Genomic DNA, 230,686 nt, shown 5'->3' on the forward strand with positions numbered 1-230,686 from the left:
TCCCGAACTCAGCAGTGAAACGATGCATCGCCGATGGTAGTGTGGGGTTTCCCCATGTGAGAGTAGGTCATCGTCAAGATTAAATTCCGAAACCCCTATCTGCGTATGCAGGTAGGGGTTTTGTTTTTGGCCGCCGTGTAGTCGCGAGCTCGCTCGCGAAAAACCCGCGAGCGCTGCGGGGTGTCAGGTTTCCCGCGTCATCGTTAGCGTCCATCGCGAGCAGGCTCGCTCCTACAATGAAGCCAATCGCCTTCAATGCTAAAGTCGTCCCTCGAATTTGTATTATCCAAGGAAGCCTTTATGCCGGACGCGACGTCCCTCAGTGCTGGTTTTATGGTCGTTCACGGCAACCGCCTGGACGAGTTGCGCAGCCTGGTGGTCAGCTGGATGCGACGTTACCCGCTGGCTCCCCTGGAGAACGAAATCGCGTTGGTGCAAAGCAATGGCATTGCCCAATGGCTGAAGCTGGCACTGGCGGAAGACTCTGAAGAAGACGACATGGGAGGCTGCGGCATCGCTGCCGCCATCGACGTGCAGTTGCCCGGCAGCTTCATGTGGCAGCTCTATCGCATGGTCCTTGGCCGTGACGAAATTCCGGTCAAGTCCCTGCTCGATAAAGCCCCACTGACCTGGCGTCTGATGCGCCTGCTGCCGCAGTTGATCAATCAGCCGCACTTCGAACCGCTGCAGCGTTTCCTGACCCATGACACCGATCTGCGCAAGCGCTATCAATTGGCTGAGCGTCTGGCGGATCTGTTCGACCAATACCAGGTGTACCGAGCCGACTGGCTCGAAGACTGGGCGGAAGGTCGCCATCAAACAAGAAACGCCAGGGGTGAAGCCAAACCCCTGACACCGGCCAATTGTTGGCAGGCAGAGCTATGGCGCGCACTCTTGCTGGATGTGGGAGAAGAAGGCATGGCGCAAAGCCGTGCCGGTGTCCATCAGCGATTTGTCGAGCGTATCAACCATCTCGAAGCGGCCCCCAAGGGGTTACCCTCGCGAGTGATCGTTTTCGGGATTTCTTCGCTGCCTGCACAAGCCCTGGAAGCACTGGCGGGACTGGCACGATTCAGTCAGGTTTTGCTGTGCGTGCATAACCCGTGTCGTCACCATTGGGCGGACATCGTCGCCGATAAAGACCTGTTGCGGCATCAATACAAGCGTCAGGCCCGCAAAAGCGGCATGCCGGTAGTGATCGATCCGCAAACCCTGCATCAGCATGCTCACCCGTTGCTGGCCGCATGGGGCAAGCAGGGGCGGGACTATATCAACCTGCTCGACAGTTATGACGATCCCAACAGCTATCGTTCGGCATTCCGCGACGGGCGCATCGACCTGTTCAGTGACGGTCAGCCGCTGAATGTGCTCAACCAGTTGCAGGATGACATCCTCGAGTTGCGCCCCCTCAACGAGACTCGGGAGCGTTGGCCGGCTATCGATCTGCAGCAGGACGAATCGATCCGTTTTCACATCGCCCATAGCGCCCAGCGAGAAGTCGAGATCCTCCACGATCAACTGCTCGCGCGCTTCAGCGCCGACCCGACATTGCGGCCCCGAGACATCATCGTGATGGTCCCGGACATCGACAGCTACGCACCGCATATTCGTGCCGTGTTTGGTCAGCTTGACCGCCAGGATCCTCGCTTCATTCCGTTTACCCTGGCTGACCAGGGCCAGCGTGGTCGCGATCCATTGCTGATTGCTGTCGAGCACCTGCTCAAGCTGCCTGACAGCCGATTCCCCGTCAGTGAGATTCTCGATCTGCTGGACGTCCCGGCACTGCGTGCTCGCTTTGGTGTCGAGGAGCGTGACCTGCCGACGCTGCACCGTTGGATCGAAGGTGCCGGCATTCGCTGGGGCATGAATGCCGAGCAACGTGCCGGGCTCGGGCTACCCAACGAACTGGAGCAAAACAGCTGGCGCTTCGGATTGCGACGAATGTTGCTCGGTTATGCCGTGGGCAGCGCAGATGCTTATGAGGGGATCGAGCCCTACGACGAGATCGGTGGTCTGGACGCTGCGCTCATCGGTCCGCTGGTTGCGTTGCTGGACGCGCTGGAAGTGGCTCACCACGAGCTCTCTCAGCCGGCATCGCCAGGGCAATGGGGCTTGCGCTTGCAGGCGTTGGTGCAGTTGTTCTTCCTTGCTGGTAACGAACACGATGACTACTTGCTGGCCCAGCTCGAAGAGCTGCGTGAGACCTGGCTCGAGACCTGCGAATCCGTCGGGTTACAGGATGAATTGCCGCTGACCGTCGTCCGTGAAGCCTGGCTTGCAGGTCTGGATCAGGGGCGTTTGTCCCAACGTTTTCTGGCTGGTGCGGTCAACTTCTGCACCTTGATGCCCATGCGCGCTATCCCGTTCAAACTGGTGTGCCTGCTGGGCATGAATGACGGCGATTATCCGCGCGCGCAACCGCCGCTGGATTTCGATCTGATGGGCAGTGATTACCGTCCGGGTGACCGCTCCCGGCGCGAAGATGACCGTTACCTGTTACTGGAAGCCTTGTTGTCGGCACGGGACCAGCTCTACATCAGTTGGGTGGGTCGCAGCATCCGCGATAACAGCGAGCGGCCTGCCTCGGTGCTGATCGGCCAGTTGCGTGACCACTTGGCCAGCGGTTGGCGAATGCTGCAACGCGACGAGGATCTGCTGGAAGCCATGACCCGGGAACACCCATTGCAACCCTTCAGTGCTCGCTACTTTCACGATGGGGATGAGTCGTTCAGCTACGCCACCGAATGGCAGGTCCTTCATCAAGCGGCAGAGCAACAGGCAAGTGCCGAAGTGCTCGGGCCCCACGTTCAGGACGAACCACTGAGTCTCGGTCAACTGCAGGATTTCCTGCGCAATCCGGTACGGCACTTTTTCAGCCAGCGACTGAAGGTCTTCTTCGAGGCGGCAGAAGTGCCGTTTGCCGATGAAGAACCCTTTGTCCTGGATGCGTTGCAGCGTTACAGCCTCAGCGACCGTTTGCTCGAAGCGGCGCTGGCAGATCCTGGAAATACCGGGCAGGCACTGGAGGATCAGGCGAAGCGTTTGCAGAACAGCGGGCTGCTGCCGATGGCCGGATTCGGTGAGTGCCTGCAACGTGAGTTGATCGAGCCATTGCCTGACTTGCTGCAACGCCACCAACAGCTCCTGGCGTTGTGGCCAACACCCCTCAGCAGCGCGTTGCCTGTCAGTCTTGAGCTGCAAGGCCTGCACATCGAGGGCTGGCTCGGCGGCCTGCATCAGCGTGCTGATGGTGGTTTGTTGTCTGTCACAACGATCCCCAACAGCATCGGCTCGATCAAGGCGCGCAAATGGCATCGACTGACACGCCCTTGGGTCAATCATCTGATGGCTTGTGCCAGTGGCATGGCGTTGACCACCGCATTGGTGGCCAGCGACGACAGCCTGTTGCTCGGTCCGCTGGACCAGTCCACGGCGCGGAAAATTCTCGGTGATCTGTTGATGGCCTGGCAGTCGGGGATGCGCCAGCCTCTGCCGATCGCGGTCAAGACCGCCTTCGCGTGGCTGGGGCAAACCGACCCGGTCAAGGCCGAGGCCGCTGCGCGCAAGGCCTATGAAGGCGACGGGCAGACGACGGACGGGGAGCGGCGTGAAAGCCCGGCACTGGCGCGCCAATTCGCCGATTACGCTGCCTTGGTCGCCGACGAGACGTTCCCCCAGTGGTGTGACGCGCTCTATCGTCCGCTTCTAGAAGCGCCCTGGCGTTCCCTGTCCAGCGAGGAGTCGCGCTGATGAGCTCGAAGACACCTCTGGCCCTGGCGTTCCCGCTGCGCGGCAGTCAACTGATCGAAGCCAGCGCCGGGACCGGCAAGACGTTCACCATTTCCGCGTTGTACCTGCGTCTGGTGCTTGGCAACGGCGGGGAGGACAGTGGTTTCGGGCGTGAGCTGTTGCCGCCGCAGATCCTCGTCGTGACGTTCACCGACGCCGCTACCAAAGAGCTGCGCGAACGCATTCGCACGCGGCTCGCCGAGGCTGCACGCTTTTTTCGCGATGAAACACCAGCCCCCGACAGCCTGATTGCCGAGTTGCGTGATCAGTACTTGCCCGAGCAATGGCCCGGATGCGCAAACCGCCTGGATATCGCCGCCCAGTGGATGGACGAGGCGGCGGTGTCGACCATCCACAGTTGGTGCCAGCGCATGTTGCGCGAGCATGCATTCGACAGCGGCAGCCTGTTTACCCAGACCCTGGAAACCGACCACAGCGACTTGCTGGGGGAAGTCCTGCGCGATTACTGGCGGCTGTTCTGCTACCCGATGCAAGGTGACGCCTTGAATTGGGTGCGCAGCAATTGGGGCGGACCGGCGGCGCTGCTGCCGCGGATTCGTGCACTGTTCGCCAGCGAGCGGGATACCCTTGAAGGGAAAGAACCCGCCGAAGTGATTTCGCAATGCTTGCAAGAGCGAAGGGCGGCCCTGATCGAACTCAAGAAGCCCTGGCTGCAGTGGGCGGACGAGTTGCTTGCGATCTGTCACCAGGGCGTTGCCGGCAAGGCTGTCGACGGTCGCAAGATGCAGGCACGCTATTTCGAGCCCTGGTTTGAAAAGATCAAAGCCTGGGCCGAGGACGAATCCCTCGAGCAACTGGATATCGGCACTGGTTTTACTCGGTTGACCCCGGATGGCATGGCCGAAGCCTGGAAGGGAGAAGCGCCTCGACATCCGGGGCTGGATGCGATGGCCGGGCTCAAGACCTGTCTCGATGGGTTGCCGACACCTGATGCCGCCGTACTGCAACATGCGGCTCGCTGGGTCGGGGCGCGATTCGAGGAAGAGAAGCGCCGCCGTGCGGAAATGGGTTTCGACGACATGTTGCTGCGTCTTGATGCGGCCTTGCAGTCCGATGGCGGCGAGCGACTGGTAACCCTGATTCGCGAGCAGTTTCCGGTGGCACTGATCGATGAATTCCAGGACACCGACCCGGTGCAATACCGGATCTTCGAGAGCATCTACCGCATTGAAGAGAACAGCCCCGAGTGCGGTCTGTTCCTGATCGGCGACCCGAAACAGGCGATCTACGCTTTTCGCGGCGCCGACATCCATACCTACTTGCGCGCCCGCCAGGCCACCACTGGCCGCCTGCACACCCTGGGCACCAACTTCCGCTCAAGCCATGGCATGGTCAACGCGGTGAACCATGTGTTCGCGCGCGCCGAAGCCCGTGAGTCAGGACGCGGCGCGTTCCTCTTTCGGGAGAAGAATGGCGACAACCCGGTTCCGTTCACGCCGGTTGCCTCCCAGGGCCGCAAAGAAGTCTTGCGCATCAATGACCAGGCAATCCCTGCCTTGAACATCTGGCACTTGTCGGCCGAACAACCGTTGTCCGGTGCGGTGTACCGGCAACATCTGGCGGCTGCCTGCGCCAGTGAAATCACGGCATTGCTCAATGGCGGGCAGCAGGGGCAAGCGGGATTCACCCAGGACGGCAAAGCCTTCAGGGGCCTGCTACCGGCGGACATCGCCATCCTGGTGCGCGATGGCAAGGAGGCGCAGGCGGTTCGTGCGCAATTGGCCGCCCGTGGTGTGCGCAGTGTTTACCTGTCGGACAAGGACTCGGTGTTCGCCGCCCAGGAGGCGCATGACGTGCTGACCTGGCTCAAGGCCTGCGCCGAGCCGGATGTCGAGCGACCGCTGCGGGCTGCCTTGGCCAGCATCACGTTGAACCTGTCGTTGACGGAACTGGAGCGTCTGAATCAGGACGAGTTGGCCTGGGAGTCCCGGGTCATGCAGTTCCGTGGCTATCGCGAAGTCTGGCGCAAGCAGGGCGTACTGCCGATGCTGCGACGCTTGCTGCACGACTTCCGTTTGCCCCAGGCTTTGATCGCCCGCAGTGACGGCGAACGCGTTTTGACCAACCTTCTGCACCTTTTCGAACTGCTGCAACAAGCCGCCGCTGAACTCGATGGCGAGCAAGCCTTGATCCGGCATTTGTCCGAGCATCTGGCGCTGTCCGGGCAGGCTGGCGAAGAGCAGATCCTGCGTCTGGAAAGTGATGAGCAATTGGTCAAGGTCGTGACCATCCACAAGTCCAAAGGCCTTGAATACCCCTTGGTGTTCCTGCCGTTCATTTGCTCGGCTAAGCCGGTGGATGGCAGTCGCCTGCCGCTGCACTACCACGATGAATCCGGCAATGCCCAGGTCACATTGAAGCCGACGGCAGAATTGATTGCCCTGGCTGACGATGAGCGTCTGGCCGAGGATCTGCGCTTGCTCTATGTCGCCCTGACCCGGGCGCAACACGCCTGCTGGCTGGGGGTGGCCGACCTCAAGCGCGGTAACAACAATGGCTCGGTGCTGCATCTGTCGGCATTGGGTTATCTATTGGGCGGCGGTGCGCCATTGGCCGAGGCCCCGGCGTTGCAGCGTTGGCTGCAGGATCTGCAACAGGACTGCCCGGCGCTGGCGTATGCCGAGATGCCTGAAGCAACAGCAGAGCATTATCAGCCACCACAAAACGATGCGGCGCTGCTGGTTCCGCGGGTTCCGAAACGCAAGGCCAGTGAAAACTGGTGGATCGCTTCCTACAGCGCGCTGCGCATTGGCGACACCCTGAGTGTCGGCACGGACGAGGCGCCGGAGAGCCCGCAGGCGCAAAAACTGTTCGATGACGAACGCCTCGATCCGCAGGCCCCCAGGGAGGTGGTTGCCGGTGGTGGCGATATCCATCGCTTCCCGCGCGGCCCGAATCCCGGCACCTTCCTCCATGGCCTGCTCGAATGGGCAGGGGGCGAGGGTTTTGATGCGGCACCACACGAGGTGATCGACGCCATTGCCCGTCGCTGCAACCGTCGAGGCTGGGAGGGCTGGATCAGCACCTTGAGTGACTGGCTGCAGCATCTGCTCAAGTCGCCGTTGCAACTGGGCGCCGGTCAGGCACCGGTGGTATTCGGCCAGTTGACGCAGTATCAGGTCGAGATGGAGTTCTGGTTCGCCAGCCATAAGGTCGATGTGCTCAAGCTCGATGCGCTGGTGTGCCAATACACCCATAACGGCGTGGCCCGGGTGGCCGCGGAACCGGTGTTGCTCAACGGTATGTTCAAGGGCTTCATCGACCTGACGTTCGAACATGACGGCCGCTATTACGTTGCCGACTACAAATCCAACTGGCTCGGCGTCGATGATGCGGCCTATACCGCGCAGGCCATGGAACAATCGATTCTCGACAACCGTTATGACCTGCAATACGTGTTGTACCTGTTGGCCCTGCACCGCCAGCTCAAGGCGCGGCTCGCCGATTACGACTACGACCGGCATGTCGGCGGTGCGTTGTACCTGTTTTTGCGCGGTACGCGCGCGGCCAGCCAGGGTGTGTTTTTCGCCCGCCCGCCAAGAGAACTGATCGAGCGTCTGGACAGGTTGTTCCAGGGCAAGCCAGAGCCCAAGGCCGAACCCGCTTGGGAACAGGGAGTACTGTTATGAGTCGCACATTCGCCGATTTGTTGCCCACATCGCTGGCAGCCGAAAGCCTGGTCGATCTGGCGCCGCTGAGTCGTGCCGACGACTTGCTGTTGTTGCTCACGCGTTGGGTCGAGCGTGGCTGGTTGCGTGCGCTGGACAAAGCCTTTGTGGCGTTTCTACATGAACTGGCACCGGAGGATGATCCGTTGGTGTTGCTGGCAGCCGCGCTGACCAGCCACCAGTTGGGTCACGGGCATGTCTGCCTCGACCTGTTCGAGACACTGAAAGAACCCGACTTCGCCCTGTCGCTGCCACCCGAAGGTGACGTGCAAGGCGGCGCGATGCTGTTGCCCTCGCAATTGCTGGGATCGCTGGACGGTGCTCATTGGTGCAAGGTGCTGGCCGCCAGCAACCTGGTCGCACTGGCCGCTGACAGTCGTGACAATGTGCGTGACCGGCCTTTGGTGTTATCGGGCAAACGCTTGTACCTGCGCCGCTATTGGGCCTACGAGCGGCGGATCGACCTTTCGTTGCGCGAGCGTTTGACGGAACACGAATCCACACCGATCGACTTGCTCCAGCGACTCACCGGGTTGTTTGGTCCTGCCCGACCTGGTGACGTGATCGACTGGCAGAAGCTGGCCTGCGCCCTGGCGACGCGCAGCGCCTTCAGCATCGTGACGGGGGGGCCGGGAACCGGCAAGACCACCACCGTCGTGCGCTTGCTGGCGTTGCTCCAGGCGCCGGCGGTCGAGGCCGGCATGCCCCTGCGCATTCGTCTCGCCGCACCGACCGGCAAGGCCGCGGCGCGTCTGACAGAATCCATCAGCCAGCAAGTCCGGACCTTGAAGGTCACGGAGGACGTTCGGGAAAAGATTCCGTCCGACGTCACCACCGTTCACCGCCTGCTCGGCAGCCGGCCCGGGACTCGTCATTTCCGGCACCACGCGGGCAATCGCCTGCCGCTGGATGTGTTGGTGGTGGACGAGGCCTCGATGATCGACCTGGAAATGATGGCCAACCTGCTCGACGCCTTGCCCGCCCATGCGCGCCTGGTGCTGTTGGGGGACAAGGATCAACTGGCTTCGGTAGAAGCCGGTGCGGTACTGGGGGATCTGTGTCGCGACGCCGAGGCTGGCTGGTACAGCCCGCAGACGCGTCAGTGGCTGGAAGCCGTCAGCGGCGAGAGTTTGCAGGCCAGTGGATTGCAGGAGGACACGCAGGGCGCTCATCCATTGGCCCAACAGGTCGTGATGTTGCGCCATTCCCGGCGATTCGGTGAGGGCAGTGGTATTGGCCAACTGGCTCGTTGGGTCAACCAGCAGCAACCCGAAGAAGCACGCAGGTTGTTGTCTGCGCGAAGCCATGACGATGTGTATGCCTTGTCCCTCAAGGGGGAGCAGGACCGTGCTCTGGAGCGCCTGCTGCTCGAAGGCCACGGTGAAGGGCCGCAGGGTTATCGGCACTACCTGAGCCTGCTGCGCAATCAGCGCCCGGCGCTCGATTGTCCGTTGGAAGATTCACGCTGGACCGACTGGGCCCGGGAGGTGTTGCAAGCCTTCGACGCGTTCCAGTTGTTATGTGCCGTGCGCAAGGGGCCGTGGGGTGTGGAGGGCTTGAACCAGCGAGTCACGGACGCCTTGCTAAGGGCACGCCTGATCGACAGTGACCAGCAGTGGTACGAAGGCCGTCCGGTTCTGATGACCCGCAATGACTACGGCCTGGGTTTGATGAACGGCGATATCGGCATCGCCCTCAAGCTTCCGGAGCGTGAGGGCCCCGAGGCCGGCAAGCAGGTTCTGCGTGTCGCCTTTCCGCGCAATGACGGCCAGGGTGGCGTGCGCTTTGTCCTGCCGAGCCGGCTCAATGACGTCGAAACCGTGTACGCCATGACCGTGCATAAATCCCAGGGCTCGGAATTTGCCCACACCGCGTTGATCCTCCCCGACGCCTTGAACCCCGTGCTGACCAAGGAACTGATCTACACCGGGATCACCCGGGCCAAGAACTGGTTCACCTTGATCGAGCCCCGCACAGGGGTGTTCGAAGAGGCGGTGAGGCGCAAGGTCAAGCGCTTGAGCGGGTTGATGCTGGGGCTCGGCGCCGACTAGTCGGCAAACAGCATCTCCCGGCTGTCACCCATCAGCAGTCCCTGATTGCGCTCGGTCACCTCGCGGATGTAATCCCACAACAGGGTGATCCGCTTGAGCTTCCTCAAATCCTCGCGGCAGTACATCCAGAACTGTCGGGTGATGTTGATTTCCTGCGGCAACACCGGCAGCAGGCGAGGGTCCTGAGTGGCGAGGAAGCACGGCAGGATCGCCAGTGAGCGTCCTTGCTGCGCGGCCACAAATTGCGCGATCACGCTGGTGCTGCGCAGGTTGGCGCTGGCGCCGGGCAATACGTTGGCCAGGTACAGCAGCTCCGAGCTGAACGCCAGGTCGTCGACGTAACTGATAAACGAATGTTTGGCCAAGTCTGCCGGTCGGCGGATCGGTGGGTGGTTGTCCAGATAGTCCTGGGTCGCGTACAGCTGCAATCGGTAGTCGCACAGTTTGCAGCAGACGTACGGTCCATGCTCCGGACGCTCCAGGGCGATGACGATGTCGGCCTCGCGCTTGGACAGGCTGATGAAGTGCGGCAGCGGCAGGATATCCACCGAGATCGCCGGGTAGGTGTCGACGAAGTGGCTCAGCTGCGGCGTGATGAAAAAGCTGCCGAAGCCTTCGGTGCAGCCCATGCGCACATGACCGGACAGCGCCACGCCGGACCCGGAAACCTGCTCGCACGCCATGTGCAAGGTACTTTCGATCGACTCGGCATACCCCATCAACCGCTGGCCTTCGGCGGTCAGGACAAAGCCGCTGGTCCGGGATTTTTCGAACAGCAATGTGCCCAGCGCCGTTTCCAGGGAACTGATGCGCCGCGACACCGTGGTGTAGTCCACCGCCAGGCGCTTGGCCGCGGTGCTGGCCTTGCGGGTGCGGGAGACTTCCAGGAAAAACTTGAGGTCGTCCCAGTTCAACGAGCCGAGGGAGGTGATGTTTTTTTGCATGTTGGACCGGTTTTTATGTGCGTTCTTATCAGAAGTTTGCACATCTATACTCCAAAAACAGCCCGTTAACCAATTCGCGGCGCATGCCTCTTCTCAAGGCGACTGTTTCGCCTTGGCTCCCAAGATAACAACAAAGATCTGGAGACCCACATGAACGTATCGCTCACGCCCAATGACACCACCGTGCAGAAGGTCAAACTGTTGATCGACGGCCAGTGGGTCGAATCCAAGACCACCGAATGGCACGACATCATCAACCCGGCGACCCAGCAGGTGCTGGCCAAGGTGCCGTTTGCCACCGCTGAAGAAGTCGATGCTGCCATCAGCGCCGCTCATCGTGCATTCCAGACCTGGAAGCTGACGCCTATCGGCGCGCGCATGCGCATCATGCTCAAGCTCCAGGCGCTGATTCGCGAACACTCCAAGCGCATCGCCGCCGTCCTCAGCGCCGAGCAGGGCAAGACCATTGCCGACGCCGAAGGCGATATTTTCCGTGGCCTGGAAGTGGTCGAGCACGCCTGTTCCATCGGCAGCCTGCAAATGGGCGAGTTCGCTGAAAACGTCGCCGGTGGCGTCGACACCTACACCCTGCGCCAGCCAATCGGCGTGTGCGCCGGCATTACCCCGTTCAACTTCCCGGCGATGATTCCACTGTGGATGTTCCCGATGGCCATCGCCTGCGGCAACACCTTCGTGCTCAAGCCGTCCGAACAGGACCCGATGTCGACCATGCTCCTGGTGGAGCTGGCGATCGAGGCGGGTATTCCGGCCGGTGTACTCAACGTCGTGCATGGCGGCAAGGATGTGGTCGACGGGCTCTGCACCCATAAAGATATCAAGGCGGTTTCCTTCGTCGGTTCAACCGCCGTCGGTACGCATGTCTACGACCTGGCCGGTAAACACGGCAAGCGCGTGCAATCGATGATGGGCGCCAAGAACCACGCCGTGGTGCTGCCGGATGCCAATCGCGAACAAGCGCTGAATGCGCTGGTGGGTGCCGGTTTCGGTGCCGCCGGTCAACGCTGCATGGCCACCTCGGTGGTGGTGCTGGTGGGCGCGGCCAAGCAATGGCTGCCGGATCTCAAGGCGCTGGCGCAAAAACTCAAGGTCAATGCCGGCAGCGAGCCGGGCACTGATGTTGGCCCTGTCATTTCGAAAAAGGCCAAGGCGCGGATACTCGACCTGATCGAGAGCGGCATCAAGGAAGGCGCGAAACTGGAGCTGGACGGTCGCGAGATCTCGGTTCCAGGTTACGAGAAAGGCAACTTTGTCGGCCCGACCCTGTTCTCCGGCGTGACCACCGACATGCAGATCTACACCCAGGAAATCTTCGGCCCGGTGCTGGTGGTGCTGGAGGTTAATACGCTCGACGAGGCCATCGCCCTGGTCAACGCCAACCCGTTCGGTAACGGCACGGGCCTGTTCACCCAGAGCGGCGCGGCGGCGCGTAAATTCCAGAACGAAATCGACGTCGGCCAGGTCGGCATCAACATCCCGATTCCGGTGCCGGTCCCGTTCTTCAGCTTCACCGGTTCGCGCGGTTCCAAGCTCGGCGACCTCGGCCCGTACGGCAAGCAAGTGGTGCAGTTCTACACTCAGACCAAGACCGTCACCAGTCGCTGGTTCGATGACGACAGCGTCAACGACGGTGTGAACACCACCATCAACCTGCGTTAAGGAGCCGGACATGAAAATCGCTTTTATCGGTCTGGGCAACATGGGCGCGCCGATGGCGCGCAACCTGATCAAGGCCGGCCATGCACTGCGCCTGGTGGACCTGAACAAGGCCGTGCTGGCGGAACTGGAACAACTGGGCGGCAGTATCAGTGCATCGGCCCGTGAAGCGGCAGAGGGCGCCGAACTGGTCATCACCATGCTGCCTGCCGCGGTGCATGTGCGCAGTGTGTGGCTGGGTGAAGACGGCGTGCTCGCCGGTATCGGCAAAGGTGTGCCGGCCGTGGATTGCAGCACCATCGATCCGCAGACCGCGCGGGACGTGGCCGCCGCCGCTGCCAAACAGGGCGTGGCCATGGCCGATGCACCGGTCTCTGGCGGCACCGGTGGCGCAGCCGCCGGGACACTGACTTTTATGGTCGGCGCCACCCCCGAACTGTTCGCCACCCTGCAACCGGTACTGGCGCAAATGGGCCGCAACATCGTCCATTGTGGTGAGGTCGGTACTGGGCAAATCGCTAAAATCTGCAACAACCTGCTGCTGGGGATTTCCATGGTCGGCGTCAGCGAAGCCATGGCGTTGGGCGATGCCCTGGGCATAGACACCAAGGTGCTGGCGGGCATCATCAACAGTTCCACCGGGCGTTGCTGGAGTTCGGAGATGTACAACCCGTGGCCGGGCATCGTTGAAACAGCGCCGGCGTCGCGCGGTTACACCGGTGGTTTCGGTGCCGAACTGATGCTCAAGGATCTGGGGCTGGCCACTGAGGCGGCGCGTCAGGCGCACCAGCCGGTGGTACTCGGCGCGGTGGCCCAGCAGTTGTATCAGGCGATGAGTTTGCGTGGGGAGGGTGGTCAGGACTTCTCGGCGATCATCAACGGTTATCGCAAGCCGCAATAGAAGGGCGGTGAAAAAACTGTGGGAGCGAGCTTGCTCGCGATGAGGTCGTTACAGTCGACATTGATGGTGATTGACCCACCGCAATCGCGAGCAAGCTCGCTCCCACAGGGACTGCATGTACCCAAAGATATTTACCGGGAGATCACGTCGGGTGATCCCCCGGTTTTTTTGTATCAGGCAAACACGAAATATTTGCGCACGGTTTCCACCACTTCCCAGGTGCCTTTCATTCCCGGTTCGATGACGAAAATGTCGCCGGCGCGCAGGTGGATCGGCGCCATGCCTTCCGGGGTGATGACGCAGTAGCCTTCCTGGAAATGGCAGTACTCCCACTTCACATATTCGACGTACCACTTGCCCGGCGTGCAGATCCAGGTGCCCATGATCTTGCTGCCGTCTTCACTCGTGTAGGCGTTGAGGTTGACGGTGTGCGGGTCGCCTTCGAGTTTTTCCCATTTGCAGGCGTCGAGCACGGGCAGCGGGTGGGTATCGCGAAGAACGGTAATCGGTGCGGTCATGATGACTCCGGGCAGTGGGCTCAAGAACTGAAGTCGCACCCTATAGCGCCTGCCCATCGTTCAGTTGTCTGTGCTCGACACTGAGCTGTCCAGAAACGCACAACTCTCAAGGACGGGTCAGCGGGCAGTCGAGCCTGGATTGTTCGAGGCTGTTCTCGAACTCGACCAATTGCGAGTGCTGTTGCGACAGCGCCGCTATCCGCTCGGCGATTTCCTGTTTTTTGCTGGCGATGATCTGGTGTGCCCGTCCCCATGGTAACTGCGGACCCTGATGTCCGGCGAAGACCGACTGCAGTTCCTTGAGCCTGAAACCCAACTGCTGGGCACATTTGATGAACATCAGCAGGTCGACGCTGTGCTGGTCATAGATGCGGTACTTGCCCTGGCGGCGAGCGGCAGGCAGCAGGCCAATCGACTCGTAATGACGGATGCTTTTGACCGTGGTTCCGGAACGTTGCGCGGCTTGGCCGATGTACATGGGAAGGTCCTTTTCTCCGAGGGTAAAGCTCGGCGCATTATCGACCGACTCAAGCGCTGGCGATAGCTTCGGCTTGCCGCAACCAGGCTGCATGCCGGTCTGCGCTGGCGCCGAGAATTGGCCCGAAGGTGAGGGTTCGGGTTGGCTTGATGCCACAGAATTCCAGCGTGGTTTTACGGACCTGATGCAAACCGGGCATGCGGTAGATCCATCGGTAGTACCAGGGCGGTGTGTCCATGGTCACCAGCAGGTGGGCGGTTCGGCCGCGCAGGAGTTTGTCGGGGAAGGCTTTGCCCTGGCGATACTTGAAGGCAAAACCCGGCAAGAACACCCGGTCGAAAAAGCCCTTGAGCAAGGCCGGTACGCCACCCCACCAGATCGGATAAACCAGCGTCAGCTGTTCGGCCCACAGGATATCGGCCTGGGCATTACTCAAGTCGGCCTCCAGCGGCTGGACCTGTTGATAGCCTTCGCGCAGCACCGGGTCAAAATCCATGCTGCCCAGAAACAATTGACGCACTTCATGCCCGGCGCGCACTGCCGAAAGTGTGTAGCGCTCCGCAAGGGCGGCGCAGAAGCTGTTGCCGGACGGATGCCCGAGTATCACCAGTATTCGTTTACCCATCATCGCTGTCCTTGAAGATCAAACCTCAAGGATAAAGTCTGCCCCTCAGGGGAGAGTCAAGGCGTGCAGCAGGGCCTTGGCATAACCGGGTAATGCGGCGAAGTCCCGGGCACAGAGCAGCAGTTTGCGTTGGCCCCAGGGTTCTTGCAGGGCGAGGCTTTTGAAGGGTAGTCCGGCGGACCCGCGTTCGACCGCGGCCAGCGGCACGATTGCCAGTCCCGCCCCTCGGGCGACCATGCGCATCACGCCATCGAAACCGTCGGCGCGGATACGAATCTGCATGCGCAGGCCGGCGTGCAGTGCCTGCTCTTCCAGGTACACCGCCAGCGCGCTGTTGGCATTCAGGCCAACGTAGTCGTGATGCAACGTGTCGGTGAAGCTTACTGAGGTCGCATGAGACAAGGGATGTTCCCGGGGCATGATCAGCACCAGCGGATCATCGCGAAACGCTCGGGTCTGCAGGTCATCGGTGTCCACCGCGTCGGAAACGATGCCCAGGTCCGCCGCACCCTGGCGCAAGGCGTGGGTGATGCGGGTGCTGGGCAGTTCCTGCAAGTCGATGTCGAGGTTGGGATGGCTATGCAGGAAATCCGCGAGCAGCTCTGGCAGGTACTCGGTGATCGCCGTGGTGTTGCACAGCAGCCGCACCTGGCCTTTGACGCCCTGGGCGTATTCGGCCAGTTCCTGTTGCAGGCGTTCGGCCTGTTGCAGCAGAACCCGGGCGTGTCGGGCCAGGGCATTGCCGGCCGGCGTCGGGCTGACCCCACGACGATTGCGCTGAAGAAACTCGACGCCCAGCGACGCCTCCATGGCGCGAATTCGCGCGCTGGCCGCTGCCAGGGACAAATGACTGCGCGCGGCACCGGCGGTGATGTTGCCGGTGTCGAGGATGTTCAGGTACAGGCGCAGGTCGGTCAGGTCGAAGTGCATTGCGGCAACCTCTGGATGTGTGTTGTCTGGGAGGGCGCCATCGCGAGCAAGCTCGCTCCCACAGTGGATCGCATTTCTTCTGCGAGAACTCGGTCTCCTGTGGGAGCGGGCTTGCCCGCGAAGAGGCCAGTCGCTTCAGCAAAATACTCAGCCTCTGTCTAAGCAAGAGGCAGCCTCAGTATATGGCAGATTTTCAATCAACTCCCGCGGGCTCACCATGGCCCCATGAATACACTCTCGGCGTTCTATCAGCATCTCGGCTTGGCCCTTTCGCTGCTGGTCATCGGCACCTTTGTGCTGGCCGGCATGATCAAGGGCGTGATCGGCCTCGGCCTGCCGACCGTTGCCATGGGCCTGCTCGGTCTGGCTATGGCGCCGACGCAGGCTGCGGCGCTGCTGATCATTCCGGCGACCCTGACCAACATTTGGCAACTGGCATTCGGCGGGCATCTGTCGGCGCTGGCCAAGCGGTTGTGGCCGATGTTGCTGGCGATTTTCATCGGCACCGGGGCAGGCACGCTGTGGGTCGGCATGAGCGGTGGCCATTGGGTGGTGCGGGGGTTGGGCGCGGCATTGTTGCTGTATGCGCTCAGCGGTTTGTTCCTGCCGACTGTGCGCGTAGGGCGGCGCAGCGAACGCTGGCTCGGTCCACTGTGCGGAGTGCTGACCGGCGTCATCACGTCGGCCACCGGCGTGTTCGTGATTCCGGCGGTGCCCTATCTGCAAGCGCTGGGCTTGAGCAAGGATCAGCTGGTGCAAGCGCTGGGCCTGTCGTTCACCGTCTCGACCCTGGCCCTGGCCGGTGGTTTGCTATGGCGCGGCGCGCTCGGCGGGGGCGAATTGAGCGCATCGCTGTTGGCGCTGATCCCGGCCATGCTCGGCATGTGGCTGGGGCAATCGCTGCGCCAGCGGATCAGTGCCCTGTGGTTCAAGCGCGTGTTCTTCGTTGGCCTGGGGGTGCTCGGCGGCCATTTGCTGATCAGCGGCTAGCGGACGACGGACTGATCATGTCGATGGCGCGGATCTCGAAATCCCGTTCCAGGTATTCATCGCGCTGCTCGAGGAACTGCTTCATGTGCGGCAGGTTCGAGTGCACATCGAGGTGGGCCTGGGATTGCCAGATCTCGTAGAAGATGAACAGGGTCGGGTCCTGTTTGTCGCGCAGCATGTGGTACTCGATGCAACCGGGTTCGGCTCGGCTCGCTTGCACGTAGCCGCTGAAAAACACTTCAAAGGCGTCGGATTTTTCCGGACGGGTCTTGGCGTGCAGGATGAATCCCTGGATTTCACTCATCTACATCTCTCCTCAAGTCAGAACTGGTGCCAGTTTAAGGCAACAATCGCCTGCTGATTCGTGCTTGTAGGTCAAATGAATTTTGCCAAATCGACGCTTACTCCGCGTGAGGTCGATCGGTACTCTGCCGCCATCCGATTCCCGACCTTCCCGAGACCTCCCATGAAAAAAGTCCTTTTACTCAATGGCGGCAAAAAATTTGCACACTCCGACGGCCGCTACAACGCCACCCTGCATGAAGCCGCGTTGAGCGTGTTGGATCGCGGCGGTATGGATGTCAAAACCACTTTCATCGACGAGGGCTACGACGTCGCCGAAGAAGTGGCCAAGTTCCTCTGGGCCGACGTGATCATTTACCAGATGCCCGGCTGGTGGATGGGCGCGCCGTGGACCGTGAAAAAGTACATTGATGAAGTCTTCACCGAAGGCCATGGCAGCCTCTATGCCAGCGACGGTCGCACCCGTTCGGACGCGTCGCAGAAGTACGGCAGCGGCGGCCTGATTCACGGCAAGCAATACATGTTGTCGCTGACCTGGAACGCCCCGCAGCAGGCCTTCGACGACCCGACCGATTTCTTCGAAGCCAAAGGCGTGGACGCGGTGTACTTCCCGTTCCACAAGGCCAACGAGTTCCTGGGCATGACCGGTTTGCCGACGTTCCTGTGCGTGGACGTGATGAAACGCCCGAACATCGAAGGCGACGTGGCACGCTATGAGCAGCATTTGGCAGAGGTGTTTGGCCTCAAGGCGTAGTGCTCGGCTACTATCCGATGCAACGGCCAGGAAGATCGCCGCGCCGACTCGCAAAAGAGGACACACGTGAAAGCCAGATCCGATGAGTTGCAGGTTTTCGTCTGCGTGATTGAATGCGGGTCGATTTCTGCGGCGGCCGAGCAGGTCGGGCAAACGCCTTCGGCGGTCAGTCGTACGCTGTCGCGGCTGGAGGCCAAGCTCGACACCACGTTGATCAACCGCACCACGCGGCGCATGGACCTGACCGAAGAGGGCAAATACTTCTTCGAACACGCCAAGCGGATTCTCGATCAGATGGATGAGCTCGAAGAGCGCCTGTCCTCACGCCAGCAAACACCGTCCGGGCGGCTGCGGATCAACGCGGCATCACCTTTCATGCTGCACGCCATCGTGCCCTACATCGATGAATTCCGCAGGCTTTACCCCGACATCCAACTCGAACTCAACAGCAACGATTTGATCATCGACCTGCTGGAGCAGAGTACCGACATCGCCATTCGCATTGGCACCCTGACCGACTCGACGCTGCATGCCCGCTCCCTGGGTTGCAGCCCGCTGCACATCGTCGCCAGCCCGGCGTACCTGGAAAAATACGGCACACCGCAAGCCGTGGCTGACCTGGCGCACCATACGCTGCTGGGGTTCACCCAGAACGAAGGCCTCAACCAATGGCCGCTGCGTTATGTGCATGGCGATCGCTGGCCGATCCAGGCGTCGATCAGTGCTTCCAGCGGCGAAACCATCCGCCATCTCGCACTGGACGGGCAAGGCATCGCCAGCCTGTCGCATTTCATGACCATCGAAGACATTCGTGCCGGACGCTTGAAGGTGTTGCTGGCCGAGTTCAATAGCGGTTATCGCCAGCCGATCAACGCGGTGTACTACCGCAACTCGCAACTGGCCCTGCGCATTCAGTGCTTCCTTGACTTCATCCAGGGCAAGTTGGCCGATTATGCGAGCGCAAACTTCAAGGGTTGATTCGTGATTGCTGCGCAATGACGAGAGGGGCTGAGCTCGCTTTAGACCGCGTCATCGTTCTTCGCGGGCAAGCCGCGCTCCCACAGGTACTGTGTTGTTCGCCCTTTTCGTGAATGACGCAAAACCTGTGGGAGCGAGCTTGCTCGCGATGGCGTTTGCGCAGGCACAACAACTGGTCGGTCTGACTGCATTTCCGTAACATCCGCACACTCTTTTTCGTCTCTCCCTGTGTGCGGTTCCCAATGAAAGCAAAACGTCTACGTGCCGATGTCCTGGCCGGACTTACCACTTCCTTCGCCCTGTTGCCCGAGTGCATCGCTTTCGCGCTGGTGGCCCATCTCAATCCGTTGATGGGGCTCTATGGCGCGTTCATCATCTGCACCCTGACCGCGCTGTTCGGTGGGCGACCGGGCATGGTGTCCGGCGCGGCAGGCTCGATGGCCGTGGTGATCGTCGCGCTGGTGGTGCAACACGGTGTGCAGTATCTGCTGGCCACGGTGTTGCTGGGCGGGTTGATCATGATCGCGTTCGGGCTGCTCAAGCTCGGCAAGCTGGTGCGCATGGTGCCGTACCCGGTGATGCTCGGTTTCGTCAACGGCCTGGCGATCGTCATTGCCCTGGCGCAACTGGAGCACTTCAAGAACGGTGAGGCCTGGTTGAGCGGTACGCCGCTGTACATGATGCTCGGGCTGGTCGCGGTGACCATGGCCGTTGTCTATGTGATGCCGCGCCTGACCCGTACGGTGCCGCCGGCGCTGGTGGCGATTCTCGGCGTGGGCCTGGCGGTGTATCTGCTTGGCCTGCCGACCCGAACCCTGGGCGACATGGCGCACATTGCCGGTGGCTTGCCGACGCTGGCGCTGCCGGACATTGCGTGGAACCTGGACACCCTGCGCATCATCGCGCCCTACGCGATCGTGATGGCGCTGGTCGGGTTGCTGGAAACCCTGTTGACCCTGAACCTCACCGACGAATTCACCGAGAGCCGTGGTTACCCGGATCGCGAGTGCGTGGCGCTGGGGGCGGCGAATCTGGTGTCCGGTGCGTTCGGCGGCATGGGCGGGTGCGCCATGATCGGCCAGACCGTGATCAACCTCAGCTCCGGCGGTCGCGGGCGTTTGTCCGGGGTGGTGGCGGGGGTGTCGATCCTGTTGTTCATCCTGTTTCTGTCGCCGCTTATCGAGCGCATTCCGCTGGCCGCGCTGGTGGGGGTGATGTTCGTGGTGTCGCAACAGACCTTCGCCTGGGCTTCGTTGCGGGTGCTGAACAAGGTGCCGTTGAACGACGTGCTGGTGATCATCGCGGTGACGGTGATTACTGTTTTCACCGATCTGGCAATGGCAGTGCTCTGCGGGATCATCATCGCGGCGCTCAATTTCGCCTGGCAGCAGGCCCGGCAGCTGTACGCCGACAGTCATCTGGAAACCGACGGCAGCAAGCTGTACCGGGTGCATGGCACGCTGTTCTTCGCCTCGACGACACCCTTCCTCAATCAGTTCGACCCGGCCAATGACCCGGCGCAAGTGACCCTGGATTGCCAGCACCTGAGCTTTGTCGACTACTCGGCCATCGCTGCACTGGGCACCTTGCGCGAGCGCTATGCCAAGGCCGGCAAGCATCTGCGGGTGCTGCATTTGTCCGAGCGTTGCAAGAAATTGCTCAAGCGTGCCCGGATGCAGCACGACTGAAATCAAACAGGCAGGCGCGATGAAAATCCGCCTGCCTGATTTTCATTATTTGCGACAACTCATACCTCTGCGCGACACGCCTTACCTCTGCACGAAAATTACTTTCACCTCGTTTGAAAATAACCTTCCGAAATGTTTTAAGAGTTTCACAAATATTTCGACGTGACCCTCTCGAGGAGTACCGCATGACCCTGTCCTTCGGCTATTGGCTGCTGGTGTATGCCGCCATCGCCATCATTGCACTGATCGTTCTGATCGCCCGTTACCGGCTCAACCCGTTCATTGTCATCACCCTGATTTCCATTGGCCTGGCGCTGGTGGCGGGCATGCCGCCGTCGGGTGTGGTGGGGGCGTACGAGGCCGGGGTCGGCAAGACCCTGGGACACATCGCGCTGGTAGTGGCGCTGGGCACCATGCTCGGCAAGATGATGGCCGAGTCCGGTGGCGCCGAGCAGGTGGCGCGGACCTTGATCGACCGCTTTGGCGAGAAGAACGCGCATTGGGCGATGGTGACCATCGCGTTTCTGGTGGGGTTGCCGCTGTTCTTCGAAGTCGGTTTCGTCTTGCTGGTACCGATTGCCTTTACCGTGGCGCGGCGGGTTGGCGTCTCGATCCTGATGGTCGGCTTGCCGATGGTCGCCGGGCTTTCGGTGGTGCATGCGCTGGTACCGCCGCACCCGGCGGCGATGCTGGCGGTGCAGGTGTATCAGGCGTCGGTGGGGCAGACCTTGATGTACGCAATCCTGATCGGCATTCCGACGGCGATCATCGCAGGTCCCCTGTACGCCAAATTCATCGTGCCGCGCATTCAGTTGCCGGCGGAAAACCCGCTGGAACGCCAGTTCCTGGAGCGTGAACCGCGCGACAGCCTGCCGGGTTTCGGCATCACCATGGCGACCATCCTGTTGCCGGTGGTGCTGATGCTGATCGGTGGCTGGGCCAATCTGATTTCTACGCCGGGCAGTGGTTTCAATCAGTTCCTGCTGTTCATCGGCAACTCGGTGATCGCGCTGTTGCTGGCCACATTGTTGAGTTTCTGGACCCTCGGCCTGGCCCAGGGCTTCAACCGTGAATCGATCCTCAAGTTCACCAACGAATGCCTGGCGCCGACCGCGAGCATCACCTTGCTGGTAGGCGCCGGTGGTGGCTTGAACCGGATTCTGGTGGACGCCGGCGTCACCGACCAGATCGTCGGCCTGGCCCACGAATTTCATTTGTCGCCGCTGTTGATGGGCTGGCTGTTTGCCGCACTGATGCGCATCGCCACCGGTTCTGCCACTGTGGCCATGACCACCGCTTCAGGCGTGGTCGCACCAGTGGCCATTGGTCTGGGTTATCCCCATCCGGAGTTGCTGGTGCTGGCGACTGGCGCCGGGTCGGTTATCTTTTCCCACGTCAACGACGGTGGTTTCTGGTTGATCAAGGAATACTTCAACATGACCGTTACCCAGACCTTCAAGACCTGGACCGTGCTCGAGACATTGATCTCGGTCGTCGCCTTCGGCCTGACCGTTGGCCTTTCTTACCTGATTTAGCCGGAGCCACTTGCATGGACATCCTCTACCAGATCCGCGCCCGTCAGGACTCCTTCAGCGCTGGTGAAGGACGCATCGCCCGCCTGATGCTCGACGACGTAGGATTTGCCGCCTCCGCCAGCCTCGATGAACTGGCGCTGCGGGCAGAGGTCAGCAGCGCCACGCTGTCGCGGTTCGCCCGTACGGTCGGCTGCAAGGACCTGCGTGACTTGCGCTTGCAACTGGCCCAGGCCAGCGGCGTCGGCAGCCGGTTTCTCGACCCGGCGGGCACGCCCGAGCAGTCGGCGTTCTACGGGCAGATCGTGGGCGACATCGAGTCGACCTTGCGCCAGCACCTGGCCGCGTTCGATGAGTCGCGTTTCGCCGATGCGGTGAAACTGCTGGGCAAGGCGCGCATGATCCACGCTTTCGGCATGGGTGGCTGCTCGACCCTGTGCAGCGATGAACTGCAAGTGCGCCTGGTGCGCCTCGGCTATCCGATTGCGGTGTGCCACGATGCGGTGATGATGCGCGTCACCGCCGCCAGCCTCAGCGCTGAACACGTGGTGATTGTCTGCTCGCTGACCGGGATCACCCCGGAGCTGATTGAAACGCTGGAGCTGGCGCGCAACTATGGGGCAGGCATTCTGGCCATCACCCGGGCAGATTCGCCCCTGGCGCAACTGGCCGACATCGTCCTGCCCCTGCAAAGCGCCGAAACCTCGTTCATCTACAAACCCACGGCAGCGCGCTACGGCATGCTGCTGGCCATCGACGTGCTCGCCACCGAGCTGGCCCTGGCCAATCCTGAAGACAATCAAGAACGTCTGCGGCGGATCAAACTCGCCCTCGACGAATACCGCGGCGGCGACGATCACTTGCCGCTGGGAGACTGACATGCAGTACGACACGCTGATTCGCAACGCCCTGATCATCGACGGCAGCAACAGCCCTGGATACCCCGCCGACGTGGCCATTCTCAACGGGCGCATCGAGCGTATCGGCAACTTGCGCGATGCCCGTGCCAGCGAGGAAATCGACGCGCAGGGCCATGTGCTGGCGCCGGGTTTCATCGACGTGCACACCCATGACGACACCGTGGTGATTCGTCAGCCGCAGATGCTGCCCAAGCTCAGCCAGGGCGTGACCACGGTCATCGTCGGCAACTGCGGGATCAGTGCCTCGCCAGTGAGCTTGCGCGGCGATCCGCCGGACCCGATGAACCTGCTCGGCACGGCCGCTGCGTTCGTTTATCCGACCTTCCGCGACTACCGCGTGGCCGTCGAAGCGGCGAACACCACGCTGAACGTTGCCGCGCTGGTCGGTCATACGGCGTTGCGCAGCAATCATCTGGACGACCTGTTTCGCACCGCCACGGCAGACGAAATCAGCGCGATGCGCGAGCAACTGCGCGAAAGCCTCGAGGCCGGCGCCCTGGGCCTTTCCACCGGCCTTGCCTATGCCAGCGCCTTCTCGGCATCGACCGATGAAGTGATGCAACTGACCGAAGAATTGACCGCGTTCGGGGCGGTCTATACCACCCATTTGCGCAGCGAATTCGAGCCTGTGCTGGAGGCCATGGACGAGGCGTACCGGATCGGTCGCCATGCGCAAAGCCCGGTGATCATCTCTCACCTCAAATGTGCCGGCGCCGGTAACTGGGGGCGTAGTCCGCAGTTGCTGGCATCCCTCGAAGAGGCAGCGAAGACCCACCCGGTGGGTTGCGACTGTTATCCCTACGCCGCGAGCTCTTCGACCCTGGACCTCAAGCAGGTGACCGATGCCCACCGCATCACCATCACCTGGTCGACCCCGCATCCGCAGATGGGCGGCCGCGACCTGATGGACATCGCCGCCGAATGGAATCTGCCGTTGCTGGAGGCCGCTCGCCAACTGCAACCGGCCGGTGCGGTGTACTACGGAATGGATGAGGCGGATGTCCGTCGGATCCTCGCGCATCCGCTGTCGATGGTCGGCTCCGACGGCTTGCCGGAAGATCCGTTTCCGCACCCACGCTTGTGGGGCGCATTCCCTCGGGTGCTCGGACATTTCAGCCGCGACGTGGGACTGTTCCCGCTGCACACCGCCGTGCACAAAATGACCGGGCTGTCGGCGGCGCGCTTCGGCTTGAAGGCGCGCGGTGAAATACGCGAAGGCCATTGGGCGGACCTGGTGTTGTTCGACCCGGCGACCATTCGTGATGTCGCCGACTTCAACGACCCACAGCGGGCGGCGGAGGGCATTGAAGGGGTATGGATCAACGGTGTGTTGAGTTACCGTGATGGCCAGGCCAACGGGCGCAGGGAAGGACGGTTTCTGGCCCGGGAAGGGGATTTGCGCACGGGTTTTCAGTGAGTTTCGAGGACGGCGTCACAGTGATGGCACTTTGAGACTAATGAATGGCATTTCCGCGCCGAAGGACTGTTATCAAACCCGACAACCTAACGCTGTTCAATCATGTAGGAGCGAGCCTGCTCGCGATGGAGTCAAAGGCGCCGCGTTTAGCCAGTCAAAACGCGTTATCGTTAACGACCATCGCGAGCAGGCTCGCTCCTACAGGGAGCAACCCGATGAGCTTCGGCAAAACAACTCCGATCCTGCGTATTTTCGACGAAGCCAAGGCAGTGGAGTTCTACGTCGATTTCCTGGGGTTCAAGATCGACTGGCAACATCGATTCGAAGCGAATTACCCGCTGTACCTGCAAATCTCCCGTGGCGAATGTGTGCTGCACTTGTCCGAACACCATGGCGACAGCACACCGGGGTCTGCGCTGCGGATCGAGACGGATGAGCTGGAGAAGTTTCAGCAGCAACTGTTGGCCAAGCAATACAGGTTTTCCCATCCGCAGATTCAGGCCATGCCCTGGGGCAGCCAGGACATGACCATCGCCGACCCGTTCGGCAATCGGTTGGTGTTCACCAACGCGATAAGTCTCTGAGCCTTCAGCCCCTCAGGTTTACGCCTTCAGCCTTCGTTCGGCACCCGGTGGGTTTGGCGAAACTCGCCGGGCGGCATCCCGCGCCGGCTTTTGAACGTGCGGTGAAACGAGCGGGGTTCAGTGAAACCCAGGTACTGGGCGATGTCCTGGATCGGCAGGGTGCTGTTGAGCAGGTAATGCTCGGCCAGCTCCTGGCGCAGGTCATCGAGGATCTGCTGGTACGACGTACCGGCCTGATGCAGCTGGCGTTGCAGCGTGCGCACTGACACCGCGAGATGCTCGGCCACCTGCTCCTTGCGTGGCAGACCTTCCTTGAGCAGTTTTCGCAGGATGCTTTTGACCCGCTGTTCCAGCGAAGCGTCCTCCAGTGTGGCCATCAACCCCTGGGCATGTTCTTCCAGGGTGCGCAGCAATTGCGCATCGGCCTGGCGCAATGGCAACTGCAAATACGGCAATGGGACAATCAGCGCCGAATAAGGCTGGTCGAACAGTACCGGACAGTCGAAGAACTGCTCGTACTGTGCCAGCGTCGTGTCGGCCGGACAGGCATGTTCCAGCCAGACGGCAGCCGGTGACATTTGCGTGTCGGCGATCCAGCGCGCGTATTGCAGCCAGGAACCGAGCACGTTTTCCACCAGGTGTCGGCGAATTCGCGGGCGCTGATGGCGGCATGTCCAGATCAGGTGCACCTCGCTGCCCTGCACCTCGGCGCGGCTGACGCCCATGTCTCCCACCAGTTTCTCGAACGGCATGATGCGGCTCATGGCGTCGCCCAGTGTCGCGCAGTTCATGGTGATGTAACCCAGCACGCTCCAGGAGTTGGGCAACACAAAACGCGCGGCGTTGAGACCGAACAACGCATCGCCCGAGTGTTCGCAGAAATAGTCGAGCAGCCGTTCATGGGCTTCACCTGGCAACCGCAGGCTGTTGTCACTCAACTGCTGTGCCTGCAACCCGGCAGCCGCCAACGCAGGCTCGATGGCCATGCCCAGTTGTTCGGCATGACGCAGGTATTTGAGCAGCGGCGGAACTGAAGTGAAGCCCAGGGATTGCATGATCGTATTCCTTTGATCAAGGCCCGCGTGCGCGGATGAATGCCCTGAAAGGTAATTTGAAACCACGGCTAAAGTAAATGGCTGACGCCTGCGCGACGTTTGACTCAATTGGCTACTCGAACTGGCCGGATGCGACCGTGACACTTTTCGGCGGCTGACTAGTATGGGGGCCTGAAATATCACTGATCAGAACCGCAAAAGGACACACGCATGCGACGCTGGAACGGCTGGGGAGATGCAACCACGGTGGTCGAACTGCCGGCCCAGGGCGCGAGTTTTCTCGCCCAGCGGGTGGGAGACGGTCGAGCGCTGCCCGATGCGACGCTTGAGACAGCATTGGCCCGCGTGCCCCCGTCGCGGTTGCAGCAACACTTCTTGTACAGCGTGGATGCCCATGATCGGTTGCTGCATGCGCGAGGGCAGAGCCTGCCGGACTGGCTGGCGTTGCGTGAAGGCGCGTTGGGGAATTATCCCGACGCCGTGGCCTATCCCGTGAACGCTGAACAGATTCGCCGGTTACTGTTGCTCGCCCATGAACAGGACCTGTGCCTGATTCCTTATGGCGGCGGCACCTCGGTGGCCGGTCACATCAACCCGCCGAGTTCCGCACGGCCGGTGGTGACGGTTTCCCTGGCCCGCATGAATCGCCTGCTGGACCTCGACGAACAGAGCCTGATGGCCACGTTCGGCCCTGGCACCAGCGGACCGCAGGTGGAAAGTCAGTTGCGCGCCCGTGGTTACACCCTGGGGCATTTCCCGCAATCGTGGGAGCTGTCGACCCTGGGTGGTTGGGTCGCCAGCCGCTCCAGTGGCCAGCAGTCATTGCGTTATGGGCGGATCGAGCAATTGTTCGCCGGCGGGACACTGGAAACATTTGCCGGACCTTTGGAAATTCCCTCCTTTCCGGCCTCGGCGGCCGGGCCCGATCTGCGCGAGGTGGTGTTGGGCTGTGAGGGCCGCTTCGGGATCATTTCCGAGGTGAAGGTACGGGTCAGCGCTCTGCCCGCCGATGAGCGTTTCTATGGTGTGTTTCTGCCCGATTGGCCCAAGGCGCTGCAAGCCATCCGCCAGTTGGCCCAGGCGCGGGTACCGCTGTCGATGCTGCGTCTGTCCAACGCGGTGGAAACCGAAACCCAGCTGGCGCTGGCCGGTCACCCGCAGCAGATCGCCTGGCTGGAAAAGTACCTGGCCCTGCGCGGCGCCGGTGCGGGCAAATGCCTGCTGACGTTCGGTGTTACCGGCAATCGTCGACAAAATGCGCTGTCCCTGCGTCAGGCCCGGCAGCACCTCAAGGCGTTCGGCGGGGTGTTTACCGGCACCTTGCTCGGCAAGAAGTGGGCGCAGAACCGTTTTCGTTTTCCCTACCTGCGGGAAAACCTGTGGAACGCCGGTTACGTGGTGGACACCCTGGAAACCGCCACTGACTGGAGCAACGTCGATAACCTGCTCACGCTGATCGAAAACAGCCTGCGCGACGCCTTGGCTGCCGAAGGCGAGCGGGTGCATGTCTTCACCCACCTTTCCCATGTCTATGGCGAAGGATCGAGCATCTACACCACCTATGTGTTTCGCCCGGCGGCCGACTACCCCGCCACCCTGGCGCGCTGGCAGGCGCTCAAGCAGGCGGCCAGCCAGACCATCGTCGACAACCACGGCACCATCAGTCACCAGCATGGCGTGGGCAAGGACCACGCGCCGTACCTGCGGCGGGAGAAGGGCGCGCTGGCGATGGACACCCTGCAGGCACTGAGTCGGCATTTCGATCCGGCCGGGCGACTGAACCCTGGCACGCTGTTGCAGGAGTGACGGCCATGAGCCTGGACTGGAACGCGGCGTGGCGACAGCGAGTGCTGCCGACGCTGGCGGATGAAACCTGGGACCTGATCGTCATCGGTGGCGGCATCAGCGGCGCCGGCATCCTGCGCGAAGCCGCGCGCCGCGGGTGGCGTTGCCTGCTGTTGGAGCAGCGCGATTTCGCCTGGGGCACCTCCAGCCGCTCCTCGAAAATGGTCCATGGCGGCTTGCGCTACATCGCCAAGGGCCAGTGGCGCCTGACCCGCGACTCAGTCCGCGAACGCCAGCGCCTGCTCGATGAGGCGCCGGGGCTGGTGGAGCCGATGAGTTTCATGATGCCGCATTACCGTGGCGGTTTTCCCGGACCGCGGGTGCTGGGTGGTTTGCTGTCCATCTATGACGCATTGGCCGGGCGACGCAGCCATCACTTCCATGACGCGCAACAACTGCGTTATCTGGCACCCGGGGTGAAGGAAGATGACCTGCTGGGCGGCACCTGTTTTGTCGATGCGCTGACCGATGATGCCCGTCTGGTGATGCGCGTATTGGGCGAGGCCCGGGCCGACGGCGCCGTGGTGCTCAACGGCGTGCGCGTGCAGCAATTGTTGCGTGAAGAGGGGCGCGTTTGCGGGGTTCAGGTCGAAGACTGCGAAGGGGGCGGGTTACTGACATTGCGTTGTGGTGTGCTGGCCGTGGCCACCGGCGCGTGGGCCGAGCGCTTGCGCCTGCCCGATGCCCCTCGCCAGTTGCGGCCGTTGCGTGGCAGTCATTTGCTGTTGCCGGGCTGGCGCCTGCCCGTGGCGCAAGCCTTCACCTTTCTGCACGAGCACGACCGTCGACCGGTGTTCGTTTTCCCTTGGGAGGGTGCCACGGTGGTCGGCACCACGGACCTCGATCATCACGGCGATCTGGACCAGAGCGCGAGCATCAGCTTTGATGAGCTCGACTATCTGCTGGCGGCCTGCAGCCAACAGTTCCCCCAGGCCGAGGTGGTCGCCGCCGATGTGCTGTCGACCTGGTCGGGCGTGCGCCCGGTGGTGGGCAGTGCGGCGGGGGAGCATCAAGACAAGCCGTCGAATGAAACCCGTGAGCATGTGCTGTGGCAGGAGCCTGGTTGCGTGACCCTGGCCGGCGGCAAGCTGACCACCTTTCGCCCGCAGGCGATTGAAGTGCTCAAGGCCTGTGCAACCATGCTCGATCGTCCGTTCGTTGATGACGCCGCGCCAGTGTTCGCCGCCGTGCCGCCGCTGGCGATACCGGGGCTCAGCGCCAACCGGTGGCGGCGCCTGGCCGGGCGGCATGGCCGTGACCTGCCGAGGCTGGCGCAACTGATCGCGGAACTCGGCCATGACACCGTCGGCGGCACTGACACCTTGTGGGCGGAGCTGGCCGTTGCCTGCGATGGGGAAATGGTCCTGCACCTGGATGACCTGCTGCTGCGCCGAACCCGCCTGGGCCTGTTGCTGCCGCGCGGTGGCGAGGATTATTTCGCTGCCATTGGCCAACTCTGCCAACCGCGACTGGGTTGGGACGATGAGCATTGGCAGCAGGAATTACAGCGTTATCGGGCGTTGTGGCAACGCCATCATGGTTTGCCGGATGCCGCGCATTGATGCCCATTGAAGAGAGCTCCATGGATAACCACCCGAACAAGCGTTACCTGTTGGCCATCGACAATGGCACCCAGAGCGTGCGCGCGCTGCTCTTCGACCTGCAGGGCAATCTGCTGGGCAAAGGCAAGGTCGAGTTGCAGGCCTATTATTCGACTCAACCCGGCTGGGCCGAACAGGACCCGGAGTATTACTGGACAAAACTGGGTGAGGCCTGCCAGCAGTTGTGGCAGCAAACCGGCATCGATCGCTCACAGATCGCCGGTGTATCCCTGACCACCCAGCGCGGCACGGTGATCAACGTCGATGCCCAGGGCAAGGCGCTGCGCCCGGCGATCCTGTGGCTCGATCAACGCCAGGCCGAAGTCAAGGGTGGCATCAAGGGACCGTGGGGCTGGCTGTTCAAACTGGTCGGCGCGCAAGCCACAGTGGACTACTTTCGCGCCCAGGCCGAGGCCAACTGGATCGCCCGCCACCAGCCTGAGGTCTGGGCGGCGACCGACAAGTTTTTGCTGCTCTCGGGGTTTCTCACCCATCGCCTGTGTGGGCGCTTTGTCGATTCGGTGGGCTGTTGCGTCGGTTACCTGCCGTTCGACTTCAAGCGCTTGCGCTGGGCCGCCCCCGCCGACTGGAAATGGCAGGCGCTGGCGGTGCGTCCCGAACAACTTCCGAGCCTGCACAAGCCCGGTGAAACCCTCGGCTACATCAGCGCCGAGGCCAGCCGCCACACCGGCATTCCCGAGGGGCTGCCGCTGATCGCCGCAGGTGCCGACAAGGCCTGCGAAGTCGTGGGTTCCGGCGTCGTCGACCCAGGCACCGTGTGCCTTTCCTACGGCACCACGGCGACGATCACCAGCACCCGGTCGCGCTACCTGGAAATCGTTCCGTTGATTCCGCCTTACCCGTCTGCGGTACCGGATCAATACAACTGCGAGGTGATGATTTATCGCGGCTACTGGATGGTCAGCTGGTTCAAGAACGAGTTCGGTCTGCGGGAAATGCAGCAGGCCAAAGCCCAGGGTGTGGAGCCCGAGCAACTCTTCGATGCGCTGGTCGACGCCGTGCCGCCGGGCTCCATGGGGTTAATGCTGCAACCCTACTGGTCGCCCGGTATCCGCGAGCCGGGTGTCGAAGCCAAGGGCGCGATGATCGGCTTCGGCGACGTGCATACCCGCGCACACATTTACCGGGCGATCCTCGAAGGTCTGGCGTATGCCTTGCGTCAGGGCATGGAGAAAATCGAGAAGCGTTCGAGGGTCTCCATCACGCGCTTGCGCGTCGCCGGTGGTGGCTCCCAGAGTGATGCCGCGATGCAACTCACGGCGAACATTTTCGGCCTGCCGGCCGAGCGTCCGCATGTCTACGAAGCGTCCGGCCTGGGCGCGGCCATTTGCTGCGCGGTGGGGCTGGGACTGCACGCGGATTTCCCCACGGCGATGGCCGCCATGACCCGGGTCGGTGCGGTATTCATGCCGCAACCCGAGGCGCAGCAGATCTATGAGCGACTGTACAAAGAGGTCTACCTGCGCATGTATCGACAGCTCAAGCCGCTGTACCAGAGCATCCGCAAAATCACTGGTTACCCCGCCTGAAAGAACACCGTAGATCCCCCCTGTGGGAGCGGGCTTGCTCGCGAAGGCGATGTGTCTGTGACATCAATGGCGACTGACACTCCGCCTTCGCGAGCAAGCCCGCTCCCACAATGAACTGTGGTGTTTCTTCTACCTTGCATGTGGCGCTATCGGAGACCTTTTCTGGTGAGATTGGACAGTGTCAGGGGCAGGGTCGGTTGTTAGGCTCAACCCCCACAGCACATCCAATAAGAACCAAGCAATGAAGCTGACATTCCTCCTGTTGCTGCTTTGTGCAACGGCCCCCACAGCCTGGGGCTGGTCGAACCATACGGTGGGCAGCTACCTGGCGTTGCAGGATTTGCCGGCCTTGCGTGATGCACCGCAGGTCGAAGTCGAGCCGCTGGAACAGTTTCTTTCGCAGCAATACCAGGCCGTGAGTGCGCTGCTCGATGAGCAGGAGCGCTTCGCCCGCGAGCACTTCGCCCAATACCCGCCGCGCCCCGACAACCTGCGATTGCCCGTCGTGCCTGGGGACAATCTGCGCCACGACTTCCTCAGCGCACTGCGCATCAACCCCGGGATTCATCTGGCGATGGTCATCCAGCCGATGCCGGGCAAGGATCTGCCCGAGCGTGAACACCTCAAGGCCGAACAAGTCATGGTGCAACAGACGCTTTCACCGTGGAATCGCCAGCGCTTCATCGTTGTCGCTGACCACGAACAAGTCGCGCCCCTGGCCGTGTTGGCCAGCGCTGCCGATGAGCCGGATTACGGCCACGACATCAACCTGTTCAGTGACAACCCCGGCGAAGTCGGCGCGTTGTACGGCTTCGGCCCGCAGCCTTTCGGCGACGCCCGGTTTCAGTACAGCTCCCAGGCGCCGTTCCATATGGGCTTCTTCCATGAAAGCCCGGTGGTGTACGCCGCTGCCGGGTTTCTTCAGCGCAGCTGGCCGGACTGGCGCGCCTACCAGTACATGGGCTTGGCGCGACTGGCGTTTGCCACTGGCCATCCTTATTGGGGCTATCGATTTCTCGGTTGGGGCCTGCACCACGTTCAGGACCTGACCCAGCCTTATCACGCCAAGCCGTTGCCCGGTGTCGAACTGGCGAGCCTGCTGGTGCTGGAAGGCAAGGCCCTGGCCGGCTTCGATGCGGACAAACATGCCGCCATCGAACGGGTCGCCACCCGACACATGGAAGTGGAGAAGTATCAGTCGACCTGGCTTCGTCGCCTGCTGCGCGCCGGCCATGCACACCCGATGCTCGACGCTTATACCGACTCTGCACAGGACGGCCGCTATCCGCCGTATTCAGTGAACTACCTGTGTGAAGTGGTGAGTGCCGAGTCCGTCGACGAATCCGCGGCGTTTGATGAAGCCATCGGCCAGTGGTTGGACACGGCACCGATCACCAGCGATTTCAGCAGCGGTAATCAGCTGCAGCGCGAAGACTTCGACCATCCGGCACTCAACCGGCAGCTGTTCAAACTGCTGGGAAATTTCGGCGCCCACAGCCGGATTTACGCCCGTGCGGGATTGGCGCCATAGCCATCGCAGCCACAGTTTCAGAACACAAAAACAATAAAACCAGGGAAAGAGGAACGGATCATGAGCACTCGATTTCGCCTGTCTGGCACGGCGCTTCCCGGCGTGGGCCTGGCAGGGCTGCTGCAACTGTGCGCGGTCGACGGCGTGCAGGCCAAGGAGTTCAGCGTGCTGGACAACCAGATCACCGGTTCATTCGACAGTACCTTGTCTTATGGCCGCTTGTGGCGGGTCCAGGGCCGGGACAAAAACAACGACGACGTCAACACCAACGACGGCAATCGCAACTTCGACACCGGGCTGGTTTCCGAGGTGTACAAGATCACCTCGGAGCTCGAGGCCAACTATCAGAACTACGGGATGTTCGTGCGCGGCACCGCGTTCTATGACACCCAATTGATGGACAAGCGCAACGATTACTACCGTAACAACAACCCGTCGCAACCCAGTCAGAGTTTCCCGCAGGACGACCACTTTACTGACCAGACCCGCGATATCGCCGGCAGCCGGGTGGAGATGCTCGATGCCTACCTCTATGGCAACTGGGACGTTGCGCAGATGCCAGTCACGGCCCGTGTCGGGCGCCAGGTGTTCAACTGGGGTGAGGGGATTTTCTACCGTGGCGGGGTCAACACCACCAACCCGGTGGACGCGGCCAAATACCGTTTGCCCGGGGCCGAAGTCAAGGAAGTGCTGGTGCCGGTGGAAGCGCTGAGCTTCAACATCGGCCTGACCGACAGCCTGACCATGGAAAGCTTTTACCAGACGAACTGGAAGGAAACCCGCATCGACCCGGTCGGCACGTTCTACTCGCAGACGGACCTGTTCGCCGACGGCGGCAACACCGCCTACAACAACTTTACCGGTACTGCCCTGGACACCCCGGTGCCTGGCTTCGGCAACGTGATCGATCTGTACAGCGCGCTGGGCAACAACCCGCTGCTCAGCCAGGCCCTGAGCACCACCGGCCTGTACGCCAACGGGGTCACCCCGGCCTTTGGCAACACCGTCAAAGTGGCCTCGGTCGGCAAGGATTACAACGCGCGCAACGACGGCCAGTTCGGTTTCGCTTTTCGCTACATCGTAGAAGAGCTCAACAGCACCGAGTTCGGGTTGTACATGGTCAACTACCACGCCAAGGAACCGACGATTTCCGCCGATCTGGGTGGGTACAAGGGCATCGACATGAACGCCCTGACCAACCTGTTGGCCGGTGTTGCCGGCAGCCAGGCGGGGCAACTGGCCAACGGCTTGGCGACCATGGATGTGCTGGGCAATATTCAGGCGCATCGGCGCTACGCCGAAGACATCCGCATGTACGGCTTCAGTTTCAACACCACCCTGGGCCAGGCGTCGGTTTTCGGCGAAGTGGCCTATCGGCCGAACCTGCCCATCGGGGTCGCCGCCACCAACGACCTGATCGGCGACCTGGCCAACGGCGCCGCCGCAGCGGCAGGCGGCCAGACCATCAACATCGGCGGGCAGCAGGTCACGCTCGACAGCCAGATCAATAACGCCGAGCGGGTGGAAGCGTTCAACACATCCGTGGGCACCATCTACAACTTTGGCCCGAGCCTGTCATTCGACTCGATGTTCGGCGTATTCGAGCTGGCGTCCGAGCACCTGCGCGGCAGCAACCTGCAATACACCGCGTATGACGGCAGTACCCGTTACTACGCTGGCACCGGCAACTTTTCCTATGTGTCCGGCGGCGAACGCAGCGATCAGGTCAACCGCAACTCCTACAGCTACACCGCGATGCTCAACGGCACCTGGAACGACGTGTATGCCGGGGTCAACGTCTCGCCTTATGTCGTCTACAAGGATGACTTCAAGGGCAACAGCTACCAGGCGGGCAACATCATCGAGGGCCGCAAGGCCTACACCCTGGGGATCAAGGCCAACTACCAGAACAAGCTGGAGGCCGAGCTGCAATACACCGAGTTCTACGGCGGTGGGCAGGACAACGGCCTGCGTGACCGCGACAACGTCGGCTTCAACCTCAAGTACTTCCTTTGATTGCTACACGCAGACCCATTGTGGGAGCGGGCTTGCTCGCGAAAGCGGTGAATCAGGCGACATCTGTGCTGGATGTGCCGCCCTCTTCGCGAGCAAGCCCGCTCCCACAGGTTTTTGTACTTCGGAGAACGATCATGTTTCACACTTCACGACTGACCAAGACCACGCTGGCGCTGCTCCTGAGCCTGGCCGCCGGCAGCGCGCTGGCCGCGATCTCGCCCCAGCAGGCCGAGCAATTGAAGACCACGCTGACACCGCTGGGGGCCGAGCGTGCCGGCAATGCGGCCGGGACCATTCCGGCCTGGAACGGCGGCATCACCCAGGCACCGGCGGGCTACAAGCCGGGCCAGCATCACCTGGACCCGTATGCGGCGGACAAGCCCCTGTTCACCATCACCAAGGCCAACCTTGAACAGCACAAGGCCCACCTCAGCCCGGGTCAGATCGCACTGTTCAACAGCTACCCCGACACCTTCCAGATGCCGGTATATCCCTCTCGCCGCTCGGGCGCGGCACCGCAGTGGCTGTATGACAACACCTTGAAAAACGCGACCTCGGCCAAGCTGCTCGATGGCGGCACCGGTTTTGCCGATGCCTATGGCGGTGTGCCGTTTCCGGTGCCCAAGGATGGCATTGAGGTGCTGTGGAACCACATCACCCGTTATCGCGGTATCTATGTGGTCCGTCGTGCCTCCGAAGCGCCGGTACAACGCAACGGCAGCTTCGCGCTTGTGACCTCGCAGCAGGAGGGGCTCTTCAACTATTACCGCTCGGGCGGGCAGTTTGCCGACCTGAAAAACATGCTGTTTTACTACCTGGCGTTCGTGAAGAGCCCGGCCCGTCTGGCGGGCGGTGCGGCATTGGTTCACGAGACCCTGGACCAGCTCAAGGACCCGCGTCAGGCCTGGGTCTACGACGCGGGCCAGCGCCGTGTGCGCCGGGCGCCGAACCTCGCGTATGACACCCCGATCGCCTCATCCGACGGCCTGCGCACGGCGGACGATACGGACCTGTTCAACGGCTCGCCAGACCGCTACGACTGGAAGCTCAAGGGCAAGCAAGAGGTCTACATCCCCTATAACAATTACAAAGTCGGCAGCCCTGAGGTGAAGTACGAGCAGTTGCTCACACCGGGCCACCTCAACCCGCAATTCACCCGTTATGAGCTGCATCGGGTCTGGGTGGTCGAAGGCACGCTCAAGCCGGGCGCGCGGCATATCTATTCCAAGCGCGTGCTGTTTCTTGACGAGGACAGTTGGGGCGCCGCATTGGTGGATCAATATGACGGGCGAGGGGAGTTGTGGCGGGTGTCGATGGCCTACCTGAAAAACTTCTACGACCTGCCCACCACCTGGAGTGCGCTGGACGTATTCCATGACTTGCAGGCGCGTCGTTACTACGTGCAGAACCTGGATAACGAAGAGCCGGGCACAGTGGACTTTGCCCAGCCGGTACCCGAAGACGCGTACTTCATGCCGTCGGCATTGCGCCAGCGCGGTACGCGGTAAGCCGCGCAGCACACCCTTTCAGATGCGGTCTGTGAGAACGCAATCGCGAGCAAGCTCGCTCCCACAGGGTGTTGGGTCGTTCACAGAGTCTGTGTTCGACTCTCTACCTGTGGGAGCGGGCTTGCCCGCGAATGGGCCTTTCAATCACCGACGGTGTACGATCAGACGCGGAAGTGGCTCACCATTTGCTGCAATTGACCACCCAGCCGCGCCAGCTCAACGCTGGACTTGGCGGTCTCATTGCTGGCGGTGGCGGTCTGTTCAGACACATCGCGCACGTTGATGATGCTGCGGCTGATCTCTTCGGCCACGGCACTTTGCTGTTCGGCAGCGGCGGCGATCTGCTGGTTCATCGACTGGATGTTGGACACCGTGCGGGTGATGTTCTCCAGTGACTCGCCGGCCTTGCGGGTGAGGGCCACGCTGCTGTCGGTGAGGACACGGCTGTTGTTCATCACGGCGGACACTTGTTGCGTGCCGTTCTGCAGGCCGGCCACCAGGCCTTCGATTTCCTCGGTGGATTTCTGCGTGCGCTGGGCCAGGCCGCGAACCTCGTCGGCCACCACCGCAAAACCACGACCGGCTTCACCGGCCCGGGCCGCTTCGATGGCGGCATTGAGTGCCAGCAGGTTGGTCTGTTCGGCGACGGCCTTGATCACGTCCATGACGCTGCCAATCTTGTCGCTTTCCTGTTGCAGCACGCTCATGGCTTCGGTGGAACGCACCACTTCGCTGGCCAGGCGCTCGATCTGGGCGATGGCTTCGTTGACCACTTTGTCGCCTTCACGGGCTTCGCCGTCCGCCGCCGCAGCGGCTTGCGAGGCTTCTTCGGCGTTGCGCGCGACTTCCTGCACGGTGGCGGTCATCTCGTGCATGGCGGTAGCGACCTGATCGGTCTCGACTTTCTGGCTGTTGACCCCGGCACTGGTCTGCTCGGTCACGGCCGACAGCTCTTCGGCGGCGCTGGCGATCTGGGTCACGCCGTCGCGGATGCCGCTGATCAAGTCGCGCAGGGTCACGCCCATGCGCGCGATGCCTTGTTGCAACACGCCGAGTTCATCGCGACGGGTGACCAGCACATTGTGGGACAGGTCACCGCTGGCGATGCGATCGACCACCGCCAGGGTTTCGCGCAATGGGCGAGTGATCTGGCGAGTGATGACCACGGCGGCAATGACGCCCACCAGCAGTGCCAGCAACGTGCTGATCAGTTGCAGGGTACGGGCCTGGGCACTTTCGGCATCACGGCGGTCGAGCTGGATCTGGTACAGCTGATCGCTCTGGGACACGATGGCGGCGCCCTGTTCGGTCATTTCCTTGCGCGCCTGCACCGCGTCATTGCTGGCGGCCTTGTAGGTCTGCAAGGCGCTGCGGTAGTTGCCCAGCGCGGTTTCCAGCTGACGCAAGGCGTCTTGTTGGGAATCGGCGAAATGCACGTTCAGCGGTTTCAGGCTGGCGATGGCGGCGTCCAGTTGACCGACGGCTTTTTGCTCGGTCTCGGCATTGGTACTGGCGGTGTAGCCGCGCACTTCGTAGCGGGCCAGCAGGAACGATTCCTTGGCCGCGGTGATGGCCTGGAACTGTTCGAATCGCTGGTCGCTCAACGGCATTTGCTGCACGCGGGTATTGATGTCATTGATCAGCGTGTTGGCGGTTTCGGCGTTGGCACTCATGGCGTCGCGGGCGCTGTTGCCGGCGCGATAGGCGCTGCGCATCTTGCCCAGGGACGTTCTGTAGGCGTCGATGACGGCGCCTTGCTCGCGCAGCAGCTTGAGGTTTTCCGGGCTTTTGAACTTCGCCAGCAGGGCTTGCTGCTGGGCCGAGAAGGCGTCGAGGGTGGTCTGCACGTTCTGCGCGGCGGTTTCGTCGCCGTTGGTCAGCATGTATTGCAGGCGAACCACGCGCAGCTTGGTCAGGCCGGCGTTTAGCTGGGTGATGTCGCTCATCCAGTTGCTGCGGTCGATCAACCCGCCCAGGCTGGTCCAGCCGGTCAGGGCCAGGACGCAGGTCAGTGCCAGGACCAGGCCAAACCCCAGGCCCAGTTTCAGGTTCACGCTGATGTTGCCGAACCAGCTATTCATCTCATTCCTCCAGGAACTTGGTACTTCTTTATCGTCGGTTGGCTGGAAGATTGTTTTTTTTGGAAGCCGCCAAGCGGTGTAAGCAGGATGTATCGGCAGCAATCCCGGGAGCTGAAAGGTTTTTTCCGCACGGTTCTGTAACAAGACTTTTACAGCGCCTTTAAGCTTTTTTTCACATGGGTTTCACCAGCCACCGACGCGCGTTTCCTTAACCTGCCGGTATCTGATGAGGTAGTGCGTGCCGGCGAGGCGGCTTGATGTGGAATTAAGACTGAGTCTTTTTGGGGTAAAACGCTCGATCGATCTGAACCGCTTCGCCCGCTATCGCAATACTGTGGTGGTGTTGGTCTCGGCGTTGCTGGTGATCCCGTTGGTGCTGTTCTTGCTGCGACCTGCCGCCGTTGCGGACCTGGCTCACGGCAATGTGAGCGGTGCACAGGCGTTGATGACCGGGTGGGCCAAGGGCGACCTGATCGTTCTGGTGCGCCACGTCGAGCGCTGCGATCACTCCTCGGCGCCTTGCCTGGTTGGCAACGATGGCATTACCGAGCGCTCGCGCAGTGTCGCCATGGGTGTCGGTGCGCATTTCCAGAACCTGGGCCTGGACAAGGCCGATATCTACAACAGCCCGATCCTGCGTACGGCGCAGACCGCCAACTTCATGTTCAACAAGGTCGGCACGGGCGAAGACTGGCTGATCGGTTGCCGGGGCACCATGCTGCGCGACGCATTGGCGCACAAAGTGGCCGGACGTAACCTGATTCTGGTGACCCACAGCGAATGCATGGACCAAATGGAAAAAGACCTCCATTTGCCGACTTCGACCCTGGGTTACGGGGCTTCTTTGTTTATCTCCGCCGAAACGCCGCAGACTCCGCGCATGCTTGGCTTTATCGAAGCATCGGATTGGCCGACGGTGACGCCCCGTTGAATTTCATCATCCCTTCGAATCAGGACAGAGCATGCAGACCGCTTCCCGCTTTTACTGGGTGAATTTTGGTATCCCGCTGGCCTGCGCGGTCGCGGTGTTCCTGATGTTCGACATGACCAGTATCGACATCGCCTTCAACAATTACTTTTTTGATCCGGTGACGCAGACGTACCCGTTGGACCAGGTCCATCTGTTCGAAAAAATCACCCACAAATGGGCGCGGATCATTCCGAACTGGACCGGAGAAATGGCGATTATCGGTGCCTTGCTGTCGTTTCTCTGGCCGCGCCTGAAGACTGAAAAGCACTCGAAAATCATCGCCTTCCTGGAAAAAATCAAAGTCGCACCGGTGCTGCGCTTTGCCAATCGCCATCGACGCGACTTTCTCTACGTGGTGTTCGCGTTCTCCATCAGCACCGGGGTCATTCACTACCTCAAGGGCCACACCAGCGTGTATTGCCCGATCGAGACGACCCTGTACGGCGGCAAAATGGAGCACGTTGAGTGGTATGAAAATTTCGACCTGTTGAAAGTCGCCGGTGAGGGGCGCTGCTGGCCGGGCGGACATGCATCGGGCGGTTTCACCATGCTGGCGTTGTACTTCGTGGCTCGCCGTTATCGCTGGCGCTATTCGAAAGCGATCATGTACGGCTCGCTGACTCTCGGTTTCATCTATGGCACCACACGGGTATTGCAAGGGTGGCACTACATGTCCCACACCTTCTGGGCCGGGATCTTCGTATGGCTGGCGTGTTTACTGACGGCGCTGGCGTTCTACGGGCGAGCGAGGCTGGAACAGCCCGTGCTCTCCAAAGCGCAACAACCGGTGGCGGCGACTCAGATCCAGGCTGCGAATTGAATTGGTGTTGAACCGCAAAACCCGCATCTCGAAAGGGGGGCGGTTTTTATGTTGCTCGAGGAAACCTTCAGTGAGTCTCGAATTGCGAATTCGCAGACAAAAAAAAGCCCGCGGGAGGGCGGGCAAACCGTAGTTTCTTGAATGAGCGAGTGCAATGTACAGGCAGTAACGCAACCGTGGGGTGAAGAAAAATTCATCTGGATCAAAGCCTTGTACCAGAGCATGCGGCATAGCTACGGCAAATGATCCGCGGCAAAGTCTGCTACCGACCGGTTTGTCTGTCAGGCATCGACTCGACGCCACTACCTGGAAACAAGGAGGTTCGGGTCGGTGCCCATATTGCAACCATGCACATAGCGGCATTGCGCGACTGTCCATGTGACCCTATCGTCAGATTTTACCTGCCACAAAGTGCTTTTGTGAGTTGTGGGCGTACGATGTAACCACGTTTTCGCTGAATGCCTGGGGAGCGACCGAAGCGACCGAACGATGTTGAATTGGAGAAAAGTCATGATTCGCAAGCACTACTTGAAAGCCCTGGCGACGCTGCTCATCGCCGCTGGCGTGCAGTGGGTGACGCTACCCGTCTACGCGACCGAGCAGGGTGAACAGCGGCGTGAAGCTCGCGATACCAGGCAGGAAGGGCGATCCACTGCCCGGCAAACCAAGGATGAATGCAGAAAGGGCAATGACAAGAGCAACGTGGAATGTCGCCAGGACAAGCGCAGCACCAAGCAGGATACCCGTCGCACAGCTCGGGATATCAAGTACTGATCGTTGGCGTGGGTCCTGTTTCAGACGGTTGCAGGGCTAGCGATACAGCCAGAAACAAGAAAGCCCGCACGGGGCGGGCTTCGTTGGTGTCTCAATTGGTGGGCCGGGGTAATTTGAACCAATCTTGTAAGATATTGATTTTGCTTATATTTATTTCTTTGAAAAAAATTGTGGAATGCTTTTTGGAATACCTAAGGATTCGTATTGCTCTGATCGGAGTGACTGGCTGATCTGAGGTGATCGCAATCCCCAGTGTTTTTTCATTGCCAACCGCCCTCCGGAGCTGCCTTTGGCCCCCTAGAACCCACCCCGATTTTTCAGAGCAAAGAACATCACCAAGGTGTGACTGATCAGCCTGTGTCCTCTCCGCTGTAGAACAGTATGCCTGAGGCCTGCACCAACCGTTGCGACTTCAATTTCCTCACCTGCGGCACCAGCTAAGTAAATTAGAGCTCTGCTGGTGCTTCGCCATACTCTCCAAAGGGTATTAGTTGCAGTGGTCTAATGACGGGCGGACACCCGTTTAGGCGAGAATACTCGCCGTAGAAAAGTGTCTGATGACCAAGCAACCTCTTGCTTTTGGCCTACACCGTCAAACATTCAATCTAACGCGGCGACTTGCGCTCAAGACGGGTCAACTTCCACCACCACCCGACCGCCAACAGGGCAACCATCCATCAAGCGGTGCGCCTCTACCAATTGATCGAACGGGAACACCTTAGTGATCTGAGGCACCAGCACCCGGTCAGCAGTCATCTGATTGATGTCGCGTAGGGCACGCTTGACCACTTCCTCGTCCTGCGGAATACCCAGCTCCGGTTTGCCGGTAAAATTACCAACACAGTGAACAAAGAACTGGATGTTCTTCTGGAACGCGGCACAGGCTGGAAACGGCGTCTGATTGCCACCTTGAAGACCATAGAGAATCAGACTTCCGCGGGGCGCAAGCGCATCGCCCAACATTGACATCTGCGGACCACCCAGACCGTCCAGCACAACGTCAACGCCCCGGTTGTCGGTGTACTTGTTGATTGCCATTAGCAGATCCTGCTCTTCGGTGACGACCACCTTGTCCGCGCCCATTTTCAGAAGGAATTCACGGCACGAATCGGTCTTGGTGGCTGCAATGATCTTAACGCCCAGAGCCTTGCCCAACTGCAGGAATGCAGGACCGGCACAATGGCTGGCATCAGTCACCAGAGCCGTCTGCCCCGGTTTGATGCGGGCCAGTTCGACGTAGGCGAAGTAAGCCACCAGCATCGGGGTATAATGAACCGCGGCCTCATTGGCCGTCAAAACGTCCGGATAACGGGTCAGTGACGTACACGGCAGCACGATCAGCTCGCCGTACACTGGATGAACGTTCGGGTCGGCTGATGGAAAGCTCGCAACCCTATCCCCGACCTTCAGATCGGAAACACCATCACCAACGGCGGTCACTACGCCTGCCATTTCAGAGCCCAGCCCGGCTGGTAGCCGGGCCTTGGAAGAAGCCAGGTTTTGTCGCCACAGCACGTCATACCAGCTAACGCCGATCGCCTGGACGCGCACTTGCACCTCGCCGGGTGCCGGTAGCGCGGCGGGCAGCTCTTCGACCTTGAGCACCTCGGCCGGGCCAAACTGATAAAAACGGATCGTGCGGGACATTTAGAACCTCGCCATATGAAACCCTGATGCGATCAACTCTATCCGGGTGCTGCGGGGAACACTATCAGAGGCTATTAATAGTCGACATGCCTGCTATTGATTATCAGAAGACGGCCAGTGACATCATTGATTGAGAGACCGCTCAAGCGAACCATGGTTGAATTCTGGATAAGCGCGGACATCGTTGAGGTACAAACTCCAGGAAAGCAGACCTTCATCTCACCCATCCTGAAGCGCGAGGCTAAGCGCTGGTTTACGGGGAGGATGGCTGGCCTAATTGCCGGTGATCATTCGGGATGCTCCTGAAGGCCTCTACAAGCCCGCAGGGTCGGACGGATTCAAGTCCGTCCTTTTGTTCCTCGATATACATGCTCAAACAATCTGCTGGCTTAGGGGAACCCTGAAGAAGACTTCGTGATTTTGGCAAAATACCCAGATTCCACCCGCTGAGTTTTCCGATGAAGCAGATGACCTTCGCCGATGCCGAGTACGCCGGCAAACGCAAGCAGACCCGTAAAGAGTTGTTCCTGATCGAAATGGATCGGGTGGTTCCGTGGAAGGGTTTGATTGCTCTGATCGAGCAGCACTACCCGAAGGGTGATGGTGGTCGTCCGGCCTATCCGCTGATGGCGATGCTACGTGTCCACCTGATGCAAAACTGGTTCGGCTACAGCGATCCGGCCATGGAAGAGGCACTGTACGAGACTACTATTCTGCGCCAGTTTGCTGGGCTGAGCCTGGAGCGAATTCCCGACGAAACCACCATCCTCAACTTCCGTCGCCTGCTGGAAAAGCACGAGCTGGCGGCAGGGATTCTGGGCGTGATCAATGGCTATCTGGGTGATCGGGGCCTGTCGCTGCGCCAGGGCACCATCGTCGATGCCACGCTGATTCATGCGCCGAGTTCGACCAAGAACCAGGACGGCAAGCGCGACCCGGAAATGCACCAGGCCAAGAATGTATGGTCAGCCCGCCTCCTGCAACCCAGCTTTGATAAACGGTAAAGCATGCTTGCGCTAATGTATCCGGGCTCATGGTGAGCACAGTGATTAGCGCTCGGCCCTTGATGAGAAGTCGCTCCCCACTGTCCTTGATAAAGGCACCAGCTGCAAAAAAGCTATCTTGGTCTTCAGGATTTCAGTCGGGATGTCTGCCGTTTATCGTCATCATCACTGTCGTCGCAAAAGCCGGTAGTCACTCAGTTGGATCAAGCCATTTGTTGAACGTTGTAGCTCCCACCTCGGGCTAAGACAGCCCAGACGATTCTTGCCATTTTGTGGGCCAGCGCACAGGCGACCTTGTTTGGCGGCTTGCGCGCCAAAAGGTTTCTCACCCAGGCCCCGAGGGCATCGTTTCGCTTTTCAATTCGGATCATCAAGGCGTGAGCGCCTTGCACCAGAAGGCAGCGCAGATACTTGTCGCCGCGCTTGCTGATGCCAAGCAAGCTCGTCTTGCCGCCGGTTGAATATTGTCGAGGTACCAACCCGAGTGAGGCGGCAAAGTCGCGTGAGCTTTTGTACGTCGAAGCGTCGCCGACGTCGGCCACCAGCGCGCTCGCGGTGAGAGGGCCGATGCCGGGGATGCTCAACAGGCGCATGCCTGCGGCGTCCTCAGACAATTGTTGCTTGATCTCGACATCGATCGCCTTGATATCTCTCGTCAGGCGTTGAATATCGAGCAACATTCGCTCAACCGCATTACACAGTCGAATCGGCAGCTCATGGCGCTCCATTAACGCGGGCACCTGTTCCAGAGCAGCATTCCCAATGGGGAAAATGATGCCAAACTCCAGCAGAAAGCCGTGCACCTGGTTGATGATTCGCGTGCGATTATCCACCCAAGACTTGCGCAGCTTGTGCTCAGTCGACAGGATCTGCTGCTCAAGGGTCTTTACCGCAACCGAGCGGGTTCTGGGGCGCGACGCGGCTTCGCAGATGGCCTCTGCATCGATAAAATCATTCTTGTTGCCGGTGACGTAGGCCTTCACATGCTGCGCCGCAATTAACTGCACGCGATGGCCTAAGCCTTCGATCTGCCTAGCCAGCCACTGCGAACCGCCGCAGGACTCCATGGCAATTTTGCAGTTCGGCAACTGCGCCAGATACGGCAATAACTGGCTGCGATTTAGTTTCTTGCGCAAGAGCTGATTTCCTCTTCCGTCCTGGCCATGCAGGTGAAAGGTGTTCTTGCCGATGTCGATACCCAGAAGCGTCAACGTACTCATGAGAGATCCTCCTTCGGTAAAGAGAGAAACCCGGTAAGTCTAGACTCACCGGATTTCTCGAACCGGGCTGACCATCTCATTAAGGCAATCAATGGTACTTCGGCATGAAGGCCCATATCGGCGTAGATGAAGAGTCAGGCCTGGTGCATAGCGTGGTGGGTACGGCGGCGAATGTGGCAGATGTCACGCAGGTCGATAAGCTGCTGCACGGCGACGAAAATGTGGTCTGTGCCGATGCCGGTTATACCGGAGTGGAGAAAGGCCCCGAGCATGAGGGTCGCCAGGTCATTTGGCAGATTGCCGCCCGGCGCAGCACCTACCAGAAGCTGGGCAAGCGCAGTATCCTGTACAAAGCCAAGCGCAAGATCGAAAAAGCCAAGGCGCAGGTCAGAGCGAAGGTCGAGCACCCGTTCCGGGTGATCAAGCGCCAGTTCGGTCATGTGAAGACGCGTTTCCGTGGTCTGGCCAAGAACACGGCACAGCTGGTGACGCTGTTTGCGTTGTCGAATCTGTGGATGGCCCGCCGACATTTACTGAGCAATGCAGGAGAGGTGCGTCTGTAATGTGGGGAATAGCTGCCGCGAGGTGCTCGCAGCGGCTAAAAAGCCAGGAATGAGTGAGTGATCTAAGCGTTTGGATCGGCTCACTACTTTCAAAATCGGCGGTGACCGAAGTCAGTCAGAAACACATGGCTACTTCAGACCATCCTTAGTCGAGTCGAGCGAACCTCCAAGTTCTATGTTGTAATCCGCCCCAACAAAATCAGCATCAACCAGAAGCCTAGAAATGACCACCATCAGCGACGTACTTGAAGGGAGCCGCCCATGCCAACATTAAATTGGGCTGGCAAAGACAAGGTGCTAAATCACCACCATGATGTTCCGTTTTGGATGGTGAAGAGTATGTTGCACCATGCTTGGCCTACTGTTTCTTCCCAAAGAAGCTCTTCATTCCGGTAGAAGACCTCAAAAATTGTCATGTTGGCATTGTATTCAGTCATGGCGGAGAATCCTTTTCGTTATTTAACCTAAAGTATTCAAGCCGCCCGCCGCAAAAAACGAACGGGCTGACTGACTTTTTTCAATCCACGCCCAATGCCTTAAATACAGCCTCAACTGGTTCACCATAAAAGCTAGTCTGAAACTTGGTGAACAGTTCGGCTGGGATGCTGGGGATGTCCTTGGCGCTGCTCATTGGAAGCGCAACACGTTTACCACCCGCGTCGAAGGCCACTTGCAGGCACTCGGCGATGCTTTCAACTGGAGTAATGCTGCCGCCCAGGCTCATATCGCCGAGAACGATCATTTGCCCTTGCGCAGGCCTGCCCATCAGCCCAGAGGCAAAGGCGACTAAGCTCGGCAGCGCCATATGAGTCAGAGGGCCGGTGTTTTGCAGCTCAACCACATGCAGGTGAAAGTCATGGTCGAGCACCTTAGCCGAAGCGCTGATGCGCGATGCGTTGGCTTTGAAGTAGTCAAAGGCAATCTTCACCTGTTCTTTGGCAGCGCTAGAGTTCCATAGGCCTGAGGTGGCTAGCTTACCAGTACCCTTGGTCACCTGTAGTTCGATCCGATATAGCCCAGGCATGCCTTTGCCGCTCAAGCCGATAGTGTGGATAAAACCGGGTTTTCCTGGCCCCTCAGGGATGAGGCCACCACCTCCTTGCTCTTTCACAGTGACGAAGTGTTCTTCGAGGGTTTCGTTATCGATGTAGCTGAAGTGAACGTCGTAGAACTCCATTCCTCCGATCTTTTTCAGCTGTTCTTTCACACGTCGACGGACCTGAAGCGCGTATTCGAGGCTCTGGCGCACGTCCTCTTTGGTAAAAATGTCGTGTGGGTAAAGCAGCTTGAGCAGGCCGGATACTGTTTTGCGTACTGCGATCACATCGCGCTGGTTAAGGTTGTTACCCAGTTTGAAGTGTTTGTCGATGGCGTCGGCGAAACTACGCTTGCGCATTTCGCGGAAAAACTCAGCCAGGTAATCGACGATTAGCCCGTATCTGTTGGTGAAAAATTCCGGGCGCATTTTCGGAATTTCCCAGCCAGGAATGTAGGCGTGGAATCTGTCGAAAAAGGCTGCGTCGATCATCTGTTCAGGGAATGGGGCCAGCAGATGGCTGGTTTTTACCAGTGATTCAACGCTCTGGTTAATGTTACCGACGAAGACCATGGAGGCTGAGGCTTCCATCTGCTCGCGACCGCGACCAAAAGAACCGGAGGCCATGAAATCTTTCATGATCTGAACACCGTCCTTGTCTTTGAAGTTGATGCCGGCCACCTCATCGAAGGCCACCACATCCCAAAGACCGACCAGACCGATGCGGCGACTGCTCATGTTGTAGAATAGGTTAGCAACGGTGGTTTGCCCGCCGGAGACCAGCATGCTGTTCGGAGAGCACTCCTTGTAAATATGGCTTTTGCCAGTACCGCGTGGGCCAAGCTCGCAGACGTTGTAGTTGTTCTCCACGAAGGGAACCATGCGGGCCAGCAAATGCCACTGCACTGACTCATCCAGGGTCGAGGGCTCCATACCGATGGAGCGGATCAAGGCCTCGCGCCATTGCGATGTATTCAGCGCCGCGCGCCCGGTGAACAGCTCCTGCATATTCATGTTCGGCATCTGGATCGGCTTGAGAAGCGTGACGCCAAAAGGAGATCCCGATTGGCCTTCCTCGTGGTAATAGCTCAGCGTTGCGATCACCCAGATGCCACCTACAAGGAGCTTTTCGTATTCTTTGACGATGCCAGCAGAGATCTCAGCGTCCTTGATGCCGAGGTTGCTGAAAGAGGCTTCGTAGCGGTCTTTTTTTTCATTCAGACGCACGGTGACCCGGTCGATCACCTTGTACGTGCCGCGTTCGCGAACTAAAGATTTGACCTTCTCGGCTTCATCCGGTCGAACATAGTTCTCCGCTAAAATTTTCTTGACGTTCTTCAAGCCCTGTTCGATCACCTCTGAGTCATCGGACGCGCAGTACATACCCAGCAAGTACTCAAGCACGTAAACCGGTACGTTCGCGCCTTCCTTGATCAGCTTGGTCAGATCCTTGCGCACCACGCGACCGGCAAAGTGCTCGTTGAGCAACTGATCGAGATCTTTATCCACTTGGGTTTCCATCTAGTGTCGTGCTCTCAAAAAAAGTCGTCGGTGAAGGCCAGGTCAATCGTCACACGGTAGCGCTCAAGCTCAGTGTCCAAATCCTTGTCGCGGATAACGAGGAAGTAATCTTTCTGTCGGTCAAAGTCGCTGCCTGAAAGTGACAGGCGTACCTGCTTAAGGCGCTCGCTCATGGAGTCCGTCGCGCAATCAAACGTAACAACCTCCTCGCTGGAGACCGATTGCTCCCCTTCGTAGATCGCCACAGCAACCGTAACTGGCAGAACCTGCTCGCTGACAGACTCGGTCTGAATCAGGTCAAAGCGCTGGATAGTAGTGACCATCTTCAGGGCAGATTTCGGTGAGATCACCCCAACTTTGCGTTTGGTGCGTTTCTCCGCTTTCTCACCGCGTAACTGGTTGACAGTCAGCACAGGCACGACGATTTCCTGAGGCATGGCTCCACCATGGACGAAGCGTGCACCGCCCACAAAGTGGAAACGATTCGCACCTTTGGGTATCCAGAACTGGGTGTCCGATGTCGTGCCTGCGGTCTGTTTGGTCGAGCCCTGCCAAACATCCTTGGCGGACGGCAGTGTATGGCCGAGGACGTAGCGCTTCTTGCTCTTGATCGCGCTCTCAGGCCTCTCTGCAAGTGATGTGCGATCAGCCGCCTCAAGCTTGCTCTGCTGGAAGAGGAACCCGTGATCGGCCGTGATCAACACCGTGCTGGTGTTGAAGTGCATGAGTATCTTGCGGGTCAGCTCGGTCAGCTCCTCAATGGCGAACTCGACATGGTGGAAGGTGTCCACCTCGGAGCCTCCGCCCTTGTCGCTGCGGTCATCGATCACGTTGTGATAGACGTAAACCAGTTGCTGATCCTTTAGCGCTTCACGCCCGGCGTCACGGGACCACTCTTTGACTTGAAGTGCGGTCACGGCCATGCCGCCATGCTGGGCAAGAACCTTGTCGCGAGCGATGGTGTTGCCAGTATTGAGTCCGTCTACAAATACACCATCACTGCCCTCGCGATATTCCAGCGTCTGGTGTGGCAGTAGGGACGCCATGCCCAACGTGGTGTAACTCGGCAATACGCCCAGTTGGCTATTCAGGCTGGCCTTGTTGTAGCGCTTTTCATTGATGCGCTGACACAGCTCGATAGCGGCTTCATAGCGGAAGGCATCGCTGATGATCACTACAACGCGCTTGCTACGATGCCCCTCCAACAAGGGCGCTACCCAGCGCTCATAGAAATTATGCTGGTTAGGAATGCCTGGTATTTTCCAGTGTTCTAAACGTTGTTCAGCCTCGATACGGTCGCCCCAGGATCGTCCGAGCTGATCGAGATACCAGTACGCATAGCACTGCTCGACGGCTTCATCGAGCTTCTTCAGCAACTCGACGTGGGCGCGCTGAGAGGCGGCGAAATAATGGCGGTAAGCCGTGTCAAAACGGTACAACCCGTTCTCATAGGCATTGTACAACGCCTCGGTACTGGCGAAGTGGAAGCCTGCAGCGTGCTGGTGACGCTGTGTAAACAGGTCGATTGCAGCCGACAGCGCCGTGTAAAGCAGCCGGTATTTGCGCCGGGTCTCATCGTCCTTATGGCGAGTCGCCCAGTAGTTGTCCAGTCGCTCGGAGATGATCTTCGAAAACAGACTGAGATCACGCGGATCTGCCTCCGGAATAGCCTTGGTCAGGTCGACAATGATCTGCCGCTCAACGGCTTCGAAGGTCGCAACAGCGGCCAAGTCCTCCAACGAGATCTCACCAATCTTCTGGGTGATGTGCAGGGCCTCACCTACCCAGCCGGAAACCTCATCGTAGGCGTTGTAAAACCGTGAGCTGTCACGCCAGCGGGAAAGTAGCGCACTTGAAGTAGCGCGTGCGTTGGCTGAGGGAATAGCAATCGCTGAGGCCCAACTAGGGACATTGCCAATGCTTTCGCAGAACCCGGTAGCCAGCAGCTTGATAAGGAAATGTCCAAAGCTAAAGGGCTTCTCTCCGCTAATTTCCTCGGAGGAGACCGGATAGCCTACCTCGTCACGCAGGGCCTGCAGCAACGCAGGCATCAGGCCAAACTTGTACAGTTCATCGACGACCGTTGGATTCTGCTCAAGACTCAAATCGTCACGTACGGCACCATCCGCCAAGGTGCAAAGCAGCGTCATGACGTCACTGCCAATTGCACCCAGCACAACGGCAATCATCGCCAGATCCAACTCATGCTCAGTGTCACTTGGTTGGATCAAACGCTTCAAGCTAGCTAGACGAGCCTTACTGCTAAGGAAGCGCTCACGCTTAGCTAGATGTTCACGGAGCATCTGCTGGTGCAAGCCTAGGTCATTGAATATCAATGACACCTTGTCAGCGTAAAAGCTGCGCGAGTACAGCTTGATGTCCAGCAGCCAGTCATCATTTGCGTCTGGTTCGGCGCAAGGAAAATAGAGCAGGTACTTACCATCAGTGTCCTCAAGCTCCAGCTTGAGCTTGATACCAAAGGTGGACTTCCCCTGCATGTTCAACACCTGCACGTCGGGTAAGTCGAGTTGCTCCAGCTCGCTAACGAAGCTCTGCTCAGGGTCGTACCAGAACACGATCCGGTGGTTCTCTTTAAACAATGCCTGGTGCAGGCCTTGGGTGAGCTGTTGCGTATCCATCAATTAATCTCAGTGGTTGAGCGTTGCTGACCATCGACAACGTAATAAGGCTTGTAGCCCTTTCCTTCTATTAGCCATGCGTCATCTGGCCACGGTTTGAAAGCCTCCGCTTCTACGGGCTTGAACGCGATGACTCCCGTGTAGTGGATACGATTTTCCGCCAACTGGAGGAGGTCTTCCCAAAGGTCATCTAGTTCGTGATGACTTGAGGTATAGCCTCGCTGGTAGACAGGAATACGTGTCAGCCGGAGCTCAAAAATTTCACTCAAGCTTTTGAGCCTGCCCATTGTGGATATCCTTATTCGGAAGTGCCGCCAGTGATTACTTTAACCTCAGCCAGCAAGTCGCCGAATCTGCCGTAGTTCACCTTCACTCCCTTATCCAGATCTAGGCTGATGCGTTGGTCGGCGTAATGACGGAGTTTTTCGTCGAAGGTGGCGAGTTCAGCTTGTTGGTTGTGCAGGGTGGCGAGTTGTTTTTCCAGGGCCTTTTTTTCGGCGGTGCTGGTACTCGCGACGATGTCTTGCTCAAGCTTGTTGGTGTAGGTATTGAGTTTGGCGGTGAGGGGAATGACGTACTCGGTACGCATGCGCGCGAGAGTGCGTTCGTTGTAGCGGTGGAGGTAGACCAGACACTCGAAGGCCTTGTGCTTGCCGGAGCTGAACAGCCAGTAGATGGGGCGTTTCTTGTAGGACTTGAGGTGATCTTTGAAAAACTGGGTGCACAGGTAGCGGCGGATGCTGTCCAGTGCCGACTCACCACGCTTGGGCTTAATCGCATAGAGGCACAGGCTCTCGGCGACGAAGTCGAGGTTTTCCTGCAAGTTTTCTTCGCCCCAGACGGCACGGACAAACTCGCGGAAACGGTTGGTGGCATCGTCGGCGAACCATTCCTGATCGGTCAACGGCAGGATGCCGTCTGTGTCGGCGGGGAAGGTCTTATAAGCGCCTTCGGCAACCAGTTCGGCAAAGCCCTCGTTGCCGGCATGGGCGTAGACTAGCCCTTTTCGGTCAAGGGAGTAGCGACCCATGATGCAGGCAAGTGCGTATGAAATAAGCGGCTCTATAGGGCTATTTATTTCATTAAGTTCACTGCTTTCTAAGTTGATTTTTTTGTAGTTAATGTTATACAGGTCGCAAAAATAGCGATCATTTTTTTCTTCATTATTAAGCAGCTTGGTGCGAAGGTCGTTAAGTCTCGCCTCCGACAAATAAAGGCTGTGTTTTAAGCTGTTTGTGGTTTCTGGAGAAAAAATAGGGGCTTTAAATTCCCAAGAGGATTCTTTAGAATCCCATATTTCTTTTTGGATTGAAATTAGTTGCTCTACGTTTTTTGTTGTGTCGTCTGAGTTTGTGGCTTTGAATATTATTGGAACTTTTAGTAAGTCTCCGACGAGCATGTTAAGTGTTGGATTTAAAGCATTGGTTAGTTTTTTGCAGACGACGGAGTTAAGAAGTCCGAGAATATATTTTTCATGGTTGACGAATATTGCATTGCCGCCGCCGCCAAATATACTTGACTCCATATATCGGCATGAAAAATCTGAGCTGGTAATAGCTCCAAAGGTTAACCCTTTTTTGAAGTACATATGAGTGCTCTGAGGTCTCGACTTCAGTTTTCCATCAGAGTCTTTATAATCTTTTATCTCTCTTCCGTTATCCTCCCAGTTCACCACGTGCTCGTAGTTACCATACCACTTTCGATACGGACCTCCTTTTGAGTATGGGAACCATTTTTTACTTGATGATATAGTTTCTGATACGTCGGAAAATCCAAAGCCAATTTTTTCTAAGCTGACTTCATGCCAAAGGCGCATAAAGCGATCATTGTCACATGTGTCAAGACCTTTGATGGCTACTCCCATGTCACCAAGAGCCACACCCTCTCGGAATGAGTCAATAATTGGTTTTTCTAATGAGTAGCAAAATGGCCTCCCCGGAATAGCTTCAAAACTACTGCAGGATAAGTCATATCTCCATTCGCAGTCATGATTTTTAGCGGCCTCAACGGTTTTTGGTGCTTGATTTTCCATGCCGTAAAATTCAGAAAGCTTAATGAAGCACGTCTTATAATTTTCAACGGGGCCTCTAATATACGAAAAAGCACAGATCGGAACAAAAGCCGATTCAAAAAATGCATGATACTCAGGCTCTATCAATGAGGTCATGCATCCCCTTACGCTTACGTCGGTTCTCATCTGTTCAAATGACTTTAAAAACATCCATGTAAACGGAGTCATAAACGAAATTGAGCCATAATTCCTGGAAAGCCTTTCAAATCTGGATGCACAAACAGAAAATAAGTCAGTTTTGTATTCTTCATATTTTTCAGATATGATTTTTTTTAGCTCTGAATTTAAACCTTTGTGCCCCATGTACGGCGGGTTTGCCACCACGGCGTCATAACGTTGAGCCAATACCCAGGCTTGCAGCACATAGGGAATTAACTGCTCTGCTGCGGGCTTTTGCATTACATCGCCATCTTGGGCCAATTGTCGTAACTGCTGAAGTAGATCGCCCAGCAGTTCGGCTTCCTTGGCAGGCACCTCGATCAACGAACCGAAAGTCTTAGCCTGAATGAAGCGATCCAGGGTAGTTTTCAGCAGCTGGTAGCGGTTATCACCGCTGGCAACACCAAGTTCGGTCTGCTCGCTATCAAATAGGTTCTGTGACTGGCCGCACTGCCAGTCATTGGTGAGATTGAGGGCTTTCCACAAGTTGGGGAGGTCAAGATGGCTGCTTTCTTGCAGGGACAGGACGTTGAGCTTGACCTCGCGAGTGAAGATTCGACGGTCGTCCTCGCGGGCCAGCATCATCAGCGCGAAACCGGCAAGCTGGCCGGCGCGGTCGTCGATATCCAGACCGAACAGGTTGTGTTCGAGTATCAGCTGCGGAATATCACGGGAACGGTGACCGCGCTCTTCGTAGATGGCCTTGAGCACCTTGTAGGCTTCAACCAGAATATGTCCGGACCCGCAGGCAGGGTCGAGCACCTTGATGGTTAGCGGGTCGATGCTTTCGGGTGTGATTGCGGCCAATTGGTCCTTCACTTCTGGGGTCTGTTCCGCTGGCTCGATGTAGTAGGGCATCTTCGCTTTCAGCGGCGAGTCCGGGTAGGTTTGCAACCATTGGCGGCCCACGGAGTTCTGCACTAGGTATTGGACGATCCAGTTGGGGGTGAACAGTTGGGTGGCGGCTGGGATGTCCTCGCTCTTTACCACTTTGCCGATAACCTGGTCCTTTTTCTCGGAAATGTAGAACTGGTAAAGCCAGCCGATGATTTCCACGTCCTGCCAGTCCTCTTCGGGAATGGCGTTGATCAGCTCGCGAATAAGCGAGTCGGTCTTGGTCAGGTTGTCCGGCAGCAGCAGTTCAAGGGCGTCGTCGACCGCCTCGAACAGGAAGGGCATGGCCTGGTGAAGGGCATGACATTGGGCGAGCAGTAGCTCACGGTAGAGTTCTTCGTCTTTTGTGCCGTCCAGTTTCAGCTCGGCGATACGCTGCTTGTCCAGGCCCTCCAACTCGACATCCAGGCACTCATCAAGGATCTGTAAGCCCCCTGAATGTTCTGGATGACTGAGCACACGTCGGCCGTGATCCAAATACCCCTTGAGCTCCATGTAGCGGATAGCACAAAGGCGGTTGAACCAGCTGTAAGCCGCCTGCTCCATGGCCTGGGTGAAGCCCATTTGTTCAACCTTTTTCACCAATGCAGCGCGGGGGCGAATGATGTTGGCTGGGAAAGGTCGATCGCCGATCAGCGCTAAATCACCTTTCAGCTCCAGCGGCTCGATGCCCGTGCTAGGGATGCTGGATTCGCGGATGCCAAATAGCGCTGCGCGCTTGGTCATTGTGGCAATGAAGGCGGTGCGTGCCTTGGGGGCGTAGCGTTTGATGGTGTTGGTGTTCATATGGGCTTTCCCTAATTGTACTTGAGCTGGTCTTGATGCTTTGCTGCGGCCTGGAGGTGGTGTCTCGCTCCTACAGGTCGCGCTGGGTCAGCGAATACAAATGCGTTTGTCTTGTTTGATGGCACTTTCTAGCTCGGCCTTGAGGGCCTCAACAAAGCGATCGATATCGCTCTGGCTTTCTAGATACAGGCCATTCCCTAGTTTGTTGAACACGCTGGTCGCTGCCACCTCGACTACCGGTTTGGGCGGCGCTACAGGATTTGAGGTTGGCACGAGGGCAGGCGCTCGGTCTTCTTTGACGCCGCTCGCTGCGGCCTTGGCCTGCTCCTGCTGAAGCTTCTGCTGCCGTTCGGACTCGGCCTGAATAGCACGCTCTAGTTCAAACACACCGTCGTGTAGGCGCTCGTCGGCAGTCTGGGTTTGTAACATGTAGATGTTGGCGATGCTGGTTTCGGTCTCCAGATCTGCCTTGACCAGCTGCAGCGGGCGAAGCAGGCGGTTACTCAGTTCTGCGGTTTCGATACCGCTCTTAGCAATCTCGGCCTGCAATTGGGTGATTTTCTCGTCGACACGAACTAGGGCATGTTGACGCTTTTCAGTGAGGATGGCGGCGTTTGTGGCTTCTACGGTTTCAACCAAAGTAGCGACCTGGTGCAGCTGACCGTAGGGCGTGGTGTTCTGTTCAATGGCTTTCAGATCGGCCAGCGCTTTACGAGCTTTCTCGTCTTTATCCAGCGCTGGTTTGTTCTTGTCGAAACGACGCAAGGCTTGCTGCAGTTGCTGCCAGGTATGCAGCTGGTTGGTGAAGAACTCGTGTAAGTCACGGTAGTCCTCTTCCAGATCTAGGAAGTCATCCTTGTTGTCGACCACGGCCTTGAAAAAATCGACGCTGTCAGTGTTACTGAGCAGGCGCTGTAGGCTGAGCAGAGCTTTTTCGACGGCTTCTTTGCCAGGAAAACGCCCGGCGCTAACCGTTGCTTTGTATTTTTCCAGGTTGGTGCGCCAGCTTCCGAAGTGTCCGGAGTAATACTCGAATAATTCCTTCTCGCCCGCGGGGCCAAGGGCGTTGAACAGCTCTTGGGTCAGATTACGTGCTTGCTTGAGCAGTCCTTCATCGGTCTGGCGTTTCTTCTGCACCGAGATTTCACGACGCTTGCGGCTGTTGGTGAGGTACTCGAGCGCGTCCGACAGCGGCATGCTGGGGCCTGCAGCGTGGAACGAAATGCGGTTGGAGGCGGCCAGGCGACCGAGGATCAGCAAGATCTCTCCGTCCGGCCAACCATAGGGGCGCTTACTGAAACGTTCGATAATGTCGGCTACCAGCAAGCGTTCGTTACCGGAGGCGCGCAGTGAGATGAACTGTTCAACTTCCTTGATGGCCTGCGGATTGCCTTCGTCACCATCGAGGGTCAGGCCGAGTTGGCCGATGTCGTTGGTGTGCAGAATGGCGTGTAGTTCACGCTCGGGCTCCTGCTGTAGCACTCGCAGGTAGCCCAGTTTTGTGAAGGTATTTTCAAGGAGGTACTGGCACGCTTCATCGAACTTGCTGAGGATATTGTTGCTGTTAAGCTTCAGGTGCTGTCCCTGCGCATAGACTTCTGCGCGCTCTGCCAGCTCTTCCAGCAGCAAACGCAGGCGCTTTTTACGCTCCTGGTTCTCGCGGCCGCGTTCGGCGAGGATTTTGCTCAGCTCAGGCTGGCTTCCGTCGTCGTTGAGACGGATGAACTTGTTGGTCTTCAGCCAAGTGCGCAGCTCGGTGAAGAAATCCTTGCTGTCAGACAATTTGAACAGTGCCATGCCGGCAGGAGCTTCGTTGCTTTTATTGATGCAACCGGCTTCGCCATAGAGAGCGTAGTCGAGATCCAGTGGCGAGATGACTTCGACACGCAGATCGTGCTCGTAACGGCCTTCCAGGCTGTGGCCGTCCAGGTAGCGACCAATGCTGTAGTCGGTCTTATTGACGCTGTAGCGGAACTTGTTCTTGTCCTTGAGCAGGTCTTTGTAGACCAGGTCCGACAGTGCCTTGTTCTCTTCTGAACCGGCGATCTCTGTGGCCTTGATCTTGCGGGTGATGTCGCGTTCCTCGTTTGTGAGGAAGACAAATTCGTCACCGTTGCGGGTGATCAGGCTTTCCTTTTCAAGGCGCTGGAGGGTTTCTTCAATGCGGCGACGAAGCGCTAGTTTGTCTTCGTCGACCTGTTCAATGGAGAGGGTGACGAGGTTGTCGAGGGTGCCCTTGATCAAGTCGACATAGCGGATCATGAACAGGGTGCGCAGGATTTGTACGTCGAAGGCGTCGAGGACGCTGCTTTCGCCCGCTTGGTCGATGGTGCGCTTGACGGCTGTATCGAGGAAGCCTTCGACGGCGCGGTAGAAGCTGTACATGGGAATCAGCGCGCCGAGCGGTTTCTCCGCAATGGCCATGGCTGCCATCTGGAAGGCATCGAGCATGGAACGCTCGCCGTAGGCCAGGTGCGCTCCGGTGGCACCGACCTTGCGAATTTCCTCGAAGACCTTTTGCACCAGCTGGAAGTGGTACGGCGCGAAGGGGTAGTTGCTGATGAAGCTTTCCGGGCCATCGAAGTTCTTCAGGGTCGGGCCGGAGCGGTCGAAGGTAATCTGGTTGCGCAGGATGTCGCCTTTTTGTTCCCAGAGGGCGCGTAGCTCGGCTTCAGCTTCCGGTGTTTTACGCAGCAGACGCTTCTGGATGACCTCGTCAGTGTTGGAGCTGGACAGTGAAAGTCGGGTTTTGAAGCGCCCGGCAATTTTCGAGAAGTCGTTGGCCTTGGAGGCGGACAGCTCGCCCAGTACGGCATCCATATCGGCCTGAGAGGTGACGATGATCCAGGCGCGGCCTTTGCAGATGGTGCCGAGGTTTTCGGTGATGGTCTGCAGGGTTAGCATCAGTTTGGTGTCGCTGCCGATGAACTGGCCGACTTCGTCCACTAGGAACAGCACGCGGTGTTTGGCTGGCTGGGTGTCGAGGTATTCCCGCACCCAGTTGCAGAAGTTCTCGACTGAGACGCTAAACGTTTGCTCGGAATCTTCGAACCATTTGTGCGCGGCCTCAGCAGACAGATCGAGGGCTGCGGCTACCGCTTGCTCAATGTCATCCTGGTAGAACTGATAGCCATCACGCTCCTCAGTCCAGTCCATCCCGGTGGAATCATTAAAGGCTTGCTTGAATCGCTCATAGACGCCGCGCTGGGCCAGATGACGCTCCATGTGGGCGATGTGGGGATGGTCGCCACTGAAACCTTGATGCTCGTTGAACACCCGTAGGAAAACATTGAGGATCGGGTTGCCAGCATCGTTGGAGCTGGCTTTGCTGTCGATGTTAAACAAGATGACATCGGCACAGTTGGCAACGGCCTTGTCGATGTCGGCACGGATGGTGGCATCACGCAGTTTGCTCGCATCAAAGAAGGAAACAGCCTTGCGAGCGTTGCCCTGGTTGTCGCGCGCTTCGATGTTGGCCAGCAGGTATGACAAGGTCTTGAGGAAGTGCGACTTACCCGAGCCGAAGAAACCGCTGATCCATACGCCCACGCGGTTGGCGATGGAGGGATCGTTCAAGTCAGTACTGTAGGATTCGAAGAAGCTGCGGAAGTGTTTTTCCAGCTCGTTGGTGACAACGTATTCATCCAGCTCTTGGTGCACGGTTGCGTCGTCGGACTGATCCGCCTTAACCACGCCGTTGATCGGGCGATCGAGTTCCTTGAAGAAAATATCTTTAATGCTCACGGCAATCGTCCTTATTGATCAGGGAACCAGCTTGAAGGCGCGGTAGTAGTTGTTGCTGGGAATGCGGTCGAACAAGGCGAGTGACTGCCCTGAGTAATGACCGGGGTAAAAAAGAACCAGTGGCTTGTGGCCAAGCAGCGCGTGTAGCTTGTTGAGAAGGTTGTGGGCGCGAAGAACCGGCCAAACTGAGCCCACACCACTGATTAGCACCACGTCGTGTTGATCGGCGTCGCTGTGTTCCATTAGAAAGGGCGCGAATTTGTCCATATGCAGCGGTCCGGACAGCGCCTTGAGCAACGCGAGGTCACCTTTGGTTTGCTGCATCTGAATGGCTTTTTCAGTGAAGCTGCGTTGATCCAGATATTCGCGCATAGCCTGCAGCAGATTGATGTGAGCCACTTTGAGCTGACTGTGCTTCTTGGCAAGGAAGCCCTGCAGGAAACTGAGGTATTCGCGCACCTGCAGCTCATCCTCGGGGGAATAGTCGAAGATCCAGAAACCGAGCTCATTGCCCAACCCTTGGCTCTTCAAGAACTCTTCGGTGAGGATCTTGTCCGGGATCTGGTTTAGCCGATCCTGCAGTTGCTGATTCATGCGAACACTCCTTATTCCACGGCTACTGTCCGGTGGCATTGGATACTTCCAAACAGGCTTTTATGCGATAGCGGTAGCTGTCATCCAGCAATACGCGGACCTCTGACCGGATCATTAGGTTTTGTAGTTCCATGTTGCGGGTGCTTTTCAACAGGCCGACCTCGGCCAGCATGCGGTAGACGACCTGCGCCATCTTCTTACGGCTGGACTCCGCCCATGTGGTGATGGTCGAATCTCGATGGCTACGTTCATCTAGAAACTCATTCCAGTGGTAGGGTTCGAGCACGCCGGCGCGGGTTACGAAAGCGTCTTTGAGGACGGTCTCGATGAATTCGACGAGGAGCAGGTTGCGCTCCAAGACCGAGCAGAACACCGCTTGGGTAGCGAGTTCATCATCGCCATCTCGAATTGCCCGCCAGAAGGGGGCATCCAATCGCTCCAGACGCTTGCGGATGGCTTGAGCCACACGCTTGGCCGAAGCTGGTGCGCGTTTCTGCAGCCGGTTCTGTTGCTGTATGACCTCATACCATTGCTCGGGGCTGGCGTCCTGCAGCAGCAGGTCTGCAACGATGCGTGATTCACGCACCTGCAACGAGCCGCCGATTAAGTCAGAGTCGTAATGGAAACTATGCATGCCTATTCCCCATCACTGCTAAAGAGGAGGGGAGTTAGCTTGGCGCGATCAGCTGGAAGCAATTGCAATGGATGCTCGCGTACTCGCTCGGCTTCTTCTGAGGTGATGGCAGCCTGATACCGTTGAAGAGTGTAGTGGGCAAGTGCTGTGCGAACGGTCAGCTGTAGGCGGCCTTCGGGCATACCAAAATCGCGTTCAACCAAAGACTTTTGGGCATCGCTGAGCAGTTCATTAGGGATCAGTGTCAGGTTGACCTGGTCGTGCCAGCCACTGTCTGTACTCGATAAGGGGGCCTGAGCGTCGCACGATTTTGGCGTGCGGTAGATACGTGAGAGTAAAAAGTCGCAGAAGGCCAGGCGCTTATGGCACCAAGCGCGAACGTGCCAGCGGAAACCCGTATAAACGAGAGTGTGAGGTGAAATCACACGTTCATGAATTTTTGGGTTGGACATGGAGGCGTAGAGTATTTTGAGGCTGCTGGCATTGCGGCAGGCTCTGATTAACTCGCGAACCACTTCAGGGCGTGCTGCACGATCTGGAAGTTGGACAGTAGTGACGCTGGGGTGGGCTTCGGAAATTTCAGACACGGGCTGATCAGATTGCTCGCCGATAAGTGTCATGTACTCATTGATGTGTCCCGCACTCAGTACGGGCTGAAAGCCAGCCGTCGGGACATAGCCTTTAACTGCAGGGCTGTGAATTAGAGAGTCTGGATTGAATTCGCTGTTATAGCGATTGATGTCGGAAGAAGCTTGCTGGCGGCTGATCCCAAACCATGTCATCAACTGAGTGGTGACCAGGCGGCCCTCCCAATAGCTGATTAGCTCTATCGCGCGTAGCCTGAGGAGGGCTTCATGTTTGGGGAGCGGCATTAGCATTCCTGGGTGTGAGCTTGTCTAGATGATGCCTGAAACGAGGCGCTAGCGAAAACTTATTTACTGTAAAGTTTTTTGCGATAAAGGCGCTTCTGCGGGAATGTCCGATATGTAGTTAGCTGCTAATTAGTCGATAGGGGTACCACTGAGCTCCGCCTCGACTACGTCATCCTCAGTGTCGATCGGGTAGGTGAACAGGTCTGGATAGTTACTGGGTAACGATGATCAAATGTCGCTGCTTCGGATTCTGGGCCTGAGACGCCAGCCCACTCAACAAGTATCAATGTAACAGCCAGTTGTTTCCCAATCGCTTCATGATTAGCAGTGCAGTGAGATGATAGTAATATCTTGTTGCCCCAGAGCGCTCTTGTAGGTGGTGCGCCAGGAACCAGCGCAAATGCTTGCGCTGCCACGCCCAGGGATTCTTGCATTGCCATCGTTGCTGGATCGCCGTTTGCATGATTTGGGCTTGCCGTAGGTGGCGTTGTTGCGTGACCTTCGAGCCGGACAGTACGCCGCTCAGGAACAGCGCCATATCGAAGGGCTTGGTCACGCTCTCCCTCCAATGTAGGCCGAAACTACATCGATTCGGTTATGCCCGAGTTCAACGCTGATCTGTTGCCGCGTCTGTCGATCAAGGTCGCGGTCAATGCGATGGAAGTGGCCACCGTTGATCGGTGCGGCATGCCCGGTGAGCTGCTTGTAACGCTCACAAGCGTAGGCTGCTCGCAGTTCATGAAAGCCCTTCAGCCCGTATTTATGCAGCGTTTCACGGGCGGGGAGCACGGTCTGTTGCAGAAACGCGGCGTAGCTTTCGTCTCGGGCCAGCAAGTTGCGACTGCCGGTCGGCGACGCCTGACGAGCCAACTGCAGCGCTGCCTTCACCTCTTCGTTAGCAGCGATCCATCGTGGCGCTGAAGCCCCTGAACGACCGCCTTTGGTGCCGTCCTGAATGTTGATGCGACCGAGTCGTTCGGCTTCGCGGTGCAAGCGTGGCAGGTCAACGAGGATCGCCTCGCGCAGGCGCATGCCGGTTGCTCGGGCCAACAGGACAATCGCGGCCACCCGCTCGTGTTGCTGTTCGCAAAGCGCTTCGAGTACTCGTCGGACCTGTTGGTGGTCTTGGCCATCCGGCGCGCGGGTGCGTACGCTCGAACGCTGCTGTCCCAACGCCTGACTCGGGCTGGCGATCCTCACGTCCTGATCACCGCGCAGCGCGGCGAGGGTGCGGTTAACACTGCTCAGACGGTTCTGCGCGGTAGCGATGCAGAGTTCGCCTTGCTGGATCTGCTGGCGCAGGTAAGCGGCGTAGTCTTGCAGCGTCTGTCGATCGATCTGGCGCGCATCGTTGTAACCGGGTCCGTCCTCTGACCGACACCAACGCACGAACGCTTGCCAGCGATCGCTATGTGCTTTGACCGTGGCGAAGTGGCCGTCGGCAAACAGATCCTTTAGCGCCAGTGGGCCGGCGTAGCTCAGTTGGCGGCCGTAGCCAAAGTTGCGACCATCACGCCGACCGACCAGAGCCATCATCATCACCGTTTTCGTTTGTTTGCAGAAAGAGCAGCAGGGCTTTCCAGTGGGGGCTGAGCCTGTCCACCTGCTGCCAGTGTGTCGGGCGGATCAGGAGGGCGTTCTCGTGGTGTTGCAGCAGTGCCCCTTCCTCACGCAGTTGCTCGATCAGCCGGGCGAGGTTGGCAGGCTCAAAGGGTGGTGTGGCGACAACGGCGACAGTGGCGACAACCCGCGTCGTTTCTGGCCTGGCGCGTGGCGACAGGGTAGCGACAGAAGCGGCGACATGCCGCGATTCAGGTTGCGATTGGTGTTGCGCTTGGTAGCGGCGCACCGCGTCATTGAGGCGGAACATGGCGGACCTCGAAAGTTTTTCCGTCGCGACTGCTCAACCAGCGATGAGTGATCAGCACGACCAATAAAGAGGCGGTATGGTCAGCGCTCTTGCGGGCAAAACGAGGGCCGTTGCGATTAACGTCGCGGATGGTGAAGTGGGTCCAGCCTTTCTGCATCAACCAGCGCAGCAGCCGATCCGCTTCCTCGCGTCGGCTATTGACCGGCTCCTGTTCGGTCAGGCGCTGAATCTCGGCCAGGTAGTAATCCATCAGCGTGGAGGCGCGCTGGATGTGTCCTTCGTCCAACGCACTGGCCTCTTCAACCATGGCCAGCACTCCCGCGATACGCAGTACATTCGCCGCGGCCTTGCTCGCGACAGGCTGGACGCCGGCTAGCTCGCCGAATTCGCCAGACTGGCACTCGATGGTGTCGTGAATATCAATCCAGGCACGACGGGCACGGGGAGTCAGCTCCAGCGTGGTGGGATTGAGTGATCCATCCTTGTGGAGCGACCAGGGCTTTTGCAGTAGGGCGGTGATCCGGTGTTGGTAGCGCTGGACTTTGGCATCTTGAGTCAGGTCGATCGCCTTATAGAGTCGCTGGCCGGCCAGGCGCTCGGGCCAACTGATCAGGCAACGGCCGAGGATGCCTTGGCCATTGATCACCGGGTCTTTGAACAGCTGGATGGCCAAGTAGGGTTGCAGCATCAGATGCAGGCTGAGGCGGCGATCATAGGCGCGCAGGCTTTCTCCACCCATGGAGCGCGCCCGGTCGATCGGGCTGCCATCCCATAGTGTCGACAAGGTAGTGATCGCCTTGAGCCGATTCTCTTTGCTCATGGTGCTGCTGCCCAAGAACTGGCCACCTTCATCATTGAACAAGCCCATGCTGGGCAAGCCATGGCACAGGCTTTTGACCAGGGCCTCAATGGTCGGCTCGGCAATGATCAATCGCGGCGGTACCGGCTCGGATAGCTCACCGCCTTCCGTATCCGAGTGTTTCTTTGAGGTTTTGGGTTTGGCCATGATGATGCTGGCTGCGCGATAGGCTTTGAGCTTCTCCGCATACAGGGTCCACTGCTGTCGTTCCCAGTCGCGCGCCGCTTTCAGTGCTAGCTGATCCACCGCGCTTTTGCGATCACCCGAGGACGCCACCGTCAGTAGGTAGAGGGACAGCGGATAGGTTCGACCGTCGAGTTGGGCATTGGCATGACCCTGGCTCGCCAAGGCCGTGGTAGCCAGCACCGATTGTGCAGCCATGGCGCAGGGCACGCCGATAACCTCGGCCAGTCGTTCGACCGCAGGGCCCAATAGTTCCCCGAGTGCTTCGACCGGGTAGGGCAGTGGCGTCTGCTGGTATTCCAGCAATGGTTGTGGTGGCTCGAACGCTTCGCACAATTGCATCGCAATTCTCCTGGGATTATCGACTTCGTCCTCACTCATCCCGCCACGGTTGTTGAGTGTTATCAGGGATCAAGGCCCCTGCGACCTGTGAGGGTTGTCCACTAACGCGGGACTGGCGGCTCTTTACGACCGGGAGCTTGGGCATCTCATGATCTGGCTTCCTGAACACCGATAACGGTGGGCGGGTGGAGGCTGCACTGGCTGACGAGACCGGTGCCGCGAGATCCTGAGTCGGGTGAAGGCAGCGAGGTGATGGCCGGGGCATGCCTGACTGTCAGTCAGGTGCAGTCCATTTCCTGGGCTGCGGCACCGTCATCGGCATCGCTGTTACTGGTGACTTTTCGGTGTTTGTCACGCCGATTGTCACGTGGGGGGAAAGCCGCAAAGGCTCGTGCGAGCAGGGCTGCAGCAGTGTGAGATGCGCCCGTCTCTTTAGGGGGCAAAGAGACGGGCAAAAGGTTGGCGCAAGATATAGCCAAGCGGATAAGTTGCTGCAGAGCAGCCAGGAGGGGGTATGAGTTGCCGCAGTGGGCATTCTGGAAGAAGTGGCATCCATCACATCGCTGTGACCGTGCGAGCCGCCGGACGCTAATCGCACTTGGGGAAAACCACCACGATGTGGCGTAGCCTCAAAGGTTCTGGCTACCTGGCTGCTGTCGAGGACAGCGCTTGTACGGTTCTTGTTTAGCGCTCGTTCTGATCGCGGTCAACAGTATTTTGGGGACGACTCTTGCGCCAATCGGTAGCGCTGGAAGACCTTGGAGGTCGGTGGTTTTCTATAGTCGGGTGGTCGTTCGTCGGTTTTTAATGTGAGCCTGCGTAATTGCATGGACTTGACCATTTGCATTGTCACTGACCAGTCGAATTGCATTCGACCTGACCAGCACACGCCGTAGTGACGACCGGCGGAGAACGGCCAAAAGCGGACGCTGCATGTCCGCCAAATTTGCTCCCACCGATGGCCAGTTTATTCACTTGGTTCTATCGCAGGTTCAACCCAGCCATTACTCCGAAGGATGTCGAGCACTGGTTCATAGTCTTGGGTCCTATAGATATCCTGGCATCTCAAAAAGAAACGATTCTTCGAGTCGGCAGACGGGTGATTTTCAGCCAACACATTGCGTAATACACCTAATAAGAGACTGGGTGTTTCTCCCGCGTCCCAGTTTTGAGAATTCTCCATGACCGCGTCTAGCAGTTGACCCACTTGACTGCTATCAAGTCGACCCGCGAAAGGCAAAATGAGCCTTCGGAAATTATCCTCTGAGCCACGGAAGCCCCCAGAATTGCCGTATATAGCAATTCCGCGAGTCCAAAGCTCGGGGATTGGCCGCTGCGCAACTGCATCAATTAGGGATCTCGCGTCAAGATCAGCAATAACATTCAGCAAAGCAGTACGAAATTGTGGAAGTCTTACACCCACGAGAATGCGATAGTTACTCAACGTGCCGGGGTCCAAATTTGCCGCCGTTTCTTGAAGTGCTGTTTGAGTAGAAGCCTGCAATGATTCCCAGAAAATCGGAAATGAGGCTAGGAAAGCAATGGCACGTGGCCGATGTTCCGGTTCGATGTTGTCGATTAGTCTGATGATGGTGGTTGAAACGTCAGGCCAAGTGCTAATTGCACGATCTTGCAAGGCTACAAGTGAAGAAATTATCTTGCTCTGATGCGTTTCCCACTCCAGAGGTACGCCTTTAAGCAAAGATTTAGCAAGCACCGTACCGAAGTTATGAATATTTGTAGTGCGGACACGCTCAAGATAGCGCTGTTCAACGTAGTCAAGAATGTGCGAGTGCTCTGCCGGGAAACCTGGTGATTGAACGTCAACGTTGAAGACATCGAATATTGCTTTGCCTTGTCGAGGCTCGCGAGATAGGACTAAATCAACCACATTTACGAGATGAAGTCGTACCAGTTCTGGCGAAGGCTCAAAAAGCTCAGCCTCTGCCGAGAATGCTGGATGCGCGCAAAGATGGCGATCTTCCCGAAGGCGAAATAGATGCTTTTGAGCGATACTATTAATAACTTGAGTCGTTCGCGTCGCATGCTCGACAATTTCGCCTTCCAGTTGTAGCAACTTTTTTATGTCATCAGAGGCATTGGCAGTGTCCCATAACTGAACAAATGCTGTTGCTGCTAGATCGCCATGGGCGCTCAATTCACGGTACTTTGCGATTAAGTCGTATACCAGTGCAACCCATGCGGAGGTGAGAGACGCGCGTAATGCCCCGGCTTTGTAGGCTTTGACGGAATCGAGAAAATACTTCTTCGAAGGGGCATGACGGATTCGTGAAATCAAAATTTCTAGATCAATAAAACCAGTGTCCATTCGCGCGGTTTCCTTGGTTGTGATTATTTGAGTAGACAAGCATATCATCAGAGTAGCGCTCCGATTCTGAAAGTATTGATTTAGAGTGAGCTGGGGGTATCCGTGGCGAGCAGAAGCTAAGATTAGCTGATTGCTACCTTGCGACAGCCGGCCCATTCACGGGCCCTTTACAGCCCTCACTGGCATCAGCAATCGGCTAAGAGCTGACACGTCAATCACGTAAGGCTTCCAAAGGTGAGAGTGACTGCGAAATTCGGGACGACTCACGATTTAGAATCATGTAGAAAAACAACTTGTTTTTTTGAAAGTTAATAGAAGAAAATGGCACATGTCGATCAGAGCGCTGAGAGCATCTAATGTCATTTTTAGACGTTTACAAACTTGCACCTAAAGCAATTCAATTAAACATAAAGAAGCAGCATGTCAATATTTTTCTAGGGCTTCTTTGGGACGCATTTAGAGATGAGATTGGTCCTGTAACATGCCAGCACAACTATGGAAGCACCGATAATCCACAGATCTACGAATACAAAGTGCGCTGGACCTCCAGTAAATTCGAAGCTGTTTTGAGTTTTTATAACCATACGTCGCTAGGGTTGAATTGTGCGGAGTTACGACTATTTGATTATGAAAAGAACGTAGCATTCGGAAATTACGCAAATAAAATCACTAATGCCATACTCACGACCAAAGATAGAGTGCTTCAACAAGAGCATAGGGTTGGCTTCGATTACTATGCGAAAATTAAGGTTTTATGTGGCAGTGTTTTGTCTGGGAACTACCATGTCGACAAACTTGGAATGCTTTTGATTGCCTCGTCGCGTGGGTGTGATCTTATTTTTCCTGCGCAATATAGAGAGGCGAAATCGGAGTTCGATTACGAGGCAAAGAAAAATGCCATTAAATATGTTTCAGCGTTGACGGTATTATCTCAAGAGCTTTTTTTGATCTCGGAGAATGATGATGTTGTTGCGATTTCTGCTGAAAATTTCCAGCACTTGGTTGAAGATACTGAATTTTCTGGGAAGTATATAAACGATACTCCATTGTACGGTCTTCACGGAGCAAAGTTAGGGATGCCTTCTGGGCCGGATAGCGTAGTAGATGTTAGCGAAGTTATTATGATGGAACGTAGGGATTTTAGATTAGATGGGTTTCTATGTTTTCCTGCAAGGCTTGGAGAGTTGATAGGGCATATTGACAGTGATTTAAAACGGCGCCAGGCTTCCAAAAGATTTCACGATGCATTGCGTTTCAGAGAAATTCACGAGCGATACGCTGATGGTGATTTTGGTGTTTCATATGAGCTTATAGCTTATGTTGCATCCATTGAAGCGCTTCTTGATCACTCTAAAACTGAAAATCAAATCAATTGCCGAAAATGCGACACACCATTGATTATTGATGAATATAAAATAAGTCAGAAATTTAATGACTTTGTCAATACCTATGGAGGAGGGAGCGAGGCTATGAATCGAAAATTTAAAGAGCTATATGGTCATCGCTCAAAATTTGTCCACACCGGCTTAGAACTCCATGCCTCCAACGTGCTGCGTCCTAACCGTCCGTTAATACTCGAAGGAAAAAATCATGTCTCAAGTGTCCCGAGTTACTATTACAATATACATGAGTGGACTGGATTCCTATTGAGAGTGTACTTTTACTTTACAGCCTACCAATCCAGTCAAGCTGACTCAGACAATCTCTGACTAGCAAGGACTCCAGGGCTAGCCAGTCAATTAAGGTTTCGGCTAATTATTGCCTTTCGCCACCGGCAGCTATATTGGGTCGGTTGCAGTCCTTCAGTGCTTGGCTGACGCACTCGCGCTGAGTGGCACCCGCTGACCCCCATCAACTGCAAACGGCTGGTCAGCGCGAATGTAAATGACTGGTCAGTGGCAATGCAATTAGGTGGTCAAGTGAGATGCAATTACGCAGAGCCCATGCGAGTGGGAATGCGGAGCCTTACCGCTCGCGTGGGCTTGGCCGAAAAAGCCCCAAGAGTGAGGCTTGCAACGGCGACAGTCGCCACTTCTGTCGCCATGCTGCAGGCCAGGTATTACGCGGTTGTCGCCGGTGTCGCCGCTGTCGCCAAATCAACCATCACTCTATCTGGGAAGTTATTTTCGGTTACCGGCGGCGTCCGGTGAGCGCTCACCGTATCGGCACGACGTTGTGGTCCCTGGTTTGATTGATCGCAGATGCCGACAGGCTGCCGGTGGCCGCCTTCTGGATATGCTCACTCCACCAGGCCATCATCGGACGCCGGCGTTCGATGTAATCCGCCCGGTTGTAGGCACTACGGACTTCATCCTTGTCGACATGCGCCAGCGCGACTTCGATCAGCTCCGGATCCCAGCCATGCTCGTTCAGGATGGTGCTGGCCATGGAGCGCATGCCGTGGCTCACCAAGCGGTCCTGGAAACCCATGCGTTTCAACGCCATGTTGGCGCTCTGGCTATTGGCGTGGGTGCGCGGGTTTCTGTCCGCGGGAAACACGTACTCCCTGTGGCCGCTATGGGGCTTGAGTGTCTCCAGCAGCCCGAGCGCCTGTTCAGTCAGCGGGATGGTGTGCGGACGACGCTTTTTCATGCGCTCCGGCGGGATGGTCCAAATGCGTTTGTCGAAGTCGATGTCTGCCCATCGGGTGGTCGCCGCTTCAGCAGGACGGGTCATGGTGTGCAGTTGCCATTCGATCAGGCAGCGGGTGATCCGCTTGATGCTGGCATTCGCGATTTCCACCATGAGCTCGGATAGCTCTTCGGGTCGTAGCGCGGCCATGTTCTCTTTCTTGGGCTTCTTGAATACCGCTCGAATGCCACTGAGGGGGTTAGCGAAAATCAGCCCGGAGTTTACCCCGTAGGTCATGATCTCGTTGAGCCGTTGGCTCAATCGCTTCACTGTCTCGAGGCTGCCTTTGGCCTCGATTGGGCGAAGCAGTTCGATGACCATCGGTGCGGTAATTTTCGAGAGCGGCGTTGTTTTCAGGTCTGGAAATACATGCAGCGTGAGCGATCGCCAAATGTCTTCGGCGTACGCCGGCGTGACGGAGTCCTTCTTCAGTTCGAACCAGGCGGTGGCCACGTTCTCGAACGTATGTTCCGTCTCCGCTCGTTTGGCTTCGTCCTGTGCATTGCGTTGCACCTTGGGATCAATGCCTTGTGCAAGCAGCTCGCGTGCTTCCACCACTTTCTTCCTGGCGTTCGCTAGCGAGAGCTCTGGGTATGTGCCCAGCCCCATATTGATACGGTTTTTGGTTACCGGCTCGCGGTAGTTGAAGTTCCACAGCATCGAGCCATTGCTCCTGACTCGGAGCTGAAGGCCGTCACCATCGCTGAGGACGTAATCCTTGTCTTTTGCCTTGACTGCCTTGAGCTGGCGGTCGGAAAGGCGAAGGGCTGGAGCAGGCATGAGAGCTACCTCTGACACCGTTTTGGTATTCCAAAAAATAGCACCGGATGGCTTGGAATACCATTTGGAATACCCAAACGGCTGGAACTCAAAAAACCTCTCCAGCGCCCAGTAGCGCTTAAACCCTTGATTTTGCTGGATTTCAGGCACAAAAAAAGACGTCCGTGGACGTCTTTAGATGATGAAGTGGTGGAGCCGGGGGGATTTGAACCCCCGTCCGCCAGTACTCCGCTGTCGGTACTACATGCGTAGCCGTGTCTATTAAGTTAACCCTCAGCGACCCGACGGGCAGGGTGCTTTGGGCGAGTTGTGTAAGTTTTAGCCGCTTCGTCCACAACGTACTGCACGGCGATTCTGTTCTATATGACAATCACTTTGGGTTTACAGACATCCCCTGGTGATTGCTGGACCCGAAGGTACCAGAAGCTCAGGGCTAAGGCTGCTTACGCAGCGAGAGCGAATTCCTGGCCGTAGTTATCGTCATTGGCAACTATAAGTAGTTGCAACAGTGGATTTACGAGTTCTGTTACCAACTCGGCATGCACCTAAAGTTTCGCAACCGGCGTCGAATCCTAAACGGCCCCGAGCCTGATGCTCTGTGAATCAAGTGAGCAGCAGGCATATACAGTGTACGTCATCACGCCCCGGAAGGCCAACCCGTAGGTTGGCCACCACAGATCATGGGTTTGGTTGGGTGCTCTGTCTGTCAGCGAGCGCCAATGCCTGGGTGGCCTCGGTGACGCATTTTTTGTCGTCTCCGGAGGCTTGTGAGGCTTCGGCGCTGGACATCAGTCTTTTGATCTCCATCGTGGTGTTTGCGGAGTTCGCCGGCAGCGCATTCACTTTGCCTTTGAGCTCTTGCAGCTTGCTCGTACAGAGGTTGTTGTCCGCAGCAAATACAGGAGAGGCCAGCATGGCAGCAGCAATGAACAGGCCAGCGAGTGTGGTGCGTTTCATGGGTATCTCCTTGAGCTGATGGTCTCAGTGCTGTCGTATGAGTAGACGGCCAAGCCGAGCCCGAAAAGTCCGCCCGATCTGATGGGGCCTACCTCAAAGACTACGATTCAACGCAAGAATTCGGTTTTCTTAGAAAATGTGTCGAGCTTCTGCAGCGATGCGGGCGGTTACACGTATCCAGACCCCCAGATGCAACAAAACCCGCAATTGGCGGGTTTTGGTTTGCTTCGTATCGGGCACGGCCGGGCTTTGAGCTCCCGGCTGCCAGTACTCCGTTGTTGATGTACGCCAACGCGGCCCGAAAGGCCAACCCGAAGGTTGGCCTTGAGCCGAGTTACTTGGCGCCTTTTTTCGAGTCTGTGACGGCCTTGATAATGTCGTTGGTCTCGGCGATGCAATCATCAATGCCTTCCTTGGTGCCTTTTGCCTGGTCGGCTTTGGCTTGCTCGACGGAGGCTTTTACCTGGTCAGTCATTTCCGGAGGAATCTGTGCCTTGCCGTTTTCGATGGTTTTCAGGTTGACCGCGCAAAGGTCTTCAGCGGCAAATGAAGTGGAAGCCAGCATGGAAGCAGTAACGAACAGACCTAACAGCACAGAACGATTCATGTGTTTCTCCTTGAACTGATGGCCAGGCATTGCTGGCCATCAAATCGGTCTACCGAGTGTTGGGAAAGTCCCGCATTGGCGGGACTTGATCAGTGGACTGCGGCGACACGTCAGGGTTCTGTTTTTCTGTGTTGATGCCCACAAGAAACGACTAGACAGGCGCCTGAATGCGCCTTTCTTGAGGCCTCGTCATCAGGTCACCCTGGCCTGGGTAACGCGGTCCACCAGATAGACTAGTCCGTGGTAGTCGATTCCGCCGTGTTGTGTCAGGCCAATCTCGCAGGTACGGCTGGTGGAAATCCCCTCGCTGCACTGCTGCACCGCATCCTTGAGCGTGCGCAGCGAATGGGCGTTCAGCTCCGGCGTGGTGAAGCCCTTGTCGCCGGCGAAGCCGCAGCAGTGAATACCTTCGGGAATGACCACGTTTTTGCTGCACTTGCGCGCCAGGTCGATCAACGCCTGGCTTTCCCCGAGGTGTTGGGTGCTGCAGGTTACGTGCACGGCGATCGGCGCCTCCTGTGGCGTGAAGTCCAGGCGATCCATCAGGTGTGTGCGGATGAAGCGCACCGGGTCGTACAGGTCCAGACGGACTTCCCCAAGGTCTTGAACCAGGCGCAAGGTGCAGGGGCTTGTGTCACAGTAGATCGGGTCGAGCCCGCCACGGCTGGCGTGGAGCAGGGCGCCGATCAGTTCCTGTCGTTTGTGCTCGGCTTGCTCGGCGTAGCCTTTGGAGGCGAATGGCTGGCCGCAGCACAGGTTGTCGAGGTTGTCCGGGAACACTACCTGGTAGCCGGCCTTTTCCAGCAGGCCTCGGGTCTTGTCGTGCAGCGACATTTGCTCCGTATCGCCCGCTGCCGGGCCCATGGCGCGGGATACGCAGGCCGCCAGATAGACCACGCGCGGGCGCGCGTCCGTCACCGTCGGGCTGAAGCGAATCGGCCGTTCAGGCTGAGGCATGGCGTTGGTCCATTGCGGGACCTGACCCTTGGACAGGCGCGTCAACGTCGCCGACAACTTCGCCAATCTCGGTGCCCCCAGCAACATCCGCGCACCATTGGCCACGTGCAGGGTGAAGCGTGCACCTTGCAGTGCCGTGGCGAAATGTCCTTCAAGCCAGTTAGCGGTTTTCGTATGCGTCGCCTTCCGGCTGCGCAGCTTTTTCACCAGCTCGCCGGTATTGATGCCTACAGGGCAACGTTGTGCGCACAGGCCGGTGGCGGCGCAGGTATCGATGCCTTGATAGTCGAAGGCGGCTTCGAGTTCGGACGTATCGATGCCCGCGCGTTTCTTTGCCTGAATGTCGCGCCAGATCACGATGCGCTGACGCGGACTCAGGGTCAGGCCTTTTGACGGGCAGACCGGTTCGCAGAAGCCGCATTCGATGCACTTGTCCACAATCTCGTCAGCAGCGGGCAAGGGCTTGAGGTGCTTGAGGTGGATCTGTGGATCTTCGCTGAGCACCACGTCCGGGTTGAGAATGCCATTGGGGTCGAGCAGTCGTTTGAGCTGCCACATCAACTGGTAGGCATCGCTGCCCCATTCCAGTTCAACGAACGGCGCCATGTTGCGTCCGGTGCCGTGTTCAGCCTTCAGCGAACCGCCGAACTCCACCGCCACCAGTTGCGCCACGTCGTCCATGAACGCCTGATAGCGTGCGACTTCTTCCGGGCTGTTGAAGCCTTGGGTGAAGACGAAGTGCAGATTGCCTTCCAGGGCGTGCCCGAAAAGGATCGCTTCGTCGTAGTGATGTTTGTCGAACAGCTCGATCAGGCGGTTGACGCCGATGGCCAGTTGTTCGACCGGGAAGGTGACGTCTTCGATGATCACCGTGGTGCCGGTCTTGCGCACGGCGCCGACGGCGGGAAAGGTGTCTTTGCGGATGGCCCAGAGACGGGCGTTTTCCTGCGGGTCTTCGGTGAAGTCGACCTGCTTTTCCACCGGGAACGCCTTGAGCGACGCCATGATCTGCGCCAGTTGCTCGTGCAGCAAAGTGGACGACGCGGCGCGGGATTCGATCAATAGTGCACAGGCATTGTTCGACAGGTGCTGTACGAAAGCGGGCATGCCGGGTTTGTTCTGTACCGAGCGCAGGCTGCGCCGGTCCAGCAGTTCCACGGCCGACACTGGTTGGCTTTTCAGCACAGACACTGCATTGCAGCAGGTCTCGACATCTGGGAACACAATCAGGGCCGAGGCCTTGTTCGGGTGGTCGATCACGGTGTCGTAGGTCACGGCACTGATGAACCCGAGTGTGCCTTCGGAGCCCACTAGCAAGTGGCTCAAGATATCCACAGGCTCGTCGAAATCCACCAGGGCATTGAGCGACAGGCCGGTGGTATTTTTCAGACGGTATTTGTGGCGAATTTTCGCAGCCAGCTCGGTATTTGCGCGGGTCTCGCGGCCCAGGATCGCCAAGCGTTCCAGCAGCGCGGCGTGGCTTTGGCGAAACGCCGTGACGCTGGCGGCATCCTCGGTGTCGAGACGACTGCCATCGGCCAGCACCAGACGAATGCCGGCCAGGGTGTGATAGGTGTTTTGCGCGGTGCCGCAGCACATGCCGCTGGCATTGTTGGCGACGATCCCGCCGATCTTGCAGGCATTGATCGAGGCCGGGTCCGGACCGATCTTGCGTCCGAACGGTGCCAGCCAGGCGTTGGCCTGGGCGCCGATCACCCCCGGTTGCAGGCGGATTTGCGTGCCTTGGCCGCGGATCTCGCGACCGTTCCAGTTATCCCCCAGCACGATCAGCACCGAGTCGCTGATCGCCTGGCCGGACAGGCTGGTGCCGGCGGCGCGGAAAGTCACCGGCACCTGATCCCTTTGCGCCAGTTGCAGCAGTGCCACCACTTCGTCTTCTGACTCGACGCGGATCACCAGTTGCGGAATCAAACGATAGAAGCTGGCGTCGGTGCCGAAGGCCAGGGTCGACAGCGGGTCGTCGAAACGTCGCTCTTGGGGAATCAGTTGCTGTGCGTCACGCAGGAAAGCGGCCGGTAGACTCATTGGTCCTCCAGGATCAGTACCACCAGGTCTTTTGGACCGTGTGCGCCGTACGCCAGCACTTGCTCGATGTCGGCGGTCTTCGACGGGCCGGACACCAGCAATGCGTTGGTCGGCATGCCCTGGGCCCATTCGAATTCCTGTTGCACCTGATAGAAGTTGTCGCGGATTTCACTGGCCTTGAGCAGGGCGAAATGCACCGGTGGCGCCAGGCTCATCAGGCGCGGTTCTTCCCGGGTCGGCCAGAGAATAAGGCTGCCCGTGGCAGCGATGGCGCCGAGGGTTCCAGTGATGCTCGCCGGGGTGTCGTTGAACAGCTCGGCTTTCCATTCTTCAACCGGGCGGTCGTAGGCTTTCAGCATTGGCAGGCCGGGATTATTCGCCCAGTGCTGCGTGATCCGTTGACCGTGGGGCGTTGTCGGTGCGATCAGCAGGCTTGGCAACTGGCGGTCCTGCAGCAACTGCGCGAGTAGCGTCGGCCACTCTTGGCCGGACGTCAGATGAATTTCCGTGTGCACCGCTTCCATCAATTTGCGCAGTTGCGCAATGCGTTGCTCGGGCGCGTAGGTGTAAGGCTGGGTCACCAGATCGACATCGAAGTTGTCGGCCACCGGCGTTGTGCCTGTCAGGCTTTTACGCAGTTTGGCGAGGATATTTTGTTTGGCGCTCATCGGCGTTCTCCCTGTTTGGCCAAGTGCTCGCGGGCCATGTCATGCAATGAGCGGGCAGCGGGTTTCGGTGCGCTGTGGTTTTGCGTCCACGGGCCGACATTGCTCGGCGTAAGGGCGCGCAAACGGGTGGCAAAGAAACCGAACAGGCGATAGAGCGTCGGCGAACTGTTGAGCTTGGCCCAGGCGTTCCAGATGAACCGCTCCTTGCGCGAATACTTGCTGCCCTGGCCGCGCATCACTTGATGGGGGCTGTCCGGGGCCTTGACGTTTTCTTCCCGCAGGCGCCGCAGCAAAGCAGGGATCGGGATTTTCACCGGGCAGACTTCACCGCAGGCGCCGCACAGCGACGAGGCGCTCGGGTGATCCGGGACTTTCGCCAGGCCGACCATGTGCGGGGTGATGATTTTTCCGATAGGCCCGGGGTAAACCTCCCCATAGGCATGACCGCCGATTCGGGTGTACACCGGGCAATGATTCATACAGGCGCCGCAGCGAATGCAGTTCAGGGTCTGGCGCAATTCGCTGTCGGCAAAGGCCTGGCTGCGGCCGTTATCGAGCAGTACGAGGTGCACTTCCTGTGGGCCGTCGAGTTCATGTTCCTTGCGCGGGCCGGAGATCATGTTGACGTAGGTGGTGATCGGAATGCCCAAGGCTGAACGGGTCAGCAGCGACAGCAACGGCACCACATCACGCAGGTTTTCCACGACTTTTTCGATACCGGTGACGGCGATGTGCACGGGTGGCACCGTGGTGGTCATGCGACCGTTGCCTTCGTTTTCCACCAGCAGCAGGGTGCCGGTTTCGGCCACGGCGAAGTTGACACCGGAGACGCCGATGTCCGCTTCGAAGAATTTCTGCCGCAGGACTCTGCGACCGATCTGAATGAGTTGGTCTACGTCCTTGGTGTATTCCACGCCAAGTTTGTCGTGGAACAAGGACGCGACCTGACCGGCGTTCTTGTGGATTGCCGGCATGATTATGTGTGAAGGCTTCTCGTGGTCGAGCTGGACGATGTACTCGCCCATGTCCGATTCCAGGCATTCAATGCCCTGTTCAGCGAGGACATGGTTCATCTCCATCTCTTCGCTGACCATCGATTTGCCCTTGATCACTTGCCGCCCCTCGTGAGCGCGGATGATCGAGAGGACGATGCCATTGGCCTCGTCCACCGTTTCCGCCCAGTGCACTGTCACACCGTTGCGGGTCAGGTTCTGTTCCAATTGCTCGAGCAGGTCGGGCAACTTGGAGAGCGCGCGGGCACGGATTGCATTGCCCAGTGCGCGCAAGTGTTCTCTTTCATGGGCATCGCTGAAAGCGGCTGCCCGTTTGGTCATCAGTGAATCCATCGCCTTGCGAAAGTTGCTTCGCAATTGCGGGTCACCCAGTGCGTTGTGGGCGCGGGTGCGGAAATCTTCTTCTACGGCAACCGTAGGAATAATCGTCGAGGTGCTCATTTCACACCTCCGGTTCGCTGCCAGAGGAAGCTGGCCAGATGCTGACCGCGCAACGCTTCCTGCTGTTTTTCCAGCGAGCCGTTGATGTTCATCAAACAGCCGCAGTCGGCACTCAATACCTTGTGCGCGCCGGACTCCTTCAGCGCTCGGGTCTTGTCAGCCACCATCGCGCCGGAAATGTCTGGCATACGGACGCTGAATGTCCCACCAAAGCCACAGCATTCACTTTCGTGATCGTGGTTGACCCGCTCCACATTGCTCAACTGCGCCAACAACTCGCGGCCGTGCAGGTGGGTGTTCATTTCACGGCGTGCCGAGCACGAGGTGTGCAGCGCCACTTTTACGGGCTCGCCGCCGTCCTTGAGCTGCACCTTGCAGACAAACAACAGGAACTCGGCCAGCTCGTAGGTTCTGGCCGCCAGGGCCTGGACCTGTTTCAACGTGTCCGGCTCGTCCTTGAACAAGTCGGCGTAATGTTCGCGCAGCATGCCCGCGCAAGAGCCTGAGGGCACTACCACCGGATAGTCGCCGGCAAACAGCGCCAGTTGCGAGCGCGCCACTGTCCGAGCCTGTTCGGTGTAACCCGAGGTGTAGGCCGGTTGTCCGCAGCAGCTTTGCCCTTGCGGGTATTCGACACGAATGCCTTCGCGCTCCAGCAGGTGGATCGCATCCATCCCGGCTTCCGGGTAGAACAAATCGACCACGCAGGTCCCGAACAGGTAGACCCGTGACGGTTTCTCGCTGGGGTACTGCCGAGGCTCGGGCAGTGGCGGGGCGACACGGGTCGCATTCGGCACGGCGTTGTAAAAAAGCTCGCTCATCAGGCGGTCTCCGGGTGGTCCCGGTTATTCGTCTGTTGAGGCTGCTGAATATAGAGCCGGTAGCTTTCAGCAGCCTTACAGACCGGGGTGTGAGTAGCGGACGCCGGGGGCGTGGCCCGGCGTCGGTTTTTATCGTGTTGCTTGTAGCCCTTAGTGCACCAGCATGCCGGTGAACCAGTAGGCCTGGGCCAACGTGATCAAGCCGACAATCGTTGCAAAGAATAGGCTGTGCTTGAGGGTGAAGCGGAACAGATCCGATTCTTTGCCCACCAGGCCGGTCGCGGCACAAGCCACGGCGATCGATTGTGGCGAGATCATCTTGCCGGTCACGCCACCACTGGTGTTCGCCGCCACCAGCAAGGTGTCGTTGACACCGATCTGATGCGCAGTGGTCGCTTGCAGCGAACTGAACAGCGCGTTGGACGAGGTATCGGAACCGGTGAGGAATACGCCCAGCCAGCCGAGGAACGGCGAGAAGAACGGGAACGCTGCACCGGTGCCTGCCAACACCAGGGCCATGGTCGAAGACATGCCCGAGTAGTTGGTGACGAAGGCAAACGCCAGCACCATGCCGATGGACAGGATTGGCCAGCGCAGTTCGTAGAAGGTCTCTTTAAAAGTGGTCAGACCAGTTTTGATATTGATCTTCAGCACCAGCATCGAGATCAGCGCCGAGAAGAAAATCGCCGTGCCGGTGGCGGAAATCGGGTCCAGTTTGAACACTGCCGGAAGGGCGGTTGGCGCGACTACGATCGGTGCGACCTTGATCACCATCTGATCCAGGTGCGGGATGGCGAAGTTGAATACGAAGCTGTACATCGAACCGCCGGCGGCGAACATCGCCTTGAACGGCTTCAGGGTCCAGATGGTGACCAGTACGGTCAGGATCAGGAACGGCGACCATGCCTTGAAGATTTCCCCAAGGCTGTAGGGCGAAGCCACGGTGGTGCGCTTCTGGCCGAAACCACCGACGCTGGCGCTCACCACGGAGGCCGAGACAGCGCCGACGATGTGTTGGCCGGCGGCGCGTTTTGGTTGCCAGACTTTCAGGAACAGGGTCAGGGAAATCAGACTGGCCAGGGCCGAGGTGATGTCCGGCAGTTCCGGGCCGATGAAGTTCGAGGTGAAGTACTGGGTGACGGCAAAGCTCAAGCCGGCCACCAGCGCTGCCGGCCACGTTTCCCGCACGCCGCGCAGGCCGTCCATCATGAACACCAGCCAGAACGGCACGAACAGCGACAGCAGCGGCAGTTGGCGGCCGGTCATGGCGCCGATCTTGAACGCGTCGATACCGGTCACTTGCCCGGCAACGATGATCGGAATGCCCAGGGCGCCGAAGGCCACTGGCGCGGTGTTGGCGATCAGGCACAGGCCGGCGGCGTACAGCGGGTTGAAGCCAAGTCCTACCAGCAGCGCAGCGGTAATCGCCACGGGTGCGCCAAAACCGGCTGCACCTTCGAGGAAGGCGCCGAAGCAGAAACCGATCAGCAGAACCTGCAGGCGCTGGTCATCGGTGATCGACAGAACCGAACTGCGGATGACTTCAAACTGCCCGCTCTTGACCGTCAGTTTGTAGAGGAACACCGCTGCCACGATGATCCAGGCGATCGGCCACAGGCCATAAGCGAAGCCATACCCGGCGGCGGCGAACGCCATATCGACCGGCATCTGGAAGGCGAAGATCGCCACCAGGATCGATAAAGCCAGGGTGATGCTGCCGGCCACATGTCCTTTGAGGCGGAACACGGCCAAAGCCAGGAAGAAAAATACGATGGGGATGACGGCGGCGAGTGCGGACAAGCCGAGGCTGCCAAGCGGGGTATAGAGCTGTTGCCAGGTTTGCATATGGGGTGGCCCCTAATTGTTGTTGGTCAGGCACTGATCAGCGTTCTTGGATAATTGGTAAGACCAATTTACAATCGCTGTTGGCTAGGGTAAAAGCCTTGTAGGCGGTGTGTCAATTTGCCGCCCTAAAACTTTTGTCGAATGCGAAGAGCGCAGGTCGTCTGTCTGGTAAGACCAAATGCGCAATGGCAGGTGCTGGCGCGGCGCCGATAGGCCAGAATAGAGCCCCGGCGAGCCGTCGGATCGTGGAGTAATCGAGTTATGGGGTTTGATCAGATTCGTCAGCGCCGTTTGTCTGACGATATTGTCGAGCAGCTTGAGGGCATGATCCTCGAGGGCACGCTGAAAGCGGGTGAGCGCTTGCCGGCCGAACGTGCGTTGGCCGAACAATTTGGCGTGTCACGCCCTTCGTTGCGCGAAGCCATTCAGAAGCTGACCGCCAAGGGCCTGCTGGTCAGTCGCCAGGGCGGCGGCAACTATGTGGTGGAGTCGCTGGGTAGCACCTTCAGTGATCCCTTGTTGCACTTGCTGGAAAGCAACCCCGAGGCACAGCGCGATCTGCTGGAGTTTCGGCATACACTGGAAGCGTCTTGCGCCTACTACGCGGCGTTGCGTGCCACTGATGTGGATCGCGAGCGACTGACCGCGGCATTCAACGAGTTACAGGACTGCTATTCGCGTCACGAAGAGGTGGGTCGTGCTGAAGAGGGTGCGGCGGACGCAAGCTTTCACCTGGCGATCGCCGAGGCCAGCCACAATGCTGTGCTGCTTCACACCATTCGTGGGCTGTTCGACCTGCTCAAGCGCAACGTGGTGACCAACATCGGTGGCATGTACAAGCAGCGCACTGAAACCCGCGACATGCTGATCACGCAGCATCGAGAGTTGTATCAGGCGATTATCGAAGGGCGGGCGGAGCAGGCGCGGGAAGTTTCCAGCCGACACATTCTGTATGTACAGGAGGTACTGGAGGAGGTGCGTCAGGAAGTGCAGCGCGTGGCCCGGGCGGAACGGCGCAAGGGGATGTAGCCAGTCGGCTCCATATCATTTGTGAGGTTGCTTTCGCGGGCAAGCTCGCTCCCACAGGTACACCGAAACCCTGTGGGAGCGGGCTTGCCCGCGAAGGGGCCTCAAGGCGAAAGAGTCAGTCTTCCTTGCCCTTGTTGCGCACCGCACGCTGCAACTCGCGACCGGCGTCGCGTTCGCGCTCGGTATCGCGCTTGTCGTATTCCTTCTTGCCCTTGCCCAGAGCGATCTCGCACTTGACCATGTGCTTGCTCCAGTACCAGGACAGGCACACGCAGGCGTAACCCTTTTGCTGCACGGCCGCGGCCAGCTTTTCCAGCTCGCGCCGGTTGAGCAGCAATTTACGGGTGCGCACCGGATCGGCAATGACGTGGGTACTGGCGGTCGTCAGGGGCGTAATGTGGCTGCCGAGCAGCCAGGCTTCGCCATCCTTGAGCAGTACGTAGCTGTCAACCAGCTGCAGTTTGCTTGCCCGCAGACTTTTTACTTCCCAGCCGGCCAGGACCAGACCAGCCTCGAAACGATGTTCGATGAAGTAATCGTGTCGCGCCTTTTTGTTTTGCGCGATGGTCCCTGTTGGGTGTTTCTTCTGTTTAGCCATAGGGGCGGCATTATAGGGAGTTGCACGCGAGTCGGCTACGGTGTTGCTACGTGCTTGAGCAGGTTGATTGAATCCCGGACAATGCGGCCTCTTTTTTGAACGCTTGGGCGTGATAACGATGTCGACAGACAAGGTTTCTGTCCACGGCAGTTGGGCTAGCCGCTGGGTCTTCATACTCGCCGCGACCGGTTCGGCCGTGGGGCTGGGTAGTATCTGGAAATTTCCGTACATGGTCGGCGTCTATGGCGGCGGCGCCTTCGTGCTGATGTTCCTGGCCTGTATCGCATTGATCGGCGTGCCGGTCATGCTGGCGGAAACCCTGATCGGCCGGCGTGCCCGACAGAGTCCGGCCAATGCCTTGAAGATACTGGCGGTCGAGGCGGGGCACTCGGCCAAATGGTCCTGGGGCGCGTTTGCCGGGATGATCACGGCATTGCTGATCCTGTCGTTCTACAGTGTGGTTGGCGGCTGGTCGCTGGACTACATCATCGACATGGGGCGTGGCGATTTTCAGGGTGCGACGCCTGATCAGGTGGGGGCTTACTTCGGCAATGTGATCGCCGATCCCTGGCGCCTGACACTTTGGCACACGATTTTCATGCTGTTGTCAGCGGTGGTGATCGCCAAGGGCGTGGTTGCCGGGCTTGAGCGCAGTTTGCGCATCATGATGCCGTTGTTGTTCGTGATGATCCTCGTGCTGCTGGGCTACAGCATGACCACCGGTCATTTCATGGAAGGCGTGCATTTCATGTTCGACTTCCACCCGGAAAAGGTCATGGACGGCTTGTTGCCCGCGATGGGGCATGCGTTCTTTTCCCTGAGCGTGGGCGTTGGCTCGATCATGATCTACGGTGCGTACATGCCGAAGAACTCATCGATTTCAGGGACGGTTGTCGGGGTGGCGCTGCTCGACACCTTCGTTTCCCTGGTGGCCGGCCTGGCGTTGTTTCCGATTGTTTTCGCGGCGGGCCTGAATCCGAGCGAAGGGCCAGGGCTGATGTTCGTCAGCCTGCCGTTTGCCTTCGGTAACGTCGCGTTCGGGCAACTGATGGGTGTTGTGTTCTTCGTGCTGGTGGCGGTCGCTGCCTGGAGTTCGGCGATTTCCCTGCTGGAACCGATGGTGGCCTACCTGGTCGAGCGCACTAAAGTGAGTCGTGCCTGGGTCACCTTCTGGCTGGCTTTCAGCTGCTGGTTTGTCGGTCTGGGTACGGTGTTCTCCTTCAATATCTGGAAGGAGGTCAAGTTCTTCGTGAACGATGGCGGGATGTTCCACCTCTACCAATGGGGAGCGGCCGGAGGCCTCGACTTCTTTGGCGTGATCGATTTCTTCACCTCGCGACTCATGCTGCCGCTTGGCGGTTTGTGTTTCGTAGTGTTTGCGGGCTGGATCATGGGGCGTGAAGCGGTGCGTGACGAGTTGTCGATCCGTAACCCTGCGCTGTTTGGCCTGTCCTTGTTCTTGATGCGCTATGTGGCGCCCATCGGCATTCTCGTAGTGTTTGCCGCCCAGCTGTGGAAGTGACGCTGACATGACGACACACATTTCTCGTTCGGCCTTGCTGCCGTACCCGGCGCAAGCGCTGTATGACCTGGTCAACGACGTGGCGCGCTATCCGGAGTTTCTGCCGTGGTGCTCGTCCGCCGAAGTCCTGGAGAGCTCACCTGAGCATATGCGGGCGAGTGTCGGCGTGGCGAAGGGTGGCCTCAGTCAGCATTTCGTGACGCGCAACACGTTGATTCCGGGGCAGTCGATCGAAATGAACCTCGAAGAGGGCCCTTTCACCCAATTGCATGGCATTTGGGTATTCAAGGCGCTGACCGACAAAGCCTGCAAGATCAGCCTCGATCTGTCGTTCGATTATGCCGGGCCGCTGGTTCGCGCCACCTTGGGGCCGCTGTTCAATCAGGCGGCCAACACTTTGGTGGATGCGTTCTGCCAGCGCGCCAAGCAGATACATGGTTGAGGTCATGATTGAAGTCGAGGTGGTCTACGCGGCCGTAGACCGTCAGGTGCTGCTGACAGTGGCCGTACCTGTCGGAACGACCGTACGGGCGGCCTTGCTCAGGTCGGCCGTGGCTGAAGAGTTTCCGGAGCTGGATCTGACCCATTGCCCTGTGGGGATCTTCGGGAAGGTGGTCGCTGACCCGGAGAGTCGGGTAGTCCAGGCCGGGGATCGCATCGAGATTTACCGCCCGTTGCTGGCCGATCCGAAAGAGGTGCGCCGACTGCGCGCGGCGAAAGCTGCCGAGGCCAAAGCGCGGAATCAGTGAGTGGCTTGAACGCCAGACAATAAAAAGCCCGGGCATGCCGGGCTTTTTATTGCGTCGCAAATTATTGCGGCGAGGTGTCCAGTGGTTCCGGCGTCGGGACCGGAACGGTTTCTACGCCGTCGACGTCCTTCTGGATCTGATCCAGCAACGAACCTGGCTTGACCGGTTTTTCCGGTTTTGGCTTCTCGACGTTTTCTGCCGGGGCAGCCACTGTCGTGCCGCTGTCCTTGCCGAGAATGGCTTCGTCACGGCTCACACCTGGCATGAAATCGCCGGAGAGGCTGACAAGCTGATCATTTGGGTTGAAGATAACGCTAATGCGTTCCTGTTGGCGTTCACCGCCACCCGGTTGCAGGCTGTACAGATAATCCCAGCGATCGGCATGGAACGTGTCAGTCAGCAGAGGGTTGCCCATGATAAACCGTACTTGCTTACGGGTCATTCCCGGGCGTAACTGGTCTATCATGTCCTGCGTGACGACATTGCCCTGCTGGATGTCGATTTTGTAAACCCCGGGGAATGAACAACCGGCGAGTGCGAGCAGTCCCACAAAGGTGAAACTGGTTAGCAAGAGCTTGGTGTTTTGCATCGGTGGGCGACTTCCACTATCTTGGCTGGGACAACGTAAACGCCGATCATACCCGCATTAAGAGAAGCTGCGAAGCAGCATCGCGAGAAAGCTGACCATGGTTGAAAATAGCGAACTACGCAAAGCCGGCCTCAAAGTGACCCTTCCACGGGTCAAAATTCTGCAAATGCTCGATTCCGCCGAGCAGCGCCACATGAGTGCCGAGGATGTCTACAAGGCCCTTATGGAGGCTGGTGAGGACGTCGGTCTGGCCACGGTTTACCGTGTTCTGACCCAGTTCGAGGCAGCTGGCCTTGTGGTGCGGCACAACTTCGACGGAGGCCATGCGGTCTTCGAACTGGACGACGGAAAGCATCACGACCATATGGTCAACGTCGAAACCAGCGAAGTGATCGAATTCTTCGACGAAGAAATCGAGCGGCTTCAGAAAGCAATCGTCGACAAGTATGGCTTCGAGATGGTTGATCACAATCTGGTGCTGTACGTGCGCAAGAAAAAGTAAGCATGTCGCGCGAACATTCAGTTCGCGAAACGAACGAAGGCGACCCCAGGGTCGCCTTCGTGCTTTCTGCCTTTATTCAAGCTTTTGCGGCCACCACCATTTTTTTGGCATGCGCCAGGGATTCCTTGGTGAGGTCGATGCCGCCCAGCATCCGTGCGACTTCTTCGACGCGGTCGTTTTTGCTCAATCTGGAAACGGCCGTGCGGGTGGCATCTTCGCCGCGCACTTTATGCACAAATAGATGTTGATGGCCTTGCGCCGCCACTTGCGGCAAGTGGGTCACGGTCAGTACCTGCCCGCGCTCGCCGAGGCGACGCAGCAGCTGGCCGACGATTTCTGCAGTCGGACCACCGATACCAACGTCCACTTCGTCGAACACCAGAGTGGGAACGCGAGATGTCTGCGCGGTGATCACCTGGATCGCCAGGCTGATCCGTGACAGCTCGCCTCCGGATGCAACTTTTGCCAAGGCTTTCAATGGTTGACCCGGGTTGGCGCTGACCAGTAGTTCAACCTGTTCAAGTCCGTTAGGCAGCAGTTCGTCGCTACTGTTTGGGCGCAGCTCGATGGTGAAGCGCCCGCCAGGCATGCCCAGGCGCTGGATCTCCTGTTCCACGGCGCTGGCCAGGCTGCTCGAGGCTTGATGGCGCAGATCGCTCAGTTCGCGAGCCTTTTCCTGATAATGGCGAGCGTATGAAGACAGTTCGTCGCTCAGTCTCTCGATGGATTCGTCGTTGGCGTTGAGGGTTTCGATTTCATCCAGCAGTTTCTGCTGCATCTCGGCAACTTCGGTCGGCTGGATGCGGTGTTTGCGCGCCAGGGTGTAGATCGCGTCGAGGCGCTCTTCAAGGTATTGAAGGCGCGATGGATCGGCGTCGAAGTTGTCGAGGAAGCGGTTCAGTTCACCCACGGCCTCTTCAACCTGGATCTGTGCACTGGTCAACAGGCTGCTGGCTTCGCCCAGCGCACCGATCGAGCTGTTCACGCTCGACAGGCGGTTGAGGCTGGCGGTCAGGGCGTTCAGTACATTCCCGGAATCACTTTCACTGCATTGCTCGACGACTTGCCGGCAGATCCCGAGCAAGGTCTCTGCGTTTGTCAGGTTCTTGTGCTCCTGCTCGAGCTGCTCCAGCTCGTTGTCGCCAAGGCCAAGGTTCTCCAGTTCTTCGAGTTGATAGCTGAGCAACTGATGGCGGGCGCGTTGCTCATCGCCGGAGTTGGAGAGTCGCTCCAGTTCCTGGCGGGTCTGGCGCCAACGCTGGGCGGCGAGCTGAACCTGGCGGGCAAGGTCGGTCGCGCCGGCATATTCATCGAGCAGGCGGCGGTGAGTATCGGTCTTGAGCAGGGATTGGTGTTCGTGCTGGCTGTGAATGTCGATCAGCAGCTCGCCCAGCGCCTTGAGGTCGCCAAGCGGGCAGGGCGTGCCGTTGATGTAGCCGCGCGAACGTCCTTCGGATGTGATGACCCGGCGCAGGATGCACGGGCCGTCGTTTTCGAGGTCGCGTTCGGCCAGCCAGGCGCTGGCTTCCGGAATGTCGACCAGATCGAAGGTGGCCAGGATATCGGCCTTGTCGGCGCCGGGGCGGACCACGCCGCTGTCGGCGCGATCACCCAGGGTAAGGCCCAGCGCGTCGAGCATGATCGACTTGCCCGCGCCGGTTTCTCCGGTGATCACGCTCATCCCGCGATCGAGTTCGAGATCGAGATGTTCAACGATGGCGTAGTTGTGTACGGACAGGTGCACCAGCATATGGGCCGCTCCCAGGTGTTAGGTCTGGTTATTTATACAGTGTTTTGTTTCGGGCTGACAATGCCCCTCGTTAGCTCGATTCGCTCGGACCGACGAAAGCCTTATCGCGACCGGGAATGACAAAGCAGTTGTTTTTTGTAGGGTTAATCGTCGACCCCCCTTGAAGCCGGATTTTGCGGCCCCATATAGCTGGGCAGACGCGCGAGTTGAGCTCGCGGACGAAATTGAAAGGAGAAATCTATGGCTGACGAACAGACAGTGGATACGCAAAACCCAGACGCCAACCAGGCGCCCGAGGCTTCGGGTGATGACCTGGCGGCTCGTGTACAAGTGCTCGAAGAGCAACTGGCAGGCGCTCAGGATCAGGCTTTGCGTGTAGCCGCCGATCTGCAGAACGTCCGCCGTCGCGCCGAGCAGGATGTGGAGAAGGCTCACAAGTTCGCGCTGGAAAAATTCGCCGGCGACCTGCTGCCGATCGTCGACAGCCTGGAGCGTGGCCTGGAACTGTCCAGCCCGGACGACGAAAGCATCCGTCCGATGCGCGAAGGCATCGAGCTGACCCTGAAAATGTTCCACGACACTCTCAAGCGTTATCAGCTTGAAGCGATCGATCCGCATGGCGAACCGTTCAACGCCGTTCAGCATCAGGCAATGGCCATGCAGGAAAGCGCCGATGTCGAGCCTAACAGCGTTCTGAAGGTGTTCCAGAAGGGCTATCAGCTCAATGGTCGCCTGTTGCGCCCGGCGATGGTCGTGGTCAGCAAGGCGCCTGCGCCGGTTTCGCCTTCGATTGACGAGCAGGCTTGAAATCCGCCGCAAGGCCCCCATTTATAAGTCAAGCGTTTAAGTGCTACCGCAGTTAGCCACCACTGCTGCGGCAACCAAATCCAAAGTTTCGGGAGAGTGAACATGGGCAAAATTATCGGTATCGACCTGGGGACTACCAACTCCTGCGTCTCCGTGCTGGAAAACGGCAAGGCAAAAGTTATTGAAAACGCTGAAGGCGCGCGTACCACGCCGTCGATCATCGCTTACGCCAACGATGGCGAAATCCTGGTTGGCCAGTCGGCCAAGCGTCAGGCCGTGACCAATCCGCACAACACCCTGTACGCGGTGAAGCGTCTGATCGGTCGTCGTTTCGACGAAGAAGTCGTGCAGAAAGACATTCAGATGGTCCCTTACAAGATCGTCAAGGCTGACAACAGCGACGCCTGGGTTGAAGTGAACGGCCAGAAAATGGCACCGCCACAAATCTCGGCTGAAATCCTGAAGAAGATGAAGAAGACCGCCGAAGACTATCTCGGCGAGACCGTGACTGAAGCGGTGATCACCGTTCCGGCCTACTTCAACGACAGCCAGCGCCAGGCGACCAAAGACGCCGGCCGCATCGCTGGCCTGGACGTAAAACGTATCATCAACGAACCAACCGCAGCTGCTCTGGCTTACGGCATGGACAAGGCCAAGGGCGATCACACCGTGATCGTTTACGACCTGGGCGGCGGTACTTTCGACGTTTCCGTGATCGAGATCGCTGAAGTCGATGGCGAGCACCAGTTCGAAGTACTGGCCACCAACGGTGACACGTTCCTGGGCGGTGAAGACTTTGACATTCGTCTGATCGACTACCTCGTCGACGAATTCAAGAAAGAAAGCGGCATGAACCTCAAGGGCGACCCGCTGGCCATGCAGCGCCTGAAAGAAGCTGCTGAAAAAGCCAAGATCGAACTGTCCTCGAGCCAGTCGACCGACGTGAACCTGCCGTACATCACTGCAGACGCCACCGGTCCTAAGCACTTGAACGTGAAGATCTCCCGCGCCAAGCTCGAAGCGCTGGTGGAAGACCTGGTTCAGCGCACCATCGAACCTTGCCGCATCGCAATGAAAGATGCCGGTATCGACGTTGGCGCGATCAACGACGTGATCCTGGTGGGCGGTCAGACCCGTATGCCACTGGTTCAGAAGCTGGTAACCGAGTTCTTCGGTAAAGAAGCTCGTAAAGACGTCAACCCGGACGAAGCGGTTGCCATGGGTGCTGCCATCCAGGGTGCGGTACTGGCCGGTGACGTGAAAGACGTTCTGCTGCTCGACGTCAGCCCGCTGACCCTGGGTATCGAAACCATGGGTGGCGTGATGACTGCGCTGATCGAGAAAAACACCACGATTCCTACCAAGAAATCGCAAGTGTTCTCGACTGCCGACGACAACCAGGGCGCCGTGACCATTCACGTGCTGCAAGGCGAGCGTAAGCAAGCCGCACAGAACAAGTCCCTGGGCAAGTTCGACCTGGCTGACATTCCACCAGCTCCACGTGGCGTGCCGCAGATCGAAGTGACCTTCGACATCGACGCCAACGGCATCCTGCACGTAGGTGCGAAGGACAAGGCTACCGGCAAGACTCAGTCGATCGTGATCAAGGCCAACTCCGGTCTGTCCGACGAAGAAATCGAGCGCATGGTGCGTGATGCCGAGGCTAACGCCGAGGAAGATCGCAAGTTCGAAGAGCTGGCCGCTGCCCGTAACCAGGGTGATGCACTGGTTCACTCGACTCGCAAAATGGTCTCCGACGCCGGCGATAAAGTGACCGCTGAAGAGAAGACTGCAATCGAAGCTGCCGTAGTTGCCCTGGAAGCCGCCGTTAAAGGCGACGACAAGGCTGCTATCGACGCCAAGGTTGAAGAACTGTCGAAAGTCTCCGCTCCAGTGGCGCAGAAGATGTACGCCGAACAGGCTCAGCCTGCTGAAGGCGCGACACCGCACGACGACAAGGCGGAAAAGGCTGACGACGTTGTCGACGCCGAGTTCGAAGAAGTCAAAGACCACAAGTAAGTTGTTGGTCGGCCGGTTGACTGCCTTTAGGCGGTGACTGGTAGGATGTCGCCGCGCGGGAGCTTGCTCCCGCGTTGGCGTATCTGGAATACGCGAATTTTTACAGCATGCGACAACGTTCACGTGCTGGTGGTATGGCCGGAAATGCTCCTGCTTTTCGTGCCGCAAGTACCGCAAGAATCAAAGACCAGGATCGTTGAATTGACGTGAGTTGGGTCCGGGCCTGTATTGGGGCTCAACGAGTTCGGCAAACTCAGGAGGGTTTTGTCGGACGTCCTCAAGAGTGCAAAGACTTATGGCAAAGCGTGACTATTACGAAGTGTTGGGTGTTGAGCGTGGTTCAAGCGAAGCGGACCTGAAGAAGGCTTACCGTCGCCTGGCGATGAAGCACCACCCGGACCGTAATCCCGATGACAAGGCGTCGGAAGAGATGTTCAAGGAGGCCAACGAGGCCTACGAAGTGCTGTCCGATTCCAGCAAGCGCGCGGCGTACGACCAGTACGGCCATGCCGGTGTCGACCCGAGCATGGGTGGCGGCGGTGCCGGGTTCGGCGGTCAGAACTTCTCCGACATCTTTGGTGATGTCTTCAGTGACTTCTTCGGTGGTGGTCGCGGCGGTTCCCGTGGCGGTGCTCAGCGCGGCAGTGACTTGCGCTACACCCTGGAGCTGGATCTCGAAGAGGCGGTGCGCGGTACGACCGTGAATATCCGCGTTCCGACGCTGGTCAACTGCAAGCCTTGCGACGGCTCCGGCGCCAAGAAAGGTTCTGCGCCGGTGACCTGCCCGACTTGCGGCGGTATCGGCCAGGTGCGCATGCAGCAAGGTTTCTTCTCGGTGCAGCAGACCTGCCCGCGCTGCCATGGCCAAGGCAAGATCATTTCCGATCCGTGCGATTCCTGCCACGGCGAAGGTCGTATCGAAGAGTACAAGACCCTGTCGGTGAAAGTGCCGGCCGGTGTCGATACCGGTGATCGCATTCGTCTGTCCGGCGAAGGCGAGGCGGGTGCCCAGGGTGGCCCGACTGGCGACCTGTACGTGGTGATCAATGTGCGCGAGCACTCGATTTTCCAGCGCGATGGCAAGCACCTGTTCTGCGAAGTGCCGATCAGCTTCGTCGATGCGGCGCTGGGTGGCGAGCTGGAAATTCCGACCCTTGATGGTCGGGTCAAGCTGAAGATCCCTGAGGGGACCCAGACCGGCAAGCAGTTCCGTGTGCGCGGCAAGGGTGTCGCGCCAGTGCGTGGCGGTGGTGCTGGCGACTTGATGTGCCGCGTGGCGGTCGAGACTCCGGTCAACCTGAGCCGTCGCCAGCGTGAAATGCTCGAGGAATTCCGTAGTTCGCTGGCGGATGACAACAGCCATTCGCCAAAAACCACCGGTTGGTTCGAAGGCGTGAAGCGCTTCTTCGGCGATTTGTAAGGAGACAGGCATGCGACGTATTGCAGTGATGGGCGCCGCCGGGCGCATGGGCAAGACCCTGATTGAAGCCGTGCAGCAAACCCCGGGCGCCGGTCTGACGGCGGCGGTGGATCGTCCCGACAGCACGTTGGTCGGCGCGGATGCCGGTGAGTTGGCTGCGCTGGGTCGTATCGGCGTGCCTCTGTCCGGTGATCTGGATCGGGTTGTCGACGAGTTCGACGTGCTGATCGACTTCACGCACCCGACGGTGACCCTGAAGAACCTGGCGTTCTGCCGTAAACACGGCAAGGCCATGATCATCGGTACCACCGGTTTCAGCGTTGAAGAAAAGCAGTTGCTGGCGGAAGCGGGCAAGGACATTCCGATTGTCTTCGCGGCCAACTTCAGTGTCGGGGTCAACCTGTGCCTGAAGTTGCTCGACACGGCCGCTCGCGTATTGGGCGACGATGTCGATATCGAAATCACCGAAGCTCACCATCGGCATAAAGTCGATGCGCCGTCCGGCACTGCCGTGCGCATGGGAGAGGTGATTGCCGATGCGTTGGGTCGCGATCTGAAAAAGGTGGCGGTGTATGGTCGTGAGGGCCAGACCGGCGCTCGTGATCGCGAGACCATTGGTTTCGCCACTGTGCGCGCTGGCGACATCGTCGGTGATCACACCGTGCTGTTCGCCGCCGACGGCGAGCGTGTCGAGATCACCCACAAGGCGTCCAGTCGCATGACGTTCGCCAAGGGCGCGGTACGTGCTGCATTGTGGCTGGACGGGCGCGAGCCTGGCCTTTACGACATGCAAGACGTGCTCGATCTGCGTTAAGATGCACCCGAAATCGGGCTCGCGCACAGCGTTTGAGCCCGGTTTTGTTCCGCCAAGCGACGTCCTGTCGCATTCTCCAGCCTTTAAGGCTCATTGGCGGTAGACCAAAAAGGCCTTTTTCTGTAAGCTACAGCTTTAGTGTGTCCACTAAAAGCGCGCAGAATAATTCAGTGAAGAAGCGGGGTGACGTGTCCATACGTCACTCCGCTTTTTTACAACCTGCGATCGCCCTTTCAGGCTTTATTTACGGGAGGTCTTCTTGACTAAGCCAGCCATACTCGCCCTTGCTGATGGCAGCATTTTTCGCGGCGAAGCCATTGGAGCCGACGGTCAAACCGTTGGTGAGGTGGTGTTCAACACCGCAATGACCGGCTATCAGGAAATCCTTACCGATCCTTCCTACGCCCAACAGATTGTTACCCTGACTTACCCGCACATCGGCAACACCGGCACCACGCCGGAAGACGCCGAGTCCAACCGCGTCTGGTCTGCCGGCCTGGTCATCCGTGACCTGCCACTGGTGGCGAGCAACTGGCGTAACACGATGTCCCTGTCCGACTACCTGAAGGCCAACAATGTTGTGGCCATCGCCGGTATCGACACCCGCCGCCTGACGCGCATCCTGCGTGAAAAAGGCGCGCAGAACGGCTGCATCATGGCCGGTGACAACATTTCCGAAGCCGCCGCCATTGCCGCCGCCCAGGGTTTTCCAGGCCTCAAGGGCATGGACCTGGCGAAAGTCGTCAGCACCAAGGAAAGCTACGAGTGGCGCTCGACTGTCTGGGATCTGAAAACCGACAGCCACGCGACCATCGAAGCTTCCGAGCTGCCGTACCACGTGGTTGCCTACGACTACGGTGTCAAGGTGAACATCCTGCGCATGCTGGTCGAGCGCGGTTGCCGCGTGACCGTCGTGCCTGCGCAAACACCTGCTGCCGATGTGCTGGCGCTGAAGCCGGACGGCGTATTCCTGTCCAACGGCCCTGGTGACCCGGAGCCTTGCGACTACGCGATCCAGGCGATCAAGGACGTGCTGGAAACCGAAATTCCGGTCTTCGGTATCTGTCTCGGTCACCAACTGCTGGCCCTGGCCTCCGGCGCCAAGACCCTGAAAATGGGTCATGGCCACCACGGTGCCAACCACCCCGTCCAGGACCTGGACAGCGGTGTGGTGATGATCACCAGCCAGAACCACGGTTTTGCCGTAGACGAAGCGACCCTGCCGGCCAACGTTCGCGCGATCCACAAATCGCTGTTCGACGGCACCCTGCAAGGTATCGAGCGTACCGACAAGAGCGCCTTCAGCTTCCAGGGTCACCCGGAAGCCAGCCCTGGCCCGAACGACGTAGCGCCATTGTTCGATCGCTTCATCACCGAGATGGCCAAGCGACGCTGATCGCTCGCCCTGATGTAGCAAGGCTTGAGGGTGGTCCCGATACCGGTGGCCCCCTCAAGGCTTCAGATTGAACAAGACGGCTTGCCGACTGACCTGCGGATTTGAGTGACAAACCCATGCCAAAACGTACAGACATTAAAAGCATCCTGATTCTCGGCGCTGGCCCGATCGTGATCGGCCAGGCCTGCGAATTCGACTACTCCGGCGCCCAGGCCTGTAAAGCCCTGCGCGAGGAGGGCTACCGCGTCATCCTGGTGAACTCCAACCCGGCCACCATCATGACCGACCCGGCCATGGCCGACGCCACCTACATCGAGCCGATCAAGTGGCAGACCGTTGCCAAGATCATCGAAAAAGAGCGTCCGGACGCGCTGCTGCCGACCATGGGCGGCCAGACTGCTCTGAACTGCGCCCTGGATCTGGAGCGCGAAGGCGTTCTGGAGAAGTTCGGCGTAGAGATGATCGGTGCCAACGCCGACACCATCGACAAGGCTGAAGATCGTTCGCGTTTCGACAAGGCGATGAAGTCCATCGGCCTGGCGTGCCCGCGCTCCGGTATCGCCCACAGCATGGAAGAGGCCAACGCGGTCCTCGAGAAGCTTGGCTTCCCGTGCATCATCCGTCCGTCCTTCACCATGGGCGGCACCGGTGGCGGTATCGCTTACAACCGTGAAGAGTTCGAAGAAATCTGCGCCCGTGGTCTGGACCTGTCGCCGACCAAGGAACTGCTGATCGACGAATCGCTGATCGGTTGGAAAGAGTACGAGATGGAGGTTGTCCGCGATAAGAAGGACAACTGCATCATCGTCTGCTCCATCGAAAACTTCGACCCGATGGGCGTGCACACCGGTGACTCGATCACCGTGGCACCTGCACAGACCCTGACTGACAAGGAATACCAGATCCTGCGTAACGCCTCCCTGGCGGTACTGCGCGAGATCGGCGTGGAAACCGGCGGCTCCAACGTTCAGTTCGGTATCTGCCCGAACACTGGCCGCATGGTCGTGATCGAGATGAACCCGCGTGTATCCCGTTCGTCGGCCCTGGCTTCGAAAGCCACCGGCTTCCCGATCGCCAAGGTTGCGGCCAAGCTGGCCGTGGGTTACACCCTCGACGAGCTGTCGAACGACATCACCGGCGGCAAGACCCCGGCGTCCTTCGAGCCGTCCATCGACTACGTCGTCACCAAGCTGCCACGCTTTGCCTTCGAGAAGTTTTCCAAGGCTGACGCGCGCCTGACCACTCAGATGAAGTCGGTCGGTGAAGTCATGGCCATCGGCCGGACCTTCCAGGAGTCCCTGCAGAAAGCCCTGCGCGGCCTGGAAGTCGGTGTTTGCGGTCTGGACGAGAAGGTTGATCTGGCCAACCCGGAAAGCATGAGCGTGCTCAAGCGCGAGCTGACCGTGCCGGGCGCCGAGCGTATCTGGTACGTGGCGGACGCCATGCGCGCCGGCATGAGTGTTGAAGACATCTTCGGCATGACCATGATCGATCCTTGGTTCCTGGTGCAGATGGAAGACCTGATCAAGGACGAAGAGAAGGTCAAGACCCTGGGGCTGACCAGCATCGACCGCGATCTGATGTTCCGCCTCAAGCGCAAAGGCTTCTCCGATATGCGCCTGGCCAAACTGCTGGGCGTGACCGAGAAGAGCCTGCGTGCTCATCGTCACAAGCTGGAAATCTTCCCGGTCTACAAGCGCGTCGACACCTGCGCCGCTGAGTTCGCCACCGATACTGCTTACCTCTACTCGACGTACGAAGAAGAGTGCGAAGCGGCGCCATCGGGTCGCGACAAGATCATGATCCTGGGTGGCGGTCCGAACCGTATCGGCCAGGGCATCGAGTTCGACTACTGCTGCGTACACGCGGCACTGGCCCTGCGCGATGACGGCTACGAGACCATCATGGTCAACTGCAACCCGGAAACCGTATCCACCGACTACGACACCTCCGATCGCCTGTACTTCGAGCCAGTAACCCTGGAAGACGTATTGGAAATCGTCCGCGTCGAGAAGCCGAAAGGCGTGATCGTCCAGTACGGCGGCCAGACCCCGCTGAAACTGGCTCGTGCCCTGGAAGCTGCTGGCGTGCCGATCATCGGCACCAGCCCAGATGCAATCGACCGCGCCGAAGACCGTGAGCGCTTCCAGCAGATGGTTCAGCGCCTGAACCTGCGTCAGCCGCCAAACGCCACCGTGCGCAGCGAAGACGAAGCGATTCGTGCCGCCAGCAAGATCGGTTACCCGCTGGTGGTGCGCCCGTCCTATGTACTGGGCGGTCGTGCGATGGAAATCGTTTACGAAGAAGAAGAACTCAAGCGCTACCTGCGTGAAGCGGTTCAAGTGTCCAACGACAGCCCGGTGCTGCTGGACCACTTCCTCAACTGCGCGATCGAAATGGACGTGGATGCGGTCTGCGACGGCAAGGACGTGGTAATCGGCGCGATCATGCAGCACATCGAGCAAGCCGGTGTTCACTCCGGTGACTCCGCATGCTCGCTGCCGCCGTACTCGCTGCCGGCGCACATCCAGGACGAGATGCGCGAACAGGTCAAGAAAATGGCCCTGGAGCTGGGTGTGGTTGGCCTGATGAACGTACAGTTGGCGCTGCAAGGCGAGGACATCTACGTCATCGAAGTCAACCCGCGCGCCTCCCGTACCGTACCGTTCGTGTCCAAGTGCATCGGTGTTTCCCTGGCGATGATCGCAGCGCGAGTGATGGCCGGCAAAACCCTGAAAGAGCTGGGTTTCACCAAGGAAATCATCCCGAACTTCTACAGCGTGAAAGAGGCGGTGTTCCCGTTCGCCAAATTCCCTGGCGTTGACCCGATCCTCGGCCCAGAGATGAAGTCGACCGGTGAAGTGATGGGTGTGGGCGACACCTTTGGTGAAGCGTTCGCCAAGGCCCAGATGGGTGCCAGCGAAGTGTTGCCGACCGGCGGTACTGCGTTCATCAGCGTGCGTGACGACGACAAGCCACTGGTTGCGGGCGTGGCCCGTGATCTGATCAACTTGGGCTTCGAAGTGGTTGCCACTGCCGGTACTGCCAAGCTGATCGAGGCTGCAGGCCTGAAAGTGCGCCGTGTGAACAAGGTGACCGAGGGTCGTCCGCACGTGGTCGACATGATCAAGAATGACGAAGTCACGCTGATCATCAACACCACCGAAGGTCGTCAGTCGATCGCTGATTCGTACTCCATTCGTCGTAATGCCCTGCAGCACAAGATTTACTGCACCACCACCATTGCTGCTGGCGAAGCCATCTGTGAAGCGCTGAAGTTCGGTCCCGAGAAGACCGTGCGCCGCTTGCAGGATCTACACGCAGGATTGAAGGCATGAGCATAACGAAGTACCCGATGACCGTTCAGGGCGCACGCGCCCTGGAAGAAGAGCACACTCACCTGACCAAGGTCGTTCGTCCGAAGCTTAGCCAGGACATCGGTACGGCCCGCGAGTTGGGTGACTTGAAGGAAAACGCCGAATACCACGCTGCCCGTGAGCAGCAAGGTATGGTCGAGGCGCGGATCCGTGATATCGAAGGTCGCATGCAGAACGCGGTGATCATCGATGTGACGACCATTCCTCACACCGGCAAGGTGATTTTCGGCACAACCGTCGAAATCGCCAACGTCGAAACCGATGAAAGCGTGACTTACCAGATCGTTGGTGAGGATGAGGCTGACATCAAACTCGGCAAGATCTCTGTCGGCTCGCCGATTGCCCGCGCCTTGATTGCCAAGGAAGAGGGTGATGTGGTTGCAGTCAAAACGCCTGGTGGCGTTATCGAGTACGAGATTGTCGAAGTTCGCCACGTCTGAAGGCCGGCGCCCGTTTCGTGCGGGCGTCATGCTTTGGCAGCTGACCCAGATGTTGTGGGTCGGCGGCTTGTGGCTGTTGCACGTCGGTCTTTTGCCGGTGCTGGGACGAATTGGCCTGGCACCGCTGCTGATCGATGAAATCGCAGGCATGCTCAATGCGTTGGTAGTGGGATTCGCTACGGCGTGTGTGATATTGCAGGCTTTGGTGCTGGTTAAGGCCGAGGGCCTTGTCAGTCTATGGCGCGATATTCGCGGGCAACTGCTGTTGATGGCGCTGTATGCGTGCGCGATGTACTTCGTGGTGCGTTTCGGCTGGCCGGATGCCGTGCGTTGGCAGGCGTTCAGCTATCTTGTTCTGGGCTTTACCGGGCTGGTGCTGGTGTTGCAGCCGATGCCGGGATGGAGTGGCAGGGTGCGCGAAGCACACCCTTGACCCTTGCCATCACTTGAAGCGATGGACGTTCGACAGCTGCTTGTTGACGCTGAAGTTCTTGCGGTAGATCAGTGCCATCTTGCCGATGACCTGGACCAGATCCGCTTTGCCGACCTTGCAGAGCTCTGCAATGGACGCCAGGCGCGATTCGCGATCGAGGATGTTGAGCTTGATCTTGATCAGCTCGTGATCCGCCAATGCGCGTTCGAGTTCGGCTAACACACCTTCAGTCAAACCATTGTCTGCCACAATCAGAACCGGTTTCAGATGGTGGCCAATGGATTTGTACTGTTTCTTCTGCTCTTGAGTGAGCGGCATAATCTGACCCCTGCGTCTGATCTTGTAAAAAGCGGCGGCCAGTTTACCCGAGCGAGTCCGGGACCGCCCAGTTAATCACGACCCGTTTTATTTTCGAGGTGGCCCGTGGCCCGTTCCAAGACAAGCCTTAACTGGCTGAAAGAACATTTCAACGACCCATTCGTCAAAATGGCACAAAAAGACGGGTATCGTTCCCGCGCCAGCTACAAACTGCTGGAGATCCAGGAAAAGGACCGTCTGATCCGCCCGGGCATGAGCGTAATCGACCTTGGAGCGGCCCCTGGTGGCTGGTCCCAGGTGACCAGTCGTCTGATTGGTGGGCAGGGGACATTGATCGCTTCTGACATTCTGGAAATGGACAGCATCCCGGACGTGACCTTCATTCAGGGCGACTTTACCGAGGATGCCGTGCTGGCCCAGATCCTCGATGCCGTCGGAAATAAGGAAGTAGACCTTGTGATTTCCGATATGGCCCCCAATATGAGTGGACTACCGGCCGTGGACATGCCGCGAGCGATGTTCCTGTGCGAGTTGGCACTGGATCTCTCGACTCGGGTGCTCAAGCCCGGTGGTGATTTTTTGATCAAGATCTTCCAGGGCGAAGGTTTCGACGAGTTCCACAAGAGCGTTCGCCAGCAGTTCGAGAAGGTGCAGATGCGCAAGCCGACCTCGTCGCGCGACCGTTCTCGCGAGCAGTACCTGCTGGGCCGTGGTTTCCGCGGACGCAGTGAGAGTTGAGTGAATTTTCGATCAAGGCGATAGGATTTTTGTATTACGCCTTGTCAGAATTAGCGAATATTGTGTAGGAAGTGTTTCACAAAGGGTTACAGACGGCGCCTGCCAAGTTGTAGGTAATGTAGTAAGTTAGGCCGGTGAATATCATGCGAAGCGCGCGCCAGTAGCGGAGCTTGCTTCAGAGGGTAGTTAATTGAACGATATGGCAAAGAATCTGATCCTGTGGTTGATCATCGCGGCTGTCCTGGTGACGGTGATGAACAACTTCTCCAGCCCTAACGAGCCGCAGACCCTCAACTATTCCGACTTCATCCAGCAGGTCAAGGATGGCAAGGTCGAGCGCGTAGCGGTTGATGGCTACGTGATTACCGGCAAGCGCAACGATGGCGACAGCTTCAAGACCATTCGCCCGGCGATCCAGGACAACGGCCTGATCGGCGACCTGGTGGATAACCACGTCGTGGTCGAGGGCAAGCAGCCTGAACAGCAAAGCATCTGGACTCAGCTTCTGGTTGCCAGCTTCCCGATCCTGGTGATCATCGCCGTGTTCATGTTCTTCATGCGGCAGATGCAGGGCGGTGCCGGTGGCAAGGGCGGGCCGATGAGCTTCGGCAAAAGCAAGGCGCGCCTGCTCTCCGAAGATCAGGTGAAGACGACCCTGGCTGACGTTGCCGGTTGCGACGAAGCCAAGGAAGAAGTCGGTGAACTGGTCGAGTTCCTGCGCGATCCGGGCAAATTCCAGCGCCTGGGTGGCCGCATTCCTCGCGGTGTGCTGATGGTGGGTCCTCCGGGTACCGGTAAAACCTTGATCGCCAAGGCCATCGCCGGCGAAGCCAAAGTACCGTTCTTCACCATTTCCGGCTCCGACTTCGTCGAAATGTTCGTCGGCGTGGGTGCCAGCCGTGTTCGCGACATGTTCGAGCAGGCCAAGAAACACGCTCCATGCATCATCTTCATCGACGAAATCGATGCGGTCGGTCGCCATCGTGGTGCTGGCATGGGTGGTGGTCACGACGAGCGCGAGCAGACGCTCAACCAATTGCTGGTTGAGATGGACGGCTTTGAGATGAATGACGGCATCATCGTGATTGCCGCGACCAACCGTCCCGATGTTCTGGACCCTGCGCTGCTGCGTCCGGGCCGTTTCGACCGTCAGGTTGTAGTTGGTCTGCCGGACATCCGTGGTCGCGAACAGATTCTCAAGGTTCACATGCGTAAAGTGCCGATGGGCGACGACGTTGCCCCGGCCGTGATCGCTCGTGGTACTCCAGGCTTCTCCGGTGCTGACCTGGCGAACCTGGTCAACGAGGCATCGTTGTTCGCTGCCCGTGCCGGCAAGCGCATCGTCGAGATGAAAGAATTCGAACTGGCGAAAGACAAGATCATGATGGGCGCCGAGCGCAAATCCATGGTCATGTCCGAGAAAGAAAAGCAGAACACGGCTTATCACGAAGCGGGTCACGCCATTGTAGGTCGTGTCGTGCCTGAGCATGATCCGGTGTACAAGGTGTCGATCATCCCGCGCGGTCGCGCGCTGGGTGTGACCATGTTCCTGCCGGAAGAAGATCGTTACAGCCTGTCCAAGCGTGCGTTGATCAGCCAGATCTGCTCGCTGTACGGCGGTCGTATCGCTGAAGAAATGACCCTGGGCTTCGATGGCGTGACCACCGGTGCCTCCAACGACATCATGCGCGCCAGTCAGATTGCGCGGAACATGGTGACCAAGTGGGGTCTTTCGGAAAAGCTCGGTCCGTTGATGTACGCCGAAGAAGAGGGTGAAGTGTTCCTCGGTCGCGGCGGTGGCGGTCAGAGTGCAAGCTTCTCTGGTGAGACGGCCAAGCTGATCGATTCCGAAGTGCGCAGCATCATCGATCAGTGCTATGGCACGGCGAAGCAGATTCTCACGGACAACCGTGACAAGCTCGATGCGATGGCTGACGCCTTGATGAAGTACGAAACGATCGATGCCGAGCAGATCGACGACATCATGGCGGGTCGTACGCCTCGCGAGCCGCGCGACTGGTCGGGTGGCACGGGTACTTCCGGCACCCCTCCGGTGGTGCAGGACGAGCGTCCGGAAACACCGATCGGCGGTCCTGCTGCTGACGTATAAGGTTTTAAATGACTTCTGTTCAGTCCTCGACCCGGTTGCCTTGCGGCAACCGGGTTCTTGATTTGGCCCAGACGCATGTCATGGGTATTCTCAATGTCACCCCTGATTCTTTCTCCGATGGTGGCCAATACAGCCAGCTTGACGCGGCCATGCGCCACGCCGAAGCCATGGTGGCGGCCGGCGCGACGCTGATCGACGTCGGTGGAGAGTCCACCCGCCCTGGTGCCAGGGTTGTGTCGCCACTCGAAGAGCTGGAGCGCGTAGCCCCTATCGTCGAGCGCATCAATCGCGAGCTGGATGTGATCATCTCGGTCGACACCTCAACGCCTGCCGTCATGCGAGAAGCAGCGCGCCTGGGTGCGGGCCTGATCAACGATGTGCGTTCGTTGCGACGCGATGGTGCCCTGGATGCTGCTGCTGCCACCGGGCTGCCGGTTTGTCTGATGCACATGCTGGGCGAGCCGGGCGATATGCAGGACAATCCGCAGTATCAGGATGTCACCCGGGAGGTCGGCGAGTTTCTCGCCGAGCGCATGCATCAGTGTTCATTGGCGGGTATTCCAGCTGAGCGGATCATTCTTGATCCCGGCTTTGGCTTCGCCAAAACCTTGCAGCACAATCTGAGTTTGTTCAAGCATATGGAAGCCCTGCATGCCTTGGGGCGGCCCCTGTTGGTCGGGGTTTCGCGTAAGAGCATGATTGGTCAGGCATTGAGTCGTCCGGTGGGAGAGCGGCTGTATGGTGGTTTGGCGCTCGCGACGCTGGCTTTGGCGAAAGGTGCGCGTATATTGCGCGTCCATGATGTAGCCGAAACGGTGGATGTGGTGCGGATGATCGCCGCAGTGGAATCAGCCGAATAAGAATGATGGAGCACTTATGAGCAAAAAATATTTTGGCACCGATGGTATTCGTGGGCGTGTCGGTGAGTACCCGATTACTCCTGATTTCATGCTCAAGCTCGGCTGGGCTGCAGGCATGGCTTTCCGCAAGATGGGTGCCTGCAAGGTATTGGTAGGCAAGGACACCCGAATCTCCGGCTACATGTTTGAGTCGGCGCTTGAAGCGGGGCTGACGTCGGCAGGTGCCGATGTGATGCTACTGGGGCCGATGCCGACTCCGGCGATTGCCTACCTGACGCGTACCTTCCATGCCGAAGCTGGCATCGTGATCAGTGCGTCGCACAATCCGCATGATGACAATGGCATCAAATTTTTCTCCGGCCAGGGCACCAAGCTTCCGGATGAAGTCGAGCACATGATCGAAGAGCTGCTCGATACCCCAATGACTGTGGTTGAGTCGAGCAAGATCGGCAAGGTGTCGCGAATCAACGATGCGTCGGGACGCTATATCGAATTCTGCAAGAGCAGTGTGCCGACCGGTACCAGCTTTACCGGCCTCAAGATTGTGATCGACTGCGCCCATGGTGCGACCTATAAAGTGGCGCCGAGTGTGTTTCGTGAGTTGGGTGCCGAAGTCGTGGTCTTGTCCGCGCAGCCCAATGGTTTGAATATCAATGACAACTGCGGCTCGACCCATATGGGGCAACTGCAGGCCGCTGTGCTGGCTGAACACGCCGATCTGGGTATCGCCTTCGATGGTGATGGCGACCGGGTGTTGATGGTGGATCACACGGGGGCCATCGTCGATGGTGATGAGTTGCTGTTCATCATTGCTCGCGACCTGCATGAGCGAGACAAGCTGCAAGGTGGTGTAGTCGGTACACTGATGAGCAACCTGGGATTGGAGTTGGCCTTGGCCGACCTGGGGATTCCATTTGTCCGCGCCAATGTTGGTGATCGTTATGTGATTGCTGATCTGCTGGAACGTAACTGGCTGGTCGGTGGCGAAAATTCGGGTCATATCGTTTGCTTCAATTACACCACCACTGGTGATGCGATTATCGCCGCGTTGCAGGTGCTGAAGGCGTTGAAAGCCCGTGCGCAAGGTTTGGCTGAAGCGCGTCAGGCGCTGCGCAAGTGTCCTCAGGTGCTGATCAATGTGCGATTCGGCGGCGGCGCAAGCCCTCTCGAACATCCGTCGGTCAAGGAGGCCAGCGAGCGTGTGACCAAGGCCATGGCAGGTCGCGGGCGTGTGCTGTTGCGCAAGTCCGGAACCGAACCGCTGGTGCGTGTGATGGTCGAAGGCGAAGACGAAACGCAGGTTCGTGGGTATGCCGAAGAGCTGGCAAAACTGGTTACTGAAGTTTCTGCCTGAATTCGGCTTGCCAGCCATGATTGTGTTGGGTAACATCTGCGCCCACTTTGACCGACGAGGTACAGCATGCGTCGCCCTATGGTAGCTGGTAACTGGAAGATGCACGGTACCCGCGCCAGCGTCGCAGAGCTGATCAACGGCCTTCGTGACTTGGCCTTGCCGAGCAGTGTTGATGTTGCGGTATTCCCGCCTTTCCTGCATATCAATCAAGTGATTGAAGGCCTGGAAGGAAATTCGATTTCGGTCGGCGCGCAGAATTCTGCGGTGGAATCCGGACAAGGTGCGTTGACCGGTGAAGTTGCACCGAGTCAGTTGGTGGATGCAGGTTGTTCCCTGGTGCTTGTCGGGCATTCCGAGCGCCGCCAGATTCTGGGGGAGCAGGAGGTAATGCTGGTCCGCAAGTTCGCAGCGGCACAGGCATGTGGCTTGACTCCGGTGTTGTGCATAGGGGAGACCCTGGAGCAACGTGAAGCCGGAAAAACTCTTGAGGTTGTCTCGCGTCAGCTTGGCAGTATCATTGAGGAGCTGGGTGTCGGTGTCTTTGCCAAGGCAGTGATCGCTTACGAGCCGGTCTGGGCCATTGGCACGGGGCTGACTGCAACGCCGCAACAGGCGCAGGATGTGCACGCAGCCATTCGCGCCCAGTTGGCGGCAGAGAATTCTGAAGTCGCACAAGGTGTGCGGCTTCTATACGGCGGCAGCGTGAAGGCGGCCAATGCGGTCGAACTGTTCGGCATGCCGGATATCGATGGGGGTCTCATTGGTGGGGCTTCCCTGAATGCAGATGAGTTCGGTGCGATCTGTCGCGCCGCGGGAAACTGAAAAAATGCTGGAAACAGTCGTAGTCGTTTTTCATCTGCTGGGTGCATTGGGCGTAGTAGCTCTGGTTTTGCTGCAGCAGGGTAAAGGTGCGGATGCTGGCGCGTCTTTCGGAGCAGGTGCTTCAAATACTGTGTTCGGAAGCCAAGGTTCCTCTACCTTTCTTAGTAAGTTTACTGCTATACTTGCCGCAGGTTTTTTCATAACCAGCTTGGGGTTAGGTTACTTTGCTAAAGAGAAGGCTCACCAGCTGACTCAAGTAGGTCTCCCAAATCCAGCGGTACTGGAAGTTCCAAAGCAACAACCGGCTTCTGATGATGTCCCGGTGCTTCAAGAGCAAAAGTCGGCTACTCCAGCGACTGACGTGCCTCCAGCTCAAGAGCAGAAGTAAGAAGGGTTTCAAACGTAGTATTGCCGAGGTGGTGGAATTGGTAGACACGCAACCTTGAGGTGGTTGTGCCCATAGGGTGTAGGGGTTCGAGTCCCCTTCTCGGTACCAATTAGTCAGGAGAGCCCGCTGTTGCGGGCTTTCTTGCAGGTGGAAGGTTACATTGACCCTGTAGGGGATCGGTCGTATACTTCCGCCCCAGCTTTGTCGCGGGGTGGAGCAGTCTGGTAGCTCGTCGGGCTCATAACCCGAAGGTCGTCGGTTCAAATCCGGCCCCCGCAACCAGTTTAAGGAGCCCCTTTTAAGGGGCTTTTTGTTAGCTGGACACTTTCAACGCCGCTGTTCGACGGCGTTTCAAGGATGGGCGTTTCGCCCATTTTTTTATTTTGCATAGCATGCACATACATGCACTAGGGGGTTCAGGTGTCGAGCAAGCTAGAAGAGTTGCAGGCCTTGCTGGCCCCGGTGGTCGTGGCCCTAGGCTATGAATGCTGGGGTATCGAGTTTTCGGCTCAGGGTCGTCACTCGATGTTGCGCGTTTATATCGATAAAGAAGGCGGCGTGCTGGTGGACGATTGCGCCATCGTCAGCCGTCAGATCAGCGGTGTGCTGGATGTTGAAGATCCAATCTCCGTTGAGTACACCCTTGAAGTTTCCTCGCCTGGCATGGAACGCCCTCTGTTCACTCTTGAGCAGTTTGCAAAATTTGCCGGTGAACAAGTGAAGATCAAGCTGCGCTCGCCTTTTGAAGGTCGACGCAACTTTCAGGGCCTTCTGCGCGGCGTAGAAGAGCAGGATGTCGTGGTGCAGGTAGAAGACCATGAGTTCCTGTTGCCGATCGATATGATCGACAAGGCCAACATTATTCCCAGTTTTGACTGAGGCGTGCCAGATACTGCGGATCCCGCGGATCCAATGGCTTGCGAAAGGCGAGGCGTACGATGAGCAAAGAAGTACTGCTGGTTGTTGAGTCGGTATCCAATGAAAAGGGCGTACCGGCAAACGTGATTTTTGAAGCGCTGGAGCTGGCCTTGGCCACTGCTACCAAAAAGCGTTTTGAAGACGAAGTTGATCTGCGTGTGGAAATCAACCGCCACACGGGTGCATACGAGACATTCCGTCGCTGGACGGTCGTCGAAGAAGCAGACCTGGATGATCCGGCCATCGAAACCTGGCCGAGCAAGGTTGCTGAAACGCATCCTGGCGCCAAGGTCGGTGACGTCGTAGAAGAGAAGATCGAGTCCATCGAGTTCGGCCGCATCGCCGCACAGACTGCCAAGCAAGTCATTGTGCAGAAAGTTCGCGAAGCCGAGCGCGCTCAGGTTGTTGACGCTTACCGCGAGCGCCTGGGTGAAATCATCTCCGGCACTGTGAAAAAAGTTACCCGCGACAACGTGATCGTTGATCTGGGCAACAACGCTGAAGCGTTGCTGGCCCGTGAAGACATCATTTCTCGCGAAACTTTCCGGGTTGGCGTGCGTCTGCGTGCGCTGCTCAAGGAAATCCGCACCGAGAACCGCGGCCCGCAGTTGATCCTGTCGCGTACCGCGCCGGAAATGCTGATCGAGTTGTTCCGCATCGAAGTGCCGGAAATTGCCGAAGGCCTGATCGAAGTGATGGCTGCGTCCCGTGATCCGGGTTCGCGCGCCAAGATCGCCGTTCGCTCCAAGGACAAACGCATCGACCCGCAGGGCGCTTGCATCGGTATGCGCGGTTCGCGCGTCCAGGCAGTGTCGGGTGAGTTGGGCGGTGAGCGTGTTGACATCGTCCTGTGGGACGACAACCCGGCTCAGTTCGTGATCAACGCCATGTCCCCGGCCGAGGTTGCGGCAATTATCGTTGACGAAGATGCCCACGCAATGGACATCGCCGTTGGCGCAGACAATCTGGCTCAGGCCATCGGTCGCGGTGGTCAGAACGTGCGTCTGGCCAGCCAGTTGACTGGCTGGACCCTGAACGTGATGACCGAATCGGACATCCAGGCTAAACAGCAAGCAGAAACCGGCGACATCCTGCGCAACTTCATCGACGAGCTGGAAGTCGACGAAGAACTGGCTCAGGTGCTGGTTGATGAAGGCTTCACCAGCCTGGAAGAGATTGCCTACGTACCGTTGGAAGAAATGCTCAACATCGACGGCTTTGACGAGGAAATCGTCAACGAGCTTCGCGCTCGTGCCAAGGATCGCTTGTTGACCAAAGCCATCGCTACTGAGGAAAAGCTGGCAGACGCCCATCCGGCCGAAGACCTGCTCTCGCTTGAGGGTATGGACAAGGATTTGGCGATGGAACTGGCGGTGCGCGGCGTAATTACCCGCGAAGACCTGGCCGAGCAGTCTATTGACGACCTGCTCGACATCGACGGCATTGACGATGATCGTGCCGGCAAGTTGATCATGGCCGCCCGAGCCCACTGGTTCGAGTAATTAGGCGCGGCCTGAGGAGAGAAGTGCATGACGCAAGTCACGGTGAAACAACTGGCCGATGAGGTCAAAACACCGGTAGAGCGCCTGTTGCAGCAGATGCGTGAGGCAGGTCTGCCGCACACCGCCGCCGAAGAAAGTGTGACTGACAGTGAGAAGCAATCGTTGCTGACTCACTTGAAAAGCAGCCACAAGGCGAAAGTGGAAGAACCACGCAAGATTACGCTGCAGCGTAAAACCACCAGCACCCTGCGTGTTGCTGGCAGCAAGAGCATCAGCGTTGAAGTACGCAAGAAGAAAGTCTTCGTACAGCGCAGCCCGGAAGAAATCGAAGCCGAGCGCAAGCGTGAACTGGATGAACGTCGCGCAGTAGAAAATGCTGCTCGTCAGAAGGCTGAAGAAGAAGCCAAGCGTCGCGCCGAAGAAGAAGCGCGTCGCCAGCCTGCTGCTGCGCCGACCGCTCAAGCCGAACCTGTTGCAGCGCCTGCTGCGGTGGCCGAGCCAGTTCGCGAAAGCGCACCAGTTGTGGCGGCTGCTCCAGCTCCTGCGGCCGATACCCGCAAGCGCGACGAACAGCGCCGTCCGGACAAGCCACGTGCCGATGACAGCAATCGTCGCGGTAGCGGCGATGGCGAGCGCAAAAACGCTCCGCATCGTGCTTCGGTCAAGGAAAAGGCTCCGGCTCCACGCGTTGCCCCACGTACTACCGACGAAGAAAGCGATGGCTTCCGTCGTGGTGGTCGCGGCAAGGCCAAGCTGAAGAAGCGCAACGCCCACGGTTTCCAGAGCCCGACCGGCCCTGTCGTGCGCGAAGTGAAGATCGGCGAAACCATCACTGTTGGCGATCTCGCCCAGCAGATGTCGGTGAAGGCTGCTGAAATCATCAAGTTCATGTTCAAACTGGGTACTCCAGCGACCATCAACCAGGTACTGGATCAGGAAACTGCCCAGTTGGTTGCCGAGGAACTGGGCCACAAAGTGACCCTGGTCAGCGACACCGCCCTGGAAGATTCCCTGGCCGAGTCCCTGAAGTTTGAAGGCGAGGCAGTTTCCCGTGCACCAGTCGTGACCGTAATGGGCCACGTCGACCACGGTAAGACTTCCCTGCTCGACTACATCCGTCGTGCCAAGGTTGCTGCTGGCGAAGCCGGTGGTATCACCCAGCACATCGGCGCATACCACGTTGAAACCGACCGTGGCATGGTGACGTTCCTCGACACCCCTGGTCACGCCGCGTTTACCGCAATGCGTGCCCGTGGTGCCAAGGCGACCGACATCGTGATCCTGGTGGTTGCAGCGGACGACGGCGTGATGCCGCAGACCATTGAAGCTGTCCAGCACGCGGTAGCGGCTGGCGTGCCACTGGTTGTTGCAGTGAACAAGATCGACAAGCCAGGTGCTGACCTCGATCGCATCCGTAGCGAACTGTCGGTTCACGGCGTGACGTCGGAAGAGTGGGGTGGTGACACTCCGTTCGTACCGGTCTCGGCGAAGATGGGTACTGGCGTCGACGAACTGCTCGAAGCCGTATTGCTGCAAGCCGAAGTCCTGGAACTGACTGCAACTCCGTCGGCTCCTGGTCGTGGCGTCGTGGTTGAATCGCGTCTGGACAAGGGCCGTGGCCCGGTGGCTACCGTTCTGGTTCAAGACGGTACCCTGCGCCAAGGCGACATGGTCCTGGTCGGTTCGAACTATGGCCGTGTACGTGCCATGCTCGACGAGAACGGCAAGCCAATCAAGGAAGCCGGTCCGGCCATCCCTGTCGAGATTCTCGGCCTGGACGGTACCCCGGACGCTGGCGACGAGATGAGCGTGGTTGCCGACGAGAAGAAAGCCCGTGAAGTGGCTTTGTTCCGTCAAGGCAAGTTCCGCGAAGTCAAACTGGCTCGCGCTCACGCCGGCAAGCTGGAAAACATCTTCGAAAACATGGGCCAGGAAGAGAAGAAGACGCTCAACATCGTCCTCAAATCCGACGTCCGTGGTTCGCTGGAAGCGTTGAACGGTGCCTTGAACGGCCTGGGTAACGACGAAGTGCAAGTGCGCGTGGTCGGTGGCGGCGTCGGTGGTATCACCGAATCCGATGCCAACCTGGCACTGGCCTCCAACGCTGTACTGTTCGGCTTCAACGTGCGTGCCGATGCCGGCGCGCGCAAGATCGTCGAGCAGGAAGGTCTGGATATGCGTTACTACAACGTGATCTACGACATCATCGAAGACGTCAAGAAAGCCCTGACCGGTATGCTCGGCAGCGATGTTCGCGAGAACATCCTGGGTATCGCCGAAGTGCGTGACGTGTTCCGTTCGCCGAAGTTTGGCGCGATCGCCGGTTGCATGGTTATCGAAGGTGTTGTTCACCGTAACCGTCCAATCCGTGTACTGCGTGAAGACATCGTTATCTTCGAAGGCGAGCTGGAATCCCTGCGCCGCTTCAAGGATGACGCTTCCGAAGTACGTGCCGGCATGGAATGCGGTATCGGCGTGAAGAGCTACAACGACGTTAAAGTCGGTGACAAGATCGAAGTCTTCGAGAAGGTGCAGGTTGCTCGCAGCCTCTAACTCGCGCACTTCAGGAGCCGTGACGGGTCGTCGCATGCAAATGCGCAATTCGTCACCAGGACTCTAAACGCAACGCCCGGTCTGGCTTTTGTCAGGCCGGGCGTTTGCCGCTTTCAGACCTCACGGGTTTCACCGTGGGGCAGCAACAGGTAACAAGACATGGCAAAAGAATATAGCCGTACCCAACGCATCGGCGATCAGATGCAGCGTGAGCTGGCACAACTGATCCGTCGTGAAGTCAAAGACCCGCGCGTCGGCCTGGTCACCATTACCGCAGTGGAAGTCAGCCGTGACGTCGGTCACGCCAAGATCTTCATCACCGTGATGGGGCAGGACAGCGCCGAAGAAATTGCACAAAGCATCAAGGTGCTCAACTCCGCCGCCGGTTTCCTGCGCATGCAGTTGGCTCGCGAGATGAAACTGCGCAGCGTTCCACAGCTGCACTTCCACTACGACGAAAGCGTCGTGCGTGGTGCGCATCTGTCGGCATTGATCGAGCGCGCAGTGGCTGAAGACAATCAGCATCCGGTTGCGGCAGAAGCCGAAGACACCAAGGAGTAATCGGTGGCTCAGGTCAAACGTATCCGTCGTAACGTCAGCGGCATTATCCTTCTCGACAAACCGCTGGGGTTCACCTCCAACGCGGCCTTGCAGAAGGTTCGCTGGTTGCTGAACGCCGAAAAGGCAGGTCATACCGGCAGTCTCGATCCCTTGGCCACCGGTGTGTTGCCGCTGTGCTTCGGCGAGGCGACCAAGTTCTCGCAATACCTGCTCGATTCCGACAAGGGTTATGAAACCCTGGCGCAACTGGGCAAGACCACCACCACGGCGGATGCCGAAGGTGAAGTTTTGCAGGAGCGCCCGGTGACCGTTGGTCGCCCCGATATCGAGGCTGTACTGCCCAAATTTCGTGGGCAAATCAGTCAGATACCGCCGATGTACTCGGCACTCAAGCGTGATGGCCAGCCGCTGTACAAGCTGGCTCGTGCAGGTGAAGTAGTGGAGCGCGAACCGCGTTCTGTTACTATTGCGCGCTTGGAATTGCTGGCCTTCGAAGGAGATACTGCGCGGCTGGCGGTGGATTGCAGCAAAGGCACCTATATCCGTACCCTGGTGGAGGATATCGGTGAGCAACTCGGTTGTGGCGCTTACGTTGCAGAACTGCGACGTACCCAGGCCGGGCCATTCACCCTGGCGCAGACGGTTACCCTCGAAGAGCTGGAAGCGGTACATGCCGAAGGCGGCAACGAAGCGGTCGATCGTTTCCTGATGCCATCGGACAGCGGCCTGCTGGATTGGCCACTGTTGCAGTTCTCGGAAGCGAGTGCGTTCTACTGGCTCAACGGCCAGCCGGTACGTGCCCCGGATGCTCCGAAGTTCGGCATGGTGCGGGTACAGGATCACAATGGTCGCTTCATCGGTATCGGTGAAGTGAGCGAAGACGGGCGCATCGCGCCGCGTCGACTGATTCGGTCAGAATGACCGGACGAGGGTGGCTGTCAACAGGCACGGTCACTACTCATTTTTAGATACAGGGATTTGTCCCTGGCCTGTTGAAACTGTTTTTCTGAAACAGTTTCCTGATAAAAGGATTGCCTCATGGCTCTCGACGTTCAAGAAAAAGCTCAAATCGTAGCTGACTACCAGCAAGCTGTTGGTGACACCGGTTCGCCAGAAGTGCAAGTTGCACTGCTGACCGCCAACATCAACAAACTGCAAGGTCACTTCAAGGCCAACGGTAAAGACCACCACTCCCGTCGTGGTCTGATCCGCATGGTTAACCAGCGTCGTAAGCTGCTGGACTACCTGAAAGGCAAGGATCTGGGTCGTTATCAGACTCTGATCGGTCGCCTGGGTCTGCGTCGCTAATAAGCGATTGCGCTAGAGGTTGGTTGTCTGTCGTGCACCAGCGGGTTTCCCGCCGGCGCATGGCAGGCTCCCAGCCTCAAGTTTTATCTGGATACCTGCTTTGCCTGAGTAACACCTGGACAAACCAGTCGGGCCGATTCCCGGCGTTGCCCAAGAATTTCGCAAGAAACCAGTTCCCCCAAGAGCCACAAAGAAGGTAGGACACCGTGAACCCGGTAATCAAAAAATTCCAGTTCGGTCAGTCGACCGTTACCCTCGAGACTGGCCGTATCGCCCGTCAGGCCTCCGGCGCAGTATTGGTCACCGTTGACGACGACGTCAGCGTATTGGTGACCGTAGTCGGTGCAAAACAAGCCGATCCAGGCAAGGGCTTCTTCCCTCTGTCTGTTCACTACCAGGAAAAGACTTACGCTGCCGGTAAGATCCCTGGCGGTTTCTTCAAGCGCGAAGGCCGTCCTTCCGAGAAAGAAACCCTGACTTCCCGACTGATCGACCGTCCGATCCGTCCGCTGTTCCCGGAAGGCTTCATGAACGAAGTGCAGGTTGTCTGCACCGTCGTTTCCACCAGCAAGAAGACCGATCCGGACATCGCTGCGATGATCGGTACCTCGGCTGCGCTGGCGATCTCCGGCATTCCTTTCGATGGCCCGATCGGCGCTGCCCGCGTTGCGTTCCACGAAAGCACCGGTTACCTGCTGAACCCGACTTATGAGCAACAGGCTGCCTCGAGCCTGGACATGGTCGTTGCCGGTACTTCGGACGCTGTGCTGATGGTTGAATCGGAAGCCAAAGAGCTGACCGAAGACCAGATGCTGGGCGCGGTACTGTTTGCTCACGACGAGTTCCAGGTTGTGATCAACGCCGTCAAAGAACTGGCCGCTGAAGCTGCCAAGCCAACCTGGACCTGGGCGCCTGCGCCAGAAGCCACCGAACTGCTGGGCGCTATCCGTGCCGAGTTCGGCGAAGCGATCTCCCAGGCCTACACCATCACCGTCAAGGCCGACCGTTACGCTCGCCTGGGCGAGTTGAAGGACCAGGTCGTTGCCAAGCTGTCCGGTGAAGAAGGCCAGCCTTCTTCCAGCGAAGTCAAAGCAGCTTTCGGCGAAATCGAATACCGCACCGTTCGCGAAAACATCGTTAACGGCAAGCCACGTATCGACGGTCGCGACACCAAGACCGTACGTCCGTTGAACATCGAAGTCGGCGTTCTGCCAAAAACCCACGGTTCGGCTCTGTTCACCCGTGGCGAAACCCAGGCTCTGGTCGTTGCAACTCTGGGTACTGCCCGTGATGCACAGCTGCTGGACACCCTGGAAGGCGAGAAGAAAGACCCGTTCATGCTGCACTACAACTTCCCTCCGTTCTCGGTAGGCGAGTGTGGTCGCATGGGTGGCGCTGGTCGTCGCGAAATCGGTCACGGCCGTCTGGCTCGTCGTTCGGTTTCGGCCATGCTGCCTGCCGCCGACGTGTTCCCGTACACCATCCGTGTTGTGTCGGAAATCACTGAATCCAACGGTTCGAGCTCGATGGCTTCCGTTTGCGGCGCTTCCCTGGCCCTGATGGACGCTGGTGTGCCGATGAAGGCGCCGGTTGCCGGTATCGCTATGGGTCTGGTTAAGGAAGGCGAGAAATTCGCCGTCCTGACCGACATCCTGGGTGACGAAGACCACCTGGGCGACATGGACTTCAAGGTAGCCGGTACCGCCAAAGGCGTCACCGCGCTGCAGATGGACATCAAGATCAAGGGCATCACCGAAGAGATCATGGAAATCGCTCTGGGCCAAGCCCTGGAAGCGCGCCTGAACATCCTCGGCCAGATGAACCAGATCATTGGCCAGTCGCGTACCGAACTGTCGGCCAACGCTCCGACCATGATCGCGATGAAGATCGACACCGACAAAATCCGTGATGTCATCGGTAAAGGCGGCGCGACCATTCGTGCGATCTGTGAAGAAACCAAGGCTTCGATCGACATCGAAGACGACGGTTCGATCAAGATCTTCGGCGAAACCAAGGAAGCGGCTGAAGCAGCACGTCAGCGCGTTCTGGGCATCACCGCTGAAGCCGAGATCGGCAAGATCTACGTCGGTAAGGTTGAGCGCATCGTCGACTTCGGCGCATTCGTCAACATCCTGCCGGGCAAGGACGGTCTGGTTCACATCTCCATGCTGAGCGATGCTCGCGTTGAGAAAGTGACCGACATCCTGAAAGAAGGCCAGGAAGTGGAAGTGCTGGTACTGGACGTGGACAACCGCGGCCGTATCAAACTGTCCATCAAGGACGTGGCGGCAGCCAAGGCTTCGGGCGTTTAATCACGCCTCACGCCTGACTGTTTCAACGTTGTAAAAAATGCCCCGCCGTGAAAACGGTGGGGCATTTTTTTTGTCTGTAGATCACAGAGTTGATTGACGACGTTGCCGTTGCTGAAACTCGGTGCTAGGTTTAGCCCACCGCCCGTGTAGCTCAGCCGGTAGAGCAGCGCACTCGTAACGCGAAGGTCGCAGGTTCGATTCCTGTCTCGGGCACCATATCTCCCTCGCTTGTTTCACCTTTCCGCTCAGGTTCTCGAGTTCGCGGTCCTGATCGCTGTTTGAATTTATCTTCCCGCCGTCATCAAAACATCGTGTGCACAACTTTTTGTGGGGAGATGTAAAGAGACGTGTAAATCCTCAGCCAAACGTCCTATATTCGGAGTCTGCCTGAGCAACGCCCAGCAGTTTTCAGATGATCCAGAATGGTTCTGAAGGCCAGATAAACCGGGCTTGATCCGGTTTTTTGTGTCAGAGAGATCCTTGAAGATCCAGATCCATCTTCCATTCCCAGATCAGCGAGAACGCCATGACTGTTAAAGAGATGACCCAGGAAGCCCGACACGAAGAAGCGCTGAAGAAGTATGTGCTGGATGCCCCCGAGCTGATGGACGAGATCAAGGACTTGTCCGCCGACGATCAGAAAGACCAGATCCAGTGGGCGTTCGAGGATGAAGCCGAAGCCCAGGGCTTGCAACCGTGGGAGCTGACGCTCAAGTACACATCAAGCCCGGAAGAATACGAGACCGAACGCCTGAAACTGCACAAGGAAGCTGCCGAGGTGTTGGGCGTCGAGTGGGAAGAGTACTGCGAGATGAACAATCTGGTGGTCTGACACTCATGCAGGAGCGAGCTTGCTGGCGATGGTCGTTAACGATAACGCGTGTTTACTGGTTAAACATGGCGCTCTCAGGTACATCGCGAGCAAGCTCGCTCCTACAGTTTTGGCAACTCACATACGTGTGATCAGAGACTCAGGCGCATCGACAGATCGACCGCCTTCACATCCTTGGTCATCGCACCGATCGAAATGTAATCCACCCCGGTCTGTGCAATTGGCAGCAACGTACTTTCGTTGATCCCGCCGCTGGCCTCCAGCTTGGCCTTGCCGGCATTCAGGCGCACGGCTTCACGCATGTCGTCCAGGCTCAGTTCGTCGAGCATGATGATGTCGGCACCGGCCGCCAGCGCTTCCTTGAGTTCATCCAGGCTTTCCACTTCAATCTCGACCGGTTTGCCCGGAGCGATCTTGTGCGCGGCGGCAATGGCCTGCGCGATGCCGCCGCTGGCGGCGATGTGGTTTTCCTTGATCAGGAAGGCGTCATACAGGCCGATGCGGTGGTTATGGCAACCGCCGCAGGTCACGGCGTACTTTTGCGCCAGGCGCAGCCCCGGCAGTGTTTTGCGGGTGTCGAGCAGCTTGACCTGAGTCTCGGCCACGAAGTCCGCCAGGTATTGCGCGCGGGTCGCCACGCCGGAGAGCAGTTGCAGGAAGTTCAGGGCGCTGCGTTCGCCGGTCAGCAGTGAGCGCGCAGGGCCTTCGAGGTGGAACAGCACCTGATTGGGCGTCACCCGTTCACCGTCGGCAACCTGCCAGTGCACCGCCACCCGCGGGTCCAGTTGCCGAAACACGTTATCCACCCAGGCGGTGCCGCTGATGACGGCCGCGTCGCGGGTAATGATGGTGGCTTTGGCCAGGCGTTCGGCCGGGATCAACTGCGCGGTGATATCGCCGCTGCCGATGTCTTCATGCAGCGCACGGCGCACGTTGGCTTCGATTTCGGCGGTCAGATCGGCGAGACGTAGATTCGGCATAACGGACTCCACAAACAAAGTGGCTCGATTATAGGGCCATGGCACCGACCAACCCAAGGCATCAGAGCGTTACGTTTGCGCTGGCACCTGTATTTGGTCGAATCCCTGACGTTACCGGCGTTGGCTGTCGATTCCGAACATACGCCTGTTTGAGATCGGCAACCTCAAACGCGGCAAGTGATCGCGTCCTGGGGGATTATCGCGGCATACTGTGCCAATACAGTCGACGTTGAAGGAATCGGTATGCAGTTGGACCCCGCGAGCGGTTGGATTCAGGGTGTGCATGTCTGCCCCTCTCCCAACTTCAATGCGCGCCCCACAGACGAAATTTCCCTGCTGGTGATCCACAACATCAGCCTGCCGCCGGCGCAGTTCGCCACCGGCAAGGTGCAGGAGTTTTTCCAGAATCGTCTGGATGTCACCGAACATCCCTATTTTGAAGGGATCGTGGACTTGCGGGTGTCGGCGCACTTTCTGATCGAACGTGACGGTACCGTTACCCAGTTTGTTTCGTGCCTTGAGCGTGCGTGGCATGCGGGCGTCTCGAGCTTCGAGGGGCGGGAAACCTGTAACGATTTTTCCGTGGGCATCGAGCTCGAAGGCACGGATGATCTGCCATTCACCGACGCGCAATACCACGCGTTGACAGCCCTGACGCGCCAGTTGCAACAGGCGTTCACGGCAATCACCACAGAGCGCATCTGCGGGCACAGTGACATTGCACCGGGGCGCAAAACCGATCCAGGGCCGGCGTTCGACTGGGCACGCTATCGTGCCGCCCTGGCACAAGAGGAAGGACGATGAGTTTTCTGGTGTTGCTGTTGGCGGTGTGGATCGAGAAGTTCTCGGCCCTGCGCCATCGGGTTCAGCGTGACAATGGCTGGACACATGAGCTGAACAAGCTTGAGGCCAGCCCGCGATTTTCAAACCGACCATGGCTGGTGCTGTCGATACTGGTCTTGTTGCCGGTGGCGTTGCTGGGGTTGCTGCTGGTCGTCATCGAGCCGGTGGCCTACGGCTTGCTGGCGTTGCCGATCCATATGCTGGTAGTCATCTACAGCCTGGGGCGCGGTGATCTACTGGGCGATCTCGGGCCGTTCCGCGATGCCTGGCGTCGGGAGGACCTGCAAGCGGCGGCCCATGTCGCCCAGCGCGATCTGGATATCTGTGCAGACAATGGCGAGCAGCTGCTGGAGCAGGTCGAAGGGCATTTGCTGTGGGAGGCCTACCAGAGCTTTTTCGCGGTGATTTTCTGGTACTTCCTGTTGGGTCCGGTTGCGGCGCTGAGTTATCGGTTGCTGGCGCTGGCCGAAGAGCACGGGAAAAACCCTGCAGTGGTCGAGCGCGCCGGGCAACTGCGTCACGCCTTCGACTGGTTGCCGGTGCGTCTGCTGGCCGCGAGCCTGGCGTTGGTCGGCAATTTTGTCGCGGTCAGTCGGGTGATGCTGCATGAGCTGCTGAACTGGAACATCAGCGCCGCGCAATTGATCGTGAAAGTCGGGCTGGTGGCCGGTGAAATTCCGGCGCCGGTGACCGGCGCGGAAGGTATCAACAATCTGGACCGCATCTGGGCGCTGCTGCTGCGTGCGGCGGTGCTCTGGTATGCCGGGTTTGCGTTGTGGACGGTCCTGCATTAACCCGGCTGTCTGAGCCATTGTGGCGAGGGGGCTTGCCCCCGTTGGGTGGCGAAGCCGCCCTATGCGATTTGACAGTTGAAACGTGGATCTACGACCTACGACTGCTGCGCAGCCGAACGGGCGGCCCGACAAGCCCCTCGCCACATCGAGTTCGCTTCGTATCGCTCGCGGACTTCTGTCGTTAACCTTAAGTTACAAAACCTCCTGCCGATTTAAGTTATACAGAGATAGCGTCGAATAGTGGCTATCTGCTTTCTGTCTGCGCCTGCCAATAAAAAAAATAAGAAACTGAAGGGAGACATCCAGTGAAGAGCTTGCTCTATCCCGCTGTCGCACTGATGAACCGTCTGAGCTTCGGTATGAAGTTCAGCCTGATCAGCGTACTGTTCCTGGTGCCGATGCTGGTGACCAACTTCTATCTGGTGCGTGACTCCTACCGCGAATTCCAGGGCACGCGCATCGAACTGCAAAGTCTCGACCTGTTGGGCAGCAGCCTGACGTTGCGGCGCGATCTGGAAACCCTGAACAACCTGGTGCAGATCAATGTCAGCCTCGGCCAATCCGGCAAGGCCGGCAACGTCGAGTCGAAAATCAGCGCCCTTGAGCAGAATATTCTGACTCGCCTGCAAGGGCTGACGGCGATGACCAGCGACCCGGAGCAGGTTGCGGTGTTTGATGGCAAACGCGATGAAATGATCGCCGCGTTCAAGGCCCAGCAAACGGAAAATTCCCTGCAAAGCAAAAGTGCCTTGATCGGCAAGCTGGTGGGCAGCGCGCAGATTTTCAGCCAGCTCATCACCAGCCAGTCCGGTCTCAGTCGCGACAACCAGAGCGACATGCGCCAGTTGAGCGAGCTCGTCACCCTCGTCACGCCACGGGTCACCCAGATCCTGGGCGAAGGTCGGGCAATGGGGTCTTACTCGTTGGGACAGGGATTCATCAACTCGGCTTCGAGTACCCGTTTCGATGAATTGCTGGCGCAGATTGAAAAGCTCCAGGCCGAGTATGGCCTGAAGTTGCAGGATGCCCTGGGTTCCAGCAAGGCTGCGCGTGAGACCCTGGCCACTCAGGCCGATAGCAGCCGGGCATCCTTGAAGAAAGCCAGCGAGCTGTTCGAAGAACAAGTGGTCATGGCTGATACCCTCGATGCGCCATGGCAGGGCTTTTACGATCAGGTCAGCGTCCTGATGGACCAGACCTACCAACTCAACGAAGCGGTCCTGAAGTATCTCGGCCCGCAATTGCAGCAGCGACTTGAGCAGAATCGCACGCACATGGTCTTGCAGGCCGTGGCGCTGTCAGTCGTCTTTGTGTTGATCTTTTATCTCTACGGCGCTTTCTATGCCTCGACCCGCACCACGCTCAAGCGCCTGGGCGCGGTGATGGACAAGGTGGCGGCCGGCGACATGACCGTGACCTTCAGCGCCCACAGCCGCGATGAGCTGGGGGAGCTGGGCGAAGTGTTCAACGGCACGGTGAAAAAGATCCATGACCTGATCGAGCGGGTGGGGCAGACCGTCAGCGAAGTCGAGCGTCAGGCCGGCCAGGTGGAAAGCGTTTCCGCGCAAAGCAACCAGGCCGTCGCCGGGCAGCGCACGCAGATCGAACAAGTGGCCACGGCGATGAACCAGATGTCGGCCACTTCCCAGGAAGTGGCGCGCAGTGCCGCCGCGGCGGTGAGCAGTGCCCACAGTGTCAACGATGAGACCATCAGTGGTCGTGGCCTGGTGGAGTCGCAGCAAGGCAGCATTGCCGCGCTGGCCAGCGAGATCGATCAATCGGTACTGGTGATCAACCAACTGGCCAGCGACAGCCAGTCCATCAGCCGTGTGCTCGAAGTGATCAAGAGCATCGCCGAGCAGACCAACCTGCTGGCGCTCAATGCCGCCATCGAGGCGGCACGGGCCGGTGAGCAGGGCCGTGGTTTCGCCGTGGTAGCCGACGAAGTCCGGACCCTGGCCAAACGAACCCAGCAGTCGACCGAAGAAATCGAGCAGATGATCGCCAAGCTCCATGGCGGTGTCGGCGCGGCGGTCAAGGCCATGGGCACCAGCCATGAAATGGCCAATGGCACGGTCGGGCAGTCGGAAAAGGTCCAGCGGGCGCTGGAAAACATCTTGGGAGCGGTCGGCATGATCGTCGACCAGAACCAGCAGATTGCCGCCGCAGTGGAACAACAAACCGCCGTGGCCCACGACATCGACCAGAACATCGTCGAGATCAATCGCGCCGGCGAGCGCACCGCTGAAGGTGCGCATCAGACCGAAGATGCCAGCCGGGCGTTGTCGGCCCAGGTCGTGGAGTTGAAACAGTTGATCAGCGCGTTTCGGGTGTAGCGGTCGCCTGATACCACAGGATTTGATTCACCAGTTGAACAACTCGCAAGCATTGGCCGTACTGGTCGCAGCCAATTGCTCGGGGCTGATCGCCATGATGTCGGCCAGTGCCGCGCAGATCGCGGGCAGATGCGCGGGGCTGTTGCGTTGGCCGGGGAACATGGCGGGCGCCATGTCCGGGGAGTCGGTTTCCAGCACCACAGAATCCAGCGGTAGCTTGGCCAGCACTCGGTGCATGCGCAGTGCTTGAGGCCAGGTCGCGGCGCCGCCCAGGCCGAGTTTGAAACCCAGCTTGATGTATTCCCGGGCTTCTTCCTGGCTGCCAGCAAAGGCGTGGATGATGCCGGCCCGTTTCAGGCGAAACCGTTTGAGCGTGGCAATCACCGCCGCATGGCTACGCCGCACATGGATCAGTGCTGGAAGATTGAAGTCCGCCGCCAGTTGCAATTGCGCCTCGAACAACGCCTGCTGGCGGTCGCGGTCCAGGTTTTCGATGAAGTAGTCCAGGCCGATCTCGCCGACGGCACACAGTTGCCGATGGCCAGCCAGGCGGGTCAGCCAATCGCCGAGTTCGCTCAAGTCTTCAGGGCGATGATCGTCCAGATACACCGGGTGCAATCCGAACGCCGCATGCTGGTCGGGATCGTTTTGCACCAGCTCCCAGACCCGCTGCCAATTGGCCTGATAAACCCCCAGCACCACGATCCGCCGCACCCCGAGGGCGCGGCTTTCGGCCAGCAGCGCCTGACGGTCGGCGTCGAAGTCCGGAAAATCCAGATGGGTGTGGGTGTCGATCAGCTCCACGGTTCAGTCCTGGCGAATACGCTGCTTGAACGTGCGCGCAATGGCTTGCACACCGGGCCGGTAATCCGACTGCTCGATGGCTGCCAGGGCCAGCGCGAGGGCTTTGTCGGCGATCAACTGGTGCTGCTGGGCCATGGCGTTGACCGGCAGCGGCAGGAAGTCCAGCAACTGAGTGTCGCCGAACGTGCCGAGGCGCAGCGGGCGGTTTTTCAGCGGGAAGTCGTGCAGCGCATCGAACACGCCTTGAAGCAGCACGTAGGATGTGGTCACCAGGGCATCGGGCAAATGACCCAGGCGCTGCAGCAATTCTTCCATCAATTGTTTGCCGCACTCGCGGCTGAAGGATTCGCCTTCTTCAATCAGCACCTCACCGTTGAACCCGACGAGCGCCTCTTTGAAGCCGGCGCAACGTTCCTGGCTGATGCTCAGCTCCGGGCGGGCGCCGATCAGCGCGATCTGTTTGGGCAAGGGATCGAGCAGGCTGCGGGTCAGTTGCAGGCTGGCCTCGCGGTCGTCACTGATCACCGAGCAGAAATGCTCGGGTTCCATGACCCGGTCGATGGCGATGATCGGAATGCCCTTGGCCTGCAATTGGCGATAGCTGTCGTCGCCGGGCGGCAGGCAGCTGGCAACGATCAGTGCGTCGCAGCGCCGGGCGCGGAACAACTGCAGCAATTGCCGTTCGCTGTCCGGCGCATCGTCGGAACTGGCGATCAGCAACTGATAACCCCGGGCCCGCGCACCTTGTTCCAGCAATTTGGCGATTCGCGCGTAACTGGGGTTTTCCAGATCCGGCAGAATGAACCCCAATGTGCGGGTGTGTCGGCTGCGCAATCCGGCGGCCTGTGGGTTAGGCGTGAAGCCATGTTGTTCGACGACCGCGCGCACGCGTTCGACGGTAGCGCTGCTGATGCGCTGTTGTTCGGCCTTGCCATTGATGACATAGCTGGCGGTGGTGACGGACACACCGGCCAACTGGGCGATATCACTGAGTTTCAACCCGCTGTTTCCTTGTTTTTTCGAGATTGCCTCGACATTTTCGTCAATCCTAACCGATTAAGGCAGGCGACCATTGTCGCAACGCATCCGACAAGTTGGACTTCAAGGATGGGCCAATTTCGAGTAACGTGCCAATCGATATAGATTAAACGTTTCAGCAAGCGTATTTTCTACGTTTTAGGCGCCTTTGGCCGGTTCTGCCGTGAAACCGCCAAAAGCGATGACCAAGCGCCTAAGCTGACTCATTCAAAACAATACCTGGTGCCCCAAGGCGCCAAAAAGGAGAAAGCATGCTCGAGCTCACTGTAGAGCAGATTTCGATGGGCCAATCGGCTGTGGATAAGTCCGCAGCGCTGCAATTGCTGGCCGGGCATCTGGTCGCCGACGGCCTGGTTGCCGAGGGTTATCTCGCCGGCTTGCAGACGCGGGAGGCTCAGGGCTCGACCTTTCTCGGTCAAGGTATTGCCATCCCCCACGGTACGCCCGAAACCCGCGACCTGGTGTTCACCACCGGTGTGCGCCTGATGCAGTTCCCCGATGGCGTGGACTGGGGCGATGGTCATATCGTTTACCTGGCGATCGGCATCGCCGCCAAATCCGATGAACATCTGCGCCTGTTGCAATTGCTCACCCGCGCCCTCGGCGAGACTGACCTGGGCCAGGCCCTGCGTCGCGCCGGCTCCGCCGAAGCCTTGCTGAAGTTGCTGCAAGGCGCGCCGCAGGAGTTGGCGCTGGATGCACAGATGATCGGTCTCGGTGTGGCGGCCGAAGATTTCGAAGAGCTGGTCTGGCGTGGTGCACGTTTGCTGCGGCAGGCCGACTGCGTGAGCAACGGTTTCTCCGCCGTGCTGCAGCAGGTTGAAGCGCTGCCCTTGGGCGATGGCCTGTGGTGGCTGCACAGCGAACAGACGGTGAAGCGTCCGGGCCTGGCCTTCGTTACCCCGGACAGACCGCTGCGTTATCTCGGCCAGCCACTCACTGGACTGTTCTGCCTGGCCAGCCTCGGTGAGGCCCATCAAGCCCTGCTCGAACGCCTGTGCGCGTTGTTGATCGAAGGGCGTGGCCATGAGTTGGGGCGCGCCACCAGCAGCCGCAAGGTCCTCGAAGTGCTCGGTGGTGAAGTGCCCGCCGACTGGCCCAGCGCGCGAATTGCATTGGCCAACGCCCACGGTTTGCATGCGCGCCCGGCGAAAATCCTCGCGCAACTGGCAAAGAGTTTTGAAGGTGACATCCGCGTACGCATCGTCGATGGCCATGACAGTGCGGTGTCGGTAAAGAGCTTGAGCAAGTTGCTCAGCCTCGGCGCCCGTCGGGGACAGGTCCTGGAAATCATCGCCGAACCGGGCATTGCGGCGGATGCGTTGCCGGCCTTGTTGGCCGCCATCGAAGAAGGCCTCGGTGAGGAAGTCGAACCGCTGCCGCCGGTAAGTCAGGCGCGTGAAGTCGTTGCCGATATGGCCGAAGTGGTCCTCGCTCCGTTATCTGGCAGCGTGGTTCAGGCGATTGCCGCCGCTCCGGGGATCGCTATCGGCCCGGCGCATATTCAGGTGCTGCAAACCATCGATTACCCGTTGCGCGGCGAGTCCGCCGGCATCGAGCGCGAGCGCCTCCAGCACGCCCTGGCGCAGGTACGCCGTGACATCCAGGGCCTGATCGAGCGCAGCAAGAGCAAAGCCATTCGCGAAATCTTCATTACCCACCAAGAGATGCTCGACGACCCGGAACTGACCGATGAGGTCGATACGCGCCTCAAGCAGGGCGAAAGCGCCGAGGCGGCGTGGATGGCCGTGATTGAAGCGGCGGCTCGGCAGCAGGAAGCGTTGCAGGATGCCTTGCTCGCCGAGCGTGCGGCCGACTTGCGCGACATCGGGCGTCGGGTGTTGATGCAGCTCAGCGGCATCGAAACCCCGAGCGAACCGGATCAACCGTACATTCTGGTGATGGACGAGGTCGGCCCGTCCGACGTTGCGCGTCTCGACCCGGCTCGCGTGGCGGGGATTCTCACCGCTCGGGGTGGAGCTACAGCGCACAGTGCGATTGTTGCCCGGGCGCTGGGTATTCCGGCCTTGGTCGGCGCCGGTCCCGGCGTGTTGCTGCTGGCACCGGGTACGGCTTTGCTGCTCGATGGCCAGCGTGGTCGCCTGCATGTGGACGCTGACGCGGCGACCTTGCAGCGCGCCACGGCCGAACGCGATACCCGCGAGCAACGCTTGAAGGCGGCTGCTGAACTGCGTCATCAACCGGCATTGACCATCGATGGCCACGCCGTCGAAGTGTTCGCCAACATTGGTGAAAGCGCCGGCGTCACCAGTGCGGTGGAGCAGGGCGCCGAAGGCATTGGCCTGTTGCGCACCGAACTGATTTTCATGGCCCACCCGCAAGCGCCCGACGAGGCGACCCAGGAAATCGAGTACCGCCGCGTTCTCGACGGTCTGGCCGGGCGGCCGCTGGTGGTGCGCACCCTCGATGTCGGTGGCGACAAACCGCTGCCGTACTGGCCGATTGCGAAGGAAGAGAACCCGTTCCTCGGCGTGCGCGGCATTCGCCTGACCTTGCAGCGTCCGCAGATCATGGAAGCGCAACTGCGCGCCTTGCTGCGGGCTGCCGACAACCGGCCGCTGCGGATCATGTTCCCGATGGTGGGCAGCGTCGACGAGTGGCGCCAGGCCCGTGACATGACCGAACGCCTGCGCCAGGAAATCCCGGTCGCCGACCTGCAACTGGGGATCATGATCGAAGTGCCGTCGGCGGCATTGCTGGCACCGGTCCTGGCCAAGGAAGTCGATTTCTTCAGCGTCGGCACCAACGACCTGACCCAATACACCCTGGCCATCGACCGTGGCCATCCGACGCTGTCGGCCCAGGCCGATGGCTTGCATCCGGCGGTGCTGCAACTGATCGACATCACCGTGCGTGCGGCCCATGCTCACGGTAAATGGGTCGGTGTGTGCGGCGAGCTGGCGGCCGACCCGCTGGCGGTGCCGGTGCTGGTCGGCCTCGGAGTGGATGAGCTCAGCGTCGGGGCGCGCAGCATTGCCGAGGTCAAGGCGCGGATTCGCGAACTGGGCTTCACTCAGACTCAAACCCTTGCCCGACAGGCGCTGGCCGTGGGCAGTGCCAATGAAGTGCGCGCATTAGTGGAGGACTTGTAATGTCCCGGATTCTTACCTTGACCCTCAACCCGGCGCTGGACCTGACCGTCCAGTTGCGGCGCCTTGAAGCCGGCCAGGTCAACCGCAGCGATGTGATGCACACCCACGCCGCCGGCAAAGGCGTGAACGTGGCGCAAGTGCTGGCGGACCTCGGGCATCAGCTGACCGTCAGTGGCTTTCTTGGCGAAGACAACCTGCAAGCGTTCGAAACATTGTTCGCCAAACGCGGTTTTGTCGATGCCTTCATCCGTGTTCCGGGCGAAACCCGCAGCAATATCAAACTGGCGGAAAGCGACGGCCGCATCACCGACATCAACGGGCCGGGGCCGCAGGTCAGCGAGGTGGCACAGCAGGCCTTGATGGATCGGCTGGAGCAGATTGCTCCGGGGCACGATGCGGTGGTTGTCGCCGGAAGCTTGCCGTTGGGCGTCAGTGCGCAATGGTTGCAGGCGTTGATATTGCGCTTGAAGAACCTGGGGCTGAATGTCGCCCTCGACACCAGCGGCGAGGCATTGCGCGCAGCGCTGAAAGCGGGGCCGTGGCTGATCAAACCCAACACTGAAGAGCTGGCCGAGGTGCTGGGCTGCGAGGTCGTGTCGGTCAGTGCCCAGGCCTTGGCGGCGGAGCGTTTGCATGCCCAGGGTATCGAGCATGTGGTGATTTCCCATGGCGTCGATGGCGTGAACTGGTTCAGCGTCGGCTCTGCGCTGCATGCCACGCCACCCAGGGTCAACGTCGCCAGCACGGTGGGCGCGGGTGATTCGTTGCTGGCGGGGATGCTCCACGGTTTGCTCAGTGCCGATACGCCGGAGCAGACCTTGCGCACCGCCACGGCGATTGCCGCGATGGCAGTGACCCAGATCGGATTCGGCATTGGCGATGCAGCGCAACTGGCGCAGCTCGAACAGGGTGTGCGCGTGCGTCCCCTGACAGAACAATAAGAGGGATTGTCATGAAGTTAGCCATCGTTACGGCCTGCCCGAACGGCATGGTCACCAGTGTGCTGTGTGCCCGGCTGCTCGATGCCGCGGCCCAGCGCCAGGGCTGGAGCACCAGTGTCGAAGTCACCGATGCCGCGCATCCCGAAAAGCAACTGTCGGCGGCCACCCTCGACGCGGCGGAGTGGGTGTTGCTGGTGACCAGCGCGCCGGTGGAAATGTCGCGTTTTGTCGGCAAGCGAGTGTTCCTGAGCACCCCGGCCCAGGCCCTGCAAGACGTGGAAGCCGTGCTGCGCCGTGGAGCGCAGGACGCTCAGGTTTACGCCGCCGAAGAGGCCGCCGTCGAACCTGTGGCGGTTGTCCAGAACGCGCCGCGACTGGTGGCCGTTACCGCGTGCCCGACGGGTGTCGCTCACACGTTCATGGCCGCCGAAGCCTTGCAGCAAGCGGCCAAGCGCCTGGGCTATGAGCTGCAGGTGGAAACCCAGGGCTCGGTCGGCGCGCGCAATCCATTGAGCGCGCAAGCGATTGCCGAGGCCGATGTGGTGCTGCTGGCGGCCGATATCGAAGTCGCCACCGAGCGTTTCGCCGGCAAGAAAATCTATCGCTGCGGCACCGGCATTGCCCTTAAGCAAGCCGAAGCGACGTTGAAAAAGGCCTTGGCCGAAGGCCAACAGGAAAGCGCATCGAGCGCTGCCAAAACAACGGCCAAACAGGAGAAGACGGGCGTCTATAAACACCTGCTGACCGGCGTGTCCTTCATGTTGCCGATGGTGGTGGCCGGCGGCTTGATGATCGCCTTGTCGTTCGTGTTCGGCATCACCGCGTTCAAGGAGGAGGGCACGCTGGCGGCGGCGTTGATGCAGATCGGTGGCGACAGCGCGTTCAAGCTGATGGTGCCGCTGCTGGCAGGCTATATCGCCTATTCCATCGCCGACCGTCCGGGCCTCGCGCCGGGGATGATCGGCGGACTGCTGGCGAGCACCTTGGGCGCCGGTTTCATCGGCGGGATCATTGCCGGCTTTCTTGCCGGTTATGCGGCCAGGGCGATCAACCGTTATGCGCGATTGCCGCAAAGTCTTGAGGCGCTCAAGCCGATCCTGATCATCCCGCTGCTGGCGAGTCTGTTCACCGGTCTGGTGATGATCTACGTGGTCGGCAAACCGGTCGCCGGGATGCTTGCCGGGCTCACGAACTTTCTCGACAGCATGGGCACCACCAACGCGATTCTGCTCGGTGTGTTGCTGGGCGGCATGATGTGCGTCGACCTCGGCGGGCCGATCAACAAGGCGGCCTATGCGTTTTCGGTGGGGTTGCTGGCGTCGCAGAGCTACGCGCCGATGGCGGCGACCATGGCGGCCGGCATGGTGCCGCCGATCGGCCTGGGCATCGCCACGTTCATTGCCCGACGCAAGTTCGCCCAGACCGAGCGCGAGGCCGGCAAAGCAGCGCTGGTGCTGGGGCTGTGCTTTATCTCTGAAGGGGCGATTCCTTTTGCGGCGAAAGATCCGCTACGGGTGATTCCGGCGAGCATCGCCGGCGGTGCGCTGACGGGTGCGTTGTCGATGTATTTCGGCTGCAAATTGATGGCGCCCCATGGTGGGTTGTTCGTCCTGGCGATCCCGAATGCGATCAACCATGCGCTGCTCTACCTGTTGGCGATTGTGGCGGGGAGTCTGTTGACGGCGGTGGCGTATGCGCTGGTGAAACGGCCGGAGGTGGTGGAGTTGGCGGTAGAACCCGTCACCGCCTGACACCTGACCCTGTGGGAGCGGGCTTGCTCGCGAAAGCGGAGTGTCAGCAATGAGTATTTCGGCTGACACGACGCCTTCGCGAGCAAGCCCGCTCCCACAAGGGATCTGTGGTGTCGGGAAGATTTGTGTCATGCCAGGGTCATAGGGTCATGCTTTAGTTTTCCTTTTCCAGGGAGAACACCATGAGCGATTTCAACCTCGGGCGCCGTCGTGTCATGCAAGCGGTCGGCGCCGGGCTGTTGTTGCCGGGGCTGGCGCCGGCGGTGATCGCTTCGGTCAAGGATCGGCCGCAACTCACCGACGGCGTGCAGTCCGGCGACCTGCTGGGCGACCGGGCGATCATCTGGAGCCGCTGCGACCGCCCCGCGCGGATGGTGGTGGAGTGGGACACCCGCAGCCTGTTTCCCAACCCCCGGCGATTCGTCTCGTCCCTGGCCGATGCGCGCACCGATTTCACTGCCCGGGTCGAACTCACCGGGCTGCCCGCCGGTCAGGCGATTTTCTATCGCGTGCAGTTTGAAGACGCCCAGAGCGGTATCGCCAGCGAGCCCTGGTTCGGTCACTTGCGCAGCGTGCCGCAGACCCGCCGTGACATCCGTTTTGTCTGGAGCGGCGACACCGTCGGCCAGGGCTTCGGCATCAACCCGGACATTGGCGGCATGCGCATCTACGAAGCAATGCGCCTGCGTTTGCCAGACTTTTTTATCCACAGCGGCGACACCATTTACGCCGACGGCCCGATCCCGGCTCAGCTCACCACGGAAGGCGGCCGGGTGTGGCGCAACATCACCACCGAAGCCAAGAGCAAAGTCGCCGAGACCCTTGATGAGTACCGCGGCAATTACCGCTATAACCTGATGGACGAAAACATCCGTCGTTTCAATGCCGAGGTCCCGCAGGTCTGGCAGTGGGACGACCACGAAGTGGTGAACAACTGGTCGCCGGGCAAGCAGCTGGATGCGCGTTACCAGGACAAAGATATCCACAGCCTGGTGGGCCGCGCACGCCAGGCCTGGCTTGAATATGCGCCGATGCGTTTGCAGAGTGCCGATGGCGGAGGGCGGATCTACCGCAAGCTTGGTTACGGGCCGCTGCTCGATGTTTTTGTACTGGACATGCGCAGTTATCGCGGGCCCAACGATGACAATCAGGGCGCTGAAAAACCTTTCCTCGGGCGTGAGCAACTGGACTGGCTCAAGCGCGAAATGCAGGCCTCGAACGCGCAATGGAAAGTGATCGCCGCCGACATGCCCATTGGCCTCGGCGTGCCCGACGGCGAGGTCAGCCCTGGTGTCGCGCGCTGGGAGGCCGTGGCCAACGGTGACCCCGGCCCGGCACAGGGGCGTGAACTGGAGATCGCAGAACTGCTCGGCTTTCTGCGGGCGCAAGAGGTGCGCAACTTCCTGTTCCTGACCGCGGATGTGCATTACTGCGCGGCCCATCATTACCATCCGGACCGGGCGGCGTTTCAGGATTTCGAACCGTTCTGGGAGTTCGTCGCCGGACCGCTGAATGCCGGTAGCTTTGGACCGAACTCGCTGGATAAAACCTTTGGTCCTGAAGTGGTGTTCGAGAAGGCGCCACCCGCGCAGAACGTCTCGCCGTTTGCCGGGTTTCAGTTTTTTGGCGAGGTGAACATCGATGGGCAGAGCGGGGAGTTGAGCGTGGTGTTGCGGGATCTGGACGGGGTGTCTGTATTCGAGCGCAAGTTGCAGCCGGTTTGACTCACACCCGAGCCACTGTGGGAGCGGGCTTGCTCGCGAAGGCGTCGTGTCAGTCGAAATCATCTTTGCTGACACTCCACTTTCGCGAGCAAGCCCGCTCCCACATTGGTTCAGGGTGAATCAGTACACGTCGCGGCGGTAGCGGCCCTGTTCGATCAGACGCTCCACTTCGGCGCTACCCAACACTTCGTTGAGCACCTGATCCACGCCCGAAGCCATGCCTTGAAGGCTGCCGCAGATGTAGATCACCGCATCGTCCGCCAGCCACTTCTTGAGCTCGGCCGCCGATTCACGCAGGCGATCCTGTACGTAAATCTTTTCGGCCTGGTCGCGGGAAAATGCCAGGTCGAGGCGCGCCAGATCACCATTGATCAGCCACTCCTCCAGCTCCTTTCGGCACAGGTAATCGTGCTCGCGGTGGCGCTCGCCAAACAGCAGCCACTGGCGTTGCTGACCATCGGCAATCCGGGCCTTGAGCAGGCTGCGCAACCCGGCCAGGCCCGTGCCATTGCCCAGCAGGATCATCGGCACCGGTTGGGCCGGCAGATGGAAACCACTGTTGCGCCGCACGCGCAGGCTGATGGAACTGCCCACCGGCGCGTGTTCGGTCAGCCAGCCGGAACCGACACCGAGGTTGCCGTCGGCATGCACTTCCTGACGCACGATCAATTCCAGCACGCCATCGGCCGGGATCGACGCAATGGAATACTCGCGCATGGCCAGCGGCACGAGGGCCTCTGCCAACGCTTGGGCGTGCAGGCCGACCAGGTGGGCGCGGTTCTCCGGCAACTGGCGGCTGGCCAGGGCCTGTTCGAGGGTTTCTTCCAGGCCGTTGAGTTGCACCTTGGTTTCACCGTGAATCCCCATGCCATCGAGGAAGTGCTCGATGGCCCACGTGCAGTTGCGCGGCATCACTTCCACCAGGTCGCCCGCCAGCCAGCTGCTGGTGGAAGGAGGCTTGAGGCCCAACAAGTACACCGGCGAGCCACTGCTGTCCGGATTGAGCAGTTCACGATGCAGCAGGGTCCAGTTGTCGTAGCTGGGTGCTTGCCAGGTATCCACGGGGGCCTGGCCGGTCAACAGGCCCAGTTGCTGTTGCCAGTGGCGCAAGGCGTAAGGGTCACCGCTGTCGACCTCCACCGGGGCGAACAGGGTCTTTGCGCCCTGTTCGCCCAACCAGGCGTGCAGGCGTTTGGCGAAACCGCAGAAGTGTTGATACTGCCGGTCGCCCAACCCCAGGACGGCGTAATTCAGGCGTCCCAGGCTCGGTGTCCGGCCCAGTACCTTGCGCTCGAAACTGCGGGCGCTGTCCGGTGCTTCGCCGTCGCCGAAGGTGCTGACGACGAACAAGGCATTGTTCGATTCATGCAAGTCCTGCTCGCTGACGTCTGCCAATGGCTGCACTTTGACCGGCAAGCCTGCGGCCTGTAATTGCCCGGCGGTTTGCCATGCCAGCTGTTCGGCAAAACCACTTTGGCTGGCGAAGCCGATCAGCCACGCCGGCGCGTCGCTGGCGGTTTGCACGAGATCTTTGCGTGCATCCTTGATCTGGCGCTTTTTGCGCCGACGATCCAGGTACAGCATCCAGCCGGTGATGAAGAACAGCGGCATGGTCAGCGAGGCGATGGTCAGGATAATGCGCCCGACGATGCCGAAGTAACTACCGACGTGCAGCGCATAGATGCTGGTCAGCAGTTGCGCCTTGAGGCTCTTGTCGCTGTAGCGATCAACCCGTTTGACCACGCCGGTGGCCGGGTCGAGGGTGATCTGGTTCAGGGCGCGGTCGTGAGGCGAAGTTTTCAGCAGGAAGTAAACGGTCGCTGGTTGGCCGGCCACGGGCGGCATGCGCACGTTATAGGAGCTCAGTTGCGGACCGGCCGCACTGTAGATGCTGCTCCACATCGCCGAGTAATCGGCCGTCGGTGCCGGACCGCTTGGCGCAGGGCCGCGTCCGCCGCGCACGCGTTCGCTCTGTGGTGAGTCGGAGAGCAACCGGGTCAGGCCTTTGTTGTACCACTCGTAGGACCAGGACAACCCGGTCAGCGCCGCCAGAAGGTAAAACACCAGGCACCAGGTGCCGGCCACCGAGTGCAGGTCCCAGTTGAAGCTGCGGCCCTTTTTCTTCCAGTCCAGGGTCAGCCAGGTCCGCCAGCTTTTCCACTGGCGAGGCCAGCGCAGGTACAGGCCGGACAGGCAGAAGAACACCAGGATCAGCGTGCACGCGCCGGTGATCTGCCGACCCGTGTCGCCCATGGCGAGGAAACGGTGCAGTTGCAGCATCAGGCCGAAAAAGCCCTGGCCGGTGGCGTCGCCGAGGAACTCGGCGGTGTACGGGTCGAAGTAGCGCATCTCGCCACGGCGTTCACCCGGCGGCGGGGTGAACCACACTTTGGCGGCGCTGCCGCTGTCCGTTTCCACCGTGAGCATCGAGACTTTTTTGCCCGATGCGGCTTCGATTCGCTCCACCAGTTCGACGGGCGGCAGCACACCGGCGACCTGTTTCTCGACCTGCAACACAGAAGGATTGAGTGTGCTCAGGATTTCATCCTGAAACGACACCGCCGCCCCGGTGATGCCCATCAGGGCCAGGACCAGCCCGGCGCTGATGCCGAAAAACCAGTGCAACTGGAACAGGGTTTTCTTCAACACGTCGCTCGCCTTGTTCGTTCAAGTTGATTCATCACGGCGCGCATTATGCCGTGGGGTTGTCGAGAAGCATTCTTTTTTACGCACAAAGGCCCCGTTCATGTGGATGAACGGGGCCGGGTCTGATTTCACCCTCTCCTGTGGGAGCGAGCTTGTTCGCGATAGCGGTGTGTCGGCCAACATAAATGTTGAATGTGGCGACGTCATCGCGAGCAAGCTCGCTCCCACAGGGATTGCAGTGTGAGTGGCAATCAGAAGTGGAAGTTGGTGCTCAGCAAAGCGGTACGACCGGCCGCCTGGTTGGCGAAGTGAGTCGAGAACGCCTTGTCGTAGTAGGTTTCGTCGGTCAGGTTCTGTACGTTCAGTTGCAGGTCGACGTTCTTGGTCAGCTTGTAGGCCGCCATTGCGTCGTAACGAACGTAGGAATCGACCATGGTGGTGTTGGCGGCACTGCCGAACACATCATCGACATAGAACGCACCGCCACCGATGGTCAGCCTTGGCGTGACCTGATAGGTCGTCCACAGGCTGGCGCTGTTTTTCGGCGTGTTAGGCAGTTCGTTGCCGTTGTTGGCTTTGTTTGCCGGCAGGTCGCCGCCATCGACTTGCTCGCTGTCCATGTAGGCGTAACCGGCGAAGACCTGCCATTTGTCGGTGAGCTTGCCGGTGGCCGACAGTTCGATACCTTGAACGCGGGTTTTGCCGACGTTTTCAAACGTAGTGGTGTTGGTTTGCACACGAGCGTTTTCTTTCTCGGTGCGGAAGATGTCGGCAGTCAGGGACAAACGATCGTTCAGCAGATCCCACTTGGTACCGATTTCGTAGTTCTTGGTGGTTTCCGGCTCCATGTCGCTTTTGAGCAGGTTGCCGTTGCGATCCGGCGTGCCACCCAACGGGTTGCCTTCCGCGCCATCGCCAAGGGTGTTGCCTGGTGGAGTGGCAGACGTCGCATAGGAGGCATAGATGCTGCCGTTTTCCGCTGGTTTGTACACCACACCGAACTGACCGGTAACGAACTCGCTGGTGTCATCGCCCTTGGACGTGGTCACGCTGGAACCGTTGAAGGTTTTGTAGTCGGTGTCGAAATGGTCGTAGCGCAGGCCCATGTTCACCAGCCACTGCTCGGACAACGTCAGGGTGTCGAATACATACAGTGCGTAGGTGTTGGCCTTGGTATCGGTGCCTGCGTAGTTGCGGGAGATGGCACCGCTCCACGGATCATTCGGCGTCGGGTTGGACAGCGAGGTGCAGTTGTAACCGCTTGGCGCGCCGATCAGTGCCGGCGAGCAGTTGTTGGTTACCGCTGCCGTTCCCGGGGTGGTGTCCGTGTTGACGTTGTACGAGGACTTTTCACTTTCCTCGTGGGTGTATTCGACACCGGTGGAGAAGCTGTTCTTGAACCCGGCGATGTAGATATCACCAAACAGGTCGGTCTGGTTGGTGGTGGTCTCGGTGTTGCTCACGCGGGTGTTCGCCCGGCGCCAGACGCTGCCGTTGTTGACGTTGCCTTTACTGTCGTCCGGCTGGGTCAGGATGTAATCCTGCATGCTGGTGCCGTGACGCAGGGTGTTCTTGATGGTCAGCGAGTCGCTCAGGTCGTGCTCGATGGCGAAGGTCGCGGTGTCGGTGCGGGTCTTGCGGAAGTCGCGGTCGGTCAGACCATAGAAATTGCTGCTGTCGCCGCCGTCATTCGGCTTGTCCGGGTTGGACTTGGTGCGTCCAGCCGCGAGAGTGGTCGGGATCGAGTACGGAATGCCCGAATCCGGCGTGTCGTTGCTTTCGAGGTGGTAGTAGTCGAGGTTGACGCGAGTGTCTGTACCCAGGCCGAAAGCCAGGGACGGTGCGACACCCCAGCGGTCGTAGTCGACGCTGTCACGTCCGGCGACGTTGCTCTCATGGCTCATCAGGTTCAGACGGCCAGCGGCAGTGTCGGTGAACTGATAGTTGCCGTCCATGGTGTAGCGCTGGGTCTGGTCGGAGCCCCAGGTGAAACCACCATCGAACGAATTGCCCAGGTGAGCTTTCTTGCTGACCAGGTTGATGCTGCCGCCTGCAGCGCCGCGACCGCCGATGGCAGAGTTCGGGCCTTTGCTGACTTCGATCGATTCCACGGCGAAGATCTCGCGGCTCTGGGAACCGGTATCGCGAACGCCGTCCAGGTAGGTATCGCCCTGGGCGTCAAAGCCGCGAATGAACGGACGGTCGCCCTGTGGGTTGCCGCCTTCACCGGCACCGAAGGTGATGCCTGGAATGGTGCGCAGGGCGTCCTGCATGTTCATGGCGCCCGTGTCTTTCAACACTTGTTGCGGAATGACGGTGATCGAGCGCGGTGTGTCCACCAGCGGCGCGGTGTACTTGGGCGAGGAGGCTTTCTCTACGTTGTAGGTCGTCTCGTCCTGGGCTTCGCCGGTGATGGCGGTGGCGCCCAGCGAAATCACATTGCCCGGTGCTTTTTCGTCGGCTTTTTCCGCCGCGAAAACCATGTGGCCCGCAGAGCCGGCAGTAATCGCCATGCCGATGGCCGATGCGAGCAGACGTGGTGAACTGACCGGTACTTGTGGTTGTTGACGCGACATTTGAGTTCCCCTCCCCAAGGATTTGAGGCCGCGGAATATAGGGTAAACACGTATTCGTATCAATTGCGAAACATTACTATTCGCACTGAATTTACATTCTTTACAATTTACCCTTACGGTTTCTGCTGACTCATTCGTCAGATGTGTTTTACACAGGCAATAAGAATCAATACCATTGGCATCCCTTTGGTTTCAGGTGCTTTTGTCATGCTGCTGCACATTCCCGGCCTGTTTGAAAAAGACGAGGTGCAGCGCATTCGCGAGGCTCTGGAGCAAGCCGATTGGGCCGATGGCAAGATCACCGCCGGCTACCAGTCGGCGAAGGCCAAACACAATTTGCAGTTGCCGGAAGGTCACCCGCTGGCCAAGGAGATCGGCGCGGCGATGCTGGAGCGGCTGTGGAAAAATCCGCTGTTCATGTCAGCAGCGTTACCGCACAAAGTCTTCCCTCCGTTAGTGAACTGTTACACAGCCGGTGGCAGTTTCGACTTCCATATCGACAACGCGGTACGTCAGCCAAAAGGCAGCATCGAGCGGGTGCGAACGGATTTGTCCGCCACGCTGTTCTTCAGCGAGCCGGAGGATTACGACGGCGGCGAGCTGGAGATCCAGGACACCTTCGGCACCCAACGGGTGAAGCTGCCTGCCGGCGACATGGTGCTGTATCCCGGCACCAGTCTGCACAAGGTCAATGCGGTGACACGCGGAGCGCGACTCGCTTCGTTTTTCTGGACGCAAAGCCTGGTGCGTGAAGACAGCCAGCGCGCCCTGTTGTTCGAGATGGACGGGGCAATCCAGCAACTGACCCGCGATGTGCCCGATCATCCATCGCTGATCCGCCTGACCGGGACGTATCACAACCTGTTGCGTCGCTGGGTCGAGGTCTAAGTGGCGGATTTTCGTTTACGCCGCGAGGAAATGCTCGACGGTGAGCGCCTGCGCGCGATGCTCGACGAAAGTCCGGCCCGTGCGGCCCAGGCCATCCTGATTGCCGCACGAGAAGGAGAGGTCGAAGCCCAGGCCTTGCTCGGGCAGATTCTGCTCGACGGCCAGGGGATCGCGCAGGACCAACCGCTGGCGCTGAGCTGGTTCGGCATCGCAGCGCGCCAGGGGCACCTCATGGCGCGCAACATGCTCGGTCGTTGCCATGAGCATGGTTGGGGCTGCGCTGCCGATGCATCGCTAGCGGCCAGGCATTACCGACTTGCCGCCACTGCAGGGCTGGATTGGGCGATGTACAACTACGCCAATCTGCTGGCGACCGGTCGCGGGGTGGTTGAGGATCAGCTTCAGGCACTGAGTCTCTATCGCCGTGCGGCTGAGTTGGGCCATGCAAAATCGATGAATCTGTTGGGGCGGTATCTGGAAGAAGGGCGGGTCTGTCCGGTGAATCCGGCAGCGGCGCGTGACTGGTATCGACGTTCGGCCGAGGGCGGGGATTTTCGCGGGCAGTTCAGCTTTGCTGCAGTCTTGACCGACGAAGGGAATATCGAGGATGCGTTGGCCTGGCTGCGCAAGGCGTTGGCCGGTGGCAACCTGAATTTTCTGCGAGTGGCGAGTCAGGCGCTGATGGGCGCGGTCGATCCGAGGATCCAGGCACTGGCCCACGAATTCCATCATCGTGCCGAAGAATTAACCCCAGTCTCTTGAGCCTTTGTGGGAGCGAGCTTGCTCGCGATGACGTCATGACATTCAGCATCAATGTTGATTGAGCTATCGCCATCGCGAGCAAGCTCGCTCCCACAGAGGGTGGCGTAAATGAAAAAGCCCATGACAGGTCATGGGCTTTTTGTTTTCTACGCAGTATTTACACGTAGAACGACTTCAGCGGCGGGAAGCCATTGAACTCGACGGCGCTGTAACTGGTGGTGTACGCACCGGTCGACAGCCAGTACAGGCGATCACCGATGGCCAGGTTCAGCGGCAGGCCGTACTTGTAGTTTTCGTACATGATGTCGGCGCTGTCGCAGGTTGGACCGGCGATGACCACTTCTTCCATTTCGCCTTTCTTCTCGGTCCAGATCGGGAACTTGATGGCTTCGTCCATGGTTTCGATCAGGCCGGAGAACTTGCCCACATCCGTGTACACCCAACGCTCTACCGCGGTACGGGATTTACGTGCAACCAGTACCACTTCGCTAACCAGGATGCCGGCGTTGGCGATCAGCGAGCGGCCTGGCTCCAGGATGATTTCCGGCAAGTCATCACCGAAGTCTTCCTTCAGGAAGCGGATGATTTCCTCGGCGTAGGTTTCCAGGCTGTTGGTGCGGGTGATGTAGTTGGCCGGGAAGCCGCCACCCATGTTGATCAGCTTCAGGTGGATACCGTCTTCTTCCTTCAGGCGCTCGAAGATCACTTTGACCTTGGCGATCGCCGCGTCCCAGACGCTGATGTCGCGCTGCTGCGAGCCGACGTGGAACGAGATGCCGTAAGGCACCAGGCCCAGGTCGCGGGCGAGGATCAGCAGGTCCATGGCCATGTCGGTCTGGCAGCCGAATTTGCGCGACAACGGCCAGTCGGCGGTGGTCGAGCCTTCGGTCAGGATACGCACGTAGACTTTCGAGCCCGGTGCGGCCTTGGCGATGTTGCGCAGGTCGGCTTCGGAGTCGGTGGCGAACAGGCGCACGCCCTTCTCGTAGAAGTAGCGGATATCCTTGGATTTCTTGATGGTGTTGCCGTAGCTGATCTGGTCGGCGCTGACGCCGCGACCAAGCACTTTGTCCAGCTCGTAGATCGAGGCGATGTCGAAGCTCGAGCCTTTCTCTTTGAGCAAGTCGATGATCTCGACGGCCGGGTTGGCCTTGACCGCGTAGTAGACCTTGGCGAATTCGAAACCGGCGCGCAGGTCGTCATAGGCCTGGCTGATCATCGCGGTGTCGATCACCACGAACGGGGTTTCCTGTTTGTCGGCGAACGCCTTCATTTTCTGAAAGGTTTCACGCGCGAAATAGTCTTCGACCTGGATCGACATACCTGGGAGCTCCTAAAGGCAAACGTTGTTAATCAATGGGTGCAAATGAACGTCCTCCGTATCCCCACTTTGGTTCGCCTACTTCCCAAGGCATGTCGCCGAAAGCAAAAAGGCCATGGGAAGTGCAGCTTTCCCTTGGCCTTGCTGTCTCGTCGTCAGTACTTGAGCCGGATGGATCGTTTCCAGCATGGACGTTCGGCGCGAACTTTAGGGCGTGAGGGGCTTGAGATCAACAAAAAATGTCGCGTTTTTGCACTCTTCCGTCGTGCGGTCCCTGACAGCTACTGATGTAACCGACCTGTGTGACGGTGTGATGTTCCCCCAAAAGGGGGCGTGGCGGGAGAAAAAGCTATTGCGGTGAAAGAGCAAACTTTCACCGCAGGTCCAGAAGGACAAATGGGTGGTGGTTGATCAAAAGGCAATCAGATCAATGCTGAGACTTGCGGAAATACTGGAATACGTGACCGAAGACACGGTCACTCGAATGATGGTGCTGGCTTGCACATTTCTTAGGATAAACCTGCCGTTCATATCGCCCGCCAGGGGGCTGATAGAGGCACCCGGTGTAGACGTCGTCCACATGCCGCCACCGCTAGGAACCTGGCTGCCATTGCTATCGACAAGCTGGGCGGCGATGTCCAATTGAAAGTCATTCCCTTTTCTAACACGTTGCGGGTTGGCGATACCCCCGAAGATGATGTGTGTGGGAGGACCCGCCATGATGCCTGATGCGTTGTTTTCTGAAGCTGATTGAGCAGGCGATGTCGCGTTATCGGTTTTCATGGGTCATCTCGATAGGGGAAAAGTGTTGGATCAAGAGAAATGATCCGGGCTCAGTAGATCTTTTCCCTATCGATGGCGGAACTGTCATTTTTGCTAGTTTTTTATATTGTTTTCGAATATCTGGGCGCTCATGAGGCGTCGGGAGGCTTAGACTTCGCCCCCCAATTGCGTGTTGAGTTTTTGAAAGGCCTTAAACCAGTACTGCCTTAGCTGGCGAAACAATGCTGGTCTTGCCACCCCGGGACTTGCCGGAGCTCAAATACTCGGCGATCGACTCCTGAGTCACTTCCCCCAAGAACACCCGCTCCGCATCCATCACCGGCAACCACGAGCGATTGAACTCGTACATGCGCGACAACAGGATGCGCAAATGCTCGTCATACGCCGCCGTGGCGTTGAACTCGCGCAGGTATTGACCGCAAGTACCCGTCTGACGGTGCAGGTCGCGACGTCGTACATAACCCAGCGCCTTGTTCTCACCGTCGGTGACCACTACATAACGCCGGTCATGTTCGTCCATCAATTCCAGCGCGTCGGCCACCGGGGTTTGCGGGCTAACCGATGGTGCGTTGTCCGCCGCATCTTCGGCCTTCACCAGTAGCAGGCGCTTGAGGGTGCTGTCCTGACCGACGAAGTTGCTGACAAAGTCGTCCGCCGGATGCGCGAGCAAGGTGTCCGGATGATCAATTTGCAGCAGCTTGCCGGCGCGGAAAATCGCGATCTTGTCGCCGAGCTTGATCGCCTCGTCGATGTCGTGGCTGACCATGATCACGGTCTTGTTCAGCGCCCGCTGCATTTCGAAGAACTCGTTCTGGATCATCTCGCGGTTGATCGGGTCGACTGCCCCGAACGGCTCGTCCATTAATAGCAGTGGTGCATCCGCCGCCAGTGCGCGAATCACGCCGATCCGCTGTTGCTGGCCACCGGACAGTTCTCGTGGATAACGATGCAGATACTGCTTGGGTTCAAGCTTGATCATGCTCATCAACTCGCGGGCGCGGTCGTGGCATTTCTGCTTGTCCCAGCCGAGCAGTTTCGGCACCACGACGATGTTCTCCTCGATGGTCATGTTCGGGAACAAACCGATCTGCTGGATCACATAACCGATGTTGCGACGCAGCGTCACTTCGTCGAGGCCGGTGGTGTCTTCGCCGTTGATCAGGATCTTGCCCGAGGTCGGTTTGATCAGGCGGTTGATCATTTTCAGCGTGGTGCTTTTGCCGCAACCCGATGGCCCGAGGAACACGCAGATTTCGCCTTCATTGACGGTCAGGCTCACCGAGTCCACGGCTTTCACATCTTTGCCGTTGCTTTGGAAGGTCTTGCTGAGGTTTTGAAGTTCGATCATTTGAGCAGTCCTTTTGGAGTCAGCGAACGTTGCAGCACTTGCAGGATCAGGTCGGCGATGATCGCCAGCACACTGACCAGTACAGCGCCGACAATCAGCATCGACATGTCGCTGCGGCTGATGGCAGCGAGGATGAGTACGCCCAGGCCACCGGCGCCGATGGTCGCGGCGATGGTCATGACGCCGATGTTCATGACCACGGCAGTGCGCACACCAGCGAGGATCACCGGCACGGCGATGGGTAATTCGACCATGCGCAGGCGCTGACCGAAGGTCATGCCGATGCCGCGCGCGGCTTCACGGATGCCCGGTTCGACGTTGGTCAGGGCCAGGTAGGTGTTACGCATGATCGGCAGCAGCGAATACAGAAACACCGCGGTGATGGCCGGCATCGGACCCAGGCCCTGGCCGAACTTGGAGTAGAACGGCAGCAGCAGGCCAAACAGGGCAATCGACGGCACGGTCAGGAGCACCGTGGCGCTGGCTTGCAAAGGCCCGGCGAGGCTCGGGAAGCGTGTCATCAGGATGCCCAGCGGCACGCCAACCACAATCGCCAGGGTCACGGCGATGCCGACCAGGGTGATGTGTTGGCCGGTTAGCTGTATCACCTGCTGCCAGTCGAGGTGGGAAAAGGCGTTGAGAAATTCCATGGCTTTTCCTCCTTATTTGATTGGATGCTGGCGCAGGAAATCTGCGGCAACGGACGAAGGGCTTTGGTGATCGACATCGACCCGCGCATTGAGCTCGCGCATGGTGTCGTCGTCGAACAGCTCAGCCAGAGGCTTGAGTTGTTCGGCCAGTTGCGGATGCGCATCGAGGTAGGCCTGACGCACCACCGGTGCGGCGGTGTAGTCGGGGAAGTAATGCTTGTCGTCTTCCAGCAGTTTCAGCTTGAAGGCGTTGAGGCGACCGTCGGTGGTGTAGACCAGACCGGCAAACACCTGGCCGTTACGCAGCGCGGTGTAGACCAGACCGGCGTCCATCTGGCGGATGTTCTTGCGGGTCAGGTTCATGTCGTAGAGCTTGACCATGCCATCAAGACCGTCCGAGCGGTTGGCGAACTCGGTATCCAGCGCCACCAGATTGTTGGTCTCGGCTTCCTTGCGCAGCACCGAGTTCAGCTCGCTGATGGTGTTGATCTGCGGGTATTGGTCAGCAACGTTTTTCGGCAGTGCCAAGGCATAGGTGTTGCTGAATTTCGACGGTGTCAGCCAGACCAGGCCTTTTTTCGCGTCGAGTTCTTTTACTCGTGCGTAGGACTGTTCGCTGTCGAGTTTTTCAGTGACATGGTTGTAGGCCACCAGCGAAACGCCGGTGTATTCCCAGAGCATGTCCAGTTGGCCACTTTCATGGGCGCTGCGGGCCAGATTGCTGCCCAGGCCGCCGGTCACCTGCACCTCGTAACCTTTGGTGCGCAGGTACTGCGAGGTGATTTCCGCCAGCAGGGTCTGTTCGGTGAACACCCGGGCGCCGATGCGGATCAACGGTTTTTCCGTGGCTTGGGCAAATCCTGCGAACAGCAGGACGCAGCCTAGTAAAAAGCTTGAAGTTTTCATGACGATTCCTTTGCCGAGGCTTAAGACGGGCGCAAGCCGCGTTCGAGCCAGAGGCGGCTGGCGAGTGTCACCAGGCCGTCGAGCAACAAGGCCAGCAGGGCGGTGCAGGCCGCGCCGAGCAGCAATTGCGGCTGATTGTTCAGGGCGATGCCGGGGAAGATCAGGCTGCCGAGACTGTTGGCGCCGATCAGGAACGCCAGCGGCGCCGTCCCGACATTGATCGCCAATGCCACACGCACACCACCGATGATGATCGGCACCGCGTTTGGCAATTCGACTTTCCACAGCACCTGGCGCGGGGTCATGCCGATGCCGACGGCGGCTTCCTTGAGCGAACCCTGAACGTTTTTCAGGCCTTCGTAGGTGTTGCGCACGATGGGCAGCAAAGAGGCGAGGAACAGGGCGAAGATGGCAGGACCGCTGCCGATGCCGAGGATGCCCAAGGCGATGGCCAGGACGGCCAGGGGCGGAATGGTGTTGCCAATGTTGAAGAACTGCATGAAGCGTTCGGCACGGCCGATCATGGACGGGCGGCTGAGGAGGATGCCGGCAGGAATGCCCACGACAAGGGCGGCCAGCATGGAAGCGAGGACGAGAACCAGATGAGCTTGCAGGTAAAACAACAAATCGTCGCGGTAGTGTTCGATCGTGTTGATGCCGATCCATTGGATCAGCAGGGCCAGAAGGGCGAATACCAGCGCGCCTCCTATCAGCCCTTTGCCATAGTGGATAGCCACAGGCGGACTCCTTTTTTCAGTCGGCGAACACTTTCTCGTGTGGCAACGCCATTCCTGGCTGCCGAAAAAATGATCGCGATAAGCAGCTCATGCCGAGCGCGTTTCACTGTAGGAGCGAGCTTGCTCGCGAAAAACTTCAAGACAATGCGTACCTTCAGGTACCCAGCATTATCGTTGACGTCCATCGCGAGCAGGCTCGCTCCTACAGGGGGAAACGCACGGCAATCGAGCCATGAGCACAGCCTCGTCAGGCCGAATTGCAGGTGTTTCAGGCCCCCGACGAGTGGTCGTTACGGGGGAGTGGACGTCTCCGTGCTTTAAAAGGTTCCCATCTGAAGCAGCATTTGGCCACCCCTAATGTGCTCAACGGTTCGGTTCTTCGATCAACTTGGGCTATAATCTGCGCCCTTTTTTGAATCACCTGCCAGGCGATTTCCCATGACCAAACAGGCCGCCGAAGTCGCGAAACGCCGCACTTTCGCCATTATTTCCCACCCCGATGCCGGTAAGACCACCATCACCGAGAAGCTCCTGCTGATGGGCAAGGCGATTGCGGTAGCCGGTACGGTGAAATCTCGTAAATCCGATCGCCATGCCACCTCCGACTGGATGGAAATGGAAAAGCAGCGGGGTATCTCCATTACCACGTCGGTCATGCAGTTCCCGTATCGCGAACACATGATCAACCTGCTCGACACTCCGGGCCACGAAGACTTCTCCGAAGATACCTATCGCACCCTGACGGCGGTGGACTCGGCGTTGATGGTTCTCGACGGCGGTAAAGGTGTAGAGCCTCGGACCATCGCCCTGATGGACGTCTGCCGTCTGCGTGACACGCCGATCGTCAGCTTCATCAACAAACTCGACCGTGACATCCGCGACCCGATCGAACTGCTCGACGAAATCGAAGCCGTCCTCAAGATCAAGGCTGCGCCGATCACCTGGCCGATTGGTTGCTACCGTGACTTCAAAGGCGTGTATCACCTCGCCGATGACTACATCATCGTGTACACCGCCGGTCACGGCCACGAACGCACCGAAACCAGGATCATCGAGAAGCTCGACTCCGATGAAGCCCGCGCCCACCTGGGTGACGAGTACGAACGTTTCATCGAGCAGCTGGAACTGGTGCAGGGCGCCTGCCACGAGTTCAACCAGCAGGAGTTCCTCGACGGTCAACTGACTCCGGTGTTCTTCGGTACGGCACTGGGCAACTTCGGTGTCGACCACGTCCTCGACGCCGTCGTTGATTGGGCGCCGCGCCCACTGGCACGCGTGGCCAACGAGCGCACCGTGGAGCCGGTGGAAGAGAAGTTCTCGGGTTTCATCTTCAAGATCCAGGCGAACATGGACCCGAAACACCGCGACCGCATCGCCTTCATGCGTATCTGCTCCGGCAAGTACGAAAAAGGCATGAAGATGCGCCACGTGCGCACCGGCAAGGACGTGCGGATCGGCGACGCGCTGACCTTCTTCTCCTCCGAGCGTGAGCAACTGGAAGAGGCGTTTGCCGGCGACATCATCGGCTTGCACAACCACGGCACCATCCAGATCGGCGACACCTTCAGCGAAGGCGAAGTCCTGGGTTTCACCGGCATTCCACACTTCGCCCCGGAACTGTTCCGTCGCGTACGCCTGAAAGATCCGCTGAAATCCAAGCAACTGCGCCAGGGCCTGCAACAACTGGCCGAAGAAGGCGCGACCCAGGTGTTCTTCCCGGAACGCAGCAACGACATCATCCTCGGCGCCGTCGGTGTGCTGCAGTTCGATGTGGTCGCCAGCCGTTTGAAAGAGGAATACAAGGTCGAGTGCTCCTACGAGCCGATCACCGTTTACTCTGCGCGCTGGATCGAATGCAGCGACAAGAAGAAGCTTGAGGAGTTCTCCAACAAGGCTGTGGAAAACCTGGCGCTGGACGGCGGTGGTCACCTGACCTACCTCGCACCGACGCGGGTCAACCTGGCATTGATGGAAGAGCGCTGGCCGGACGTGAAATTCCGTGCGACCCGTGAGCATCACTAAGCGCTGAGTTGCAAAATCCAAAAGCCCCGTTGCGAAAGCTGCGGGGCTTTTTATTGTCTGGCGCAATTGCCTGTAGGGGCGAGCCTGCTCGCGATGATTCCAGCCGCGCTGCATTTATCCAGACAGAGCGCGTCATCGTTAGCCTCCATCGCGAGCAGGCTCGCTCCAACAGGGGGCTTCGGTGTTAGTTGAGTTGTGAATAACCCCTATTCCAAACCAGTCTCCAAACCCGCTGCATTTTCCCCCGCCAGATAGCGTCCAATCTGGAGAACCCGGCTGATCGGAACTAGATTTGACTCAGCACCAGACAGGCACTCAACGAAAGGAAGGAATCGGCTATGAACAGGTTGTTTCGCGTTTTACTGCTGTTGAAGGTGATGGTGATGCTCTCGCTCGGAGCTTCGACGGCGTGGGCCGAGTGTATCGATCACGGGGAGCAGGCTTCGAGCGGGCAGGCGGGTTATGCGGGGTTGATGATCGCCAAGTCCGAATCGGAACCGGGAGATCAGGGGCAGGGCGGTGCGGACAACGACGATGACTCGACCACCGACGAACCGGACTCCGATGAGGAAGAGGGCGACAGCCAGACGTAGTCGCTCTATTGCAGGCAAAAGAAAACCCCTTCTACCTGAGTGATGCGCATTCGAGGCAGAAGGGGTTTGGTTAACGCGTAATTACTTGAGCTACTCAATCCCTGTGGGAGCGGGCTTGCTCGCGAAAGCGATCTGTCAGTCGACATTGAGGTTGACTGGAATGACGCCTTCGCGAGCAAGCCCGCTCCCACATTTTTATGCCGCGCCGTCGAGAAATTGCTCGGCGTAGTGGCAAGCCACCTGGCGGCCGGCGATCAGGCGCAGGGCCGGCTCTTCAGTGCTGCAACGCTCGGTGGCGTACGGGCAGCGCTTGTGGAAGGCGCAGCCGGACGGCGGGTTCAGCGGGTTGGGCAATTCGCCGACGATCTTGATTTTCGGCTTGTCCGGATCCGGGTGGATGGCCGGCGTCGCCGACAACAGCGCCTGGGTGTAAGGGTGCAGAGGTCGGGAGTAAATGTCCTCTTTCGTGCCCATTTCCACCGGACGACCGAGGTACATCACCATCACATGGTCGGCAACGTGGCGTACCACTGCCAGGTTGTGGGAGATGAACACATAGGCGGTGTTGAACTCTTGCTGCAAATCCATGAACAGGTTGAGCACCTGTGCCTGAATCGACACGTCCAGTGCCGAGGTCGGTTCGTCCGCCACCAGCACTTTCGGTTGCAGCATCATCGCGCGGGCCAGGGCGATCCGCTGGCGCTGACCACCGGAGAACATGTGCGGATAACGCTGGTAGTGCTCGGGACGCAAACCCACCTGCTTCATCATCGCCTGGACTTTCTCGCGACGTTCCGCGGCGCTCAGGTTGGTGTTGATCAATAACGGCTCTGCAAGCTGATCACCGACTTTCTGCCGAGGGTTCAACGAGGCGTACGGGCTCTGGAACACCATCTGCACGTCTTTGCGCAGTTGCTTGCGCTGGGCCTTGTCGGCACCGGCGACTTCCTGCCCGGCAATTTTCAAGGAGCCGGAGGACGGCTCTTCGATCAGGGTCAGGGCACGGGCCAGGGTGGATTTGCCGCAGCCCGACTCGCCTACGACAGCGAGGGTCTTGCCGGCTTCCAGTTCGAACGACACGCCGTTGAGGGCGCGCACGGTGGCGTGACCCTTGAACAGGCCTCGGGACACCTCGTAGTGACGGGTCAGGTCGCGGGCGGTAAGAACGACGGCCATTACGCCACCTCCTGGTTCAGCGGGTAGAAGCAGCGAGCGAGGCTGTTGCTTTTCTGGTCAAGGGCCGGACGTTGTTGACGGCAGTTGTCTTTCACGTACGGGCAGCGTGGCGACAGCAGGCAACCTTGCGGGCGGTCGTAGCGACCGGGAACGATGCCCGGCAGGGTCGACAGGCGCGAGGCACCCAGGCTGTGTTCCGGAATTGCCTTGAGCAACGCTTCGCTGTACGGGTGTGCCGGAATGTCGAACAGTTGCGGCACCTGGCCGACTTCGACCGCCTGGCCGGCGTACATCACGCACACGCGCTGGGCGGTTTCGGCCACGACGGCGAGGTCGTGGGTGATCAGCACCAGGCCCATGTTCTGCTCTTTCTGCAACGCCAGCAGCAGGTCCATGATTTGCGCCTGGATGGTTACGTCCAGCGCCGTGGTCGGTTCGTCGGCGATCAGCAGTTTCGGTTCGCCGGCAATCGCCATGGCAATCGCGACACGTTGGCTCATGCCACCGGACAGTTGATGCGGGTAGGCGTCCATACGGCTGGCGGCACCCGGGATTTCAACTTTTTCCAGCAGTTCGATGGCGCGCTTGCGCGCAGCCTTGCCGGACATTTTCAGGTGCAGGCGCAGCACTTCTTCAATCTGGAAACCGACGGTGTAGCTCGGGTTCAGGGCAGTCATCGGATCCTGGAAGACCATGGACAGGTCTTTACCCACGATCTGGCGACGCTGGCGATTGTTGAGCTTGAGCATGTTCTTGCCGTCGAAATTCAGGGCGTCAGCGGTGACGATCCCCGGATGCTCGATCAGGCCCATCAGCGCCATCATGGTCACGGACTTGCCGGAACCGGACTCGCCAACGATGGCCAGCACTTCGCCCTTGTCCACTTGCAGGTCGAGACCATCGACGACTGGCGTGGCGTTTTTGTCGCCGAAGCGAACGTTGAGATTCTTGATTTCTAGCAGTGACATGGGAATCTCCTCAGGCGGCGTTCTTGAGTTTCGGGTCCAGCGCATCGCGCAGGCCGTCGCCCATCAGGTTGATTGCCAGCACGCTGAGCAAAATGGTCAGACCAGGCAGGCTCACTACCCACCAGGCGCGTTCGATGTAGTCGCGGGCCGAAGCCAGCATGGTGCCCCACTCAGGGGTTGGCGGTTGTACGCCAAGGCCGAGGAAGCCCAGTGCGGCGGCATCGAGGATCGCCGAGGAGAAGCTCAGGGTGGCCTGAACGATCAGCGGCGCCATGCAATTAGGCAGCACGGTGACGAACATCAGGCGCGGCAGACCGGCACCGGCCAGGCGCGCGGCAGTCACGTAGTCGCGGTTCAGTTCGCCCATCACCGCAGCGCGGGTCAGACGAACGTAGGACGGCAGGGACACCACGGCGATGGCGATCACGGTATTGATCAGGCCAGGGCCGAGGATGGCGACGATCGCCACGGCCAGCAGCAGGGACGGCAGGGCCAGCATGATGTCCATCAGACGCATGATGCTCGGGCCAAGTATGCGCGGGAAGAACCCGGCGAACAGACCCAGCAGGATCCCCGGGATCAGCGACATCACCACCGACGACAAACCGATCAGCAAGGACAGGCGCGAGCCCTGGATCAGGCGCGACAGCAGGTCGCGACCCAGTTCGTCGGTGCCGAGCAGGAACTGCATCTGTCCACCCTCCAGCCAGGCCGGCGGGGTCAGCAGGAAATCACGGTATTGCTCGCTCGGGTCGTGAGGGGCAACCCACGGGGCGAAGATGGCGCAGAAAATCACCAGCAGCATGAACATCAGGCCGGCGACGGCACCTTTGTTCTTGGAAAACGCTTGCCAGAATTCTTTGTACGGAGACGGGTACAGCAGGCTTTGATCGACTGCTACCGATGGAATTGGAGTGGTCATGGTCATGATCTCAGCGCTGATGACGGATGCGTGGGTTGGCAAAGCCGTAGAGGATGTCCACTACGAAGTTGACCACAATCACCAGGCAGGCGATTAACAGGATGCCGTTTTGCACAACGGGATAATCTCGGGCGCCAATGGCTTCGATCAGCCATTTGCCGATGCCGGGCCACGAGAAGATGGTTTCGGTCAGGACCGCACCGGCCAGCAGGGTGCCGACTTGCAGGCCGACCACGGTGAGTACCGGGATCAGCGCGTTGCGCAGGCCGTGTACGAACACCACGCGTGCCGGCGACAGGCCTTTGGCCTTGGCGGTGCGGATGTAGTCTTCACGCAGCACTTCGAGCATCGACGAACGGGTCATCCGCGCGATCACTGCCAGCGGAATGGTGCCGAGCACAATGGCCGGCAGGATCAGGTGGTGCAGGGCGTCGAAGAAGGCGTCCGGCTCGTCGGCCAGCAGCGTATCGATCAGCATGAAGCCGGTGCGTGGCTCGATGTCATACAGCAGGTCGATCCGCCCGGATACCGGGGTCCAGCCCAGACTTACCGAGAAGAACATGATCAGGATCAGGCCCCACCAGAAGATCGGCATCGAATATCCCGCCAGGGAGACACCCATCACTCCATGGTCGAACAGGGATCCTCGCTTGAGTGCTGCGATCACCCCGGCCAGAAGGCCCAGGATGCCTGCGAACAACAGGGCGGCCATGGACAGTTCCAGGGTCGCGGGGAACAGGGAGGTGAATTCGCTCCACACGCTTTCACGGGTACGCAGGGATTCCCCGAGATCGCCGTGGGCCAGCTTGCCGATGTAATCCAGGTACTGGGCATACAGGGGTTTGTTCAGACCTAGGCGTTCCATTGCCTGAGCGTGCATTTCGGGGTCGACCCTACGTTCTCCCATCATGACTTCTACGGGGTCGCCCGGGATCATGCGAATCAACGCGAAAGTCAGCAAGGTGATGCCGAAGAACGTGGGGATCAGTAACCCCAGTCGGCGGGCAATAAAACTAAACATCGTGTGTTGTACCTCATCAGCCGGTTAGGCGTGCCCGGCATGCCTGGGTCAGGAATGCCGGGAGTTTTCTTATTACTTCACCTGGGTGGTGGCGAAGTTATTCGTGGTGAGGGGGCTAATGTGATAGCCCTCTACGTTGTTGCGCGTTGCGGTGAACATTCTAGTGTGTGCGAGGCTGATCCATGGTTGATCCTGGTTGAAAATCACCTGAGCCTGTTCGTAAAGCGCTGCACGCTCAGCCGGGTCGACTTTTGCGCGGGCCTGGTCGATGAGTGCCTGGAACCTGTCATTGCACCAGCGTGCATAGTTTTCGCCGTTCTGCGCAGCTTCACAACTGAGCATAGGCGTCAGGAAGTTATCCGGGTCGCCGTTATCGCCCGCCCATCCGGCGGAAACCATGTCGTGCTCGCCGTTTTTCGCGCGCTTGAGCATCTCTCCCCATTCCATCACGCGGATGTCGATCTTGATCCCGACCTTGGCCAGGTCGGCCTGCATCATCTGCGCACCGAGCATCGGGTTCGGGTTGGTCGCGCCGCCTCCGTTGCGGGTGAACAGGGTGAAGGTGGTGCCTTCCGGTACGCCGGCTTCCTTGAGCAGGGCGCGCGCCTTGTCCAGGTCGCGGGCAGGATTCTTCAGCGTGTGGTTGTAGCCCAGCAGGGTATCCGGGAACGGGTTGACCGCCACGGTGGCATTGCCCTTGCCGAACAGCGCGTTGACCGCGGCTTCCTTGTCGAAAGCGATGTCGATGGCTTTGCGCACGCGCACATCGCTCAAGTACTTGTGGGTGGTATTGATGGCGATGTAGGCGACGGTCATCGCATTCATTTCATCGACCTTCAGGTTCGAGTCTTTCTTGATGCTCGGGATGTCATCCGGTTTTGGATACAGCGCGACCTGGCACTCGTTGGCCTTGAGCTTCTGCAGGCGCACGTTGTTGTCGGTGGCGATGGCCAGGATCAGCGCATCAGCCGGTGGCTTGCCACGGAAATAATCCGGGTTGGCCTTGAAACGAACCTGGGCGTCCTTGTTGTAGCGCTGGAAGACGAACGGGCCGGTGCCGACTGGCTTGTTGTTCAGGTCGCCGGTCTTGTTGGTCTTGAGCAGCTGGTCGGCGTACTCGGCGGAGTAGATTGACGAGAAGGCCATGGCGATGTCGGCCAGGAACGGCGCTTCACGGCGGGTCAGGGTGAACTTGACCGTGTTGTCGTCGACTTTCTCGACGCTCTTGAGCAGTTCCTTGAAGCCCATGCTTTCAAAGTACGGGAAGCCCACGCTCGACAGTTTGTGCCACGGATGATTCGGGTCCAGCTGGCGCTGGAAGCTCCAGACCACGTCGTCGGCATTCATGTCGCGGGTCGGCTTGAAGTATTCGGTGGTGTGGAACTTGACGCCTTTGCGCAGATGGAACGTGTAGCTCAGGCCGTCTTCGCTGATGTCCCAGGACTCGGCCAGTGCCGGAATCACGTCGGTGGTGCCGGGCTTGAAGTCCGCCAGGCGATTGAAGATGGTTTCGGCCACCGCATCGGCTGTGACTGCAGTCGTGTACTGGACCATGTCGAAGCCTTCGGGGCTGTTTTCGGTGCAGACCACAAGCGGCTTGGCCGATACACCCACCGCGACACTCAGCAAGGCAGCCGCGATGGCCGCACGTAGGGGAAGCATTTTCATCAAGAACCCTCTGCAATCAGTTGAAGGACAAAAGCCGAACGGCCGATTCGTCACTGAATCAGCCGTTCGGCACGGGCATTACAGGATGTTGAACGGAACCGTGGTCACGAGGCGGAACTCGTTGATGCTGCCGTCAGCCTGGTTTTCGCTGGCACGGTGAGCGGTATAGGTGCCGCGAATCGTGGTGGCCTTGAGCGGGCCGCTCTGCACGGCGTAGGTCGCGCCGATGCCGTATTCATAATGGTGTTCGCCATCCTGGGACTGGATGCCGTCGTAACCCTTGCCTGCCACGCCGCCGTTGCCGGTGTAGTGAGTACCGTCGATACCCCAGCCGCGAGCCTGGTAGATGTTGAACTTCAGGCCCGGCACGCCGTATTCGGCCATGTTCAGACCGTAGGCAACCTGGAACGATTTTTCGTTCGGGCCGTTGAAGTCCGACAACAGGGAGTTGGCCAGGTAGATGCCGTTGGTTTCGTGCAGGTAGTCGAAGTACTCGTTACCGTTCACTTCCTGGTACGAGAAGGTCAGGGTGTGGGCCTGGTGGGTCAGGCCGAACGACAGCGAGTAGGTGTCGTTGTCGATGTCGCCGATCAGGGCTTTACCGGTTTCCTTGGTTTTGTAGTAGTTCAGGCCGGTGGTCAGGCTCAGTACCTGGCTGTCGCCCAGTACGTGAGAGGCGCCGAAGTAGTACTGGTTCCAAATATCTTCAGCCTGGGTCGCCCAGAGACTGGTGGTCAGGCTGGCGAACGGGTTGTAGGTGATACCGCCGGTGTAGACGTGGTCGGTTTCGACGATGCCGTTTGCGTATTCGGTGCGGAATTTGCGCTGGCTTTCTTCGGTACGCGGTGAGTTGCGGTCGAAGGTGGCCAGGTCGAAGGCCAGGTTGTTCAGCTCTTCGCTGTGGAGGGCCACGCCCTGGAAGCTCGAAGGCAGTGCACGGTTACCGATCACGTCGACCATCGGGCTGCTGAAGTTCATGCGGCCGGCGGTCAGGGTGCTGTTGGATACACGAGCCTTGACGTTGGCCAGGCCCAGTTTGCTCCACTGGCCTTGAGCGTCGCCGCCCTCTTTGGTCAGGGTACGGTTGTTGCCTGCGCCTGGACGAGTGCCCGGTGCGCCGCCGTTGTTGGACGCCAGGTCTTTGCGGTCCTGGTCCAGTGCGATGGCGTTGTACGCCGCCACCTCAGTGCTGAAGCCTACGGTGCCTTCGGTGAAGCCGGAGTTGTACTTGAGGATGGTGCCCTGGACCCAGTTGATCCGGCGATCGGTCGGGGTCGAAACGCCGTCTTTCTTGTAGGCGAACTTGGCGCCGCGTTGCAGTTGTTCGTTGGCGTACCAGTTGCGCGTGGTGCCTGTGATCGACTGGCCTTCGATAAAACCGGTGGCTTCGCTTTGAGCGCTTTTCTCGTTCACGGTAACCGGGGTGAAAGCCTGGCTTTGGGTTTCTGCGTAAGCCGTGGCGGTTACGCTGCTGATGGCCATGGCCAATAACGCGGTGCTGCTCAGTTTCATGGGTAAAGCTCCTTACTTTCTTTTTTTTATGCCGGTCTTTTTTTGTGATCCGGCTATTGGTTTAGAACTCATTCACGGCATCGCAAACGTTTGCCGCCAGCCAAATTGGCAAAAGACGGCAAAGCGTCTGCGTGAGGGCGGAACATCCGCCCCCCGGCATTTCTGGCTAATCGGTTATTTTTCTATGCTGACACCCGAGAAAACATTGCGACCGAACGGGCTCACCTTGAACCCTTCGATTTTGGCGCTCAGCGGCTGGTTGACCGTCGAGTGGGCGACTGGCGTCATCGGCACTTGCTGCTTGAGCAATTGCTGCGCCTGTTTGTAGAGCAGGGTGCGCTGGTCGCGGTCGGTGACGACCTTGGCCTGCTTGATCAGCTTGTCGTAAGCCGGGTCACACCACATCGAGTAGTTGTTGCCGCCAATGGCGTCACAGCTGTAGAGCGTGCCCAGCCAGTTGTCCGGGTCACCGTTGTCGCCGGTCCAGCCGATCAGGCTGATGTCGTGTTCGCCATTCTTGGTGCGCTTGATGTACTCGCCCCACTCATAACTGACAATCTTGACCTTGAGGCCGATCTTCGCCCAGTCAGCCTGGAGCATCTCGGCCATCAACTTGGCGTTGGGGTTGTACGGACGCTGGACCGGCATGGCCCAGAGGGTGATTTCGGTGCCTTCCTTGACGCCGGCAGCCTTGAGCAGCTCCTTGGCTTTTTCCGGGTTGTAGGCGGCGTCCTTGATAGTCTCGTCGTAGGACCATTGGGTCGGCGGCATGGCGTTGACCGCCAGTTGCCCCGCGCCCTGGTAGACGGCATTGAGAATGCCTTGCTTGTTCACCGCCATGTCCAGCGCCTGGCGTACTTCAAGCTGGTCGAACGGTTTGTGGCGCACGTTGTAGGCGATGTAGCCGAGGTTGAAACCGGGCTTCTCGATCAGTTGCAGGGCCGTGTCGTTCTTCAGCGCGGGCACATCGGCAGGGCGCGGGTGCAGGGTGATCTGGCACTCGCCGGCCTTGAGTTTCTGCACGCGCACCGAGGCGTCGGTGTTGATGGCGAAAATCAGGTTATCGAGCTTGACCCGGTCAGGGGCCCAGTAATGCTTGTTGCCGGTGTAACGGATGTTCGAGTCTTTCTGGTAGCTCTTGAACACGAACGGCCCGGTGCCGATCGGCTTCTGGTTGATGTCGCTCGGCTTGCCTTCGGCCAGCAGCTTGTCGGCGTATTCGGCCGAAAGGATGGCGGCGAAGCTCATGGCGATGTTCTGGATGAACGCGGCGTCCACGCTGTTGAGCGTAAAGACCACGGTCAGTGGCCCGGTCTTTTCGACCTTGGCGATGTTCTTGTTCAGGCTCATGCCGTTGAAGTACGGAAACTCTGTCGGATAAGCCTTACGGAAAGGTTGCTGCGGGTCGAGCATGCGATTGAACGTGAACAGCACGTCATCGGCATTGAAGTCTCGGGTCGGCGTGAAGTATTTGGTGGTATGAAACTTCACCCCTTCGCGCAGGTGAAACGTGTATTTGAGGCCGTCCTCGGAAATATCCCAGCTCGTGGCCAGGCCCGGTACGACGTTGGTCGCGCCTTTTTCGAACTCAGCCAACCTGTTGTACAGCGGCTCGGCGGCGTCGTTGTCGGTCGCAGTGGTGTACTGCGCCGTGTCGAAACCGGCGGGGCTGCCTTCGGAGCAGAACACCAGGCTGTTGTTGGCGGCCTGGCTGATGGAAGTGGCGGCCAACAGGCCGGTGCCCAGCAATGCGGATAAAACCAAGGTATGGCGCATAACGCTCCCTTTACTCTCAAAATGTTTTCAATGAGTCGCCGTCCCGTCCGCGGACGTAGAGGCATCACTGATTTCAAGCCATGCGCGCAGCATTAACCGATGACCCACGCGTGCACTGGTCAGATCCCGACGGTATGAGCCATGGGTCCGGCAGTAAATGCGTAGAGTCCTAAAGACTCGTAGGAAATGGCAACGCGTCCTCGCCCGATGCTGTAGTCAGCTGCGGATTAGGATGTAGGCGAATTCCTGCTTTCTCGGAAGATAAAGCAACGGCGACGTCAGGAACGTCGCCGTTGCAAAACCTTATTTGCTGACGCTGACGCCGTAGAAGGAGTTCAAGCCAAATGGGCTGATCTTGAAGTCCTGCACGTTGGCGCGCATGGGTTGGAACACCGTCGAGTGAGCGATAGGTGTCATAGGCACAGCATCCTTGAGGACGTGTTGCGCCTGTTTGTACAGTTCGGTGCGTTTGCCTTGGTCCGAAGTGCGCTTGGCTTGCTTGACGATGTCGTCAAACTTCTTGTCGCACCATTTGGAGAAGTTATTGCCTTCCAGCGAGTCGCAGCCGAACAGCACGTTCAGCCAGTTGTCCGGGTCACCGTTATCGCCGCTCCAGCCAATCAGCATCGCGCCGTTCTCACCGCCCTTGGAGCGCTTGATGTACTCGCCCCACTCGTAGCTCTGGATCTTGACCTTGAGGCCGATCTTGGCCCAGTCGGACTGCAGCATTTCTGCCATCAGCTTGGCGTTCGGGTTGTACGGACGCTGAACCGGCATCGCCCACAGGACGATCTCGGTACCTTCCTTGACGCCGGCTTCCTTGAGCAGCTCCTTGGCTTTCTCGGGATCGTACTTGGCGTCCTTGATGGTGGTGTCATAGGACCACTGGGTCGGCGGCATGGCGTTGACCGCCAGTTGGCCGGCGCCCTGGTACACGGAGTCGATGATCTGCTGCTTGTTGACGGCCATGTCCATGGCCTGGCGCACTTTCAACTGCGACATCGGGTTTGGCTTGTCGTCGCCCTTGATCTTGTCCATCACGTTGTAGGCGATGTAGCCCAGGTTGAACCCGGCCTGCTCAGGCATCTTCAAGGACTTGTCTTCCTTGAGCGCCTTCAGGTCGGCCGGACGAGGGAACAGGGTGACCTGGCACTCGTTCTTCTTCAGCTTCTGGATGCGTACCGACGGGTCGGTGGTGATGGCGAAGATCAGGTTGTCGATCTTGACGTCGTCAGGCTTCCAGTAGTCCTTGTTCCCTGTGTAGCGGATGTTGGAGTCTTTCTGGTAGCTCTTGAACACGAACGGGCCGGTGCCGACCGGCTTCTGGTTGATGTCGGCTGCCTTGCCTTCCTTGAGCAGCTGGGCAGCGTACTCGGCGGACTGGATCGAGGCGAAGCTCATGGCCATGTTCTGGATGAACGCGGCATCAACGTCCTTGAGGGTGAACTTGACCGTGTGGTCGTCGACTTTATCGATCTTGGTGATGTTGGTATCCATCCCCATGTCGGTGAAGTACGGGAATTCGGTCGGGTACGCTTTGCGGAACGGATCATCCTTGTTAATCATGCGATTAAAGGTGAACAGCACGTCGTCGGCGTTGAACTCACGAGTCGGTTTGAAATACGGGGTAGTGTGGAACTTGACGCCTTCACGCAGGTGGAAGGTGTAGGTCAGGCCGTCATCGGAAACGTCCCACTTGGTCGCCAGCCCAGGAACCACGGCGGTGCCGCCACGTTCGAACTGGGTGAGGCGGTTGAACATGGTTTCTGCAGAGGCGTCGAAGTCGGTTCCGGTGGTGTATTGACCTGGATCGAAACCGGCCGGGCTCCCTTCGGAGCAGAACACCAGGTTAGTCGCTGCTTGGGCGAACGGTGCGCTGGCTAACAAGCTTGCGCCAACTAAGAACGGAATGACCGCGTGTTTAAGCATGGTGGCCTCATGATTTGTTGTCATTTTTGGAATTAGAGGACGACCTCGTGAGTCGTGCCTGCGGATACTTATGCAGGGGCCATACCCAATGCAAGATCCAGAGTGACTACAAGCCTTAAACAGTGGCACGAACGTACCTTAATGTCGCATTTGTATAATTCCTGACGCATTTGACCGTTTGCGCGGCGTTTTTACGGTGCAAATGACGCACTTTTACAGTGCGCTCCTGACTCGGGTTGCTCCCGCGTGGGGCGGGGTGTTACTTATTCATACCCCGGATTGTGGGGTGGGTATGGCGTGAATAAGAGTGGTTATTGTTGTACCGATAGTAGCCAATCGACGGCTTTTCTCGGGGGGACCTATCCAGTTATAGCTCATGCCTGAAAACTGCCAAAAAAAACGGCGATCATTTTCATGATCGCCGTTTTTGTTTACGGGCTACCGATTCAAGGCATCAGCACTTCAATCGAGCCATCGGCGGTCATGCTGACCTGGCTGGTGCCGGCCTCGACATCCGGCGTCACCGGTGCGCTGTCCATGGCGGCGGCTTTCATCATCATCGGCGCGCGCATGTAAGGCTGTGGATAACCGTTGCTGTTGAGGTTCAGGTTGACGATTTTGTAGCTCTTGCCGCCAAGGGCGTCGGTGGCCAGTTGGGCGCGGGCCTTGAAGGCGGTCACGGCGTCCTTGAGCAAGGCGTCTTCGCTGGCCTTGCGGGTCGGGGTGGCGATAGCGAAGTCCATGCCGCCCATTTTCAGGTCGGTGAGCAGTTCGCCGGTCAGCTTCGACAGCGCAGCGAAGTCCGGGCTTTCCAGGCGCAATTCGGCGCGCTCGCGCCAGCCGGTGATTTTCTGGCCCTTGGTGTCATAGATCGGGTAGCTGTTGCGGCTGCCCTGGCGCAGAGTGATGTCCTTGACTTGCTTGGCCTTGGCCAGCGCCTTGTTCATGGTGGTGCTGACATCGGCGGCGAGTTTGGCCGGGTCGGTGTTCTGTTCTTCGGTGTAGAGGGTCACGATCATCAGGTCGCGGGCCACTTCCTGACTGACTTCGGCGCGCAGGGAAATCTGGTTGTAATGAAGCTCGTCGGCGGCCAGGGCCGGGAGGCTGGCGACGGTGCCAACGCTCAGGGCGAGGAGGGCGGCGCTGCGGCGGAATGTGTGCATGAAGGCTCCTTGAAAGGTGCGCAGGGGTATGGTCCGGACCTGCGTGAAACCATCAGACTCTAGCTTTTAAGTTCCGGTTCGCACAGTTACAACTTCTATACAGATGGAACTCAGGTGGCCCTGTGGCGAGGGGGCTTGCCCCCGTTGGACTGCGCAGCAGTCCCAAAACCTGCACCGCGTAATGACAGTTAGACCGCATCGACCTATTTGCGACTGCTTCGCAGCCGAACGGGGGCAAGCCCCCTCGCCACAGTTGTCATCGCCCGCGAAATTATGGGTAGCACTGTGGCCGTTTGCCGCACTTTTGCCTGTCAGCCCCCGCGCTTGGTTATACTCCCTGCGATCCGCCTGGAGCGCTCATCAGGAGAGCTCATGCTCGCCCCCGTTCAAATCACTTCCGCCACTCGCCAGAACCTCTGGCGGCTGACGTTCATCCGCACGTTGGTGCTGGCCGCCCAGGCCGGTTCCGTTGGCCTGGCCTACTGGCTCGAGTTGCTGCCACTGCCCTGGTTTCAATTGGCGGCGACGCTCGCATGTTCAATGCTGCTGTGCGTGTTCACAGCCATTCGCCTGCGTACCTCGTGGCCGGTGACCGAGCTCGAATACGCCGTGCAACTGGCCTGCGATCTGTTTATCCACAGCGCATTGCTGTATTTCTCCGGTGGCTCGACCAACCCCTTCGTCTCCTATTACCTGGTGCCGCTGACCATTGCCGCCGTGACCTTGCCGTGGCGTTACTCGGTGATCCTGTCGGGTATCGCGTTGACGATGTACACGCTGTTGCTGGCGCAGTTCTATCCGCTGCAAACCTTCCCGATCGCCCGGGAAAACCTGCAGGTGTACGGAATGTGGCTGAGCTTCGCCCTGGCTGCAGCGGTGATCACGTTTTTCGCCGCGCGCATGGCCGAAGAGCTGCGTCGTCAGGAAGAGCTGCGCGCCATTCGCCGCGAAGAAGGCCTGCGCGATCAGCAACTGCTGGCCGTCGCCACCCAGGCCGCCGGTGCGGCCCATGAACTGGGCACGCCGTTGGCGACCATGAGTGTGCTACTCAAGGAAATGCGCCAGGATCATCATGATCCGATGTTGCAGGACGACCTGAGCGTGCTGCAGGATCAGGTCAAGTTGTGTAAAGAGACCTTGCAGCATCTGGTACGCGCCGCCGAGGCCAATCGCCGGTTGGCGGTGGAGATGCAGGACGTCACCGATTGGCTTGATGAAGCCCTCAATCGCTGGCACCTGATGCGTCCGGAAGCCAGTTATCGCTTCCAGCGCCTCGGTCAGGGCCCGGTCCCCCGGATGGCGCCGCCGCCGGACCTGACCCAGGCTTTGCTGAATCTGTTGAACAACGCTGCCGATGCCTGCCCCGAAGGGCTGCAAGTGACGCTGGACTGGGATTGGGAAAACCTCACCATCAGCATTCGTGACCATGGCGCCGGTGTGCCGCTGGCCATTGCCGAGCAAATCGGCAAGCCGTTTTTTACCACCAAGGGCAAAGGCTTCGGCCTGGGCCTGTTTTTGAGCAAGGCCAGCGTGACACGCGCCGGCGGCTCAGTGAAACTCTACAGTCATGAGGAAGGTGGCACGCTCACCGAGCTGCGCCTGCCCCGTGTCGCCCGAGGAGACGAACATGAGTGAAGAGATCCAAGTCGAAGGCGAAGAACTGCCGCATTTGTTGCTGGTCGATGACGACGCCACATTCACCCGCGTCATGGCCCGCGCCATGGCTCGCCGCGGTTTTCGCGTCAGCACTGCCGGTTCCGCCGAGGAAGGCCTGGAGCTGGCCAAGGCCGATCTGCCGGATTACGCCGCCCTTGACCTGAAGATGGACGGCGATTCCGGCTTGGTGCTGCTGCCCAAGTTGCTGGAAATGGACCCGGAAATGCGCGTGGTGATCCTCACCGGTTACTCGAGCATTGCCACTGCCGTCGAGGCGATCAAGCGCGGTGCCTGCAACTACCTGTGCAAGCCGGCGGACGCCGACGACGTGCTGGCGGCGCTGCTGTCCGAGCACGCCGACCTCGACAGCCTGGTGCCGGAAAACCCGATGTCCGTGGACCGCCTGCAGTGGGAGCACATCCAGCGCGTGCTGACCGAACACGAAGGCAACATCTCCGCCACCGCCCGTGCCCTGGGCATGCACCGCCGCACCCTGCAGCGCAAACTGCAGAAGCGTCCCGTTCGCCGCTGAACCTGCGCTGAACGAATGCGGGCCGTATCTCGCGAAAAACCGGACCGATCATCTATGATCGGTTCGTGTGTGTACTTTTTTCTATCGAGCCTTATCCATGAATCAGAACGCTGAGTATTCCGCGGTCAACGACGCTGTGCGCGGGCAGTTTTTTCGCAAAGTGTGGGCGATGATCACGCCTTACTGGCGCAGTGAAGAGAAGGTCAAAGCCTGGACTCTGCTGATCGCCGTGATTGCGCTGTCGCTGATCAGCGTAGGGATCTCGGTGTGGTTCAACACCTGGTACAAGGATTTCTACAACGCGCTGCAACAAAAGGACGAGGAGGCATTCTGGCGGCTGATCCTGTATTTCTGCGGGATTGCTGCGGTGGCGATCGTCGGCGCGGTGTATCGGCTGTACCTGACGCAGATGCTGACGATCCGCTGGCGGGCATGGCTCACCGAAAAGCATTTCACCCGCTGGCTGGGTGACAAAAACTACTACCAGCTGGAGCAGGGCGGTTACACCGATAACCCGGACCAGCGGATTTCCGAAGACCTCAACAACTTCACCTCCAACACCCTTGAGCTGGGTATCGGGCTGCTGCGCAATATCGTCAGCCTGGTGTCGTTCTCGATCATCCTGTGGGGTGTGTCGGGCAGTATTGAAGTATTCGGCATCACCATTCCCGGCTACATGTTCTGGTGCGTGCTGGTTTACGCGGTGGTCGGCAGCTGGTTGACGCATTTGATCGGTCGTCGCCTGATCGGCCTGAACAATCAGCAACAACGCTTCGAAGCTGACCTGCGTTTCTCCATGGTGCGAATTCGCGAGAACGCCGAAAGCATCGCGTTGTACAACGGAGAGCCGAACGAAAACCGCCGGTTGAGCAGCCGCTTCGGGATGGTCTGGCATAACTTCTGGGACATCATGAAGGTGTCCAAGCGCCTGACGTTCTTCACCGCTGGTTACAGCCAGGCCGCGATCATCTTCCCCTTCATGGTTGCCGCCCCGCGTTACCTTTCCGGCAAGATCGAACTGGGCGAACTGATGCAAATCAGCTCGGCGTTCGGCAATGTGCAGGAAAGTTTCAGCTGGTTTATCAGTGCCTACCAGAGCCTCGCTTCCTGGCGCGCCACCTGCGATCGTCTGTTGAGCTTCCACCAGGCCATGCGTGACAACGAAGAACGTGCGCCGGCCATCGACGTCCAGAATTCGGGATCGGTGCTGAAGGTGCACAACCTCGGCCTCGACCTGGCTGAAGGTCGTCACCTGCTGACCAACGCCGACATGACCGTGAAGGAGGGCGAGCGTGTGATGCTCAGCGGTCGTTCCGGCAGCGGCAAGTCGACCCTGCTGCGGGCGATGGGGCATCTGTGGCCGACCGGCCACGGCAGTATTCGCCTGCCATCGGCGCGCTACCTGTTCCTGCCGCAAAAACCGTATTTGCCGATTGGCACCCTGCGTGATGTCCTCAGTTATCCACAGCCCGGCGATACCTATCCGAACGAGCGCTACGCGCAGGTGCTGGAAACCTGCCGCTTGCCGCACCTGATTGCCCGTCTCGACGAAGCCAACCACTGGCAGCGCATGTTGTCGCCGGGTGAGCAGCAGCGCTTGGCCTTCGCCCGTGCGCTGCTTTATGCACCGCAATGGCTGTACATGGATGAGGCCACCTCGGCGATGGACGAAGAAGACGAGGCCACGCTTTATCAGGCGCTGATCGACGAGTTGCCGGGGCTGAGCATCGTCAGTGTCGGTCATCGCAGCAGTCTGAAGCGCTTCCACCCTCGGCACATTCGTATCGAGAATGGCCATCTGGTGGATCAGACCGTGACTGCCTGAACACCCTGATTCCTTGTAGGAGCGAACTCGCTCGCGATGGACTTGAAAACGCCGCGTTGATCCAGGAAGCACGCGTTATCGTTAACCTCCATCGCGAGCAGGCTCGCTCCTACAGGGTAAGGTGATCGTACAACCGCGTTGCGCTATGATGCGCTTTCAGCCGCCGATTTTTTCGAGACAGATGTTCACCATGGAAAACCCGAACGACGTACCACGCCTCCCACGCAAGCGCCGCAGCCTCGCTCAGGAACTGGTGACGGTGCTGTCGGAGCAGATCCGCGACGGTCATCTCAAGCGTGGCGACAAGTTGCCCACCGAGTCGGCCATCATGGATGCCCATGGTGTCAGCCGCACGGTGGTGCGCGAGGCGATTTCCCGTTTGCAGGCGGCAGGGCAAGTGGAAACCCGCCACGGTATCGGCACCTTCGTGCTCGACACGCCGAGCCCGAGCGGTTTCCGTATCGACCCGGCGACTGTGGTAACCCTGCGAGATGTGCTGGCGATCCTGGAACTGCGCATCAGTCTGGAAGTGGAGTCTGCCGGGCTGGCGGCGCAACGTCGCAGTCCGGAACAACTGGCCAACATGCGCGCCGCCCTCGATGCGTTGAATGAAAGTGCCGCTCACGCCAGTGACGCCGTGGCTTCGGACTTCGCCTTCCACCTCGAAATCGCGCTGTCCACCGGCAACCGCTACTTCACCGACATCATGACCCACCTGGGTACCAGCATCATTCCGCGCACACGGCTGAACTCCGCGCGCCTGGCCCATGACGACCAGCAGCACTACATGAGTCGCCTGAGCCGTGAGCACGAAGAAATCTACGACGCCATTGCCCGTCAGGATTCCGATGCGGCGCGGGCCGCCATGCGTTTGCACCTGACCAACAGCCGTGAGCGGTTGCGTCATGCCCATGAAGAGGCTGAGGCGCAGCGGGGCTGAGTGTTCTGATTCCAGTCCTGTATTGGCTGACAGATTGCCTTCGCGAGCAAGCCCGCTCCCACAATTGATCTGCGTCGTTCACAAATAGTGAGTTCGCAGAAATTCGAATGTGGGAGCGGGCTTGCTCGCGAAGGGGCCGCAAGCCGTTCCACAAAACCTTCAGTTAGCCTCTCTTTTACTTATCCCCCCCCACCCGCTTATATCTTCCGACAACGTATCTCCTGAGCACCTGTTTTTCGAGGTGTGATCCTCCCTGTTCTCCTCCACGGAAACTCAATCAAACAAGGTCTAAACACATTCTTGTCCAACAATTTTCACCCCCAGCGATGAAATGCAGTTGACGGTTGTATTTTAAGTTGTACGATGACCTACAACTTCAGCGCAGGCTGAACGGTTTTCTCACACAACGTCGCAATCCAGGGTGTTCGAATAATGAATCCACAAGAACTGAAGTCCATCCTCTCTTCCGGTCTGCTGTCTTTCCCGGTTACCGATTTCAATGCTCAGGGCGACTTCAATCGCGCGGGTTACATCAAGCGCCTGGAATGGCTGGCCCCATACGGCGCCTCGGCTCTGTTCGCCGCAGGCGGCACCGGTGAGTTCTTCTCTCTGGCGGCCAGCGAATATTCGCAAATCATCAAGACTGCGGTCGACACTTGCGCCACCAGCGTGCCAATCCTGGCCGGTGTCGGCGGTTCGACCCGCCAGGCTATCGAATACGCACAGGAAGCCGAGCGTCTGGGCGCCAAAGGTCTGCTGCTGCTGCCGCACTACCTGACCGAAGCCAGCCAAGACGGCGTTGCCGCCCACGTTGAAGCCGTGTGCAAGTCGGTCAACATCGGCGTGGTGGTCTACAACCGTAACGTCTGCCGCCTGACCGCGCCGCTGCTGGAACGTCTGGCCGAGCGCTGCCCGAACCTGATCGGCTACAAGGATGGCCTGGGTGATATCGAGTTGATGGTGTCGATCCGTCGCCGCCTCGGTGATCGCTTCAGCTACCTGGGTGGCTTGCCGACCGCCGAAGTCTACGCCGCGGCCTACAAGGCACTGGGCGTGCCGGTCTACTCCTCGGCGGTGTTCAACTTCATTCCGAAAACCGCGATGGACTTCTACCACGCGATCGCTCGCGAAGATCACGCCACCGTCGGCAAGATCATCGACGACTTCTTCCTGCCGTACCTGGACATCCGTAACCGCAAAGCCGGTTATGCCGTAAGCATCGTCAAGGCCGGGGCAAAAATTGCCGGCTACGACGCAGGTCCTGTGCGTGCACCGCTGACCGATCTGACCGGCGAAGAGTACGAAATGCTCGCCGCGCTGATCGACAAGCAGGGTGCGCAGTAACACATCCGTTCAAGTAAGGCCGCTGAGCAATCAGCGGCCTTTTGCGTGAGGAGATCTCAAAGTGGCAGATGCAAAGCGTTTCGATAACTACATCAACGGCGAATGGGTTGCCGGTGGCGATTATTCGACCAACATCAACCCGTCCGAACTGACCGACGCCATTGGCGACTACGCCAAGGCTGATCTGGCTCAGGTCCACGCTGCCATCGACGCCGCCCGTGCCGCGTTCCCGGCCTGGTCCACGTCCGGCATTCAGGCGCGTCACGATTCCCTGGATAAAGTCGGCACTGAGATCCTCGCCCGTCGCGAAGAACTCGGCACCCTGCTGGCCCGGGAAGAGGGCAAGACCCTGCCTGAAGCCATCGGCGAAGTGACCCGCGCCGGCAATATCTTCAAGTTCTTCGCCGGCGAGTGCCTGCGCCTGTCCGGCGACTACCTGCCGTCGGTGCGTCCGGGCGTCAACGTTGAAGTCACTCGCGAAGCTTTGGGCGTGGTCGGTCTGATCACCCCGTGGAACTTCCCGATCGCCATCCCGGCATGGAAAATCGCCCCGGCCCTGGCCTACGGCAACTGCGTCGTGCTGAAACCCGCAGACCTGGTTCCAGGTTGCGCCTGGGCCCTGGCCGAAATCATCTCCCGCGCAGGCTTCCCGGCCGGTGTATTCAACCTGGTGATGGGCAGCGGTCGCGTGGTGGGCGATGCGCTGGTTCACAGTCCGAAAGTCGACGGCATCAGCTTCACAGGTTCCGTGGGCGTGGGTCGTCAGATCGCTGTCAGCTGTGTATCGCGCCAGGCCAAAGTCCAGTTGGAAATGGGCGGCAAGAACCCGCAGATCATTCTCGACGACGCCGACCTCAAGCAAGCGGTCGAGTTGTCAGTGCAGAGCGCGTTCTACTCCACCGGCCAGCGTTGCACGGCTTCCAGCCGCTTTATCGTCACCGCCGGGATTCACGACCAGTTCGTCGAAGCCATGGCCGAGCGCATGAAGTCGATCAAGGTCGGCCATGCATTGAAGGCGGGTACCGATATCGGTCCGGTGGTCTCGCAAGCGCAACTCGAGCAGGACATGAAGTACATCGACATCGGCCAGTCCGAAGGTGCGCGTCTGGTCAGCGGCGGTGGTCTGGTGACGTGCGACACCGAGGGTTACTTCCTTGCGCCAACCCTGTTTGCCGACAGCGAAGCTTCGATGCGCATCAGCCAGGAAGAGATCTTCGGCCCAGTGGCCAACATCGTCCGCGTCGCCGATTACGAAGCCGCGCTGGCCATGGCCAACGACACCGAGTTCGGGCTGTCGGCGGGCATTGCCACCACCTCGCTGAAGTACGCCAACCACTTCAAACGCCACTCCCAGGCCGGGATGGTGATGGTCAACCTGCCGACCGCCGGTGTGGATTACCACGTTCCGTTCGGTGGGCGTAAAGGTTCATCCTATGGATCACGTGAGCAAGGTCGCTATGCGCAAGAGTTCTACACGGTCGTGAAGACCAGCTACATCGGTTCGTAACAAGAAACACCGCGGCATTGGCAACGATACCGCGCCCCCTGTAGGAGCGAGCTCTGCTCGCGATGGTCTCGAGATCGCGAAGTTCAGCCTGATGCCCAGCGTCATCGTTGACGACCATCGCGAGCAGGCTCGCTCCTACAGAACACCGTTATTACCCGCATAAAAATAATCAGTGGGAGTACATCTACATGCAACCGACCCAGAAGCCGACTCACGTCCGCTATTTGATCCTGCTCATGCTGTTTCTGGTGACCACAATCAACTACGCCGACCGGGCTACCATCGCAATCGCTGGCTCCAGCCTGCAAAAAGACCTCGGCATCGACGCCGTGACCCTCGGCTACATCTTCTCCGCATTCGGTTGGGCCTATGTGGCCGGGCAAATCCCCGGCGGCTGGCTACTGGACCGTTTCGGCTCGAAAAAAATCTACGCATTGAGCATCTTCACCTGGTCGCTGTTCACCGTGCTGCAAGGCTTCGTCGGTGAGTTCGGCATGTCCACGGCGGTGGTTGCGCTGTTCATGCTGCGCTTCCTGGTGGGCCTGGCTGAAGCGCCGTCCTTCCCTGGTAACGCCCGAATCGTTGCGGCGTGGTTCCCGACTGCTGAACGCGGTACGGCCTCGGCGATCTTCAACTCGGCGCAATACTTCGCCACCGTGCTGTTCGCTCCGCTGATGGGCTGGATCGTCTATTCCTTCGGCTGGGAGCACGTGTTCATCGTCATGGGTATCCTGGGCATCATCTTCTCGCTGGTCTGGCTGAAAGTGATCTACAGCCCGCGCGAACACCCACGGATCAACGATGCTGAGTTCAAGCACATCTCCGAAAACGGCGGCATGGTCGACATGGACCAGAAGGGCAAGAAGTCCGACGGTCCGAAGTGGGATTACATCCGCCAGTTACTGACCAACCGCATGATGCTCGGCGTGTACCTGGGCCAGTACTGCATCAACGGCATCACTTACTTCTTCCTGACCTGGTTCCCGGTGTACTTGGTGCAGGAGCGCGGCATGACCATCCTCAAGGCCGGTTTCATCGCGTCCTTGCCGGCAATCTGCGGCTTCATCGGTGGTGTGCTCGGCGGGGTGATTTCCGATTACCTGTTGCGCAAGGGCCATTCCCTGACCTTCGCCCGCAAGGCACCGATCATCGCTGGCCTGCTGGTTTCCAGCAGCATCGTGGCGTGCAACTACGTGGACGTAGAATGGATGGTCGTCGGCTTCATGGCCCTGGCGTTCTTCGGCAAAGGCGTCGGCGCACTGGGCTGGGCCGTGGTGTCCGACACGTCGCCGAAGCAGATCGCCGGTCTGAGCGGTGGCCTGTTCAACACCTTCGGTAACATTGCTTCGATCACCACTCCAATCGTGATCGGTTACATCATCAGCTCCACCGGTTCATTCAAGTGGGCGTTGGTGTTCGTCGGTTGCAACGCACTGGTTGCGGTGTTCAGCTACCTGGTGATCGTGGGCCCGATCAAGCGCGTGGTGCTCAAAGAGCCACCAGCGAACGGTACTGAAGCCCCAGGCAAATTGTCTCAAGCGCATTCCTGAGGAGCGGCGTCATGCAGTTGATTGAACATTCCGACTCGCCGCGCTACATCCGCCTGCACGAGCGGGACAACGTAGTGATTGTGGTCAATGATCAGGGCGTACCGGCCGGCACCGAGTTTGCGGACGGTCTGGTTACCGTGGATTTCGTGCCGCAGAGCCACAAGGTCACCCTGGAAGACATTCCCGAAGGTGGCCAGGTGATTCGTTATGGCCAGGTCATTGGTTATGCCTTGCAGCCGATTCCCCGAGGCAGTTGGGTCAAGGAAGATCAACTGCGCATGCCGACCGCGCCACCGCTGGACAGCCTGCCGCTGTCCACCGACGTGCCGGCCGCGCAGGCACCGCTGGAGGGCTTCACTTTCGAGGGTTATCGCAACGCCGACGGCACCGTCGGCACGCGCAACATTCTCGGCATCACTACCACCGTGCAGTGCGTGACCGGAGTACTGGATCATGCGGTCAAGCGCATCAAGGACGAGTTGCTGCCCAAGTACCCGCACGTCGATGATGTGGTGGCGCTGACCCACAGCTACGGCTGTGGCGTGGCCATCACCGCCACCGACGCGTACATCCCGATCCGCACCGTGCGCAACCTGGCACGCAACCCGAACCTGGGTGGCGAAGCCTTGGTGATCAGCCTGGGCTGCGAGAAATTGCAGGCCGGGCAAGTGATGCACGAGAACGACAGCTCGGTGGATTTGAGCGAGCCATGGCTGTACCGCTTGCAGGATTCCAGTCACGGCTTCACCGAGATGATCGAGCAGATCATGGAACTGGCCGAGACGCGCTTGAAGAAGCTCGATCAACGTCGTCGGGAAACCGTGCCGGCATCCGAGTTGATCCTGGGCATGCAATGCGGTGGCAGTGATGCGTTCTCCGGCATCACCGCCAACCCGGCGCTCGGATATGCCTCGGACCTGCTGCTGCGGGCCGGTGCGACGGTGATGTTCTCCGAAGTCACCGAAGTGCGCGATGCGATTTATCTGCTGACCTCCCGCGCGGAAAACCAGGACGTCGCTCAGGAACTGGTGCGGGAAATGGACTGGTACGACCGCTACCTGGCCAAGGGCGAGGCGGATCGCAGCGCCAACACCACGCCGGGCAACAAGAAGGGCGGGTTGTCGAACATTGTCGAGAAATCCCTGGGATCGATCGTCAAGTCCGGCAGCAGCGCGATCAACGGCGTGCTTGGCCCTGGCGAGCGATTCAAGCGCAAAGGCCTGATCTTCTGCGCGACCCCGGCCAGCGACTTTGTCTGCGGGACCTTGCAGTTGGCGGCGGGGATGAACCTGCACGTGTTCACCACCGGTCGTGGCACGCCTTACGGTCTGGCCATGGCGCCGGTGGTGAAGGTCTCTACCCGGACCGAACTGGCGCAACGCTGGCCGGACCTGATCGACATCGACGCAGGGCGCATTGCCACCGGCCGCGCGTCCATCGAAGATCTTGGCTGGGAGTTGTTCCACTACTATCTGGACGTGGCGAGCGGCAAGAAGCAGACGTGGGCCGAGCAGCACAAACTGCATAACGACATCACCCTGTTCAATCCGGCGCCGATCACTTAAGACCGAGTCGCCTGCTTCGCGAGCAAGCCCGCTCCCACACTGGATTTTCGCCGTGCACAGGTTTTGTGTTCGACACTGATCAAATGTGGGAGCGGGCTTGCTCACGAAGGCGATCCAGCAGGCGCCGAAGTCTTCAGTGGCTTATCATTAGCCCCCTAACGACGCCCACCCCAAGGTCCTCCCGGCATGCTGGCAATTTTCCTCGAAACCCTGAACATCACCGCGCCGGTGTTCGTCATGCTGTTTCTGGGGGTGCTGCTCAAGCGCATCGACTGGATCAACGACAATTTCATCCACACCGCGTCAGCATTGGTGTTCAACGTCACCATGCCGGCGTTGCTGTTTTTGGGCATCCTGCATGCCGACTTGCACGCGGCGTTGCAGCCTGCGCTGCTGATCTATTTTTCCCTTGCGACCCTGGTGTGTTTTGCCATCGCCTGGGTTTGGGCGATCTGGAAGTGCCCGCGGGAAGATCGGGGGATCTACACCCAAGGTGCCTTTCGCGGTAACAACGGGGTCATTGGCCTGGCGCTAGCGGCAAGCATGTACGGCGACTACGGGATTTCCCTCGGAGCGATCCTGGCGGCGCTGGTGATCTTGTTCTACAACACCCTTTCGACCATTGTGCTGGCGGTGTACAGCCCGGTGATCAAGTCCGATCCGTGGAGCATCTGCAAAAGCGTGTTCAGCAATCCGCTGATCATCAGCGTGATTGCGGCTGCACCATTCGCCTATTTCAAGATCGGCTTGCCCGGCTGGCTGGAAACCTCCGGCCAGTACCTGGCGCAAACCACGTTGCCGCTGGCGCTGATCTGCATCGGCGGCACGCTGTCGCTGGCGGCGCTGCGCAAAAGCGGTTCGATGGCGTTCAGTTCGAGCCTGGTGAAAATGCTCGGTCTGCCGATCCTGGCGACACTCGGTGCGTGGCTCTGGGGCTTCCGTGGTGCGGAGCTGGGGATTCTGTTTTTGTACTTCGGCAGCCCGACAGCGGCGGCCAGTTTCGTCATGGCCCGGGCGGCGGATGGCAATCATGAACTCGCGGCCGCCATCATCGTGATCACCACGTTGATGGCGGCGGTGACCACCAATATCGGGATCTTTTTGTTGCAGTGGGGTGGGTGGATTTAGCTTCCGGATTGTCGCTGCGCTTTAGGGCCTCATCGCGAGCAAGCTCGCTCCCACAGGTTTCTTTGTTGTTGATCAAATTCTATTCACACCGAAGACCCCCTGTGGGAGCGAGCTTGCTCGCGATGGCGCCAGATCAGGCAGCCTGAATTTCTTTGATTCACTCTGGCTTCTGGTAACTGTCGATCACTTCCTGCGCCGCCCGAAACGCATCGATCGCCGCCGGCACACCGGCATACACCGCGCAATGCAGCAGCGCTTCGCGAATTTCATCCACAGTGCAGCCGTTGTTCAGCGCACCGCGTACGTGACCTTTCAGCTCCTGCGGGCACTTGAGTGCGGTCAGGGCGGCAAGGGTGATCAGGCTGCGGGTTTTCAGCGGCAGACCTTCGCGATTCCACACGCCGCCCCAGGCGTGTTCATTGACGAAGTCCTGCAGCGGCTGGGTGAACTCGGTGGCGTTGCCCAGTGCGCGGTCGACGAAGGCGTCGCCCATCACTTGGCGGCGGACTTCAACGCCGGGTTTTTTATTCTCGGTCATGGGGCTTCCTTCTTATGGTGTTGGCGACGCCAGGCGCGTAGTGACGTGAACAGCAAAAACGCTACCAGCGCCGGCAGGACGAATAACAGCATCAAGTGTTCCAGCTTGCCGGCCAGTGGCATGCCGGTGGTGAACGACACCACGTGCAGCCCATACGCCAGGTACAAACCCAGAAACAGCAGACCTTCGGCGCGGGTCACCCGATAGCCGGAGTAGAACACCGGCAGGCACAGCGCCGCGATGCCGAGCATCACCGGCAGGTCGAAATCCAGGGCGTTGGGCGACACCGACAGCGGTGACGGTGCCACGAGCGCCGTAAAGCCGAGCACGCCCAAGAGGTTGAACAGGTTGCTGCCAATCACGTTGCCCACGGCAATATCGCGTTCGCCGCGTATAGCCGCGATCAACGAAGTGGCGAGCTCAGGCAGTGAGGTGCTGACGGCGACGATGGTCAGGCCGATGATCCGCTCCGACAGCCCAAGGTCGGTAGCGACCGCAACGGCTGCCCCCAGCAGCAAGTGTCCGGCGTACACCAGCATCGCCAGTCCGGCGACGATCATCAGCAGGCTGCTCAGCCATGACGCCTGGCCGTTGTGATCATGGCTCGATACCGGGCGTGCCGAGTGTCGCGACTGACGCAGTAACAAGCCCAGGTAAATCGCCAGCGCCGTCAGCAACATCACGCCGTCGGCCCGGGTCAGTTCTTCATTCCAGGCGAGTACGAACACCAACAGGCTGGCGCCGATCATCAACGGAATATCCAGGCGCACCAATTGTCGGGAAACCCGCAGCGGAATGATCAGCGCAGACAACCCGAGGGTGACGAGGATGTTGAAAATGCTGCTGCCGATCACACTGCCGACGGCGATGTCGGCATTGTGCGCCAGGGTCGCTTGCAGGCTGACCGCCATCTGCGGTGCGCTGCTGCCGAGGGCGACGATGGTCAGGCCGATGATCAGCGGTCGTACGTGCAACCGCGCGGCGATGCGTACGGCGGCGCGCACCATCAATTCGGCGCCGACAATCAGCAGGAGCAATCCGCTGAGCAATTCGATCACGCTGATCAGGGGTAAATCGGCTAATCCGAAAATGGTCGGGGCTCCATCGGTCAGTCGTCGAGGGCTTGCACGCGAACCCGCGCGGTGCCGCTGCGCAGCATGCCCAGGCGCTCGGCGGCTTCCTTGGACAGGTCGATCAGGCGGCCCCGGGTGTGCGGCCCGCGATCATTGATGCGCACCACGCAGGATTTGTCGTTATTCAGATTGGTGACCTTCACCCGTGTACCGAAGGGTAGCTGGCGATGGGCGGCGGTCATGGAATTCATGTTGAAACGCTCGCCGTTGGCGGTGCGTTTGCCTTGGTGTTTGGCGCCGTAGTACGAAGCCACGCCGGTTTTGTCGTAGCCATGCGGATCGACGGTGTCGGTGCTGGCGCAACCGGCCAGGAACGAGAGGAGGGCGCAGGCGCCGAGCAGACGTTTCATTTGGGTGTTCCAAAAAACAAATGTGGGAGCGGGCTTGCTCGCGAATGCATTCTGACAGTCAACATTGAATTGAGTGCCGAACCGCATTCGCGAGCAAGCCCGCTCCCACAGGGGAATGGAGCCAGTGAGTCGGGCTGGCTCCATTCTCATCAGCCTTCGAGCTTGCTTTTGAGCAGTTCGTTGACCTGTTGCGGGTTGGCCTTGCCTTTGGAGGCTTTCATGGCCTGACCGACGAAGAAGCCGAACATCTTGCCGCGCTTGGCTTCGTCTGCCGCGCGGTATTGTTCGACCTGCTCGGCGTTGGCCGCGAGCATTTCGTCCAGCACCGCCGAGATGGCGCCGGTGTCGGTCACTTGCTTGAGGCCGCGCTTGTCGATGATCTCGTCTGCGCTGCCTTCGCCGTTGGCCATCGCTTCAAACACCACTTTGGCGATCTTGCCGGAGATAGTGTTGTCCTTGATGCGCAGCAGCATGCCGCCCAGAAGCTCGGCGGAAACCGGCGACTCTTCGATGTCCAGGCCTTGCTTGTTGAGCAGGCTGCCCAACTCGACCATCACCCAGTTCGCCGCCAGTTTGGCGTCGCCGCCGATGCTCGCGACTTTCTCGAAGTAATCGGCTTGCTCGCGGCTGGTGGCCAGTACGCTGGCGTCGTAGACCGACAGACCGAACTGCTCCTGGAAGCGCTCGCGCTTTTGCGGTGGCAATTCCGGCAGGGTGGCGCGCACGTCGTCGAGGAACGAGTTTTCGATGACCACCGGCAACAGGTCCGGATCGGGGAAGTAACGGTAGTCGTTGGCTTCCTCTTTGCTGCGCATTGGACGGGTCTCGTCCTTGTTCGGGTCGTACAGGCGGGTCTGCTGGATCACCTTGCCGCCGTCTTCGATCAATTCGATCTGACGCTGGATTTCGCTGTTGATCGCCTTCTCGATGAAGCGGAACGAGTTGACGTTCTTGATCTCGCAGCGGGTGCCGAACTCGGCCTGGCCTTTCGGACGGATCGAGACGTTGCAGTCGCAACGCAGCGAACCTTCGGCCATGTTGCCGTCGCAAATCCCTAAGTAACGCACCAGGGCGTGGATCGCCTTGACGTAGGCCACGGCTTCCTTGGCGCTGCGCATGTCCGGCTCGGAGACGATTTCCAGCAGCGGTGTGCCGGCACGGTTCAGGTCGATGCCGGTGGCGCCGCTGAATTCTTCGTGCAGGCTCTTGCCGGCGTCTTCTTCCAGGTGCGCGCGGGTGATGCCGACACGTTTGACCGTGCCGTCCTCGAGGGCGATGTCCAGGTGGCCCTTGCCGACGATCGGCAGCTCCATCTGGCTGATCTGGTAGCCCTTGGGCAAATCCGGGTAGAAGTAGTTTTTACGGGCGAACACGTTGTGCTGGCCGATCTCGGCGTCAATCGCCAGACCGAACATCACCGCCATGCGTACCGCTTCCTGGTTCAGCACCGGCAATACGCCCGGCATGCCCAGGTCTACCAGGCTGGCCTGGGTGTTCGGCTCGGAACCGAAGGTGGTGGAACTACCGGAAAAGATTTTCGACCGGGTGGTGAGCTGGGTATGAATCTCCAGCCCGATCACGACTTCCCATTGCATGTGTGTCTCCTCAGAAGCCGGTTGGGGTGCGGGTGTGCCAGTCAGTGTTCAACTGATACTGGTGGGCAACGTTCAACAGGCGACCTTCCTGGAAATACGGAGCGAGCAATTGCACGCCGACCGGCAGGCCGTCGACAAAACCGGCCGGCATCGACAGGCCGGGCAGGCCTGCGAGGTTGGCGGTGATGGTGTAGACGTCTTCCAGGTACGCAGCGACCGGGTCGCTGTTCTTGGCGCCAAGCTTCCAGGCCGGGTTCGGCGTGGTTGGGCCGAGGATGATGTCGACCTCATTGAAGGCGGCCATGAAGTCGTTCTTGATCAGGCGACGAATCTTCTGCGCCTTCAGGTAGTAGGCGTCGTAGTAACCGGCGGACAGGGCGTAGGCACCGACCATGATCCGGCGTTGCACTTCTGTCCCGAAACCTTCGCCACGGGAGCGCTTGTACAGGTCTTCCAGGTTTTTCGGGTCTGCGCAACGGTAGCCGAAACGTACGCCGTCGAAACGCGACAGGTTGGAGGACGCTTCCGCCGGGGCGATCACGTAGTACGCAGGAATCGCGTGCTGCATGTTCGGCAGACTGATTTCCTTGACCACGGCGCCGAGCTTTTTCAGCTCTTCGACGCTGGCCATGACCAGGTCGGCAATGCGCGGGTCGAGACCGGCGCTGAAGTACTCTTTCGGCACACCGATACGCAGGCCTTGCAGCGAGCCGTTGAGGCTGGCGCTGTAGTCCGGCACGGGCTCATCGATGCTGGTGGAGTCGTTCGGATCGAAGCCGGCCATACCTTGCAACAAAATCGCGCAGTCTTCGGCAGTGCGCGCCAACGGGCCACCCTGATCGAGGCTGGAGGCGTAGGCAATCATGCCCCAGCGCGATACGCGACCGTACGTCGGTTTCAGGCCAGTGAGGTTGGTCAATGCGGCCGGCTGACGAATGGAGCCGCCAGTGTCGGTGCCGGTGGCCGCAGGCAACAGACGAGCGGCAACCGCCGCCGCCGAACCGCCGGACGAACCGCCCGGTACGTGTTCCAGGTTCCACGGGTTCTTCACCGCGCCGTAGTAGCTCGACTCGTTGGCCGAACCCATGGCGAATTCGTCCATGTTGGTCTTGCCCAGGGTCACGGCGCCGGCAGCGGCCAGCTTGGCGACGACAGTGGCGTCGTACGGCGCCTTGAAGTTGTCGAGCATCTTCGAGCCGCAGCTGGTGCGAATGCCCTGGGTGCAGAACAGGTCCTTGTGGGCGATCGGCGCGCCGAGCAGGGCGCCGCTCTCACCATTGGCGCGGCGTGCATCAGCGGCTTTCGCCTGCGTGAGCGCCAGGTCCTCGGTGAGGCTGATGAAACTGTTGAGCTGCGGATCAAGCTGGGCGATGCGCGCCAGCAGGACCTTGGTCAGCTCTTCGGAGGAAAACTTTTTATCGGCGAGTCCGCGGGCGATCTCGGCCAGAGTCAATTGATGCATTGCAGGCTCTTTCCCTATTAGTCGATGACTTTCGGAACCAGGTACAGGCCGTTTTCGACCGCTGGTGCGATGGACTGGTAGGCCTCGCGGTGATTGGTCTCGGTCACGACGTCTGCGCGCAGGCGCTGGCTGGCTTCCAGTGGGTGGGCCAGCGGTTCGATACCATCGGTATTGACCGCCTGCATTTCGTCGACCAGCCCGAGAATGCTGTTAAGGGCCGAAGTGATGTGTGGAAGATCGGCATCATTGAGGCCAAGGCAGGCCAGATGAGCGATTTTTTCCACGTCGGAGCGTTCAAGCGCCATTGGGATTCTCCAGTGGAAAACAAAACGGACGGCGTCCGTGTGTTAGATTGTCGGAACACTACCGCACTTCTACGGTCATAAGGCCGCGATTGTGGGGCTTGGTGCACAGAAAAGCGGCCAATTTAACATATTGGCGCCTTGCCCAAAATCCCTGTCGTTGTTAGAGTTTGCCGCACTTTTTTACCCACGCGTTGCCTAGGGTCCCTTTCCCATGTTCAAGAAACTGCGTGGCATGTTTTCCAGCGATCTTTCCATTGACCTGGGCACTGCCAACACCCTTATTTACGTGCGCGAGCGCGGTATCGTCCTGAATGAGCCCTCCGTTGTGGCCATTCGGACACACGGTAACCAGAAAAGTGTCGTTGCTGTCGGCACCGAAGCCAAGCGCATGCTGGGTCGTACGCCGGGCAACATTGCTGCCATTCGTCCGATGAAAGACGGTGTGATCGCCGACTTCAGCGTGTGCGAAAAAATGCTGCAGTACTTCATCAACAAGGTTCACGAAAACAGCTTCCTGCAGCCTAGCCCACGCGTGTTGATCTGCGTTCCATGCAAATCCACCCAGGTTGAGCGTCGTGCCATCCGTGAGTCGGCCCTTGGCGCCGGTGCCCGTGAAGTGTTCCTGATCGAAGAGCCAATGGCCGCTGCGATCGGTGCCGGCCTGCCGGTTGAAGAAGCTCGCGGTTCGATGGTCGTGGATATCGGTGGCGGTACCACTGAAATCGCGCTGATCTCCCTGAACGGTGTGGTTTACGCCGAATCCGTACGTGTGGGCGGCGACCGCTTCGACGAAGCGATCATCACCTACGTACGTCGCAACTACGGCAGCCTGATCGGTGAATCCACCGCCGAGCGCATCAAGCAGGAAATCGGTACCGCGTATCCGGGCGGCGAAGTTCGCGAAGTCGACGTTCGCGGCCGTAACCTGGCCGAAGGCGTTCCACGCGCATTCACCCTGAACTCCAACGAAGTGCTGGAAGCTCTGCAAGAGTCCCTGGCAACCATCGTTCAGGCCGTGAAAAGCGCCCTGGAGCAATCGCCTCCGGAGCTGGCTTCCGATATCGCCGAACGTGGCCTGGTACTGACCGGTGGTGGCGCCTTGCTGCGTGACCTGGACAAATTGCTGGCCCAGGAAACCGGTCTGCCGGTGATCGTTGCCGAAGACCCGCTGACCTGCGTTGCTCGCGGCGGTGGCCGTGCATTGGAAATGATGGATAAACACACCATGGACCTGCTTTCCAGCGAATAAGTCGCCGGGTTGCCTCTATGCTGTTGAGCGCGCAGGCGGCACTTTGCAGTGCTGCCTGTTCGCGTTTATCTTCTGTCAGTCTGCATCCAGGCCGGATTGCTGCCGTATGAATAAACAGAACATTTGCCTGGGAGGAGCGGCTTATTAAACCGCTTTTCACCAAGGGCCCTTCACTTGGCGTGCGCCTGTTGGTGCTGGTCGTGCTATCGGTCGCGCTGATGGTGGTCGATGCCCGTTTCAGTCTGCTCAAGCCTGCACGCAGCCAGATGTCGCTGGTGCTGATGGACGCCTACTGGATCACCGACCTGCCCGGACGGCTGTGGGAAGGCGTTGCCAGTCAGTTTGGCAGCCGGACCGAGCTCGTCGCCGAAAACGAAAAACTCAAGACCGAGAACCTGCTGTTGCAGGGGCGCATGCAGAAGCTTGCCGCCCTGACCGAGCAGAACGTCCGGCTGCGCGAGTTGCTCAACTCTTCGGCCCTGGTCAACGAGAAGGTCGAAGTGGCCGAGTTGATCGGCATGGACCCCAACCCCTTCACCCATCGCATCATCATCAATAAAGGTGAGCGCGATGGCGTGGTCCTCGGTCAGCCGGTACTCGATGCCCGTGGCCTGATGGGGCAGGTGGTCGAGTTGATGCCCTACACCTCCCGCGTCTTGCTGCTGACCGATACCACCCACAGCATTCCAGTGCAGGTGAACCGTAACGGTTTGCGGGCGATTGCCAGCGGCACCGGTAACCCGGAACGTCTCGAGTTGCGGCATGTGGCCGATACCGCCGACATCAAGGAGGGCGACCTGCTGGTCAGCTCCGGCCTCGGTCAGCGTTTCCCGGCGGGTTATCCGGTGGCGACGGTCAAGGAAGTGATTCACGATTCCGGCCAACCGTTTGCCATTGTCCGCGCCGTTCCGACCGCCGCCTTGAACCGTAGCCGTTACCTGTTGCTGGTGTTCAGCGACAACCGGACTGCCGAAGAGCGCGTCAACGCTGCCGCCCAGGCCCAGGAAAGTCTGGATGCGCAGGGCGGTGGGCCGATCATTCCGTCGACGGTTCCGAAACCGGTCAGCCCCGCGGTCCCCGCTGCACCGGCCGCCGCACCGGCGATTCCTGCGACGGCGGCGCCTGCGGCCACCGCGCCAGCCAAGCCAACCACCACGCCAGCCAAGCCTGCGGTGGCTAAACCGGCGACGGCGCAACCCGCTGCCGCGAAGCCTGCCGCCAAACCGCCAGTGTCCGCGCCGGCCACTCCAGTGGGGAGAGAATAATGGGTGGTGTGAAAGCATCCCGAAACGGCTGGATAGTCTGGCTGACGTTCGCCGTCGGTCTGCTGTTGAGCGTTTCGCCTCTGCCGCAATTCATGGAAATCCTGCGCCCGCTGTGGCTGGCCTTGTTGCTGGCATTCTGGGCGTTGAACCTGCCGCAGACCGTCGGGATGGTGACGGCGTTTTGCCTGGGGCTGGCTGAAGACGTGCTCTACGGTACCTTGCTGGGTCAGAATGCCTTGATCCTGACGCTCATCACCTATCTGGTGCTGGCGCTGCAGCAACGCCTGCGGATGTTCCCGATGTGGCAGCAGAGCCTGGTGATCCTGGTGATCTTCGGACTCGCCCAGCTAGTACAGCTATGGCTCAGTGCCTTGACCGGCAATCGTCAGCCGACGTTGGCGCTGGTGCTGCCGGCACTGGTCAGTGCGCTGCTCTGGCCCTGGATCAGTTTCGGTTTGCGCGGACTGCGTCGACGCTACAAAATCAATTAATTCGTTCAGGCATTGGACAGGGAGAGGTCTTGATGAAACGGTTGTACCTCGCCTCTGGTTCGCCGCGTCGACGTGAATTGCTCACGCAGATCGGCGTTGCGTTCCGCGCCGTCAATGCGGACATCGATGAAACCCCTTTAGCTCAAGAATCCCCATCGGCCTACGTCGAGCGCCTGGCACGCGGCAAGGCCGAGGCCGGGCGCGGCGGCGTCGTGTCTGATGAACCATTTTGTGTGCTCGGTGCCGATACCGCCGTGGTGCTCGATGGGAAAATTCTCGGCAAACCGGTTGATCAAGCGGATGCGTGCGCCATGCTGACGATGCTGTCTGGGTGTGAACATGAAGTCCTGACCGCGATTGCCGTGCTCGATGGCGAACGTTGCGAATCCCGGGTTGTCACCAGCCGGGTGCGTTTTCGAGATATCAGTCGTGAGGAAGCCGCAGCCTACTGGGCCAGCGGCGAACCACGGGACAAGGCGGGCGGTTATGGCATTCAAGGACTGGGTGCGGTGTTTGTCGCCGGGCTCGATGGAAGTTATTCAGCGGTGGTCGGACTACCGCTTTGCGAAACCGCGGAACTGCTCGGCCATTTCGGCATACCCTGTTGGCAACCCCGGAACGCACACCAAGCAACGTTCTGAACAGATGCGGCCATTATCGTGAACATGCCTGAACGAGACCCTGCCATGAGTGAAGAGATTCTGATCAACATCACGCCGATGGAGTCGCGCGTGGCGGTGGTCGAAAACGGTGTCCTGCAAGAGGTCCACGTCGAGCGTACGCAAAAGCGCGGGATCGTCGGCAACATCTATAAAGGCAAAGTCGTGCGGGTATTGCCTGGAATGCAGGCGGCATTCGTCGATATCGGCCTGGACCGTGCCGCGTTCATTCATGCGTCGGAAATTTCCGTGCGAGAAGGCCCGGCGGTCGAGAGCATCAGTGCACTGGTGCACGAGGGCCAGAGCCTGGTGGTGCAGGTGACCAAGGATCCGATCGGTTCCAAAGGCGCACGCCTGACTACCCAGCTTTCGATTCCTTCACGTTATCTGGTGTACATGCCGCGCACGGCCCATGTCGGTATTTCTCTGAAGATCGAAGACGAAGCCGAGCGCGAACGCCTCAAACAGGTGGTCACTGATTGCGTGGCCAAGGAAGGTATCAAGGAGGCTGGCGGTTTCATCCTGCGCACGGCAGCCGAAGGTGCCGGCGCGGATGAAATCCTTATGGACATCCGTTATCTGCGCCGTCTTTGGGATCAGATCAACGCCCAGATCAAAACCATCAGTGCGCCTAGCGTAATCTACGAAGACCTCGGTCTGGCGCTGCGCACCCTGCGTGACCTGGTGAGCCCGAAAATCGAGAAGATCCGCATCGACTCCCGGGAAACCTTTCAGAAAACCACGCAATTCGTCGCCGAACTGATGCCCGAGATCGCTGACCGCCTGGAGCACTACCCGGGCGAGCGGCCGATTTTCGACCTGTATGGCGTCGAAGACGAAATCCAGAAGGCACTCGAACGCAAGGTCCCGCTCAAGTCCGGCGGTTATCTGGTGGTCGATCCGGCGGAAGCCATGAGCACCATCGACGTCAATACCGGGGCGTTTGTCGGCCACCGCAATCTCGAAGAGACCATCTTCAAGACCAACCTCGAAGCCGCGACGGCCATCGCCCGTCAATTGCGCCTGCGTAATCTGGGCGGAATCATCATCATCGACTTCATCGACATGGAAGATGAAGAGCACCAGCGCCAGGTGTTGCGCACGCTCGAAAAGCAACTGGAGCGCGATCACGCCAAGACCAACATCATCGGTATCACCGAGCTGGGCCTGGTGCAGATGACCCGCAAGCGCACCCGCGAAAGCCTTGAACAGGTGTTGTGCGAGCCGTGCAATGCCTGTCAGGGACGGGGCAAGCTCAAGACCCCGGAAACCGTTTGCTACGAAATCTTCCGTGAAATCCTGCGCGAGGCTCGCGCCTATCAGGCGGAAGGCTATCGTGTATTGGCAAACCAGAAAGTGGTGGACCGCCTGCTCGACGAAGAGTCGGGCAACGTTGCCGAACTGGAAGGGTTTATCGGGCGCACCATCCGCTTTCAGGTCGAAACCATGTATTCCCAGGAACAATACGACGTGGTGCTGCTCTGAAGCGTTTTGTTTTGATTGTTCGAGAATGGCTGGCCTCAGCTTTTTGCAAAACTTTTGCCATGGGAGCCACCTGACATGGACCGTCTGACACGCATATTGGCCGCACTGACCCGCTGGGGTCTGGGCCTGTGCGCGTTGGTTTTGGTGTTGATGGCGCTCTACGTCAGCCTTGGCCGGGAGCTGACGCCGTTAGTCGCCGAGTACCGCCCCGACATCGAAACCAAAGCCAGCGATGCCTTGGGCATGCCGTTGCAGATCGGCGAGCTCGAAGGCAACTGGAGTGGATTCGCCCCTATATTGATGGCCCGCGACGTGACGGTCGGCGACGGCGCCAATGCCTTGCACCTGGATCAGGTGCGCGCGGTGCCGGACCTTTGGGCCAGCTTGATGGCCCGCCAGGTACGCATCGCTCATCTGGAGTTCAGCGGCCTCAAGATCAACCTCAGGCAAGGTGAGGACGGTCAGTGGGCTCTGGAAGGTCTGCCGATGCGCCAGGACCAGCCCACCGATCCAGAGCAACTGCTCAATCAGATGCAGATGATCCAGCAACTGTCGGTGCTCGACAGCCAGGTGACCTTGCAGCCGTTTGGCGAATCGCCGCTGACCCTGACTTATGTCGGCCTGAATCTGAAAACCGGGGCGTCACGGCAGCGGCTCGACGCACGGCTGACCCTGCCTGACGGGCAACCAGTGGCCATGAGCCTGCGTACCCGTATTCGAGCCAGCCAATGGAAGGACGGTGAAGCCGAGGTCTACCTGAGCCTGCCGCAAAGCGACTGGTCGAAGTGGTTGCCTGAACGTCTGACCCAACAGTGGAATTTTTCCGAGATCAAGGCCGGCGGCGAGCTGTGGGTGACTTGGGGCAAAGGCACCTTGCAAAGCGCTGCGGTGCGCGTGAACGCGCCACAACTCAAGGGTGCCTACGCCGAGCGCAAGCCGGTCCAGATCAATAACCTGGCGCTCAATGGTTACTTCCAGCGCAGTGCCAAAGGTGCGTCAGTGACTCTGGACTCCCTGGCGATGAACTTCGGCGAGACCCGCTGGGAAACGCATCTGCAGCTCACGCAAAACGCCGCCACCGATAAAACCGAAGAACTCTGGCACCTGCAAGCCGACCGGGTTGATCTCACGCCGCTGACTCCGCTGCTCAACGCCCTGGCGCCGTTACCAGAGGGTTTTGCCACGGTCGTCGAGCGGCTCAAGGTCACGGGCGGCCTGCGCAACGTGCTGGTCGACTTCCGCCCCAATGCCACTGACGACAGCAAGTTCGGGTTTGCCGCCAACCTCGACCAGGTGGGCTTCGACGCCTATCACGGTGCGCCGGCGGCGCGAAATGTCAGCGGCAGCATCAGCGGTGACCTGGGGCGCGGCGAACTGCGCATGGACAGCAAGGATTTCATGCTGCACCTGGACCCGATTTTCGCCAAGCCATGGCAGTACATTCAGGCCAATGCGCGGCTGACCTGGAAACTCGATAAAGAAGGTTTCACCCTGATCGCGCCGTATCTGAAAGTGCTGGGCGAGGAAGGCAAGATCGCCGGCGACTTCCTGATTCGCCTGTATTTCGATCACACCCAGGAAGACTACATGGACCTGCGGGTCGGCCTGGTGGACGGTGACGGTCGCTACACCGCCAAGTACTTGCCGACGGTCCTCAGCCCGGCACTGGACGAATGGCTGCGCACGGCGATTCTCAAGGGCGCGGTGGATCAAGGCTTCTTCCAGTATCAAGGGTCGCTCAGCCACGGTGCCGCGGACGTCGATCGCAGCATCAGCCTGTACTTCAAGGTTCACGATGCCGAACTGGCCTTCCAGCCGGGCTGGCCCCATGTCAGCAAGGTCAGCGGCGATGTGTTTGTCGAAGACAGCGGCGTGCGGATTCTGGCCAGCACGGGCCAATTGCTCGACACCCAGGTCAACGATATCTACGTCGACATTCCCCATGTGCCGGCCGGACAGAACGTTCATTTGTTCCTCGATGGCGGATTTGCCGGCGGTTTGGGTGATGGCCTGAAAATCCTCCAGGAAGCACCGATCGGCACCGGAGCAACCTTTGCCGGCTGGGAAGGCGAGGGCGACCTGCAAGGCAAGTTGAAGCTCGATATTCCCCTGGCAAAAGGCGAGGAGCCGAAAATCCTCGTCGATTTCAAGACCGCCAAGGCGCGCTTGAAACTGGCCGAACCTGCGCTGGAACTGACCCAACTCAAAGGTGATTTCCGTTTTGACAGCGGCAAAGGCCTGACCGGGCAGAACATCAGCGCCCGGGCGTTCGACAAACCGGTCACCGCACAGATATTTGCCGATGGCAGCCCAGGCAAGCACAGTACCCGGGTGGCTGCGTCAGGGCAGGTCGAGGTCAAGAAACTGACTGACTGGCTGAAGGTCACCCAGCCTCTACCGGTGAGCGGTGTGATCCCGTATCAACTGCAACTGACCCTGGACGGCGCCGACAGCCAGTTGATGGTCAATTCCAGCCTCAAGGGCGTGGCCGTCGATTTGCCTGCACCGTTCGGCATAACCTCCGAGGCCGGGCGCGACACCACGTTCCGCATGACCTTGCAGGGCGACGAGCGGCGTTATTGGGTCAACTACGGGGGCTTGGCGAGTTTCACGTTCGCGGCCCCGGCCAGTAGTTTCGCCGACGGTCGCGGGGAGTTGTTCCTCGGTGGCGGCGAGTCCGTCTTGCCTGGCACCAAAGGCTTGCGGATACGGGGCGTGCTGTCGGAGCTGGACGTTGGCCCGTGGAAGGATCTGGTGGACAGATACGCCGGACAAGACCCCGGCGGCAGCGCCAGGCAACTGCTCAGCGGCGCGGATTTCAAGGTGGGCAAACTCAGCGGTATCGGCACCACCCTCGATCAGGCCTCGATCCAGCTGGCGCGCAAGCCTTCCGCCTGGGCGCTACAACTGGACAGCCAGCAGATCAATGGCAGCGCCAGCCTTCCCGATGCGAAAGCCACGCCGATCACGATCAATCTGCAAACTGTGCGCCTGCCCGCACCGGACCCGACCGTGCTGGCCGATGAAAATTCGCCGGATCCGCTGGCGTCGGTGGACCCGACAAAAATCCCCGCGATGGACATCACCATCAATCAGCTATTCCAGGGGCAGGATCTGGTGGGGGGCTGGTCGCTGAAAATTCGTCCGACGCCCAAGGGCATAGAGTTCAACTCCCTGGACCTGGGCCTCAAGGGCATGCTGTTGGTGGGCAGCGGTGGTTGGGAAGGCGTGCCTGGCGCCAGCAACAGCTGGTACAAGGGTCGTATCAGCGGCAAGAACCTCGCCGATGTGCTCAAGGGCTGGGGGTTTGCGCCGAGCGTCACCAGCCAGGACTTCTATATGGATGTCGATGGCCGCTGGCCCGGCTCACCGGCCTGGGTGGCGACCAAGCGTTTCTCCGGCACGCTTGATGCGACCCTCAATCAGGGTCAGTTCGTCGAGGTTGAGGGCAGTGCCCAGGCGCTGCGGGTATTTGGCTTGCTCAACTTCAACTCCATCGGCCGGCGCCTGCGCCTGGATTTCTCCGACCTGTTCGGCAAAGGACTGAGTTATGACCGGGTCAAGGGGCTGCTGGTCGGGACCAATGGTGTGTATGTCACCCGTAAGCCGATCCAGCTGACGGGCCCGTCGAGCACCATTGAACTCGACGGCACCCTGAACATGGTGGCCGATCAGATCGATGCGAAACTGATGGTGACCTTGCCGGTGACCAATAACCTGCCGATTGCCGCATTGATCGTCGGTGCACCCGCGGTCGGCGGGGCGCTGTTCCTGATCGACAAGCTGATCGGAGACCGGGTCGCCCGTTTCGCCAGTGTGAAGTACACCGTCAAAGGGCCTTGGAAAGAACCAAAGATTGCCTTCGACAAGGCTTTTTGAAACGCCATCCTTCGGGCCTATGGAGTAGCATGGCCATTGCGGCTCGCCCCCTGTAGGAGCGAGCCCGCTCGCGATGGACGTGAACGATGACGCAGGCTGTCTGAAAAAACGCGTCGCATTCAAACTCATCGCGAGCAAGCTCGCTCCTACAAGGTCTGTGTTGGTTTCAATAAGGAAAAGGCCATGTCTATAGCGGTGATTCAAATGGTCAGCCAGAGCGATGTGCTGGCCAATCTGGCCCAGGCCCGTCGGCTGCTCGAGCAAGCGGCCGCCGGTGGCGCGAAGCTCGCGGTATTGCCGGAGAACTTCGCCGCCATGGGCCGGCGCGACATTGCCGACATCGGGCGCGCCGAAGCACTGGGCGAAGGCCCGATCCTGCCCTGGTTGAAACAGACCGCACGCGACCTCAAGTTATGGATTGTGGCCGGCACGTTGCCGTTGCCGCCGGTGGATCAACCGGCGGCCAAGGTGCATGCCTGTTCGTTGCTGGTCGATGACCAGGGTGAAACGGTGGCGCGCTACGACAAGCTGCACCTGTTCGACGTCGATGTGGCTGACAATCGCGGCCGTTATCGTGAATCCGATGACTATGCTTATGGCAGTGGGGTCGTGGTGGCGGACACACCGGTTGGGCGGGTTGGCCTGACGGTCTGTTACGACTTGCGCTTCCCGGAGCTGTACAGCGAATTGCGCGCAGCCGGCGCGGAACTGATTACCGCCCCTTCGGCCTTCACGGCGGTGACCGGCGCGGCGCATTGGGATGTGCTGATTCGCGCACGGGCCATCGAGACACAATGTTATGTGCTCGCGGCTGCCCAGGGTGGGACGCATCCGGGGCCGCGGGAAACTTTCGGTCATGCTGCCATCATCGACCCGTGGGGGCGTGTGCTGGCACAACAGGATCAAGGCGAGGCCGTGCTGCTGGCCGAACGCGACAGCAGCGAACAGGCGTCCATCCGGGCGCGCATGCCGGTGTCCAGTCACCGGCGCTTTTTCTCGCAGGGCGCCCAGCGACCTGCATCAGAACGACGAATTTAAGGCGTAAAGCATATGAGCGAGTTGTTGTCCTCAGTCAGTGAACACCTGCTGGCGCCCGGTGGCGTCACGATCGAGAGCCTGCAAGGCGTGCTCGGCGACCTGGCCGGGCCGGGCATCGATGCGGCCGACCTGTATTTCCAGGGGCAGATCTCCGAGTCCTGGGCGCTGGAAGACGGCATCGTCAAGGAAGGCAGCTTCAACCTTGACCAAGGTGTGGGCGTGCGCGCGCAATCGGGTGAAAAAACCGGTTTTGCCTACAGCAATGCCATCACCCTGGAAGCCCTTGGCGCGGCGGCGCGGGCCGCCCGTTCGATTTCCCGCGCTGGCCAGAATGGCACCGTGCAGGCATTCACCAGCCAGGATGTCGCGCAGTTGTATGCGCCGGACAATCCCCTGGAAGTGCTGACCCGTGCCGAGAAAGTCGATTTGCTCAAGCGAGTCGATGCCGCGACCCGCGCCCTCGACCCACGCATCCAGCAAGTCACCGTGAGCATGGCCGGTGTCTGGGAGCGGATTCTGGTGGCTTCCACCGACGGCGGTCTGGCGGCGGATGTACGGCCGCTGGTGCGCTTCAACGTCAGCGTGATCGTCGAGCAGAACGGTCGCCGCGAGCGCGGTGGTCATGGCGGTGGCGGTCGGACCGATTACCGTTATTTCCTCGGCGAAGACCGCGCCATGGGCTATGCCCGTGAAGCGTTGCGCCAGGCGCTGGTCAACCTCGAAGCCATTCCGGCACCGGCCGGTACCTTGCCGGTGGTGCTCGGTTCCGGCTGGTCGGGCGTGTTGCTGCACGAAGCGGTCGGTCATGGTCTGGAAGGCGACTTCAACCGCAAGGGCAGTTCGGCCTACAGCGGTCGCATGGGCGAGATGGTTGCGTCGAAGCTGTGCACCATTGTCGATGACGGCACGCTGGCCGGTCGCCGTGGCTCGTTGAGTGTCGACGACGAAGGCACGCCGACCGAGTGCACCACGCTGATCGAAAACGGCGTACTCAAGGGCTACATGCAGGACAAGCTCAACGCCCGCCTGATGGGCGTGGCACGCACCGGTAACGGCCGTCGCGAATCCTACGCGCACCTGCCGATGCCGCGCATGACCAACACCTACATGCTCGCCGGCGAAAGCGACCCGGCGGAAATCATCGCTTCGGTGAAGCGCGGCATTTACTGCGCCAACCTGGGTGGCGGTCAGGTGGACATCACCAGCGGCAAGTTCGTGTTCTCCACCAGCGAGGCGTACCTGATCGAGGACGGCAAGATTACCGCTCCGGTCAAGGGCGCGACCCTGATCGGCAACGGGCCGGAAGCCATGAGCAAGGTGTCGATGGTCGGTAATGATCTGTCGCTGGACAGCGGCGTGGGTACGTGTGGCAAGGATGGGCAGTCGGTGCCGGTGGGTGTCGGCCAGCCAACGCTGAAGATTGATGCGATCACCGTGGGTGGCACGGGGTCGTAAGAAGTGAGGCTGCGGGTGAGCTGCGAGGCAGCTCACCCGCTTCGAGAATTAACGCAGACCGCGTTGAGTCTCGTCCAGCTCACGGATGTACTTGAAGATTTTACGGCTGGAAGCAGGAGGTTTGTTTTGCGCAACCTCATGCTGGGCCTGACGGATCAGGGAACGCAATTGCTGGCGGTCCGCGTCCGGGTAGTCGACGACGAATTTTTCCAGTACGGCATCGTCGCCGGCAATCAGACGATCGCGCCAGCGTTCCAGGTTATGGAAGCGTTCGTTGTATTGACGGGTGGAGGCATCGAGTTGATCGAGCAGAACCAGAATGGCGGTAGTGTCCTGATCGCGCATCAGTTTGCCGATGAACTGGAGGTGCCGTTTTCGCGCGATGTTCGCGGTGTGCTTGGGCGCATCGGCCAGAGCCCGACGCATTCCGTCGGTCAAGGGCAGTTTTGCCAGCAAGTCAGGCTTGAGTGTTGTAAGGCGCTCGCCAAGGTCAACCAGAGCATGCAGCTCGCGTTTGACCTGGGATTTGCTTTTTTCTCCCGTATCGAGGGAGTCGTCGTAAGAATCAACCATGGTGGCCGTCCGCAAAGAAACGCCGCCATGATAACCAGTCGGGGGCCGCTTGTCCGGCCCGGTCGCTCGATGACCGTTACCGAAAGCAGAATTTGAGTGGAGAACAGCATGAGTGCAGTTGAAAGCGTCGGCCCACAAGCGTTGCCGGCACTGCAGGAACAAGTCGAGCAGATCATCGCTGAAGCCAAGCGCCAGGGGGCCAGCGCCTGTGAAGTGGCGGTGTCGCTGGAGCAGGGGTTGTCGACTTCGGTGCGCCAGCGTGAAGTCGAAACCGTTGAGTTCAACCGCGACCAGGGGTTTGGCATCACCTTGTACGTGGGGCAACGCAAAGGCTCGGCCAGCACTTCGGCCAGCGGTCCTGATGCGATTCGCGAAACCGTCGCCGCTGCACTGGCCATTGCCAAACACACTTCGGAAGACGAAGCCTCGGGCCTTGCGGATGCCGCGCTGATGGCGCGCGATATTCCGGATTTCGACCTGTTCCACCAATGGGACATCACTCCGGAACAAGCCATCGAACAGGCTCTGGCCTGCGAAGCCGCGGCGTTTGCCGCCGACAGCCGGATCAAGAACGCCGACGGCACCACCCTCAGTACCCATCAGGGCTGCCGCGTTTATGGCAATAGCCACGGCTTTATCGGCGGTTACGCATCGACTCGGCACAGCTTGAGCTGCGTGATGATCGCCGAGGCCGATGGCCAGATGCAGCGCGATTACTGGTACGACGTAAACCGCCAGGGCAATCTGCTCGCCGACCCGGTAAGCATCGGTCAGCGCGCTGCACAACGAGCGGCGAGTCGTCTGGGCGCGCGTCCGGTGCCGACTTGCGAGGTGCCGGTGCTGTTTTCCGCAGAGTTGGCTGGGGGGCTGTTCGGCAGCTTCCTGTCGGCGATTTCCGGCGGCAGCCTGTATCGCAAGTCGTCCTTCCTTGAGGGTACCCTCGGGCAGAAGCTGTTTCCGGAGTGGCTGACCATCGACGAACGTCCGCATCTGATGCGTGCCATGGGCAGCGCAGCGTTCGACGGTGATGGTTTGGCAACCTACGCCAAACCGTTCGTCGAAAAGGGCGAGTTGGTGTCTTACATCCTTGGCACCTATTCCGGCCGCAAGCTCGGTATGCCGAGCACGGCCAACGCCGGCGGCGTGCACAACCTGTTCGTCACCCATGGCGACGAAGACCAGGCGGCGTTGCTGCGGCGCATGGGGCGTGGCTTGCTGGTGACTGAATTGATGGGGCAGGGCCTCAACATGGTCACCGGCGATTACTCCCGTGGTGCAGCGGGTTATTGGGTCGAGAACGGTGAAATCCAGTTCGCGGTCCAGGAAGTGACCATCGCCGGCAATATGCGCGACATGTTCAAGCAGATCGTTGCCGTGGGTAATGATCTGGAGCTGCGCAGCAACATTCGCACCGGCTCGGTGTTGATCGAGCGGATGACGGTGGCGGGTAGCTAAGCCTCGGCCGCTTCACCAAAAGGCGCGCCACCCATTGGGTGGCGCGCCTTTTTTTTGACTTGCACGCGCCCCCTGTGGGAGCGGGCTTGCTCGCGAATACGGTGTGTCAGTCGATGCTTAGGGTGGCTGACACTCCGCATTCGCGAGCAAGCCCGCTCCCACATTGAGTGTGTACCAAAGCCTTGAGCTTGTTTTGGTTCTCATTATCATACAATAATAAATCTCATTATCGAATGAGCCCCGGATCATGAGTTCTGCCTTGCACGAGCAGCCTTACCTCGAAAGCTGGCGCTGGATGAGTCGCCAGATCCGTTGCGCGATGAACCCCGACGAGCCTCGCCTGATCGACCACTACCTGGCCGAAGGCCGGTACCTGGCTTGTTGCACGGCCACCTCACCCTGGACCGTCGCCGAAACTTCCTTCCGATTGTTGCTCGATACCGCCGCCGATGTCGCGCTGCCGTGGCACTGGCGCACTTACTGTCTCGACCAGGCCTGGCGCCCGCTGCGCGAACTGGAACGCCTCTCGTTGTGCAAATGCCGCCTCAAGCGCTGGCAGAGCTACACCTGGCAACTCGCTACCTGTGAGTTGCAACCCTCGATTCCTCTCATAGAACTGATGCAAGGATCTCCCGATGAGTAATACCCGTATCGAACGCGACAGTATGGGCGAGCTTCAGGTCCCGGAAGACGCCCTCTACGGCGCACAGACCCAGCGTGCGGTGGATAACTTCCCGATCAGCGGCAAACCGATGCCGGTTCAGTTCATCCGCGCGTTGATCCTGGCCAAGGCCGCGGCCGCCCGCGCCAACGTCGAGCTCAAGCAGATCGGCGAAGCCCAGGGCAAAGCCATCGTCGACGCAGCCCAAGGCTTGCTCGAAGGCGATTTCATGCAGCACTTCCCGGTGGATGTGTTCCAGACCGGTTCCGGTACCAGCTCGAACATGAACGCCAACGAAGTGATCGCCACGCTGGCCAGCCGCTTGCTGGGCGAGGCGGTGAACCCCAACGATCACGTCAACTGCGGGCAGAGCAGCAACGACATCATCCCGACCACCATTCACGTCAGCGCAGCACTGGCGCTCCATGAGCAACTGCTGCCGGCGCTGACGCATCTGGTGCAGGTCATCGAGCACAAGGCCGAGCAGGTTCATCACCACGTCAAAACCGGGCGTACGCATCTGATGGACGCCATGCCGGTGCGCATGAGCCAAGTGCTCAACGGTTGGGCGCAGCAGCTCAAGGCCAACATCGGCCATCTGCAGGACTTGCAGCCAAGCCTGCAATCCCTGGCTCAAGGCGGCACGGCGGTGGGCACGGGTGTCAACGCCCACCCCGAATTCGCGACGCGTTTCAGCCAGCAGCTAAGCAAATTGACCCGGGTCGAGTTCCAGCCAGGCAAGGACCTGTTCGCGCTGATCGGCTCCCAGGACACTGCTGTTGCCGTCTCCGGACAGCTAAAGGCCACCGCCGTATCGCTGATGAAAATCGCCAACGATCTGCGCTGGATGAACTCCGGCCCACTGGCCGGCCTTGGCGAGATCGAACTGCAAGCCTTGCAGCCGGGCTCTTCGATCATGCCGGGCAAGGTCAACCCGGTCATTCCAGAGGCCACCGCGATGGTCGCGGCTCAGGTCATCGGCAACGACAGTGTTATCACCATCGCCGGTCAGTCGGGCAATTTCGAACTGAACGTGATGCTGCCGATCATCGCCCAGAACCTGCTGAGCAGTATCGAGTTGCTGGCCAATTCCAGTCGTCTGCTGGCAGACAAGGCCATCGCCAGCTTCAAGGTCAACGAAGGCCGGATCAAGGAAGCACTGTCACGCAACCCGATTCTGGTCACCGCGCTCAACCCGATCATCGGTTACCAGAAAGCTGCCGAGATTGCCAAGAAGGCCTATCAGCAAGGTCGGCCGGTGATTGACGTCGCGCTGGAACACACCGACCTGTCGCGCAGCCAGCTGGAAGAATTGCTCAACCCGGAAAAACTCACAGCGGGCGGCGTCTAAGCCCCGTTACCGCTTTGGAGGCGCACCATGGAGCACTGGAAACGCACGATCGAAAGAGCCAATCGCTTTTTCATGCTGGGTGAACTGGTCGATGCCCGCGAGGCGTACCTGCAGGCATTGGCTCTGGCCCAGGTGCTGTTCGAGCGCTGGGCGGATGCCGACGAAGCGGTAGCGGCCTGCGTGATTTCCCATCACAACCTGGCGGACCTGCACTTGCGTCTGAATCAGCCGGAGGAGAGCGCCGAATACTTGTGTGCCATCCACCAACGGCTCTTGCAGACCATGCAGGATCCGCGGCTACCTCAAACATTGCGAGAAGCCGCGTTGCGCCAGAGCAGCAAGACCTACGTCGAACTGCTGAATTTCATCAGTGAGCACGGCGAGTATCCGCGTACCCATCGGCTGCTGCACATCGATGTCGCTTCGCCTGCGCCTCATCATCATGGAGTCCATTGAACATGGCTTTTACCTTGCCTGCCTTGCCGTACGCCTACGATGCCCTGGAGCCGCACATCGATGCGCAGACCATGGAGATCCACTACACCAAGCATCACCAGACCTACATCAATAACCTGAACGTGGCTGTTGAAGGCACCGAGTATGCCGAGTGGCCCGTGGAGAAGCTGGTGTCCGCCGTTCAGCAACTGCCGGAAAAACTGCGGACGGCGGTGATCAACCAAGGCGGCGGCCACGCCAATCATTCGTTGTTCTGGGAAGTCATGGCGCCCGACGGTGGTGGCGAGCCCGAAGGCGTGCTGGCCAAGGCCATCGATGAACAACTGGGCGGTCTCGACAGCTTCAAGGAAGCCTTTACCAAGGCCGCGTTGACCCGCTTCGGCAGCGGCTGGGCCTGGCTGAGCGTGACCCCGCAAAAGACCTTGGTGGTGGAAAGCAGCGGTAACCAGGACAGCCCGTTGATGAACGGCAATACCCCGATTCTGGGCCTCGACGTCTGGGAGCACGCCTATTACCTGCGTTATCAGAACCGTCGTCCGGAATACATCAGCGCGTTCTACCGCGTGATCAATTGGCCGCAAGTCTCTGCGCGCTATCAGGCCGCACTGGTTTAAGTCTTCCATAAAAACAATCCAAGGCTGGACTATGGGCACTGAAACACTGGCGATCGGAAATGGACGGATGTTTCGTTACGCGTTCGGATCGCTGTTGCTGCTGGCGGGAATGAGCCTTTTGGTTGCCCATGGGCTGGCATGGCTCGACCTTGAGCCGAAGTTGCTGCGCGCACTGCAGGGCGGTGCGATCTGCGCCTTGGGTACCGCGCTGGGCGCTGTGCCGGTGTTGGTGATTCGGCGGATGCCGCAGAGGCTCAGCGACACTTTGCTTGGCTTTGGCGCTGGCGTGATGCTGGCTGCGACGGCATTTTCGCTGATCGTTCCGGGCATCTCTGCCGCCGAAGGGCTTGGACTGTCACCTTGGGCGTCCAGTGGGTTGATCAGCTTCGGCATTATGCTCGGCGCCTTCCTGTTGTTCCTGGTGGATCGGAAGGTCTCTGGCGCCAGCCCGGACATGCTGGTCGGCACGCTGGAACGACCGGGCATTGCTCCGCGGATCTGGCTGTTCGTATTTGCCATCATCGCCCACAACATTCCGGAAGGCATGGCGGTAGGTGTTTCGGCCGGTGGCGCAATGCCTGACGCCGACAGCCTGGCCATGGGCATTGCCTTGCAGGATGTACCGGAGGGATTGGTCATCGCTTTGGTGCTGGTCGGGGCAGGGATGTCCCGGGGCAAGGCGTTCCTGATCGGTGCGGCGTCAGGTTTGGTAGAACCGGTGTTCGCACTGCTATGCGCGTGGCTGGTGAGCCTGGCCGAACTGCTGCTGCCTTTGGGATTGGCGCTGGCGGCGGGTGCGATGCTGCTGGTGGTGACCCACGAAGTCATTCCCGAGTCGCGCCGCAATGGTCATGACAAGCTTGCCAGCCTCGGGCTGCTGATGGGATTTTGTTTGATGATGGTGATGGATACAGCCCTCGCTTGATTTGTGGTGAGGGGCTTTTGTGGTTGTATTACTCGCCTTCGTCGAAGAAGTTGTTGATCAACGCCACCAGAGCATCCAGCGCTTCCTGTTCCTGCTCGCCTTCTGTGCTCAAGTGGATCGTGGTGCCTTTGCCGGCGGCCAGCATCATCATCGCCATGATGCTTTTGCCATCGACCATGGACTGTGGCGTACGTCCGGCCCTGATCTGGCACGGGAACTGACCTGCTACCCCAACGAATTTTGCAGAAGCGCGAGCGTGCAGACCCAGTTTATTGATGATTTCGATTTCCAGAGCAGGCATCGCGATGTGAATCCTTTAGCTGAGGTCGCGGTGGCGGACCTGGACGTTCTTCAGGGATTGTTGCAGCGTTTGCCCCAGACGCTCGGTCAGGTAGACGGAACGGTGATGTCCGCCAGTGCAGCCAATGGCAATGGTGACGTAGGCGCGGTTGCTGGCGGCAAAACGAGGCAGCCACTTTAGCAGGTATGTGGAAATGTCCTGGAACATCTCTTCGACATCCGGCTGGGCCGCCAGGTATTCGGCAACCGGTTGATCGAGCCCGGACTGTTCGCGCAACTCCGGTTTCCAGTAAGGGTTGGGCAGGCAGCGCACATCGAACACCAGGTCGGCGTCCACCGGCATGCCGCGCTTGAAGCCGAAGGATTCCACCAGGAACGCAGTCCCCGGCTCCGGCTGATTCAACAGACGCAGTTTGATGGCATCGCGCAGTTGATACAGGTTCAGGCTGGTAGTGTTGATCTTGAGATCGGCGAGGTCGGCAATCGGCCCGAGCAGGACGCTCTCGACGCTGATGGCTTCGGCCAGCGAGCGGTTGGCGTTGGTCAGGGGGTGACGTCGGCGGGTTTCCGAGAAACGCTTGAGCAGGGTTTCTTCGTCGGCGTCCAGGTACAGCACATCGCACTGGATGTGGCGGGCACGGACTTCCTCGAGCAGGTCGGGGAAGCGTGACAGGTGGCTGGGCAGATTGCGCGCGTCAATGGAAACGGCGACCAGCGGCTGCAGCATCTCGGTATGAACCAGGGCGCGTTCGGCCAGCTCCGGCAGCAGACCGGCTGGCAGGTTGTCGATGCAGTAGTAGCCGCTGTCCTCAAGAACGTCGAGGGCGGTACTTTTACCTGAGCCGGAACGGCCACTGACGATGATCAAGCGCATGATTACTGACCGTTTTGCTCGTCAAGGACAACCTGATACAGGGCTTCGTTGCTTGCAGCACTACGTAGCTTTTCGCGAACTTCCTTGCGGTCGAGCATGCTGGCGATCTGTCGCAGCAGCTCAAGGTGCGCATCGGTGGCGGCTTCCGGGACCAACAGCACGAACAGCAGGTCAACCGGCGCGCCGTCGATGGCGTCGAAATCGATAGGGGCGTCCAGGTGCATCAATGCACTGATGGGCGAAACACAGCCCTTGAGACGGCAATGTGGAATAGCGATGCCATTGCCAAACCCGGTGGAGCCGAGTTTTTCACGGGCGATCAGCGCCTCGAAGACATCTTGCATCTCCAGGGCCGGCACTTCGCGGGCGATAAGATTGGCAATTTGTTCGAGGGCTTTCTTTTTACTGCCTCCCGGCACGTTCACCAGGGAACGGCCGGGGGTCAGGATACTTTCAAGTCGGATCATGGGTTGGGAGTGTTAACGACCGGTTGCGCCCTGGAGGAGGCTCTGGGTCTTTTCCTTATGCTTTTTGAGTTGTTTATCCAGCTTGTCGGTGAGTGCGTCGATCGCGGCATACATATCGGTATGTTCCGCGTTGGCGACCACTTCATTCCCGGGAATATGCAGCGTGGCTTCGATTTTCTGCTTCAGTTTTTCGACGGTCATCGTGACCTGCACATTAGTGATCTTGTCGAAATGTCGCTCCAATCGTTCGAGTTTTTCGCCGATGTAGGTGCGAAGAGGTTCGGTCACTTCCAGTTGGTGTCCACTGATGTTGACTTGCATACAGCTTCTCCTTCGTTGCCAGTGCATAAAGCGGTAGATCAGATGATCTACCACTGGAACGCTGTGGCGTGGCCCTACATCAACCGCTTGCGTTCGCTCGAAGGCGCGATCCCGAGGGATTCGCGGTACTTGGCGACGGTGCGGCGAGCCACCTGAATGCCTTGTGCCTCCAGTAAACCAGCGATCTTGCTGTCACTCAACGGCTTTTTCTGATTTTCCGCTGCAACCAGTTTTTTGATGATCGCCCGGATCGCCGTGGACGAGCATTCGCCGCCTTCGGAGGTGCTTACGTGACTGGAAAAAAAGTACTTCAGTTCATAAATGCCCCGGGGGGTGTGCATGAACTTCTGGGTGGTCACCCGTGAAATCGTCGATTCATGCATGCCGACCGCTTCGGCGATGTCATGCAGGACCAGCGGCTTCATGGCTTCGTCGCCGTACTCCAGAAAGCCGCGCTGATGCTCGACGATCTGGGTGGCAACCTTCATCAGGGTTTCATTGCGGCTTTGCAGGCTCTTGATGAACCAGCGGGCCTCCTGCAACTGATTGCGCATGAAGGTATTGTCGGCGCTGGTGTCGGCGCGGCGCACGAAACCGGCGTACTGGGCATTGACCCGCAGCCGTGGCACCGACTCCTGATTGAGCTCCACCAGCCAGCGCTCGTTGTCCTTGCGCACGATGACGTCAGGGACGACGTACTCGGCTTCGGTGGACTCGATCTGCGAGCCCGGGCGCGGGTTGAGGCTCTGGACCAGCTCGATGACCTGGCGCAGCTCATCTTCCTTGAGCTTCATGCGACGCATCAACTGGCTGTAGTCGCGGCTGCCAAGCAGGTCGATGTAATCGGTGACCAGGCGCTTGGCCTCGGCCAGCCAAGGGGTCTTGGCAGGCAGCTGGCGCAATTGCAGCAGCAGGCATTCGCCCAGGTTGCGGGCGCCGATGCCGGCGGGCTCGAATTGCTGGATGCGGTGCAGGACGGCTTCGATTTCGTCCAGTTCGATGTCCAGTTCCGGGTCGAACGCTTCGAGGATTTCCTCGAGGGTTTCGTCCAGGTAGCCCTGATTGTTGATGCAGTCGATCAGGGTCACGGCGATCAGGCGATCGGTGTCGGACATCGGGGCCAGGTTCAGTTGCCACAGCAAGTGGCTCTGCAGGCTTTCGCCGGCCGAGGTGCGGGTGGTGAAGTCCCACTCGTCATCATCATTGCTGGGCAGGCTGCTGGCGCTGGTCTGGTAAACGTCTTCCCACGCGGTGTCGACGGGGAGTTCGTTGGGGATACGCTCGTTCCAGTCACCCTCATCGAGGTTATCAACCGTCGGGGCGCTTTCCTGGTAGGAGGGCTCCTGGATGTCGGTGTTGGGCTTTTGTTCGGCGTTATCGGCCAGGGGGTCGGAATTGTCGAAGTCGTCGCCTTCTTCCTGGCGTTCGAGCATCGGATTGGACTCCAGGGCCTCCTGGATTTCCTGTTGCAGGTCCAGGGTCGACAATTGGAGCAGGCGGATGGCCTGTTGCAGCTGCGGTGTCATCGTCAGCTGCTGGCCCATTCTCAAGACTAGCGATGGTTTCATGGCAGGGGCTTAACACCTTATTCGCCGGCGCACATGCGCCATCCACTACAGGGCGCCGGGGCGCCAAACTTAAGCAAATTATATGCCTGAAACTAAAGGGTTTGCCTAGAGCGCTGTAACAATAAAAAACTATAAAGCGGTGTTGCTGCGCTGCCCTTGTCGAGGGCTGACCACGCTTGTCGGCACGGAGGCGCTGGTGAGTGGCTGCTCAGGTGCCCGGGCAACTGCCTGGGCACGGCTCAGCGCTTACAGGCGGAACTCATGGCCCAGATACACTTCCTTGACCAGGTCGTTGGCCAGGATGGTCTCTGCGTCGCCTTCGGCAATCAGTTGGCCGTCATTGACGATATAGGCGGTTTCACAGATATCCAGGGTTTCACGAACGTTGTGGTCCGTGATCAGCACGCCAATGCCCTTGGCCTTGAGGTGGTGAATGATCTGCTTGATGTCGCCGACCGAAATCGGGTCCACGCCGGCGAAGGGCTCGTCGAGGAGGATGAATTTCGGGTTGGTGGCCAGGGCGCGGGCGATTTCCACGCGACGGCGCTCACCACCGGACAGGCTCATGCCCAGGTTGTCGCGGATGTGGCTGATGTGGAATTCCTGCAGCAGGCTTTCCAGCTCCTTGCGTCGACCGGCCTTGTCGAGTTCCTTGCGGGTCTCGAGGATGGCCATGATGTTGTCGGCCACCGACAGTTTGCGGAAGATCGATGCTTCTTGCGGCAAGTAGCCGATACCAGCCTTTGCGCGGCCGTGCATCGGTTGGTGGCTGACGTCCAGGTCATCGATCAGGACGCGGCCCTGGTCGGCTTGCACCAGGCCGACGATCATGTAGAAGCAGGTGGTCTTGCCGGCGCCGTTCGGGCCAAGCAGGCCGACGATCTGGCCGCTGTCGATGGACAGGCTGACGTCACGCACGACCTGGCGGCTCTTGTAGCTCTTGGCCAGATGCTGAGCTTTCAGAGTTGCCATTACTGGGCCTTTTTCTCGTCGGTTTTCTTCTTCGGCTGGATCACCATGTCGATACGCGGACGCGCCTCGGTGACTTTGCTGCCTGTGGCGCGACCGGCGCTGGCGAGTTTCTTGTCCGTGTCGTAGACAATTTTCTCACCTTGGGTGACGTTGTTGTCCTTGTCGACAACTTTGGCCTTGTCGATCAGTACGACGCGATTTTGCGAAGCGTGATACTGGATCGTCACGCCCCAACCCTGGACAGGCTTGGTGTCGCCAGCCGTTTGCAATTGCTCGAAGTACGCCAGGTTGCCCACCGAGGTCACTACGTCAATGTCGCCAGCCGGGGTGCGGGTGATGGTAACGGTGTTGCCTGTCACCTTCATCGAGCCTTGGGTGATGATCACGTCACCTTTATAGGTGGCAATACCTTGCTTGTCGTCCAGTTGGGCATCGTCGGCCTGAATACGGATAGGCTGCTGTTGGTCTTCCGGCAGAGCCCAGGCGCTCACGCTTCCCAGTGCTGCGCCCAGACTGAGCAAAATCGGGAGGGTTTTAACGAGCCTCATACTGTCCTCTTACGTTCGATAGCAGGTGTATCCTGCTTTCTTTCAAATACGCTTTCATTCCCTTGCCAGTCGATACACCGCCAGCGCCGTCGATTCTAACGTCTTGCTCGGTCTGCGCATATTGCTGCTGCGGGAACACGGTCATGCGGGTGCTGGTGATCAGGGTTCTACGGTTTTTCTCGTCGAAGCGCGTGATGCGCACGTCATCGATCAGTTCGACCTGTGTGCCATCAGGGTTGACCTCGCCGCGCAGGCTCTGGACGTGCCACGGGAATTCAGTGCCGCGGAAAACATTCAGGTCGGGGTTGGTCAGCAATGTCACCTCGGTCGCTTTCACGTGCTCGACCTTGTCGGACACCAGATCATATTGCAGCTTGCCGTCGGGCAGGTACTGCACGCTGTGGGCGTTGATGGCGTAATAGTCGATCGCGCTTTCATCGACCGGCATTACCGGCTTGTCGAGGAAGCGTTCCGGGCTGATGTTCCAGTAGCCAACCGCAGCGAATATCGCCGCGATGCAACTGAACATCAGGGTGTTGCGAAATTTTTTGCTCAGCATAGTGGGCTCACAGGTACGCCGCATTGGCCGCGTCGAGGCGGTCCTGGGCGCGCAGGATCAATTCGCAGAATTCGCGAGCGGCACCTTCGCCGCCACGGGCGAGGGTGATGCCGTGGGCGTGTTCACGCACGAAGCTGGCGGCATTGGCCACCGCCATGCCCAGGCCGACGCGGCGAATCACCGGCAGGTCCGGCAGGTCGTCGCCGAGGTAGGCCACCTGTTCATAGCTCAGGTTGAGTTGGGCCAGCAGTTCGTCGAGTACCACCAGTTTATCCTCGCGACCCTGATAGAGGTGCGGGATGCCGAGATTTTTGGCCCGCCGCTCGACCACCGGGGTCTTGCGGCCACTGATGATGGCGGTCTGCACGCCGGCGGCCATCAGCATCTTGATGCCCTGGCCGTCGAGGGTGTTGAACGTCTTGAACTCGCTGCCGTCTTCGAGGAAGTACAGGCGCCCATCGGTCAGCACGCCATCGACATCGAACACTGCCAGCTTGATCTGTTTGCCGCGTTGCAGCAGGTCCGCACTCATCACATTACTCCTGCACGCAGCAAGTCGTGCATGTTCAAGGCGCCGACCGGGCGGTCTTCACTGTCGACTACGACCAGCGCGTTGATTTTATGGTCTTCCATGATTTTCAGCGCTTCGGCGGCGAGCATCTCGGCGCGGGCAGTCTTGCCGTGTGCTGTCATGACCTGGTCGATGGTAGCGCTATGGATGTCGATGCTACGGTCCAGCGTGCGACGCAAGTCACCGTCAGTAAAGATCCCGGCCAGCTTTCCGTCGGCTTCCAGAATCACGGTCATGCCCAGGCCTTTGCGGGTCATTTCCATTAGTGCGTCCTTCAGCAGGGTGCCGCGCTGTACTTGCGGTAACTCTTGCCCGGCGTGCATGACATTTTCCACTTTCAGCAGCAGGCGTCGGCCCAGGGCGCCGCCGGGATGGGAAAAGGCGAAGTCTTCGGCGGTAAAGCCACGGGCTTCCAGCAGCGCGACTGCCAAGGCATCGCCCATGACCAGGGCGGCGGTGGTCGACGAGGTGGGGGCCAGGTTCAACGGACAGGCTTCGTGCTCGACGTGAACATTCAGGTTGACCTCGGCGGCCTTGGCTAGCGGCGAGTCAGGCTTGCCGGTCACGCTGATCAACTGAATGCCCAGGCGCTTGATCAGTGGCAGCAGGGTCACGATTTCATTGGTGGAGCCGGAATTCGAGAGCGCCAGAATGATGTCGTCGCGGGTAATCATGCCCATGTCACCGTGGCTGGCTTCAGCCGGGTGCACAAAAAACGCCGTGGTGCCGGTGCTGGCCAAGGTCGCGGCAATCTTGTTGCCGATGTGTCCCGACTTGCCCATGCCGACCACGACCACGCGGCCTTTGCTGGCCAGAATCATCTCGCAAGCGCGTACGAAATCTGCGTCGATATGGGGTAGCAGGCCTTGCACTGCTTCTACCTCGAGGCGGATGGTGCGTTGTGCAGATTGAATCAGGTCGCTGGATTGGCTCATGTCAGAAATCGTATAGCCTGATGAAAAGGCGGCGATTATAACGGTTATGATCGAAACCCTCACGCTAGTTCGTCGCGCATTGCCATCCTTGTTGCCGGAAACCTTCTAAACGGGGCCTTCAACCTGTCATGCAGTTGAACATGACCTGGCTTTGGCCTTGGGCGCGCAGCCGTTGCAGTGATATAGTTCGCCGCCAGTTCGGCCTGCCCGGGAGGTATGTGCTTTTGTCAGAAAGCCAGGCGTCCGAGTGAGAGGCTGCATCGCAAGGAGTTTAGATGAGTGCCGATAACGCCTACGCGGTCGAGCTGAAGGGACTGTCCTTCAAGCGCGGTGCGCGCAGCATTTTCAATAATGTCGATATCCGTATCCCGCGCGGCAAGGTCACCGGCATCATGGGGCCTTCCGGGTGTGGCAAGACCACGCTCTTGCGTCTGATGGGCGCCCAGTTGCGGCCCACCAAGGGCGAAGTCTGGGTCAACGGTCAGAACCTGCCAAAACTGTCGCGCAGTGACCTGTTCGACGCGCGCAAGCATATGGGCGTGCTGTTTCAGAGCGGCGCGCTGTTTACCGACCTCGATGTCTTCGAGAACGTCGCTTTTCCGTTGCGTGTTCATACCCAACTGCCGGATGAAATGATCCGCGACATTGTCCTGCTCAAATTGCAGGCCGTGGGCTTGCGCGGTGCCATCGAGCTGATGCCCGATGAGCTTTCCGGCGGCATGAAGCGCCGTGTTGCGCTGGCCCGGGCGATTGCGCTCGACCCGCAGATCCTCATGTACGACGAGCCCTTTGTCGGCCAGGACCCCATCGCAATGGGCGTTCTGGTGCGCCTCATCCGGTTGCTCAACGATGCGCTGGGCATCACCAGCATCGTGGTATCCCACGACCTGGCCGAGACCGCGAGCATTGCCGATTACATTTATGTGGTGGGCGATGGTCAGGTGTTGGGGCAGGGGACGCCGGACGAGTTGATGAATTCGGATGAACCGCGCATTCGTCAGTTCATGACCGGCGAACCCGATGGCCCGGTTCCGTACCACTTTCCAGCGACGGATTACCGCGCAGATCTTCTGGGGAAGCGCTGATGCGCAGAATTTCATTGATGGAGCGCGTTCGCCGCTTCGGCCAGGCCGGCATCGATGTGCTGGCGGTGTTCGGGCGTTCGAGCCTGTTCCTGTTCCATGCCTTGCTCGGCCGGGGCGGTATCGGTGGCGGCTTCGGGCTGCTGGTCAAGCAGTTGCATTCGGTGGGCGTGATGTCCCTGGTGATCATCGTGGTCTCCGGGGTGTTCATCGGCATGGTGCTGGCGCTGCAGGGCTTCAACATTCTTTCCAGCTATGGTTCAGAGCAGGCTGTCGGGCAGATGGTGGCGCTGACGCTGCTGCGTGAGCTGGGGCCGGTGGTGACCGCCTTGCTGTTCGCCGGGCGCGCAGGTTCGGCGTTGACCGCCGAAATCGGCAACATGAAGTCCACCGAGCAGTTGTCCAGCCTGGAAATGATCGGGGTCGACCCGCTCAAGTACATCATCGCGCCACGCCTGTGGGCCGGTTTCATTTCCCTGCCGGTGCTGGCGATGATTTTCAGCGTGGTGGGTATCTGGGGTGGCTCGTGGGTAGCGGTCGACTGGCTGGGGGTCTATGAGGGCTCCTACTGGTCGAACATGCAGAACAGCGTGACGTTCGCCGACGATGTGCTCAACGGGATCATCAAAAGTATCGTCTTTGCCTTTGTCGTGACCTGGATCGCCGTATTCCAAGGCTATGACTGCGAACCCACTTCCGAGGGGATCAGTCGTGCCACTACCAAGACCGTTGTATATGCCTCGTTGGCAGTACTCGGCCTGGACTTTATTCTGACCGCCTTGATGTTTGGAGATTTCTGATGCAAAACCGCACCCTGGAAATCGGTGTCGGCCTTTTCTTGCTGGCTGGCATCCTGGCTTTGCTCTTGTTGGCGTTGCGGGTCAGCGGCCTGTCTCCGACTCCGAGCACCGACACGTATAAACTTTACGCCTACTTCGACAATATCGCCGGTTTGACGGTCAGAGCAAAGGTGACCATGGCCGGTGTGACCATCGGCAAGGTCACGGCCATCGATCTGGATCGCGACAGTTTCACCGGTCGGGTGACCATGCAGCTGGAAAAACGCATCGATAATCTGCCGGCGGACTCCACTGCATCTATCCTGACTGCTGGCCTGTTGGGCGAGAAGTACATCGGTATCAGCGTGGGCGGGGAAGACACCCTGCTCAAGGATGGTGGAACCATCCATGACACGCAGTCATCGCTGGTGCTCGAAGACCTGATCGGTAAATTCCTGCTCAATACCGTTAGCAAAGAAGCTAAATGAGGAACTGTTAAATGATCTCTATCTTGCGACGTGGCCTGTTGGTAATGCTCGCGGTGTTTCCGTTGGTGTCCCACGCCGTAGCGGCGACTTCGGCGCACGATCTGGTGCAGGACACAACCAACCGTATGCTCGCGGACCTGGCGGCAAACAAAGAGAAGTACAAGCAGGATCCGCAAGACTTTTATGCGGCGCTGAACACCATCGTCGGGCCGGTCGTGGATGCCGAGGGTATTTCCAAGAGCATCATGACGGTCAAGTACTCGCGTAAAGCTACGCCTGCACAGATGAAGACCTTCGAAGAAAACTTCAAGAAGGGTCTGTTCCAGTTCTATGGCAATGCCTTGCTGGAGTACAACAACCAGGGCATCACCGTTGAACCGGCCAAAGACGAGTCGGGCGACCGTACCAGTGTAGGCATGACTGTCAAAGGCAGCAGCGGCTCGATCTATCCAGTGTCCTACACGCTGGAAAAGATCAACGGCGAGTGGAAACTGCGCAACGTCATCATCAATGGCATCAATATCGGCAAGCTGTTCCGCGATCAGTTCGCCGATGCGATGCAGCGCAATGGCAACGACCTGGACAAGACCATCAATAGTTGGGCCGGGGAAGTCGCCAAGGCCAAGGAAGCCACCGACAAGAAACCAGAGCAGTCAGCCCAATGAGTGAGTCGGCAGTCCAGATGGACGAAGCGGGCGAGCTGCGACTCAGTGGCGTGCTGGATTACCGCACCGGCCCTGGCCTGCGCGAGCAGGGCAAGGCGCTGATCAAGGCCAGCAACGCTGCAGCGCTGGTGGTCGATTGCTCGGCGGTAACCAAGTCCAGCAGTGTCGGTTTGTCGTTGCTGCTGTGCTTTATCCGTGATGCGCAGGAGGCCGGCAAGGCCCTGAGCATCCGTGGGATGCCGGAAGACATGCGTGAAATCGCTCAGGTCAGCGAGTTGACCGAGCTGTTGGCGCGTCCCTAACCCGCATCTATGAAGAAGCCCCCCGTCTGAGTCCTGCTTGGCGGGGTTCGCAGGCGCGGGGCTTTTTTGTATGATGTCCGACCCGCGCGCACAGGGCGCCGATTGAGGTTGAGCATGCAGGCCAACGAAGTTAAGAGCTTTCTTGAAGGAAAGCTGCCCGGAACGAAAGTAGAAGTCGAGGGCGAAGGCTGCAATTTCCAGCTGAACGTGATTAGCGATGAACTGGCGGCGTTGAGCCCGGTCAAGCGTCAGCAGCAGGTCTATGCCCATTTGAACCCATGGATCACCGATGGCAGCATCCATGCGGTCACTATGAAATTTTTCAGCAGCGCGGCCTGGGCCGAGCGCACCTGAGCCCAAGGGCGTCGAGATTCTTATGGATAAATTGATTATTACTGGCGGTGCTCGTCTTGACGGCGAGATCCGCATCTCCGGGGCAAAGAACTCTGCCCTGCCGATCCTGGCGGCTACCCTGCTGTGCGATGGCCCGGTGACTGTGGCCAACCTGCCGCACCTGCACGACATCACCACCATGATCGAGCTGTTCGGGCGCATGGGTATCGAACCTGTGATCGACGAGAAGCTGGCCGTCGAAATCGACCCGCGCACCATCAAGACCCTGGTCGCACCTTACGAACTGGTTAAAACCATGCGTGCGTCGATTCTGGTGCTCGGTCCGATGGTTGCTCGTTTCGGTGAAGCCGAAGTCGCCTTGCCTGGCGGTTGCGCTATCGGTTCGCGTCCGGTTGACCTGCACATCCGTGGCCTGGAAGCCATGGGCGCCGTCATCGACGTCGAAGGCGGCTACATCAAGGCCAAGGCGCCTGAAGGCGGCCTGCGCGGTGCGCACTTCTTCTTCGATACCGTCAGTGTGACCGGTACCGAAAACATCATGATGGCCGCAGCCTTGGCCAAGGGCCGTAGCGTCTTGCAAAACGCCGCTCGCGAGCCTGAAGTGGTCGACCTGGCGAACTTCCTGAACGCCATGGGCGCCAAGGTTTCCGGCGCCGGTACCGATACCATCACCATCGATGGCGTCGAGCGTCTGCACACCACCACTTATAAAGTAATGCCTGACCGCATCGAAACCGGCACCTATCTGGTGGCGGCGGCGGTGACCGGTGGTCGTGTGAAGGTCAAGGATACGGATCCGACCATCCTCGAAGCCGTTCTGGAAAAACTCCGTGAGTCCGGTGCCGAAATCACCTGTGGCGAAGACTGGATCGAGCTGAACATGCACGGTAAGCGTCCGAAAGCCGTCAACGTGCGGACCGCTCCGTACCCGGCGTTCCCGACCGACATGCAGGCGCAGTTCATCTCCCTCAACGCCATTGCCGAAGGCACCGGCGCTGTGATCGAGACGATCTTCGAAAACCGCTTCATGCACGTCTACGAGCTGCACCGCATGGGCGCCAAGATCCAGGTCGAAGGCAACACCGCCATCGTCACCGGCACCGAAAAGCTCAAGGGCGCGCCAGTAATGGCGACCGACCTGCGTGCTTCGGCCAGCCTGGTGATCTCGGCCCTGATCGCCGAAGGCGACACGCTGATCGACCGCATCTACCACATAGACCGTGGCTACGAGTGCATCGAAGAAAAACTGCAGATGCTGGGCGCCAAGATCCGTCGCGTTCCGGGCTAGTCCCTGCTGTATGGGCATAAGGACATGCCCGTTGATTTGTTGAAGTCGAGCCGTTTTCGGCTCGATGTGTGTCCGGCGCCATTTGCGACCGGGCATGAGTACCTTGATAAGGACTGACGTTTCCCATGTTGACCATCGCACTGTCCAAGGGCCGCATCCTTGACGACACCCTGCCGCTTCTGGCTGAAGCGGGCATCGTGCCGACCGAGAATCCGGACAAGAGCCGCAAGCTGATCATTCCCACGACCCAGGAAGATGTACGCCTGCTGATCGTGCGTGCCACCGATGTGCCGACTTACGTCGAGCATGGTGCCGCCGACCTCGGTGTCGCCGGTAAAGATGTGCTGATGGAGTACGGCGGCCAGGGCCTGTACGAGCCGCTGGACCTGCAAATTGCCCAGTGCAAGCTGATGACCGCCGGCAAGGTCGGCGCGGTCGAGCCCAAGGGCCGCCTGCGTATCGCCACCAAGTTCGTCAACGTTGCCAAGCGCTACTACGCCGAGCAGGGCCGTCAGGTCGACATCATCAAGCTCTACGGTTCGATGGAGCTGGCGCCGCTGATCGGCCTGGCGGACAAGATCATCGACGTGGTCGACACGGGTAACACGCTGCGGGCCAACGGTCTGGAGCCACAGGATTTCATTGCTGCCATCAGCTCCCGGCTGATCGTCAACAAAGCTTCGATGAAGATGCAGCACGCCCGTATCCAGGCGTTGATCGACACCCTGCGCAAGGCAGTGGAGTCTCGACACCGCGGCTGATTCACCTGCGCGACGTTAAGTCGCGCCCGTCTATCCGCCTCATAGCCAGAATTCTCAGGTGCCCAAGCGGATGGAGTGCTAGCTTCGGGCGCCTGAGTTTTTGCCATTCCTATGAGGCTCTCGCTATGACCGCACCGACTGCAATTCGCCGACTCAACGCTGCTGACCCGGATTTCGCGCATCATCTGGATCATCTGCTGAGCTGGGAAAGTGTGTCTGACGACTCGGTCAATCAGCGGGTGCTGGACATCATCAAGGCTGTGCGTGAACGTGGTGACGCAGCACTGGTGGACTTTACCCGCCAGTTCGACGGCCTGGACGTGAAGTCCATGGCCGACCTGATCCTGCCGCGTGAGCGTCTGGAATTGGCACTGACGCGCATTACCGTGGCTCAGCGCGAAGCGCTGGAAGTCGCCGCCGCCCGTGTGCGCAGCTACCACGAAAAACAGAAGCAGGACTCCTGGAGCTACACCGAGGCCGACGGCACCGTGCTGGGCCAGAAAGTCACGCCGCTGGACCGTGCCGGCCTGTACGTACCCGGTGGTAAGGCGTCGTACCCGTCGTCGGTGTTGATGAACGCGATTCCGGCCAAGGTCGCCGGCGTCACCGAAGTGGTCATGGTCGTACCGACCCCGCGCGGTGAAATCAATGAACTGGTGCTGGCCGCTGCCTGCATCGCCGGCGTCGACCGTGTGTTCACCATCGGTGGTGCTCAAGCCGTTGCCGCATTGGCTTACGGCACCGAAAGCGTGCCGAAGGTCGATAAAGTGGTCGGCCCGGGCAACATCTATGTCGCCACCGCCAAGCGCCACGTGTTCGGCCAGGTCGGAATCGACATGATCGCCGGTCCCTCCGAGATCCTCGTGGTGTGCGACGGCCAGACCGATCCGGACTGGATCGCCATGGACCTGTTCTCCCAGGCCGAGCACGACGAAGACGCCCAGGCGATTCTGGTCAGCCCCGACGCCGAATTCCTCGACAAGGTCGCCGCCAGCATCGCCAAGCTGATGCCGACCATGGAGCGCGCCGCGATCATCGAAACCTCGATCAATGGCCGTGGTGCACTGATCAAGGTGCGCGACATGGAGCAAGCCATCGAAGTGGCCAACCGCATCGCGCCGGAGCACCTCGAATTGTCCGTTGCCGATCCACAAGCCTGGCTGCCGCAGATCCGCCACGCCGGCGCGATCTTCATGGGCCGCCACACCTCTGAAGCCTTGGGCGACTACTGCGCAGGTCCCAACCACGTGTTGCCGACCTCCGGCACCGCGCGTTTCTCCTCGCCGCTGGGTGTGTACGACTTCCAGAAACGCTCGTCGATCATCTTCTGTTCCGAGCAGGGCGCTTCCGAGTTGGGCAAAACCGCTTCCGTGCTGGCCCGTGGCGAATCGCTGACCGCCCACGCGCGTAGCGCCGAGTACCGCATCGTCGACGAAGACTTTCCACAAGGGCAGGGGAACTGAACATGAGTAAATTCTGGAGCCCGTTCGTCAAGAATCTGGTGCCTTACGTCCCGGGCGAGCAGCCGAAGCTGGCAAAACTGGTGAAGCTCAACACCAATGAAAATCCGTACGGTCCATCGCCCAAAGCCTTGGCCGCGATGCAAACCGAACTGAACGACAACCTGCGTCTGTACCCGGACCCGAACAGCGATCTGCTGAAGAACGCGGTCGCCAGGTACTACGGTGTGCAAAGCAATCAAGTGTTCCTCGGCAACGGTTCCGATGAAGTGCTGGCGCACATCTTCCACGGTTTGCTGCAGCACGATCAGCCGCTGTTGTTCCCGGACATCAGCTACAGCTTCTACCCGGTCTACTGCGGTTTGTACGGCATCAAGTTCGACGCGGTGCCGCTGGACGAGCAGTTCCAGATCAACCCGGCGGACTATGCCAGGCCGAACGGCGGGATCATCTTCCCCAACCCGAACGCGCCGACCGGCTGCCTGTTGGCGCTGGAAGCGGTCGAGCAGATTCTCAAGGCAAGCCCGGATTCGGTGGTGGTGGTCGACGAGGCCTACATCGACTTCGGTGGCGAGACGGCAATCACCCTAGTGGACCGTTATCCGAACCTGCTGGTGACCCAGACCCTGTCCAAGTCCCGTTCCCTGGCGGGCCTGCGGGTTGGATTGGCGGTCGGCCATCCGGACCTGATCGAGGCGCTGGAGCGGATCAAGAACAGCTTCAACTCCTATCCGCTGGATCGCATGGCGAATGTCGGCGCTGCCGCCGCGTTCGAGGATCGCGAGTATTTCGACAAGACCTGCCGGTTGGTGATCGAGAATCGCGAGAAGGTCGTTGCACAGCTGGAGGAGAAGGGTTTTGAAGTGCTGCCATCGGCGGCGAACTTCATTTTTGCCCGTCACCCCCGGCACGATGCGGCGGGGCTTGCGGCGAAGCTGCGCGAGCAAGGCGTGATCGTTCGGCACTTCAAGCAGGAGCGGATTGCCCAGTTCCTGCGGATCTCCATTGGCACGCCAGAGCAGAATCAGGCGCTGATCGACGGTTTAGGCGATCTCTAAACCAACCCCCGAACCTGTGGGAGCGAGCTTGCTCGCGATAGCGGATTTACAGTCAACGAGTATGTTGAATGTTATTGCCTCATCGTCGGAGCGCCGCCCGGAGCAAGCTCGCTCCCACAGGTTTTTGGGTTGTCCGCTTACTCTTCTTCTTTTTCCTTGATCGGAGCCGGCGGCGGACGCAGGCCGATTTCAGCCATCAGCTTGAGCTCCTTGCCGTTGCGCATCACCTCGATCGCGACCTTGTCGGTCGGCTTGATCCGCGCTACCTGATTCATCGAGCGACGGCCATCACCGGCCGGTTCGCCATCGATGGCAAGAATCACATCACCCAGTTGCAGACCGGCCTTCTGTGCCGGGCCATCGCGGAAAATTCCCGCCACGACAATGCCTGGGCGACCGGACAAGCCGAACGACTCGGCCAGTTCCTGGGTCAGCGGCTGCACCTCGATACCCAGCCAGCCACGAATCACCTGGCCGTGCTCGATGATCGACTTCATCACTTCCATCGCCAGCTTCACGGGGATTGCGAACCCAATGCCCTGGGAGCCCCCGGACTTGGAAAAGATCGCCGTGTTGATACCGGTCAGGTTGCCGATGGCATCCACCAGCGCACCGCCTGAGTTGCCCGGGTTGATCGCCGCATCTGTCTGGATGAAGTCTTCGTAGTTGTTCAGGCCCAATTGATTGCGCCCGGTGGCGCTGATGATGCCCATGGTTACGGTCTGGCCGACGCCGAACGGGTTGCCGATGGCCAGCGCGACATCGCCGATGCGGATGTTGTCGGAACGCCCCACGGTGATCGCCGGCAAGTTTTTCAAGTCGATTTTCAGAACCGCGAGGTCAGTCTCCGGGTCGCTGCCGATCACTCGCGCCAGGGTTTCCCGGCCGTCCTTGAGCGCCACCACGATCTGGTCGGCACCGCTGGTCACGTGGTTGTTGGTCAGGATGTAGCCTTCCGGGCTCATGATCACGCCGGAACCGAGGCTCGACTCCATGCGTTTCTGCTTGGGCGAGTTATCGCCGAAGAAGCGACGAAACTGCGGATCTTCGAACAGCGGATGGTTGGGTTTGTTGATGACTTTGGTGGTGTACAGGTTCACCACCGATGGCGCGGCGGTGGATACCGCTTCGGCATAAGACACCGGACCCTGCTGCATGCTGGTGGTTTGCGGCGCTTGTTGCAGATTGACGTCGAGGCTCGGGAGCCCGACCCACTGCGGGTAACGCTGGATTATCAAAAGAGCGACAAGCACGCCGGCCAACAGCGGCCAGCCGGAAAAACGCAGCGCCTTGAGCATTAAGCAGTTCCTGAGAGAGTTGCAGGCGGTCTGAGACCGCTCATAATGACGCGCATTATACGAGGCCGCGCGCGCCTCTGAACGGGATATTTAGGAGTCTTTTATGGCCGTCGCCCTGAGCACCCTGGTCGAAGAAGCTGACCGCTACCTCAACAGCGCCAAAATCGCCGATTATTGCCCCAACGGCCTGCAGGTCGAGGGGCGGCCACAAGTGATGCGCATTGTCAGTGGCGTCACCGCCAGCCAGGCCCTGCTCGATGCGGCCGTGGAGGCCAACGCAGACCTGGTGCTGGTGCATCATGGCTACTTCTGGAAGGGTGAAAACCCGTGCATCACCGGCATGAAGCAGCGTCGCTTGAAGACCCTGCTCAAGCACGATATCAGCCTGTTGTCCTATCACCTGCCGCTGGACCTGCACCCGGACGTCGGTAATAACGCGCAGCTCGCGCGACAGCTCGACATCACCGTCGAAGGACCGCTGGATCCGGACAACCTGAAGATTGTCGGCCTGGTCGGCTCGCTGAACGAGCCAATGATGCCCCGGGATTTCGCCCGCCGCGTCCAGGAAGTGATGGGGCGTGAGCCACTGTTGATCGAAGGCAGCGCCATGATCCGCCGCGTCGGCTGGTGCACCGGTGGTGGCCAGGGTTACATCGATCAAGCCATTCTGGCGGGTGTCGATCTGTACCTCAGCGGTGAGGCTTCCGAGCAAACCTTCCACAGCGCCAGGGAAAACGACATCAGCTTCATCGCCGCCGGTCACCATGCGACCGAGCGCTACGGCGTTCAGGCGCTGGGGGATTATCTGGCCCGTCGGTTTGCGCTGGAGCACATCTTCATCGATTGCCCGAATCCGATCTGACGAAACGCTATCCCTGTAGGAGCGAGCCTTGCTCGCGATGTACCCGAGAACACCGCGGGGTGTCAGACTCCCAGCGTTATCGTTGACGCCCATCGCGAGCAGGCTCGCTCCTACAGAGCGCCGTTCTGCCCAAACGGGCAGGCATATTCATATGCTCTTTCGATCTAGTTGGCGTCCTGATTAGAAGGGGGCGCTGTGCTAGGATCCCCGCTCGAACACGGCCCGGTGGCCGTTCATAAGAAAGTTTTCGTGAGTAGCCATGGTCGACAAACTGACGCATCTGAAACAGCTGGAGGCGGAAAGCATCCACATCATCCGCGAGGTGGCCGCCGAGTTCGATAACCCGGTGATGCTGTACTCCATCGGTAAAGACTCCGCCGTGATGCTGCATCTGGCACGCAAGGCGTTCTTCCCGGGCAAGCTGCCGTTTCCGGTGATGCACGTCGACACTCGCTGGAAATTCAAGGAGATGTACAGCTTCCGCGACAAGATGGTCGCCGAGCTGGGCCTCGACCTGATCACCCACGTCAACCCGGACGGCGTGGCGCAGGACATCAACCCGTTCACCCACGGCAGCGCCAAGCACACCGACATCATGAAGACCGAGGGCCTCAAGCAGGCACTCGACAAGTATGGTTTCGACGCAGCATTCGGCGGCGCCCGTCGCGATGAAGAGAAATCCCGCGCCAAAGAGCGCGTGTACTCGTTCCGCGACAGCAAGCACCGCTGGGATCCGAAAAACCAGCGCCCCGAGCTGTGGAACGTCTACAACGGCAAGGTCAACAAGGGCGAGTCGATCCGCGTCTTCCCGCTGTCGAACTGGACCGAGCTGGACATCTGGCAGTACATCTACCTGGAAGGCATTCCGATCGTTCCGCTGTATTTCGCCGCCGAGCGTGAAGTCATCGAGAAGAACGGCACGCTGATCATGATCGACGACGAGCGCATCCTCGAACACCTGAGCGACGAAGACAAAGCGCGCATCGTCAAAAAGAAAGTGCGTTTCCGTACCCTTGGTTGCTACCCGTTGACGGGCGCGGTGGAGTCCGAGGCCGAAAGCCTCACGGACATCATTCAGGAAATGCTCCTGACGCGAACTTCCGAGCGCCAGGGCCGTGTCATCGACCACGATGGCGCAGGCTCGATGGAAGACAAAAAACGTCAGGGTTATTTCTAAGGGGTTGTCATGTCGCACGCATCTGATTTGATCAGCGAGGACATCCTCGCCTACCTGGGCCAGCACGAACGTAAAGAGCTGCTGCGCTTTCTGACCTGCGGTAACGTCGACGACGGCAAGAGCACCCTGATCGGGCGCCTGCTGCACGACTCCAAGATGATCTACGAAGATCACCTGGAAGCCATTACCCGCGATTCGAAAAAAGTCGGCACCACCGGCGAAGACATCGACCTGGCGCTGCTGGTCGACGGCCTGCAGGCCGAGCGTGAACAAGGCATCACCATCGATGTCGCGTACCGCTACTTCTCCACCGCCAAGCGCAAATTCATCATCGCCGACACCCCAGGCCACGAGCAGTACACCCGCAACATGGCCACCGGTGCCTCCACCTGTGACCTGGCGATCATCCTGGTCGACGCCCGTTACGGCGTGCAGACCCAGACCCGTCGCCACAGCTTCATCGCCTCGTTGCTGGGCATCAAGCACATAGTCGTGGCCATCAACAAGATGGACCTCAAGGACTTCGACCAGGGTGTGTTCGAGTCGATCAAGGCCGACTACCTGCAGTTCGCCGAAGGCTTGAAGATGAAGCCCACCACGATGCACTTCGTGCCGATGTCTGCGCTGAAAGGCGACAACGTGGTGAACAAATCCGAGCGCTCTCCGTGGTACACCGGCCAGTCGCTGATGGAGATCCTCGAGACCGTGGAAGTGGCGGGCGATCGCAACTTCACCGACCTGCGTTTCCCGGTGCAGTACGTCAACCGTCCGAACCTGAACTTCCGTGGCTTCGCCGGCACCCTGGCCAGCGGCATCGTCAAGAAAGGCGACGAAGTCGTGGTCCTGCCGTCGGGCAAGAGCAGCCGCGTGAAATCCATCGTCACCTTCGAAGGTGAGCTGGAGCACGCAGGTCCTGGTCAGGCTGTAACGCTGACCATGGAAGACGAAATCGATATTTCCCGTGGCGACCTGTTGGTGCATGCCGACAACGTGCCACCAGTCACCGACAGCTTCGAAGCGATGCTGGTGTGGATGGCTGAGGAACCGATGCTGCCGGGCAAGAAGTACGACATCAAACGCGCCACCAGTTACGTGCCGGGCTCCATCGCCAGCATCGTCAACAAGGTCGACGTGAACACCCTGGAAGAAGGTCCGGCCAGCGCGTTGCAGCTGAACGAAATCGGCAAGGTCAAGATCGCGCTCGATGCGCCGATTGCCCTTGACGGTTACGACAGCAACCGCACCACCGGCGCCTTCATCATCATCGACCGCTTGACCAACGGCACCGTTGGCGCGGGCATGATCGTCGCCCAGCCTTTGGCCCATGGCACCAGCACGCACCACGGCAAACTGGCCCACGTTGCCACCGAAGAACGCGCACAGCGCTTCGGCCAGCAACCGGCCACCGTGTTGTTCAGCGGCTTGTCGGGCGCAGGCAAAAGCACCCTGGCGTATGCGGTTGAACGCAAGCTGTTCGACATGGGCCGTGCGGTGTTCGTGCTCGATGGCCAGAACCTGCGTCACGACCTGAACAAAGGTCTGCCACAGGATCGCGCCGGGCGTACCGAGAACTGGCGTCGTGCCGCGCACGTGGCGCGTCAGTTCAACGAGGCTGGCCTGCTGACCCTCGCTGCGTTCGTTGCCCCTAGTGCCGAAGGGCGCGAACAGGCCCGGGAACTGATCGGCAAGGAGCGTCTGCTGACGGTCTACGTCCAGGCTTCGCCAACGGTCTGCGCCGAGCGTGATCCGCAAGGTTTGTACGCGGCGGCCGGGGATAACATCCCGGGCGAGTCCTTCCCGTACGATGTGCCGCTGGATGCCGACCTGGTGATCGACACCCAGTCCGTGTCGCTGGAGGAAGGCGTCAAGCAAGTGCTGGGTCTGCTGCGTGAGCGTGGCGCGATCTAAGCCTTAGCCAGAAAAAAGAAACCCGCCGATGAGTGATCATCGGCGGGTTTTTTTTGGTCAACTCGGTCAAATGTGGGAGCGGGCTTGCTCGCGAAAGCGGTGGATCAGTCAGCATCCATGTTGAATGTCAGTCCGTATTCGCGAGCAAGCCCGCTCCCACATTGGTTCAGCGGCGGTCTGGGAATTCGTGGTGCATCTGGTCCAGCAACGCATCCTTGTCCTGCCACAACTGATTGATCCAGCCCTGAAACTGCAGGCGGTACTCACCATCCTGGTCGTAGTTCTTGCCGATGAACTGCGGCGGGATCTTCAGCTCCTCAAAGTGCACCACCACGTCCGCAACGTTCCCGCACAGCAAATCCCAGAAACCCGGGCGCCCGGCGGGGTAGTGGATGGTCACGTTGACGAGGGATTCAAGCTGCTCACCCATCGCATCCAGCACAAAGGCAATGCCGCCGGCCTTGGCCTTGAGCAGGTACTTGAAGGGTGACTGCTGTTGCTTGTGCTTGCCCTCGGTGAAGCGCGTGCCTTCGACGAAGTTGAAAATGCCCACCGGGTTGTCGCGGAATTTCGCACAGGTCTTACGGGTGGTTTCCAGGTCCTTGCCTTTCTTCTCCGGGTGCTTTTCCAGATAGGCCTTGGAGTAACGCTTCATGAACGGAAAGCCCAGCGCCCACCAGGCCAGACCGATCACCGGAACCCAGATCAGCTCCTGCTTGAGAAAGAACTTCAGCGGCTGAATGCGCCGGTTTAGCACGTATTGCAGCACCAGGATGTCGACCCAGCTCTGGTGGTTGCTGGTGATCAGGTACGAATGCTGATAGTCGAGGCCTTGCAGGCCGCTGACGTGCCAGCGTGTGCGGCGCACCAGGTTCATCCAGCCTTTGTTGATGCTGATCCAGGCTTCGTGGGTATGGCTCATCAGCCAGCCCGCGAGGCGCTGGGTGAGGGCGAACGGCAATACCTTGACGAGTGCCACGCAGAACAGGAACGAGCAGAGCAGAATCGTGTTCAATGCCAACAGCAGCGAGGCGATCACGCCCCGCAGCGCAGCAGGTAAGAAATCCAGCATTTACACATCCATAGGTCGGTTGGCGGCTTGAATCGCGGTCAGGGCGATGGTGTAGACGATGTCATCGACCTGCGCGCCGCGCGGCAAATCGTTCACCGGTTTGCGCAGGCCTTGCAGCATCGGCCCGAGGCTGACGCAGTCGGCGCTGCGCTGTACGGCCTTGTGCGTGGTATTGCCGGTGTTGAGGTCGGGGAATACGTAAACCGTGGCACGACCGGCCACCTGACTGTTCGGCGCCAGTTGCCGGGCCACGCTTTCGTTGGCGGCGGCGTCGTACTGCAAGGGGCCGTCGATCAGCAGCGAGTGCTGTTGTTCGTGGGCGAGCAGGGTTGCTTCGCGGACCTTCTCGACTTCTTCACCGCTGGCCGACTCGCCGCTGGAGTAGCTGATCATCGCCACCCGTGGCGTGATGCCGAACGCGGCGGCCGAATCAGCGCTTTGCAGGGCGATCTCGGCCAGTTCACTGGCGCTCGGGTGCGGGTTCATCACGCAGTCGCCGTAGACCAGCACCTCTTCCGGAAACAGCATGAAGAACACCGACGACACCAGGGTGCAGCCTGGCGCGGTTTTAATCAGCTGCAGGGCCGGGCGGATGGTGTTGGCGGTGGTGTTGATCACGCCCGATACGAGGCCGTCGACTTCATCCAGGGCCAGCATCATGGTGCCGATCACCACGGTGTCTTCCAGTTGTTGCTCGGCCATCGGCGCATTGAGGCTTTTGCTTTTGCGCAGCGCGACCATCGGCTCGACATAGCGTTCGCGGATCGAGTCCGGATCAATGATTTCCAGGCCCGGTGGCAGCTCGATGCCCTGGGCACGGGCGACGGCCTGCACGTCCTCGGGCTTGGCCAGCAACACACAGCGAGCGATGCCACGGGCCTGGCAGATCGCGGCGGCCTGCACGGTCAGCGGCTCGCTGCCTTCGGGCAGTACGATGCGCTTGTTGGCCGCCTGGGCGCGCTGGATCAATTGATAGCGGAAAACCGCTGGCGACAGGCGCATTTCCCGTGGCGTACCGCAGCGCTGGTGCAGCCAGTTGGCATCGAGATGGCCGGCGATGAAATCGGTGATGATTTCGGCGCGCTCGCGGTCATCGATGGGGATTTCCTTGTTCAGGCCATTGAGCAGGTTGGCGGTGTCGTAGGAGCCGGTACTCACCGACAGCACCGGCAAACCAGCCTGCAGGGCGCCACGGCACAGGTCCATGATGCGTGGGTCGGGCAGGGTGTCGCTGGTCAGCAGCAGGCCGGCGAGCGGCACGCCGTTCAAGGCCGCGAGGCTGACGGCGAGGATGATGTCGTCGCGGTCGCCGGGGGTCACCACCAGCACGCCGGGCTTGAGCAACTCCACGGTGTTGCGCATGGTGCGGGCGCAAATGATGATCTTGGTCATGCGCCGGGTTTCGTAATCACCGGCGTTGAGCACTTGCGCGCCCATCAGGTCGGCGACGTCGCGGGTGCGCGGGGCGTTCAGTTCCGGCTGGAACGGAATGCAGCCGAGCAAGCGGAAATCACCGCTGCGCAGCAACGGCGAATGCTCTTTCAGGCGCGTGGCGAAGGCCTCCATGCTTTCTTCGGTCTTGACCTTGTTGAGGATCACACCGAGGACTTTCGGGTCTTTCGGGCCGCCGAACAACTGCGCCTGCAACTCGACGCGACCGGAGAGCTCGATCAGCACTTCGTTTTCCGGTGCCGAGACCAGGATCACCTCGGCATCGAGGCTCTTGGCCAGGTGCAGGTTGACCCGCGCGGCATAACTGGCGCTGCGGGTCGGCACCATGCCTTCGACGATCAGCACGTCCTTGCCGATGGCAGCCTGCTGATAAAGGGTGATGATTTCTTCGAGCAACTCATCGAGCTGGCCGTCGCCGAGCATGCGCTCGACATGGGCCAGGCCCAGAGGCTGCGGCGGTTTCAAGCCGTGGGTACGCGCCACCAGTTCGGTGGAGCGTTCCGGGCCCGTGTCGCCCGGATGCGGCTGGGCAATCGGTTTGAAAAAACCGACCTTGAGCCCGGCCCGCTCAAGGGTGCGCACCAGCCCGAGGCTGATGGAGGTCAGACCCACACCAAAATCGGTGGGTGCGATAAAAAAAGTTTGCATGCGGATTCTCTGAAGGAGCATGGCAAAGGTGATCATCTATATCTGACGATCTACCGAAATTCAGTCGCCAAGGTTATCGCTAACCGAGCCCTGTGCGCACCAACCGCAAGCAAAGGGCTGGCCTATTTTTTCAAGGCGTTGCACAGGGTCCATGACCCAGGCGCGGGATTGCCAGGGGGGCTGGTGCCGCAGGTGCTGGGTGTGGCCGCAGGAAAGCTCGGCCACCCAGTGTCCGTCCTCGTCCTGATGGAAGCCTGTGATCGTCGAATCCCGTCTGTCCGGGTTGTGTTCGCTTTCGGACGATTGCTTCGCTAAACTTGGCCTTTCAATTTTCCTATGCAAAAGGTCTCGCCCCATGCTGATCGCCGCCAATAAGGCTGTCTCCATCGACTATACCCTGACCAACGACGCTGGTGAGGTCATCGACAGCTCCGCCGGCGGCGCGCCGCTGGTCTACCTGCAAGGTGCAGGCAACATCATCCCGGGCTTGGAAAAGGCTCTGGAAGGCAAGGCTGTCGGCGACGAGCTGACCGTAGCCGTTGAACCGGAAGACGCTTACGGCGAATACGCCGCCGAACTGGTCAGCACCCTGAGCCGCAGCATGTTCGAAGGCGTCGACGAGCTGGAAGTGGGCATGCAGTTCCACGCTTCCGCTCCGGACGGCCAGATGCAGATCGTGACCATCCGTGATCTGGACGGCGACGACGTCACCGTTGACGGCAACCACCCGTTGGCCGGTCAGCGCCTGAATTTCCAGGTCAAGATCGTTGCCATCCGTGACGCCAGCCAGGAAGAAATCGCTCATGGTCACGTCCATGGCGAAGGTGGCCATCACCACTGATTTCTGCGCTAAGCTCAGATAACTGGAGAGGCGCCTTGTGGGCGCCTTTTTAGTCTGCGGCCGTCCCTGATGACACCGCCAAGTGGCTGTTTCGAGAAGAACACGGGAATCTGGAGTACGCCATGAGTGCTTTTCACGACCTTAAATTGACAGCCCTGGATGGACAGGAGCTACCTCTGGCGCCTTTCAAAGGCCAAGTCGTATTGGTGGTCAACGTCGCCTCCAAATGCGGCCTGACCCCGCAGTACGCGGCGCTGGAAAACCTCCATCAGCAATTCAAGGCCAAGGGCTTCAGCGTCCTGGGCTTGCCGTGCAACCAGTTTGCCGGGCAGGAACCGGGGACCGAGCAGGAAATCAAGGATTTCTGCAGCCTCAACTATGGCGTGACCTTTCCGTTGTCCAGCAAGCTGGAAGTCAACGGGCATGAACGTCATCAGTTGTATCGCCTGCTGGCGGGAGAGGGCGCGGAGTTTCCCGGCGACATCACCTGGAACTTCGAGAAGTTCCTGCTGGGCAAGGACGGGCGTGTGCTGGCTCGGTTCTCGCCACGCACGGCGCCGGATGATCCGACCATCGTTCACGCGATTGAAAAAGCCCTGAGCTGATATCCCCCCCTATAAGAGCGAGCTCGCTCGCGATGGTTGTAGCAACACCGCGGGGCATCAGACCGCCAGCGTTATCGTTGACCACCATCGCGAGCAAGCTCGCTCCTACATCACCCAAATCAATAGTGCTGTTCAGTACGCGCGAACCTCCATATTATCGCCGTCATAAAGTCATTCCTGTGGAGCGTCCCATGCCCGTCAAAGCCCTGTTCAAACCGTTCCACCTCGGCACCCTCGAACTGCCGACCCGCGTCGTCATGGCGCCGATGACTCGCTCCTTTTCCCCAGGCGGCGTGCCTAATTCCAAAGTGATCGAGTACTACCGTCGCCGCGCCGCAGCCGGCGTCGGCCTGATCATCACCGAAGGCACTACCGTCGGTCACAAGGCTTCCAACGGCTACCCGAACGTTCCGCATTTCTATGGCGAAGCAGCCCTGGCCGGTTGGAAGAAAGTCGTCGACGCCGTTCACGCCGAAGGCGGCAAGATTGTTCCGCAGTTGTGGCACGTGGGCAGCGTGCGCCGTATCGGCACCGAGCCGGACGCCAGCGTGCCGGGTTATGGTCCGTCTGAAAAAGTGAAGGAAGGCCAGGTCGTGGTTCACGGCATGACCAAACAGGATATCCAGGACGTGATCTCCGCGTTCGCCCAGGCTGCCAGGGATGCCCAGAGCATCGGTATGGACGGCGTGGAAATCCACGGTGCCCACGGTTATCTGGTGGACCAGTTCTTCTGGGAAGGCAGCAACCAGCGTACCGACGAATACGGCGGCAGCCTGGCCAACCGTTCGCGCTTCGCCATTGAATTGATTCAGGCCGTGCGTGCCGCGGTCGGTGAAGGTTTCCCGATCATCTTCCGTTTCTCCCAGTGGAAGCAGCAGGACTACACCGCACGTCTGGTGCAAACCCCTGAAGCCTTGGGCGAGTTCCTCAAGCCGTTGGCCGACGCGGGCGTGGACATTTTCCACTGTTCGACCCGCCGCTTCTGGGAGCCGGAGTTCGACGGTTCCGAGCTGAACCTGGCTGGCTGGACCCGCCAACTCACCGGCAAGCCGACCATCACCGTGGGCAGCGTCGGCCTGGACGGCGAGTTCCTGCAGTTCATGGTCAATACCGACAAGGTCGCACAGCCGGCCAGCCTGGAAAAACTGCTGGAGCGCCTGAACAACGATGAGTTCGACCTGGTGGCGGTCGGTCGTGCCTTGCTGGTGGACCCGGACTGGGCGCAGAAAGTGCGTGACGGCCGCGAGGAAGACATTCTGCCGTTCAGCCGTGAGGCGTTGATGACGCTGGTTTAAGCGGCGACCGGGAAGGCCTCATCGCGAGCAAGCTCGCTCCCACAGGGGATTTGTGTACGACACAGAACCAATGTAGGAGCGGGCTTGCTCGCGAAGACTGACTAAAGAGCACTGCAAAATCAGGGAACAGTCGGCGCATTCGGCACCACCATCTCCCCGGCACAGGCCCCGCGCAACTGTCCCTCGAACTGCTCGATAATCGTCGCCCAACCCTGGCGACTGGCATGCTGGCGCGCATTGAGCCTGACATTGCGCAAGGCTTCCCTTTCCTCCAGCAGCCATGCCGCTGCATCGCAGAACGCTTCTTCATCCCCCGGCATCGCCAATACGCCGTTGTAGCCATGACGAATATGCTGGGCGGCCGCCGCCTGGTCGTAGGCCACCACGCCGAGCCCGGAGGCAAGTGCTTCAAGCACCACATTGCCAAAGGTTTCGGTCAGACTGGGGAACAGAAACACGTCGCCCGACGCGTAATGACACGCCAGGGCTTCACCCCGTTGGGTGCCGCAGAAAACCGCCTCGGGCATTTCGTTTTCCAGTTCCTGGCGCTGCGGGCCATCGCCGACCACGATCAGTTTCAGCGTGCGCTGGGGATAACTCGCCTTGAGGGTATTGAAGGTGCGCTTGAGCAGGCCAAGGTTTTTTTCCGGGGCCAGGCGTCCGACATGAATGACGGCGATGTCTGCCTCGGCCAGCCCCCATTGCTCGCGCAGGGCATTCAAGCGTTTGGCCGGGTGAAACAATTCGCTGTCGACCCCTCGGGACAGCAGCGCCAGGCGCTCGAAATGCCGCCGCTCAAGTTCCATGCGTTGGCTGACGCTGGGCACCAGGGTCATGGTCGAGCGGTTGTGGAACCAGCGCAGGTAGTGAGTCAGCAGGCGCGTGAGCAAACCAAGCCCGTACTGGTTGGAGTACTGCTGGAAATTGGTGTGGAAACCGCTGACCACGGAAATTCCCAGTCGCCGTGCCGCACGCAACGCAGAGAGACCCAGCGGGCCCTCGGTGGCGATGTAGAGCACATCCGGGCGGTGACGCGTCCAGCGCCGCAGCAGCTTGTGCATCGACGACTGACCCCATTGCAGGCCGGGATAGCCCGGCAGTGGCCAGCCGCGGCACAGCAGCAATTCATCGTCGCTGCCCAGTTGCTGGTCGCAGCCCTGACGCGGCCGCACCAGTTCCACTTGATGCCCGCGCGCGCGCAAACCGTCGCACAAGCGACCAAGGGTATTGGCCACGCCGTTGATTTCCGGTGGGAAGGTTTCGGTGATCAGGGTGATATGCAGAGCTGTCGTCATGACCCCAGTGTCGGCTGGGGCCATGTCGTCAGTGTGACGTCGGGATGATGGATTTGTGACTCAGCGCTGGGTTACCAGGTTTTCTGCCCCGCGTTCACGCACCCAGAACAGCGTCGCCCCGGCCACGGCCGCCGGCATCATCAGGATGTTCACCACCGGGATCAGCAGCACCAGGTACACGCTGCCGCCGAAGCTCATGCTCTGCCAGCGCTTCTCGCGCAGCCAGGCGAGCATCTCGTTCCAGCCCAGCTTGTGGTTGTCCGCCGGGTAGTCGATGTACTGGATCGCCATCATCCACACCCCGAACAACAGCCACAGCGGCGCGGCGATGATGTTCACCACCGGGATGAACGAGAGGATGAACAGCCCGATCGCCCGGGGCAGAAAATAGCCGAGCTTGCGCATTTCCCGGGCCAGGGTACGCGGAATCATGGCGATCAACTCGCCCCAACTGAAGGCCGGGAAGTCGTCGGTGCCGCGCACCACCACTTCGACTTTCTCCGCGAGGAAGCCGTTGAACGGCGCGGCAATGACGTTGGCGAGCATGGTGAAGGAGAAGAACACCATCAACACCACCAGCACCACGAACAATGGCCAGAGGATGTAGCTGAGAAAACTCAGCCAGTCGGGCAGCGATGGCATCAAGGTGTCGACCCACAGGCTGAATTGATGGCTGGCCAGGTAGATCAATCCGACGAACAGCACCAGGTTGATTGCCAACGGCAACAGCACAAACAAACGCAGGCTGGGGCTCAACACCAGCTTGAGGCCTTCGCGCAGGTATTGCGGGCCGGACAGTACAGGGGCGGGCATAAAGTGCTCCGAGCAGAGGGAAAACGCGCCGACCTTACCGGCTTTGCTTCGCAGACGAAAGCGCGGTGGCGGTATCGACATTCACTGTAACAAAGACGTCGATATCGTCGGTCAGATGCCATAGAGACCACCTATGAGCTGGATTGTTAAACCGTATTTCCTTAATCTTCGCCCCCTCGATACGCTGCACCCAATCTTTTTACAGGACGGTCGGGTCAAGCCTTCCCCAAGTGCTTTCAACCGTTCTTTTTTATTCCAGCCGGCAATCCGGCGTTCCGTGCCAGGTATTCCGGGCCGGTCAACAGGAGCAGGTCATGTCTGAAGTCCGTCATTCGCGAGTGATTATTCTCGGTTCCGGCCCTGCCGGTTACAGCGCTGCGGTCTATGCCGCCCGTGCCAACCTCAAGCCACTGCTGATCACCGGCATGCAGGCCGGCGGTCAACTGACCACCACCACCGAAGTCGACAACTGGCCGGGCGACGTCCACGGCCTGACCGGCCCGGCGCTGATGGAGCGGATGCGTGAGCACGCCGAGCGCTTTGAAACCGAGATCGTTTTCGATCACATCAATGCCGTCGACTTCGCCGCCAAGCCATACACCCTGACCGGCGACAGCGCGACTTACACCTGTGACGCCCTGATCATCGCCACCGGCGCCAGCGCTCGTTACCTGGGCCTGCCATCGGAAGAAACCTTCATGGGCAAAGGCGTTTCGGCCTGTGCGACCTGCGACGGTTTCTTCTATCGCAACAAGCCGGTGGCCGTGGTCGGCGGCGGCAACACCGCTGTTGAGGAAGCCCTGTATCTGGCCAACATCGCCAGCAAAGTCACCCTGATCCACCGTCGTGAAACCTTCCGCGCCGAGAAGATCCTGATCGACAAGCTGAACGCCCGTGTCGCCGAAGGCAAGATCGAGCTGAAGCTGAACGCGACCCTGGACGAAGTGCTGGGCGACAACATGGGCGTGACCGGTGCCCGCCTGAAGAACAACGACGGCAGCTTCGACGAAGTGAAAGTCGACGGCGTGTTCATCGCCATCGGCCATACCCCGAACACTTCGCTGTTCGAAGGCCAGTTGACCCTCAAAGACGGCTACCTGGTTGTGCAGGGCGGCCGTGACGGCAACGCCACTGCCACCAGCCTCGAAGGTATCTTCGCCGCTGGTGACGTGGCTGACCACGTGTACCGTCAGGCCATCACCTCGGCTGGCGCAGGTTGCATGGCGGCACTGGATGCCGAGCGTTACCTCGACAATCTGCAGAACGCTTGATTCTGTTTTCGTCGAAATGAAAAAACCGGCTTCGGCCGGTTTTTTTGTGCCCGCGATTTAATGCCGAACACATTCCAATGTGGGAGCGGGCTTGCTCGCGAATGCGGTGTGTCATTCAGTTTTTATGTCGACTGACACTACGCTTTCGCGAGCAAGCCCGCTCCCGCAGGGGGGGCGTAGGTTCAGGCCAATTTCTTCAGGCACGCCTCCAGGATATCCAAACCTTCTTCAAGCACCGCCGCCTCGATGGTCAGCGGCGCCAGCAAGCGAATGATGTGCCGCGACTTGCCGCTGGGCATCAGCAGCAAACCGGCGTCGCGCGCCAGTGCCAGCAGTTGGGTCAATTGTGTCGGTGCGGGCGAGCCATCGGCGTTGATCAGCTCGATACCACGCATGGCGCCGACGCCGGTCAGGCGTCCCAGGTACGGCGTCAGGTTGTTCGCGCGCCAGGTCGCGTGGCGACCGACAATCGCTTCTTCCTGTTGGGTGCCCCAGGCATGCAGGTTGGCATCGGTCATTTCGTCCAGGGTTGCCAGTGCCGCTGCACAGGCGATGGGATTGCCGGAGTAAGTGCCACCGAGTCCGCCCTTGGGCAAATTGTCGAGCAGCGACTTGCGCCCGACCACCGCACCCAGCGGCACGCCGCCGGCGATGCTTTTGCCGAGCAGGATCAGATCGGGCTCGATGCCCAACCGCGAGAAGGCGAAACGCTCCCCGGTACGGCCGAAACCGGACTGGATTTCATCGGCGATCAGCACAATGCCCTTGTCGTCGCAGAACTTGCGCAGCGCCTGGGCGAACTCGACGTCCATGGCCAGGAAACCCGCTTCACCCTGCACCGGTTCGACGATAAAGCAGGCGACGTCTTCGACATCGATCTCGACGCTGAACAGGCGCTCCATGGCTTTGAGGGCCTCGGCACAGGTGACGCCGTTGTCCTGGCTGGGGAAGGGCAGGTGAAACACCGGCCCCGGCAACACGCCGACTTTTTGTTTGTACGGCGCGACTTTGCCATTGAGGTTGAGGGTGGCCAGTGTGCGGCCGTGGAAAGCGCCGTCGAAGGCGATGACCGCGCTGCGGCCGGTGGCGCCACGGACGATCTTCAGGGCGTTTTCCGCCGCTTCCGCGCCGCTGTTGGTGAGCATGCCGCTGACCGGGTAACCCACAGGCATGAATGCGCTGAGGCAATCCATCAGTTCGAGGTAAGGCTCATGGGGCGCAGCGTTGAACGCGTAGTGGGTCAGACGGGTGGCTTGTTCGCGAATGGCTTCGACGATGCGCGGATGGCAATGGCCGAGGTTCAACACACCGATGCCGCCGACAAAGTCGATGTAGCGTTTGCCATCGGTGTCCCAGACCTCGGCATTCTTGCCGTGGCTGAGCGTGACAGGGTGAACGATGTTGATCGACTGGCTGATGGTTTCGCTGCGCATGAATGACCGGCTCGGAAGAAGAAGGACTTCTTTTTATCTAAGCCGTGAGCGGTGGTACGGGGCAAACGAAATAAAGTTGCCGGGTCAATCTTAAAAGTCGGGTTGTGCTTGTGATCAATTGCGCGCCATGAACGCAAAACCTGTAGGAGCGAGCTTGCTCGCGATGGTGGTGAACGATGACGCTGGGAGCCTGACACCCCGTGGCGTTCTTCAGTCCATCGCGAGCGGGCTCGCTCCTACAAATCAAATCAGCGGCGTGTCAGCGGCTGTTGAGCGAACTTCACCCCGGCCAGACCATGGGCAATCAACGCGCGGATATTGCCGTGATCGCTGCCTTCAGGCGTCGCCAGCACCGAGCGGTAATGCTCGCCGAACGCCAGCAGGGCTTCTTCATCGCTCAAGCCTTCGAGCTGCGCCAGGCCCAGGGTCTTGCACGAGCCTTCGTTCTGCCCGGCCGCGTTTTCCACACCACCGTTGTTGAAGGCCTGAGGCTGGTAGTCGTAACCGGCGGCAATGAACGCAAGGGTGTCGGCGAAGGCGTGTTCGCCGGTCTTGAGGCTGGCGCGCAGGGTGTTCAAATCACTCATTGGGTTTTCCTTTGGCGAACGCCGCTTGCTGGTCGGCGCTGGCTTCTTGCTGATATTGGGCTTTCCATTCGGCGTACGGCATGCCGTAAACCACTTCGCGGGCTTCGTCGAGGCTGACCTCGATCTGGCGGTCGTCGGCCGCGGCCTTGTACCACTTGGACAGGCAGTTGCGGCAAAAGCCCGAGAGGTTCATCAGGTCGATGTTCTGCACATCCTTGCGGCTGTCCAGGTGGGCCACCAGCCGACGAAAGGCGGCGGCTTCGAGTTCCAGGCGTTGTTGATCGGTCATGGCGGTCTCTGCGAGACAGCTTCAAGCGGCACGCTTGAAGCTGCAAGTTGGATGGCGGTGGCTTGAAGTCTACCGCTTGCGGCTTGAAGCTTGAAGCTCAGCGGCTTGCCGCGAGTGTTATCGACACCGACTCGGCGAATCGCAGTGCGTGGGGCTTGTCGACCTCGACCTCGGCGTACAGCACCGATGCGTTGGCCATCACCAGGTCGAGAATTTCCTGGGTCAGGCGTTCGAGCAGCGCAAAGCGGTTGCCTTCCACATGGGCGATGATTGCCTTGGTAATGGTCCGGTAGTTCAACGCGTGATCGATGTCGTTGTCCCGTACCGCTTCCTGGGCTGCGTACAGAATGGTGAGGTTGATCAGCACATCCTGCTTGTTGAGGATTTCATCCTCGTTGATGCCGATGAAGGTACGCAGGCACAGGTCTTTGACCCGGATGCGTGCCATGCCTGGCTGAAGTTGTGGCATTGCTACTTGCTCCGTCCAATCAATTGCAGGAACTCCTGGCGGGTATTGCTCGACTCGCGGAAGGCACCGAGCATCACCGAGGTGTTCATGGTCGAATTCTGTTTCTCGACGCCGCGCATCATCATGCACATGTGCTGCGCCTCGATGACCACTGCGACGCCTGCCGCGCCGGTCACTTGCTGCACCGCGTCGGCGATTTGCCGGGTGAGGTTTTCCTGGATTTGCAGGCGCCGGGCGAACATGTCCACCAGCCGCGCGATCTTCGACAGGCCCAGCACCTTGCCGGTTGGAATATAAGCCACATGCGCCTTGCCGATGAAGGGCAGTATGTGGTGTTCGCACAGCGAGTACAGCTCGATGTTGTCGACGATGACCATTTCATCATTGTCGGAGGCGAACAGCGCGCCATTGACGATATCTTCGACACTTTGCTCATAGCCATGGCAAAGGTACTGCATGGCTTTGGCTGCACGCGTCGGCGTATCGAGCAAACCCTCGCGGTCGGGGTTTTCACCGAGACCGATGAGGATCTCACGATAATTCTGGGGCAGGGATAACGTCATGGAAAATCCTCGCGGGACACTATTTGATGTGCCTTCCGCCATTGACGGTCAGGGTGGTGCCGGTGACATAAGGGTTGTCGAGCAGATAGCGCAGGCTCTGGTAGATCACTTCACAACCGGGTTCGATGCCCAGCGCGGACTTGGCCAGCGCCTTGGCGCGGTAGGCCGCGTCGTCTTCAGGGTTGAACAGTAGCAGGGCCGGTGCGATCCCGTTGACCTTGATGGCCGGCGCGTACCGGGCGGCGAAGGACAGGGTCAGGCTGTCGAGCCCGGCTTTGCTGGCGCAATAACCGATGTGCCTGCTGCTGCCCTTGCGGGTCACGTCATCGCTGATGTGCACGATATCGGCGGGGCTCGAGCGATGCAGCAGGTCGGCGCAATGCAGGTTGATCAGGTAGGGCGCCAGCATGTGCACGCTGAACATGCGGGTGAATGCCGCGGCGTCGGTGTCCGGTGTTTCAGCCAGCCATTCGGAGGCATTGTGGACGATTGCCCGCAGGCTGTCGGTATGGGTTTTCAACTCGTTGATGAAGGCGAAGATCCCGGCCTCGCTGGCGAAGTCCGCGAACACCGCGGTGGCCCCCAGGTCGCGCAGGGCTTGTACGCCGGGACGCTCGCTGCGGTAGCTGAAAATCACCCGATGGCCATCTTCCAGCAATCGTCGGGCGCAGTGCAGGCCGACACGCTGGCCGGCGCCGGTAATGAGGACAGGGGCTGCGGAAGAAGTCATGAACGGCTCGCATCGCGGTGAGAGCAAAACTATACCAGCGACGGGAGCGCTCTACCTATTGTGCAAAACGGGCCTGTGTGGGAGCGGGCTTGCTCGCGAAAGCGTGGTGTCAGACAGTACAAGTGTTGACTGATATGCCACCTTCGCGAGCAAGCCCGCTCCCACAGGAGATCATCAGCGATTTTGGACGGTGGGTTCGACGGGCAATGGTCGTGCCGGTGTGCTGTTCAGCCAATTGGCCAGCAAACGGGTCGACAATGGAATGAACAGGTAAACCATCAGCGGCGTCAGGCACAGGGTGCTGATGAACACCCGCGGCAGCAGGCTCATGTCACTCAACAGCGGCCCCAGCACAAAGTTGAACAGCAGCGAAACCGGAAAGAACGCCAGCCAGATCGCCACGGCCTGTTTCCAGCGTGGCGGGCGTTGACCGACGGCACCGAACCAGCCCTCGATGCCGCTGACCCGGTGTTCTGTCGGGTGGGCGAACAGGTCGCCGCCACGTCCGAGCCAGGCGCTGCGCGAAGCGGAATGTTCCCAGGCGTGCAGGGTCTGCTCGTTGGCGAAGCGGAAAATGATCTGGAATTCGTCATCGCCGGGCGGCGGAGCAAGCACACCGGAGCCGAGATAACCGGGAAAATCGGTGGCCAGTTGTTCGCCTTCGCGCAGCCAGGCGATCAGGTCCTGGTAGCGTCCATTGGCAACGCGGCGCGCAACCATCAGCGTGACGGGAGGGGTAGACATTGTGTATCTCCGTAAGGCATTTGCGTCGCTCCGGATAGGAACTTCGCCAGGCGCAGCGCCGGGGTGGTGGGCTGCGACTCGAAACAAGCAAGGATTATTCCTGATTCCGCCCGTGGCGTCTGTGACGTTTATCCGTTCATTCGCGGTATCGATTTTTTACGGAAACTTTACGGGGCAGGGGCGTTAGAATACGCCTTGGACGATACAAGGATGTTTCAACAGGATGCCCATATTTACAGACGTCGCTTCAGGCTCCACGCAGGCTGTCGCTCTCGAACAGGAAGAGCTCTTTCCCATTCGCGAGGTGGCGCGACTGACAGGTGTCAACCCGGTCACGCTTCGAGCCTGGGAGCGACGATATGGCCTGATTGTTCCAACACGCACCGACAGTGGGCATCGACTGTATTCGATGTCCGATATTGAGCGTGTCCATAGCATTCTCGGCTGGATCGAGCGCGGGGTTGCCGTCAGCAGGATCGGCAAGATCCTGGCCAGGACCGAGCCACTTCAGGCGTTGTCGCATATCATCCCCAACAACCTCGTGGAAGCCGATTACGCGCAGTGGCGGCAGCAGATTCATGTTGCGGTCAACGGGTTTGACGAGCTTCGGCTGGAGGAGCTCTACGGGCAAGTCTTTTCCAGCTACTCCCTGCCGGTGGTGTTCCAGGGCATTCTGATGCCCGTCTGGAAGCGGTTGTTGCAACGCCAGGACCAGTTCGGCGGCACCAGCGAGTGGCTGTTCCTGGATGGTTTTTTGCGTTCCCGGGTGTTGCAGCGTCTGTTGTTGATGCGCGAAAAACAGCCGCGTCGCGTGGTCATCTGTGCCCTGGATGGCAATTGCCGGGAACTGGAACTGTTGGTCGCCGCCCTGTTCCTGAGTTCCGGGCCATTGGCCGTTCGCGTACTGAACATGGGCCAGCCATTCGAGGAACTGGCGCTGATGTGTGAAAGGATCAAGCCCCTGGCTCTGGTGCTGTTTTCCAATCATGTGCCGGCTCCCGAGTTGCCGCGGCGTCTGAATCGCCTGGCCATGAGTCTGGAGTGCCGATTGTTGTTGGCCGGCGATGCTTCTGACCTGGCACAGGAAAGCCTGGCCGGGTCATCGATCGGTTGCCTGGGCAATGAAGGGGAGGTCATGAGCCAGCGTCTGAAGCAGTTCCTGGCGGATACTCTGGATACTTGACGTTCAGAGATGCAGCGCGGGATGAGTCAAACGATGCTGTTGCAGGATGAACTGGCGCAGACGCTCGGCTTCATCGGTATCGCTCAGGCTCAGTTGATAGGCGTAGAAGCCCTGTTCGTTTTCTTTCTCGAAAGTACCGCGCAAGGCAATCCGCTCGTAGCCTGAGGGGCTGAACCACAAGGCGAAATGCTTCGGTGGTTTGGTCTTGTTGCGAGCTTCCAGCAAAACCCCTTTGCACGACACTTCGTGTACCCACAGGGTGCCGGGTTGACCCTTGGCGTTTTCCAGCGCTACCGGTTCATCCAGTACCAGGCGCCAAGGCCGCACCATCGGCCCGCCTTCATAGATGCTGGGCACGCCGAGGCGCAAATGCAGCGCATGGAACTCGTCTTCCACCAAGTGCAGGGGGAAGGTCATTTGCTGGTTTTCGAAGCTGGCTTGAATGGTGACCTGCTCATGGGCCGCCAGGCGGGTGAGCAGGTCACGGATTTGCGACCCACCGTTGACGAGCAGGCTCGACGTCGCGTCCCGCACATTGAGTTGCGGGTTGTGTTGCATGGTCTGGATGAAATCCAGCTCATCCTGGGTCAGGAGCGCGTCGCGTTGCATGGCCAGCTCGAAAGATGTAGTTACAAAGTCATTGGTGATTGTAATTACTGACCATTAATTCCGGGTTTCGTTTGCACCGTTCGTCGCCTTGAGCGCAGCAAGCTCGGCCTGGAGTTCAGCCAACTGCCTCTCCAGCTGTGCCACGCGCTGTTGCGCCTTGACCTGCACGGTGACGTCTTTCTGCACGCCGACAAAATAGGTCTGCCCGTCCGCTGGATTTTTCACCGTTGAAAGGGACAGCTCGTTCCAGAACGGCGTGCCGTCCTTGCGGTAGTTGCGCAGTATTTCCCGGCAGGTTCCTTCACGGTTCAATGCATCGCGAATCAGCGGCAGCGCTTGCTGATCGCGGTCCCCCGACTGCAGGAAGCGACAATCCTGATAGAGGATTTCTTCACTGGAGTACCCCGTCAGGCGTTCGAACGCGGGGTTGACGTAAATGAGGATCTTGTCCTGATCGCCTTCCTTTTCGGCAATCACGATACCGTCGTTGGAGGCGTTGATCACCATTTGCAGCAGTTGTGCATTAATCATCGGAGTATCCTTTCCTGATTGATTGTCAATTGCATTCTAAAAGATAATCACAACCGTGGTGTTAATATCCGGGTCTTTCACTCGGATTCAGGATCAGATCGATGAAAGTCGCCATCATTTCCGGCTCGGTGTACGGCACGGCCGAAGAAGTTGCCCGCCACGCCGCCAGCCTGTTGAACGCCGCCGGTTTCGAAACCTGGCACAACCCGCGTGCGACCCTCGCCGACATCCAGGCGTTTGGCCCTGAAGCCTTTCTGGCTGTGACCTCGACCACCGGCATGGGTGAGCTGCCGGACAACCTGCAGCCGCTGTACTCGACCATTCGTGACCAATTGCCAGCAGCCTGGCGCGGTTTGCCGGGCGCGGTGATCGGATTGGGCGATGCGAGTTATGGCGATACTTTTTGTGGCGGCGGCGAGCAGTTGCGCGAATTGTTCGCTGAACTTGGCATTCGCGAAGTGCTGCCGATGCTGCGCCTGGATGCCAGCGAAACGGTGACCCCAGAGACGGACGCCGAGCCTTGGCTGGCGGACCTGATCAGCGCACTGCGCGGCTGAGCGTTGCCCTGGCCCCATGCCTGTCAGACCCTTGCTGGCGCCGGTCATTTGACATGGATCCAGGACAGCGGGGCGGCTGACTCGCTGGGCCATCAAGCTGGCTGCCAATGCAACTACACGAACCTCAAGGGCTGACTAGACTCGGTGAACATAGGAAACACTCCATAATAAAAACACCGAGGCTCCTTGCCGTGACTGTCGCTCCCGTCCAATCGCCACCCAGTGTCAAAGACCAGGTCAGTGCTGCCGAGTGGCAGACCCGCATCGACCTGGCAGCCTGTTATCGCCTGGTCGCCCAACATGGCTGGGATGACCTGATCTTCACCCATATCTCCGCCAAGGTGCCCGGCACCGAAGATTTCCTGATCAACCCGTTCGGGTTGATGTTTCACGAAATTACCGCGTCGAGCCTGGTCAAGGTGGATCAGGCCGGCAACAAGTTGATGGACAGTCCTCACGAGATCAATCCGGCGGGTTACACCATCCACAGTGCTGTGCATGAAGCCCGTCACGATGTCGTCTGCGTGCTCCACACCCACACGGCTTCGGGGGTGGCGGTGTCGGCGCAGAAGCAGGGTGTTTTGCCGATCAGCCAACAGTCGTTGTTCGTGCTTTCCAGTCTGGCCTACCACGCCTATGAAGGCGTGGCGCTCAACCATGAAGAGAAAGTGCGGCTACAGGCCGACCTCGGTGAAAACAATTTCCTGATGTTGCATAACCACGGTCTGCTGACCTGCGGCAGCACCATCGCCGATACGTTCCTGATGATGTTCACCTTTCAGCGTGCCTGCGACATTCAGGTCATGGCGCAAAACGGTGCCGCTGAACTGATCGCCATCGAACCGCAGATTCTGGCCGGCGCCAAAGCCATGATCGCGGGTGTCACCCGAAGTGCTCAAGGAATGGGCGGAGCGCTGGCCTGGCCGGCACTGCTGCGCAAACTCGATAAACTGGACCCGGGTTATAAACTCTGATGGAGCTCGCCGAGATCCCCTTGTGTGTCTGGCGCAAACGCAGCCAGACGTTCGTATTCCGTGGCCAGAGCATCCGCTACTGGGCAGCAGGCCAGGGTGAGCCGCTGTTGCTCATTCACGGCTTTCCATCCGCCAGTTGGGACTGGCATTACCTGTGGCAGCCATTGGCCCAGCGCTTTCGCGTGATCGCTTGCGACATGCTGGGCTTCGGCGATTCGGCCAAACCGGCGAATCACGAATACAGCCTGCTGGAGCAAGCGGATCTGCAACAGGCACTGCTTGAACACCTGAATGTCGAGCAGCCAGTGCACTTGCTCGCCCACGATTACGGCGACAGCGTGGCTCAGGAACTGCTGGCCCGGCATTACGAGTCGCGGGTGGAACTGGCCAGTTGCGTGTTTCTCAATGGCGGGTTGTTTCCGGAAACCCACCGCCCGGTACTGATGCAAAAACTCTTGCTCAGCCCTTTGGGCTGGATGATAGGCCGCGCCTTCAGCCGTGATGGCCTGGTAAGAAGCTTTCGGCAGATTTTCGGTCCGCAAACCCGTCCCAGTGAAAGCCAGATGGATGATTTCTGGAGCCTGGTCGAAAGCCATCAGGGGCCACGGATCATGCACAAATTGATCGGCTACATCCCGGAGCGACGCGTCTGGCGCGACCGCTGGGTGAGCGCGATGCAACGCGGTGAAGTGCCGCTGCGAGTGATCGATGGCGGGGTCGATCCGGTCTCCGGAGTGCACATGGTCGAGCGTTACCGGGAGTTGATCCCGGAGGCGGACACGGTAGTGTTGCCCGACATTGGCCACTACCCGCAGATCGAGGCGCCCTGCGAGGTGCTCAAGCACTACCTGGCGTTTCGCGATCAATTGCTCTTGCCGCCGCGCAAGGTGGCGTGTTCCTGAACCTTAAGGTGAACTGTTGTGGCGAGGGGGCTTGCCCCCGTTGGGCTGCGCAGCGGCCCCAAACCATACGGCGCAGTGATTCAGGTATAACGCGTTTAGCCGGTTTACGACTGCTTCGCAGCCGAACGGGGCGATGCGGCGATCCGACAAGCCCCCTCGCCACAGGGTTCATGCCTGTTTCGCTTTCAATCATCCCCCTGCCTTATCGCGCACCATTCAGCCTCTCCCGTGTTCATTGTGACCTGCTGCGCCGTGCCTGAAACTCGGACTCACTGTCCCTTGGCCTGCTGGAGTCCCCCCATGAATGAGTCTGTGCGCTTCGAAGATAAAGTCGTGATCATCACCGGAGCCGGTGGCGGCCTGGGACGGACGCATGCACTGTTGTTCGCCAAACAGGGCGCCAGGGTGCTGGTCAACGATCTTGGCGGCTCGGCCCAGGGCGAAGGCGCCAATGCCTCGGCCGCCGACCGCGTGGTCGCGGAGATTCGCGAGGCCGGCGGCATTGCCGAAGCCAACCACGACTCGGTCACTGACGGTGACAAACTGGTCCAGCACGCCCTGGACGTCTTCGGTCGCGTCGACGTGGTGGTCAACAATGCCGGGATCCTGCGGGACAAGACCTTCCACAAAATGGATGACGCCGACTGGGACCTGGTTTACCGCGTCCACGTCGAAGGTGCCTACAAAGTCACCCGCGCCGCCTGGCCGCACATGCGCGAGCAGAATTACGGCCGGGTGATTTTCACCGCGTCGACCTCGGGCATCTATGGCAACTTCGGCCAGTCCAACTACGGCATGGCCAAGCTCGGTCTCTATGGCCTGACCCGCACCCTGGCCATCGAAGGCCGCAAGAACAACATCCTGGTCAACGCCATCGCCCCCACCGGCGGCACGCGCATGACCGAAGGCCTGATCCCGCCGCAAGTCTTCGAACAGCTCAAACCCGAACTGGTCAGCCCGCTGGTGGTGTACCTGGCAAGCGAGAACTGTCAGGAAACCTCCGGTCTGTTCGAAGTCGGCGGCGGCTGGATGGGCAAGGTCCGTTGGGAGCGCAGCCTCGGCATCGGTTTCGATCCACGGGCCGGCTTCTCCCCGGAAGACGTGGCGGCGCACTGGCAGCAGATCTGCGACTTCGAGGGTGCGGCGCATCCGAAGGACAACATCGAAGCACTGAAGGAAATGATGGGGAATTTGCAGAAATATACGCTTTGATACCACCGGCAAGGTCACATTGACTGACCTTGCCGGTTGTTGCATTTGTCGGCTGCAAAGCCGTTTGCCAATGGTCAGCCGGGAAAGTATTTGACGACCAGCGCTTTCAGGTTGGCGGCTGTTTGCGCGTCCATTTTTCCATCGAAGTTTTCCGGGCGAAAATGCATCTGGAATGCCCGCACCAATTGTTGAATACCGCCTTCCGTAGACGCTCCCGAAACATCGTACCCATAGGATTTGAACAGCCCCAGCAATTCGCTTCGGGCTGGAACCCCCGATGTGTTGTATTGGCGCAGATACTCGTCCCGAGTGGTTTCATCGAACCAGGCGCCGACGCCTTTCAAGTACAGTTCCCGCCAGGGAAACATCGGCCCCGGGTCACTTTTGCGGCCGATCGAAACATCGGAGTGGCCCAGAACCTGCGTCGGCGTGATATCCGGGTAGCGCATGAGGATATTCAGCGCCAGTTGTTCAATCGCAGCAATCTGCTCGGGGTGATACGGCGGAAAGGTGAATTCGCCCTTGTTGTCGGTCGCCAGGTTGACGATTTCAATGCCGATGGACGTATCGTTCAGATTGCTGTGGCTACCCCACTGACTGACACCTGCGTGCCACGCGCGATAGGTTTCATCCACCAGGCTGAAAACTTCCTGCCCGGTATGGCCGGCCTTCAGGTAACTGGGGTCCGTGATATCTGGAACCAGATAATGCGCGCTGACATTGGGGCCAGTCAGGGCACTGACAGAACTTGAAAAGTCAGCGGCCGTGTAGTGAAGAATCAGAAAGCGTATTCGACTGTTGAAACTTCTGGTTGAGCGATACCGGTTGTAGTTGATGGGTTTCATGGTTGCACTCGCAATAAGTAGGTTTGAAGTCGGACGAAGATAAAAAAGGCGTTCGCCGACTTGCTGTTCAACTTAAAGACTCGAGTGCTTTTGGTGTTTACCTATGCTTGTAGGTACTTTCTGAAAGAAATGTAGGCATGCGAAGTTTTACCTGGATGCTCCGGGGGGCACTGACTGGCAGCTGTTAATTATCAAAAACCATCGCCCATAAAAAAGGCCGCT

Annotated in this window: 195 protein-coding genes, 3 tRNA genes, 1 other RNA gene and 3 pseudogenes; 111 read left to right on the forward strand and 91 right to left on the reverse strand. The window is 59.4% G+C overall.

Translation table 11 applies throughout. The features are described 5' to 3' along the window. Positions 1 to 300: 300 nt before the first annotated feature. Genes recC through recD form a run of 3 tightly spaced genes read left to right on the forward strand, consistent with a single transcriptional unit; the run spans position 301 to position 9,529 of the window. Entirely contained in the window at positions 301 to 3,750 is a 3,450-nt protein-coding gene (gene recC / locus KGB20_RS22875; protein ID WP_223533015.1) for an exodeoxyribonuclease V subunit gamma, read from the forward strand. Next, on the forward strand, positions 3,750 to 7,439 hold the full coding sequence (gene recB / locus KGB20_RS22880; RefSeq protein WP_154910470.1) for an exodeoxyribonuclease V subunit beta: 3,690 nt from the start codon (positions 3,750 to 3,752) through the stop codon (positions 7,437 to 7,439). Before recC ends, recB begins: the two co-directional genes overlap by 1 nt. Next, positions 7,436 to 9,529, forward strand: a complete 2,094-nt coding sequence (recD, locus tag KGB20_RS22885; protein ID WP_154910469.1) for an exodeoxyribonuclease V subunit alpha — start codon at positions 7,436 to 7,438, stop codon at positions 9,527 to 9,529. The genes recB and recD overlap by 4 nt, the downstream gene beginning before the upstream one ends. On the opposite strand, the gene KGB20_RS22890 is transcribed toward recD, so the two are convergent. Continuing rightward, complete coding sequence (locus tag KGB20_RS22890) at positions 9,526 to 10,473, reverse strand: LysR family transcriptional regulator (protein ID WP_150812867.1); 948 nt, start codon at positions 10,471 to 10,473, stop codon at positions 9,526 to 9,528. The two genes, recD and KGB20_RS22890, sit on opposite strands and share 4 nt — an antisense overlap. 150 nt (positions 10,474 to 10,623) lie before the next feature. On the opposite strand from KGB20_RS22890, the gene KGB20_RS22895 reads away from it, so the two are divergent. Both KGB20_RS22895 and mmsB read left to right on the forward strand, forming a co-directional pair. Then, positions 10,624 to 12,150 (forward strand): CoA-acylating methylmalonate-semialdehyde dehydrogenase, encoded by a 1,527-nt coding sequence (locus KGB20_RS22895; protein ID WP_057716519.1) that lies wholly within the window; start codon positions 10,624 to 10,626, stop codon positions 12,148 to 12,150. A 10-nt stretch (positions 12,151 to 12,160) separates the two neighbouring features. Further along, positions 12,161 to 13,048, forward strand: a complete 888-nt coding sequence (mmsB, locus tag KGB20_RS22900) for a 3-hydroxyisobutyrate dehydrogenase (protein WP_057716518.1) — start codon at positions 12,161 to 12,163, stop codon at positions 13,046 to 13,048. Positions 13,049 to 13,221: 173 nt separating this feature from the next. On the opposite strand, the gene KGB20_RS22905 is transcribed toward mmsB, so the two are convergent. From KGB20_RS22905 to KGB20_RS22920, 4 genes are all read right to left on the reverse strand, one after another. After that, positions 13,222 to 13,566, reverse strand: coding sequence for a cupin domain-containing protein (locus tag KGB20_RS22905; protein WP_007988984.1), 345 nt, complete (start codon positions 13,564 to 13,566; stop codon positions 13,222 to 13,224). A gap of 106 nt (positions 13,567 to 13,672) precedes the next feature. Then, on the reverse strand, positions 13,673 to 14,044 hold the full coding sequence (locus tag KGB20_RS22910) for a MerR family transcriptional regulator (protein ID WP_150812863.1): 372 nt from the start codon (positions 14,042 to 14,044) through the stop codon (positions 13,673 to 13,675). A gap of 49 nt (positions 14,045 to 14,093) precedes the next feature. Next, entirely contained in the window at positions 14,094 to 14,672 is a 579-nt protein-coding gene (locus KGB20_RS22915; RefSeq protein ID WP_150812862.1) for an NAD(P)H-dependent oxidoreductase, read from the reverse strand. A gap of 42 nt (positions 14,673 to 14,714) precedes the next feature. After that, on the reverse strand, positions 14,715 to 15,599 hold the full coding sequence (locus tag KGB20_RS22920) for a LysR family transcriptional regulator (protein WP_150812861.1): 885 nt from the start codon (positions 15,597 to 15,599) through the stop codon (positions 14,715 to 14,717). Between the two features lie 225 nt (positions 15,600 to 15,824). Here KGB20_RS22920 and KGB20_RS22925 point away from each other — a divergent pair, with 225 nt between their 5' ends. After that, positions 15,825 to 16,589: a sulfite exporter TauE/SafE family protein gene (locus KGB20_RS22925; protein WP_150812860.1), complete on the forward strand. Its 765-nt coding sequence runs from the start codon at positions 15,825 to 15,827 to the stop codon at positions 16,587 to 16,589. Here KGB20_RS22925 and KGB20_RS22930 read toward each other — a convergent pair. Then, entirely contained in the window at positions 16,579 to 16,893 is a 315-nt protein-coding gene (locus KGB20_RS22930; protein ID WP_150812859.1) for a putative quinol monooxygenase, read from the reverse strand. The two genes, KGB20_RS22925 and KGB20_RS22930, sit on opposite strands and share 11 nt — an antisense overlap. 162 nt (positions 16,894 to 17,055) lie before the next feature. Between KGB20_RS22930 and KGB20_RS22935 the strand changes: the two genes are divergently transcribed. The 7 genes from KGB20_RS22935 (at position 17,056) to KGB20_RS22965 (ending at position 24,765) form a co-directional block, all read left to right on the forward strand. Continuing rightward, a complete protein-coding gene (locus KGB20_RS22935) occupies positions 17,056 to 17,646 on the forward strand; it encodes an NAD(P)H-dependent oxidoreductase (RefSeq protein ID WP_102669005.1) in 591 nt (196 codons plus the stop codon). 66 nt (positions 17,647 to 17,712) lie between these two features. Next, positions 17,713 to 18,624 (forward strand): LysR family transcriptional regulator, encoded by a 912-nt coding sequence (locus tag KGB20_RS22940; protein WP_154910468.1) that lies wholly within the window; start codon positions 17,713 to 17,715, stop codon positions 18,622 to 18,624. Between the two features lie 242 nt (positions 18,625 to 18,866). Then, positions 18,867 to 20,312, forward strand: coding sequence for a SulP family inorganic anion transporter (locus KGB20_RS22945; protein ID WP_154910467.1), 1,446 nt, complete (start codon positions 18,867 to 18,869; stop codon positions 20,310 to 20,312). A gap of 185 nt (positions 20,313 to 20,497) precedes the next feature. Beyond that, positions 20,498 to 21,847: a gluconate:H+ symporter gene (locus tag KGB20_RS22950; protein WP_008047545.1), complete on the forward strand. Its 1,350-nt coding sequence runs from the start codon at positions 20,498 to 20,500 to the stop codon at positions 21,845 to 21,847. Between the two features lie 14 nt (positions 21,848 to 21,861). Then, positions 21,862 to 22,722, forward strand: coding sequence for a MurR/RpiR family transcriptional regulator (locus tag KGB20_RS22955; RefSeq protein WP_154910466.1), 861 nt, complete (start codon positions 21,862 to 21,864; stop codon positions 22,720 to 22,722). 1 nt (position 22,723) lies between these two features. After that, positions 22,724 to 24,181 (forward strand): D-aminoacylase, encoded by a 1,458-nt coding sequence (locus KGB20_RS22960; protein ID WP_154910465.1) that lies wholly within the window; start codon positions 22,724 to 22,726, stop codon positions 24,179 to 24,181. Positions 24,182 to 24,396: 215 nt separating this feature from the next. Next, on the forward strand, positions 24,397 to 24,765 hold the full coding sequence (locus tag KGB20_RS22965) for a glyoxalase superfamily protein (protein ID WP_154910464.1): 369 nt from the start codon (positions 24,397 to 24,399) through the stop codon (positions 24,763 to 24,765). A 26-nt stretch (positions 24,766 to 24,791) separates the two neighbouring features. Here the strand turns inward: KGB20_RS22965 and KGB20_RS22970 are convergent, their stop codons facing one another. After that, positions 24,792 to 25,820, reverse strand: a complete 1,029-nt coding sequence (locus KGB20_RS22970) for an AraC family transcriptional regulator (protein WP_090452994.1) — start codon at positions 25,818 to 25,820, stop codon at positions 24,792 to 24,794. Between the two features lie 210 nt (positions 25,821 to 26,030). Between KGB20_RS22970 and KGB20_RS22975 the strand changes: the two genes are divergently transcribed. From KGB20_RS22975 to KGB20_RS23000, 6 genes are all read left to right on the forward strand, one after another. Then, on the forward strand, positions 26,031 to 27,626 hold the full coding sequence (locus tag KGB20_RS22975) for an FAD-binding oxidoreductase (protein ID WP_150812855.1): 1,596 nt from the start codon (positions 26,031 to 26,033) through the stop codon (positions 27,624 to 27,626). Positions 27,627 to 27,631: 5 nt separating this feature from the next. Further along, on the forward strand, positions 27,632 to 29,227 hold the full coding sequence (locus KGB20_RS22980; protein ID WP_154861543.1) for a glycerol-3-phosphate dehydrogenase/oxidase: 1,596 nt from the start codon (positions 27,632 to 27,634) through the stop codon (positions 29,225 to 29,227). Positions 29,228 to 29,247: 20 nt separating this feature from the next. Then, a complete protein-coding gene (locus KGB20_RS22985; RefSeq protein ID WP_154910463.1) occupies positions 29,248 to 30,816 on the forward strand; it encodes an FGGY-family carbohydrate kinase in 1,569 nt (522 codons plus the stop codon). Positions 30,817 to 31,057: 241 nt separating this feature from the next. Then, positions 31,058 to 32,347 (forward strand): phospholipase, encoded by a 1,290-nt coding sequence (locus KGB20_RS22990; protein ID WP_154910462.1) that lies wholly within the window; start codon positions 31,058 to 31,060, stop codon positions 32,345 to 32,347. 60 nt (positions 32,348 to 32,407) lie between these two features. Continuing rightward, the gene (locus KGB20_RS22995; RefSeq protein WP_191628329.1) at positions 32,408 to 34,363 is read left to right on the forward strand and encodes a DUF1302 domain-containing protein; all 1,956 of its coding nucleotides are present in this window, start codon (positions 32,408 to 32,410) and stop codon (positions 34,361 to 34,363) included. Between the two features lie 134 nt (positions 34,364 to 34,497). Then, a complete protein-coding gene (locus KGB20_RS23000) occupies positions 34,498 to 35,871 on the forward strand; it encodes a DUF1329 domain-containing protein (RefSeq protein WP_154910460.1) in 1,374 nt (457 codons plus the stop codon). A 161-nt stretch (positions 35,872 to 36,032) separates the two neighbouring features. Here the strand turns inward: KGB20_RS23000 and KGB20_RS29360 are convergent, their stop codons facing one another. Then, positions 36,033 to 36,896: a methyl-accepting chemotaxis protein gene (locus KGB20_RS29360; protein ID WP_411740517.1), complete on the reverse strand. Its 864-nt coding sequence runs from the start codon at positions 36,894 to 36,896 to the stop codon at positions 36,033 to 36,035. Continuing rightward, positions 36,891 to 37,952, reverse strand: a pseudogene (locus tag KGB20_RS29365) (methyl-accepting chemotaxis protein); the annotation flags it as partial. The pseudogene KGB20_RS29365 and the gene KGB20_RS29360, both read right to left, overlap by 6 nt. A 259-nt stretch (positions 37,953 to 38,211) precedes the next feature. Between KGB20_RS29365 and KGB20_RS23010 the strand changes: the two are divergent. From KGB20_RS23010 to KGB20_RS23020, 3 genes are all read left to right on the forward strand, one after another. Further along, positions 38,212 to 38,883 carry a histidine phosphatase family protein gene (locus KGB20_RS23010; protein WP_150812849.1) on the forward strand — a complete coding sequence of 224 codons (672 nt, stop codon included), beginning with the start codon at positions 38,212 to 38,214 and terminating at the stop codon, positions 38,881 to 38,883. A 31-nt stretch (positions 38,884 to 38,914) separates the two neighbouring features. Next, positions 38,915 to 39,742, forward strand: a complete 828-nt coding sequence (locus KGB20_RS23015) for a phosphatase PAP2 family protein (protein WP_150812848.1) — start codon at positions 38,915 to 38,917, stop codon at positions 39,740 to 39,742. Positions 39,743 to 40,252: 510 nt separating this feature from the next. After that, the gene (locus KGB20_RS23020; protein ID WP_008047515.1) at positions 40,253 to 40,516 is read left to right on the forward strand and encodes a hypothetical protein; all 264 of its coding nucleotides are present in this window, start codon (positions 40,253 to 40,255) and stop codon (positions 40,514 to 40,516) included. A 624-nt stretch (positions 40,517 to 41,140) separates the two neighbouring features. Here KGB20_RS23020 and KGB20_RS23025 read toward each other — a convergent pair. Further along, positions 41,141 to 42,163 (reverse strand): zinc-dependent alcohol dehydrogenase family protein, encoded by a 1,023-nt coding sequence (locus KGB20_RS23025; protein ID WP_223533017.1) that lies wholly within the window; start codon positions 42,161 to 42,163, stop codon positions 41,141 to 41,143. Between the two features lie 458 nt (positions 42,164 to 42,621). Here KGB20_RS23025 and KGB20_RS23030 point away from each other — a divergent pair. After that, positions 42,622 to 43,119 (forward strand): annotated as a pseudogene (locus KGB20_RS23030) (IS5 family transposase); the annotation flags it as partial. A 251-nt stretch (positions 43,120 to 43,370) separates the two neighbouring features. On the opposite strand, the gene KGB20_RS23035 reads toward KGB20_RS23030, so the two are convergent. Continuing rightward, positions 43,371 to 44,387, reverse strand: a complete 1,017-nt coding sequence (locus tag KGB20_RS23035) for an IS110 family transposase (RefSeq protein ID WP_223533019.1) — start codon at positions 44,385 to 44,387, stop codon at positions 43,371 to 43,373. Positions 44,388 to 44,470: 83 nt separating this feature from the next. On the opposite strand from KGB20_RS23035, the pseudogene KGB20_RS23040 reads away from it, so the two are divergent. Continuing rightward, positions 44,471 to 44,950 (forward strand): annotated as a pseudogene (locus KGB20_RS23040) (IS5 family transposase); the annotation flags it as partial. A 302-nt stretch (positions 44,951 to 45,252) separates the two neighbouring features. On the opposite strand, the gene KGB20_RS29070 reads toward KGB20_RS23040, so the two are convergent. The 14 genes from KGB20_RS29070 to KGB20_RS23105 all read right to left on the reverse strand — a co-directional run bounded on the left by KGB20_RS29070 (position 45,253) and on the right by KGB20_RS23105 (position 65,483). Further along, a complete protein-coding gene (locus tag KGB20_RS29070; protein WP_263293108.1) occupies positions 45,253 to 45,387 on the reverse strand; it encodes a hypothetical protein in 135 nt (44 codons plus the stop codon). 80 nt (positions 45,388 to 45,467) lie between these two features. Then, positions 45,468 to 47,507, reverse strand: coding sequence for a protease Lon-related BREX system protein BrxL (gene brxL / locus KGB20_RS23045; protein WP_223533021.1), 2,040 nt, complete (start codon positions 47,505 to 47,507; stop codon positions 45,468 to 45,470). A gap of 14 nt (positions 47,508 to 47,521) precedes the next feature. After that, positions 47,522 to 50,146, reverse strand: coding sequence for a BREX-1 system phosphatase PglZ type A (pglZ, locus tag KGB20_RS23050; protein WP_223533023.1), 2,625 nt, complete (start codon positions 50,144 to 50,146; stop codon positions 47,522 to 47,524). Then, a complete protein-coding gene (locus KGB20_RS23055) occupies positions 50,146 to 50,433 on the reverse strand; it encodes a DUF262 domain-containing protein (protein WP_223533025.1) in 288 nt (95 codons plus the stop codon). The genes pglZ and KGB20_RS23055 overlap by 1 nt, the downstream gene beginning before the upstream one ends. An 11-nt stretch (positions 50,434 to 50,444) precedes the next feature. Beyond that, the gene (gene pglX, locus KGB20_RS23060; protein WP_223533027.1) at positions 50,445 to 54,056 is read right to left on the reverse strand and encodes a BREX-1 system adenine-specific DNA-methyltransferase PglX; all 3,612 of its coding nucleotides are present in this window, start codon (positions 54,054 to 54,056) and stop codon (positions 50,445 to 50,447) included. Between the two features lie 87 nt (positions 54,057 to 54,143). Continuing rightward, positions 54,144 to 57,800, reverse strand: a complete 3,657-nt coding sequence (gene brxC / locus KGB20_RS23065) for a BREX system P-loop protein BrxC (protein ID WP_223533030.1) — start codon at positions 57,798 to 57,800, stop codon at positions 54,144 to 54,146. Positions 57,801 to 57,818: 18 nt separating this feature from the next. After that, positions 57,819 to 58,394, reverse strand: a complete 576-nt coding sequence (locus KGB20_RS23070; protein ID WP_223533032.1) for a DUF1788 domain-containing protein — start codon at positions 58,392 to 58,394, stop codon at positions 57,819 to 57,821. 22 nt (positions 58,395 to 58,416) lie between these two features. Beyond that, the gene (locus KGB20_RS23075) at positions 58,417 to 59,028 is read right to left on the reverse strand and encodes a DUF1819 family protein (protein WP_223533034.1); all 612 of its coding nucleotides are present in this window, start codon (positions 59,026 to 59,028) and stop codon (positions 58,417 to 58,419) included. 2 nt (positions 59,029 to 59,030) lie between these two features. Beyond that, positions 59,031 to 59,900 (reverse strand): WYL domain-containing protein, encoded by an 870-nt coding sequence (locus KGB20_RS23080; protein ID WP_223533036.1) that lies wholly within the window; start codon positions 59,898 to 59,900, stop codon positions 59,031 to 59,033. Positions 59,901 to 60,183: 283 nt separating this feature from the next. After that, positions 60,184 to 60,456 (reverse strand): hypothetical protein, encoded by a 273-nt coding sequence (locus tag KGB20_RS23085; protein ID WP_223533038.1) that lies wholly within the window; start codon positions 60,454 to 60,456, stop codon positions 60,184 to 60,186. After that, entirely contained in the window at positions 60,453 to 61,433 is a 981-nt protein-coding gene (locus KGB20_RS23090) for an integrase domain-containing protein (protein WP_223533048.1), read from the reverse strand. Before KGB20_RS23090 ends, KGB20_RS23085 begins: the two co-directional genes overlap by 4 nt. Then, entirely contained in the window at positions 61,411 to 61,770 is a 360-nt protein-coding gene (locus tag KGB20_RS23095) for a hypothetical protein (protein ID WP_223533040.1), read from the reverse strand. The genes KGB20_RS23090 and KGB20_RS23095 overlap by 23 nt, the downstream gene beginning before the upstream one ends. Next, positions 61,754 to 63,154, reverse strand: a complete 1,401-nt coding sequence (locus KGB20_RS23100) for a YfjI family protein (RefSeq protein ID WP_223533042.1) — start codon at positions 63,152 to 63,154, stop codon at positions 61,754 to 61,756. The genes KGB20_RS23095 and KGB20_RS23100 overlap by 17 nt, the downstream gene beginning before the upstream one ends. A 967-nt stretch (positions 63,155 to 64,121) precedes the next feature. Beyond that, complete coding sequence (locus KGB20_RS23105) at positions 64,122 to 65,483, reverse strand: hypothetical protein (RefSeq protein WP_223533043.1); 1,362 nt, start codon at positions 65,481 to 65,483, stop codon at positions 64,122 to 64,124. Between the two features lie 356 nt (positions 65,484 to 65,839). Between KGB20_RS23105 and KGB20_RS23110 the strand changes: the two genes are divergently transcribed. Continuing rightward, positions 65,840 to 67,192 carry a hypothetical protein gene (locus tag KGB20_RS23110; protein ID WP_223533044.1) on the forward strand — a complete coding sequence of 451 codons (1,353 nt, stop codon included), beginning with the start codon at positions 65,840 to 65,842 and terminating at the stop codon, positions 67,190 to 67,192. Positions 67,193 to 67,637: 445 nt separating this feature from the next. Here the strand turns inward: KGB20_RS23110 and KGB20_RS23115 are convergent, their stop codons facing one another. The 9 genes from KGB20_RS23115 to KGB20_RS23155 form a co-directional block, all read right to left on the reverse strand. Then, complete coding sequence (locus KGB20_RS23115) at positions 67,638 to 68,894, reverse strand: integrase domain-containing protein (protein WP_223533050.1); 1,257 nt, start codon at positions 68,892 to 68,894, stop codon at positions 67,638 to 67,640. A 187-nt stretch (positions 68,895 to 69,081) separates the two neighbouring features. Next, positions 69,082 to 69,478: a transfer-messenger RNA gene (gene ssrA, locus KGB20_RS23120) on the reverse strand. A gap of 94 nt (positions 69,479 to 69,572) precedes the next feature. Then, the gene (locus KGB20_RS23125) at positions 69,573 to 69,851 is read right to left on the reverse strand and encodes a hypothetical protein (protein ID WP_057716496.1); all 279 of its coding nucleotides are present in this window, start codon (positions 69,849 to 69,851) and stop codon (positions 69,573 to 69,575) included. A 334-nt stretch (positions 69,852 to 70,185) separates the two neighbouring features. Next, on the reverse strand, positions 70,186 to 70,458 hold the full coding sequence (locus KGB20_RS23130; protein WP_090453013.1) for a hypothetical protein: 273 nt from the start codon (positions 70,456 to 70,458) through the stop codon (positions 70,186 to 70,188). A gap of 192 nt (positions 70,459 to 70,650) precedes the next feature. Further along, positions 70,651 to 73,461 (reverse strand): FAD-binding and (Fe-S)-binding domain-containing protein, encoded by a 2,811-nt coding sequence (locus KGB20_RS23135; RefSeq protein WP_154946589.1) that lies wholly within the window; start codon positions 73,459 to 73,461, stop codon positions 70,651 to 70,653. Beyond that, positions 73,458 to 74,129 carry a lactate utilization protein C gene (locus KGB20_RS23140; protein ID WP_102669031.1) on the reverse strand — a complete coding sequence of 224 codons (672 nt, stop codon included), beginning with the start codon at positions 74,127 to 74,129 and terminating at the stop codon, positions 73,458 to 73,460. Before KGB20_RS23140 ends, KGB20_RS23135 begins: the two co-directional genes overlap by 4 nt. Further along, complete coding sequence (locus tag KGB20_RS23145; protein ID WP_057716492.1) at positions 74,126 to 75,583, reverse strand: LutB/LldF family L-lactate oxidation iron-sulfur protein; 1,458 nt, start codon at positions 75,581 to 75,583, stop codon at positions 74,126 to 74,128. The genes KGB20_RS23140 and KGB20_RS23145 overlap by 4 nt, the downstream gene beginning before the upstream one ends. Then, a complete protein-coding gene (locus KGB20_RS23150) occupies positions 75,580 to 76,404 on the reverse strand; it encodes a (Fe-S)-binding protein (RefSeq protein WP_057716491.1) in 825 nt (274 codons plus the stop codon). The genes KGB20_RS23145 and KGB20_RS23150 overlap by 4 nt, the downstream gene beginning before the upstream one ends. 150 nt (positions 76,405 to 76,554) lie before the next feature. After that, the gene (locus tag KGB20_RS23155) at positions 76,555 to 78,249 is read right to left on the reverse strand and encodes a lactate permease LctP family transporter (RefSeq protein WP_057716490.1); all 1,695 of its coding nucleotides are present in this window, start codon (positions 78,247 to 78,249) and stop codon (positions 76,555 to 76,557) included. 261 nt (positions 78,250 to 78,510) lie between these two features. Here KGB20_RS23155 and KGB20_RS23160 point away from each other — a divergent pair, with 261 nt between their 5' ends. Further along, positions 78,511 to 79,278 (forward strand): GntR family transcriptional regulator, encoded by a 768-nt coding sequence (locus tag KGB20_RS23160; RefSeq protein ID WP_154910446.1) that lies wholly within the window; start codon positions 78,511 to 78,513, stop codon positions 79,276 to 79,278. Between the two features lie 115 nt (positions 79,279 to 79,393). Here the strand turns inward: KGB20_RS23160 and smpB are convergent, their stop codons facing one another. Then, positions 79,394 to 79,876: an SsrA-binding protein SmpB gene (gene smpB, locus KGB20_RS23165; protein ID WP_008057382.1), complete on the reverse strand. Its 483-nt coding sequence runs from the start codon at positions 79,874 to 79,876 to the stop codon at positions 79,394 to 79,396. A gap of 118 nt (positions 79,877 to 79,994) precedes the next feature. Here smpB and KGB20_RS23170 point away from each other — a divergent pair, with 118 nt between their 5' ends. The 3 genes from KGB20_RS23170 to KGB20_RS23180 are packed head-to-tail and all read left to right on the forward strand — an operon-like array spanning position 79,995 to position 82,147. After that, entirely contained in the window at positions 79,995 to 81,398 is a 1,404-nt protein-coding gene (locus KGB20_RS23170) for a sodium-dependent transporter (RefSeq protein WP_154910445.1), read from the forward strand. A 7-nt stretch (positions 81,399 to 81,405) separates the two neighbouring features. After that, complete coding sequence (locus KGB20_RS23175) at positions 81,406 to 81,840, forward strand: type II toxin-antitoxin system RatA family toxin (RefSeq protein ID WP_057716487.1); 435 nt, start codon at positions 81,406 to 81,408, stop codon at positions 81,838 to 81,840. After that, positions 81,833 to 82,147, forward strand: coding sequence for an RnfH family protein (locus KGB20_RS23180; protein WP_150812841.1), 315 nt, complete (start codon positions 81,833 to 81,835; stop codon positions 82,145 to 82,147). Before KGB20_RS23175 ends, KGB20_RS23180 begins: the two co-directional genes overlap by 8 nt. A 61-nt stretch (positions 82,148 to 82,208) precedes the next feature. Here the strand turns inward: KGB20_RS23180 and KGB20_RS23185 are convergent, their stop codons facing one another. Next, positions 82,209 to 82,736, reverse strand: coding sequence for an outer membrane protein assembly factor BamE (locus tag KGB20_RS23185; RefSeq protein ID WP_057716485.1), 528 nt, complete (start codon positions 82,734 to 82,736; stop codon positions 82,209 to 82,211). Positions 82,737 to 82,833: 97 nt separating this feature from the next. Between KGB20_RS23185 and fur the strand changes: the two genes are divergently transcribed. Continuing rightward, positions 82,834 to 83,238: a ferric iron uptake transcriptional regulator gene (gene fur / locus KGB20_RS23190; protein WP_003197684.1), complete on the forward strand. Its 405-nt coding sequence runs from the start codon at positions 82,834 to 82,836 to the stop codon at positions 83,236 to 83,238. Between the two features lie 76 nt (positions 83,239 to 83,314). Here the strand turns inward: fur and recN are convergent, their stop codons facing one another. Continuing rightward, positions 83,315 to 84,988 carry a DNA repair protein RecN gene (gene recN / locus KGB20_RS23195; protein WP_057716484.1) on the reverse strand — a complete coding sequence of 558 codons (1,674 nt, stop codon included), beginning with the start codon at positions 84,986 to 84,988 and terminating at the stop codon, positions 83,315 to 83,317. A gap of 240 nt (positions 84,989 to 85,228) precedes the next feature. On the opposite strand from recN, the gene grpE reads away from it, so the two are divergent. The 8 genes from grpE to KGB20_RS23235 all read left to right on the forward strand — a co-directional run bounded on the left by grpE (position 85,229) and on the right by KGB20_RS23235 (position 95,694). After that, entirely contained in the window at positions 85,229 to 85,795 is a 567-nt protein-coding gene (grpE, locus tag KGB20_RS23200) for a nucleotide exchange factor GrpE (protein ID WP_015093431.1), read from the forward strand. A 102-nt stretch (positions 85,796 to 85,897) separates the two neighbouring features. Beyond that, the gene (dnaK, locus tag KGB20_RS23205) at positions 85,898 to 87,814 is read left to right on the forward strand and encodes a molecular chaperone DnaK (RefSeq protein WP_154910444.1); all 1,917 of its coding nucleotides are present in this window, start codon (positions 85,898 to 85,900) and stop codon (positions 87,812 to 87,814) included. Between the two features lie 295 nt (positions 87,815 to 88,109). Next, on the forward strand, positions 88,110 to 89,234 hold the full coding sequence (gene dnaJ / locus KGB20_RS23210; protein WP_150812840.1) for a molecular chaperone DnaJ: 1,125 nt from the start codon (positions 88,110 to 88,112) through the stop codon (positions 89,232 to 89,234). A gap of 10 nt (positions 89,235 to 89,244) precedes the next feature. Then, a complete protein-coding gene (gene dapB / locus KGB20_RS23215; RefSeq protein WP_057716481.1) occupies positions 89,245 to 90,048 on the forward strand; it encodes a 4-hydroxy-tetrahydrodipicolinate reductase in 804 nt (267 codons plus the stop codon). Between the two features lie 259 nt (positions 90,049 to 90,307). Then, the gene (gene carA / locus KGB20_RS23220) at positions 90,308 to 91,444 is read left to right on the forward strand and encodes a glutamine-hydrolyzing carbamoyl-phosphate synthase small subunit (protein ID WP_046038697.1); all 1,137 of its coding nucleotides are present in this window, start codon (positions 90,308 to 90,310) and stop codon (positions 91,442 to 91,444) included. A gap of 116 nt (positions 91,445 to 91,560) precedes the next feature. Then, positions 91,561 to 94,782 (forward strand): carbamoyl-phosphate synthase large subunit, encoded by a 3,222-nt coding sequence (gene carB / locus KGB20_RS23225; protein WP_150812839.1) that lies wholly within the window; start codon positions 91,561 to 91,563, stop codon positions 94,780 to 94,782. Positions 94,783 to 94,784: 2 nt separating this feature from the next. Beyond that, positions 94,785 to 95,261 carry a transcription elongation factor GreA gene (greA, locus tag KGB20_RS23230; RefSeq protein WP_032829443.1) on the forward strand — a complete coding sequence of 159 codons (477 nt, stop codon included), beginning with the start codon at positions 94,785 to 94,787 and terminating at the stop codon, positions 95,259 to 95,261. A 28-nt stretch (positions 95,262 to 95,289) separates the two neighbouring features. Further along, positions 95,290 to 95,694 carry an MFS transporter gene (locus KGB20_RS23235; protein ID WP_150812838.1) on the forward strand — a complete coding sequence of 135 codons (405 nt, stop codon included), beginning with the start codon at positions 95,290 to 95,292 and terminating at the stop codon, positions 95,692 to 95,694. A 9-nt stretch (positions 95,695 to 95,703) separates the two neighbouring features. Here KGB20_RS23235 and KGB20_RS23240 read toward each other — a convergent pair whose 3' ends face one another. After that, on the reverse strand, positions 95,704 to 96,012 hold the full coding sequence (locus tag KGB20_RS23240; RefSeq protein ID WP_007942889.1) for a YhbY family RNA-binding protein: 309 nt from the start codon (positions 96,010 to 96,012) through the stop codon (positions 95,704 to 95,706). 105 nt (positions 96,013 to 96,117) lie between these two features. Here KGB20_RS23240 and rlmE point away from each other — a divergent pair, with 105 nt between their 5' ends. The 17 genes from rlmE (at position 96,118) to KGB20_RS23325 (ending at position 112,270) form a co-directional block, all read left to right on the forward strand. Continuing rightward, positions 96,118 to 96,750: a 23S rRNA (uridine(2552)-2'-O)-methyltransferase RlmE gene (gene rlmE, locus KGB20_RS23245; protein ID WP_057716479.1), complete on the forward strand. Its 633-nt coding sequence runs from the start codon at positions 96,118 to 96,120 to the stop codon at positions 96,748 to 96,750. Positions 96,751 to 96,949: 199 nt separating this feature from the next. After that, positions 96,950 to 98,860, forward strand: a complete 1,911-nt coding sequence (gene ftsH, locus KGB20_RS23250; protein ID WP_057716478.1) for an ATP-dependent zinc metalloprotease FtsH — start codon at positions 96,950 to 96,952, stop codon at positions 98,858 to 98,860. Between the two features lie 8 nt (positions 98,861 to 98,868). Continuing rightward, entirely contained in the window at positions 98,869 to 99,720 is an 852-nt protein-coding gene (gene folP / locus KGB20_RS23255) for a dihydropteroate synthase (protein ID WP_150812837.1), read from the forward strand. A gap of 16 nt (positions 99,721 to 99,736) precedes the next feature. Then, positions 99,737 to 101,074 carry a phosphoglucosamine mutase gene (gene glmM / locus KGB20_RS23260; RefSeq protein WP_150812836.1) on the forward strand — a complete coding sequence of 446 codons (1,338 nt, stop codon included), beginning with the start codon at positions 99,737 to 99,739 and terminating at the stop codon, positions 101,072 to 101,074. 66 nt (positions 101,075 to 101,140) lie between these two features. After that, positions 101,141 to 101,896, forward strand: a complete 756-nt coding sequence (gene tpiA, locus KGB20_RS23265) for a triose-phosphate isomerase (protein WP_154910443.1) — start codon at positions 101,141 to 101,143, stop codon at positions 101,894 to 101,896. A gap of 4 nt (positions 101,897 to 101,900) precedes the next feature. Continuing rightward, positions 101,901 to 102,284: a preprotein translocase subunit SecG gene (gene secG / locus KGB20_RS23270; protein ID WP_017336473.1), complete on the forward strand. Its 384-nt coding sequence runs from the start codon at positions 101,901 to 101,903 to the stop codon at positions 102,282 to 102,284. Positions 102,285 to 102,306: 22 nt separating this feature from the next. Then, a tRNA-Leu gene (locus tag KGB20_RS23275) sits at positions 102,307 to 102,392 on the forward strand. 97 nt (positions 102,393 to 102,489) lie between these two features. After that, a tRNA-Met gene (locus KGB20_RS23280) sits at positions 102,490 to 102,566 on the forward strand. Between the two features lie 138 nt (positions 102,567 to 102,704). Beyond that, positions 102,705 to 103,163, forward strand: a complete 459-nt coding sequence (gene rimP, locus KGB20_RS23285; protein WP_007973115.1) for a ribosome maturation factor RimP — start codon at positions 102,705 to 102,707, stop codon at positions 103,161 to 103,163. 59 nt (positions 103,164 to 103,222) lie between these two features. After that, entirely contained in the window at positions 103,223 to 104,704 is a 1,482-nt protein-coding gene (nusA, locus tag KGB20_RS23290; RefSeq protein ID WP_007988680.1) for a transcription termination factor NusA, read from the forward strand. Positions 104,705 to 104,731: 27 nt separating this feature from the next. Next, complete coding sequence (gene infB / locus KGB20_RS23295; RefSeq protein ID WP_090453038.1) at positions 104,732 to 107,257, forward strand: translation initiation factor IF-2; 2,526 nt, start codon at positions 104,732 to 104,734, stop codon at positions 107,255 to 107,257. A gap of 159 nt (positions 107,258 to 107,416) precedes the next feature. Continuing rightward, positions 107,417 to 107,818 (forward strand): 30S ribosome-binding factor RbfA, encoded by a 402-nt coding sequence (rbfA, locus tag KGB20_RS23300; RefSeq protein WP_007973108.1) that lies wholly within the window; start codon positions 107,417 to 107,419, stop codon positions 107,816 to 107,818. 3 nt (positions 107,819 to 107,821) lie between these two features. Next, positions 107,822 to 108,739 (forward strand): tRNA pseudouridine(55) synthase TruB, encoded by a 918-nt coding sequence (truB, locus tag KGB20_RS23305; protein ID WP_150812834.1) that lies wholly within the window; start codon positions 107,822 to 107,824, stop codon positions 108,737 to 108,739. A 117-nt stretch (positions 108,740 to 108,856) separates the two neighbouring features. Then, positions 108,857 to 109,126 (forward strand): 30S ribosomal protein S15, encoded by a 270-nt coding sequence (gene rpsO / locus KGB20_RS23310; RefSeq protein WP_015093441.1) that lies wholly within the window; start codon positions 108,857 to 108,859, stop codon positions 109,124 to 109,126. Positions 109,127 to 109,332: 206 nt separating this feature from the next. Beyond that, positions 109,333 to 111,438 carry a polyribonucleotide nucleotidyltransferase gene (pnp, locus tag KGB20_RS23315; protein ID WP_007915263.1) on the forward strand — a complete coding sequence of 702 codons (2,106 nt, stop codon included), beginning with the start codon at positions 109,333 to 109,335 and terminating at the stop codon, positions 111,436 to 111,438. A 140-nt stretch (positions 111,439 to 111,578) separates the two neighbouring features. Next, positions 111,579 to 111,654, forward strand: a tRNA-Thr gene (locus tag KGB20_RS23320). Between the two features lie 310 nt (positions 111,655 to 111,964). Beyond that, complete coding sequence (locus KGB20_RS23325) at positions 111,965 to 112,270, forward strand: DUF6388 family protein (RefSeq protein ID WP_154910442.1); 306 nt, start codon at positions 111,965 to 111,967, stop codon at positions 112,268 to 112,270. A 131-nt stretch (positions 112,271 to 112,401) separates the two neighbouring features. On the opposite strand, the gene nadC is transcribed toward KGB20_RS23325, so the two are convergent. Next, the gene (gene nadC, locus KGB20_RS23330; RefSeq protein ID WP_057716471.1) at positions 112,402 to 113,250 is read right to left on the reverse strand and encodes a carboxylating nicotinate-nucleotide diphosphorylase; all 849 of its coding nucleotides are present in this window, start codon (positions 113,248 to 113,250) and stop codon (positions 112,402 to 112,404) included. Between the two features lie 243 nt (positions 113,251 to 113,493). Here nadC and ampD point away from each other — a divergent pair, with 243 nt between their 5' ends. From ampD to KGB20_RS29370, 3 genes are all read left to right on the forward strand, one after another. Further along, a complete protein-coding gene (ampD, locus tag KGB20_RS23335) occupies positions 113,494 to 114,054 on the forward strand; it encodes a 1,6-anhydro-N-acetylmuramyl-L-alanine amidase AmpD (protein WP_154910441.1) in 561 nt (186 codons plus the stop codon). Beyond that, positions 114,051 to 114,887, forward strand: coding sequence for a regulatory signaling modulator protein AmpE (ampE, locus tag KGB20_RS23340; RefSeq protein ID WP_057716469.1), 837 nt, complete (start codon positions 114,051 to 114,053; stop codon positions 114,885 to 114,887). The genes ampD and ampE overlap by 4 nt, the downstream gene beginning before the upstream one ends. Before the next feature lie 1,631 nt (positions 114,888 to 116,518). Then, entirely contained in the window at positions 116,519 to 117,223 is a 705-nt protein-coding gene (locus tag KGB20_RS29370) for a methyl-accepting chemotaxis protein (RefSeq protein WP_371919027.1), read from the forward strand. Positions 117,224 to 117,250: 27 nt separating this feature from the next. On the opposite strand, the gene KGB20_RS23350 is transcribed toward KGB20_RS29370, so the two are convergent. Both KGB20_RS23350 and cra read right to left on the reverse strand, forming a co-directional pair. Further along, positions 117,251 to 118,027 (reverse strand): TatD family hydrolase, encoded by a 777-nt coding sequence (locus tag KGB20_RS23350; RefSeq protein WP_150812832.1) that lies wholly within the window; start codon positions 118,025 to 118,027, stop codon positions 117,251 to 117,253. A gap of 3 nt (positions 118,028 to 118,030) precedes the next feature. Beyond that, entirely contained in the window at positions 118,031 to 119,026 is a 996-nt protein-coding gene (gene cra / locus KGB20_RS23355; protein WP_150812831.1) for a catabolite repressor/activator, read from the reverse strand. 290 nt (positions 119,027 to 119,316) lie between these two features. Between cra and ptsP the strand changes: the two genes are divergently transcribed. The 4 genes from ptsP to KGB20_RS23375 all read left to right on the forward strand — a co-directional run bounded on the left by ptsP (position 119,317) and on the right by KGB20_RS23375 (position 126,594). Further along, on the forward strand, positions 119,317 to 122,178 hold the full coding sequence (gene ptsP, locus KGB20_RS23360; RefSeq protein WP_150812830.1) for a phosphoenolpyruvate--protein phosphotransferase: 2,862 nt from the start codon (positions 119,317 to 119,319) through the stop codon (positions 122,176 to 122,178). Beyond that, positions 122,178 to 123,119: a 1-phosphofructokinase gene (gene pfkB / locus KGB20_RS23365; RefSeq protein ID WP_154910439.1), complete on the forward strand. Its 942-nt coding sequence runs from the start codon at positions 122,178 to 122,180 to the stop codon at positions 123,117 to 123,119. The genes ptsP and pfkB overlap by 1 nt, the downstream gene beginning before the upstream one ends. Before the next feature lie 11 nt (positions 123,120 to 123,130). Then, entirely contained in the window at positions 123,131 to 124,870 is a 1,740-nt protein-coding gene (locus tag KGB20_RS23370; protein WP_150812828.1) for a PTS fructose-like transporter subunit IIB, read from the forward strand. A gap of 182 nt (positions 124,871 to 125,052) precedes the next feature. After that, entirely contained in the window at positions 125,053 to 126,594 is a 1,542-nt protein-coding gene (locus KGB20_RS23375; protein WP_150812827.1) for an alkaline phosphatase D family protein, read from the forward strand. Positions 126,595 to 126,714: 120 nt separating this feature from the next. Here KGB20_RS23375 and KGB20_RS23380 read toward each other — a convergent pair whose 3' ends face one another. Together KGB20_RS23380 and KGB20_RS23385 are read right to left on the reverse strand one after the other, a co-directional pair. Then, entirely contained in the window at positions 126,715 to 129,243 is a 2,529-nt protein-coding gene (locus tag KGB20_RS23380) for a PepSY domain-containing protein (RefSeq protein ID WP_154910438.1), read from the reverse strand. Between the two features lie 248 nt (positions 129,244 to 129,491). Next, positions 129,492 to 131,816 (reverse strand): TonB-dependent receptor, encoded by a 2,325-nt coding sequence (locus KGB20_RS23385; protein WP_057716460.1) that lies wholly within the window; start codon positions 131,814 to 131,816, stop codon positions 129,492 to 129,494. A 207-nt stretch (positions 131,817 to 132,023) separates the two neighbouring features. On the opposite strand from KGB20_RS23385, the gene KGB20_RS23390 reads away from it, so the two are divergent. After that, on the forward strand, positions 132,024 to 132,704 hold the full coding sequence (locus KGB20_RS23390) for a Fe2+-dependent dioxygenase (protein ID WP_090453057.1): 681 nt from the start codon (positions 132,024 to 132,026) through the stop codon (positions 132,702 to 132,704). Continuing rightward, entirely contained in the window at positions 132,705 to 133,466 is a 762-nt protein-coding gene (locus KGB20_RS23395) for a tetratricopeptide repeat protein (protein WP_223473472.1), read from the forward strand. It begins immediately after the preceding gene. A 157-nt stretch (positions 133,467 to 133,623) separates the two neighbouring features. On the opposite strand, the gene KGB20_RS23400 is transcribed toward KGB20_RS23395, so the two are convergent. The 6 genes from KGB20_RS23400 to KGB20_RS23425 all read right to left on the reverse strand — a co-directional run bounded on the left by KGB20_RS23400 (position 133,624) and on the right by KGB20_RS23425 (position 139,211). Then, positions 133,624 to 134,787, reverse strand: a complete 1,164-nt coding sequence (locus tag KGB20_RS23400; RefSeq protein ID WP_056728269.1) for a type III PLP-dependent enzyme — start codon at positions 134,785 to 134,787, stop codon at positions 133,624 to 133,626. Between the two features lie 411 nt (positions 134,788 to 135,198). Next, complete coding sequence (locus tag KGB20_RS23405) at positions 135,199 to 135,570, reverse strand: hypothetical protein (RefSeq protein WP_150812824.1); 372 nt, start codon at positions 135,568 to 135,570, stop codon at positions 135,199 to 135,201. A gap of 190 nt (positions 135,571 to 135,760) precedes the next feature. Next, positions 135,761 to 136,918: a betaine/proline/choline family ABC transporter ATP-binding protein gene (locus tag KGB20_RS23410; protein ID WP_154910437.1), complete on the reverse strand. Its 1,158-nt coding sequence runs from the start codon at positions 136,916 to 136,918 to the stop codon at positions 135,761 to 135,763. Then, positions 136,915 to 137,568 (reverse strand): ABC transporter permease, encoded by a 654-nt coding sequence (locus KGB20_RS23415; protein WP_057716456.1) that lies wholly within the window; start codon positions 137,566 to 137,568, stop codon positions 136,915 to 136,917. Before KGB20_RS23415 ends, KGB20_RS23410 begins: the two co-directional genes overlap by 4 nt. Before the next feature lie 12 nt (positions 137,569 to 137,580). Continuing rightward, positions 137,581 to 138,474: a glycine betaine ABC transporter substrate-binding protein gene (locus KGB20_RS23420; RefSeq protein ID WP_154861577.1), complete on the reverse strand. Its 894-nt coding sequence runs from the start codon at positions 138,472 to 138,474 to the stop codon at positions 137,581 to 137,583. A 20-nt stretch (positions 138,475 to 138,494) separates the two neighbouring features. Continuing rightward, positions 138,495 to 139,211 (reverse strand): ABC transporter permease, encoded by a 717-nt coding sequence (locus KGB20_RS23425; protein WP_057716454.1) that lies wholly within the window; start codon positions 139,209 to 139,211, stop codon positions 138,495 to 138,497. Between the two features lie 438 nt (positions 139,212 to 139,649). On the opposite strand from KGB20_RS23425, the gene KGB20_RS23430 reads away from it, so the two are divergent. Together KGB20_RS23430 and KGB20_RS23435 are read left to right on the forward strand one after the other, a co-directional pair. Next, entirely contained in the window at positions 139,650 to 141,233 is a 1,584-nt protein-coding gene (locus tag KGB20_RS23430; RefSeq protein WP_057716453.1) for a peptide chain release factor 3, read from the forward strand. Positions 141,234 to 141,571: 338 nt separating this feature from the next. Next, a complete protein-coding gene (locus KGB20_RS23435; protein ID WP_057716452.1) occupies positions 141,572 to 141,826 on the forward strand; it encodes a hypothetical protein in 255 nt (84 codons plus the stop codon). A 195-nt stretch (positions 141,827 to 142,021) separates the two neighbouring features. Here the strand turns inward: KGB20_RS23435 and KGB20_RS23440 are convergent, their stop codons facing one another. The 9 genes from KGB20_RS23440 to KGB20_RS23480 all read right to left on the reverse strand — a co-directional run bounded on the left by KGB20_RS23440 (position 142,022) and on the right by KGB20_RS23480 (position 153,961). Continuing rightward, positions 142,022 to 143,002 carry a peptide ABC transporter ATP-binding protein gene (locus KGB20_RS23440; protein ID WP_057716451.1) on the reverse strand — a complete coding sequence of 327 codons (981 nt, stop codon included), beginning with the start codon at positions 143,000 to 143,002 and terminating at the stop codon, positions 142,022 to 142,024. Further along, positions 143,002 to 143,970: an ABC transporter ATP-binding protein gene (locus tag KGB20_RS23445; RefSeq protein ID WP_057716450.1), complete on the reverse strand. Its 969-nt coding sequence runs from the start codon at positions 143,968 to 143,970 to the stop codon at positions 143,002 to 143,004. The genes KGB20_RS23440 and KGB20_RS23445 overlap by 1 nt, the downstream gene beginning before the upstream one ends. A 10-nt stretch (positions 143,971 to 143,980) precedes the next feature. Continuing rightward, the gene (locus KGB20_RS23450) at positions 143,981 to 144,892 is read right to left on the reverse strand and encodes an ABC transporter permease subunit (RefSeq protein WP_057716449.1); all 912 of its coding nucleotides are present in this window, start codon (positions 144,890 to 144,892) and stop codon (positions 143,981 to 143,983) included. 10 nt (positions 144,893 to 144,902) lie between these two features. Continuing rightward, positions 144,903 to 145,913 carry an ABC transporter permease subunit gene (locus KGB20_RS23455; protein ID WP_008051717.1) on the reverse strand — a complete coding sequence of 337 codons (1,011 nt, stop codon included), beginning with the start codon at positions 145,911 to 145,913 and terminating at the stop codon, positions 144,903 to 144,905. A 72-nt stretch (positions 145,914 to 145,985) separates the two neighbouring features. Then, positions 145,986 to 147,581 (reverse strand): ABC transporter substrate-binding protein, encoded by a 1,596-nt coding sequence (locus tag KGB20_RS23460; RefSeq protein WP_102669063.1) that lies wholly within the window; start codon positions 147,579 to 147,581, stop codon positions 145,986 to 145,988. A gap of 78 nt (positions 147,582 to 147,659) precedes the next feature. Beyond that, positions 147,660 to 149,093: an OprD family porin gene (locus tag KGB20_RS23465; RefSeq protein ID WP_057716447.1), complete on the reverse strand. Its 1,434-nt coding sequence runs from the start codon at positions 149,091 to 149,093 to the stop codon at positions 147,660 to 147,662. A gap of 174 nt (positions 149,094 to 149,267) precedes the next feature. Next, positions 149,268 to 150,869 (reverse strand): ABC transporter substrate-binding protein, encoded by a 1,602-nt coding sequence (locus KGB20_RS23470; protein ID WP_057716446.1) that lies wholly within the window; start codon positions 150,867 to 150,869, stop codon positions 149,268 to 149,270. Between the two features lie 303 nt (positions 150,870 to 151,172). Beyond that, positions 151,173 to 152,798 (reverse strand): ABC transporter substrate-binding protein, encoded by a 1,626-nt coding sequence (locus KGB20_RS23475; RefSeq protein ID WP_057716445.1) that lies wholly within the window; start codon positions 152,796 to 152,798, stop codon positions 151,173 to 151,175. Positions 152,799 to 153,244: 446 nt separating this feature from the next. After that, positions 153,245 to 153,961 carry an SIMPL domain-containing protein gene (locus KGB20_RS23480; RefSeq protein ID WP_090453064.1) on the reverse strand — a complete coding sequence of 239 codons (717 nt, stop codon included), beginning with the start codon at positions 153,959 to 153,961 and terminating at the stop codon, positions 153,245 to 153,247. Positions 153,962 to 154,333: 372 nt separating this feature from the next. On the opposite strand from KGB20_RS23480, the gene KGB20_RS23485 reads away from it, so the two are divergent. From KGB20_RS23485 to KGB20_RS23525, 9 genes are all read left to right on the forward strand, one after another. Further along, on the forward strand, positions 154,334 to 155,596 hold the full coding sequence (locus KGB20_RS23485; RefSeq protein WP_057716443.1) for an ATP-binding protein: 1,263 nt from the start codon (positions 154,334 to 154,336) through the stop codon (positions 155,594 to 155,596). Beyond that, positions 155,589 to 156,149, forward strand: a complete 561-nt coding sequence (locus KGB20_RS23490; RefSeq protein ID WP_007973041.1) for a response regulator transcription factor — start codon at positions 155,589 to 155,591, stop codon at positions 156,147 to 156,149. Before KGB20_RS23485 ends, KGB20_RS23490 begins: the two co-directional genes overlap by 8 nt. Before the next feature lie 97 nt (positions 156,150 to 156,246). Then, entirely contained in the window at positions 156,247 to 157,974 is a 1,728-nt protein-coding gene (locus tag KGB20_RS23495; protein WP_150812820.1) for an ABC transporter ATP-binding protein/permease, read from the forward strand. A gap of 190 nt (positions 157,975 to 158,164) precedes the next feature. Further along, positions 158,165 to 158,914 (forward strand): FadR/GntR family transcriptional regulator, encoded by a 750-nt coding sequence (locus KGB20_RS23500; protein WP_178081865.1) that lies wholly within the window; start codon positions 158,165 to 158,167, stop codon positions 158,912 to 158,914. A gap of 432 nt (positions 158,915 to 159,346) precedes the next feature. Next, complete coding sequence (kdgD, locus tag KGB20_RS23505; protein WP_057716441.1) at positions 159,347 to 160,258, forward strand: 5-dehydro-4-deoxyglucarate dehydratase; 912 nt, start codon at positions 159,347 to 159,349, stop codon at positions 160,256 to 160,258. A gap of 61 nt (positions 160,259 to 160,319) precedes the next feature. After that, complete coding sequence (locus KGB20_RS23510) at positions 160,320 to 161,765, forward strand: aldehyde dehydrogenase family protein (RefSeq protein ID WP_150812819.1); 1,446 nt, start codon at positions 160,320 to 160,322, stop codon at positions 161,763 to 161,765. Positions 161,766 to 161,953: 188 nt separating this feature from the next. Continuing rightward, positions 161,954 to 163,315, forward strand: coding sequence for an MFS transporter (locus KGB20_RS23515; RefSeq protein WP_102669068.1), 1,362 nt, complete (start codon positions 161,954 to 161,956; stop codon positions 163,313 to 163,315). 11 nt (positions 163,316 to 163,326) lie between these two features. Then, the gene (gene garD, locus KGB20_RS23520; protein ID WP_057716438.1) at positions 163,327 to 164,880 is read left to right on the forward strand and encodes a galactarate dehydratase; all 1,554 of its coding nucleotides are present in this window, start codon (positions 163,327 to 163,329) and stop codon (positions 164,878 to 164,880) included. Between the two features lie 186 nt (positions 164,881 to 165,066). Beyond that, positions 165,067 to 166,008 carry an AEC family transporter gene (locus KGB20_RS23525; protein WP_150812817.1) on the forward strand — a complete coding sequence of 314 codons (942 nt, stop codon included), beginning with the start codon at positions 165,067 to 165,069 and terminating at the stop codon, positions 166,006 to 166,008. 157 nt (positions 166,009 to 166,165) lie between these two features. Here KGB20_RS23525 and KGB20_RS23530 read toward each other — a convergent pair whose 3' ends face one another. The 6 genes from KGB20_RS23530 to gatC all read right to left on the reverse strand — a co-directional run bounded on the left by KGB20_RS23530 (position 166,166) and on the right by gatC (position 171,391). Continuing rightward, positions 166,166 to 166,546: a carboxymuconolactone decarboxylase family protein gene (locus tag KGB20_RS23530; RefSeq protein WP_046040018.1), complete on the reverse strand. Its 381-nt coding sequence runs from the start codon at positions 166,544 to 166,546 to the stop codon at positions 166,166 to 166,168. Further along, a complete protein-coding gene (locus KGB20_RS23535) occupies positions 166,543 to 167,604 on the reverse strand; it encodes a calcium/sodium antiporter (protein WP_150812816.1) in 1,062 nt (353 codons plus the stop codon). The genes KGB20_RS23530 and KGB20_RS23535 overlap by 4 nt, the downstream gene beginning before the upstream one ends. 50 nt (positions 167,605 to 167,654) lie before the next feature. Beyond that, on the reverse strand, positions 167,655 to 168,029 hold the full coding sequence (locus KGB20_RS23540; RefSeq protein WP_154861579.1) for a septal ring lytic transglycosylase RlpA family protein: 375 nt from the start codon (positions 168,027 to 168,029) through the stop codon (positions 167,655 to 167,657). A 149-nt stretch (positions 168,030 to 168,178) separates the two neighbouring features. Further along, complete coding sequence (gene gatB / locus KGB20_RS23545) at positions 168,179 to 169,624, reverse strand: Asp-tRNA(Asn)/Glu-tRNA(Gln) amidotransferase subunit GatB (RefSeq protein WP_090453075.1); 1,446 nt, start codon at positions 169,622 to 169,624, stop codon at positions 168,179 to 168,181. A gap of 10 nt (positions 169,625 to 169,634) precedes the next feature. Continuing rightward, complete coding sequence (gene gatA, locus KGB20_RS23550; RefSeq protein ID WP_057398872.1) at positions 169,635 to 171,086, reverse strand: Asp-tRNA(Asn)/Glu-tRNA(Gln) amidotransferase subunit GatA; 1,452 nt, start codon at positions 171,084 to 171,086, stop codon at positions 169,635 to 169,637. A 17-nt stretch (positions 171,087 to 171,103) separates the two neighbouring features. After that, positions 171,104 to 171,391 carry an Asp-tRNA(Asn)/Glu-tRNA(Gln) amidotransferase subunit GatC gene (gene gatC, locus KGB20_RS23555; RefSeq protein ID WP_007901429.1) on the reverse strand — a complete coding sequence of 96 codons (288 nt, stop codon included), beginning with the start codon at positions 171,389 to 171,391 and terminating at the stop codon, positions 171,104 to 171,106. Positions 171,392 to 171,602: 211 nt separating this feature from the next. Here gatC and mreB point away from each other — a divergent pair, with 211 nt between their 5' ends. The 8 genes from mreB (at position 171,603) to tldD (ending at position 182,912) form a co-directional block, all read left to right on the forward strand. After that, positions 171,603 to 172,640 (forward strand): rod shape-determining protein MreB, encoded by a 1,038-nt coding sequence (gene mreB, locus KGB20_RS23560; protein WP_002555108.1) that lies wholly within the window; start codon positions 171,603 to 171,605, stop codon positions 172,638 to 172,640. A 143-nt stretch (positions 172,641 to 172,783) separates the two neighbouring features. Beyond that, positions 172,784 to 173,905 (forward strand): rod shape-determining protein MreC, encoded by a 1,122-nt coding sequence (gene mreC / locus KGB20_RS23565; RefSeq protein ID WP_154910436.1) that lies wholly within the window; start codon positions 172,784 to 172,786, stop codon positions 173,903 to 173,905. Beyond that, positions 173,905 to 174,396 (forward strand): rod shape-determining protein MreD, encoded by a 492-nt coding sequence (gene mreD / locus KGB20_RS23570; protein ID WP_007970244.1) that lies wholly within the window; start codon positions 173,905 to 173,907, stop codon positions 174,394 to 174,396. The genes mreC and mreD overlap by 1 nt, the downstream gene beginning before the upstream one ends. Before the next feature lie 32 nt (positions 174,397 to 174,428). Beyond that, positions 174,429 to 175,037 carry a Maf family protein gene (locus tag KGB20_RS23575; protein WP_150812812.1) on the forward strand — a complete coding sequence of 203 codons (609 nt, stop codon included), beginning with the start codon at positions 174,429 to 174,431 and terminating at the stop codon, positions 175,035 to 175,037. Between the two features lie 45 nt (positions 175,038 to 175,082). Continuing rightward, complete coding sequence (rng, locus tag KGB20_RS23580; RefSeq protein WP_090453080.1) at positions 175,083 to 176,540, forward strand: ribonuclease G; 1,458 nt, start codon at positions 175,083 to 175,085, stop codon at positions 176,538 to 176,540. A 75-nt stretch (positions 176,541 to 176,615) separates the two neighbouring features. Continuing rightward, positions 176,616 to 180,419, forward strand: coding sequence for a YhdP family protein (locus tag KGB20_RS23585; RefSeq protein ID WP_154910435.1), 3,804 nt, complete (start codon positions 176,616 to 176,618; stop codon positions 180,417 to 180,419). Positions 180,420 to 180,602: 183 nt separating this feature from the next. Beyond that, the gene (locus KGB20_RS23590; protein ID WP_154910434.1) at positions 180,603 to 181,457 is read left to right on the forward strand and encodes a carbon-nitrogen hydrolase family protein; all 855 of its coding nucleotides are present in this window, start codon (positions 180,603 to 180,605) and stop codon (positions 181,455 to 181,457) included. A 12-nt stretch (positions 181,458 to 181,469) separates the two neighbouring features. Next, positions 181,470 to 182,912, forward strand: coding sequence for a metalloprotease TldD (tldD, locus tag KGB20_RS23595; protein ID WP_102669080.1), 1,443 nt, complete (start codon positions 181,470 to 181,472; stop codon positions 182,910 to 182,912). A gap of 48 nt (positions 182,913 to 182,960) precedes the next feature. On the opposite strand, the gene yjgA is transcribed toward tldD, so the two are convergent. Beyond that, positions 182,961 to 183,485: a ribosome biogenesis factor YjgA gene (yjgA, locus tag KGB20_RS23600; protein WP_057716427.1), complete on the reverse strand. Its 525-nt coding sequence runs from the start codon at positions 183,483 to 183,485 to the stop codon at positions 182,961 to 182,963. A 108-nt stretch (positions 183,486 to 183,593) separates the two neighbouring features. Here yjgA and pmbA point away from each other — a divergent pair, with 108 nt between their 5' ends. The 6 genes from pmbA (at position 183,594) to KGB20_RS23630 (ending at position 188,947) form a co-directional block, all read left to right on the forward strand. Next, a complete protein-coding gene (pmbA, locus tag KGB20_RS23605; protein ID WP_057716426.1) occupies positions 183,594 to 184,940 on the forward strand; it encodes a metalloprotease PmbA in 1,347 nt (448 codons plus the stop codon). A gap of 247 nt (positions 184,941 to 185,187) precedes the next feature. Then, positions 185,188 to 185,583, forward strand: a complete 396-nt coding sequence (locus KGB20_RS23610) for a FagA protein (protein WP_090453084.1) — start codon at positions 185,188 to 185,190, stop codon at positions 185,581 to 185,583. Beyond that, positions 185,576 to 186,952: a class II fumarate hydratase gene (locus KGB20_RS23615; RefSeq protein ID WP_150812808.1), complete on the forward strand. Its 1,377-nt coding sequence runs from the start codon at positions 185,576 to 185,578 to the stop codon at positions 186,950 to 186,952. The genes KGB20_RS23610 and KGB20_RS23615 overlap by 8 nt, the downstream gene beginning before the upstream one ends. 27 nt (positions 186,953 to 186,979) lie before the next feature. Further along, complete coding sequence (locus KGB20_RS23620) at positions 186,980 to 187,408, forward strand: hypothetical protein (RefSeq protein WP_154861584.1); 429 nt, start codon at positions 186,980 to 186,982, stop codon at positions 187,406 to 187,408. 2 nt (positions 187,409 to 187,410) lie between these two features. Next, positions 187,411 to 188,022 (forward strand): superoxide dismutase, encoded by a 612-nt coding sequence (locus tag KGB20_RS23625; protein ID WP_154861585.1) that lies wholly within the window; start codon positions 187,411 to 187,413, stop codon positions 188,020 to 188,022. A 31-nt stretch (positions 188,023 to 188,053) separates the two neighbouring features. Beyond that, positions 188,054 to 188,947, forward strand: coding sequence for a ZIP family metal transporter (locus KGB20_RS23630; RefSeq protein ID WP_154861586.1), 894 nt, complete (start codon positions 188,054 to 188,056; stop codon positions 188,945 to 188,947). Positions 188,948 to 188,975: 28 nt separating this feature from the next. Here KGB20_RS23630 and KGB20_RS23635 read toward each other — a convergent pair whose 3' ends face one another. From KGB20_RS23635 to KGB20_RS23680, 10 genes are all read right to left on the reverse strand, one after another. Further along, a complete protein-coding gene (locus tag KGB20_RS23635) occupies positions 188,976 to 189,248 on the reverse strand; it encodes an HPr family phosphocarrier protein (RefSeq protein WP_057716420.1) in 273 nt (90 codons plus the stop codon). A 15-nt stretch (positions 189,249 to 189,263) separates the two neighbouring features. Then, positions 189,264 to 190,121: an RNase adapter RapZ gene (gene rapZ, locus KGB20_RS23640; RefSeq protein ID WP_057716419.1), complete on the reverse strand. Its 858-nt coding sequence runs from the start codon at positions 190,119 to 190,121 to the stop codon at positions 189,264 to 189,266. A gap of 2 nt (positions 190,122 to 190,123) precedes the next feature. Then, positions 190,124 to 190,588: a PTS IIA-like nitrogen regulatory protein PtsN gene (ptsN, locus tag KGB20_RS23645; protein ID WP_008046148.1), complete on the reverse strand. Its 465-nt coding sequence runs from the start codon at positions 190,586 to 190,588 to the stop codon at positions 190,124 to 190,126. A 12-nt stretch (positions 190,589 to 190,600) separates the two neighbouring features. Then, complete coding sequence (gene hpf / locus KGB20_RS23650; RefSeq protein ID WP_007941242.1) at positions 190,601 to 190,909, reverse strand: ribosome hibernation-promoting factor, HPF/YfiA family; 309 nt, start codon at positions 190,907 to 190,909, stop codon at positions 190,601 to 190,603. Between the two features lie 74 nt (positions 190,910 to 190,983). Then, entirely contained in the window at positions 190,984 to 192,477 is a 1,494-nt protein-coding gene (locus tag KGB20_RS23655; protein WP_015093497.1) for an RNA polymerase factor sigma-54, read from the reverse strand. A gap of 246 nt (positions 192,478 to 192,723) precedes the next feature. Beyond that, on the reverse strand, positions 192,724 to 193,449 hold the full coding sequence (lptB, locus tag KGB20_RS23660) for an LPS export ABC transporter ATP-binding protein (RefSeq protein WP_008054366.1): 726 nt from the start codon (positions 193,447 to 193,449) through the stop codon (positions 192,724 to 192,726). Beyond that, positions 193,449 to 193,997 carry a lipopolysaccharide transport periplasmic protein LptA gene (lptA, locus tag KGB20_RS23665; RefSeq protein ID WP_057716418.1) on the reverse strand — a complete coding sequence of 183 codons (549 nt, stop codon included), beginning with the start codon at positions 193,995 to 193,997 and terminating at the stop codon, positions 193,449 to 193,451. Before lptA ends, lptB begins: the two co-directional genes overlap by 1 nt. Beyond that, positions 193,984 to 194,556, reverse strand: a complete 573-nt coding sequence (gene lptC, locus KGB20_RS23670; RefSeq protein ID WP_154910433.1) for an LPS export ABC transporter periplasmic protein LptC — start codon at positions 194,554 to 194,556, stop codon at positions 193,984 to 193,986. Before lptC ends, lptA begins: the two co-directional genes overlap by 14 nt. Positions 194,557 to 194,563: 7 nt before the next feature. Continuing rightward, the gene (locus KGB20_RS23675; RefSeq protein WP_008018712.1) at positions 194,564 to 195,088 is read right to left on the reverse strand and encodes a KdsC family phosphatase; all 525 of its coding nucleotides are present in this window, start codon (positions 195,086 to 195,088) and stop codon (positions 194,564 to 194,566) included. Then, positions 195,088 to 196,062 carry a KpsF/GutQ family sugar-phosphate isomerase gene (locus tag KGB20_RS23680; protein WP_057716416.1) on the reverse strand — a complete coding sequence of 325 codons (975 nt, stop codon included), beginning with the start codon at positions 196,060 to 196,062 and terminating at the stop codon, positions 195,088 to 195,090. Before KGB20_RS23680 ends, KGB20_RS23675 begins: the two co-directional genes overlap by 1 nt. A 275-nt stretch (positions 196,063 to 196,337) precedes the next feature. Here KGB20_RS23680 and KGB20_RS23685 point away from each other — a divergent pair, with 275 nt between their 5' ends. The 10 genes from KGB20_RS23685 to hisC all read left to right on the forward strand — a co-directional run bounded on the left by KGB20_RS23685 (position 196,338) and on the right by hisC (position 204,299). Beyond that, the gene (locus KGB20_RS23685) at positions 196,338 to 197,147 is read left to right on the forward strand and encodes an ATP-binding cassette domain-containing protein (protein ID WP_007986707.1); all 810 of its coding nucleotides are present in this window, start codon (positions 196,338 to 196,340) and stop codon (positions 197,145 to 197,147) included. Beyond that, entirely contained in the window at positions 197,147 to 197,944 is a 798-nt protein-coding gene (mlaE, locus tag KGB20_RS23690; protein ID WP_057716415.1) for a lipid asymmetry maintenance ABC transporter permease subunit MlaE, read from the forward strand. Before KGB20_RS23685 ends, mlaE begins: the two co-directional genes overlap by 1 nt. Then, positions 197,944 to 198,411 carry an outer membrane lipid asymmetry maintenance protein MlaD gene (mlaD, locus tag KGB20_RS23695; protein ID WP_007970271.1) on the forward strand — a complete coding sequence of 156 codons (468 nt, stop codon included), beginning with the start codon at positions 197,944 to 197,946 and terminating at the stop codon, positions 198,409 to 198,411. The genes mlaE and mlaD overlap by 1 nt, the downstream gene beginning before the upstream one ends. Before the next feature lie 11 nt (positions 198,412 to 198,422). Then, complete coding sequence (locus KGB20_RS23700; protein WP_150812804.1) at positions 198,423 to 199,076, forward strand: phospholipid-binding protein MlaC; 654 nt, start codon at positions 198,423 to 198,425, stop codon at positions 199,074 to 199,076. After that, positions 199,073 to 199,378, forward strand: coding sequence for a lipid asymmetry maintenance protein MlaB (locus KGB20_RS23705; RefSeq protein ID WP_057716413.1), 306 nt, complete (start codon positions 199,073 to 199,075; stop codon positions 199,376 to 199,378). The genes KGB20_RS23700 and KGB20_RS23705 overlap by 4 nt, the downstream gene beginning before the upstream one ends. A 114-nt stretch (positions 199,379 to 199,492) precedes the next feature. Further along, a complete protein-coding gene (locus KGB20_RS23710; RefSeq protein ID WP_020796650.1) occupies positions 199,493 to 199,732 on the forward strand; it encodes a BolA family protein in 240 nt (79 codons plus the stop codon). A 22-nt stretch (positions 199,733 to 199,754) separates the two neighbouring features. After that, positions 199,755 to 201,020 carry a UDP-N-acetylglucosamine 1-carboxyvinyltransferase gene (gene murA / locus KGB20_RS23715; protein WP_056728381.1) on the forward strand — a complete coding sequence of 422 codons (1,266 nt, stop codon included), beginning with the start codon at positions 199,755 to 199,757 and terminating at the stop codon, positions 201,018 to 201,020. A 125-nt stretch (positions 201,021 to 201,145) separates the two neighbouring features. Next, positions 201,146 to 201,781, forward strand: coding sequence for an ATP phosphoribosyltransferase (gene hisG, locus KGB20_RS23720; protein WP_008018703.1), 636 nt, complete (start codon positions 201,146 to 201,148; stop codon positions 201,779 to 201,781). Between the two features lie 125 nt (positions 201,782 to 201,906). After that, on the forward strand, positions 201,907 to 203,244 hold the full coding sequence (hisD, locus tag KGB20_RS23725; protein WP_057716412.1) for a histidinol dehydrogenase: 1,338 nt from the start codon (positions 201,907 to 201,909) through the stop codon (positions 203,242 to 203,244). A gap of 2 nt (positions 203,245 to 203,246) precedes the next feature. Then, the gene (gene hisC, locus KGB20_RS23730) at positions 203,247 to 204,299 is read left to right on the forward strand and encodes a histidinol-phosphate transaminase (RefSeq protein ID WP_154861588.1); all 1,053 of its coding nucleotides are present in this window, start codon (positions 203,247 to 203,249) and stop codon (positions 204,297 to 204,299) included. Between the two features lie 137 nt (positions 204,300 to 204,436). Here the strand turns inward: hisC and algW are convergent, their stop codons facing one another. Then, entirely contained in the window at positions 204,437 to 205,597 is a 1,161-nt protein-coding gene (gene algW / locus KGB20_RS23735; RefSeq protein ID WP_150812803.1) for a Do family serine endopeptidase AlgW, read from the reverse strand. 103 nt (positions 205,598 to 205,700) lie between these two features. On the opposite strand from algW, the gene KGB20_RS23740 reads away from it, so the two are divergent. The 3 genes from KGB20_RS23740 to cysN all read left to right on the forward strand — a co-directional run bounded on the left by KGB20_RS23740 (position 205,701) and on the right by cysN (position 209,544). Beyond that, positions 205,701 to 206,459 carry a Nif3-like dinuclear metal center hexameric protein gene (locus KGB20_RS23740; protein WP_102669093.1) on the forward strand — a complete coding sequence of 253 codons (759 nt, stop codon included), beginning with the start codon at positions 205,701 to 205,703 and terminating at the stop codon, positions 206,457 to 206,459. Between the two features lie 259 nt (positions 206,460 to 206,718). Then, positions 206,719 to 207,636: a sulfate adenylyltransferase subunit CysD gene (gene cysD, locus KGB20_RS23745; RefSeq protein WP_008046199.1), complete on the forward strand. Its 918-nt coding sequence runs from the start codon at positions 206,719 to 206,721 to the stop codon at positions 207,634 to 207,636. 9 nt (positions 207,637 to 207,645) lie between these two features. After that, a complete protein-coding gene (gene cysN, locus KGB20_RS23750) occupies positions 207,646 to 209,544 on the forward strand; it encodes a sulfate adenylyltransferase subunit CysN (protein WP_102669094.1) in 1,899 nt (632 codons plus the stop codon). Between the two features lie 166 nt (positions 209,545 to 209,710). Here the strand turns inward: cysN and KGB20_RS23755 are convergent, their stop codons facing one another. From KGB20_RS23755 to KGB20_RS23765, 3 genes are read right to left on the reverse strand one after another with little or no spacing between them, the layout of a single operon-like run. Then, positions 209,711 to 210,616 carry an acyltransferase gene (locus tag KGB20_RS23755; protein ID WP_150812802.1) on the reverse strand — a complete coding sequence of 302 codons (906 nt, stop codon included), beginning with the start codon at positions 210,614 to 210,616 and terminating at the stop codon, positions 209,711 to 209,713. Further along, entirely contained in the window at positions 210,617 to 212,716 is a 2,100-nt protein-coding gene (pta, locus tag KGB20_RS23760) for a phosphate acetyltransferase (RefSeq protein WP_154861596.1), read from the reverse strand. A 60-nt stretch (positions 212,717 to 212,776) separates the two neighbouring features. After that, positions 212,777 to 213,103 (reverse strand): DUF3565 domain-containing protein, encoded by a 327-nt coding sequence (locus tag KGB20_RS23765; RefSeq protein ID WP_057716672.1) that lies wholly within the window; start codon positions 213,101 to 213,103, stop codon positions 212,777 to 212,779. On the opposite strand from KGB20_RS23765, the gene KGB20_RS23770 reads away from it, so the two are divergent. From KGB20_RS23770 to KGB20_RS23780, 3 genes are all read left to right on the forward strand, one after another. After that, on the forward strand, positions 213,072 to 213,557 hold the full coding sequence (locus KGB20_RS23770) for a peptidylprolyl isomerase (RefSeq protein WP_007942189.1): 486 nt from the start codon (positions 213,072 to 213,074) through the stop codon (positions 213,555 to 213,557). The two genes, KGB20_RS23765 and KGB20_RS23770, sit on opposite strands and share 32 nt — an antisense overlap. A gap of 122 nt (positions 213,558 to 213,679) precedes the next feature. Further along, entirely contained in the window at positions 213,680 to 214,162 is a 483-nt protein-coding gene (locus tag KGB20_RS23775) for a glutathione peroxidase (RefSeq protein ID WP_150812800.1), read from the forward strand. Between the two features lie 191 nt (positions 214,163 to 214,353). After that, positions 214,354 to 215,457, forward strand: coding sequence for an NADH:flavin oxidoreductase (locus tag KGB20_RS23780; protein ID WP_154910432.1), 1,104 nt, complete (start codon positions 214,354 to 214,356; stop codon positions 215,455 to 215,457). Positions 215,458 to 215,576: 119 nt separating this feature from the next. On the opposite strand, the gene KGB20_RS23785 is transcribed toward KGB20_RS23780, so the two are convergent. Then, positions 215,577 to 216,776, reverse strand: coding sequence for a glycosyltransferase family 4 protein (locus KGB20_RS23785; protein ID WP_150812798.1), 1,200 nt, complete (start codon positions 216,774 to 216,776; stop codon positions 215,577 to 215,579). A 36-nt stretch (positions 216,777 to 216,812) separates the two neighbouring features. Next, complete coding sequence (gene cysZ / locus KGB20_RS23790) at positions 216,813 to 217,565, reverse strand: sulfate transporter CysZ (protein ID WP_102669099.1); 753 nt, start codon at positions 217,563 to 217,565, stop codon at positions 216,813 to 216,815. A 314-nt stretch (positions 217,566 to 217,879) separates the two neighbouring features. Here cysZ and trxB point away from each other — a divergent pair, with 314 nt between their 5' ends. Then, positions 217,880 to 218,836 carry a thioredoxin-disulfide reductase gene (gene trxB / locus KGB20_RS23795; RefSeq protein ID WP_057716403.1) on the forward strand — a complete coding sequence of 319 codons (957 nt, stop codon included), beginning with the start codon at positions 217,880 to 217,882 and terminating at the stop codon, positions 218,834 to 218,836. A 182-nt stretch (positions 218,837 to 219,018) separates the two neighbouring features. On the opposite strand, the gene KGB20_RS23800 is transcribed toward trxB, so the two are convergent. From KGB20_RS23800 to KGB20_RS23835, 7 genes are all read right to left on the reverse strand, one after another. Continuing rightward, entirely contained in the window at positions 219,019 to 220,269 is a 1,251-nt protein-coding gene (locus tag KGB20_RS23800) for an aspartate aminotransferase family protein (protein ID WP_150812797.1), read from the reverse strand. A 248-nt stretch (positions 220,270 to 220,517) separates the two neighbouring features. After that, positions 220,518 to 220,856: a HopJ type III effector protein gene (locus KGB20_RS23810; RefSeq protein WP_150812796.1), complete on the reverse strand. Its 339-nt coding sequence runs from the start codon at positions 220,854 to 220,856 to the stop codon at positions 220,518 to 220,520. Further along, positions 220,849 to 221,145, reverse strand: a complete 297-nt coding sequence (locus tag KGB20_RS23815; protein ID WP_046040093.1) for a DUF1244 domain-containing protein — start codon at positions 221,143 to 221,145, stop codon at positions 220,849 to 220,851. The genes KGB20_RS23810 and KGB20_RS23815 overlap by 8 nt, the downstream gene beginning before the upstream one ends. 97 nt (positions 221,146 to 221,242) lie before the next feature. After that, positions 221,243 to 221,614 carry a dihydroneopterin triphosphate 2'-epimerase gene (gene folX / locus KGB20_RS23820; RefSeq protein ID WP_007970304.1) on the reverse strand — a complete coding sequence of 124 codons (372 nt, stop codon included), beginning with the start codon at positions 221,612 to 221,614 and terminating at the stop codon, positions 221,243 to 221,245. 2 nt (positions 221,615 to 221,616) lie between these two features. Continuing rightward, positions 221,617 to 222,177: a GTP cyclohydrolase I FolE gene (gene folE / locus KGB20_RS23825; RefSeq protein ID WP_154910431.1), complete on the reverse strand. Its 561-nt coding sequence runs from the start codon at positions 222,175 to 222,177 to the stop codon at positions 221,617 to 221,619. A gap of 19 nt (positions 222,178 to 222,196) precedes the next feature. Further along, positions 222,197 to 222,907 carry a dihydromonapterin reductase gene (gene folM / locus KGB20_RS23830; protein WP_154861603.1) on the reverse strand — a complete coding sequence of 237 codons (711 nt, stop codon included), beginning with the start codon at positions 222,905 to 222,907 and terminating at the stop codon, positions 222,197 to 222,199. A gap of 174 nt (positions 222,908 to 223,081) precedes the next feature. Continuing rightward, positions 223,082 to 223,651: an antibiotic biosynthesis monooxygenase gene (locus tag KGB20_RS23835; protein WP_154910429.1), complete on the reverse strand. Its 570-nt coding sequence runs from the start codon at positions 223,649 to 223,651 to the stop codon at positions 223,082 to 223,084. 223 nt (positions 223,652 to 223,874) lie between these two features. Between KGB20_RS23835 and KGB20_RS23840 the strand changes: the two genes are divergently transcribed. Continuing rightward, a complete protein-coding gene (locus KGB20_RS23840) occupies positions 223,875 to 224,834 on the forward strand; it encodes a MerR family transcriptional regulator (protein ID WP_154910428.1) in 960 nt (319 codons plus the stop codon). Between the two features lie 3 nt (positions 224,835 to 224,837). Here the strand turns inward: KGB20_RS23840 and KGB20_RS23845 are convergent, their stop codons facing one another. Then, entirely contained in the window at positions 224,838 to 225,443 is a 606-nt protein-coding gene (locus tag KGB20_RS23845; RefSeq protein ID WP_150812791.1) for a hypothetical protein, read from the reverse strand. 54 nt (positions 225,444 to 225,497) lie between these two features. Further along, a complete protein-coding gene (locus KGB20_RS23850) occupies positions 225,498 to 225,974 on the reverse strand; it encodes a PAS domain-containing protein (protein ID WP_150812790.1) in 477 nt (158 codons plus the stop codon). A 101-nt stretch (positions 225,975 to 226,075) separates the two neighbouring features. Here KGB20_RS23850 and KGB20_RS23855 point away from each other — a divergent pair, with 101 nt between their 5' ends. From KGB20_RS23855 to KGB20_RS23870, 4 genes are all read left to right on the forward strand, one after another. Next, positions 226,076 to 226,531 carry a flavodoxin gene (locus tag KGB20_RS23855; protein WP_150812789.1) on the forward strand — a complete coding sequence of 152 codons (456 nt, stop codon included), beginning with the start codon at positions 226,076 to 226,078 and terminating at the stop codon, positions 226,529 to 226,531. Between the two features lie 191 nt (positions 226,532 to 226,722). Further along, on the forward strand, positions 226,723 to 227,505 hold the full coding sequence (locus KGB20_RS23860; protein ID WP_150812788.1) for a class II aldolase/adducin family protein: 783 nt from the start codon (positions 226,723 to 226,725) through the stop codon (positions 227,503 to 227,505). Continuing rightward, positions 227,505 to 228,407 (forward strand): alpha/beta fold hydrolase, encoded by a 903-nt coding sequence (locus tag KGB20_RS23865; protein ID WP_057716393.1) that lies wholly within the window; start codon positions 227,505 to 227,507, stop codon positions 228,405 to 228,407. The genes KGB20_RS23860 and KGB20_RS23865 overlap by 1 nt, the downstream gene beginning before the upstream one ends. A 300-nt stretch (positions 228,408 to 228,707) precedes the next feature. Further along, entirely contained in the window at positions 228,708 to 229,619 is a 912-nt protein-coding gene (locus tag KGB20_RS23870; RefSeq protein WP_057716392.1) for an SDR family oxidoreductase, read from the forward strand. Between the two features lie 74 nt (positions 229,620 to 229,693). On the opposite strand, the gene KGB20_RS23875 is transcribed toward KGB20_RS23870, so the two are convergent. Then, positions 229,694 to 230,464, reverse strand: coding sequence for an N-acetylmuramoyl-L-alanine amidase (locus KGB20_RS23875; protein WP_154910426.1), 771 nt, complete (start codon positions 230,462 to 230,464; stop codon positions 229,694 to 229,696). Positions 230,465 to 230,686 lie beyond the last annotated feature (222 nt).

This window comes from Pseudomonas sp. BF-R-30, assembly GCF_019956175.1.
Taxonomy (GTDB): domain Bacteria; phylum Pseudomonadota; class Gammaproteobacteria; order Pseudomonadales; family Pseudomonadaceae; genus Aquipseudomonas; species Aquipseudomonas jessenii.

What these genes read in the sequence shown, in the direction of transcription:
- hisD (WP_057716412.1), top strand. Translation starts at nt 201,907, where the DNA reads ATGACCGCACCGACTGCAATTCGCCGACTCAACGCTGCTGACCCGGAT.
- lptC (WP_154910433.1), bottom strand. Translation starts at nt 194,556, where the DNA reads ATGCTGAGCAAAAAATTTCGCAACACCCTGATGTTCAGTTGCATCGCG.
- brxL (WP_223533021.1), bottom strand. Translation starts at nt 47,507, where the DNA reads ATGGAAACCCAAGTGGATAAAGATCTCGATCAGTTGCTCAACGAGCAC.
- KGB20_RS22955 (WP_154910466.1), top strand. Translation starts at nt 21,862, where the DNA reads ATGGACATCCTCTACCAGATCCGCGCCCGTCAGGACTCCTTCAGCGCT.
- KGB20_RS23680 (WP_057716416.1), bottom strand. Translation starts at nt 196,062, where the DNA reads ATGAGCCAATCCAGCGACCTGATTCAATCTGCACAACGCACCATCCGC.
- hisG (WP_008018703.1), top strand. Translation starts at nt 201,146, where the DNA reads ATGTTGACCATCGCACTGTCCAAGGGCCGCATCCTTGACGACACCCTG.
- KGB20_RS23035 (WP_223533019.1), bottom strand. Translation starts at nt 44,387, where the DNA reads ATGAGTACGTTGACGCTTCTGGGTATCGACATCGGCAAGAACACCTTT.
- KGB20_RS23015 (WP_150812848.1), top strand. Translation starts at nt 38,915, where the DNA reads ATGCAGACCGCTTCCCGCTTTTACTGGGTGAATTTTGGTATCCCGCTG.
- KGB20_RS23840 (WP_154910428.1), top strand. Translation starts at nt 223,875, where the DNA reads ATGCCCATATTTACAGACGTCGCTTCAGGCTCCACGCAGGCTGTCGCT.
- tldD (WP_102669080.1), top strand. Translation starts at nt 181,470, where the DNA reads ATGAGCGAGTTGTTGTCCTCAGTCAGTGAACACCTGCTGGCGCCCGGT.
- mmsB (WP_057716518.1), top strand. Translation starts at nt 12,161, where the DNA reads ATGAAAATCGCTTTTATCGGTCTGGGCAACATGGGCGCGCCGATGGCG.
- KGB20_RS22895 (WP_057716519.1), top strand. Translation starts at nt 10,624, where the DNA reads ATGAACGTATCGCTCACGCCCAATGACACCACCGTGCAGAAGGTCAAA.
- lptB (WP_008054366.1), bottom strand. Translation starts at nt 193,449, where the DNA reads ATGGCAACTCTGAAAGCTCAGCATCTGGCCAAGAGCTACAAGAGCCGC.
- KGB20_RS23800 (WP_150812797.1), bottom strand. Translation starts at nt 220,269, where the DNA reads ATGCGCAGCGAAACCATCAGCCAGTCGATCAACATCGTTCACCCTGTC.
- KGB20_RS23780 (WP_154910432.1), top strand. Translation starts at nt 214,354, where the DNA reads ATGCCCGTCAAAGCCCTGTTCAAACCGTTCCACCTCGGCACCCTCGAA.
- KGB20_RS23070 (WP_223533032.1), bottom strand. Translation starts at nt 58,394, where the DNA reads ATGAATCAGCAACTGCAGGATCGGCTAAACCAGATCCCGGACAAGATC.
- KGB20_RS23625 (WP_154861585.1), top strand. Translation starts at nt 187,411, where the DNA reads ATGGCTTTTACCTTGCCTGCCTTGCCGTACGCCTACGATGCCCTGGAG.
- KGB20_RS23845 (WP_150812791.1), bottom strand. Translation starts at nt 225,443, where the DNA reads ATGCAACGCGACGCGCTCCTGACCCAGGATGAGCTGGATTTCATCCAG.
- folE (WP_154910431.1), bottom strand. Translation starts at nt 222,177, where the DNA reads ATGACGTTATCCCTGCCCCAGAATTATCGTGAGATCCTCATCGGTCTC.
- rpsO (WP_015093441.1), top strand. Translation starts at nt 108,857, where the DNA reads ATGGCTCTCGACGTTCAAGAAAAAGCTCAAATCGTAGCTGACTACCAG.
- nusA (WP_007988680.1), top strand. Translation starts at nt 103,223, where the DNA reads ATGAGCAAAGAAGTACTGCTGGTTGTTGAGTCGGTATCCAATGAAAAG.
- KGB20_RS22910 (WP_150812863.1), bottom strand. Translation starts at nt 14,044, where the DNA reads ATGTACATCGGCCAAGCCGCGCAACGTTCCGGAACCACGGTCAAAAGC.
- KGB20_RS23400 (WP_056728269.1), bottom strand. Translation starts at nt 134,787, where the DNA reads ATGTCGATCCAGGTCGAAGACTATTTCGCGCGTGAAACCTTTCAGAAA.
- KGB20_RS22965 (WP_154910464.1), top strand. Translation starts at nt 24,397, where the DNA reads ATGAGCTTCGGCAAAACAACTCCGATCCTGCGTATTTTCGACGAAGCC.
- KGB20_RS23685 (WP_007986707.1), top strand. Translation starts at nt 196,338, where the DNA reads ATGAGTGCCGATAACGCCTACGCGGTCGAGCTGAAGGGACTGTCCTTC.
- KGB20_RS23850 (WP_150812790.1), bottom strand. Translation starts at nt 225,974, where the DNA reads ATGATTAATGCACAACTGCTGCAAATGGTGATCAACGCCTCCAACGAC.
- KGB20_RS23160 (WP_154910446.1), top strand. Translation starts at nt 78,511, where the DNA reads ATGGGGTTTGATCAGATTCGTCAGCGCCGTTTGTCTGACGATATTGTC.
- KGB20_RS22995 (WP_191628329.1), top strand. Translation starts at nt 32,408, where the DNA reads ATGAGCACTCGATTTCGCCTGTCTGGCACGGCGCTTCCCGGCGTGGGC.
- KGB20_RS23875 (WP_154910426.1), bottom strand. Translation starts at nt 230,464, where the DNA reads ATGAAACCCATCAACTACAACCGGTATCGCTCAACCAGAAGTTTCAAC.
- KGB20_RS23390 (WP_090453057.1), top strand. Translation starts at nt 132,024, where the DNA reads ATGCTGCTGCACATTCCCGGCCTGTTTGAAAAAGACGAGGTGCAGCGC.
- KGB20_RS29370 (WP_371919027.1), top strand. Translation starts at nt 116,519, where the DNA reads ATGTCGGCCACTTCCCAGGAAGTGGCGCGCAGTGCCGCCGCGGCGGTG.
- KGB20_RS23130 (WP_090453013.1), bottom strand. Translation starts at nt 70,458, where the DNA reads ATGAATCGTTCTGTGCTGTTAGGTCTGTTCGTTACTGCTTCCATGCTG.
- rbfA (WP_007973108.1), top strand. Translation starts at nt 107,417, where the DNA reads ATGGCAAAAGAATATAGCCGTACCCAACGCATCGGCGATCAGATGCAG.
- KGB20_RS23090 (WP_223533048.1), bottom strand. Translation starts at nt 61,433, where the DNA reads ATGGCTCTGGTCGGTCGGCGTGATGGTCGCAACTTTGGCTACGGCCGC.
- folX (WP_007970304.1), bottom strand. Translation starts at nt 221,614, where the DNA reads ATGCCACAACTTCAGCCAGGCATGGCACGCATCCGGGTCAAAGACCTG.
- KGB20_RS29070 (WP_263293108.1), bottom strand. Translation starts at nt 45,387, where the DNA reads ATGACTGAATACAATGCCAACATGACAATTTTTGAGGTCTTCTACCGG.
- dnaK (WP_154910444.1), top strand. Translation starts at nt 85,898, where the DNA reads ATGGGCAAAATTATCGGTATCGACCTGGGGACTACCAACTCCTGCGTC.
- KGB20_RS23785 (WP_150812798.1), bottom strand. Translation starts at nt 216,776, where the DNA reads ATGGCCCCAGCCGACACTGGGGTCATGACGACAGCTCTGCATATCACC.
- KGB20_RS23240 (WP_007942889.1), bottom strand. Translation starts at nt 96,012, where the DNA reads ATGCCGCTCACTCAAGAGCAGAAGAAACAGTACAAATCCATTGGCCAC.
- KGB20_RS23740 (WP_102669093.1), top strand. Translation starts at nt 205,701, where the DNA reads ATGGCCGTCGCCCTGAGCACCCTGGTCGAAGAAGCTGACCGCTACCTC.
- recC (WP_223533015.1), top strand. Translation starts at nt 301, where the DNA reads ATGCCGGACGCGACGTCCCTCAGTGCTGGTTTTATGGTCGTTCACGGC.
- KGB20_RS23020 (WP_008047515.1), top strand. Translation starts at nt 40,253, where the DNA reads ATGATTCGCAAGCACTACTTGAAAGCCCTGGCGACGCTGCTCATCGCC.
- KGB20_RS23630 (WP_154861586.1), top strand. Translation starts at nt 188,054, where the DNA reads ATGGGCACTGAAACACTGGCGATCGGAAATGGACGGATGTTTCGTTAC.
- cysD (WP_008046199.1), top strand. Translation starts at nt 206,719, where the DNA reads ATGGTCGACAAACTGACGCATCTGAAACAGCTGGAGGCGGAAAGCATC.
- KGB20_RS23475 (WP_057716445.1), bottom strand. Translation starts at nt 152,798, where the DNA reads ATGCTTAAACACGCGGTCATTCCGTTCTTAGTTGGCGCAAGCTTGTTA.
- KGB20_RS23485 (WP_057716443.1), top strand. Translation starts at nt 154,334, where the DNA reads ATGCTCGCCCCCGTTCAAATCACTTCCGCCACTCGCCAGAACCTCTGG.
- folP (WP_150812837.1), top strand. Translation starts at nt 98,869, where the DNA reads ATGACTTCTGTTCAGTCCTCGACCCGGTTGCCTTGCGGCAACCGGGTT.
- KGB20_RS22935 (WP_102669005.1), top strand. Translation starts at nt 17,056, where the DNA reads ATGAAAAAAGTCCTTTTACTCAATGGCGGCAAAAAATTTGCACACTCC.
- pfkB (WP_154910439.1), top strand. Translation starts at nt 122,178, where the DNA reads ATGTCCCGGATTCTTACCTTGACCCTCAACCCGGCGCTGGACCTGACC.
- rng (WP_090453080.1), top strand. Translation starts at nt 175,083, where the DNA reads ATGAGTGAAGAGATTCTGATCAACATCACGCCGATGGAGTCGCGCGTG.
- ptsP (WP_150812830.1), top strand. Translation starts at nt 119,317, where the DNA reads ATGCTCGAGCTCACTGTAGAGCAGATTTCGATGGGCCAATCGGCTGTG.
- smpB (WP_008057382.1), bottom strand. Translation starts at nt 79,876, where the DNA reads ATGGCTAAACAGAAGAAACACCCAACAGGGACCATCGCGCAAAACAAA.
- KGB20_RS23465 (WP_057716447.1), bottom strand. Translation starts at nt 149,093, where the DNA reads ATGAAACTGAGCAGCACCGCGTTATTGGCCATGGCCATCAGCAGCGTA.
- murA (WP_056728381.1), top strand. Translation starts at nt 199,755, where the DNA reads ATGGATAAATTGATTATTACTGGCGGTGCTCGTCTTGACGGCGAGATC.
- KGB20_RS23185 (WP_057716485.1), bottom strand. Translation starts at nt 82,736, where the DNA reads ATGCAAAACACCAAGCTCTTGCTAACCAGTTTCACCTTTGTGGGACTG.
- KGB20_RS22980 (WP_154861543.1), top strand. Translation starts at nt 27,632, where the DNA reads ATGAGCCTGGACTGGAACGCGGCGTGGCGACAGCGAGTGCTGCCGACG.
- KGB20_RS23435 (WP_057716452.1), top strand. Translation starts at nt 141,572, where the DNA reads ATGAACAGGTTGTTTCGCGTTTTACTGCTGTTGAAGGTGATGGTGATG.
- KGB20_RS23705 (WP_057716413.1), top strand. Translation starts at nt 199,073, where the DNA reads ATGAGTGAGTCGGCAGTCCAGATGGACGAAGCGGGCGAGCTGCGACTC.
- KGB20_RS23385 (WP_057716460.1), bottom strand. Translation starts at nt 131,816, where the DNA reads ATGTCGCGTCAACAACCACAAGTACCGGTCAGTTCACCACGTCTGCTC.
- KGB20_RS23075 (WP_223533034.1), bottom strand. Translation starts at nt 59,028, where the DNA reads ATGCATAGTTTCCATTACGACTCTGACTTAATCGGCGGCTCGTTGCAG.
- gatB (WP_090453075.1), bottom strand. Translation starts at nt 169,624, where the DNA reads ATGCAATGGGAAGTCGTGATCGGGCTGGAGATTCATACCCAGCTCACC.
- KGB20_RS23405 (WP_150812824.1), bottom strand. Translation starts at nt 135,570, where the DNA reads ATGAAAACCGATAACGCGACATCGCCTGCTCAATCAGCTTCAGAAAAC.
- grpE (WP_015093431.1), top strand. Translation starts at nt 85,229, where the DNA reads ATGGCTGACGAACAGACAGTGGATACGCAAAACCCAGACGCCAACCAG.
- KGB20_RS23055 (WP_223533025.1), bottom strand. Translation starts at nt 50,433, where the DNA reads ATGGGCAGGCTCAAAAGCTTGAGTGAAATTTTTGAGCTCCGGCTGACA.
- KGB20_RS23815 (WP_046040093.1), bottom strand. Translation starts at nt 221,145, where the DNA reads ATGACCGATCAACAACGCCTGGAACTCGAAGCCGCCGCCTTTCGTCGG.
- mreD (WP_007970244.1), top strand. Translation starts at nt 173,905, where the DNA reads ATGGGTGGTGTGAAAGCATCCCGAAACGGCTGGATAGTCTGGCTGACG.
- KGB20_RS22945 (WP_154910467.1), top strand. Translation starts at nt 18,867, where the DNA reads ATGAAAGCAAAACGTCTACGTGCCGATGTCCTGGCCGGACTTACCACT.
- recB (WP_154910470.1), top strand. Translation starts at nt 3,750, where the DNA reads ATGAGCTCGAAGACACCTCTGGCCCTGGCGTTCCCGCTGCGCGGCAGT.
- KGB20_RS23105 (WP_223533043.1), bottom strand. Translation starts at nt 65,483, where the DNA reads ATGGACACTGGTTTTATTGATCTAGAAATTTTGATTTCACGAATCCGT.
- KGB20_RS23525 (WP_150812817.1), top strand. Translation starts at nt 165,067, where the DNA reads ATGCTGGCAATTTTCCTCGAAACCCTGAACATCACCGCGCCGGTGTTC.
- KGB20_RS23870 (WP_057716392.1), top strand. Translation starts at nt 228,708, where the DNA reads ATGAATGAGTCTGTGCGCTTCGAAGATAAAGTCGTGATCATCACCGGA.
- KGB20_RS23415 (WP_057716456.1), bottom strand. Translation starts at nt 137,568, where the DNA reads ATGGAATTTCTCAACGCCTTTTCCCACCTCGACTGGCAGCAGGTGATA.
- KGB20_RS23115 (WP_223533050.1), bottom strand. Translation starts at nt 68,894, where the DNA reads ATGCCTGCTCCAGCCCTTCGCCTTTCCGACCGCCAGCTCAAGGCAGTC.
- KGB20_RS23530 (WP_046040018.1), bottom strand. Translation starts at nt 166,546, where the DNA reads ATGACCGAGAATAAAAAACCCGGCGTTGAAGTCCGCCGCCAAGTGATG.
- KGB20_RS23835 (WP_154910429.1), bottom strand. Translation starts at nt 223,651, where the DNA reads ATGTCTACCCCTCCCGTCACGCTGATGGTTGCGCGCCGCGTTGCCAAT.
- gatC (WP_007901429.1), bottom strand. Translation starts at nt 171,391, where the DNA reads ATGGCGCTTGAACGCTCCGACGTGGAAAAAATCGCTCATCTGGCCTGC.
- nadC (WP_057716471.1), bottom strand. Translation starts at nt 113,250, where the DNA reads ATGCCGAATCTACGTCTCGCCGATCTGACCGCCGAAATCGAAGCCAAC.
- fur (WP_003197684.1), top strand. Translation starts at nt 82,834, where the DNA reads ATGGTTGAAAATAGCGAACTACGCAAAGCCGGCCTCAAAGTGACCCTT.
- KGB20_RS22930 (WP_150812859.1), bottom strand. Translation starts at nt 16,893, where the DNA reads ATGAGTGAAATCCAGGGATTCATCCTGCACGCCAAGACCCGTCCGGAA.
- KGB20_RS23445 (WP_057716450.1), bottom strand. Translation starts at nt 143,970, where the DNA reads ATGTCACTGCTAGAAATCAAGAATCTCAACGTTCGCTTCGGCGACAAA.
- KGB20_RS22960 (WP_154910465.1), top strand. Translation starts at nt 22,724, where the DNA reads ATGCAGTACGACACGCTGATTCGCAACGCCCTGATCATCGACGGCAGC.
- hpf (WP_007941242.1), bottom strand. Translation starts at nt 190,909, where the DNA reads ATGCAAGTCAACATCAGTGGACACCAACTGGAAGTGACCGAACCTCTT.
- rapZ (WP_057716419.1), bottom strand. Translation starts at nt 190,121, where the DNA reads ATGCGCTTGATCATCGTCAGTGGCCGTTCCGGCTCAGGTAAAAGTACC.
- dapB (WP_057716481.1), top strand. Translation starts at nt 89,245, where the DNA reads ATGCGACGTATTGCAGTGATGGGCGCCGCCGGGCGCATGGGCAAGACC.
- mlaE (WP_057716415.1), top strand. Translation starts at nt 197,147, where the DNA reads ATGCGCAGAATTTCATTGATGGAGCGCGTTCGCCGCTTCGGCCAGGCC.
- KGB20_RS22925 (WP_150812860.1), top strand. Translation starts at nt 15,825, where the DNA reads ATGAATACACTCTCGGCGTTCTATCAGCATCTCGGCTTGGCCCTTTCG.
- KGB20_RS23770 (WP_007942189.1), top strand. Translation starts at nt 213,072, where the DNA reads ATGCTGATCGCCGCCAATAAGGCTGTCTCCATCGACTATACCCTGACC.
- KGB20_RS23450 (WP_057716449.1), bottom strand. Translation starts at nt 144,892, where the DNA reads ATGACCACTCCAATTCCATCGGTAGCAGTCGATCAAAGCCTGCTGTAC.
- tpiA (WP_154910443.1), top strand. Translation starts at nt 101,141, where the DNA reads ATGCGTCGCCCTATGGTAGCTGGTAACTGGAAGATGCACGGTACCCGC.
- KGB20_RS23125 (WP_057716496.1), bottom strand. Translation starts at nt 69,851, where the DNA reads ATGAAACGCACCACACTCGCTGGCCTGTTCATTGCTGCTGCCATGCTG.
- KGB20_RS23655 (WP_015093497.1), bottom strand. Translation starts at nt 192,477, where the DNA reads ATGAAACCATCGCTAGTCTTGAGAATGGGCCAGCAGCTGACGATGACA.
- KGB20_RS23460 (WP_102669063.1), bottom strand. Translation starts at nt 147,581, where the DNA reads ATGAAAATGCTTCCCCTACGTGCGGCCATCGCGGCTGCCTTGCTGAGT.
- KGB20_RS23150 (WP_057716491.1), bottom strand. Translation starts at nt 76,404, where the DNA reads ATGAGCGAGCTTTTTTACAACGCCGTGCCGAATGCGACCCGTGTCGCC.
- recN (WP_057716484.1), bottom strand. Translation starts at nt 84,988, where the DNA reads ATGCTGGTGCACCTGTCCGTACACAACTACGCCATCGTTGAACATCTC.
- gatA (WP_057398872.1), bottom strand. Translation starts at nt 171,086, where the DNA reads ATGCATCAATTGACTCTGGCCGAGATCGCCCGCGGACTCGCCGATAAA.
- KGB20_RS22915 (WP_150812862.1), bottom strand. Translation starts at nt 14,672, where the DNA reads ATGATGGGTAAACGAATACTGGTGATACTCGGGCATCCGTCCGGCAAC.
- ftsH (WP_057716478.1), top strand. Translation starts at nt 96,950, where the DNA reads ATGGCAAAGAATCTGATCCTGTGGTTGATCATCGCGGCTGTCCTGGTG.
- carB (WP_150812839.1), top strand. Translation starts at nt 91,561, where the DNA reads ATGCCAAAACGTACAGACATTAAAAGCATCCTGATTCTCGGCGCTGGC.
- KGB20_RS23615 (WP_150812808.1), top strand. Translation starts at nt 185,576, where the DNA reads ATGAGTAATACCCGTATCGAACGCGACAGTATGGGCGAGCTTCAGGTC.
- KGB20_RS23575 (WP_150812812.1), top strand. Translation starts at nt 174,429, where the DNA reads ATGAAACGGTTGTACCTCGCCTCTGGTTCGCCGCGTCGACGTGAATTG.
- KGB20_RS23635 (WP_057716420.1), bottom strand. Translation starts at nt 189,248, where the DNA reads ATGCCTGCTCTGGAAATCGAAATCATCAATAAACTGGGTCTGCACGCT.
- ampE (WP_057716469.1), top strand. Translation starts at nt 114,051, where the DNA reads ATGAGTTTTCTGGTGTTGCTGTTGGCGGTGTGGATCGAGAAGTTCTCG.
- garD (WP_057716438.1), top strand. Translation starts at nt 163,327, where the DNA reads ATGCAGTTGATTGAACATTCCGACTCGCCGCGCTACATCCGCCTGCAC.
- KGB20_RS22970 (WP_090452994.1), bottom strand. Translation starts at nt 25,820, where the DNA reads ATGCAATCCCTGGGCTTCACTTCAGTTCCGCCGCTGCTCAAATACCTG.
- algW (WP_150812803.1), bottom strand. Translation starts at nt 205,597, where the DNA reads ATGCTCAAGGCGCTGCGTTTTTCCGGCTGGCCGCTGTTGGCCGGCGTG.
- KGB20_RS23440 (WP_057716451.1), bottom strand. Translation starts at nt 143,002, where the DNA reads ATGGCCGTCGTTCTTACCGCCCGCGACCTGACCCGTCACTACGAGGTG.
- hisC (WP_154861588.1), top strand. Translation starts at nt 203,247, where the DNA reads ATGAGTAAATTCTGGAGCCCGTTCGTCAAGAATCTGGTGCCTTACGTC.
- KGB20_RS23175 (WP_057716487.1), top strand. Translation starts at nt 81,406, where the DNA reads ATGACGACACACATTTCTCGTTCGGCCTTGCTGCCGTACCCGGCGCAA.
- KGB20_RS23480 (WP_090453064.1), bottom strand. Translation starts at nt 153,961, where the DNA reads ATGCACACATTCCGCCGCAGCGCCGCCCTCCTCGCCCTGAGCGTTGGC.
- KGB20_RS23420 (WP_154861577.1), bottom strand. Translation starts at nt 138,474, where the DNA reads ATGAAAACTTCAAGCTTTTTACTAGGCTGCGTCCTGCTGTTCGCAGGA.
- infB (WP_090453038.1), top strand. Translation starts at nt 104,732, where the DNA reads ATGACGCAAGTCACGGTGAAACAACTGGCCGATGAGGTCAAAACACCG.
- ptsN (WP_008046148.1), bottom strand. Translation starts at nt 190,588, where the DNA reads ATGATCCGACTTGAAAGTATCCTGACCCCCGGCCGTTCCCTGGTGAAC.
- KGB20_RS23620 (WP_154861584.1), top strand. Translation starts at nt 186,980, where the DNA reads ATGGAGCACTGGAAACGCACGATCGAAAGAGCCAATCGCTTTTTCATG.
- lptA (WP_057716418.1), bottom strand. Translation starts at nt 193,997, where the DNA reads ATGAGGCTCGTTAAAACCCTCCCGATTTTGCTCAGTCTGGGCGCAGCA.
- mreB (WP_002555108.1), top strand. Translation starts at nt 171,603, where the DNA reads ATGTTCAAGAAACTGCGTGGCATGTTTTCCAGCGATCTTTCCATTGAC.
- KGB20_RS22920 (WP_150812861.1), bottom strand. Translation starts at nt 15,599, where the DNA reads ATGCACTTCGACCTGACCGACCTGCGCCTGTACCTGAACATCCTCGAC.
- KGB20_RS23000 (WP_154910460.1), top strand. Translation starts at nt 34,498, where the DNA reads ATGTTTCACACTTCACGACTGACCAAGACCACGCTGGCGCTGCTCCTG.
- KGB20_RS23700 (WP_150812804.1), top strand. Translation starts at nt 198,423, where the DNA reads ATGATCTCTATCTTGCGACGTGGCCTGTTGGTAATGCTCGCGGTGTTT.
- KGB20_RS23025 (WP_223533017.1), bottom strand. Translation starts at nt 42,163, where the DNA reads ATGTCCCGCACGATCCGTTTTTATCAGTTTGGCCCGGCCGAGGTGCTC.
- dnaJ (WP_150812840.1), top strand. Translation starts at nt 88,110, where the DNA reads ATGGCAAAGCGTGACTATTACGAAGTGTTGGGTGTTGAGCGTGGTTCA.
- KGB20_RS23430 (WP_057716453.1), top strand. Translation starts at nt 139,650, where the DNA reads ATGACCAAACAGGCCGCCGAAGTCGCGAAACGCCGCACTTTCGCCATT.
- cysZ (WP_102669099.1), bottom strand. Translation starts at nt 217,565, where the DNA reads ATGCCCGCCCCTGTACTGTCCGGCCCGCAATACCTGCGCGAAGGCCTC.
- KGB20_RS23755 (WP_150812802.1), bottom strand. Translation starts at nt 210,616, where the DNA reads ATGCTGGATTTCTTACCTGCTGCGCTGCGGGGCGTGATCGCCTCGCTG.
- KGB20_RS23495 (WP_150812820.1), top strand. Translation starts at nt 156,247, where the DNA reads ATGAATCAGAACGCTGAGTATTCCGCGGTCAACGACGCTGTGCGCGGG.
- KGB20_RS23375 (WP_150812827.1), top strand. Translation starts at nt 125,053, where the DNA reads ATGAGCGATTTCAACCTCGGGCGCCGTCGTGTCATGCAAGCGGTCGGC.
- KGB20_RS23155 (WP_057716490.1), bottom strand. Translation starts at nt 78,249, where the DNA reads ATGCAAACCTGGCAACAGCTCTATACCCCGCTTGGCAGCCTCGGCTTG.
- KGB20_RS23470 (WP_057716446.1), bottom strand. Translation starts at nt 150,869, where the DNA reads ATGCGCCATACCTTGGTTTTATCCGCATTGCTGGGCACCGGCCTGTTG.
- KGB20_RS23490 (WP_007973041.1), top strand. Translation starts at nt 155,589, where the DNA reads ATGAGTGAAGAGATCCAAGTCGAAGGCGAAGAACTGCCGCATTTGTTG.
- KGB20_RS23810 (WP_150812796.1), bottom strand. Translation starts at nt 220,856, where the DNA reads ATGAGTGATTTGAACACCCTGCGCGCCAGCCTCAAGACCGGCGAACAC.
- KGB20_RS23135 (WP_154946589.1), bottom strand. Translation starts at nt 73,461, where the DNA reads ATGAGTCTACCGGCCGCTTTCCTGCGTGACGCACAGCAACTGATTCCC.
- folM (WP_154861603.1), bottom strand. Translation starts at nt 222,907, where the DNA reads ATGACTTCTTCCGCAGCCCCTGTCCTCATTACCGGCGCCGGCCAGCGT.
- KGB20_RS23410 (WP_154910437.1), bottom strand. Translation starts at nt 136,918, where the DNA reads ATGATCGAACTTCAAAACCTCAGCAAGACCTTCCAAAGCAACGGCAAA.
- KGB20_RS22990 (WP_154910462.1), top strand. Translation starts at nt 31,058, where the DNA reads ATGAAGCTGACATTCCTCCTGTTGCTGCTTTGTGCAACGGCCCCCACA.
- recD (WP_154910469.1), top strand. Translation starts at nt 7,436, where the DNA reads ATGAGTCGCACATTCGCCGATTTGTTGCCCACATCGCTGGCAGCCGAA.
- mlaD (WP_007970271.1), top strand. Translation starts at nt 197,944, where the DNA reads ATGCAAAACCGCACCCTGGAAATCGGTGTCGGCCTTTTCTTGCTGGCT.
- KGB20_RS23675 (WP_008018712.1), bottom strand. Translation starts at nt 195,088, where the DNA reads ATGAGTGCGGACCTGCTGCAACGCGGCAAACAGATCAAGCTGGCAGTG.
- KGB20_RS23775 (WP_150812800.1), top strand. Translation starts at nt 213,680, where the DNA reads ATGAGTGCTTTTCACGACCTTAAATTGACAGCCCTGGATGGACAGGAG.
- KGB20_RS23540 (WP_154861579.1), bottom strand. Translation starts at nt 168,029, where the DNA reads ATGAAACGTCTGCTCGGCGCCTGCGCCCTCCTCTCGTTCCTGGCCGGT.
- KGB20_RS22905 (WP_007988984.1), bottom strand. Translation starts at nt 13,566, where the DNA reads ATGACCGCACCGATTACCGTTCTTCGCGATACCCACCCGCTGCCCGTG.
- KGB20_RS22985 (WP_154910463.1), top strand. Translation starts at nt 29,248, where the DNA reads ATGGATAACCACCCGAACAAGCGTTACCTGTTGGCCATCGACAATGGC.
- KGB20_RS23585 (WP_154910435.1), top strand. Translation starts at nt 176,616, where the DNA reads ATGGACCGTCTGACACGCATATTGGCCGCACTGACCCGCTGGGGTCTG.
- KGB20_RS22975 (WP_150812855.1), top strand. Translation starts at nt 26,031, where the DNA reads ATGCGACGCTGGAACGGCTGGGGAGATGCAACCACGGTGGTCGAACTG.
- KGB20_RS23500 (WP_178081865.1), top strand. Translation starts at nt 158,165, where the DNA reads ATGGAAAACCCGAACGACGTACCACGCCTCCCACGCAAGCGCCGCAGC.
- KGB20_RS23100 (WP_223533042.1), bottom strand. Translation starts at nt 63,154, where the DNA reads ATGCAATTGTGCGAAGCGTTCGAGCCACCACAACCATTGCTGGAATAC.
- trxB (WP_057716403.1), top strand. Translation starts at nt 217,880, where the DNA reads ATGTCTGAAGTCCGTCATTCGCGAGTGATTATTCTCGGTTCCGGCCCT.
- pglX (WP_223533027.1), bottom strand. Translation starts at nt 54,056, where the DNA reads ATGAACACCAACACCATCAAACGCTACGCCCCCAAGGCACGCACCGCC.
- KGB20_RS23235 (WP_150812838.1), top strand. Translation starts at nt 95,290, where the DNA reads ATGCTTTGGCAGCTGACCCAGATGTTGTGGGTCGGCGGCTTGTGGCTG.
- kdgD (WP_057716441.1), top strand. Translation starts at nt 159,347, where the DNA reads ATGAATCCACAAGAACTGAAGTCCATCCTCTCTTCCGGTCTGCTGTCT.
- KGB20_RS23765 (WP_057716672.1), bottom strand. Translation starts at nt 213,103, where the DNA reads ATGGAGACAGCCTTATTGGCGGCGATCAGCATGGGGCGAGACCTTTTG.
- KGB20_RS23325 (WP_154910442.1), top strand. Translation starts at nt 111,965, where the DNA reads ATGACTGTTAAAGAGATGACCCAGGAAGCCCGACACGAAGAAGCGCTG.
- KGB20_RS23710 (WP_020796650.1), top strand. Translation starts at nt 199,493, where the DNA reads ATGCAGGCCAACGAAGTTAAGAGCTTTCTTGAAGGAAAGCTGCCCGGA.
- KGB20_RS23080 (WP_223533036.1), bottom strand. Translation starts at nt 59,900, where the DNA reads ATGCCGCTCCCCAAACATGAAGCCCTCCTCAGGCTACGCGCGATAGAG.
- KGB20_RS23610 (WP_090453084.1), top strand. Translation starts at nt 185,188, where the DNA reads ATGAGTTCTGCCTTGCACGAGCAGCCTTACCTCGAAAGCTGGCGCTGG.
- pta (WP_154861596.1), bottom strand. Translation starts at nt 212,716, where the DNA reads ATGCAAACTTTTTTTATCGCACCCACCGATTTTGGTGTGGGTCTGACC.
- glmM (WP_150812836.1), top strand. Translation starts at nt 99,737, where the DNA reads ATGAGCAAAAAATATTTTGGCACCGATGGTATTCGTGGGCGTGTCGGT.
- KGB20_RS23110 (WP_223533044.1), top strand. Translation starts at nt 65,840, where the DNA reads ATGTCATTTTTAGACGTTTACAAACTTGCACCTAAAGCAATTCAATTA.
- KGB20_RS22890 (WP_150812867.1), bottom strand. Translation starts at nt 10,473, where the DNA reads ATGCAAAAAAACATCACCTCCCTCGGCTCGTTGAACTGGGACGACCTC.
- KGB20_RS22950 (WP_008047545.1), top strand. Translation starts at nt 20,498, where the DNA reads ATGACCCTGTCCTTCGGCTATTGGCTGCTGGTGTATGCCGCCATCGCC.
- KGB20_RS23855 (WP_150812789.1), top strand. Translation starts at nt 226,076, where the DNA reads ATGAAAGTCGCCATCATTTCCGGCTCGGTGTACGGCACGGCCGAAGAA.
- KGB20_RS23180 (WP_150812841.1), top strand. Translation starts at nt 81,833, where the DNA reads ATGGTTGAGGTCATGATTGAAGTCGAGGTGGTCTACGCGGCCGTAGAC.
- cysN (WP_102669094.1), top strand. Translation starts at nt 207,646, where the DNA reads ATGTCGCACGCATCTGATTTGATCAGCGAGGACATCCTCGCCTACCTG.
- KGB20_RS23515 (WP_102669068.1), top strand. Translation starts at nt 161,954, where the DNA reads ATGCAACCGACCCAGAAGCCGACTCACGTCCGCTATTTGATCCTGCTC.
- KGB20_RS23865 (WP_057716393.1), top strand. Translation starts at nt 227,505, where the DNA reads ATGGAGCTCGCCGAGATCCCCTTGTGTGTCTGGCGCAAACGCAGCCAG.
- KGB20_RS23095 (WP_223533040.1), bottom strand. Translation starts at nt 61,770, where the DNA reads ATGTTCCGCCTCAATGACGCGGTGCGCCGCTACCAAGCGCAACACCAA.
- secG (WP_017336473.1), top strand. Translation starts at nt 101,901, where the DNA reads ATGCTGGAAACAGTCGTAGTCGTTTTTCATCTGCTGGGTGCATTGGGC.
- KGB20_RS23370 (WP_150812828.1), top strand. Translation starts at nt 123,131, where the DNA reads ATGAAGTTAGCCATCGTTACGGCCTGCCCGAACGGCATGGTCACCAGT.
- KGB20_RS23140 (WP_102669031.1), bottom strand. Translation starts at nt 74,129, where the DNA reads ATGAGCGCCAAACAAAATATCCTCGCCAAACTGCGTAAAAGCCTGACA.
- pglZ (WP_223533023.1), bottom strand. Translation starts at nt 50,146, where the DNA reads ATGGATACGCAACAGCTCACCCAAGGCCTGCACCAGGCATTGTTTAAA.
- ampD (WP_154910441.1), top strand. Translation starts at nt 113,494, where the DNA reads ATGCAGTTGGACCCCGCGAGCGGTTGGATTCAGGGTGTGCATGTCTGC.
- KGB20_RS23145 (WP_057716492.1), bottom strand. Translation starts at nt 75,583, where the DNA reads ATGAGCACCTCGACGATTATTCCTACGGTTGCCGTAGAAGAAGATTTC.
- yjgA (WP_057716427.1), bottom strand. Translation starts at nt 183,485, where the DNA reads ATGGTTGATTCTTACGACGACTCCCTCGATACGGGAGAAAAAAGCAAA.
- KGB20_RS29360 (WP_411740517.1), bottom strand. Translation starts at nt 36,896, where the DNA reads ATGGGCGTGACCCTGCGCGACTTGATCAGCGGCATCCGCGACGGCGTG.
- KGB20_RS23170 (WP_154910445.1), top strand. Translation starts at nt 79,995, where the DNA reads ATGTCGACAGACAAGGTTTCTGTCCACGGCAGTTGGGCTAGCCGCTGG.
- KGB20_RS23455 (WP_008051717.1), bottom strand. Translation starts at nt 145,913, where the DNA reads ATGTTTAGTTTTATTGCCCGCCGACTGGGGTTACTGATCCCCACGTTC.
- pmbA (WP_057716426.1), top strand. Translation starts at nt 183,594, where the DNA reads ATGAGTGCAGTTGAAAGCGTCGGCCCACAAGCGTTGCCGGCACTGCAG.
- KGB20_RS23590 (WP_154910434.1), top strand. Translation starts at nt 180,603, where the DNA reads ATGTCTATAGCGGTGATTCAAATGGTCAGCCAGAGCGATGTGCTGGCC.